At 32.6% G+C, this 230,686-nt stretch carries 233 protein-coding genes, 1 tRNA gene, 1 other RNA gene and 3 other annotated features (2 of these 238 only partly in view); of the genes, 64 read left to right on the forward strand and 171 right to left on the reverse strand.

The window, feature by feature from the left end; all coding sequences use genetic code 11:
• A protein-coding gene (nagA, locus tag FM121_RS04595; protein WP_086950983.1) for an N-acetylglucosamine-6-phosphate deacetylase crosses the window boundary here: on the reverse strand, nt 1–750 show its 5' portion. 402 nt of this gene lie to the left of the window's left edge; only the first 750 of its 1,152 coding nucleotides appear in the window; it begins with the start codon at nt 748–750; its stop codon lies off the left edge, out of view.
• Nucleotides 751–995: 245 nt separating this feature from the next.
• Here nagA and FM121_RS04600 point away from each other — a divergent pair, with 245 nt between their 5' ends.
• On the forward strand, nt 996–1,172 hold the full coding sequence (locus FM121_RS04600; RefSeq protein WP_086950984.1) for a DUF2187 domain-containing protein: 177 nt from the start codon (nt 996–998) through the stop codon (nt 1,170–1,172).
• A 35-nt stretch (nt 1,173–1,207) separates the two neighbouring features.
• On the opposite strand, the gene FM121_RS04605 is transcribed toward FM121_RS04600, so the two are convergent.
• Nucleotides 1,208–2,425, reverse strand: coding sequence for a pyridoxal phosphate-dependent aminotransferase (locus tag FM121_RS04605; RefSeq protein ID WP_086950985.1), 1,218 nt, complete (start codon nt 2,423–2,425; stop codon nt 1,208–1,210).
• Between the two features lie 95 nt (nt 2,426–2,520).
• Complete coding sequence (locus tag FM121_RS04610; protein ID WP_086950986.1) at nt 2,521–3,255, reverse strand: acyl-[acyl-carrier-protein] thioesterase; 735 nt, start codon at nt 3,253–3,255, stop codon at nt 2,521–2,523.
• A 178-nt stretch (nt 3,256–3,433) separates the two neighbouring features.
• Here FM121_RS04610 and zwf point away from each other — a divergent pair, with 178 nt between their 5' ends.
• A complete protein-coding gene (zwf, locus tag FM121_RS04615; protein WP_086950987.1) occupies nt 3,434–4,951 on the forward strand; it encodes a glucose-6-phosphate dehydrogenase in 1,518 nt (505 codons plus the stop codon).
• 77 nt (nt 4,952–5,028) lie between these two features.
• On the opposite strand, the gene FM121_RS04620 is transcribed toward zwf, so the two are convergent.
• From FM121_RS04620 to FM121_RS04720, 21 genes are all read right to left on the reverse strand, one after another.
• Nucleotides 5,029–5,697, reverse strand: a complete 669-nt coding sequence (locus FM121_RS04620) for an ABC transporter permease (protein ID WP_086950988.1) — start codon at nt 5,695–5,697, stop codon at nt 5,029–5,031.
• Complete coding sequence (locus FM121_RS04625) at nt 5,697–6,629, reverse strand: osmoprotectant ABC transporter substrate-binding protein (protein ID WP_086950989.1); 933 nt, start codon at nt 6,627–6,629, stop codon at nt 5,697–5,699. The genes FM121_RS04620 and FM121_RS04625 overlap by 1 nt, the downstream gene beginning before the upstream one ends.
• Nucleotides 6,629–7,264, reverse strand: coding sequence for an ABC transporter permease (locus FM121_RS04630; protein WP_086950990.1), 636 nt, complete (start codon nt 7,262–7,264; stop codon nt 6,629–6,631). The genes FM121_RS04625 and FM121_RS04630 overlap by 1 nt, the downstream gene beginning before the upstream one ends.
• On the reverse strand, nt 7,264–8,442 hold the full coding sequence (locus FM121_RS04635; protein ID WP_086950991.1) for a betaine/proline/choline family ABC transporter ATP-binding protein: 1,179 nt from the start codon (nt 8,440–8,442) through the stop codon (nt 7,264–7,266). Before FM121_RS04635 ends, FM121_RS04630 begins: the two co-directional genes overlap by 1 nt.
• A 144-nt stretch (nt 8,443–8,586) precedes the next feature.
• A complete protein-coding gene (gene ileS / locus FM121_RS04640; RefSeq protein WP_086950992.1) occupies nt 8,587–11,373 on the reverse strand; it encodes an isoleucine--tRNA ligase in 2,787 nt (928 codons plus the stop codon).
• A 261-nt stretch (nt 11,374–11,634) separates the two neighbouring features.
• A complete protein-coding gene (locus FM121_RS04645) occupies nt 11,635–12,393 on the reverse strand; it encodes a DivIVA domain-containing protein (RefSeq protein ID WP_086950993.1) in 759 nt (252 codons plus the stop codon).
• 20 nt (nt 12,394–12,413) lie between these two features.
• Nucleotides 12,414–13,196 carry a YlmH family RNA-binding protein gene (locus FM121_RS04650; RefSeq protein ID WP_086950994.1) on the reverse strand — a complete coding sequence of 261 codons (783 nt, stop codon included), beginning with the start codon at nt 13,194–13,196 and terminating at the stop codon, nt 12,414–12,416.
• Nucleotides 13,197–13,224: 28 nt separating this feature from the next.
• Nucleotides 13,225–13,503 (reverse strand): YggT family protein, encoded by a 279-nt coding sequence (locus FM121_RS04655; protein ID WP_086950995.1) that lies wholly within the window; start codon nt 13,501–13,503, stop codon nt 13,225–13,227.
• Between the two features lie 12 nt (nt 13,504–13,515).
• Nucleotides 13,516–14,082: a cell division protein SepF gene (locus FM121_RS04660; protein WP_086950996.1), complete on the reverse strand. Its 567-nt coding sequence runs from the start codon at nt 14,080–14,082 to the stop codon at nt 13,516–13,518.
• Nucleotides 14,079–14,789, reverse strand: a complete 711-nt coding sequence (locus tag FM121_RS04665; protein ID WP_256958407.1) for a YggS family pyridoxal phosphate-dependent enzyme — start codon at nt 14,787–14,789, stop codon at nt 14,079–14,081. The genes FM121_RS04660 and FM121_RS04665 overlap by 4 nt, the downstream gene beginning before the upstream one ends.
• 14 nt (nt 14,790–14,803) lie before the next feature.
• Nucleotides 14,804–16,063, reverse strand: coding sequence for a cell division protein FtsZ (gene ftsZ, locus FM121_RS04670; RefSeq protein WP_086950997.1), 1,260 nt, complete (start codon nt 16,061–16,063; stop codon nt 14,804–14,806).
• Nucleotides 16,064–16,084: 21 nt separating this feature from the next.
• A complete protein-coding gene (gene ftsA, locus FM121_RS04675) occupies nt 16,085–17,419 on the reverse strand; it encodes a cell division protein FtsA (protein WP_086950998.1) in 1,335 nt (444 codons plus the stop codon).
• A gap of 138 nt (nt 17,420–17,557) precedes the next feature.
• A complete protein-coding gene (locus FM121_RS04680; protein WP_086950999.1) occupies nt 17,558–18,490 on the reverse strand; it encodes a cell division protein FtsQ/DivIB in 933 nt (310 codons plus the stop codon).
• A 13-nt stretch (nt 18,491–18,503) separates the two neighbouring features.
• Nucleotides 18,504–19,598, reverse strand: a complete 1,095-nt coding sequence (gene murG / locus FM121_RS04685) for an undecaprenyldiphospho-muramoylpentapeptide beta-N-acetylglucosaminyltransferase (RefSeq protein ID WP_086951000.1) — start codon at nt 19,596–19,598, stop codon at nt 18,504–18,506.
• A gap of 1 nt (nt 19,599) precedes the next feature.
• Nucleotides 19,600–20,970 (reverse strand): UDP-N-acetylmuramoyl-L-alanine--D-glutamate ligase, encoded by a 1,371-nt coding sequence (murD, locus tag FM121_RS04690; RefSeq protein ID WP_086951001.1) that lies wholly within the window; start codon nt 20,968–20,970, stop codon nt 19,600–19,602.
• 20 nt (nt 20,971–20,990) lie between these two features.
• Nucleotides 20,991–21,959 carry a phospho-N-acetylmuramoyl-pentapeptide-transferase gene (mraY, locus tag FM121_RS04695; RefSeq protein WP_086951002.1) on the reverse strand — a complete coding sequence of 323 codons (969 nt, stop codon included), beginning with the start codon at nt 21,957–21,959 and terminating at the stop codon, nt 20,991–20,993.
• A 16-nt stretch (nt 21,960–21,975) separates the two neighbouring features.
• Nucleotides 21,976–23,865 (reverse strand): peptidoglycan D,D-transpeptidase FtsI family protein, encoded by a 1,890-nt coding sequence (locus tag FM121_RS04700; protein WP_086951003.1) that lies wholly within the window; start codon nt 23,863–23,865, stop codon nt 21,976–21,978.
• On the reverse strand, nt 23,865–24,251 hold the full coding sequence (locus tag FM121_RS04705; protein ID WP_086951004.1) for a hypothetical protein: 387 nt from the start codon (nt 24,249–24,251) through the stop codon (nt 23,865–23,867). The genes FM121_RS04700 and FM121_RS04705 overlap by 1 nt, the downstream gene beginning before the upstream one ends.
• Nucleotides 24,252–24,253: 2 nt before the next feature.
• Nucleotides 24,254–25,219 (reverse strand): 16S rRNA (cytosine(1402)-N(4))-methyltransferase RsmH, encoded by a 966-nt coding sequence (gene rsmH, locus FM121_RS04710; RefSeq protein ID WP_086951005.1) that lies wholly within the window; start codon nt 25,217–25,219, stop codon nt 24,254–24,256.
• A 24-nt stretch (nt 25,220–25,243) separates the two neighbouring features.
• Nucleotides 25,244–25,675 (reverse strand): division/cell wall cluster transcriptional repressor MraZ, encoded by a 432-nt coding sequence (gene mraZ / locus FM121_RS04715; RefSeq protein ID WP_086951006.1) that lies wholly within the window; start codon nt 25,673–25,675, stop codon nt 25,244–25,246.
• Nucleotides 25,676–25,837: 162 nt separating this feature from the next.
• Entirely contained in the window at nt 25,838–26,209 is a 372-nt protein-coding gene (locus FM121_RS04720) for a DUF3397 domain-containing protein (RefSeq protein WP_086951007.1), read from the reverse strand.
• 309 nt (nt 26,210–26,518) lie between these two features.
• Here FM121_RS04720 and FM121_RS04725 point away from each other — a divergent pair, with 309 nt between their 5' ends.
• Nucleotides 26,519–26,638, forward strand: a complete 120-nt coding sequence (locus FM121_RS04725) for a DUF4044 domain-containing protein (protein WP_086951008.1) — start codon at nt 26,519–26,521, stop codon at nt 26,636–26,638.
• A gap of 34 nt (nt 26,639–26,672) precedes the next feature.
• On the opposite strand, the gene recN is transcribed toward FM121_RS04725, so the two are convergent.
• The 21 genes from recN to FM121_RS04820 all read right to left on the reverse strand — a co-directional run bounded on the left by recN (nt 26,673) and on the right by FM121_RS04820 (nt 40,558).
• Nucleotides 26,673–28,349 carry a DNA repair protein RecN gene (gene recN, locus FM121_RS04730; protein ID WP_086951009.1) on the reverse strand — a complete coding sequence of 559 codons (1,677 nt, stop codon included), beginning with the start codon at nt 28,347–28,349 and terminating at the stop codon, nt 26,673–26,675.
• A 14-nt stretch (nt 28,350–28,363) separates the two neighbouring features.
• A complete protein-coding gene (locus tag FM121_RS04735) occupies nt 28,364–28,810 on the reverse strand; it encodes an arginine repressor (RefSeq protein ID WP_086951010.1) in 447 nt (148 codons plus the stop codon).
• A gap of 23 nt (nt 28,811–28,833) precedes the next feature.
• Nucleotides 28,834–29,658 (reverse strand): TlyA family RNA methyltransferase, encoded by an 825-nt coding sequence (locus FM121_RS04740; protein ID WP_086951011.1) that lies wholly within the window; start codon nt 29,656–29,658, stop codon nt 28,834–28,836.
• Nucleotides 29,658–30,554, reverse strand: coding sequence for a polyprenyl synthetase family protein (locus FM121_RS04745; protein WP_256958408.1), 897 nt, complete (start codon nt 30,552–30,554; stop codon nt 29,658–29,660). Before FM121_RS04745 ends, FM121_RS04740 begins: the two co-directional genes overlap by 1 nt.
• A 2-nt stretch (nt 30,555–30,556) precedes the next feature.
• Nucleotides 30,557–30,787, reverse strand: coding sequence for an exodeoxyribonuclease VII small subunit (locus FM121_RS04750; RefSeq protein ID WP_086951012.1), 231 nt, complete (start codon nt 30,785–30,787; stop codon nt 30,557–30,559).
• 4 nt (nt 30,788–30,791) lie between these two features.
• Entirely contained in the window at nt 30,792–32,132 is a 1,341-nt protein-coding gene (xseA, locus tag FM121_RS04755) for an exodeoxyribonuclease VII large subunit (protein WP_086951013.1), read from the reverse strand.
• Nucleotides 32,133–32,149: 17 nt separating this feature from the next.
• Entirely contained in the window at nt 32,150–32,992 is an 843-nt protein-coding gene (gene folD, locus FM121_RS04760; protein WP_086951014.1) for a bifunctional methylenetetrahydrofolate dehydrogenase/methenyltetrahydrofolate cyclohydrolase FolD, read from the reverse strand.
• A 118-nt stretch (nt 32,993–33,110) separates the two neighbouring features.
• Nucleotides 33,111–33,536 (reverse strand): transcription antitermination factor NusB, encoded by a 426-nt coding sequence (nusB, locus tag FM121_RS04765; protein WP_373385070.1) that lies wholly within the window; start codon nt 33,534–33,536, stop codon nt 33,111–33,113.
• A 1-nt stretch (nt 33,537) separates the two neighbouring features.
• Nucleotides 33,538–33,966 (reverse strand): Asp23/Gls24 family envelope stress response protein, encoded by a 429-nt coding sequence (locus FM121_RS04770; protein ID WP_086951016.1) that lies wholly within the window; start codon nt 33,964–33,966, stop codon nt 33,538–33,540.
• Nucleotides 33,967–34,073: 107 nt separating this feature from the next.
• Complete coding sequence (locus FM121_RS04775; RefSeq protein ID WP_086951017.1) at nt 34,074–35,138, reverse strand: M24 family metallopeptidase; 1,065 nt, start codon at nt 35,136–35,138, stop codon at nt 34,074–34,076.
• 358 nt (nt 35,139–35,496) lie between these two features.
• Entirely contained in the window at nt 35,497–36,792 is a 1,296-nt protein-coding gene (locus FM121_RS04780) for a hypothetical protein (protein ID WP_086951018.1), read from the reverse strand.
• A gap of 229 nt (nt 36,793–37,021) precedes the next feature.
• The gene (locus tag FM121_RS04785; RefSeq protein WP_086951019.1) at nt 37,022–37,291 is read right to left on the reverse strand and encodes a hypothetical protein; all 270 of its coding nucleotides are present in this window, start codon (nt 37,289–37,291) and stop codon (nt 37,022–37,024) included.
• Nucleotides 37,292–37,382: 91 nt separating this feature from the next.
• Nucleotides 37,383–37,514: a DUF2292 domain-containing protein gene (locus FM121_RS04790; RefSeq protein WP_086951020.1), complete on the reverse strand. Its 132-nt coding sequence runs from the start codon at nt 37,512–37,514 to the stop codon at nt 37,383–37,385.
• A gap of 16 nt (nt 37,515–37,530) precedes the next feature.
• Nucleotides 37,531–38,373 (reverse strand): ATP-binding protein, encoded by an 843-nt coding sequence (locus FM121_RS04795; RefSeq protein WP_086951021.1) that lies wholly within the window; start codon nt 38,371–38,373, stop codon nt 37,531–37,533.
• A gap of 12 nt (nt 38,374–38,385) precedes the next feature.
• On the reverse strand, nt 38,386–38,520 hold the full coding sequence (locus FM121_RS14640) for a hypothetical protein (RefSeq protein ID WP_256958409.1): 135 nt from the start codon (nt 38,518–38,520) through the stop codon (nt 38,386–38,388).
• A gap of 281 nt (nt 38,521–38,801) precedes the next feature.
• Nucleotides 38,802–39,245: a phage replisome organizer N-terminal domain-containing protein gene (locus FM121_RS04800; RefSeq protein WP_086951022.1), complete on the reverse strand. Its 444-nt coding sequence runs from the start codon at nt 39,243–39,245 to the stop codon at nt 38,802–38,804.
• A 38-nt stretch (nt 39,246–39,283) separates the two neighbouring features.
• Entirely contained in the window at nt 39,284–39,499 is a 216-nt protein-coding gene (locus tag FM121_RS04805; RefSeq protein WP_086951023.1) for a hypothetical protein, read from the reverse strand.
• A 106-nt stretch (nt 39,500–39,605) separates the two neighbouring features.
• The gene (locus FM121_RS04810) at nt 39,606–39,833 is read right to left on the reverse strand and encodes a hypothetical protein (RefSeq protein ID WP_086951024.1); all 228 of its coding nucleotides are present in this window, start codon (nt 39,831–39,833) and stop codon (nt 39,606–39,608) included.
• A 1-nt stretch (nt 39,834) separates the two neighbouring features.
• On the reverse strand, nt 39,835–40,011 hold the full coding sequence (locus FM121_RS14430) for a hypothetical protein (RefSeq protein ID WP_179203793.1): 177 nt from the start codon (nt 40,009–40,011) through the stop codon (nt 39,835–39,837).
• Nucleotides 40,012–40,047: 36 nt separating this feature from the next.
• Nucleotides 40,048–40,317 carry a hypothetical protein gene (locus FM121_RS04815; protein ID WP_086951025.1) on the reverse strand — a complete coding sequence of 90 codons (270 nt, stop codon included), beginning with the start codon at nt 40,315–40,317 and terminating at the stop codon, nt 40,048–40,050.
• Between the two features lie 40 nt (nt 40,318–40,357).
• Nucleotides 40,358–40,558: a helix-turn-helix transcriptional regulator gene (locus FM121_RS04820; protein ID WP_373385071.1), complete on the reverse strand. Its 201-nt coding sequence runs from the start codon at nt 40,556–40,558 to the stop codon at nt 40,358–40,360.
• 109 nt (nt 40,559–40,667) lie between these two features.
• Here FM121_RS04820 and FM121_RS04825 point away from each other — a divergent pair, with 109 nt between their 5' ends.
• From FM121_RS04825 to FM121_RS04835, 3 genes are read left to right on the forward strand one after another with little or no spacing between them, the layout of a single operon-like run.
• Nucleotides 40,668–41,375, forward strand: a complete 708-nt coding sequence (locus tag FM121_RS04825) for a helix-turn-helix domain-containing protein (protein ID WP_086951027.1) — start codon at nt 40,668–40,670, stop codon at nt 41,373–41,375.
• A gap of 36 nt (nt 41,376–41,411) precedes the next feature.
• Nucleotides 41,412–42,389, forward strand: coding sequence for a RhuM family protein (gene rhuM / locus FM121_RS04830; RefSeq protein ID WP_086951028.1), 978 nt, complete (start codon nt 41,412–41,414; stop codon nt 42,387–42,389).
• 56 nt (nt 42,390–42,445) lie between these two features.
• Nucleotides 42,446–43,618, forward strand: a complete 1,173-nt coding sequence (locus tag FM121_RS04835; RefSeq protein ID WP_086951029.1) for a site-specific integrase — start codon at nt 42,446–42,448, stop codon at nt 43,616–43,618.
• Between the two features lie 97 nt (nt 43,619–43,715).
• On the opposite strand, the gene rpmA is transcribed toward FM121_RS04835, so the two are convergent.
• The 4 genes from rpmA to FM121_RS04855 all read right to left on the reverse strand — a co-directional run bounded on the left by rpmA (nt 43,716) and on the right by FM121_RS04855 (nt 45,466).
• Nucleotides 43,716–44,000 carry a 50S ribosomal protein L27 gene (gene rpmA / locus FM121_RS04840; RefSeq protein WP_086951030.1) on the reverse strand — a complete coding sequence of 95 codons (285 nt, stop codon included), beginning with the start codon at nt 43,998–44,000 and terminating at the stop codon, nt 43,716–43,718.
• Nucleotides 44,001–44,021: 21 nt separating this feature from the next.
• Nucleotides 44,022–44,342 (reverse strand): ribosomal-processing cysteine protease Prp, encoded by a 321-nt coding sequence (locus FM121_RS04845; RefSeq protein ID WP_086951031.1) that lies wholly within the window; start codon nt 44,340–44,342, stop codon nt 44,022–44,024.
• 26 nt (nt 44,343–44,368) lie between these two features.
• Nucleotides 44,369–44,677 carry a 50S ribosomal protein L21 gene (gene rplU / locus FM121_RS04850; RefSeq protein ID WP_086951032.1) on the reverse strand — a complete coding sequence of 103 codons (309 nt, stop codon included), beginning with the start codon at nt 44,675–44,677 and terminating at the stop codon, nt 44,369–44,371.
• A gap of 19 nt (nt 44,678–44,696) precedes the next feature.
• Nucleotides 44,697–44,775: a sequence feature (ribosomal protein L21 leader region), on the reverse strand.
• A gap of 76 nt (nt 44,776–44,851) precedes the next feature.
• Complete coding sequence (locus tag FM121_RS04855) at nt 44,852–45,466, reverse strand: TetR/AcrR family transcriptional regulator (RefSeq protein ID WP_086951033.1); 615 nt, start codon at nt 45,464–45,466, stop codon at nt 44,852–44,854.
• A gap of 278 nt (nt 45,467–45,744) precedes the next feature.
• On the opposite strand from FM121_RS04855, the gene FM121_RS04860 reads away from it, so the two are divergent.
• Nucleotides 45,745–45,818: transfer RNA gene (locus FM121_RS04860), tRNA-Arg, on the forward strand.
• Between the two features lie 42 nt (nt 45,819–45,860).
• Here FM121_RS04860 and FM121_RS04865 read toward each other — a convergent pair.
• A complete protein-coding gene (locus tag FM121_RS04865; RefSeq protein ID WP_086951034.1) occupies nt 45,861–46,553 on the reverse strand; it encodes an O-methyltransferase in 693 nt (230 codons plus the stop codon).
• Nucleotides 46,554–46,705: 152 nt separating this feature from the next.
• On the opposite strand from FM121_RS04865, the gene FM121_RS04870 reads away from it, so the two are divergent.
• On the forward strand, nt 46,706–48,625 hold the full coding sequence (locus FM121_RS04870) for a fructose-1,6-bisphosphatase (RefSeq protein ID WP_086951035.1): 1,920 nt from the start codon (nt 46,706–46,708) through the stop codon (nt 48,623–48,625).
• Nucleotides 48,626–48,689: 64 nt separating this feature from the next.
• Here FM121_RS04870 and FM121_RS04875 read toward each other — a convergent pair whose 3' ends face one another.
• From FM121_RS04875 to rplK, 5 genes are all read right to left on the reverse strand, one after another.
• Nucleotides 48,690–50,141 (reverse strand): nicotinate phosphoribosyltransferase, encoded by a 1,452-nt coding sequence (locus FM121_RS04875; protein ID WP_086951036.1) that lies wholly within the window; start codon nt 50,139–50,141, stop codon nt 48,690–48,692.
• 295 nt (nt 50,142–50,436) lie between these two features.
• Nucleotides 50,437–50,805: a 50S ribosomal protein L7/L12 gene (gene rplL, locus FM121_RS04880; protein WP_086951037.1), complete on the reverse strand. Its 369-nt coding sequence runs from the start codon at nt 50,803–50,805 to the stop codon at nt 50,437–50,439.
• A 68-nt stretch (nt 50,806–50,873) separates the two neighbouring features.
• Complete coding sequence (rplJ, locus tag FM121_RS04885) at nt 50,874–51,377, reverse strand: 50S ribosomal protein L10 (RefSeq protein WP_086951038.1); 504 nt, start codon at nt 51,375–51,377, stop codon at nt 50,874–50,876.
• A 35-nt stretch (nt 51,378–51,412) separates the two neighbouring features.
• Nucleotides 51,413–51,537: a sequence feature (ribosomal protein L10 leader region), on the reverse strand.
• A gap of 43 nt (nt 51,538–51,580) precedes the next feature.
• Nucleotides 51,581–52,270 (reverse strand): 50S ribosomal protein L1, encoded by a 690-nt coding sequence (gene rplA / locus FM121_RS04890; protein WP_086951039.1) that lies wholly within the window; start codon nt 52,268–52,270, stop codon nt 51,581–51,583.
• Nucleotides 52,271–52,382: 112 nt separating this feature from the next.
• Nucleotides 52,383–52,805 (reverse strand): 50S ribosomal protein L11, encoded by a 423-nt coding sequence (rplK, locus tag FM121_RS04895; RefSeq protein ID WP_086951040.1) that lies wholly within the window; start codon nt 52,803–52,805, stop codon nt 52,383–52,385.
• 301 nt (nt 52,806–53,106) lie between these two features.
• On the opposite strand from rplK, the gene FM121_RS04900 reads away from it, so the two are divergent.
• Nucleotides 53,107–53,676, forward strand: coding sequence for a GNAT family N-acetyltransferase (locus FM121_RS04900; RefSeq protein WP_086951041.1), 570 nt, complete (start codon nt 53,107–53,109; stop codon nt 53,674–53,676).
• Between the two features lie 157 nt (nt 53,677–53,833).
• Nucleotides 53,834–55,786, forward strand: a complete 1,953-nt coding sequence (locus tag FM121_RS04905; RefSeq protein ID WP_086951042.1) for a heavy metal translocating P-type ATPase — start codon at nt 53,834–53,836, stop codon at nt 55,784–55,786.
• An 88-nt stretch (nt 55,787–55,874) separates the two neighbouring features.
• Here the strand turns inward: FM121_RS04905 and FM121_RS04910 are convergent, their stop codons facing one another.
• The 12 genes from FM121_RS04910 to FM121_RS04965 all read right to left on the reverse strand — a co-directional run bounded on the left by FM121_RS04910 (nt 55,875) and on the right by FM121_RS04965 (nt 67,069).
• Nucleotides 55,875–56,276, reverse strand: coding sequence for a VOC family protein (locus FM121_RS04910; protein ID WP_086951043.1), 402 nt, complete (start codon nt 56,274–56,276; stop codon nt 55,875–55,877).
• Between the two features lie 104 nt (nt 56,277–56,380).
• On the reverse strand, nt 56,381–57,433 hold the full coding sequence (locus tag FM121_RS04915) for a Gfo/Idh/MocA family protein (RefSeq protein WP_086951044.1): 1,053 nt from the start codon (nt 57,431–57,433) through the stop codon (nt 56,381–56,383).
• A gap of 16 nt (nt 57,434–57,449) precedes the next feature.
• Nucleotides 57,450–58,418 carry a sugar phosphate isomerase/epimerase family protein gene (locus FM121_RS04920; RefSeq protein ID WP_086951045.1) on the reverse strand — a complete coding sequence of 323 codons (969 nt, stop codon included), beginning with the start codon at nt 58,416–58,418 and terminating at the stop codon, nt 57,450–57,452.
• A 15-nt stretch (nt 58,419–58,433) separates the two neighbouring features.
• On the reverse strand, nt 58,434–59,174 hold the full coding sequence (locus tag FM121_RS04925; protein ID WP_086951046.1) for a sugar phosphate isomerase/epimerase family protein: 741 nt from the start codon (nt 59,172–59,174) through the stop codon (nt 58,434–58,436).
• Nucleotides 59,175–59,192: 18 nt separating this feature from the next.
• Nucleotides 59,193–59,903, reverse strand: coding sequence for a ThuA domain-containing protein (locus FM121_RS04930; protein ID WP_086951047.1), 711 nt, complete (start codon nt 59,901–59,903; stop codon nt 59,193–59,195).
• 11 nt (nt 59,904–59,914) lie between these two features.
• Nucleotides 59,915–60,994 (reverse strand): Gfo/Idh/MocA family protein, encoded by a 1,080-nt coding sequence (locus tag FM121_RS04935; RefSeq protein WP_086951048.1) that lies wholly within the window; start codon nt 60,992–60,994, stop codon nt 59,915–59,917.
• A 77-nt stretch (nt 60,995–61,071) separates the two neighbouring features.
• Nucleotides 61,072–61,947 carry an AraC family transcriptional regulator gene (locus FM121_RS04940; protein ID WP_086951049.1) on the reverse strand — a complete coding sequence of 292 codons (876 nt, stop codon included), beginning with the start codon at nt 61,945–61,947 and terminating at the stop codon, nt 61,072–61,074.
• Between the two features lie 83 nt (nt 61,948–62,030).
• The gene (locus FM121_RS04945) at nt 62,031–62,201 is read right to left on the reverse strand and encodes a DUF4177 domain-containing protein (protein ID WP_086951050.1); all 171 of its coding nucleotides are present in this window, start codon (nt 62,199–62,201) and stop codon (nt 62,031–62,033) included.
• A 120-nt stretch (nt 62,202–62,321) separates the two neighbouring features.
• Nucleotides 62,322–62,735 (reverse strand): YjdF family protein, encoded by a 414-nt coding sequence (locus tag FM121_RS04950; RefSeq protein WP_086951051.1) that lies wholly within the window; start codon nt 62,733–62,735, stop codon nt 62,322–62,324.
• 189 nt (nt 62,736–62,924) lie between these two features.
• A complete protein-coding gene (gene rny / locus FM121_RS04955) occupies nt 62,925–64,478 on the reverse strand; it encodes a ribonuclease Y (protein WP_086951052.1) in 1,554 nt (517 codons plus the stop codon).
• 219 nt (nt 64,479–64,697) lie between these two features.
• The gene (gene recA / locus FM121_RS04960) at nt 64,698–65,759 is read right to left on the reverse strand and encodes a recombinase RecA (RefSeq protein WP_086951053.1); all 1,062 of its coding nucleotides are present in this window, start codon (nt 65,757–65,759) and stop codon (nt 64,698–64,700) included.
• 89 nt (nt 65,760–65,848) lie between these two features.
• On the reverse strand, nt 65,849–67,069 hold the full coding sequence (locus FM121_RS04965) for a competence/damage-inducible protein A (RefSeq protein ID WP_086951054.1): 1,221 nt from the start codon (nt 67,067–67,069) through the stop codon (nt 65,849–65,851).
• A 185-nt stretch (nt 67,070–67,254) separates the two neighbouring features.
• On the opposite strand from FM121_RS04965, the gene sdaAB reads away from it, so the two are divergent.
• Nucleotides 67,255–67,914 (forward strand): L-serine ammonia-lyase, iron-sulfur-dependent subunit beta, encoded by a 660-nt coding sequence (sdaAB, locus tag FM121_RS04970; RefSeq protein ID WP_086951055.1) that lies wholly within the window; start codon nt 67,255–67,257, stop codon nt 67,912–67,914.
• Nucleotides 67,915–67,926: 12 nt separating this feature from the next.
• The gene (gene sdaAA, locus FM121_RS04975; RefSeq protein ID WP_086951056.1) at nt 67,927–68,796 is read left to right on the forward strand and encodes an L-serine ammonia-lyase, iron-sulfur-dependent, subunit alpha; all 870 of its coding nucleotides are present in this window, start codon (nt 67,927–67,929) and stop codon (nt 68,794–68,796) included.
• Nucleotides 68,797–68,882: 86 nt separating this feature from the next.
• Here the strand turns inward: sdaAA and FM121_RS04980 are convergent, their stop codons facing one another.
• Nucleotides 68,883–69,431, reverse strand: coding sequence for a TetR/AcrR family transcriptional regulator (locus FM121_RS04980; RefSeq protein WP_086951057.1), 549 nt, complete (start codon nt 69,429–69,431; stop codon nt 68,883–68,885).
• Nucleotides 69,432–69,597: 166 nt separating this feature from the next.
• Here FM121_RS04980 and FM121_RS04985 point away from each other — a divergent pair, with 166 nt between their 5' ends.
• Together FM121_RS04985 and FM121_RS04990 are read left to right on the forward strand one after the other, a co-directional pair.
• Complete coding sequence (locus FM121_RS04985; protein ID WP_086951058.1) at nt 69,598–70,704, forward strand: FtsX-like permease family protein; 1,107 nt, start codon at nt 69,598–69,600, stop codon at nt 70,702–70,704.
• 11 nt (nt 70,705–70,715) lie between these two features.
• Nucleotides 70,716–71,387, forward strand: coding sequence for an ABC transporter ATP-binding protein (locus tag FM121_RS04990; RefSeq protein ID WP_086951059.1), 672 nt, complete (start codon nt 70,716–70,718; stop codon nt 71,385–71,387).
• A gap of 82 nt (nt 71,388–71,469) precedes the next feature.
• On the opposite strand, the gene nhaC is transcribed toward FM121_RS04990, so the two are convergent.
• The 5 genes from nhaC to rpmG form a co-directional block, all read right to left on the reverse strand.
• Entirely contained in the window at nt 71,470–72,846 is a 1,377-nt protein-coding gene (gene nhaC / locus FM121_RS04995) for a Na+/H+ antiporter NhaC (RefSeq protein WP_086951060.1), read from the reverse strand.
• Between the two features lie 356 nt (nt 72,847–73,202).
• The gene (locus tag FM121_RS05000; protein WP_179203794.1) at nt 73,203–74,060 is read right to left on the reverse strand and encodes an alpha/beta fold hydrolase; all 858 of its coding nucleotides are present in this window, start codon (nt 74,058–74,060) and stop codon (nt 73,203–73,205) included.
• A 144-nt stretch (nt 74,061–74,204) separates the two neighbouring features.
• Nucleotides 74,205–74,747 carry a transcription termination/antitermination protein NusG gene (gene nusG, locus FM121_RS05005; protein WP_086951062.1) on the reverse strand — a complete coding sequence of 181 codons (543 nt, stop codon included), beginning with the start codon at nt 74,745–74,747 and terminating at the stop codon, nt 74,205–74,207.
• 112 nt (nt 74,748–74,859) lie between these two features.
• Complete coding sequence (gene secE / locus FM121_RS05010) at nt 74,860–75,027, reverse strand: preprotein translocase subunit SecE (protein ID WP_086951063.1); 168 nt, start codon at nt 75,025–75,027, stop codon at nt 74,860–74,862.
• 186 nt (nt 75,028–75,213) lie between these two features.
• On the reverse strand, nt 75,214–75,366 hold the full coding sequence (gene rpmG, locus FM121_RS05015) for a 50S ribosomal protein L33 (protein ID WP_086951064.1): 153 nt from the start codon (nt 75,364–75,366) through the stop codon (nt 75,214–75,216).
• A 172-nt stretch (nt 75,367–75,538) separates the two neighbouring features.
• Between rpmG and cbpA the strand changes: the two genes are divergently transcribed.
• Nucleotides 75,539–76,183, forward strand: a complete 645-nt coding sequence (gene cbpA / locus FM121_RS05020) for a cyclic di-AMP binding protein CbpA (protein ID WP_086951065.1) — start codon at nt 75,539–75,541, stop codon at nt 76,181–76,183.
• 162 nt (nt 76,184–76,345) lie between these two features.
• Here cbpA and FM121_RS05025 read toward each other — a convergent pair whose 3' ends face one another.
• Entirely contained in the window at nt 76,346–76,864 is a 519-nt protein-coding gene (locus tag FM121_RS05025; RefSeq protein ID WP_086951066.1) for a QueT transporter family protein, read from the reverse strand.
• A 174-nt stretch (nt 76,865–77,038) separates the two neighbouring features.
• Here FM121_RS05025 and FM121_RS05030 point away from each other — a divergent pair, with 174 nt between their 5' ends.
• The gene (locus tag FM121_RS05030; protein ID WP_179203807.1) at nt 77,039–77,488 is read left to right on the forward strand and encodes a GNAT family N-acetyltransferase; all 450 of its coding nucleotides are present in this window, start codon (nt 77,039–77,041) and stop codon (nt 77,486–77,488) included.
• 164 nt (nt 77,489–77,652) lie between these two features.
• A complete protein-coding gene (locus FM121_RS05035) occupies nt 77,653–78,606 on the forward strand; it encodes a diacylglycerol/lipid kinase family protein (RefSeq protein WP_086951068.1) in 954 nt (317 codons plus the stop codon).
• Nucleotides 78,607–78,725: 119 nt separating this feature from the next.
• Here FM121_RS05035 and FM121_RS05040 read toward each other — a convergent pair whose 3' ends face one another.
• From FM121_RS05040 to FM121_RS05060, 5 genes are all read right to left on the reverse strand, one after another.
• A complete protein-coding gene (locus FM121_RS05040; protein ID WP_086951069.1) occupies nt 78,726–79,736 on the reverse strand; it encodes a peptidoglycan DD-metalloendopeptidase family protein in 1,011 nt (336 codons plus the stop codon).
• 227 nt (nt 79,737–79,963) lie between these two features.
• Nucleotides 79,964–82,468, reverse strand: a complete 2,505-nt coding sequence (gene recD2 / locus FM121_RS05045; protein WP_086951070.1) for an SF1B family DNA helicase RecD2 — start codon at nt 82,466–82,468, stop codon at nt 79,964–79,966.
• A gap of 13 nt (nt 82,469–82,481) precedes the next feature.
• On the reverse strand, nt 82,482–83,105 hold the full coding sequence (locus FM121_RS05050) for a histidine phosphatase family protein (RefSeq protein ID WP_086951071.1): 624 nt from the start codon (nt 83,103–83,105) through the stop codon (nt 82,482–82,484).
• A gap of 15 nt (nt 83,106–83,120) precedes the next feature.
• Nucleotides 83,121–83,624, reverse strand: coding sequence for a tRNA (uridine(34)/cytosine(34)/5-carboxymethylaminomethyluridine(34)-2'-O)-methyltransferase TrmL (gene trmL / locus FM121_RS05055; protein WP_086951072.1), 504 nt, complete (start codon nt 83,622–83,624; stop codon nt 83,121–83,123).
• 223 nt (nt 83,625–83,847) lie between these two features.
• Complete coding sequence (locus FM121_RS05060; protein ID WP_179203795.1) at nt 83,848–84,708, reverse strand: methyltransferase domain-containing protein; 861 nt, start codon at nt 84,706–84,708, stop codon at nt 83,848–83,850.
• 125 nt (nt 84,709–84,833) lie between these two features.
• On the opposite strand from FM121_RS05060, the gene FM121_RS05065 reads away from it, so the two are divergent.
• A complete protein-coding gene (locus FM121_RS05065) occupies nt 84,834–85,475 on the forward strand; it encodes a copper homeostasis protein CutC (protein ID WP_086951314.1) in 642 nt (213 codons plus the stop codon).
• A gap of 131 nt (nt 85,476–85,606) precedes the next feature.
• On the opposite strand, the gene FM121_RS05070 is transcribed toward FM121_RS05065, so the two are convergent.
• The 6 genes from FM121_RS05070 to FM121_RS05095 all read right to left on the reverse strand — a co-directional run bounded on the left by FM121_RS05070 (nt 85,607) and on the right by FM121_RS05095 (nt 91,104).
• The gene (locus tag FM121_RS05070) at nt 85,607–86,431 is read right to left on the reverse strand and encodes a hypothetical protein (protein WP_143597059.1); all 825 of its coding nucleotides are present in this window, start codon (nt 86,429–86,431) and stop codon (nt 85,607–85,609) included.
• Nucleotides 86,353–87,258 (reverse strand): magnesium transporter CorA family protein, encoded by a 906-nt coding sequence (locus tag FM121_RS05075; RefSeq protein ID WP_086951075.1) that lies wholly within the window; start codon nt 87,256–87,258, stop codon nt 86,353–86,355. Before FM121_RS05075 ends, FM121_RS05070 begins: the two co-directional genes overlap by 79 nt.
• Nucleotides 87,259–87,348: 90 nt before the next feature.
• Nucleotides 87,349–88,716, reverse strand: a complete 1,368-nt coding sequence (gene mgtE, locus FM121_RS05080) for a magnesium transporter (protein WP_086951076.1) — start codon at nt 88,714–88,716, stop codon at nt 87,349–87,351.
• 16 nt (nt 88,717–88,732) lie between these two features.
• Nucleotides 88,733–89,620: an RluA family pseudouridine synthase gene (locus FM121_RS05085; protein ID WP_086951077.1), complete on the reverse strand. Its 888-nt coding sequence runs from the start codon at nt 89,618–89,620 to the stop codon at nt 88,733–88,735.
• A gap of 10 nt (nt 89,621–89,630) precedes the next feature.
• On the reverse strand, nt 89,631–90,428 hold the full coding sequence (locus FM121_RS05090; RefSeq protein WP_086951078.1) for an NAD kinase: 798 nt from the start codon (nt 90,426–90,428) through the stop codon (nt 89,631–89,633).
• A gap of 22 nt (nt 90,429–90,450) precedes the next feature.
• Nucleotides 90,451–91,104 carry a GTP pyrophosphokinase gene (locus FM121_RS05095; RefSeq protein ID WP_086951315.1) on the reverse strand — a complete coding sequence of 218 codons (654 nt, stop codon included), beginning with the start codon at nt 91,102–91,104 and terminating at the stop codon, nt 90,451–90,453.
• Nucleotides 91,105–91,253: 149 nt separating this feature from the next.
• Between FM121_RS05095 and FM121_RS05100 the strand changes: the two genes are divergently transcribed.
• Both FM121_RS05100 and FM121_RS05105 read left to right on the forward strand, forming a co-directional pair.
• Complete coding sequence (locus FM121_RS05100) at nt 91,254–91,838, forward strand: CYTH domain-containing protein (protein WP_086951079.1); 585 nt, start codon at nt 91,254–91,256, stop codon at nt 91,836–91,838.
• Nucleotides 91,839–91,940: 102 nt separating this feature from the next.
• Nucleotides 91,941–92,558: a DsbA family protein gene (locus tag FM121_RS05105; RefSeq protein WP_086951080.1), complete on the forward strand. Its 618-nt coding sequence runs from the start codon at nt 91,941–91,943 to the stop codon at nt 92,556–92,558.
• 29 nt (nt 92,559–92,587) lie between these two features.
• On the opposite strand, the gene FM121_RS05110 is transcribed toward FM121_RS05105, so the two are convergent.
• The 3 genes from FM121_RS05110 to FM121_RS05120 form a co-directional block, all read right to left on the reverse strand.
• Nucleotides 92,588–93,412 (reverse strand): glycerophosphodiester phosphodiesterase, encoded by an 825-nt coding sequence (locus FM121_RS05110; protein ID WP_086951081.1) that lies wholly within the window; start codon nt 93,410–93,412, stop codon nt 92,588–92,590.
• 99 nt (nt 93,413–93,511) lie between these two features.
• A complete protein-coding gene (gene pepF, locus FM121_RS05115; RefSeq protein ID WP_086951082.1) occupies nt 93,512–95,323 on the reverse strand; it encodes an oligoendopeptidase F in 1,812 nt (603 codons plus the stop codon).
• Nucleotides 95,324–95,348: 25 nt separating this feature from the next.
• Nucleotides 95,349–96,485, reverse strand: coding sequence for a competence protein CoiA (locus FM121_RS05120; protein WP_086951083.1), 1,137 nt, complete (start codon nt 96,483–96,485; stop codon nt 95,349–95,351).
• A 111-nt stretch (nt 96,486–96,596) separates the two neighbouring features.
• On the opposite strand from FM121_RS05120, the gene queG reads away from it, so the two are divergent.
• The 3 genes from queG to FM121_RS05135 all read left to right on the forward strand — a co-directional run bounded on the left by queG (nt 96,597) and on the right by FM121_RS05135 (nt 98,602).
• Complete coding sequence (gene queG / locus FM121_RS05125) at nt 96,597–97,745, forward strand: tRNA epoxyqueuosine(34) reductase QueG (protein WP_086951084.1); 1,149 nt, start codon at nt 96,597–96,599, stop codon at nt 97,743–97,745.
• A 61-nt stretch (nt 97,746–97,806) separates the two neighbouring features.
• Complete coding sequence (locus tag FM121_RS05130) at nt 97,807–98,022, forward strand: hypothetical protein (RefSeq protein WP_086951085.1); 216 nt, start codon at nt 97,807–97,809, stop codon at nt 98,020–98,022.
• 133 nt (nt 98,023–98,155) lie between these two features.
• Complete coding sequence (locus FM121_RS05135) at nt 98,156–98,602, forward strand: DUF4231 domain-containing protein (RefSeq protein ID WP_086951086.1); 447 nt, start codon at nt 98,156–98,158, stop codon at nt 98,600–98,602.
• 55 nt (nt 98,603–98,657) lie between these two features.
• On the opposite strand, the gene FM121_RS05140 is transcribed toward FM121_RS05135, so the two are convergent.
• The 3 genes from FM121_RS05140 to FM121_RS05150 all read right to left on the reverse strand — a co-directional run bounded on the left by FM121_RS05140 (nt 98,658) and on the right by FM121_RS05150 (nt 102,307).
• Complete coding sequence (locus FM121_RS05140; protein WP_086951087.1) at nt 98,658–99,599, reverse strand: alpha/beta hydrolase; 942 nt, start codon at nt 99,597–99,599, stop codon at nt 98,658–98,660.
• Between the two features lie 20 nt (nt 99,600–99,619).
• Entirely contained in the window at nt 99,620–100,255 is a 636-nt protein-coding gene (locus tag FM121_RS05145) for a TetR/AcrR family transcriptional regulator (protein WP_086951088.1), read from the reverse strand.
• Nucleotides 100,256–100,366: 111 nt separating this feature from the next.
• Nucleotides 100,367–102,307 (reverse strand): ABC-F family ATP-binding cassette domain-containing protein, encoded by a 1,941-nt coding sequence (locus FM121_RS05150; protein WP_086951089.1) that lies wholly within the window; start codon nt 102,305–102,307, stop codon nt 100,367–100,369.
• A 187-nt stretch (nt 102,308–102,494) separates the two neighbouring features.
• On the opposite strand from FM121_RS05150, the gene FM121_RS05155 reads away from it, so the two are divergent.
• Nucleotides 102,495–103,130, forward strand: a complete 636-nt coding sequence (locus FM121_RS05155) for a redox-sensing transcriptional repressor Rex (protein WP_086951090.1) — start codon at nt 102,495–102,497, stop codon at nt 103,128–103,130.
• 51 nt (nt 103,131–103,181) lie between these two features.
• Here the strand turns inward: FM121_RS05155 and FM121_RS05160 are convergent, their stop codons facing one another.
• Together FM121_RS05160 and FM121_RS05165 are read right to left on the reverse strand one after the other, a co-directional pair.
• The gene (locus FM121_RS05160) at nt 103,182–103,766 is read right to left on the reverse strand and encodes a class I SAM-dependent methyltransferase (protein WP_086951091.1); all 585 of its coding nucleotides are present in this window, start codon (nt 103,764–103,766) and stop codon (nt 103,182–103,184) included.
• 15 nt (nt 103,767–103,781) lie between these two features.
• Complete coding sequence (locus tag FM121_RS05165; RefSeq protein WP_086951092.1) at nt 103,782–104,420, reverse strand: CPBP family intramembrane glutamic endopeptidase; 639 nt, start codon at nt 104,418–104,420, stop codon at nt 103,782–103,784.
• 168 nt (nt 104,421–104,588) lie between these two features.
• Here FM121_RS05165 and groES point away from each other — a divergent pair, with 168 nt between their 5' ends.
• Together groES and groL are read left to right on the forward strand one after the other, a co-directional pair.
• Complete coding sequence (gene groES / locus FM121_RS05170; RefSeq protein ID WP_086951093.1) at nt 104,589–104,873, forward strand: co-chaperone GroES; 285 nt, start codon at nt 104,589–104,591, stop codon at nt 104,871–104,873.
• A gap of 26 nt (nt 104,874–104,899) precedes the next feature.
• A complete protein-coding gene (gene groL, locus FM121_RS05175) occupies nt 104,900–106,531 on the forward strand; it encodes a chaperonin GroEL (protein ID WP_086951094.1) in 1,632 nt (543 codons plus the stop codon).
• A gap of 91 nt (nt 106,532–106,622) precedes the next feature.
• Here the strand turns inward: groL and FM121_RS05180 are convergent, their stop codons facing one another.
• The 3 genes from FM121_RS05180 to FM121_RS05190 form a co-directional block, all read right to left on the reverse strand.
• Entirely contained in the window at nt 106,623–108,023 is a 1,401-nt protein-coding gene (locus FM121_RS05180; RefSeq protein WP_086951095.1) for a reverse transcriptase domain-containing protein, read from the reverse strand.
• A 2-nt stretch (nt 108,024–108,025) separates the two neighbouring features.
• The gene (locus tag FM121_RS05185) at nt 108,026–108,676 is read right to left on the reverse strand and encodes an SLATT domain-containing protein (protein ID WP_086951096.1); all 651 of its coding nucleotides are present in this window, start codon (nt 108,674–108,676) and stop codon (nt 108,026–108,028) included.
• A 161-nt stretch (nt 108,677–108,837) separates the two neighbouring features.
• Entirely contained in the window at nt 108,838–110,124 is a 1,287-nt protein-coding gene (locus FM121_RS05190; protein ID WP_086951097.1) for a tyrosine-type recombinase/integrase, read from the reverse strand.
• A 138-nt stretch (nt 110,125–110,262) separates the two neighbouring features.
• Here FM121_RS05190 and FM121_RS05195 point away from each other — a divergent pair, with 138 nt between their 5' ends.
• From FM121_RS05195 to FM121_RS05235, 9 genes are all read left to right on the forward strand, one after another.
• Complete coding sequence (locus tag FM121_RS05195; protein WP_086951098.1) at nt 110,263–110,712, forward strand: hypothetical protein; 450 nt, start codon at nt 110,263–110,265, stop codon at nt 110,710–110,712.
• 76 nt (nt 110,713–110,788) lie between these two features.
• A complete protein-coding gene (locus FM121_RS05200; RefSeq protein ID WP_179203797.1) occupies nt 110,789–111,397 on the forward strand; it encodes a recombinase family protein in 609 nt (202 codons plus the stop codon).
• Nucleotides 111,398–111,648: 251 nt separating this feature from the next.
• Nucleotides 111,649–113,859 (forward strand): LysM peptidoglycan-binding domain-containing protein, encoded by a 2,211-nt coding sequence (locus FM121_RS05205; RefSeq protein WP_086951100.1) that lies wholly within the window; start codon nt 111,649–111,651, stop codon nt 113,857–113,859.
• 1,042 nt (nt 113,860–114,901) lie between these two features.
• Nucleotides 114,902–115,093 carry a hypothetical protein gene (locus FM121_RS05210; protein ID WP_086951101.1) on the forward strand — a complete coding sequence of 64 codons (192 nt, stop codon included), beginning with the start codon at nt 114,902–114,904 and terminating at the stop codon, nt 115,091–115,093.
• A 295-nt stretch (nt 115,094–115,388) separates the two neighbouring features.
• A complete protein-coding gene (locus FM121_RS05215; RefSeq protein ID WP_086951102.1) occupies nt 115,389–116,228 on the forward strand; it encodes a hypothetical protein in 840 nt (279 codons plus the stop codon).
• Between the two features lie 176 nt (nt 116,229–116,404).
• The gene (locus FM121_RS05220; RefSeq protein ID WP_086951103.1) at nt 116,405–116,689 is read left to right on the forward strand and encodes a hypothetical protein; all 285 of its coding nucleotides are present in this window, start codon (nt 116,405–116,407) and stop codon (nt 116,687–116,689) included.
• Between the two features lie 173 nt (nt 116,690–116,862).
• Nucleotides 116,863–117,432 carry a tyrosine-type recombinase/integrase gene (locus tag FM121_RS05225; protein WP_086951104.1) on the forward strand — a complete coding sequence of 190 codons (570 nt, stop codon included), beginning with the start codon at nt 116,863–116,865 and terminating at the stop codon, nt 117,430–117,432.
• A 110-nt stretch (nt 117,433–117,542) separates the two neighbouring features.
• Entirely contained in the window at nt 117,543–118,430 is an 888-nt protein-coding gene (locus FM121_RS05230; RefSeq protein WP_086951105.1) for a hypothetical protein, read from the forward strand.
• 18 nt (nt 118,431–118,448) lie between these two features.
• Nucleotides 118,449–119,945 (forward strand): HsdM family class I SAM-dependent methyltransferase, encoded by a 1,497-nt coding sequence (locus FM121_RS05235; protein WP_086951106.1) that lies wholly within the window; start codon nt 118,449–118,451, stop codon nt 119,943–119,945.
• A 152-nt stretch (nt 119,946–120,097) separates the two neighbouring features.
• Here FM121_RS05235 and FM121_RS05240 read toward each other — a convergent pair whose 3' ends face one another.
• A complete protein-coding gene (locus tag FM121_RS05240) occupies nt 120,098–121,165 on the reverse strand; it encodes a DNA methyltransferase (protein ID WP_086951107.1) in 1,068 nt (355 codons plus the stop codon).
• 80 nt (nt 121,166–121,245) lie between these two features.
• Here FM121_RS05240 and FM121_RS05245 point away from each other — a divergent pair, with 80 nt between their 5' ends.
• Nucleotides 121,246–122,772, forward strand: coding sequence for an ECF-type sigma factor (locus FM121_RS05245; RefSeq protein WP_086951108.1), 1,527 nt, complete (start codon nt 121,246–121,248; stop codon nt 122,770–122,772).
• A 489-nt stretch (nt 122,773–123,261) separates the two neighbouring features.
• Here the strand turns inward: FM121_RS05245 and FM121_RS05250 are convergent, their stop codons facing one another.
• The 5 genes from FM121_RS05250 to FM121_RS05270 all read right to left on the reverse strand — a co-directional run bounded on the left by FM121_RS05250 (nt 123,262) and on the right by FM121_RS05270 (nt 129,106).
• Nucleotides 123,262–123,918 (reverse strand): CPBP family intramembrane glutamic endopeptidase, encoded by a 657-nt coding sequence (locus tag FM121_RS05250; RefSeq protein ID WP_086951109.1) that lies wholly within the window; start codon nt 123,916–123,918, stop codon nt 123,262–123,264.
• Nucleotides 123,919–123,941: 23 nt separating this feature from the next.
• A complete protein-coding gene (locus FM121_RS14645; RefSeq protein ID WP_256958410.1) occupies nt 123,942–124,943 on the reverse strand; it encodes a nucleotidyltransferase family protein in 1,002 nt (333 codons plus the stop codon).
• 18 nt (nt 124,944–124,961) lie between these two features.
• A complete protein-coding gene (locus FM121_RS05260; protein WP_086951110.1) occupies nt 124,962–125,312 on the reverse strand; it encodes a MerR family transcriptional regulator in 351 nt (116 codons plus the stop codon).
• 525 nt (nt 125,313–125,837) lie between these two features.
• Nucleotides 125,838–126,434: a tyrosine-type recombinase/integrase gene (locus FM121_RS05265; protein ID WP_086951111.1), complete on the reverse strand. Its 597-nt coding sequence runs from the start codon at nt 126,432–126,434 to the stop codon at nt 125,838–125,840.
• A gap of 317 nt (nt 126,435–126,751) precedes the next feature.
• A complete protein-coding gene (locus FM121_RS05270; RefSeq protein ID WP_086951112.1) occupies nt 126,752–129,106 on the reverse strand; it encodes a hypothetical protein in 2,355 nt (784 codons plus the stop codon).
• Between the two features lie 321 nt (nt 129,107–129,427).
• On the opposite strand from FM121_RS05270, the gene FM121_RS05275 reads away from it, so the two are divergent.
• Nucleotides 129,428–130,039 carry a YdcF family protein gene (locus FM121_RS05275; protein WP_086951113.1) on the forward strand — a complete coding sequence of 204 codons (612 nt, stop codon included), beginning with the start codon at nt 129,428–129,430 and terminating at the stop codon, nt 130,037–130,039.
• 299 nt (nt 130,040–130,338) lie between these two features.
• Here the strand turns inward: FM121_RS05275 and FM121_RS05280 are convergent, their stop codons facing one another.
• From FM121_RS05280 to FM121_RS05290, 3 genes are read right to left on the reverse strand one after another with little or no spacing between them, the layout of a single operon-like run.
• Nucleotides 130,339–130,563, reverse strand: coding sequence for a hypothetical protein (locus tag FM121_RS05280; RefSeq protein ID WP_086951114.1), 225 nt, complete (start codon nt 130,561–130,563; stop codon nt 130,339–130,341).
• A gap of 32 nt (nt 130,564–130,595) precedes the next feature.
• Nucleotides 130,596–130,982: a hypothetical protein gene (locus FM121_RS05285; protein WP_086951115.1), complete on the reverse strand. Its 387-nt coding sequence runs from the start codon at nt 130,980–130,982 to the stop codon at nt 130,596–130,598.
• 19 nt (nt 130,983–131,001) lie between these two features.
• On the reverse strand, nt 131,002–131,202 hold the full coding sequence (locus tag FM121_RS05290) for a hypothetical protein (protein WP_086951116.1): 201 nt from the start codon (nt 131,200–131,202) through the stop codon (nt 131,002–131,004).
• A 298-nt stretch (nt 131,203–131,500) separates the two neighbouring features.
• Here FM121_RS05290 and FM121_RS05295 point away from each other — a divergent pair, with 298 nt between their 5' ends.
• From FM121_RS05295 to FM121_RS05305, 3 genes are all read left to right on the forward strand, one after another.
• Entirely contained in the window at nt 131,501–131,950 is a 450-nt protein-coding gene (locus tag FM121_RS05295; RefSeq protein ID WP_086951117.1) for a hypothetical protein, read from the forward strand.
• Nucleotides 131,950–132,687, forward strand: a complete 738-nt coding sequence (locus FM121_RS05300; protein ID WP_086951118.1) for a DUF6681 family protein — start codon at nt 131,950–131,952, stop codon at nt 132,685–132,687. The genes FM121_RS05295 and FM121_RS05300 overlap by 1 nt, the downstream gene beginning before the upstream one ends.
• Before the next feature lie 103 nt (nt 132,688–132,790).
• A complete protein-coding gene (locus FM121_RS05305) occupies nt 132,791–133,201 on the forward strand; it encodes a GNAT family N-acetyltransferase (protein WP_086951119.1) in 411 nt (136 codons plus the stop codon).
• An 86-nt stretch (nt 133,202–133,287) separates the two neighbouring features.
• Here FM121_RS05305 and FM121_RS05310 read toward each other — a convergent pair whose 3' ends face one another.
• The 4 genes from FM121_RS05310 to FM121_RS05325 all read right to left on the reverse strand — a co-directional run bounded on the left by FM121_RS05310 (nt 133,288) and on the right by FM121_RS05325 (nt 140,192).
• The gene (locus FM121_RS05310; RefSeq protein ID WP_086951120.1) at nt 133,288–133,767 is read right to left on the reverse strand and encodes a hypothetical protein; all 480 of its coding nucleotides are present in this window, start codon (nt 133,765–133,767) and stop codon (nt 133,288–133,290) included.
• 14 nt (nt 133,768–133,781) lie between these two features.
• The gene (locus tag FM121_RS05315) at nt 133,782–136,376 is read right to left on the reverse strand and encodes a MucBP domain-containing protein (RefSeq protein WP_086951121.1); all 2,595 of its coding nucleotides are present in this window, start codon (nt 136,374–136,376) and stop codon (nt 133,782–133,784) included.
• Between the two features lie 299 nt (nt 136,377–136,675).
• On the reverse strand, nt 136,676–138,451 hold the full coding sequence (locus FM121_RS05320; protein WP_086951122.1) for an ABC transporter ATP-binding protein: 1,776 nt from the start codon (nt 138,449–138,451) through the stop codon (nt 136,676–136,678).
• Nucleotides 138,452–138,461: 10 nt separating this feature from the next.
• Complete coding sequence (locus tag FM121_RS05325) at nt 138,462–140,192, reverse strand: ABC transporter ATP-binding protein (RefSeq protein ID WP_086951123.1); 1,731 nt, start codon at nt 140,190–140,192, stop codon at nt 138,462–138,464.
• Nucleotides 140,193–140,331: 139 nt separating this feature from the next.
• Here FM121_RS05325 and FM121_RS05330 point away from each other — a divergent pair, with 139 nt between their 5' ends.
• Together FM121_RS05330 and FM121_RS05335 are read left to right on the forward strand one after the other, a co-directional pair.
• Complete coding sequence (locus tag FM121_RS05330; RefSeq protein ID WP_086951124.1) at nt 140,332–140,592, forward strand: SemiSWEET family transporter; 261 nt, start codon at nt 140,332–140,334, stop codon at nt 140,590–140,592.
• A 34-nt stretch (nt 140,593–140,626) separates the two neighbouring features.
• Complete coding sequence (locus tag FM121_RS05335; RefSeq protein ID WP_086951125.1) at nt 140,627–141,463, forward strand: helix-turn-helix domain-containing protein; 837 nt, start codon at nt 140,627–140,629, stop codon at nt 141,461–141,463.
• A 34-nt stretch (nt 141,464–141,497) separates the two neighbouring features.
• On the opposite strand, the gene FM121_RS05340 is transcribed toward FM121_RS05335, so the two are convergent.
• Together FM121_RS05340 and FM121_RS05345 are read right to left on the reverse strand one after the other, a co-directional pair.
• A complete protein-coding gene (locus tag FM121_RS05340; RefSeq protein WP_086951126.1) occupies nt 141,498–142,133 on the reverse strand; it encodes a DUF421 domain-containing protein in 636 nt (211 codons plus the stop codon).
• Nucleotides 142,134–142,138: 5 nt separating this feature from the next.
• Entirely contained in the window at nt 142,139–142,588 is a 450-nt protein-coding gene (locus tag FM121_RS05345; protein WP_086951127.1) for a DUF3290 family protein, read from the reverse strand.
• Between the two features lie 124 nt (nt 142,589–142,712).
• On the opposite strand from FM121_RS05345, the gene FM121_RS05350 reads away from it, so the two are divergent.
• Entirely contained in the window at nt 142,713–143,606 is an 894-nt protein-coding gene (locus FM121_RS05350) for a hypothetical protein (protein ID WP_086951128.1), read from the forward strand.
• 224 nt (nt 143,607–143,830) lie between these two features.
• On the opposite strand, the gene FM121_RS05355 is transcribed toward FM121_RS05350, so the two are convergent.
• From FM121_RS05355 to FM121_RS05380, 6 genes are all read right to left on the reverse strand, one after another.
• Nucleotides 143,831–144,784 carry a DHH family phosphoesterase gene (locus tag FM121_RS05355; RefSeq protein ID WP_086951129.1) on the reverse strand — a complete coding sequence of 318 codons (954 nt, stop codon included), beginning with the start codon at nt 144,782–144,784 and terminating at the stop codon, nt 143,831–143,833.
• 12 nt (nt 144,785–144,796) lie between these two features.
• Nucleotides 144,797–146,122, reverse strand: a complete 1,326-nt coding sequence (locus tag FM121_RS05360) for a DRTGG domain-containing protein (RefSeq protein ID WP_086951130.1) — start codon at nt 146,120–146,122, stop codon at nt 144,797–144,799.
• A gap of 147 nt (nt 146,123–146,269) precedes the next feature.
• The gene (locus tag FM121_RS05365) at nt 146,270–147,682 is read right to left on the reverse strand and encodes an MFS transporter (RefSeq protein ID WP_086951131.1); all 1,413 of its coding nucleotides are present in this window, start codon (nt 147,680–147,682) and stop codon (nt 146,270–146,272) included.
• A gap of 138 nt (nt 147,683–147,820) precedes the next feature.
• Nucleotides 147,821–149,494, reverse strand: coding sequence for a ribonuclease J (locus FM121_RS05370; RefSeq protein WP_086951132.1), 1,674 nt, complete (start codon nt 149,492–149,494; stop codon nt 147,821–147,823).
• Nucleotides 149,495–149,597: 103 nt separating this feature from the next.
• On the reverse strand, nt 149,598–150,650 hold the full coding sequence (locus FM121_RS05375; RefSeq protein WP_179203798.1) for an aspartate-semialdehyde dehydrogenase: 1,053 nt from the start codon (nt 150,648–150,650) through the stop codon (nt 149,598–149,600).
• 301 nt (nt 150,651–150,951) lie between these two features.
• A complete protein-coding gene (locus FM121_RS05380; protein ID WP_086951134.1) occupies nt 150,952–152,667 on the reverse strand; it encodes an ABC transporter ATP-binding protein in 1,716 nt (571 codons plus the stop codon).
• 193 nt (nt 152,668–152,860) lie between these two features.
• Here FM121_RS05380 and FM121_RS05385 point away from each other — a divergent pair, with 193 nt between their 5' ends.
• Entirely contained in the window at nt 152,861–153,247 is a 387-nt protein-coding gene (locus tag FM121_RS05385) for a DoxX family protein (protein WP_086951135.1), read from the forward strand.
• Nucleotides 153,248–153,324: 77 nt separating this feature from the next.
• Here the strand turns inward: FM121_RS05385 and FM121_RS05390 are convergent, their stop codons facing one another.
• The 7 genes from FM121_RS05390 to FM121_RS05420 all read right to left on the reverse strand — a co-directional run bounded on the left by FM121_RS05390 (nt 153,325) and on the right by FM121_RS05420 (nt 164,278).
• A complete protein-coding gene (locus tag FM121_RS05390) occupies nt 153,325–156,537 on the reverse strand; it encodes a DEAD/DEAH box helicase (RefSeq protein WP_086951136.1) in 3,213 nt (1,070 codons plus the stop codon).
• 12 nt (nt 156,538–156,549) lie between these two features.
• On the reverse strand, nt 156,550–159,684 hold the full coding sequence (locus tag FM121_RS05395; RefSeq protein WP_086951137.1) for an AAA family ATPase: 3,135 nt from the start codon (nt 159,682–159,684) through the stop codon (nt 156,550–156,552).
• Nucleotides 159,685–159,693: 9 nt separating this feature from the next.
• On the reverse strand, nt 159,694–160,827 hold the full coding sequence (locus tag FM121_RS05400; protein ID WP_086951138.1) for an exonuclease SbcCD subunit D: 1,134 nt from the start codon (nt 160,825–160,827) through the stop codon (nt 159,694–159,696).
• Between the two features lie 183 nt (nt 160,828–161,010).
• Nucleotides 161,011–161,820: an ABC transporter permease subunit gene (locus FM121_RS05405; protein ID WP_179203799.1), complete on the reverse strand. Its 810-nt coding sequence runs from the start codon at nt 161,818–161,820 to the stop codon at nt 161,011–161,013.
• A 13-nt stretch (nt 161,821–161,833) separates the two neighbouring features.
• Nucleotides 161,834–162,709 (reverse strand): ABC transporter ATP-binding protein, encoded by an 876-nt coding sequence (locus FM121_RS05410; protein ID WP_086951140.1) that lies wholly within the window; start codon nt 162,707–162,709, stop codon nt 161,834–161,836.
• Between the two features lie 105 nt (nt 162,710–162,814).
• Entirely contained in the window at nt 162,815–163,072 is a 258-nt protein-coding gene (locus FM121_RS05415; protein WP_086951141.1) for a hypothetical protein, read from the reverse strand.
• A 114-nt stretch (nt 163,073–163,186) separates the two neighbouring features.
• Complete coding sequence (locus FM121_RS05420; protein ID WP_086951142.1) at nt 163,187–164,278, reverse strand: PfkB family carbohydrate kinase; 1,092 nt, start codon at nt 164,276–164,278, stop codon at nt 163,187–163,189.
• Between the two features lie 113 nt (nt 164,279–164,391).
• Between FM121_RS05420 and FM121_RS05425 the strand changes: the two genes are divergently transcribed.
• The 3 genes from FM121_RS05425 to FM121_RS05435 are packed head-to-tail and all read left to right on the forward strand — an operon-like array spanning nt 164,392 to nt 167,220.
• Nucleotides 164,392–165,336: a PfkB family carbohydrate kinase gene (locus FM121_RS05425; protein ID WP_218778615.1), complete on the forward strand. Its 945-nt coding sequence runs from the start codon at nt 164,392–164,394 to the stop codon at nt 165,334–165,336.
• 14 nt (nt 165,337–165,350) lie between these two features.
• Complete coding sequence (locus tag FM121_RS05430) at nt 165,351–166,049, forward strand: phosphoribosylanthranilate isomerase (protein ID WP_086951144.1); 699 nt, start codon at nt 165,351–165,353, stop codon at nt 166,047–166,049.
• A gap of 19 nt (nt 166,050–166,068) precedes the next feature.
• The gene (locus tag FM121_RS05435; protein ID WP_086951145.1) at nt 166,069–167,220 is read left to right on the forward strand and encodes an iron-containing alcohol dehydrogenase; all 1,152 of its coding nucleotides are present in this window, start codon (nt 166,069–166,071) and stop codon (nt 167,218–167,220) included.
• Between the two features lie 54 nt (nt 167,221–167,274).
• Here FM121_RS05435 and FM121_RS05440 read toward each other — a convergent pair whose 3' ends face one another.
• The 3 genes from FM121_RS05440 to FM121_RS05450 all read right to left on the reverse strand — a co-directional run bounded on the left by FM121_RS05440 (nt 167,275) and on the right by FM121_RS05450 (nt 168,572).
• A complete protein-coding gene (locus FM121_RS05440; protein WP_086951146.1) occupies nt 167,275–167,541 on the reverse strand; it encodes a hypothetical protein in 267 nt (88 codons plus the stop codon).
• 15 nt (nt 167,542–167,556) lie between these two features.
• Nucleotides 167,557–167,820 (reverse strand): hypothetical protein, encoded by a 264-nt coding sequence (locus FM121_RS05445; RefSeq protein ID WP_086951147.1) that lies wholly within the window; start codon nt 167,818–167,820, stop codon nt 167,557–167,559.
• A gap of 119 nt (nt 167,821–167,939) precedes the next feature.
• Complete coding sequence (locus FM121_RS05450) at nt 167,940–168,572, reverse strand: lysophospholipid acyltransferase family protein (protein ID WP_256958411.1); 633 nt, start codon at nt 168,570–168,572, stop codon at nt 167,940–167,942.
• Nucleotides 168,573–168,701: 129 nt separating this feature from the next.
• On the opposite strand from FM121_RS05450, the gene FM121_RS05455 reads away from it, so the two are divergent.
• Together FM121_RS05455 and FM121_RS05460 are read left to right on the forward strand one after the other, a co-directional pair.
• Nucleotides 168,702–169,448, forward strand: coding sequence for a tRNA1(Val) (adenine(37)-N6)-methyltransferase (locus tag FM121_RS05455; protein WP_086951149.1), 747 nt, complete (start codon nt 168,702–168,704; stop codon nt 169,446–169,448).
• A complete protein-coding gene (locus FM121_RS05460) occupies nt 169,435–169,701 on the forward strand; it encodes a GIY-YIG nuclease family protein (RefSeq protein ID WP_086951150.1) in 267 nt (88 codons plus the stop codon). Before FM121_RS05455 ends, FM121_RS05460 begins: the two co-directional genes overlap by 14 nt.
• A gap of 31 nt (nt 169,702–169,732) precedes the next feature.
• Here the strand turns inward: FM121_RS05460 and FM121_RS05465 are convergent, their stop codons facing one another.
• The 3 genes from FM121_RS05465 to aspS all read right to left on the reverse strand — a co-directional run bounded on the left by FM121_RS05465 (nt 169,733) and on the right by aspS (nt 173,382).
• Nucleotides 169,733–170,473, reverse strand: coding sequence for a class I SAM-dependent DNA methyltransferase (locus FM121_RS05465; RefSeq protein ID WP_086951151.1), 741 nt, complete (start codon nt 170,471–170,473; stop codon nt 169,733–169,735).
• Between the two features lie 204 nt (nt 170,474–170,677).
• Nucleotides 170,678–171,553 (reverse strand): YitT family protein, encoded by an 876-nt coding sequence (locus tag FM121_RS05470; protein ID WP_086951317.1) that lies wholly within the window; start codon nt 171,551–171,553, stop codon nt 170,678–170,680.
• Between the two features lie 62 nt (nt 171,554–171,615).
• Complete coding sequence (gene aspS / locus FM121_RS05475) at nt 171,616–173,382, reverse strand: aspartate--tRNA ligase (protein WP_086951152.1); 1,767 nt, start codon at nt 173,380–173,382, stop codon at nt 171,616–171,618.
• Nucleotides 173,383–173,434: 52 nt separating this feature from the next.
• Nucleotides 173,435–173,637, reverse strand: a binding site (T-box leader).
• A 127-nt stretch (nt 173,638–173,764) separates the two neighbouring features.
• On the opposite strand from aspS, the gene FM121_RS05480 reads away from it, so the two are divergent.
• The gene (locus FM121_RS05480) at nt 173,765–175,069 is read left to right on the forward strand and encodes an N-acetylmuramoyl-L-alanine amidase (protein ID WP_086951153.1); all 1,305 of its coding nucleotides are present in this window, start codon (nt 173,765–173,767) and stop codon (nt 175,067–175,069) included.
• 58 nt (nt 175,070–175,127) lie between these two features.
• Here the strand turns inward: FM121_RS05480 and FM121_RS05485 are convergent, their stop codons facing one another.
• The 4 genes from FM121_RS05485 to FM121_RS05500 all read right to left on the reverse strand — a co-directional run bounded on the left by FM121_RS05485 (nt 175,128) and on the right by FM121_RS05500 (nt 180,197).
• A complete protein-coding gene (locus FM121_RS05485) occupies nt 175,128–175,844 on the reverse strand; it encodes an MIP/aquaporin family protein (RefSeq protein WP_086951154.1) in 717 nt (238 codons plus the stop codon).
• 32 nt (nt 175,845–175,876) lie between these two features.
• Complete coding sequence (gene glpK, locus FM121_RS05490) at nt 175,877–177,385, reverse strand: glycerol kinase GlpK (protein WP_086951155.1); 1,509 nt, start codon at nt 177,383–177,385, stop codon at nt 175,877–175,879.
• Nucleotides 177,386–177,522: 137 nt separating this feature from the next.
• Nucleotides 177,523–177,969, reverse strand: coding sequence for a D-aminoacyl-tRNA deacylase (gene dtd / locus FM121_RS05495; RefSeq protein ID WP_086951156.1), 447 nt, complete (start codon nt 177,967–177,969; stop codon nt 177,523–177,525).
• Between the two features lie 11 nt (nt 177,970–177,980).
• Nucleotides 177,981–180,197, reverse strand: coding sequence for a RelA/SpoT family protein (locus tag FM121_RS05500; protein ID WP_086951157.1), 2,217 nt, complete (start codon nt 180,195–180,197; stop codon nt 177,981–177,983).
• A 218-nt stretch (nt 180,198–180,415) separates the two neighbouring features.
• Between FM121_RS05500 and FM121_RS05505 the strand changes: the two genes are divergently transcribed.
• Genes FM121_RS05505 through FM121_RS05515 form a run of 3 tightly spaced genes read left to right on the forward strand, consistent with a single transcriptional unit; the run spans nt 180,416 to nt 182,367 of the window.
• Complete coding sequence (locus FM121_RS05505; RefSeq protein WP_086951158.1) at nt 180,416–180,742, forward strand: ArsR/SmtB family transcription factor; 327 nt, start codon at nt 180,416–180,418, stop codon at nt 180,740–180,742.
• Nucleotides 180,743–180,766: 24 nt separating this feature from the next.
• On the forward strand, nt 180,767–182,002 hold the full coding sequence (locus FM121_RS05510) for a chloride channel protein (RefSeq protein WP_086951159.1): 1,236 nt from the start codon (nt 180,767–180,769) through the stop codon (nt 182,000–182,002).
• Complete coding sequence (locus FM121_RS05515) at nt 182,002–182,367, forward strand: potassium channel family protein (protein WP_086951160.1); 366 nt, start codon at nt 182,002–182,004, stop codon at nt 182,365–182,367. Before FM121_RS05510 ends, FM121_RS05515 begins: the two co-directional genes overlap by 1 nt.
• Before the next feature lie 24 nt (nt 182,368–182,391).
• On the opposite strand, the gene FM121_RS05520 is transcribed toward FM121_RS05515, so the two are convergent.
• The 7 genes from FM121_RS05520 to FM121_RS05550 all read right to left on the reverse strand — a co-directional run bounded on the left by FM121_RS05520 (nt 182,392) and on the right by FM121_RS05550 (nt 191,283).
• Nucleotides 182,392–183,066 (reverse strand): GTP pyrophosphokinase, encoded by a 675-nt coding sequence (locus FM121_RS05520; protein ID WP_086951161.1) that lies wholly within the window; start codon nt 183,064–183,066, stop codon nt 182,392–182,394.
• Between the two features lie 279 nt (nt 183,067–183,345).
• Entirely contained in the window at nt 183,346–183,768 is a 423-nt protein-coding gene (locus FM121_RS05525) for a hypothetical protein (protein WP_086951162.1), read from the reverse strand.
• 140 nt (nt 183,769–183,908) lie between these two features.
• The gene (locus tag FM121_RS05530) at nt 183,909–184,331 is read right to left on the reverse strand and encodes a hypothetical protein (protein ID WP_086951163.1); all 423 of its coding nucleotides are present in this window, start codon (nt 184,329–184,331) and stop codon (nt 183,909–183,911) included.
• Between the two features lie 17 nt (nt 184,332–184,348).
• Nucleotides 184,349–188,944 carry a hypothetical protein gene (locus FM121_RS05535; protein ID WP_086951164.1) on the reverse strand — a complete coding sequence of 1,532 codons (4,596 nt, stop codon included), beginning with the start codon at nt 188,942–188,944 and terminating at the stop codon, nt 184,349–184,351.
• A gap of 141 nt (nt 188,945–189,085) precedes the next feature.
• Nucleotides 189,086–189,838: a 16S rRNA (uracil(1498)-N(3))-methyltransferase gene (locus FM121_RS05540; protein WP_086951165.1), complete on the reverse strand. Its 753-nt coding sequence runs from the start codon at nt 189,836–189,838 to the stop codon at nt 189,086–189,088.
• A gap of 4 nt (nt 189,839–189,842) precedes the next feature.
• Complete coding sequence (prmA, locus tag FM121_RS05545; protein ID WP_086951166.1) at nt 189,843–190,790, reverse strand: 50S ribosomal protein L11 methyltransferase; 948 nt, start codon at nt 190,788–190,790, stop codon at nt 189,843–189,845.
• A gap of 16 nt (nt 190,791–190,806) precedes the next feature.
• Nucleotides 190,807–191,283: a DUF3013 family protein gene (locus FM121_RS05550; protein WP_086951167.1), complete on the reverse strand. Its 477-nt coding sequence runs from the start codon at nt 191,281–191,283 to the stop codon at nt 190,807–190,809.
• 109 nt (nt 191,284–191,392) lie between these two features.
• On the opposite strand from FM121_RS05550, the gene FM121_RS05555 reads away from it, so the two are divergent.
• The 4 genes from FM121_RS05555 (at nt 191,393) to FM121_RS05565 (ending at nt 193,801) form a co-directional block, all read left to right on the forward strand.
• Nucleotides 191,393–192,664, forward strand: coding sequence for a replication-associated recombination protein A (locus tag FM121_RS05555; protein WP_086951168.1), 1,272 nt, complete (start codon nt 191,393–191,395; stop codon nt 192,662–192,664).
• A 58-nt stretch (nt 192,665–192,722) separates the two neighbouring features.
• Nucleotides 192,723–192,912, forward strand: a non-coding RNA gene (gene ssrS / locus FM121_RS05560) — 6S RNA.
• Nucleotides 192,913–193,035: 123 nt separating this feature from the next.
• Entirely contained in the window at nt 193,036–193,305 is a 270-nt protein-coding gene (locus FM121_RS14340) for a hypothetical protein (protein ID WP_143597060.1), read from the forward strand.
• 25 nt (nt 193,306–193,330) lie between these two features.
• Nucleotides 193,331–193,801, forward strand: coding sequence for a universal stress protein (locus tag FM121_RS05565; protein ID WP_086951169.1), 471 nt, complete (start codon nt 193,331–193,333; stop codon nt 193,799–193,801).
• Nucleotides 193,802–194,399: 598 nt separating this feature from the next.
• Here FM121_RS05565 and FM121_RS05570 read toward each other — a convergent pair.
• The 11 genes from FM121_RS05570 to FM121_RS05620 all read right to left on the reverse strand — a co-directional run bounded on the left by FM121_RS05570 (nt 194,400) and on the right by FM121_RS05620 (nt 201,862).
• Nucleotides 194,400–195,584 carry an acetate/propionate family kinase gene (locus tag FM121_RS05570; protein WP_086951170.1) on the reverse strand — a complete coding sequence of 395 codons (1,185 nt, stop codon included), beginning with the start codon at nt 195,582–195,584 and terminating at the stop codon, nt 194,400–194,402.
• 15 nt (nt 195,585–195,599) lie between these two features.
• Nucleotides 195,600–196,607: a class I SAM-dependent methyltransferase gene (locus tag FM121_RS05575; RefSeq protein WP_086951171.1), complete on the reverse strand. Its 1,008-nt coding sequence runs from the start codon at nt 196,605–196,607 to the stop codon at nt 195,600–195,602.
• A gap of 123 nt (nt 196,608–196,730) precedes the next feature.
• Nucleotides 196,731–197,084 (reverse strand): competence type IV pilus minor pilin ComGG, encoded by a 354-nt coding sequence (gene comGG, locus FM121_RS05580; RefSeq protein WP_086951172.1) that lies wholly within the window; start codon nt 197,082–197,084, stop codon nt 196,731–196,733.
• Complete coding sequence (locus FM121_RS05585; protein WP_143597061.1) at nt 197,047–197,403, reverse strand: ComGF family competence protein; 357 nt, start codon at nt 197,401–197,403, stop codon at nt 197,047–197,049. Before FM121_RS05585 ends, comGG begins: the two co-directional genes overlap by 38 nt.
• 50 nt (nt 197,404–197,453) lie before the next feature.
• On the reverse strand, nt 197,454–197,765 hold the full coding sequence (locus FM121_RS05590; protein ID WP_086951174.1) for a hypothetical protein: 312 nt from the start codon (nt 197,763–197,765) through the stop codon (nt 197,454–197,456).
• Nucleotides 197,749–198,201 carry a competence type IV pilus minor pilin ComGD gene (gene comGD / locus FM121_RS05595; RefSeq protein WP_086951175.1) on the reverse strand — a complete coding sequence of 151 codons (453 nt, stop codon included), beginning with the start codon at nt 198,199–198,201 and terminating at the stop codon, nt 197,749–197,751. Before comGD ends, FM121_RS05590 begins: the two co-directional genes overlap by 17 nt.
• On the reverse strand, nt 198,201–198,497 hold the full coding sequence (comGC, locus tag FM121_RS05600; RefSeq protein ID WP_086951176.1) for a competence type IV pilus major pilin ComGC: 297 nt from the start codon (nt 198,495–198,497) through the stop codon (nt 198,201–198,203). Before comGC ends, comGD begins: the two co-directional genes overlap by 1 nt.
• A complete protein-coding gene (comGB, locus tag FM121_RS05605; RefSeq protein ID WP_086951177.1) occupies nt 198,494–199,537 on the reverse strand; it encodes a competence type IV pilus assembly protein ComGB in 1,044 nt (347 codons plus the stop codon). Before comGB ends, comGC begins: the two co-directional genes overlap by 4 nt.
• Complete coding sequence (gene comGA / locus FM121_RS05610) at nt 199,491–200,453, reverse strand: competence type IV pilus ATPase ComGA (RefSeq protein ID WP_086951178.1); 963 nt, start codon at nt 200,451–200,453, stop codon at nt 199,491–199,493. The genes comGB and comGA overlap by 47 nt, the downstream gene beginning before the upstream one ends.
• Nucleotides 200,454–200,551: 98 nt before the next feature.
• Nucleotides 200,552–201,277, reverse strand: coding sequence for a YebC/PmpR family DNA-binding transcriptional regulator (locus FM121_RS05615; protein WP_086951179.1), 726 nt, complete (start codon nt 201,275–201,277; stop codon nt 200,552–200,554).
• Nucleotides 201,278–201,346: 69 nt separating this feature from the next.
• On the reverse strand, nt 201,347–201,862 hold the full coding sequence (locus FM121_RS05620; RefSeq protein WP_086951180.1) for a VanZ family protein: 516 nt from the start codon (nt 201,860–201,862) through the stop codon (nt 201,347–201,349).
• Between the two features lie 118 nt (nt 201,863–201,980).
• Here FM121_RS05620 and FM121_RS05625 point away from each other — a divergent pair, with 118 nt between their 5' ends.
• Nucleotides 201,981–203,795 (forward strand): M3 family oligoendopeptidase, encoded by a 1,815-nt coding sequence (locus tag FM121_RS05625; RefSeq protein ID WP_086951181.1) that lies wholly within the window; start codon nt 201,981–201,983, stop codon nt 203,793–203,795.
• Between the two features lie 46 nt (nt 203,796–203,841).
• On the opposite strand, the gene FM121_RS05630 is transcribed toward FM121_RS05625, so the two are convergent.
• The 8 genes from FM121_RS05630 to adhE form a co-directional block, all read right to left on the reverse strand.
• Nucleotides 203,842–204,495, reverse strand: a complete 654-nt coding sequence (locus FM121_RS05630; RefSeq protein WP_086951182.1) for a CatB-related O-acetyltransferase — start codon at nt 204,493–204,495, stop codon at nt 203,842–203,844.
• A gap of 150 nt (nt 204,496–204,645) precedes the next feature.
• Nucleotides 204,646–205,974, reverse strand: coding sequence for a C40 family peptidase (locus FM121_RS05635; protein ID WP_086951183.1), 1,329 nt, complete (start codon nt 205,972–205,974; stop codon nt 204,646–204,648).
• Between the two features lie 148 nt (nt 205,975–206,122).
• Nucleotides 206,123–206,638: a rod shape-determining protein MreD gene (gene mreD, locus FM121_RS05640; protein WP_086951184.1), complete on the reverse strand. Its 516-nt coding sequence runs from the start codon at nt 206,636–206,638 to the stop codon at nt 206,123–206,125.
• Nucleotides 206,635–207,498, reverse strand: a complete 864-nt coding sequence (mreC, locus tag FM121_RS05645; protein ID WP_086951185.1) for a rod shape-determining protein MreC — start codon at nt 207,496–207,498, stop codon at nt 206,635–206,637. Before mreC ends, mreD begins: the two co-directional genes overlap by 4 nt.
• A gap of 160 nt (nt 207,499–207,658) precedes the next feature.
• Nucleotides 207,659–208,660, reverse strand: coding sequence for a lipid II:glycine glycyltransferase FemX (locus FM121_RS05650; protein ID WP_086951186.1), 1,002 nt, complete (start codon nt 208,658–208,660; stop codon nt 207,659–207,661).
• Between the two features lie 3 nt (nt 208,661–208,663).
• Nucleotides 208,664–209,881: a carboxylate--amine ligase gene (locus FM121_RS05655; protein ID WP_086951187.1), complete on the reverse strand. Its 1,218-nt coding sequence runs from the start codon at nt 209,879–209,881 to the stop codon at nt 208,664–208,666.
• 25 nt (nt 209,882–209,906) lie between these two features.
• Nucleotides 209,907–211,790, reverse strand: a complete 1,884-nt coding sequence (gene asnB / locus FM121_RS05660) for an asparagine synthase (glutamine-hydrolyzing) (protein WP_086951188.1) — start codon at nt 211,788–211,790, stop codon at nt 209,907–209,909.
• Between the two features lie 266 nt (nt 211,791–212,056).
• On the reverse strand, nt 212,057–214,657 hold the full coding sequence (adhE, locus tag FM121_RS05665) for a bifunctional acetaldehyde-CoA/alcohol dehydrogenase (RefSeq protein WP_086951189.1): 2,601 nt from the start codon (nt 214,655–214,657) through the stop codon (nt 212,057–212,059).
• 336 nt (nt 214,658–214,993) lie between these two features.
• Between adhE and FM121_RS05670 the strand changes: the two genes are divergently transcribed.
• Nucleotides 214,994–215,410 (forward strand): hypothetical protein, encoded by a 417-nt coding sequence (locus FM121_RS05670; RefSeq protein WP_086951190.1) that lies wholly within the window; start codon nt 214,994–214,996, stop codon nt 215,408–215,410.
• A 72-nt stretch (nt 215,411–215,482) separates the two neighbouring features.
• On the opposite strand, the gene yajC is transcribed toward FM121_RS05670, so the two are convergent.
• The 5 genes from yajC to ruvA all read right to left on the reverse strand — a co-directional run bounded on the left by yajC (nt 215,483) and on the right by ruvA (nt 219,891).
• Nucleotides 215,483–215,839 carry a preprotein translocase subunit YajC gene (gene yajC / locus FM121_RS05675; RefSeq protein ID WP_086951191.1) on the reverse strand — a complete coding sequence of 119 codons (357 nt, stop codon included), beginning with the start codon at nt 215,837–215,839 and terminating at the stop codon, nt 215,483–215,485.
• A gap of 83 nt (nt 215,840–215,922) precedes the next feature.
• Complete coding sequence (tgt, locus tag FM121_RS05680) at nt 215,923–217,068, reverse strand: tRNA guanosine(34) transglycosylase Tgt (RefSeq protein WP_086951192.1); 1,146 nt, start codon at nt 217,066–217,068, stop codon at nt 215,923–215,925.
• A gap of 17 nt (nt 217,069–217,085) precedes the next feature.
• Nucleotides 217,086–218,120: a tRNA preQ1(34) S-adenosylmethionine ribosyltransferase-isomerase QueA gene (gene queA / locus FM121_RS05685; RefSeq protein ID WP_086951193.1), complete on the reverse strand. Its 1,035-nt coding sequence runs from the start codon at nt 218,118–218,120 to the stop codon at nt 217,086–217,088.
• A 130-nt stretch (nt 218,121–218,250) separates the two neighbouring features.
• A complete protein-coding gene (gene ruvB / locus FM121_RS05690; RefSeq protein WP_086951194.1) occupies nt 218,251–219,261 on the reverse strand; it encodes a Holliday junction branch migration DNA helicase RuvB in 1,011 nt (336 codons plus the stop codon).
• A gap of 12 nt (nt 219,262–219,273) precedes the next feature.
• Nucleotides 219,274–219,891, reverse strand: coding sequence for a Holliday junction branch migration protein RuvA (gene ruvA, locus FM121_RS05695; RefSeq protein ID WP_086951318.1), 618 nt, complete (start codon nt 219,889–219,891; stop codon nt 219,274–219,276).
• A gap of 1,024 nt (nt 219,892–220,915) precedes the next feature.
• On the opposite strand from ruvA, the gene FM121_RS05705 reads away from it, so the two are divergent.
• Nucleotides 220,916–221,323: a S8 family serine peptidase gene (locus tag FM121_RS05705; RefSeq protein ID WP_086951196.1), complete on the forward strand. Its 408-nt coding sequence runs from the start codon at nt 220,916–220,918 to the stop codon at nt 221,321–221,323.
• 194 nt (nt 221,324–221,517) lie between these two features.
• Here FM121_RS05705 and msrB read toward each other — a convergent pair whose 3' ends face one another.
• From msrB to FM121_RS05735, 6 genes are read right to left on the reverse strand one after another with little or no spacing between them, the layout of a single operon-like run.
• Complete coding sequence (gene msrB / locus FM121_RS05710; RefSeq protein ID WP_086951197.1) at nt 221,518–221,946, reverse strand: peptide-methionine (R)-S-oxide reductase MsrB; 429 nt, start codon at nt 221,944–221,946, stop codon at nt 221,518–221,520.
• Nucleotides 221,947–221,957: 11 nt separating this feature from the next.
• On the reverse strand, nt 221,958–222,512 hold the full coding sequence (locus tag FM121_RS05715) for a Maf family protein (RefSeq protein ID WP_086951198.1): 555 nt from the start codon (nt 222,510–222,512) through the stop codon (nt 221,958–221,960).
• Between the two features lie 12 nt (nt 222,513–222,524).
• Nucleotides 222,525–224,441, reverse strand: coding sequence for a DNA mismatch repair endonuclease MutL (gene mutL / locus FM121_RS05720; protein WP_086951199.1), 1,917 nt, complete (start codon nt 224,439–224,441; stop codon nt 222,525–222,527).
• A gap of 23 nt (nt 224,442–224,464) precedes the next feature.
• Complete coding sequence (mutS, locus tag FM121_RS05725) at nt 224,465–227,056, reverse strand: DNA mismatch repair protein MutS (RefSeq protein ID WP_086951200.1); 2,592 nt, start codon at nt 227,054–227,056, stop codon at nt 224,465–224,467.
• Between the two features lie 15 nt (nt 227,057–227,071).
• On the reverse strand, nt 227,072–227,458 hold the full coding sequence (locus FM121_RS05730) for a YlbF family regulator (RefSeq protein ID WP_086951201.1): 387 nt from the start codon (nt 227,456–227,458) through the stop codon (nt 227,072–227,074).
• 13 nt (nt 227,459–227,471) lie between these two features.
• Complete coding sequence (locus tag FM121_RS05735; RefSeq protein WP_086951202.1) at nt 227,472–228,272, reverse strand: TIGR00282 family metallophosphoesterase; 801 nt, start codon at nt 228,270–228,272, stop codon at nt 227,472–227,474.
• Between the two features lie 149 nt (nt 228,273–228,421).
• On the opposite strand from FM121_RS05735, the gene FM121_RS05740 reads away from it, so the two are divergent.
• The 4 genes in view from FM121_RS05740 to FM121_RS05755 are tightly spaced (at most 15 nt apart) and all read left to right on the forward strand, a layout consistent with a single transcriptional unit that may run on beyond the window.
• Nucleotides 228,422–229,051: a hypothetical protein gene (locus FM121_RS05740; protein WP_086951203.1), complete on the forward strand. Its 630-nt coding sequence runs from the start codon at nt 228,422–228,424 to the stop codon at nt 229,049–229,051.
• A 15-nt stretch (nt 229,052–229,066) separates the two neighbouring features.
• Nucleotides 229,067–229,822 (forward strand): phosphopantothenate--cysteine ligase, encoded by a 756-nt coding sequence (gene coaB, locus FM121_RS05745; protein ID WP_086951204.1) that lies wholly within the window; start codon nt 229,067–229,069, stop codon nt 229,820–229,822.
• Nucleotides 229,823–229,836: 14 nt separating this feature from the next.
• Nucleotides 229,837–230,385 (forward strand): phosphopantothenoylcysteine decarboxylase, encoded by a 549-nt coding sequence (locus tag FM121_RS05750; protein WP_086951205.1) that lies wholly within the window; start codon nt 229,837–229,839, stop codon nt 230,383–230,385.
• A gap of 4 nt (nt 230,386–230,389) precedes the next feature.
• Nucleotides 230,390–230,686: the 5' end (the start) of an ECF transporter S component gene (locus FM121_RS05755; protein WP_086951206.1), read on the forward strand. Its footprint extends 327 nt past the window's final position; only the first 297 of its 624 coding nucleotides appear in the window; the start codon lies at nt 230,390–230,392; its stop codon lies off the right edge, out of view.

The raw sequence follows: 230,686 nt of genomic DNA on the forward strand, positions 1-230,686 counted from the left end.
ATGATGCCCATCACAAATCAATTCAGAGAAGACATGTTTTAAGTTCAGTGCAGCACCTACCATACCAGGCTCACGGTGATTTAAACCACGCATTCCATTAAAGGCATGTACAAAAACACTTGCTCCGCATTCTACTGCTTCTGAAGCCTCTGCCAGAGTTCCATTACTATGCCCAAGAGCGACAACCACACCACTATCTGTCACTTCTTTAACAAATTCAGACACACCCTCACGTTCTGGTGCCAAAGCTATTTTTTTGATAATTCCACCAGAAACTTCTTGCCATTTATTGAATATATTAATATCTGGATCAGAAAAATAACCTGGATTTTGTGCCCCTTTGTATTCTTCCGTAAAGAATGGACCTTCAAAGTAAATTCCTTGAATTTTCGCACCTTTCACATCCTTATGTACGTCTCCAATTGTTTTAGCAACTAGTGTTAATTGCTCACGACTTGAAGTTAGGGTCGTTGGTAGAAATGAAGTGACACCACAAGATAATAAGTCTTCGGACATTTGTTTGATACCCTCAGCATTAGCGTCCATCACATCATTATTTTTAAAACCATGTATATGAGTATCCACCAAACCAGGTGCAATCCATTTTCCTGTATAATCGATTAATTCAGTTGTATTTTCCGGTTTCTCTTTTGTAATTTTTCCAAAATGTCCCTCTGTAATATCTAAATAACCTGGGCCTTCTATTCCACTTGTTAAGAAAAATTTATCTGCGTAAATTACTTTTTTCATCGACAAAACTTCTTTCTATATTTATTACCTTAAAATTATCACTAAATCCTTTTTTCGTCAAGGATTGGTCTATACAACGATTTGTGAATATAATTTCATAACTGGATATCGAACATTATACGATATTTTTGGTTTTTTTTTGTTTAAATCACTTTTATTATACAATTAATATGGTATAATAATGCCATTCATTCGTTGCATTCATTATTATTTAAATACATCATTAAAGATGGGAGCGCTGTCCTTTGGAAATTAATAGTAAAGTAAACTTCGATTGGCAAGGTAGCCAATTTGAAGGAATTATTGAAAAAGAATACGAAAACTCAGTTCTAATTGCTGTTGTTAACCCGACAACAGAATTAAAAGAAAAATATTTAAGCCGTTTAGTTGTCAGTAAAAAGATTTGCCAGATATTAGTTTAATAAATAAAACAGCAAGCTGAGAACAGCTTGCTGTTTTATTTTTGTTTGTAGTTATGTAAAAAATTACCTAATGCATCTGTGGTCATTTTCAACTCATCTACTTTTGGCAAATAAACAATTCTAAAATGATCTGGTGTTGGCATATTAAAGCCTTTACCATGAACTAATAAAACATGTTTTTCATGTAAAAAATCCAAGACAAATTTTTCATCATCTAAGATATTAAATTTTTTTGTATCTATCTTAGGAAAAATATAAAATGCTGCTTTAGGTTTCACTGCTGTTATTCCCGGTATATCGTTTAAAGCTTTTGTTATAAATTCCCTTTGCTCATAAATCCGACCTCCTGGCAAAAGTAAATCATCCACACTTTGAAAGCCACCAAGAGCCGTTTGAATAATTTGCTGAGATAAAACGTTAGAACATAGTCGCATTGACGCTAACATATTTAAGCCTTCAATATACCCTTGAACATATTTTTTCTCCCCACTGATAACCATCCAGCCACATCTAAAACCCGCCACACGATGTGATTTTGATAAACCGTTAAATGTCACGACACATAAATCAGGAGCCAATGTTGCTATAGAAACATGTTCTAACCCATCCATGACAAGACGATCATAAATCTCATCTGAATAAATTATTAATTGGTGTTCTCTGGCTACTTTGACAATTTCTATTAATAACTCCTTCGGATAAAGAGCGCCAGTAGGATTATTAGGGTTAATTAATACGATGGCTTTCGTCCGAGTAGTAATCTTACTTTTAATGTCGGCAATATCCGGGTACCACTCTGCCTGCTCATCGCACATGTAATGAACAGCATGTCCACCTGATAAAGTAACTGCTGCTGTCCACAATGGATAATCCGGCATTGGTACCAGTACTTCATCTCCGTTATCAATCAATCCCTGCATAGACATCGTAATTAATTCACTTACACCGTTTCCAGTATAAATATCATCTATGGAAACATTGGGAAATCCCTTTAGTTGGCAATATTGTTGAATCGCTTTTCTAGCTGAGAAAATACCCTTAGAATCAGAATATCCTTCTGACAGCCTTGCATTAGTAATCAAATCATCAATCACTTCATTAGGTGCTTTAAAATCAAACGCTGCTGGATTGCCTGTATTTAATTTAATTATATCAATACCACGTTTTACCATTCTGTCAGCTTCTTCTAATACAGGTCCACGAACATCATAGCTAACATGATCCAATTTTGACGATTTATTATAATATTTCATCCCTTATCCTCCCCAAGTGAGCCCTACTTCTTTTTATAAAATACCCTTACTCTCATCATATTGCAACTTTTTTTTAATAATATTACTAAAATTTATTAATCTTTAGGTTGCCATCGGATATTAGCTTCTGCACAAACAGCTTCATTTACTAACACTTGATGGAGACTAAGTTCTGTTTCACCTTGTTGATAGCTACTATCTACTATTTCACCATATCTAATTTCTTTATTGAATTTAATCGAAATAGCCACCGGAATATAATCACTCATCCAATCGATATCTACGACATCTAGCATCCAATCTAAATAAACAGCATTGTTAACATGTTGATTATCATCGATATCATAGTATCTAACAAGATAGTCTTTCTTAGCTTTCACTTCTTCAACAGGTAGTATTTTTTCACCACGTTTAATTCGTTTGATTTTTTCAGACTCAAAAGGGGCGACTATTTCATCAAGAACACTTCCCATTTTACGAGCCTTTAAGTCCATCATAGCAAATGTTGTTTCCATCAAGACACATTCATTGCCCTCTTCATCATGAATCCAAAATTTTCGATAGCAAAAAAACTTATTATAACTAGTAGCTTCTGTTGTCAAAGCAACTGTTTCTCCTGATTTAGGCAGTCTAATTATCTTTATATCATGCTGTAGAATAATCCAACCTAAACCAAATGAATGAACATAAGCATCACTTACGCCCAACTCTTCGCTTTGACTACCCGATATTTTGATTAAAATTTTGACTAACGTTGGGATTTTAAGATAGTCACTCCGATCGCATTCGTAAGATGGTATTGTATATTTCTCAGTGTATTTTTTTGCCACAATGGTTACCTCTTTTTTCAATATTTTATTTATGATACTATCATACCAAAATTATTCTCCTTCATGCTATCAATTTACTTTGCACAAACTTCACTTCTTCTAACCGTTATGATTGCTTTGTCTACGCAATACAAGTAAAATATAGAATGAATATTATGATTAGAAAGTAGGCTATGCTATGTCACAAGATAACAAAGCGTTATTTATTATATTTGGCGGCACTGGGGATTTAGCTAAAAGAAAACTCTATCCCTCTTTATTTAGATTGTTCCGTAAAGGAAATATTAATAAACATTTTGCAGTCATCGGAACAGCTCGTCGCGAGTGGTCAGATGATTATTTTAGAGAAATCGTAGCAGAGTCCATCGAAACATTACATCCAACGAAACAAGAAATAAATGATTTCACTTCTCACTTCTACTATCAATCACATAATGTGAATGACACAGAAGAATATCAAGTGTTGGGTACATTAGCCAACCGTTTAGATGAAGAGTATCAATTAGATGGTAATCGTTTATTCTATCTTGCTATGGCACCTAGATTCTTTGGTACCATTTCTAAGCATATTAAATCAGAACAGATCATGACTGAAACAGGTTTTAGTCGTTTAATTATTGAAAAACCTTTTGGAACAGATTACCAAACAGCTGAACAACTTAATCATGAAATCGGAGCTGCCTTTAAAGAAGAACAAATTTTCCGGATTGATCATTATTTAGGTAAAGAAATGGTTCAAAATATTTCTGCTGTTCGTTTTGGAAATAATATTTTCGAATCACTTTGGAATCACAAGTATATTGAAAGTGTCCAAATTACCTTAGCTGAAAGTCTTGGCGTAGAAGAACGTGGCGGTTATTATGATCAAAGTGGCGCTTTAAAAGATATGGTTCAAAATCACATCTTACAAGTTGTTTCCCTACTTGCTATGGAACCACCTACTATTTTTTCAGAAGAAGCAATTCGAACAGAAAAAATTAACGCATTAAAATCTGTAAGAATCTACGATGAGCAAGCTGTCAAAGAGTCTGTCGTTCGTGGTCAATATGGACAAGGCTCATTAGGTGATCACTCATTTTCCAGTTACAGAGATGAACCTGGCGTGGAAGAAAATTCTCAAACTGAAACCTTTGTTGCTGCAAAATTCATGATTGATAACTTTAGATGGGCTGGCGTTCCTTTTTACGTTCGAACTGGAAAGCGACTAACAGAAAAAGGAACTCGTATTAATATTGTCTTTAAATCGACACCCATTAATGTCTTTAGAGAAGAAAACGATACTAATACTAATTTACCAGAAAATATCCTTACGATTTATATTCAACCAACAGAAGGTTTTTCCTTAACATTGAATGGTAAGGAAATTGGTGACGGCTTTAATATAGATCCAGTAAAATTAGATTATCGCCATTCACAAGAAAACTTAGACAATAGTCCAGAAGCATATGAAAAACTGATACTAGATTGTCTTAAGGGAGACGCAACAAACTTTACCCATTGGGATGAAGTAGCAACCTCTTGGAAGATAGTTGATATCATTCGCCATACATGGGATAAGGAAACTGAGCAAATTCCTAACTATCCAGCTGGTTCTATGGGACCAAAATGTGCCTTTGATTTGTTAGAAAAAGAGGGCCATAAATGGGTTTGGGAGCCTGATACTTGGTATAAAAATAAAGGGCAACTAAAGGATTAATATCATCTTCCTTTTCATAAAAAAATAAAGACTGTGGCATAAAGTTTAAAATACTCTTTATGCCACAGTCTCTTTATTTAAGTTTTATTTCCTACTTTTAAACTAGGATCTAGTCGTCTCTCTACTAGACCAAGCAACCAATCCGCGACAATCGCCATTAAAGCTGTTGGTAACGCTCCTACTAAAATAATCGCTGTTCCATCAGTTGCATTAGTTCCTCTAATGATAATATCTCCTAATCCACCGGCACCAACGAAAGATCCAATTGCTGTAATTCCTATTGCAACAACTAAAGCATTTCTGATTCCGGCCATAATAACTGAAATTGATAATGGTAATTCAATCATATATAACCTTTGAAATTTAGTCATTCCCATCCCTTTTCCAGCATCTAAAATATTTTCATCAACTTGTCTCATCCCTGTATAAGTATTTGAAATAATCGGGAGCAACGAATATAGAAATACAGTGACTATTACTGTATTAACTCCTAATCCTAGCCCTAACATTAAGATAGATACCATAGCAAGGGAGGGAATTGTTTGAATCACATTTGCCATTCCAATTACCCATCCAGCCATTTTTTTACGTCTAGAGATTAAGATACCTACTGGAATTCCTACAATTGCTGAGAAAATAACACCATAAATTGAGATTAAGAAATGCCGAATAAACTGAGTTAAAACATAGCCGCCATTTTGTTGCAGATAGTAAATAAATTGCTCAAGAACATTCATATTTTCCATTAGTTATCATCTCCTTCAAAGAAGTTGTTATCCCTTAAAAATTGACGTGCAACGTTTTCAGGTTCTAACAGATTGTTATCTGCTTCATAATTCAGCTGCTGCATTGTTTCTGTATCAATTTTTCCAGATAATTTTTCTAATATGGGTTTTAATTCTGGTTTATTTTTTATTAATGTTTCACTCATAACAATACTAGCATCGTATGGCGGAAAAAATTTTAGATCATCTTCTAAAATAACTAAATCATAGCTTGATATTCGTCCATCAGTTGAATAACCTAGCACAACATCCATTTTTTCAGCCGCAACTGCATCATAAACAAGACCTATTTGCATCGGATAAACTTTTTTAAAACTAACATCATAGGTGTCAGAAAATGCTTTATACCCATCGCCATCTCGATTGATCCATGACGTATCGACGCCAGCAGTTAACTCTCCAGCCACATTTTTTAAATCACTAATTTTCTCTAATTTATATTTTTCAGCTGTTTTTTTAGAGACCATAAATGCATATGTATTGGCAAAGCCATAAGAAGGTAACCACTCTTGTTGATAACGTGATTTAAATTCTTTTGAGACAATTTCGAAAGCTTTTTTAGGATCTTTTTCTGGTTCTAAATTTAGTGTTCCACTAAGATCTGTTCCAGTATAACGTCCCGCAGAAATATTAATATCTTCATTAACCATTGCATTATGAGCAACAGTACTCGTACCTAAATTATTAATCATTACTACTTTCTCATCCGTATAATGTTCAATCATTTGTTTCGTTAGATTAGCTAATATTTGATTTTCACTTGTCGCCATTGAACCTATTGCAATCGTTTCTTCACTTCGATTGGCCCCGCCTAAACCAGGAAAACTACAGCCACCCAACCAAAATATAGCACTTGAAATAATTATTAATCCAAAAATAGATTTTTTTTTCATTAAATACTCTCTCCTTTCTTAACGGGAGATAGTTTCTTTTCTAATAGACCTAATAAAAAATCACTTAATAACGCTAAAATGATGACCGGGATTGTTCCACCTATAATTAGTTCTGGTTTATATAAATTTAATCCCCCAAAAATCATATCACCTAAACCACCACCGCCAATATAAGAAGCTAGCGTGGCCCAAGCTATCACATAAACTGTACCTAAACGAATACCACTCATAATTGTTGGTAAAGCTAAAGGAAACTCAACATGACGGATTAACTCAAAATTTGTCATTCCCATGCCTCTTGCAGCATCTACCAAATTGGCGTCTACATTTTTAACACCCAAGTAAGTATTTCTTAAAATAGGAAGTAAGGAATAAATGAAAAGTGCGACTATTGCCGTCTTTTTTCCAACACCGAATAAAGGAATGAACATTGTTAATAATGCTAAAGAAGGGATTGTTTGAAGTAAACTAGCTAAACCAATAACAAAATATGCTATTTTTTTAGTTCTTGTCAAGGCTATGCCTAAAGGAACGGCAACAATAATACCAAAAAACAAAGCAACAAAAGAGATATACAGATGCTCTCCTGTTTTTACCACTAAATCATTACCATATACTTGTAAAAAGTGTTCCATTATAACCCCTCCTGTTCACTATCAGGCGAAGTTGCTTGCTCTAATCCAGAAACACCATCATCTTCTCCCCATATTGTTTCATAAACCATATCAACTAAAGAAGAACGCGTAATAATTCCTACTAGATGTTTATTTTCATCAACAACAGGTACATATTTTAAACCACGTTTTAGAATTTTTTGAATGGCATCTCGTAATAATGCTTTTTTTCGAATGAAAAATACATCTGGATTAATAACATCTCCAACAATAGTTGATTTCCCACGTTGATCATTAATTGTTTCTACATCAATAAAGCCTTTTAAAACATGACGATTATCAACAACAAGTAGCGTATCAACACGTTTTTCACGCATTAATCTGATAGCTTCAGATAAAGATTTTTCTGGTGTAATAGAAACAGCTTTCTGCGTCACCACTTCTCCAACAGTAATGTAATCTTGTTGAGTATGAATCAATCGTTCTTCTCCAATTAATTCACGCACAAAGTCATTCGCTGGGTTTCTCAAAATATTTTCTGGCGTATCACATTGAACCACTTCTCCATGACTCATAATGACTATTTTAGTGGCTAATTTCAGTGCCTCATCCATATCATGAGTAACAAAAACAATTGTTTTACCCATTTTTTCTTGTAACTCTTTTACAAAATCTTGTAGCGCATCACGCGTAATTGGATCCAGTGCCCCAAAAGGTTCATCCATTAAAATAATATTTTGATCTGCTGCCAATGCTCGAACAACACCAATTCTTTGTTGTTGACCTCCTGAAAGTTCATGAGGATAACGATCTAACATCTCAACAGGTAACTCTACCAAACGAATCATTTCCTCAGCAATCTTCGCTCTTTCTTGCTCTGACCATTTAAGTAGTTTGGGAACAAGAGTGATATTATCTCTAATTGTCATATGTGGTAGTAAACCGATATTTTGAATAACATACCCTACACTACGTCTTAACTCTACAGGGTTAATTTGTTGTATGCTTTTCCCATCAATTAAAATTTTCCCAGATGTTGGTTCAATCATGCGATTAATCATCCGCATTGCAGTTGTTTTTCCACTTCCACTTGTTCCTATAAAACAGATGAATTCGCTATCTTCAAAGGATAGTGAAACATCTGATACTGCTTTTTTATTACCTTTATATACCTTAGTAACATTTTGAAATTCAATCATTTTAACATCCCCTTTTCTATTAAAATTAAGTAAGTACACTATCAATGATGCACGAAAAAAATACTGAATGCAAATGATACCCCTTCCACCACAATTCAAAAAAACCTAAGGACTACGCTCATGTCCTTAGGTTTCTCTATTTTCTTATTCTAATCCTTCAACTAATGCTTCCGGGAAATTTTCTTCAACAATTGTCGCACAACGATGACAAAGGTTTTCTAATTTTTCATGACTACCTACATCTTCTTTAATAGCACGACAACGTTGACAAGTTTCTCCTGTTGCATGTTCAACTAAAACTGACATATTATCAAATTTAATCGCATTTTCAGGTACTTCAGCATTAACAGAAGCCACTTCAAAACCTGAAACGATTAATACTTGTTCTAAGTTTGTATTTAAAGCTTCTAATAACACTTTAATTGGTTCACTTGGATAGATGGTTACTTTCGCTTCAAATGATTTACCAATTAATTTTTCAGTACGTGCTTCTTCTAGAGCTTTTAAAACATTATTTCGAACATCCATAAAATTATTCCATAAATCTAAAATTTCTTCTTGATCTGGATAAACTGTAAATCCAGGAAGTTCAGCTAATTGAACAAACTCTTCTTCCTCTTGTAAATACTCCCAGATTTCTTCAGCTGTATGAGGTAAAATTGGCGTCATTAATTTTGTTAATGCCACTAACACTTCATAGAAAACAGTTTGCATAGCACGACGTTCGTGATTATTTTCAGCTTCAATATAAACAACATCTTTGGCAAAATCTAAGTAGAAGGCTGATAATTCATTGTTACAGAAATTAACTAATCTCTTGTACACCGTTGAGAATGAATAACTGTCATAACCTTTTTCTCTGATTGTTTGAATTTCTTGATTCAAGCGAATCATCATGTATTTATCCACAGAACGTAAATCGTCATATGCCACAGCATTTACTTTTGCATCAAAATCTGATGTATTAGCAAGTAAAAAACGCATTGTGTTACGGATTTTACGATACACTTCCGCAATTGAATTCAATGTATTCATGTCCGCTTTTACATCTGACTCATAATCCACACTAGAAACCCATAGACGTAAAATATCTGCACCTAATTGATTCGTAACTTTACTTGGTTCAATCGTATTACCTAATGATTTACTTTGCTTACGACCTTGAGGATCTAAAGTAAAACCTTGTGAGATAACGGCTTTATAGGGTGAAACACCATTAATAGCCACACTAGTTGTAATACTAGAGTTAAACCAACCACGGTATTGGTCAGAGCCTTCTAAATAAAGATCAGCTGGGAATGATAAATTATCACGACCACGTAAAACAGCCTCATGTGATGAACCAGAATCAAACCAAACATCCATGATATCTGTTTCTTTTGTAAATTCTCCATTTGGACTTCCCGGATGAGTAAATCCTTCTGGTAATAACTCTTTAGCTTCACGTTCATACCAAACTCTTGAACCATGTTCAGCGAATAAATTAGCTACATGTTCAATAATTTCTGGTGTAATAATTGGCTCTTCATTTTCAGCATAGAAAATTGGTAATGGTACACCCCATGCACGTTGACGAGAAATAACCCAATCGCCACGGTCACGAACCATGTTATAAAGACGCGTTTTACCCCATGGAATAATCCAATCTACTTTTTCAACTTCTGATAAAATGTTATCTCTAAATTTATCAATTGATGCAAACCATTGTGCCGTTGCTCTAAAGATAACTGGTTTCTTAGTTCTCCAGTCATGTGGATAACTATGTGTAAAGAAGTCTAATTTAAGTAGAGCTTCTTTTTCTTCTAACAATTCAGTAATCATTGGGTTCGCTTTATCATAGAAAATTCCTTCAAAACCAGGAGCTTCAGACGTGAAACATCCTCTGTTATCCACAGGTGATAAAACATCTAAACCATATTTACGGCCAACAATGTAGTCATCATCCCCATGCCCTGGTGCTGTATGAACTAAACCAGTACCAGCCTCAAGGGTAACATGATCACCTAAAATTAATAATGATTCACGATCATAGAATGGATGTTGAGCTGTCATTCCTTCTAGCGCTTCACCCTTTAATTCTTCAATAATTTCAGGATTATTCCAACCAATAGCATTAGAAACTGTTTCTAGCAATTCTTTAGCAACCATATATTTTTTTCCTTCAACAGAAACAATTACGTAAGCAAAATCTTTGTTTACAGTAATAGCTAAGTTAGCCGGTAATGTCCAAGGTGTTGTTGTCCAAATAACAAAATTCACATCATCTGTTAGTTTGCCTTGACCATCTTTTACTTTAAACGCTACATAGATAGAAGCAGATTTAACATCTTTGTACTCAATCTCCGCTTCAGCAAGTGATGATTCACTTGATGGTGACCAGTAGATAGGCTTTAATCCTTTATAAATGTAACCTTTTTCAGCCATTTTACCAAAAACTCTAATTTGTGCAGCTTCGTAATCTTTTGTTAAAGTAATATAAGGATTATCCCACTCACCAGCAACTCCCAGACGTTTAAAGTCATCACGTTGTTTGTCTACTTGAGTTAAGGCGTACTCTTCACATTTTTTAAGGTATTCTGCGCGAGTCATTTCTTTACGTTTAATCCCTTTATTAGTTAAAACTTGTTCAATTGGTAAACCATGTGTATCAAATCCTGGAACATAAGGAGATCTAAAACCAGACATTGATTTCGAGCGAACAATAATATCTTTACTAATTTTATTTAAAGAATGGCCTAAATGGATATTACCATTAGCATAAGGAGGGCCATCATGTAAAATAAAAGTCGGTTTCCCTTGATTCAATTCTTGACGACGTTCATAAATTTTTTGTTCTTCCCAATTTTTTTGCCATTCAACTTCTCTGTTTGGTAAATTTCCTCTCATTGGGAAACCTGTTTTACCTAAATGTAGCGTTTCTTTTGTTTTCATATACAAATTCCTTTCCTTTTAAAAAATATATAAAAAAAGACCCCTCCCTATAAAGGGACGAAGTCTTCGTGTTACCACCCATGTTTATATTTGAAATAAATCAAATATTACTCTCTCATGATAACGGTCTTTAACCGGTATTGCTTAATTAAATTTCAACAATACATTAAATGAAGGATCTTTTCTGTATCAGAGTCTTATCAGGTTTTCACTACTCCTGACTCACTTAAAAGAATAATACAGACTTTTCTGTTTCATTTATTATTTTACACGACTACGGCTTGCACGTTCTGGACGGCCACCTTTTTTAGTCTCTTCTTTTATTTTTTCAGATTTCTTTTCTGGTTTTTCTTCTGGTAAAACAATCTCAGTTTCTTTAAATTCTGGCTTGACTTCAATAGCTACTGATGTTGGATCACTACTGTTAGCAGATTCAACCGCATCAAGTACTTCTTTAAATGCTGTATGGCTACTATCAACATACGCACCGAATGGTTTTAACAATTCATCCCACTCTTCACTTTTCACAATTTGTAGTTGAGATTCTAATAACACAGATAAATTTCTGTGGAAAACACGTGTTTTTTTCTTTAAATCATCTGTTTCTACAGCTAATTGGCGAGCACGTTCACTTGCTTCAAGTAAAATTTGATTCGCTTTGTTAGTTGAACCAGTGATTAATTCTTCACTCATTTTATTGGCATGAGCTAAAATATCTTCTGATTGTGCTTGAGCCTGTTGAATGGCTAAGTCACTTTCTTTTGTTGCATTTTCTTTTAATTTATCAGCTGTATCTTGTGCGACGATGATTGATTGATTCAATGAGTCTTTTAATTCATTGAAGTAACTCAATTTTTCTTCAGCTTGTTTGGCTTGCTTTTCAACTTCTCTATTTTCAGAAACTAATTTTTCCACATCTAGTGCGATTTGATCTAAGAAATCATCTACTTGATCTTTGTCATATCCTTTAAATTTTGATCCAAAACTTTTACTTGTAATATCGATTGGTTTTATTGACATTTCTTCACCTCATAAATAAGTTACTTTCTCAAGACACGAATGCCCAAGCGAACTTTATCTTTTTTTGTTTTTCCTTGCTCTTCGAGTATTTGGATACGGCCTAATTTTCTAACTGATATAATATCTAGATAATCAACAACATAATCAACTCGTTCTGTTTCTACCCAATTAACTTTGACTCTCTTTGATTCTACTATCTGTTTAGCTCTTTGCCTAGATATATTATATACTGTGGAAATAATATTATCAATTCTTAAGGAACTGACCGTTAATCCTTCTTCAATCCACTCATTTGTCGGAACAATAAGGTCCGTATAAGTAATTTTTTCAAAACGAACACCAAAGGAACCTATCTTATCTACTTGATTAACAATATAGTTTGCCATTGTATCTTTAATAAATACTTGCCATCTTGAGCGATCTGTAATAATATCACCAATAAACTCACGCTTTATACCAGTACTCATCAAAGTGCCTAATATTTTTCCATGACTTAAGGAACCAAACTTCGTAGGGTACTTAATTTCATAAATAGCAATATCATAATCTTCTTGCTGCGGTTCGTAGTAACTGGGATAAATCACAGCACATTGACGCTCAGAATTTTCAAATCCCCCAAATAGAGAAAATTTGATATCATTTTTTTTGCCAATAAGGCTACTTAAAATGAAAGCCTCTCTAGGATTTAAAAAATCTGTTACGTAAGGTGCGTATTGATTTTCTACTTGTTCAAACCAACTAATCACATTATCAATAAAAGGATGTTCGTCCTTGCGAAAATGCTGGTACACATTAGCTAGCAAAAAACTCACATCCTTTCTCTTTTAAAATTTAGTACCCAAAAACCAATTGGGTTACAAGTTTAGCTAGCCCATTACTTACAAGTTGTAAAGCAATTACTGCTACAATAATTGTAAAATCTATCGGACCAAACGATAAAGGCAATCGGTCAAACAAACTTAAATATGGTCTACTAATTTTTATAATAAATTGTCCTATTTTTGATTCATATGCTCCTGGAAACCAAGACAATAATGCATATGCTATAAGTACAAATGAATAAATTTCTACTGCTTTAAGAAATATCATTAAAAGATTTATAATTAACATAACTGTACACCCTTAATAATTAGATAAGTGTGTTGAAATTAAACTTTGTGCTACTGAAGAATCAACATCTACATTTGCCGGTGAACAAATAAATATTTCTTCGCCTATTCTTTGGATGTCTCCATCAACAGCATAAATAGCACCAGTTACAAAATCAACCACTCTTCGTGCTTGAAATTCTTCCATTGCTGAAAAAGTTATAATAACAATTTCTTTTCTAAACAATGCTTGAGCAATTGATTTACAATCTGAATAAGCTCTAGGCTCGAATACAGTAATTTTACGATGTACACGTTTGTTTTCAGTTTGACGTCGCTGATTTTTATCGTTTACATTTTGGTAAGCGTTCATATCAACAACTTTTTTATTGGTAAGATTGGTTGAAGAAGTTTGACCTAAAGAAGTTGCATTTTTTTCTTCAGACGCTTGATAAGCGTAAGATGGTTCATTAGAATATTGTGTCTCTTCTTTTTCAAAACTTTCTTCATCTACCATGGGAGCGTCTAAATTAATATCTTCTTCCTGTGAATCATCCAGTCCAAAAAAATTGGACCAATTTTTTGATTTAAATAAATTCATCTTTCTGCCACCTCGTTTCCTTCTTCATTAAAAAATTTTGAGCCCACTCGAACAAACGTGGCACCTTCTTGAATAGCTACTTCATAATCACGACTCATCCCCATACTTAATTCAGTACAAGGAGCGTAACTTAAGTCCTTCTCTTCAATCGTCACCTTTAACTTATTCAAAGTAGAAAAAATAGACTGTAATTCTTCTCTTTTTGCTTCAAAAGGTGCCATTGTCATTAAACCTATAACGACAACATTTTTAAATTCCGAAAGTGATTGTATAAACTCTTCCACTTCAGATATTGTCAGCCCTTGTTTCGAAGTTTCCTCTGAAACATTTACTTGAACAAAACACTTGATAGGATTTAGAGCTCGCTTATTTATTTCCTCAGCAAGTTTAAAATTATCTAACGCATGAAAATAATCAATATCATTAATAATATTTTTTACCTTTCGGCGCTGTAAATTACCTATAAAATGCCATTTAATTTGCTTTTGGTCAGAAAGAAAAGCTTTCTTTTCTATTAGTTTTTCCATTCTATTTTCTGCAAAGTGAACAATACCTGTATCAGCAACTTGTTTCGTTGTTTCATTATCTACAGATTTACTGACACAAATTAAGTTCACAGAATGTGGATTTCTGTGACTTAACTCGCAGTTTTTTTGAATGTTTGTTTCAATACTTTGAATATTTGTTTTTATTGTTTGTTCAAGCACTACCTACTCACCTCTTATTTTTTTCTTCTAAAGAATGGTGGTGTACTCAACTCATCATCATCATCATCTGAAGAATGATCTGATTCAGTATTACTAAATGTATCAAAATCTCTCTTTTCGATTGATTCGAATTGTGTTTCATCAGGCACATTGCGTGTTGGTGTTTCACGACGGATGTCCCAATCACCAAATGCTCCATTATTTGTATTAGTTGCTTCAGCTTCAACTTGTTTAGCTTCTTGCGCTGGTCTTACTTGACGTTGAACCATTCCTTGAGTTGTCACATTGCCTCTTGGAGCCATTGGACGTTCTCTTTTTCCTGGATCAATTCCAGTTGCAATAACTGTTACAATGATTTCATCACCTAGTTGATCATTAACTGATGTACCTAAAATAATATTTACATCGCCACCAGTAGCGCTTGCCACAATTTCAGAAGCATCTTGTGCTTCAAATAATGTCATGTCTAATCCACCAGTGATATTTAATAAGACTTGCTCAGCACCTTCAATAGAAGTTTCTAATAATGGAGATGCGATTGCTTTTCTAGTTGCTTCGATAACACGGTCTTCACCGTTAGCCACACCAATACCCATAAGGGCAGTTCCTTGGTCTTCCATGACTGTCTTCACATCAGCAAAGTCTAAGTTGACATAACCTGGAGATGTAATTAAATCTGAGATACCTTGAACACCTTGGCGTAATACGTTATCAGCTTCTCTGAAAGCTTCCAACATTGGTGTTTTCTTATCAACGATTTCTAATAAACGATTATTAGAAATAATAACTAATGTATCAACATTTTCTTTTAATTCTGAAATACCTTCTGCTGCAAATCTGCTGCGTTTTGGTCCTTCAAAACTAAATGGTCTTGTTACTACTCCAACTGTTAAGGCACCTTGCGCTTTAGCAATTCCTGCAACAACAGGAGCGGCACCAGTACCAGTACCACCACCCATTCCAGAAGTGATAAATACTAAGTCTGCACCTTGAAGTGAAGCGGCAATTTGCTCTTCGCTTTCACTAGCTGCTTTTTCACCAACGTCTGGTAAAGAGCCTGCACCTAATCCTTTTGTAAATTTTGGTCCTAATTGAATCACTGTTTCAGCTTTTGAATGTTGTAAAGCTTGAACGTCCGTATTAGCTACGATAAATTCTACTCCCTTAACACCCTCATCAATCATGCGATTTACGGCATTACCACCAGCGCCACCGACACCGATAACTTTGATAACTGCGCCAGTGTTTACTGTGCTATCTAAAGAAAATTCCATTGTTTGTTTCCTCCTAGGATATTAATCGAATATGTTAGACAAGAAACCTTTAAACTTGTTACCGATTCCTTCTTTTTCAGTTGGTTCTACTTCAACTTCTGTTACTGTTTCTTTTGGTTGTACTGGCTGTGTCTCAACTTTTTTAGGTTGCTCCATTGGAACTTCTCTATTATGTGTTACTACTTTTTTCTTGTTGTCATAAATTGCTAATTTTGTAACGTGATAAACTTCATCCAGTTGAGCAACATATTCAACAATTGCGATACCATTAGCGAACACTGGGTTACGTAATCCCATATGGTTTGGAACATATAATTTTACGTTTGTTTCAAAAATGTCAGCTGCAAGTTCTACCACACCTGGTAAACTCGCTGCTCCACCAGTTAAAATAACACCACCTGGTAAATTTAACGCATCAATACTATCTAAAACTGCTTTAGATTTTGTAAAGATTTGTTCTGCCCGAGCTTCAATGATTTCAGATAAATATCTTTCATCGATTCTTACGGGTTCATTTTTTCCAATAACATCAACTGGAAATTCTTCATTAGATGATGTTCTTTCAGGATAAGCATAACCATAATTAATTTTTAAAGTCTCTGCGTTTGTTAACGATGTATTTAAAACAACAGAGATATCTTTAGTAACAAACTCGCCACCCTCTTGTTCTACGTGAGAGAACTTCAATTCTCTTTCGTACATAACAGAAGTTGTGGTTTGTCCGCCACCCATGTCAATAATTGTTGTTCCAAAATCTTTTTCGCCATCTGAAAGGATCGACTCAGCTAATGCTAATGGTGTAATCACCATTTCTTCAACACCTAAACCTGCTTTTTCAACACATTTACGAATGTTGTGAACAATTGTTTTAGGGCCTGTAAATAATAAACCCTTCATGTCTAAGCGGACACCAATCATTCCTCTTGGATCTTTAATACCTTCAAATCCATCGACTTTAAATTCTTGTGGAATTAAAGTAATGACTTGACGTTCTGGTGGAGTAGATCTTACCACAGCTGCTGATGCAACATTTTTAACATCTGCTGAAGTGATTTCTTTTGATTCTGTGTTAACAGCAATCATGCCCTCACATTTTTCAACTTGAAGTAAGTTAGCAGGAATCCCCACGCTAACACTTCTAATTTGGACACCTGATTTTTCTTCTGCTTGTTTAACTGCTCTTTGAATAGATTGAACGGCTTTATCAATATCGATAACAATGCCTCGATCCAATCCTTTTGATTTTGCATTTCCAACGCCAATAATGTTAATTTGATTTTCTATGTACTCAGCTACTACGACTTTCACTGATGTTGTTCCAATATCAAGACTCACATGTATTCCTGTTTTTGCCATGAAAGGTGTTCCCTCCTATTTTCTAACAGAGTCTTCCTCTATTATTGCATAATACCTCACACCATTCTATCATAAAATAGGGTATTAAATAAAGAAGAATACTATAATTGTTATTATTTTTTTCTTAAAAATATTGAATCACTCTACAACTTCAATTGAACTACTTTCCTCAGTTGATTCAGATGTTTGGTGCGGATATGAAAAAACACCTGATAGTCCTGCTTCCATATCAATTACGCCTTTTTCTTTCATCTCTGCAGTTATCTTGTCATAAAAAGCCATTTTATCGGCAATGGTCGTTGAAAGACCAATCACTTCATTACCATCTTTCATTTTAAACTTAATTCTAAATGGATTAGTTTTCGTTGCCAATGACTCGATACTCTCAATATTTGCTTTAAGGCCTGCATCAAATTTATTATACGCATCTAGGAATTCAGTTAAATTCTCACCTTCTTCAAAATTTTGTAATAAAGGTAAATTTTTATTAATTTCTTTAACTGGTTCTTTTAAAATAAGACCACTGGCTAAAACCTCATAATCTTTTCCGCTTATTTTAACATAACCAATAGTAGGATATTCCTTGATGGTTACTTTAATTTGATTTAAATTCACTAGACTAATTTTAGCCGTTTCAATTCTTTGGTCATTTTTTTTAATTTTTTGAGCCATTTCATTTTTATTAAAATACTGTTCCCACAGGCTTTTGCCTACTCTAATTTCTGATGAAGTAACCACTTTGTTAGCGTCGCTATTTTCAATACCAGAAACAATAATTTTACCTACCTTACTTAATGGAGAAATAAAATACAATGTAATAAAAATCGAAATCACAAGCACACTTAATATTAAAGATAGACGCTTAAGTAACTCTTTTTCTTTTGGTGTTTGACTGTATCTCAATTTACTAAAATTCAAGCCAAACTCTTTTTTACTTTCTTCTGTCTCAATTTCATCACTACTATAATTTTTATCACTTTTGACTTCTTCCGAAAAATCATCGGTATTCTCTTGAGGCGGTAGCATTAACTGTTTTTTTTCATTTATTTCTTTATTTTCATTGTCAGTCATTTTCTGCCTCCTCTTATGAGATTAACTCAATAATTAAACGGTACAAACGATCAGTCGCATCTTGAATGCCTTCTTTTTTAGACGCTTCTGCCATTTCGCTTCTTTTGTTCTGATTAAGCATCAATTCATCAATTTTAGAGACCAGTGTCTCTTTAGTTAATTCATCATTTCTAATCATCAACGCAGCATGCTTATCTACTAAGCTTTGAGCATTTTTTGTTTGATGGTCGTTTGTAACATTAGGACTTGGAATTAAAATAGAAGGCAAGCCTAAAGAAGTAATTTCAGCTAAAGAGGTTGCACCTGCACGACCCACAACAACATCTACATTTGCTAAAACATTTTCCATATTTTTTATGTAAGGAACTACTTTAATGTTGTCTTTATTCCCTGTGATTGTCTTCCATTTTTGTTCAACATCACTAAAATATATTTCTCCTGAAGCATACAATATTTGATAGGGTTTCTCTGTTAATAAAGATAAACTATCTAATAACGCCTTGTTAATTGCTAGTGCACCACGGCTACCACCAAAAATTAAAACTGTTGAAACATTTGTTTGTAACCCATACTGAGTCAACACATCAGATTGTTTAATATTGGCAACTTCTTGAGCACGTGGATTACCAACCATCACAACTTTATCAGTTGGGAAATCTTTTGTTACATCTGAAAAACAAATACCAATCTTATCAACATATCTTGCTAAAAATTTATTAGTGACACCTGCCACACTATTTTGTTCATGAATAATTGTTGGAATGTTTAATTTGTGTGCTGCATATACAACTGAACCGCACACATACCCTCCTGTTCCAATCACAATATCTGGTTGGAATTTTTTTATAATTTGTTTAGCTTTCTTAATACTGCTTAAAAATAAATAGACTGTTTTAAAATTACTTAAAGATAAGGAACGTTTAAATCCTTGAATTTCAATTGTCTCAAACGGAATTCCTTGATCTGGAACTATTTTACTTTCTAGACCTTTTTTAGTTCCCACAAATAAAAATTCAGCGTCAGGATGTTTCTTTTTTATATATTTAACAAGAGAAACGGCTGGATATATGTGACCACCCGTACCTCCGCCAGATACTAGTACTTTCATATTATTCCCTACTTACTATTTGTTTTATTTCTTTGACAAACGCATTGCCACGAATTTCAAAGTTTTGGTATTGATCCCAGCTTGCACAAGCAGGGGATAATAAAATTGCATCGCCAGCTTCACTGAAATTCCACGCATTTTTTACAGCTTCAACCATATCGGATACTTTTAAACAGTTAGTAATCCCTACTTTTTTCCCAATATTTATCAACTTATCAGCTGTCTCGCCTGTAGCAATTAAGGCTTTCACTCCTCTTAAGGCCCCTTCTAACTCATCAAATTCATTTCCTCTGTCTAAACCACCAACAATTAAAATTAATTTTTCATTATCAAAGCCACTCAAAGCTTTTTCTGTTGCTAAAATGTTAGTTGCTTTAGAATCATTGTAAATTTTTACACCTTTATATTCACCAATGAATTCTGTTCTATGAGGAACACCAGAAAAATTCATCAACGTCTGTTTAATTTTTTCGTTAGAAACACCAGATAGCTTAGCCACTATAATTGCAGCCAATGCATTTTCAATATTATGATCTCCTGGCACGCCAACTTCTGATGCTAACATTATTTTTTCATCCTTATAAAATAGACTATCATCTAAAACATAGGCACCCTCTTCTTCAATAGTGCTTGTTGAAAAATACATGACAGTTGCTTTTGTTTTCTCAGCTAATTCTCTTAACTCTTTCTGATTGCCATTTAAAATTAAATATTCGGCTGATGTCATATTTTTTTGAATTTCCCATTTTGCCTGAACATAATTCTGTCTGTTACCATGATAATCAATATGAGCTTCAAATAAATTAGTCACTATTGCAATTGATGGTTTGAATTTTTCAATTCCCATCAATTGAAAGCTAGATAGCTCCGTAACTAGCACATCTTCTTTTTTAGATTTTACAACAACGTCACTTGTTGGGTATCCAATATTTCCAGCTAACTTAGCAACACCTTGCTGACGATCACTATTTAATAGCTGATAAATCATCGTTGTTGTTGTTGTTTTTCCGTTTGTCCCAGTGATTCCAATAAATTCAGCTTCAGAAACAGCATAAGCTACCTCAACTTCTGTTATTATCGGAATCTTTTTTTCTATTGCTTTTTCGAGAATAGGATTCGTATAAGGAATCCCTGGATTTTTTACAATTAATGAAAAACCCTCATCAAGTAAATCGATTGGATGGCTACCTGTTATAACAGTCATCCCTAACGCAAGCAATTCTTGAGCTTCTGGATTTTCATCTATTTTTTTTGCATCATTCACTGTGACAAATGCGCCTAATTGATGTAATAACTTAGCAGCTGCAACACCACTTTTGGCTAATCCTAATACTAAAATTTTTTCATTTGCGTATTCTACTGCTTTTTTCATGCCAATCGATTCTCCTTATATTATAAATATAAAATTGCTAGCGTAATACCCGACATAACTAATCCTACTATCCAAAAAACAATGTCAATTTTCCATTCACTCCAGCCACTTAATTCAAAATGATGATGAATTGGTGACATTTTGAATATTCTTTTACCTGTCAACTTAAATGACCCTACTTGCAAGATAACACTTAATGTTTCAACTACATAAATTAAACCAATTAATAATAATGTCCATTCTTGATGCAGCAAGATCGAAATCGCAGCTAACATCCCTCCCAATGCAAGTGAGCCCACATCTCCCATAAAAATTTTGGCTGGTTTCTTATTATAGACAAAGAATCCTAATAAAGCTCCAATGGAGGCAATACAAATTATTAAAATATCATACTGTTCCTGTTGCCAAGCGATAAAGGCGTATGTTCCAAATGAGATAGAAGCAAGCCCTGAAACCAACCCATCGATACCATCTGTTAAATTCACTGCATTCGAAAAACCAACTAGCCAAAAAACAACAAATGCACCGAATATAACCCCCATATCAACATTTCCTATTAGAGGAATATTTAATAACGTACTAATTCCTTCTGATTTCATCATTAGGTACAAGATAATACCACCAATGATTTGTCCAAGTAATTTTTGTTTTGAATTCAAGCCTAAATTACGTTTTTTAAATACTTTAATAAAATCATCTAAAAAACCTAGCAAACCATATAATACTAAAATAAACAATACACTCCAAAAAGAAGTTGTTAGTTCTTGTTGCCAAAAACCAGTAATTATTGAAGTAAGTACAATACTAATCAAGAAAATTAACCCACCCATTGTTGGTGTTCCTGTTTTAGCTAAATGTGCCTGAGGACCTTCTTCTCTAACTGCCTGACCCATTTTTTTCATTTTAAAAAAGGCAATAAATTGAGGTATTGTCATTAAAACAAATGCAAACCCTAAAGATAATGGGATTAATAATTCTGTAAGCATCATAATTCTCTCCTAAATTTTAATTATCTGTATTAACCGTATCGACTTTAAAAGCATGTTTTAACATACTATTAGAAATGTCTGAAACTAATTTTTGCGGACTTCCATGTTCACCAGTAATCGTCGGCCGCTTCATCGTGACGTACATGATATACTGTGGATTTTCCGTTGGTGCTATTTGGACAACAGAGTAAAGATAATCATATTCTCCTGTTAAAAGTTTTCCATTTTCAAATATTTGTGCTGTTCCTGTTTTAGCAGACACATCCACTCCATCAATCCCATAAATATCATACCCTGTTCCATAAATTGGGTCATTAACAGTATCTTTCATGAAATCTAAGACTTTATCAGCCGTTTCAGGTTTAATCGGCTGCCCGATTTTTTCTGGACCGTAAACTTTTTCATCTTTACCGTCCTCTGAAGTGATTTTTTGAATGTATTGAGGTTTCATCATAGTCCCTTTATTAGAAATCGCTGTAAATCCTTGCATCATTTGAAAATTAGTCACACCAATTGCTTGTCCAAAAGAAGACATTGCTGTATCTACTGGGTTTTTATCTCTAATATTTCCTGGTTCTTCAAAAGGTAAGCCAGATTTTGTTGATTTAGCAAAGCCAAATTTTTGTAAATAATCTTGCCATGTTGTTCCCATTTTTTGTTCAAGTAGAACCATCCCTACATTACTTGACCATGATAAGGCTTGTCTGTAAGTCAGCGTTCCTTTTCCTTCTGGTTTCCAATCATTAATCGTTGTATCATAAACTTGAATTTTTCCCGATTGGAATGTTTCGTTTTCATTGTAATTACCAGAATCAATAGCCGCCGCCATTGTAAATACTTTCATTGTCGATCCAGGTTCAAAAGGAGTCTGGACTAATAAATTTTGCCAAACTGGTTTAGGTTTATCTTTTTCTTCATATAAACCTTCCTTTGTTTGCGGATCAAATGTTGGGCGTTGTGAAGCTGCCAATATCTGTCCTGTTTTAGCATCCATCAACATCGCTGTTATATCCTCTGGAGTTGCTTTTTCTAATACGTCATCCATCACTTCTTCTAAACGAAGCTGAAGATTACTATCTAAGGTTGTGTAAATATCTTTTCCATCAACTGATTCTTTATCAACAATAACAGAACCAGGCAATTCGTTGCCCTTACTATCCTTTTGATAATACTTAAAACCATCTTTTCCTTTAAGAATATCGTCATAAGCTTTTTCAATACCCATGCCATTTTTACCAGTTAATTTAGAATCTTCTTCATCAGCATTTTCAGGTTGGGCATACCCAATTATATAAGAAGCATATTTACCATTCGGATACATTCTATCTGGATGTTCCGTAAAATAGACACCTGTTATTTTTTCTTTTTCTAATGCCTTCTCAATATTTTTTTTCACTTCTAAAGATAAATTTTTACCCTTAGAACCAAATTCTGTACTTCCATAATATTTTCCGTCAGCATTTTTTTTCACTTTTTTACTCAATTGTTCCATCGTTAAGCTTTTATCAATGCCGGCGTATTGATTAAATATATCAGCAATTTTGCTTTTATCCTTATCATGCACAAAAAGTTCTACACTATTTAAACCAATGTAATCTTTACCTAACTCAGCATATAACGAATAGGAAGTAGCATCTTCAGCAATTGGTTGTCCATTTCTATCATAAATGGTCCCACGCTTTGCCTTGATGATGCTACTTCCTTGATACAGATCCTGTCTCTTCTTATCTAAACTTTCAGATCCTACTTTACCTACTCCGATAATATAAACAAATCGCACTGCAAAAAGAAGGAAAATGGCAATAGTGGTTCCAAAAAGAATAATACCTACTTTTTTTCTATTACCCGATGGTGTTAAATTTTTTGCCGCTATTTTTTTTTTGAACTTCCGCCTAAATTCTTTCATTATTTTATTGTCCTTATGTTTTCATCTCTTACTTTAATTTCCGCCTTATCCGCGATACCTTTAACGCGATCAGCTCTAAGTAATTCATTTTTTTCTTGCTCTAATTTATCAATTGCACTTTTTGATTCATTCATCGTTTGTTGTACGCTAGTTATTGCTTCTTCTTCTCTATTAATAGCTGTCGTCATCTTTATTGTAGCAATAGATAAAAATAAAAAAGTAACAACAACTGTAGAAAAGACAATTTTTTCAAGCTTACTTACTTTTCTCAGCTTGCTTTTAGGTACTAGATATGGAATGTTTTCTTGTAACCTTTTCTCCTTTTCTGGAGGTAAGGTTTGTGCATAATCATATATCATTGGTTCTTGTTTTTCTGGAAGAGACACACCTAACCCATCCTTTCAGGAGTTATTTTTTCAGCCACTCTAAGTTTAGCGCTTCTTGAACGATTGTTAGCTTCCAACTCTTCATCAGAGGCAACAATTGGTTTTCGATTAATAAATTTCAATGTTGGTTGGTATTCTACAGGTACCATCGGTAAACCAGGTGGTAAATCTTTTGGTCTACTATATTCTTTATAAATATTCTTTACAATTTTATCTTCCAAGGAATGAAATGTAATCACACTAATACGACCTTCGTGATTCAACAATTCTATGGCTTGCTCCAACGATTCACCAATAACTTCTAATTCACTATTAACTTCAATACGAATTGCTTGAAAAATACGTTTAGCAGGATGTCCACCTTTTCTTCTAGCTGGTGCTGGTATCGCCTCTTTAATCAATTCTACTAGCTCTCCAGTTGTTTCGATTGGTTTTTCAATTCTTTTCTTCTCAATCAATCTTGCAATTTGTTTAGAAAATTTTTCTTCCCCGTATCTAAAAAATATCTTTACTAATTGTTCATAACTATATTCATTTACAACATCAAAAGCACTTATCGGTGCCGTTTGATCCATTCTCATATCTAAAGGAGCATCTTGATGATAGCTAAAACCTCTTTCTCCTTCATCTAGCTGAGGAGAAGAAACGCCTAAATCATATAAAATACCATCAATTTCATCAACACCATGTTTAGCTAACTCTGCTTTTAAATATCTAAAATTCGCTTGAATAAACGTTACCTTATTTTGTTCTAACTCATTTTTTAGTTTGTTACTCGCATGTTGGATAGCTGTTTCATCTTGATCAAACGCATATAGATGACCCTTTTCAGATAGTTGTGAGAGAAGGTACTGGCTATGACCGGCTCCACCTAAAGTACAATCTACATAGATTCCATTAGGCTTAACATTAAGTCCATCTACTGTTTCTTTTAATAAAACCGTGACATGTTCAAAATTTTCTGACATAAATATCTTTCTCCAAGCTTTAGTTTAAAAACCAAAATCAATCATTGTTTCAGCAATGTCATCAAAATTCTCTTCAGCATCTAGAGAGAAATCTTCCCAACGTTCCTCGCTCCAAATCTCAATTCGATTTGAAACACCAATTACAACACATGGTTTTTCTAATTTCGCATATTTTCTTAAGTTTAACGGAAGATTAATTCTTCCTTGTTTATCAATTTCACATTCAGTAGCAGCTGAGTAAAAGAATCGAACAAAAGTTCTTGCTTCTTTTTTAGATAGTGGCATTTCTTTCATTTTATCTTCTAAAACTGCCCATTCGTCCATCGGATAACCAAATAAACATCCATCCATCCCTCTTGTTACGATAAACTTTTCACCTAAGCCTTCTCGTAATTTTGATGGAACAATTAAACGTCCTTTTAAGTCAATATTATGTTGATATTCACCCATAAACATAAAAGGTCACCTCGACTCGCCACTCAATAGAACTAGTCTACCACATTCCCCCACTTTCTACCACATTCTTAGCAAAAAAATTAAGATTTGGTATAGATTGTAATAAAAGTGAAAACAAAAAAGACAATACCAGTAAATATACTCGTCCTTGTCTTAGTTTTTTTATTTTAAAAATAGAATAATACTTACTAAAATCAATAAAAAATAGATTAGTAAAGTAATTAAAAATATTATTCGCCACACCATTTTTAAATATCTTTTATACTTAATTTCCTTATACTGATACGCTTGAAAAACTGCTATCAACATAGAAACCAGTAAAACAATCAATAACGTATATGGTAGAAAACTTTCATCAAAGGTCTTTTTTGATAAATAGTGAATACCAATTAGTAAAAAAGGAGTTGCAATATCAGGTGATTTAACTCCATATTTTTTCTCAAGAGAAGTTTTTTTTACTAAAAAAGAACTTCCAAATAATAATATCAATGGAAAGATATACCAAAAAAAAGTAACTATCGTAAATTTTTGCATGTGACTAATTCCCTTCACAATCCTTTTGTAAGCTTCACTACTAAGACAAATTCATTATAAGCCATTTAGATGTCAAACTAATAACAATGATGGGACTTATAAAGTCGTCTTTGTAACAACCATTACAGAATAAGGCTTTTTCTAAATTTAATCCTTTAAACAATTATAGTTCATCTAGTGAAACAGTTCAATTTTTTTAAAATTAATTTTTATTTCACGATTTTTAATTAATACTTACCTTGATTCCTCTTACTATTCGGTGTAAACTATTATCATTGAACATAAGACTAAAAGGCGGAATATAATATTATGAGTAAAAAACCAAAAAGTACTTTTTCAAAAATTACAACTGTTGTCATTTGGGTAATGTTAATCGCTATGGTTGGTGGGGCAGTTATAACTGCACTAGCTAGTCTAGGCATGATCTAAAAAATAAAGAAACGGATCAATTTGACCCGCTTCTTTATTTTTTTTGAGCAATTGCTAATAATTCTTTAGCATGTTCTAATGTTAAAGGTGTTATTTCACTACCTGATAACATCCTAGCAACTTCATCAATTCTCTCATCAGATGCCAATTCACTGACACTCGTCTCAGTTCGCTTATTTTTTATTTCTTTTTTAATAAAATATTGCGTATCTGCAATAGCAGCTACTTGCGGTAAATGAGTGATGCATAACACTTGAGAATTCATCCCTATTTGATGGATTTTCTCAGCAATCGCTTGTGCAACTCTGCCACTCACACCGGTATCAACTTCATCAAAAACAATACTCGTCATTCCATGATTTTTCGAGAAGATAGTCTTTATTGCTAACATCACTCGGGATAATTCTCCACCTGAAGCAACTTTTACTAGAGGCTTCAACTCTTCTCCTAGATTGGTAGAGATAAAGAATTCTATTTTATCAACACCATATTCATTTGGTTTATCTAGTGGCGTAAATTTCACTTCAAATCGTGTATTTTCCATAAACAAACTCTTAAGTTCCACCAAAATATTCTCTTCTAATCCTTTGGCGGTCTCCATCCTACATCCACTTAATTGTTCTCCTAAAGAATCCACTAGATTTTTTTCTGTTTCCATTTCTTGTTCTAGCACTTCAATATCAAAATCACCAATTTCTGAGAGCGATAATTCTTCTTTAATAAACTCGAAATACTCTAATACTTTTTCAACTGTCTCGCCATATTTTCTTTTCAACTGACGGATGACATCTAACCGTCCTTCAACTTCTAACAAACGAGATTCATCTAGCTCTAAGTCATCTACCAAAGCAGAAACATTATTCGATGCTTCTTGTAATGAGTAGTAGCTTGTTTGTATTAATTCACTTGTTTCTTTGTACGAAGCATCCAAATGTTCAATACTACTCATTTCATTCATCGCCTGTGCTACTAAATCTAATGTTTGACTATCTTCTCCGTTAATCACATGATAAGTGTTTTTCAAAGCATCTGTTATTTGTTGAAAGCTAACCAATTTTTTTCGCTCTTCAAGAAGTTGATCTTCTTCATCAGGAATAAGCTCTGCTCTATCAATTTCTTCAAATTGGAACTGCAACATATCCATTCTTTGAACGTATTCTTTTTCATTAGCATAGAATTTTTTAACCGCTAATTCAATTTCTTTAAATTTATGAAAATGCTGCTGATATTCTTCCAACAACGGTGTTAATCGCTCTGGATCAAAATGATCTAACAAACTCAAATGATGACTTGCATCCATTAATTCTTGGTGCTCATTTTGTCCATGGATATCGACTAAAAATTGACCAATTTCTCTCAACGTTTTTGTATTAACTAGTTGACCGTTAATTCGACAATTATTTCTACCTGTTCGATAAATTTCTCGTTGCACAATTAAAAGGTCATCCACCATCTCAATTCCATGATTTTCTAAATAAACAGCTATTTCTTTTTTATTTTCAATATAAAACGAGCCTTCAATACGACATTTTTCTGCACCATCTCTAATAAAATCACTTGATCCACGTCCGCCAACAATTAATCCCATCGCATCAATAATAATAGATTTTCCAGCACCAGTTTCTCCTGTTAACACAGTCATCCCTTCTTTAAATTCAATATTTAAATTAGAAATAATCGCAAAATCTTGAACAGATAATTCTTGTATCATACATCGTCACCTTCTTATATGATTTCTAGTATCTTTGTTTCTAATTCGATAGCTAATTTTTCTGTTTTTGCAAAGATCAACACTCGGTCATCATTGACCATCACTGTAAAAATATCCGCTTTATAGTATGATTCTAAAGCGCCTCCTAAAGCAAATCCACTCCCCGGTTTTGTAAGAATGGAAATCATTTTATCCATTTGAAAAACATCTATAAAAGAACTCCTCAACATTCGTTCCAATTTAGCATAACTTGATTTATCCTTTTCGGGCATACTATATGTAAAACTTTTATCTATGCCCATTTTTTTTATTAACTTCATTTCTTTAATATCTCTTGAAACCGTCGCTTGAGTTACTAAAATATCATTTTCTAATAATAAACGTACTAAGTCTTCTTGTTTAGATACTTTTTGTTCAGTAATAATTTTTTCAATCCATTTATGTCTTTCTTGCTTCCTCATCTTCGCTTCCTCCAGTTAACAAATTACGTTAGCCTACTATGAGATAACTCCACAATCTCTTCTGCTGATACTTCACTTAAAAATGCCCCTATTCCTTCAACAGGTTTTAAATGTGCTAAGAATTCAATATTACCATCCCCACCTGTAATAGGTGAAAAATCCAGACCTTCTACATTAAATCCAAATTCTTGAACGAAAGATAAAACATCTTTTAAAACAGATAAGTGAACTTTTCTATCACGAATAATTCCTTTTTTACCCACTTGCGCTTTTCCTGCTTCAAATTGAGGTTTTATCAAAGCTATCACCTCTCCATCAGGTGTTATAATCGTTCTTAAAACAGGTAAAATTAATTTTAGCGATATAAAGGAAACATCGATTGAAGCGACATCAGGCTGACCTTTGGTAAAATCCTCTAATTTAGAGTATCTAAAGTTTGTTTTTTCCATCACTTCAACACGGTCGTCTTGTCTTAATTTCCACGCTAACTGATTAGAACCAACATCTAAAGCATAGCTCATTTTAGCTCCATTTTGTAGCGCTACATCTGTAAATCCACCTGTTGAAGAACCGATATCTAATAAAATTTTACCTTCAAAATCCACCAAAAAAGATGCCATTGCTTTTTCTAATTTCAAACCACCACGAGAAACATATTTTAAAGCTTGTCCTTTTAACCTAAGAACAGAATCTACTGAGATTTTTTCGCCTGGTTTATCATAACGAACGCCGTTTGAATCTACAACCAAGCCAGCCATGACATTTCGTTTAGCTTTCTCACGAGTCTCACTCAACCCTTGTTGGACCACTAGTACATCCACACGTTCTTTCTTTACTTTTTCACTCATTACATTACCTTCAATTCTTCTAAAATAACATCTAATAAGGTTTCTTTTTTGTCATAGTTCAGTATTTCTTTGGCCTGATTTAACGCTTCTTGAGCATTGTCACAATATGATTCAAATGCGGTTTGAGCACCCTTTATACCTAACAAAGAAACATAAGTATTTTTATCATGTGCTGCATCTGCACCTATTTTCTTACCGATGATAGTCTCATCACCAATAACATCTAATAAATCATCCCTCACTTGAAAAGCAATCCCTAGATATTCCGCATATTCAATAAGATATTTTTTAACTTCTAGATTATCGGTACTTAAACTGGCACCAGCTTCTACTGCATATTTTATTAATTCACCTGTTTTTTTACTGTGCATATCTTGTAATTCTTTTAACGTTATTTTTTTATTTTCTCCTAACATATCTTCCATTTGTCCTGCTATCATACCTGACGAACCAGACGCATTAGCAAATAAGCGAATCAACTCTACTTTCAAAGCACTTTCAATTTCTGCTGTTGACACTAAATGAAAAGCTTCAGTCAATAAAGCATCTCCTGATAAAATCGCCACAGCTTCACCATAAATTTTATGGTTGGTGGGTTTTCCCCGCCTTAAATCATCATCATCCATCGCTGGTAAATCATCATGTATTAACGAATAAGTATGAACCATTTCTAAAGCCGCAGCTACGTCGTAATGCTGACTTTCAAAAGAAACTTCAAAAAAATCGACTGTCGCCAATAATAACAACGGTCTGAATCTTTTACCTCCTGCCATTAAAGAATAAGCCATTGACTCTAGCAGTAGCTCAGATTGGTTGCTCTTTTTTAAAAAAGTTACCATTGTCTGATTAATAAAAGGAATGTTATTTGCTGAAAACTCCTTATATGTTAGCATCATAACTACTCTCCTTGCTCTTCAAAAGGAACTTCTTGACCATCTTCTGACATAATTTTTGTTAAAGTTTCTTCTGCATTAGTCAAAGTATCTTGACATAATTTGCTCAACTCTATTCCTTTTTGAAATTGATCTAACGCGTCTTCTAAAGGAACTTCCCCTGTTTCTAATTGTTTTACGATTTCTTCAAGTTCTGCTAGAGAAGCTTCAAAAGTTTGTTTTTTTTCTTTTACCATTTTTTTAGTCCTTTCTAACTACATCAGTTACCGTTGTATCTACAACACCATCTGACAAGTGAACACTTAGTATTTGTTCTTTATCTATTTCATTAACTGACTTAATTATTTTCTCATCTATCGTCACATAACTGTACCCTCGCAGCATCGTTTTTAACGGACTCAACAAATCCAAATTAGCTATCTGTTGACTTACAGCTATCTTCTTACTTTCAACTAATCGTTCCATATTTTTTTCTAATTTATCATTTAAGAATTCTATCTGTTGCCTTGAAATCTTAACTTTTTCTTGAGGATTCCTAAAGTATAAGCGTTGCTTCATTTGTTCGAATTTTTTTTCTTTTTGATTTATCTCTTGAGACAAACTTTGTTCTAACTTACGATTTAGTGTATCCAACTGAACCGAAAAAGCTTCATATAACCGTTTAGGTTGCTTAAAAACAAAAGAGTTTACAGCATGTTCATGCTTTTGTTTTTTATGTTTTAATTGCGCAGACATTGCTTGGAATAAACGATTCTCTTTTTCTTTAATTCTCAATAACTCTTCTCTTAGTACAGGTGTCGCAATCTCAGCTGCCGCTGTTGGTGTCGCTGCTCTAACATCTGCTACTAAATCTGCAATCGTTGTATCTGTTTCATGCCCCACAGATGACACTATTGGTGTTCTCGCTTCAAAAATAGCTCTAGCAACATTCTCTTCGTTAAAAGGCCATAAATCTTCAATCGACCCACCACCACGAGCCACAATCATCGTATCATATTCACCACTTTGATCCACTTCTTTAATCCGTCTAGTAATATCTGCTGCAGCTTTATCTCCTTGCACAAGCGTTGGAAAGACCACAAGCTGAGCAATTGGATACCTTCTTTTAACCGTTGTCATGATATCCCGCACAACAGCTCCACTTGGACTTGTCACAACAGCAATTTTTTTAGGGTACTTCACTAATGGTTGTTTAAAGTTAGGATTAAACAAACCCTCTTTGTGAAAAGCTTTTTTACGTTCCTCTAAAGCTTGATATAAAGCTCCCACACCGTCTGGTTCCATGTGTTCCACATAAATTTGATAGCTACCGCCGGGTTCATAAAGAGAAATACGTCCAATCACTAAAACTTTCATTCCTTCTTCTGGCTGAAACTTTAGTTTTCCAAAAGCTCCTTTAAACATAATTGCCGAAATTTTTGCCTGATCATCTTTTAAACTAAAATACTGATGAGCGTTTGGCCTCATTCTAAAATTTGAAATCTCCCCTGTTAAAAAGATACGTTCTAAATATGGGTCTGCTTCAAATTTTCGTTTGAGATATTTAGTTAATGCTGTTACCGTTAAATACTTTTCAGTCATATTTTCACAATCCTTTACTAACCTCTCGCATTTGCGACTGTCTGCTCCATTAACATACCAATCGTCATTGGGCCAACACCACCAGGAACTGGTGTAATAAAAGAAGCTTTTTGACTCACTTCATCAAATTTAACGTCTCCTACTAAATGCCCATCAGCATGACGGTTCATCCCGACATCAACAACAACCGCACCTTCTTTAATATGATCCGCAGTTAAAAATTCAGATTCCCCAATAGCAACAACCACAATATCCGCTTCACTTGTAATTTTTTTCAAATCTTTTGTATGAGAGTGCGTAATCGTAACCGTAGCATTATGCATTAATAAAAGTTGAGCCATCGGTTTTCCAACAATATTACTTCGCCCAATTACAACAGCATTTTTTCCTGCTATCTCTATTTCATGTTCTTCTAGTAACCTTATAATTCCATAAGGCGTACAAGGTAATTTATCAGGTTTCCCAATGAATAATTTTCCCATGTTCAAAGGATGGAACCCGTCCACATCTTTTTTAGAATCAATCGCTAAAATAATTTTCTCTTCATCAATATGTTTTGGTAGGGGAAGTTGTACCAAGATACCGTCTACCTGTTGGTCTTCATTGTACTCATTGATCCGTCTTAACAACTCTTCCTCAGTCGTACTTTCAGATAAGCGATCAACTTGAGAATGAAACCCAATATTTTTTGCCGAATTTTCTTTATTTTTAACGTATACTTGACTCCCTACATCTTCACCGATTAAAATAACCACTAATTTTGGAAGTCTTTTTCCTTTTTGTTTCCATCCAGCAACTTCTTGCTTAAGATTTGCTTGTATCTTATCGCTAAGCGCACGACCATCTAATAATATTGCCATTAAAAACACCTCCAAAATTTAATTACACATGCCTACATTCTAGCATAAAAAGACTTTCTCGAAAATAGAGTGGTGAAAAAGTGGTTCTGCTTCAAGTAACAAAAAAACTCAAACAAAATTAATTGTTTGAGTCCAATTCTTTCATAACTGATGATAACACGCCGTTAATAAAACGACGGGATTCATCATCACTAAATGTCTTCGCTAATTCCAACGCTTCATTTAAAGATACTTTGTACGGGATATCCGACACATAAAACATCTCAAATAAAGCTAATCTTAAAATAGTTAAATCAGTTTTCGCAATACGATTTACTGTCCAACGCTTTAAGTGCTTTTCAATATGCTGATCTAATTCTAACTGATGTTCCTTTACACCACCAACAACTACTTTGATATATTGAGGTATTTCTTCACAGGTCTGTTCTTCATATAGGTCAAGGACATTTTCAATCACTTGATCAACCTCTACACCCTCGCTATATAAGATAGAAAAATTGACTTGGAACGCTATTTCTCTTAACTGATGTCTTGTTAACTCCACTCTATTCTTCCTCATCTTCTGAATCAAACAACTCGTCTAAGTCTGGTAATGAAATCTTTTCAGGAACAACACCCACCACATGGACGTTAACTTCTGATAATTCCAAATCTGTCATATACAAGACTTGTTGTTTAACTTTTTCTTGCATGTCTATTGCCACTTTTGGTACTGAAACACCGTAATTCAGATAACAAAATAAATCAATACGAATGTTACCTTCCTCATTCTTCAATGATACACCCTTATCATGGACTGATTTTCCAAATAATTCTGTAACATTTGACGCTAAATTACCACGCATTGCATAAACGCCTTCCACTTTCGACGCTGCAATCCCAACGATAACTTCTAATACCTCAGGAGCAACAACAATTTCTCCACCAATTTCTTGATTATTGCTGCTTAGGACTAAATCTTTATTTTCTGCCATCTGTCTTCCTCCTTCAGTTCGTTTTAACTTGAGAAACCTACAATTTGATTAATAAAACTATCTCCTCAAAACATTAAGAATATAATATTTTTAATCATTTGTCTATTCTATAAAATAATAAGCTCTTTTTCAGAATGTGTCAATCTCTTTATCCCATTATCTGTCACTAACATGTCATCCTCAATCCGAACGCCACCAATTCCAGGTAAATAAATTCCTGGCTCATTTGTAATCACATTGCCTGAGACAAAAGCTTTTTCTGCCATTTTTGAAACATTTGGCCCCTCATGAATCTCTAATCCAATGCCATGACCTGTAGAATGGCCAAACGCCTCACCATAACCTTTTGATTCAATATAATCACGAGCTACTGCATCTAACTCAGCCCCAGTCATTCCTGGTTTCGCAACATCTAAAACTTTTTGTTGTGCTTCTTTCACAATTTGATAAATTTCTTTTAATTTTTGATTCGGTTCGCCAAGAGAGATAGTTCTTGTCATATCTGATACGTATCCTTGATAGTAACAACCAAAATCAATGGTAATAAAATCACCTTGCTCAATTACTTTTTCACTAGCCACTCCGTGAGGCATTGCCGATCTCAATCCACTCGCCACTATTGTTTCAAAAGAAACACCAGAAGCACCTAAGTTTCTCATATAAAAATCAAGTTCATTGGCTACTTGAATTTCTGTCATTCCTGGTTTGATATAAGTTAAAATATGACTAAAAGCTTTATCAGCAATCTCACACGCTTTTTCAATTATTTTAACTTCCGATTCATCTTTGATCTCCCTTAATTCTTCAATCATTCCTGAAACAGGGATTAAATCTGCTTCCATAATCATTTCTAATTGAACATATTCTTTAAAGGAAACCAACGCTTCTTCAAAAGCAAGAGTTTCTAGTTTCTTTTCTTCCACTAAATCTGCCACTACATCAAAAATCGGTCCAAAATTCTGAACAACTTTATAACCTTTACACTGAGTTGTAGCTTGCTCAGTATATCTAAAATCCGTAATAAAAAATGCTTCTTCTAAGGTAATTAGAGCAATACCCGTTGTCCCTGTAAACCCTGTTAAATAACGTAAATTGTATGAACTAGTTATTAAAAATGACCCAATATCTTCTTTGATCATTTCTTTTCTTAAATTATCAACTCTACTAATCATCTATCAAGACACCTTCCCCTTTATTTCTAATACTATTATAACAAAAGGACTAGATAAATTAAACCAATCTCTATTTTCTTAACAACAAAAAAACAACCCAATAAATTGAGTTGTTTATTAGTATTATTTAGCTACTGGATAGAGAAAGTTCTACTTTTAACACGTTTCAACCTACCACAAGAAACGCTATATAATAGTAGGTTTTAATCATAAAGTATTCAACCAGTCATAATATGTCACATTCAGATGGCATTCAATATGGCATTCAAAACGCTACGGGCGAGATGGTGAGTTTATATAGAAAAAGAGATGAGAGATCATCTCTTTTTTCATAATAAATTATACCACTCATAAGCGGTCAGTATCTATCTCTATATATAACTATTTTTAATGCTGTTTTATCTAGAGGGCTAGTATCAACTTCTTGTCCAGTTCCACTGCATTCTAATAAGGAATCTATGTTACAAATAAAATGTAGATTCTCTTTCATAGTTATACATCTTTTACAAGGTTGAAATTTAACAAATATATGAGAATCATCATCTTTTATACTAATATTTTCTAACTTCATTGATAGTAATTTTTTTTCACAACATGCAAATAATTTCCCTTTATTACGTTTATCATCATTTAATAAGATTGCTGCACTATTTGCATTTTCATAATCAGCTAAATTAATGTAATCATTTTCTAAACTACACATATAATAACGAGTCGACGTATTTAACTTTACATATTCATACTTATTTATACAATTATCAGTGATTTTTTTAAATATTTTTTCTGCGTCTATTTCCAAATTACGTTTAGCCCCACTAATTGATAAGTATGTTTTATCATCATTTTCAATCCTCATAGCCGCAATACATTTTGATTCTAAATTATATTTTAATTTATTTGAATCATTATTTGTTCTAATTCTAGATAATTCAGCTACTATCCTTTGAGGTAATGACAAATTATTTCCCGTTATTTCTAAAAGCGACATTTGTTCTTGTAATTCAATTTGATTATTATTAAAACTCTTGTCCAACTCGATTATCATTTTCTTTACTATTTTTTCATAATGATACTCATCATATGGGAAATTCTTGTTTTTGGCTTGTTGGATGTTTTTATCCTCAGAAATTACCATCATAAATGTTTTACTTTTTTTATACCTAATAGTATATTCTTCAGTCTCTATATTAAGTTCTAATTGATTCCCTAATAAATAAAGACTTCTAGCAAGCAGATTCATGCGCCATAGCTTTTTTAAAGTTTCATTTTGAAAACCTTTAATTTTATCCATATATTTTTTAATTGTTTTTTTCTCGTAAAAGAAACTATAATAAATATTAATTTTTTTTAACAGTTCATATCTAGAATTTTCTTCATTAGCGCCAAAAACATCGTTCTTTAATTCATCCCAAATATATTTCTTTACTAATATAAGATCAGAATATTTCTTATCTAAAATAGAAAAATCACTTTTTTCTCGTTCACTAATTTCTCTTGGCCAACTTTCAGCTAAATAAAATGGTACAAAAATATTACCCAAAATATAAAATAGATTGTTTTCTTTAAACTCTTTTTCGTATAAAATAATGCGATCATTTAACTCAGTTTTCAAAATATATTTTAACTCTAAGTCTATATCATTATCATTTTCCATATTTACCTCTCCCTGTATAACATTTATTAATTAAAATATATCACTTTCCAACACACATTTGATTTATTTCTAGTATACCAAAAAAACCCACTAATTAAAGTGAGCTTTCAAATGCTATCCATTTACTTTACTAGCTAAATCATTAAACGTGAGTGTTTTAACCATGCTTAATCCACCAGGGTATCTACCTAAAACGGCTGACTTGTCAGGACTAATATAAGTTTTAAGCTTATTTAATAAGTATTTGACTATCGAGATCATCAAATTTAGATATAAAGTCAAGCAGCTTTTGTTTTCGCTGCATTAAACTATCTAATTCAAGCTTTTTTTCTTTAATAATGCCTTCAATTTTCGCACCTTTACTTTCTTTAGTGATTTTCACTTTAGATAGATCACCACTTACCCAACGCTTTAATTCTGACTCGTAATCATCTATTTCAAATTCTAGGTAATCAATTGCACGTTGTAACGTTTGGTACTTTGTCAGCCAGTCATACATCTTGAAACCTCCCGTGTTATTAAAAAGAGAACACAAGCTACTAGCCAAAAATGACTAACAACCTATGTCCTCACGCTTTCGTGTCAGACTATTAAATTTTTTCTGATATGATCGTTTCTTTTCTGATTACCTGACCATCTTGGATAATCAAGCGAACCTCTCCATATTTTGGCAGCTCCACTGTTGTGTTTTTTCCTTTTGAATCAATGTAAATTTTATCCATTCATTTCCCTACTTTCTTATTTTTTTAGAGTATATTCGTACTCTCGTTTATCAGTAATACCGTTAAAATCCATTAACAATAAATTACTTTTTATCCTTGATACAGTTCTCGCATCTAAGATTAGAGATAATTCATCCAAACTTAGATTACTTGTAAATATCGTTGTCTTGTTCTCTCTTGCGTTGAGAATATTATAAAGGGTATCTACAGTAAAGTTAGATGCCTGCTTGTTAGAGTTCATTGATAGCTCACTACCGATATCATCTAGACCTAGAACGTCCGCTTCTACTAATAAATTTAGATAGTCAGCTGAAGTCTTTTGATCAGTGTACTTTTTATTAAACGATTCTTTCATTTCAGATAATAACTTCGGCATCGATACAAACAAACATTTCTTTGAATCACCTAGTTCGTTAATGTTCTTTAACATTCCCATCATTAAATGAGTTTTTCCAACTCCTGGAGGACCAACCATAAAGACATTTCTATTATTTTTTAAAACTTCTTTAACCACTGTATGAGTATGTTTTTTGATATCACTCTCAGTATCATTTTTATTGATATAATCTTTAATGCCTTTATTCAGTAATGATCTATCATGTAGAATACTATTATTTTTCAAAAATAACTTTCTTCCTTCTTTGGTACTTTCAAATTGTTTTTTAGTTGCTTGAGTTGAAAATTTTTTACTCCGTCGCTCACTCTCACATCTTGGACAAATTATTTCATCGTTAAAGTGCCATAAATTGTATTTTTCATGTCCTGGAACATTACACGGTTCTTGAAGCTCAATATATCCAGTACGTTCAATGTGGCTATCTGGTACTTTGACGCTTCCCATTTCCATTGTTTTACTCATAACGCAAACCTCCTAATAAGGTAATTCTGGTAGTTCTGAATCATCATAACTTGGGACTTTTCTTGCTTCAGCAATATTAGCAGCCCACTCTGGTGGTATTTCTTCCGTTTGGTTTACCTGGTATTGTTTTCTGTTGTTAGTAGTCACGAATTCGTCCATATAAGAACGTTGGTTAAAGAAAGTGCTACCTTGCTTTATAAACTGTATTTCAGTTCGCTGTAGCTCGATTTGTTTCTTATAAGCATTAATACCATTTAAAATAGTTTCGTCTGTTGTGCCGTCTCTGATAGCTTTTTGATAGGACTTAAAGGCATTCTCTTTACCTTGCTTTTTAGGATATTCTTTCCAAATTAAATCAAACCTATTTTTTAAATCGACTTTATCAACTTCTTTGGAAGATGATTGATCTATATTACTCTTCTCTAACTCTATCTCTTAGTCACATCGATGTTACTTTGTAACTCACTAGCGTTACCTTGTAACTTTTTCTTTTCTCTATGACGTCTAACTCTTTCTGCGCTATAACTTTCAGAGCCAAGCATTTCAGGTATTCTATTAAGATAATATTCGTCATTTTCCACTACTTCAATAAGTTGCTTAGTCTCTAAAAAATTGAGCGTCATGGCTACATTTTCTGGTTCTTCATCAATTAACAAAGATATTTCTTCAGCAAAATCGTCACCTATAGATTCAAAATAAAGTTTCCCCTCATCTTTAAGACTTGCTAATAACATTTTTAAGTAAATAACTGTATACGTATCACCACCAGCTATTTTTCTTAACAATTTAATTTCTTTCTGATCAAAGAAATCCGTTTTTAATTGCAACCAATAATATCTTTTTGCCTTTGTATCATTTTTGAATTCAGCCAACTTAATATTCCACCTACTTACCAATTTTATTTATATTTTTATATTCCTATCCCAAACTCAGATAGCTCTGTAGCATGCTTAGTCGCTAATAACTTGACTGATGCCAGAAAGCCGCTTAATGCGTTTATATCTTCGGTTTTTATATCATTAAACAAAAAATTATTGTAAACAAATGAATCTAAACCGTGAATTGCATTCTCTAAGTTATTTGCATCGATTGTAATATCATCAATATTTAATGTTTTTTCTTTCATTTTACTTCCCCATTTCATCATAATTTGTGATAACATGAGGTAAATAGGGATTAAAATCTATTTACCTCAGCACGCTTAAAGGATTGCAGTCCTAAGTGTGCTATTTTTATTTATCTTCATATCCTAAAATCTCTTGAATCTGTGACACATAACAGGCAATAGCTGAACCAGCTAAATTTTTAGCTCTTTCTAATGGCGTTTCATCAATACTTCTTGAACCATCACCATCAATGAGTTTAGCTTTATATACCTTGTTTTCATCAATAGTAGAAATTTCTTCTAAAATACCAGATAAATCTCTTAACAACTCTCTTACACTTTTTTCTTCATTCATTTTAATTTCCTCTTTTCTTTTTTAATTGAAATGATGCGATATCTAAATTAAATAAAAACATCATAAACATCGGAATGCCTAAAATAGCTATTAACTTACCGTCTAGGCTTCCTAATATCATTCCTAGTACAAATACAACTAATAAAACTCCATAACGTCTAACACCGTAAATATTCATGTTTCTCCTCCATCTCGCAAAGCCCGCCCGCTTGCTTTATTTTTGGTGTTCTAACATAAATCGATCTAATTCTGATGTTGCATACCACACTGAACCACCTTCAACAGGTTCTGACCTCTTTAACCCTTGTCTCTCATATCGAATTAAGGTACCTACGGAAATTCCTTTGTAATAATTGGACACATCCTTCTGTTGTATAAAAGGTGGCTTCTGCACTTGTTGCTCTACTAGTTCAATCATTCGTTGATAAGTTTCTTGGTGCTGCTTTAGTAATTCTTGTTCGTACTCAATACTAAAAAAATTCAAATCAATCACCTCCTTTTCACAAAGAAACATTTCCCAACTTTCACCCAAAAAAAAGAAGGTCAATAGTCACGTTAGAATCTACCTGTTTAAATAATTCTTTTAAAAAAATCTTTTCAGAATCTTTAAATGGCACATTACCTCTTTCTTTTTCTGAATATGCCTGTCTAGAAATATTCAATTTGTTAGCCATGTCGGATTGTTTTAATTTTAACGCTACTCTATAACCAGCTACTCTATTCAAATTTATCACCTCCTACTACCCAAGGAAACATTTCCCAACCTTGACATCATTCTAGCATGACATTATACTGGTGTCAAGAAACATATCCCAACTCAAGGAGGAATTAATTATGAGCTCTTCTCAAAATAAAGTTGGAGAGAGAATTAAAAATATCAGAATTAGTAAAGGTTTATCTATGGATGATTTTGGGTCTCTTTTTGATCCACCGGTAACTAAAGGAACAATATCTAAATGGGAAAACGGAAAATATCTTCCTAATAATAACCGAATTAAAAAAATAGCTGAGATAGCTGAGATTTCTGTTGAAGAATTGCTATATGGAGATATAAGAAATTATCTCAACCCTATCATCATTGAGATAGCAGCAAATCAATACAATATAGATATTAGCGATGATCAAGAAATGATAGATTATATTTTTGAAGGGTTATACCATGAATCTTATGATAGTGATGAGGAATCACTATATTCTGAGAATAAAGACAGATTGGATGATATACTTTTGTATCCTTTCGCTATGGACAGTGAAGGTTTAATACAAACGGCCACTTTAGATTTATTTCATTCAATGAACAAAATAAAAGAGTTAACCGAAAATAGAAAAGATGATTTATCTAAAAAAGAATATGCAGAATTAACACATACAAAAGACTTAATTACAGAAGTGCTCCAGCAAGCTTATTATGATATTGATGGAATGGATGTTGATTCTCATTTCAGCAGTATTGAAAAATATGAAAAAAAACTACAAAAAGAAATAGATAAAAATGCTAATACTGAAATATTAGATCCAAAAATACCAAATAATAATAACTAAACTCCCCCCTTACCATCACTTAGAAAGGAGCAAACTATGAGCAATGACATTATTCTATACAGCACAGAGGACGGACAAACAAAAGTTGAGTTACACTTACAAGATAGCACCGTATGGCTGTCACAATTGGAACTAGCAGAGTTGTTCGATACCTCCAAAAACAATATTAGTCTACATGTTAAAAACATATTTGAAGATCAAGAATTGGATAAAAATTCAACTGTTAAGGATTACTTAACAGTTCAAAAAGAAGGTAACAGAGACGTTCAACGGACTATCACACTCTACAATTTAGATATGATTCTAGCTATTGGCTACCGTGTTCGTTCTGTTAGAGGTGCCCAATTTAGACGATATGCCTCAACTATCTTAAAAGAATATCTAATAAGTGGCTTTGCCATTAACGATGATAAAGTAACGCAAGAATTAGATTACTTTAAAAAATTACAAAAGCGTATTAGAGATATTAGAACAAACGAAAGAATATTCTATAAGCAAGTGTTAGATATTTTTGCTACTAGTATTGATTATGATGGTAGTAGTAAAGCTGCAATGGAATTCTTTGCCACTGTTCAGAATAAAATGATTTATGCTGTTACAGGACATACTGCACCAGAGCTAATCTTTAATCGTATCGATGCAGATAAAGAAAACTTAGGTTTGACAGTTCAAAAAGGTGATTATCCAACTAAAACAGAATTAAAGGTATCAAAAAATTACCTGGATGAAAAAGAACTAACTGATTTAAACCTTATTGTTTCCGCTTATCTTGATACGGCAGAAAGACAAGCCAACCAAAAAATAAAAATGACCATGAATGACTGGAAAAGTGAACTAGATCGCTACTTAGATTTCCAAAGAGTTGATATTTTACAAGATAAAGGAAAAATAAGTAGAGATGCAGCTAATAAAAAAGTAGATGATGAGCTAAAGAAATATAAAGCATTAAATAAAGAAGTCAAACAGGTTGATACTGATTACTTCAACGCATTAAACAAACTCAATAAAAAATAACTAAATCCCCTTACCATCTCGTAAACGCCCGTAGCAAGATAAGGGAGAGAAAACAAATGGCAACATTCAAGCAATACGATAAAAAAGACGGTTCTAAGGCATGGCAATTCCAAGCTTACTTAGGAGTTAACCCGATAACAAACAAGGCGGTAAAGACAACTAGACGAGGTTTTAAGACAAAAAAAGAAGCCCAACTAGAACTTAATCGTTTACTAGTGGACTTTGAACAAAACGGATTACAAAAAGAAACTATAACAGCCTTTAAAGAGATTTGTGAGCTTTGGTTGATAACTTATAAGAAAACAGTTAAAGAGACAACCTACATCACGACAGAGCGTTATATGACCAAGTATGTCTTGCCTTCATTCGGAGATATTAGAGTGGATAAACTTAACTTAAAAACATGCCAGGTAGAAGTTAATAAGTGGGCTGACAAAACGAAAATGTATAAAATAATCTTGCAGTATGCTTCTAAAGTAATGGAATATGCGATCAGTTTAGAGTTAGCGGACCGCAATCCATTTAGCAGTGTGATAAGACCAACGCCAAAGAAAGTCATAGAACAAGACAAGATAAAGTTCTATACGTTAGACGAATTAAAACAGCTGTTTGAGTTCCTGGAGAACAGAATTAAACAAAATGCTAATGGCCAGCTAATGCAAAAATACTTTTCTGAATTGGATCTAATTCTTTTTAGGTTCCTAACCTATTCGGGATTACGTGGAGCTGAAGCAAGCGCCTTAGAATGGCAAGATATTAATTTCATTGATAAAACTGTGACAGTCAATAAAAATATGTCTCTTACAAAGAACGGTTTCGTTGTCTCCACACCTAAAACTAAGAGCTCATATAGAACGATCACTTTAGATGATAAGACGCTTAGACTGCTTAAAAAATGGCAACTAAGACAAAAAGAAATGCTCTTTGCTAATGGTTTAAGAGATAATAACGTTGTCTTTACTAACTTGTTTGGTGAACGATTCACTAGACAAGATTTATACCAACGTGCTTCCAGGTTATCAAAAGCTGCTGATCTTCATGTCATTGGCGTTCATGGTTTCAGACATACCCACGCATCACTTTTATTGGAGAGTGGTGCCAGCATGAAAGAAGCACAAGTTAGATTAGGTCATAGCAGCATCGAAATGACGATGAATATCTATACCCACGTTACAAAAGAAGTCACTGAAAAAACCGTTGAGAAGTTAATGAAATTTGCTAATTTGTAGTCAATGGCATTCAAAATGGCATTCAATTTCAATTCAAGACAAAATAAAAAAGCCTAAGCCCTTGATAGATAAGGGTTTAGACTTATAATAAAACTAATTATTTAGCTACTGGATAGACAGACACTTGAGTTTTTTCGCGTCCTTTACGTTCGAAACGTACAACACCTTCAACTTTAGCATACAAAGTATCATCTCCACCACGACCAACGTTTACACCTGGATAAATTTTAGTACCGCGTTGACGGTATAAAATTGAACCACCTGAAACAGTTTGTCCATCAGCACGTTTAGCACCTAAACGTTTTGATTGTGAATCACGGCCGTTGGTTGTAGAACCGCCCCCTTTTTTGTGGGCGAATAATTGTAAGTTAATTTTCAACATGAAAAAAGCACCTCCTTGAAATTATTTTACACGAATATATATATTATATTCTTTTTCGATATCTCTTAACCCAATATAAAGACTGTTCATTAGGATATCTGTTATTTCAATCTGTTTATCAGACAAATCTGACAGGATTTCAACAAACAGGTAACCATCGTCAATATCTACAATTGGTTGATAACCGGCTAATTCTTCAATACTGTTCACTACATTCATTGCTAAAACAGATGCAGCTGCACAAACTATATCAGAACCCGATTCAGCAAAATCAGCATGACCAGACATTTCAAAAGAAACAATCCTGTCAGCTTCTTTTCTGAAAAACTCAGCTTTGATCATCAAGATACCAACTCTCTAAATTTTAATTATGCGTTAATTGCATCGATCATTACTTTAGTGTAAGGTTGACGATGACCTTGTTTACGATGTGAATCTTTTTTAGGTTTGTATTTGTAAGTTACAACTTTCTTTTGTTTTCCTTGTTTTTCAACAGTTCCTTCAACAGTTGCACCTTTAACAGTTGGAGCACCAATCTTTGTTGTTTCTCCACCTACTAAAATAACTTCATCAAACACAACTTTTTCGCCAGCTGCTACGTTTAATTTCTCAACGTAAATCGCTTGACCTACTTCTACTTTTAATTGTTTACCACCAGTTTTTACAATAGCGTACATGTTTGTTCCGCACCTCCTTTTCTTTACTTAGACTCGCCAACTTAAGGGTCATAAATTAATATGAACTTAATACTTAATATGTGCGGTTGTAGTTGTGGTGCACACAAATACAACATTAATATGATATCAAAAAAAGAAAGATAGGTCAACAAAAAGTTAACTTATCTTTCTTTTTTATTCTGCTTCGGAAATAAATAGTTCTTTCAAACCAATCTCAACAAATAATTCTGATCTAAATAATTTAGCTACATTTGTTGCCATGTAGTGATTAGCATAAATTTTCCCTTCAACAACCCAAGCGTCTGCTATACCAAGTAAAGCAAATACTAAAAAGTTATTCAATAATTCTTTAGGCATTTTTCTAACTGGAATAGAATTTCCATAGTTTACATGTTCTAAAATATAATCATACAGTTTATCACTAAATAAAGTTCTGTACATTTCTGCATCATTTTCTTTTAATAATGTCACAAAAAACTCTGGTGAATCACCAATGTATTCAAATACTCTATCTAAAATAATTTGAGGGATCAATTTATCTTCATTACCATCATAAGCAACATACTTCACTACATGATCATAAAAATCCTCAATTATTTCTTCCATTATCGTTTCAACAAATGTATCTTTGTCACGATAATGCAGATAGAACGTTCCTCTTGTAACACCTGCTTGATTCGTTAAGTCTTTAATGTTCATTTCGCTTAACTTACGAGTCTTTAGTAAATCTAAAAACGCTTGTCTTAATTTTTTACGAGTTTTAACAACTCGTGGATCAATTTTCCCCATATTATTCTTCCCCTTACTTACTTAAAACTTAAAACGCATTATACGAAGTTTCCCAATCACTTCCTACAACACATTCACGATTATATAGCATCTAGCCTCTTTTGTCTAGTATTATTACTTAGTGTTTATTTATTATCTATTTATTCTCCTTATTTTGTTTACTACGAATCTTTGTAAATAATAATTATAAAAAGAACATTCTAAATAAAAAAATTAAAATAAAGCTTGACTATTCTCTCAAATTTTATTATGATATTCATGTTGCTTGAAGCTGACTTGTCGCAGTAGCTCAGCTGGATAGAGCATTCGCCTTCTAAGCGAACGGTCGGGGGTTCGAATCCCTCCTGCGACGTTTAATAACAAAAAGACAAAAGGCTAATACCTTTTGTCTTTTTTATTTTTCGTTAATAATTATATTATCTACATTTTTACTTATCATCAAAACACCATCACCTAAAGGTAATATCGTTACTGTAAGGTCTGGATGTTCTAAGACAGTATCAAATAATTTATTCAATTTTCTATAAATTGTCCGCTGACTGCGTGGTATATCTTTGATATCTTGCATAATTGTTCCAGCTTGAAAAACATCGTCAATCATCAAAACACCGTCCACTCTTAGTATTCTCAAACATTCTGGCAAAAATTCAATATATTTTGATTTAGCACTATCCATGAAAATAAAGTCATATGGACCTTTTAATGTCGGTAATACTTCTTTTGCATCCCCTTCTAAAAGCGTCACTTGTTCAGATAATCCAAATTTTTCAAAATTTAACTTCGCTTTTCTAATCATGACATCAAAACGATCAATCGTTGTTACATGACCTTCTTTTCCAATAGTTTCAGCCATTAAACTTGCAGAAAAACCAACCGCTGTTCCAATTTCCAAAACTTCTTTCGCTTTAATTTGTTTTAAAAAAAACTTTAGAAATGTAGCAGTTTCATTGGGTATAATAGGCACATTATCAGCATATGATTGTTCTTGAAGTTCTCCTAAAGAACCACTCATTTGTTTTTGTCTCTTTCTAAGTAAATCTAAAATTTCATCCTGTAATACAGGACGATGCATCATTTCATTTCTCATTTCGACATCCTTCTTTCTCACTCCTTGTTGATTATACAAATTTTTTTATTTAAAAACAAATTAATTATTTTAACATCTATAATCGGTATAGATTGACTACTTCATGTTTTTATCATATTATGACTTTAAAAAGACAAGAGGTATATTTGTAAATGACAACTAGAAATAAATATTATGATTTGCTTAACACTAAATTTAACTCTTCCGAAGAAATTGTAAGCGAAATCATAAATTTGAAAGCAATTCTCAATTTACCAAAAGGGACAGAACATTTCGTCAGTGATCTTCACGGAGAGTACGATGCTTTTCAACATATTTTAAGAAATGGCTCTGGAAATGTTAAAGAAAAAATAAAAGAACTTTTCCATCGTATTTTGACGACACAAGAACAGCAAGAACTAGCAACTCTTATTTACTACCCTGAAAAAAGATTAAAAATTACTAACGGTTTTAAAAACGAGAAATGGTATAGACAAAAAATAGATCAATTAATTCAATTGGTTCGTTTTTCTTCTTCTAAGTACACTCGTTCTAAATTAAGAAAATCATTTCCTAAAAGGTATTCATATATTATTGAAGAACTTTTGTTTCAAACAAATAATCAAACAGATAAAAAAAATTATTACAATCAAATTATTGAAACAGTTATCAATTTAGAACAAGCTGATGAGTTAATCACTGATCTTTGCTATATTATTCAAAGGCTAGTTGTTGACCATTTACACATTGTCGGTGATATTTACGATCGAGGTCCAGCACCTGATAAAATCATAGAACGCTTAATAAATCATCACTCGATGGATATCCAGTGGGGAAATCACGATATCATTTGGATGGGAGCTGCGTCAGGTTCTCCTATTTGCATGATGAACACCATTAGAATTTCTGCTAGATATAATAATCTTTCCATCATTGAAGACACTTACGGCATTAACTTAAGACCCTTATTAACCTACGCGGAAAAGTATTATACTAATAATCCCGCTTTTAAACCAAAAACAGACACAGAAACGTCAAAAGATAAAGATGAGTTATTAGAAACAACCAAAATTCATCAAGCAGCTGCTATTTTACAATTTAAATTAGAAGAACAATTAGTTCGTAGAAGACCAGATTTTAATATGGAGCATCGTTTGTTACTCAGCAAAGTTAACTTAGCTGAGTCTGATATTATTCTCAAAGAGAAAACATATCAATTACATGACACTTGTTTTAAAACCGTTTCAGCAGAAGATCCTTCTAAACTAACAGCAGAAGAAGAAGAAGTCATCAATCGCCTATTACATAATTTTATCCACTCAGAAAAATTAAAAAGGCACACTGATTTTCTCTTCAAAAAAGGAAATATGTATCTTGTCTATAACGAAAACTTGTTAATCCATGGTTGTGTTCCTTTGAATAAAGACGGAAGTTTTCAATCTGTTTGTTTTGAAGGTCAAAATTACGAAGGTAAGAAACTACTCGATTACTTTGAGAATTGCTTGAGGAAGTCATATAAAAAACCACACATACAAGATGACTATGAAACAGACATCATTTGGTATCTTTGGTCTGGTAAGTATTCTTCACTTTTTGGAAAAAAAGAAATGACTACTTTCGAAAGATATTTCATCAAGGAAAAAGAAACTCACACTGAAGAAAAAAATGCCTACTATCATTTAAGAGAAGAAGAAGAAACAATCAAAAAAATTCTTCATGAATTTAATTTGAACTGTGAGGATAGTCACTTAATTAATGGACATACACCTGTTAAAGAAGTTAAAGGAGAAGATCCCATTAAAGCTAACGGTAAAATGATTGTCATTGATGGTGGATTTTCAAAACCATACCAAAAAACCACTGGGTTAGCAGGTTATACACTGCTGTACAATTCATACGGTATGCAGCTAGTTGCTCACAAACCCTTCTCATCTGTCGACTGTGTGATTCGAAATCACGATGATATCTTATCTATTAAACGTGTCGTTGACAGACCCTTAGAAAGAAAATGCGTCTCTAATACAACTATTGGCAAGATACTCTCAGAAGAAATACAAGAACTCTATGACTTACTAGAATATAATAAACATTAAAATAAGCTTGGGGCTGACAAAATTTAAAGTCAGATCCAAGCTTATTTATTTAACTCTATTCATATTACTTAATTGATTTAACCGAATTTCTAATTTTTTCAATCGTATTCATTTTATGTTGCCAACATTCTTTAGATAAATCAACTGGGTATTTTTGCGGATTCAGATTACGTTTATATTCTTCCCATAAAGAGTTTAGATTATCTTCTGAAAATGCCTTAATCTCCTCTAAAGTTGGTAAATTATACACTCTCTTGCCCTCAATATAGACATCCTTCAATATCGCTCGTGCTTCAAAATCAGTTACCGTTTTATTAATAAAAGTATGCACTGGATGAAACATGTAAATCTCTTCCATTTCCCTTGGATCTTCATTCCACAAAGTAATGTAATCTCCCTCAGACTTACCATTCTTACCAGTAATTCGCCAAACTTGCTTCTTACCAGGCGTTGAGACTTTCTCTGCATTACCAGATAATTTTAATGTATCAATCATTTTCCCATGACTATTTTCAATTGAAACTAACTTATAGACTGCTCCTAATGCTGGTTGATCATATGCAGTAATCAACTTTGTTCCTATTCCCCATACATCAATCTTAGCCTTTTGCATTTTTAAATTCAAAATAGTTGATTCATCTAAATCATTAGAAGCATAGACTTTAGCATCATAAAAACCAGCTTCATCTAATTGCTTTCTAACTTTTTTAGAAATATACGCCATATCTCCACTATCAATCCTAACACCTAAGAAATTAATTTTATCACCCATTTCTTTAGCTACTCGAATTGCATTAGGAACTCCTGATTTTAACGTATCAAACGTATCTACTAGAAACACGCAATCTTTGTGTGTTTGAGCATACGCCTTGAACCCTTCATAATCATCTAAATAAGATTGGATCAAACTATGAGCATGCGTTCCAGACACCGGTATCCCAAAAATTTTCCCAGCTCTCACATTACTTGTTGAGTCAAAACCACCAATATAAGCCGCTCTAGTCCCCCAGATAGCTGCGTCCATTTCTTGGGCACGTCTTGTTCCAAACTCCATCACTAAGTCGTCCTCACAAACAGCACGGATTCTTGAAGCTTTTGTCGCAATCAGTGTTTGATAATTAATAATATTAAGAATCGCAGTTTCAATTAACTGACACTGCGCTAACGGACCTTCTACTTGAAAGATTGGCTCATCGTTAAAAACCATTTCTCCCTCAACAGCAGATCTTACCGTACATGTAAATTTAAAATTTTTTAAATAAGTTAAAAATTCTTCTGGATAATCTGTCACTTCTCTTAAATAATCGATATCACTATCTGAAAATGATAAATTATCTAAATAACCAACAAGCCTTTCTAACCCTGCAAAAATAGCATAACCATGTTTAAAAGGCATCTGTCTAAAATAACACTCGAATACTGAATGTAAATCTGCTCGATCTAACTCCCAATAGGTTTTCATCATGTTCAATTGATACAAATCCGTATGAAGTGCCAAGCTATCATCTTTATACATTTTATTGTCTCCAATTCTTTAGTATACATATTTTCATACATATATTTTACGTGTTACTTCGAAGTTTCTCAACCTTTTTATCTTTTCAGTAGCCAATATACTAAATTATATGCAAAAAATGATTATGATTCATAAAATAATTTTTATTGGCGTAAACTTTTCCACATGTTATATAATTATTTATCACTAAATTTCTATTTTCCCTCTAGCTTATCCACAATTATTTTTCACTATCTAAATAACGCAAAAAAGAAAGGTCCTAAGACCTTTCTTTTATTTATTTTAACTATAAAAATTATTTTACAGTTACTGAAGCGCCAACTTCTTCTAAAGAAGCTTTTAAAGCTTCAGCTTCGTCTTTAGAAATTCCTTCTTTAAGTGCAGATGGAGCGCCATCTACTAAAGCTTTAGCTTCTTTAAGACCTAAACCAGTTGCTTCACGAACTGCTTTGATAACTTTAACTTTTGAATCTCCAGCGCCAACTAATTCAACAGTGAATTCAGTTTGTTCTGCAGCAGCAGATGCTTCACCAGCACCAGCAGCAGCTACAGGAGCAGCAGCAGATACGCCAAATTCTTCTTCGATAGCTTTTACTAAGTCATTTAATTCTAAAATAGTTGATACTTTTAAATCAGCAATAATTCCTTCAATGTTTAATGCCATTATGGGTTCCTCCATTATAATCTTTACGATTAATTTATATTTTTTTTAGTTTTAGATTGAGTTACTAATTAAGCAACTTCTTCTTCTTTTGATTCTGATACAGCTTTAACTGCATAAGCAACGTTTCTGACAGGAGCTTGTAATACAGAAAGTAACATAGAAAGTAAACCTTCGCGGCTTGGTAATTTAGCAAGAGCAACGATTTCTTCAACAGAAGATACGTTTCCTTCGATAATACCACCTTTGATTTCTAGTTTATCTGCACCTTTAGCAAAATCATTCATGATTTTAGCTGGAGCTACTACGTCTTCATTACTGAATGCTACGGCTGTAGGTCCTACGAATACATCGCCTAAACCTTCTAAACCAGCTTGTTCAGCAGCACGACGTAAGATACCATTTTTGATAACTTTCATTTCAACGTTTGCATCACGTAATTGTTTACGTAAATCAGTTACTTGTTCTACTGTTAAACCACGGTAGTCAACTACGACTACTGATGCAGCTTCTTTAAGTTTTGCAGTAACAACTTCAACTTCTTGAGCTTTTTTAGCGATTGATGCTTCACTCATTTTATTTCACCTCCGTAAATTTAGATGGTGGAATTTTCTATATAAAAAAACCCCATGCCACCGTTGACATAGAGGGACTATTGATTACTTTCAATATGGTCCTCGGTAGGAAATTAAGACTTACGTCACCTACTGTCTTCGGTACAGTTAATATTTAACCTAGACAACTATAACACAGATAGTTGTCTAGGACAAGTTATTTTCTAGAAAGAAAAATGATCTACTTTAACACCAGGGCCAAATGTAGTTGTAACTGTTAGGTTTTTAATGTAAGAACCTTTTGTTGCAGCAGGTTTTGCTTTAAGGATTACATCGTTGATTGTTTTAAAGTTTTCAATTAATTTAGCATCATCAAATGATACTTTACCAATTGGAACGTGGATGTTACCTTGTTTGTCAACACGGTAAGTTACTTTACCAGCTTTAACTTCTTCAACAGCTTTAGTTACATCCATAGTAACAGTTCCTGTTTTAGGGTTAGGCATTAATCCTTTAGGTCCTAATACACGTCCTAATTGACCAACTTGTGCCATCATGTCTGGAGTTGCAACAACTACGTCAAACCCAAACCAACCGCCTTTAATTTTAGCAACCATGTCAGCATCGCCAACAAAGTCTGCTCCAGCAGCTTCTGCTTCTTTAGCTTTTTCGCCTTTAGCGAATACTAAAACAGTTTGTGTTTTACCAGTACCGTTTGGTAATACTACAGCACCACGAATTTGTTGATCCGCTTTTTTAGGATCAACATTTAAGTTATAAGCAACTTCTACAGTTGCGTCAAATTTTGCAATATTTGTATCTTTAGCTAAAGCAACAGCTTCTGCTACAGAATAATTTTTTGTTACGTCTACTTTTTTTAATGCATCTTGCATTTTTTTACTCTTATTAGCCATTTTGTTTCCTCCTTGATTGTGGTTATAACGGTTGAACCTCCCACGGAATTCATATTTTTCAATATAAACCGACTGAGAAGCTACTTCTAAGTATCAATAAAATAATTTAAAATTATTCTACAACGATACCCATGCTTCGTGCAGTACCTTCTACCATGCGCATTGCTGCTTCAACATCAGCTGCGTTTAGGTCTTGCATTTTAGTTTCAGCAATTTCTTTTACTTGGTCTTTAGTTACAGTTGCAACTTTTTTAGAATTTGGTTCACCAGAACCTTTTTCTATTTTTGCAGCTTTTTTAAGCAATACTGCAGCTGGTGGTGTTTTTGTAATAAATGTAAATGAACGATCTTCATATACAGAAATTACTACAGGAATAATTAAGCCTGCTTGATCAGCTGTACGAGCGTTAAACTCTTTAGTGAATCCCATGATGTTAACACCGGCTTGTCCTAATGCTGGTCCAACTGGTGGTGCTGGAGTTGCTTTCCCTGCTGGGATTTGTAATTTAACTAATTTTTCTACCTTCTTTGCCACGAGACATACCTCCTTAAGTCCGTGATGTGGTTTAATGGAGATGTAAATTTCTCCTCCCACGCTTCCATAAAAAAAGAAGCACGTGTATGAAACACGTACTCCGATATTATACTTGATTCTATTATTAATTTCAATAGTTTTATTATGAATTTTATTTTTGATTGTTTTACAGTATGATTAACCAACTCATTTCCTCTCCTCTCTCTACTAACTTAATAGATAACTTATCAATAGTATAACTTGCTTCCTATATTTCTCCATGATAGAGTAGTTTAAAGATTATTAAGGAGGATTTTTACTTATGATACGTTCAGCAGAGCCTAAAGATGCTAATGAAGCTATGGATTTAGTAATGATTGTTTTAAGAGACATGGAATTAGACGTTTTTAATAAGCTAGCCGAAGATGATGTTAAAAAATTACTTATCAAAGCTTTTATTAAAGAACCTAATTATAGATACGGATTCAACAACGCGATTGTTAAAGAAATTGATGGTCACGTTGCCGGTGTTGCTTTCGGATATCCAGACCATTTGGAAAAAAATATCGATGATGCTTTCATCAATCTACTATTAAATCATAATTTATCTGAAGAATATAAACTATTTCATGATGAAGAAACATTTAAAGATGAATGGTACTTAGACACCTTAGTTACTTCTCCTGATTTCAGAGGAAAAGGCGTTGCTAGAGAATTACTGGATTCACTACCCTATCTTGCAAAAAAACATAACCGCAATAAATTAGGATTGAATGTTGACACAATTAACGAGAGTGCTAGAAGAATTTATCTAAACAACGGGTTTGAAAAAGTTGGTCAAATTGAAATTTCTAATCATGATTACGATCACTTACAAAAACTTGTTGATTAAATATAATACGCCAGAGTAACGAAAGAATAAATTTATTCTTTTGTTACTCTTTTTTTTATCAATTCACTTGCATTTATAGATTTTTTGCTCTATACTAAACAAATGAATAAACATTCATATGACAAATCAAACATATTTTAAAAGGAGGAGTTTTTTTATGGAACAATCACTTACTAACAATAAAAAACACACTGAACACAATCACGAACATGACCATGAGCACGATCACGGTGGGCACGATCACGATCATGGAAAATTACCTGTCATCTTATTTTTCATAGGTTTAGCCACTTATATCGCTAGTCTATTCACACCAGATGGTATGCTACAAAATATTCTAGCTACTGTGACAATTTTTATGTCTGGGTATCATATTATTATTGAGGGATTTGAAGATACAATTACTCAAACAAAAGCTAATCGTAAATTCACGCCTAATGTCCATATCCTAATGACGCTTGCAGCATTTGGAGCCGCCATTATTGGTGACTTTAAAGAAGGAGCTTTACTTATCGTTATCTTCGCTGGCGCTCACTTCTTAGAAGACTACGCTGAGGGTAAAAGTAAACGTGAAATTACTAATTTAATGAAAATGAATCCAACAGAAGCTCGCCTAATTAAAGCAGATGGTTCCACTGAAATAGTAGATGTGTCTACTTTAAAAATTGGTGATCAATTAAAGATTTTAAACGGTGACCAAATCCCAACAGATGGTCGTATTATCTCTGGATACACTTCTATTGATGAAGCTTCTATTAACGGTGAAAGTGTGCCGGCTGAAAAAACAGTTGGGGATGATGTCTACGGAAGTACCATTAATGGTAATGGAATGATTACCATTGAAGTCACTAAAGAGAGCTCGGATACTGTTTTTGCTAAAATCTTACAACTCGTTAATCAATCACAATCGAACCTTTCAAAAAAGGCGACTAAGATTAAAAAATTAGAACCAAAATATGTGACTGCTGTTATGATTATCGTGACACTTTACATTCTTGCTATGCCACTTATCTTTGGTGCTACTTGGTATGATAGTTTCTATAAAGGGATGGTCTTTCTTACTGTTGCCTCACCTTGTGCCCTAGCTGCCAGTGACGTTCCTGCTACATTATCAGGAATTTCTAACTTAGCTAAACGTGGTGTCTTGTTTAAAGGCGGTTCATTCCTTTCCAACTTAGAAGGTATTCGTGCCATTGCCTTTGATAAAACAGGGACTTTAACTGAGGGTAAACCAAAAGTAACTGACGTTTTCTTCACAGTTGAAAATGAAAATAATTCAGCTAATTACTTAAATATTATTGCAGCGATGGAAAAACAGGCTAACCACCCATTAGCTAATGCTATTTTATCTCACATTAATGTCACTGAAGTTCTTTCTCTTGATATTGAAAACCAAATTGGTAAAGGCCTAGTTTCAACATATAAAGGAATTACCTATCGTATTGGTAAGCCTGCCCAATTTACAAAAGTTGATAGCAAAATCGAACAACTTAACCATACTTATTCAGAACAAGGAAAAACAGTTGTTTACTTCTCTGAAAACGAAAAAGTTATTGGCTTAATCGCCATGATGGATTTACCAAATGAAAATTCTAAACAAGTTATTTCTTATCTTAAATCTCAAGGAATTCACACAACAATGATTACTGGTGACGCTGAAAAAACTGGCCGTGCCGTTGCTAATCAACTTGGTATGGACGAAGTTGTTGGCAATGTTTTACCTGAAAATAAATCTGCTATTATTGAAGACTTAGAAGCAAAATATGGTTCTACTGCAATGGTTGGCGATGGTGTCAATGATGCTCCAGCTCTTGTTAAAGCGGATGTGGGAATTGCTATGGGTGAAGGAACGGATATCGCTATCGACGTTGCTGATGTTGTTCTTATGAAAAACGATTTAACTAAATTAAGTTATGCTCATCGTATTTCTAAACGTTTAGATAAAGTCGTTATGCAAAACATCACTTTTTCTATGTTCATTGTAGTTTTACTTGTCATCCTTAATATAATGGGCAAGATGAATTTACCTCTTGGTATTATTGCACATGAGGGTAGTACATTAATTGTTTTATTCAATGGATTAAGATTGTTGAAACCTTTACAAGAATAAAAATATCAAAAAGAAGCTGATTATTCTGATCAGCTTCTTTTTAATTTTATCCATATTGTTTAAGTTAGGTATTAAAAGGATCGCGTATTTACGGTTGTGCCATCCACATTGGCTCTAGGGTATTGCCATCTAAATCTTGAACTTCTAAACCATACATCATTTCTTCTGGCATTCCTGTTTCGATTTGGTAAACATTACCACCATTGTTTCTGGCTGCTTCACCAAAATCTTTCACTTCTTGCGCATCATTCATAGAAAAAGCAATCAAGGCACTACTTGTTTTTGTATTATCCGCTACCGTTCTGTTTGGTGTAAAGAATTCATATCTAGCATGTTCAAGTAACATCACAAAAAAGTTATCATCCCAGACCATGCAACTTGTATCTTCTGTTGAAAATACTGGATTTAATTTAAAACCTAATTTTTCATAAAATATAGTAGAAGCTTTCACATCTTTGACTGGAAAATTAACAAAAACCATTGTAGCCATTTAACATCATTCCTTTTCTTTAAGATGATTAATTATAATACAGATCATATATATCAGGTTAGTAAAAAGCACTTAAGATTCATTTTAATCTTAAGTGCCTTTAATTATTCAAATGTTAAGGTTTGCTTTTTCTCTGCTGCTTCAAACATTACTTCAATTAATCGTAATACGCGATATACCTCTTCATTTTTCACAATTGGTTCCGCATTATTTCTGATAACATCATAAAAGTTATGATAGAAATTATCAAAATCGGATGGAACTTCAGTGATCTCAAATGTTGTTGTCGCTTCTTCTGATGGTGGTGCCATTGTTTTGGTTAAACCTTGTCCCGCTTGAATTGGCACTAAGTTATGATGATCAATGGTACCTGTTTGTTTAACAATTTTTCCAGATAAATCCCAATCATTAATTACTGCTGCTCCTTCAAAACCACGAACATACCATCTTGGTAATTTAACAAAATTAGTTGTACCTACTTCAACAATTGCTTTGACGCCATTTTCAAAAGTTAGATAACTAATAAAACCATCATCCACTTCATCTCCCAAGACATAACTTAAATCACAAGAGACTGTTTTTAATTTACTATTGATCATAAATAACATTTGATCTAATAAGTGAACGCCCCAATCAAGGACCATTCCACCACCATGTTGTTTTAAATGGCGCCAGTCACCAGGAATACCATTAGCGCCTTGAACACGAGACTCGATTTGGAATAAATCACCTATTTGATGAGTTTTATATAAATCACGGATAATTAAAAAGTCATTGTCCCATCGTCTATTTTGATGTACCATAAAGGTTTTATTTTCAACTTTTGAGATAGCTATTACTTCTTCTAATTCCGTTGTGTTCATCATCACTGGTTTTTCACAGACAACGTGCTTACCAGCTTTCATTGCTTTAATAGCTAGTTCTTTATGACTGTCATTAGGTGTCGCAATTAAAACAGCTTCCACCGTTTCATCTGCTAAGACACTTTCTAACGTTTCATATGTTTTAAATTTATTTTCTTTGGCTAAATCAAGACGAGTTGGATCAATGTCATAAACACCGACCACTTTTACACCATTTGATTCTTGAATTAAATCTTTAGCATGGTAACTACCCATTCCACCATAGCCAATAACGACGAAGTTTATTAAATCCATTGTTCTCCTCCTTATCTTAAGCCCACCACATACCACCAGGTTGGTCTTTGATCATAATTGATTTCAAATTAGTTACTGCACGGTCAAATCCTTCATCAATCGACATAATCGGATCTTCATGCTCAATACTTAAAACATAGTCGTAACCGTATAAACGAAGGGCACTAATAATATCAGACCACTCTTGAATACTATGACCACAACCAACAGATCTAAAGGTCCACGCACGTGTTTGAACGTCACTATATGGTTGCATATCTGTTAAACCATGCATGTTAATGTTATCTTGATCTAAATAAGTATCTTTGGCGTGGAAATGGTTAATTGCATTTTCCTTACCTAATATTTTAATTGCACCAACTGGGTCAATTCCTTGCCACCATAAATGAGATGGATCTAAATTACAGCCAATATTTTTCCCCGCTGCATCTCTTAATTTAAGCATAGTATATGGTGTATGTGCTAAGAAGCCACCATGTAACTCAATCCCAATTTTAACACCGGCTGCATCACACTCTTGATTAATTTCTTTCCAATAAGGAATTAATTTTTTCTCCCATTGATAGTTATAAATATCAGTGTAGTCTGTAGGCCAAGGTAACACAGGCCAGTTAACGCTTGTGTCTGTTTCGTTACCTCCAGCAACACCTGAAAAGCCATTAACAATCGGCACATTCATCATTGAAGCTAATTTGATTGTCTTACGTAATAATTCATCTGCTTCAGTTGCTTCAGCTTTATTGGGAGAGATTGGATTATGATGGGCACTAAAAGCACTGATTTCTAACCCTTTATCTTGTAGTTTTGCTAAATATTCTTTTCTAGCATCCCCACTTGCTAGTAATTTGTCAATATCACAGTGAGCTGTACCTGGAGAGCCTCCCGTACCAATTTCCACTGTTTGCAATCCTCTTTTAGCAACTTCTTCAATCATTTCATCAAAACTTAAATTATTAAATAATGGAGTAAAAACGCCTAATTTCATCTCATCCAATCCTCTCTAGTTTAATTTACTTAATGCTTCTATATTTACTTTAGCACTTTCCATTGGTGTTAGTGATTGGAAGGCTTCCTGTTCAATGACCACCCATTCTAACTTAGCTGCCTTCGCCCAATTCATATAAGAATCGATTGGAAGAATTCCTTTTCCGATTTCAGTACTTTCTTTTTCATCGTTAATTGTCAGCATATCTTTAATATGCAGCCAACTGATATTTTTCTTATGTTTTTCTAACCAAGGAATCACGTCAATTCCAGCATAAGATAACCAATAAGTATCCACTTCTAGCTGAATATCAGGAATCATCTCAATCATTTTTTCTAAAACATTCACATTGGGAATATCCATTATTTCATGCGCATGATTGTGATAACCTAGAACTAATTTTTTTTGTTTAAGTTTTTCAGATAATTCTTTTAATTGCTCAATTTTGACTTCCCATTCTTCTATTGAATCTGCACCTATATGAGGAACAATCACGGAATGATTATTGATTGCTTTTTCAAAAGCGACAACTTCTTCAAAATTTTCTAGCAAAGAGTCAAAACCAACATGCGAACCTGATACTTTTAAAGAAATATCTTGTAATTTTTGCTGTAAATCTGAGGCTTTTAAATTATAATAACCTGCAAACTCCACTCCATCATAGCCAAATTTTTTTACTTTTTCTAAAACTTCTTCAAAATTTTCAGCACAGGCGTCTTGAACACTCCACAGTTGTAAACTAATTAATGGTTTCATTATTATGAACTCCTATTTCTACAATTTCTCTAATGGTTGATGATTACCATAAGTTGGATACGTATTATCCGTTGGCGTTGCCCATCTCACAGCATTTTTAATCACTCGTTGAACTTTTGGATGGTAGTAAGAAGGGTACGTCTCATGTCCTGGTTGGAAATAGAAAATCTTACCATTACCACGGCGATACGTACAGCCTCCACGGAACACTTCTCCACCTTGATACCAATTAATAAAAATCAATTCTTCTGGAGTTGGAATATCAAAATGCTCTCCATACATTTCTTCTTTTTCAAGATCAATGTACTCACCAATGCCTTCAACAATTGGGTGACTTGGATTAACATTCCAAATACGACATTTTTCATCTGCCTCACGCCACTTCAAATCACAAGTTGTTCCCATTAATTTTACAAATATTTTAGACATATGTCCTGAATGTAGAACAATCAAACCCATTCCTTGCAAGACACGTTCGTGCACACGGTTGACGATTTCCTCTGAAACTTCATCATGAGCAATATGTCCCCACCAGATTAAAACGTCTGTATCATTTAAAACTTCCTCTGTTAAACCATGCTCCTCTTCATCAAGAGTTGCTGTTCTCACCTGAAAATCTTCTTGTAAGAAATTTTTTAATTGTTCATGAATCCCCTCTGGATAAACTTCACGAACTTTCTCATCAGTCTTTTCATGACGGTATTCATTCCACACAGTGACATTAATCATTTTCCACACTCCTATTTATTTAAAAATACTGGTTCACCAAGTTCTGAAGATTTATAAATAGCTTCTAAAATTTCAGTAACGACAAGTGCTTGTTCGGGTTTTACAACTGGTTCTGTGTCATTAATAATCGCATTAACCCAAGATTGAGCTTCTACAACAGCTGGATCTGTTCCGGCTCCATCGTAAAAATCAACGCCACCTGTTTCAAGTTCTACTTTTTTCTGATACAACAGACCACGATCTTCACCATTAATTGTTAAACCGTTTTTCATGTCTGCTCCAGCTTTAGTTCCTGAAAGGCTGGTTTTAGCTTCATCTACATCTAAGCTATTGATTGCCCAGCTTGCTTCTAAAGTAATTGAAGCACCGTTTTCCATTGTAATAAAACCAAATGCAGAATCTTCGACTGTGAATTTTTCTGGATCCCATGGTCCCCATGCATTAGCTGCATTTTTAGTTGAAGATAATTTATGATACGCATTTCCAACAACATATTTAGGTTTATAATTATCCATCATCCATAAGGTTAAATCTAAAGCGTGTGTACCGATATCGATTAATGGACCGCCACCTTGAGCTTCTTCATCTAAGAACACACCCCAAGTTGGTACAGCACGACGACGAATAGCGTGTGCTTTACCTACGTAAATTTCGCCTAAATCACCATCTGAACAAGCAGCATGTAAGTACTGTGAATCTGTTCTAAAACGGTTTTGATAACCAATTGTTAATTTTTTCCCTGTTTCTTTAGCAGCCGCTAACATCGCTCTTGCTTCTTCACTTGTTTTCGCCATTGGTTTTTCACACATAACGTGTTTATCTGCATGAAGACCAGCAATTGAAATTTCTGCATGCGAGTTATTTGGTGTACAAACATGAATCACATCAATTAATTCATCTTTTAATAATTCCTTATAATCTGTATACACTTTTGTTGATTCACTGCCAAAATCCGCTTTCGCTTTAATCGCTTTTGCTTCATCTATATCACAGAAAGCAACCATTTCTACTTCTTTTACTTGTTTTAATGCTGGCATATGTTTCCCGTTAGCAATTCCGCCACATCCGATAATCCCAATTTTTAATGTCATAATAAAACCCCCATCAATGTTTTGTTTGTACGTTCATTCTACAAAACTTTGATAGGGGTTTCTTCCTTGTTTCATGCTTAATTATTCCCGAATATTGCCTTGTGAAATTTAAGAGGCGACATTCCTACTTGTTCCTTAAAAACATGATGAAAAGTCTTTACACTATTAAAGCCTGATTTTTCTGCCACTTCAATCATCGGTATTTTTTCATGAGAGAGAATGTATTTTGCTTGATTGATTCGATAATCAGTCAGAAACTGCATAAACGTTTGACCAGTATTTTTTTTAAAAAACCTTGAGAAATAATAAGGGCTAAAACCAACAACTTCGGCAATGTCATCTAAAGTGATTAATTCCTCGTAATGATTCTCAATATAAATGAAGATTTCGTTTAGCCTTTCCAATGTTTCGTGATTATTAGTAGCATCCACAAAATTAGCTTTTTTATAAATATCTGGTTTGGCTGGAATTTCACGATAATATATTGTCATTAATCTTAACAAATCACTGATCATCGCATGCTCATAACCAATTTTTAGCTCACTCATCTCTTGAATCAAATCATGTAAACAAGCTAGAACTTTTTCTTTTACTTCATTCGGCCAATGAACACTATGGTTCTCGGCCTCTTCAAATAATTTAGCTAATTCTTTATGACTTTTTTCTTTAAATAAAGTGTCTCTAAATAAACTTAAATCAAATTGAAATACCCTTCTAATACTACCAGGTGATGCAACAAAATAGTGACTTTCACCACTCCCAAAAACAAAAATATCACCTTCATGCACTTGAATAATTTGATCATTATAACCAATATTTACTGATCCTTTTGTCACATAAATAATTTCTATTTCTTTATGCCAGTGTGGCGGAACAATGATTTCGCCCTCATTTTCAAACGTCCTAAATGGAAATGATAACGGCCACTCTGGAATTTCTAAATATAAGCTCACGATAAGTCCCCTTCCTGTGGCTTTCTCATGAAATTAGTATAGCAAACTTGATAAAAAAAGAAAAAATTTCTTCCTTTATGAAGTTACATTTTCTTAAAAATCAAATCATAATGATGAGGAATATAACGACGTCTGTACATTGGTACCATAGAAACTAATTCATAACCCTCTCTTAAATATTCATTTAAAATATCAGCATAATCTTCTTTCATTTCACCAGAAATTTTAGTCTTAATTGATATATAGCGGTACATTTCTAATACACTCCTTCCCTAAAAAAATTAACATAATACAACGTATTAAAAAGAATTCGTATAAATAAAACAGAGGCTGACATTTTGGTCAGCCTCTCTCTTGATACGATTTCTTTATCTTTAATGCCCTTTACGCTTTTTCAGTTTTTTTAATTGAGCTTTATCAAATTTTTCTTGCTTCAAACGTTCTTTTTCCGCCTTCGAAATTTGTTTCCTCTCAATCTTTAAACTGTCTTGAATCTCTCTCATTGCGTCTTGGGACTTAGTCGAAATAACTGTTTGTTTTTTTTGACGATTGATTAATCGTTGCATCCGTTTTGGGTTGATTTTTTTAGTTTCTTCCACCGATTCAGTGATATCACTAAACCGACTATTTACCAAAATGGACGTCAATTCATAATCAATAAAATCAAGAACTTCCGCATCTTTTGGTGCTCTACCAAACATATGCTTATAAACAAGCAACTTATTCCTTTCCTGATATTCAATCAAACCGTACCAAAAACTACCATCAAAATAAATTGTTAATTTCATGATAGCCCTCCTTTATAAAAAATTACAATGGACGACCTGGAGGGAAGGATACTAACACGTTTTAGCGTGCTTACGGACTACCAACCGTAACGTGATTTTATGTGGCTTTATTATATAACCTGACGTATTATATAGCAAATAAAAGTAAAAAAAGAAGATAAAGTTTTCACTTTACCTTCTCATCCATTCTTACTTAGCGTAATCTACTGCTCGTAATTCACGGACAACAGTTACTTTAATGTGACCTGGATATTCTAATTCGCTTTCAATGCGTTTTCTAACATCTCTCACTAATAATATCGCTTCATCATCTGTTACTTCGTCTGGTTTAACCATAACGCGGATCTCACGACCAGCCTGGATAGCAAAACTTGTATCCACACCTGGGAAATCATTAGCAATGTTTTCTAAGCGCTCTAAGCGTTTAATGTAGTTTTCTAAAGATTCACTTCTAGCGCCTGGTCTTGCGGCAGATAATGCATCTGCTGCTGCAACTAAGACTGAAATAACAGAAGTGGCTTCTACATCGCCATGATGTGAGGCTACAGCGTTAATAACAACTGAATTTTCTTTATACTTACTTACTAATTCTGTTCCAATTTCAACATGTGAACCATCCACTTCATGATCTAGTGCTTTACCAATATCATGTAATAGTCCCGCACGTCTTGCTAAGACTGGATCTTCTCCCAACTCTTCAGCTAGAACACCAGCTAACTTAGCTACTTCTATCGAATGATTCAACACGTTTTGACCATAACTTGTTCTGAATCTCATACGACCCAAAATCTTAATTAAGTCTGGATGTAATGAGTGAACGCCAACATCAAATGCCGCATTTTCACCATACTCTCGAATTCTTTCGTCCATCTCTTTACGAGATTTCTCAACCATCTCTTCAATACGAGCTGGATGAATTCGACCATCTTGAATTAATTTTTCTAAGGTCATTCTTGCCACTTCACGTCTGATTGGATCAAATCCTGAAAGCACAACTGCTTCTGGTGTATCGTCAATGATCAAATCTATTCCCGTTAGTGTTTCAAGTGTACGAATATTACGACCTTCACGGCCAATAATACGGCCTTTCATGTCGTCATTTGGTAAATTAACAACTGTTACAGTTAATTCTGATACTTGATCAGCAGCACAACGTTGAATCGCTAGAGAAAGTAAATTCTTCGCTTTTCTATCCGCTTCTTCTTTGGCTTTTTGATTACTATCTTTAACAAACATCGCTCTTTCATGGGTTAATTCTTGTTCTGTTTCATCCATGATAAGATCTTTTGCTTCATCTTTTGTTAAAGATGCAATTTTTTCAAGCTCATCTTTTTGCTTGTCGATTAATTCTGATACCTCTTGTTCTCGCTCATCAATCAATTGTCTCTTAGAATCAATCTTTTCCTCTTTTTCCTCAAGTGTACGTTCGCGCTTTTCTAAAGAGTCATCTTTGCGATCAAGATTATTTTCTTTTTGTAATAGTCTATTCTCTTGATTTTTTATTTCTACTCTTTCCTCTTTCAGCTCACTTTCGATTTCAAATCGGTAATCCTGATTCTGTTCCTTAGCCTCCAACAAATACTCCTTTTTAAGAGTCTCAGCATCTTTTTTAGCCTGTCCCAAAATACCAGCAGCTGTATTATTAGCCCCTGCAATTTCCTTACTATGTTGAGACTTCGCAAAAAAGTAGCCTAGTGTCAAACCTACAATTAATCCGATGATAGTGAGGAGTATCAAATTCATAAAAACACCTCCATACTATCTGTCATTATTTTTTTATGTGTAGATTAAAAGTAAAATATTACTAAATCATGCTCTACAGGCATGAGTGTATAAAATAAAACTATACATCCTTCATTTTAAGCTTTGTTAAATGGAGTGTCAACTTAAATAATAGCTTATTAAGAACATAAAAAACTGTTAAATGAAGTGTTCGTTCATTTAACAGTCGATATTTTAGTTTTATTCTTCTAACTCTAAAGCAATATCCTCTGACGGGGTATCCTTTTCAGGTATCTCTGGTTCTTCTGGTGCTGCGTCAATGTTGTATGCTACTCTAACTTGTTGATAAATTTCTTCCATCATTTCTGGATGTTCTGCAAAATATTTTTTCGCATTTTCACGACCTTGACCAATACGCTCTTCTTTATATGAATACCATGCACCGCTTTTATTCACAATATCTTTTTCAGCAGCCATATCAAGAAGTTCTCCTTCTTGTGAAATACCCTCTCCGTACATGATATCTACTTCAGCTATTTTAAATGGTGGTGCTACTTTATTTTTTACTACTTTAATTTTTGTACGGTTACCAACTATATCTGTTCCTTGTTTCAACTGCTCTGCACGTCTCACTTCTAATCTCACAGTTGCGTAAAATTTTAAGGCACGTCCACCAGGAGTTATTTCTGGATTACCAAACATTACGCCAACTTTTTCACGAATTTGATTGATAAAAATCGCAATTGTTTTAGTCTTATTAATTGTTCCAGATAATTTCCTTAAAGCTTGAGACATCAAACGTGCTTGTAGACCCACATGACTATCTCCCATTTCTCCATCAATTTCAGCACGCGGAACTAAAGCAGCCACTGAATCGATTACTACAATATCAATTGCTCCACTTGAAACAAGTGCTTCTGCAATACTTAATCCTTGCTCTCCGGTATCAGGTTGAGAAAGAAGTAATTCATCAATATTTACACCTAATGCTTGTGCATATTTAGGATCTAAGGCATGTTCAGCATCGATAAAAGCAGCAGTACCACCCTCTTTTTGAACAGAAGCAATCGCATGTAATGCAACTGTTGTTTTACCCGAGCTTTCTGGTCCATAAACTTCAATAATACGACCACGAGGATACCCACCAACACCTAAAGCAGAGTCTAAGGCTAATGATCCACTTGAGACAGTAGATATTTGTGTATCTACTTTTTCTCCTAGCTTCATGACTGAACCTTTACCAAAATCTTTTTCTATTTTTTTTAATGCTGCATCTAATGCAGTTTTACGATTATCTGACATCAATGTGCCTCCTCAAATTTATCTCTTCTATGAACATAATACTGTCTTTTTTATAAAAAAGCAAGATAAAAGCGAACAGATATTCGCTTTTATTTTTTCATAACTTTTCTTAAATAATTTAAGCTATGTTTGACCGCACCATCCTTTATATATTCAAAATCACGGTTGATCATTATTTTTTTACTCTCTACTTCTGTTTCAGTTGCAATAGCTATAAAAATTGTTCCCACTGGATGTTCGCTATTCTGATGTTTTTTATCTACAACCATCATACTTAATCCGAAATCAGTTTGCATCTCTTCTTTAATTTTAGTGGCCAATATTTCACAGTTTTTAAGGGTATATAATTCACTCTCAACAGCTAAATAGGCTGATAAACTTTTATCAGAATAAAGAACTCTTCCTCCACACATTATGTCACAACTTGCTTCAACCTTACTAATACGACTTTGACAAAGACCACCTGTTGTTGTTTCTAAAATAGATAGTGTTTGTTTGTTTTCCTTGAGTAAAGTAGCAATGACTTCTTCTATCGTTAAGTTCTCACCATATCCATAAAAGTACTCACCAACTTTTTTCATAATTTCTATTTCTACTTGATCAAGAAGTGACTCACCTTCTTGATCATCTTCACACTTCGCAGTAATTCTTAGCATGACTTCATTTGATTTGGCATAAGGGGCTATAGTTGGATTAGTCTGCATTTTAATCATCTCGCTCAATTCAGTAACTAATCGAGATTCACCAATTCCCATAAAACGTAAGTACCTAGATACTAGTTTCATTTTATTAGGTAACATCTTACTTAGAAGTGGCAACACACCTACTTCTATCATTTTTTTCATTTCTCTTGGTGGACCTGGTAACAGTAAATAATTTATTTTATTTTTTTCAATTAATAAACCACAAGCTAGACCTGCTGGATTTTGAATCGTAGTAGCTCCTTTAATTGTTAAAGCTTGTTGTTTATTATTTTCTGTCATCGGCCGGTCTGAGTAAACAAAATAATCCGTAACATGTTTCAATGCTTTTTCATCATACATCAGTTCTTCATCAACAAACTTCGCCACTGTTTGTTTCGTTAAATCGTCTTCTGTTGGACCCAAACCACCACATAGAACGACTAAAGTAGATCTTTTACTTGCTTCTTCTATACTATGAAATAATCGTGCTTCATTATCACCTACTACTTGTTGATGATATAAATCAAATCCTAACTCAGTTAAAATTTGGGATAAGTAAGTTGCATTTGTATTAACAATTTGACCTAATAAAATTTCTGTTCCTACTGCGATAATCTCTGCTTTCATCTTTCACCCTCACAATCAATATACGATATTTTCCACTATTTTATTTTATCACAACAAAACACTAATAAATTTCTTTAAGTTCAATTAAATATTATTAATAATCGTTTACTATCATATGGAAAATGGCACACTTCATGGTAGAATGAGTGGTAAGTAAAATACCATTAATTATAAGGAGAGTTCTTATGGCTCAATATAAAAGTGTCTTTGATATCATCGGACCTATCATGATCGGACCAAGTAGTTCACATACCGCCGGAGCAGCTCGCATTGGAAAAGTCGTCCGCCAAATTTTTGGCGAACAACCTGAAACTGTGGATTTGTATCTCTACGAGTCCTTTGCTAAAACGTATCGCGGACATGGGACCGACATTGCTCTTGTCGGTGGTTTATTAGATATGGAGCCCGATGATGCTCGTTTGTCTGGTTCATTAAAAATTGCTCATGAAATGGGAATGGAAGTCGCTTTCATCCCTAAACAAGAAAAAGCAGATCATCCCAATTCAGTAAAAATTGTTGTGAAATCTGGAAAACGTACGTTAACCTGTATGGGTATTTCAATTGGTGGTGGTGCTATTCAAATATCTGAACTTAATGGCTTTAAGATTAATTTAGATTTATCTACACCAACTTATCTAACTGTTCACCAAGATAAACCTGGGATCATCGCTAAAGTAACCGCAGTTTTATCTGAGCATGATATTAACATTAGTACGATGACCGTAACAAGAGAAGCTAAAGGTGATAAAGCGATTATGATCATTGAAGTGGATGAACGGATCGAAGGTTTAACGGATAAATTAAAGACCATTGATTATATAGATGAAGTAAGTTTCTTTGGTTAAGGAGGAAAATGAATGTTTCAATCAATTGAAGAGTTAGTTATTATGGCGAATCAATGCGGTTCGATTCATGAAGCTATGATCCAAACTGAAATCGAAACCTCTCAACATTCAAGAAAAAAAATTCTTGAACATATGGGAAAAAATTTAGATGTGATGACAGCTTCTATTGAAAAGGGGGTTAAAGGAGTCACCTCTGTTACTGGACTAACAGGTGGAGATGCTACCAAAATGAATGATTATCTTAACAAAGGTGATTTTTTAAGCGGTAAGACTATTTTAACAGCCGTTCAAAATGCCGTTGCTGTCAATGAAGTCAATGCCGAAATGGGTGTTATTTGTGCGACACCTACTGCTGGTAGTGCCGGTGTAGCTGCTGGTGTTCTATCCGCCTTAACAGAAGAGCGTGGGTTAACTCGTGAACAACAAATTAATTTCCTCTTTACAGCCGGTGCTTTTGGTTTAGTGATTGCCAATAATGCTTCAATTAGTGGTGCTGCTGGGGGTTGCCAAGCCGAGATTGGTTCTGCTAGTGCCATGGCAAGTGCTGCTCTTGTTGAAGTTTGTGGTGGTACCCCGGAACAATCAGCTCAAGCAGTGGCAATTACAATTAAAAATATGATGGGACTTATTTGTGATCCTGTCGCAGGACTTGTTGAAGTTCCTTGTGTGAAAAGAAATGCTTTAGGTGCCTCACAAGCCTATGTTTCTGCAGATATGGCTCTAGCTGGTATTACAAGTGTCATTCCTCCAGATGAGGTAGTTGAAGCCATGCACCGTGTTGGAATGCAAATGCCTAGTATTTTTAAAGAAACTGCTGAAGGTGGTTTAGCGACAACTAAAACTGGCCTTGCCATTTCTAATAAGTTATACCCTAAAGATTGACAGATGATTCTTTATAAGTTTATATAATAATAAATATCAAGAGAGGATGACTTTAAGATTATCCTCCCTTGGTATTTTTTCGAATGTTAAAAAATACCATAAAAAAATATTGTTATAAGTTCTTCAATAGGAAGTTGATTATTAGAATAAGTATTGTCATTCATGTACGCTGATAATACTCTCAGATAATGTAATGAAACCTGTTCTGCTGAGTAATCTTTTTTTATTTTTTTATCTAAATTTTCAAAAAAATACTTAAATGGTTTAAAATAATTATCATTCCATAACATAAATATTTGCTGCTGACTTTTTTCAGATAACTCTTCTTTCATATCTTTCATCATCAAAGAAAAATTAATGGAATGATTCTTTATTAAATAGTCTGACATTTCGAACAACTTTTTTTCTGGTGTTACCTCTTTTTTTAGAATGTGTGCTAACTCACTCCCAATTTCCTCTGTAAAATTGGTTAACACATTAACATAGATATCTTCCTTATTTTTAAAATGATGGTAAATGGCTGGTTGTGTAATATTTAAGCCCATCGCTATTTGACGAGTAGATGTTGACACATAACCTTGAGTCATAAATAGCTCTGTTGCGTAATTTATTATCTCTTCTTTTTTACTTTTCATATAAACACCTCAATTAATATAGTTTCATCATAATATGATTTGGAAAAATACTCAACAGCCTGAAACTTATCAGTTGATAAGTTATTGTGTCACGTGATATTATTTACTTATCAAATGATAAGTAGAAAGGAGGTTCTTAATAATTTTTAATTATTAAGAGACGTTTATGTTTTTAGCAATTAGAGAAATAAAAAAAGAAAAACTAAAATTTATAATGATTATCATGGTTACTGTTTTAATAACCTATCTTGTCTATTTTTTAACTGGACTTGCATTCGGTTTATCAAGTGCTAATAAAACCTCAGTTGATTACTGGAAAGGAGACTATGTTATTCTTTCTAAATCTTCAAATAGTAATATCTACGCTTCTAGTATTGACCAATCACTTCTTAAAACACTAGATACAAAAGGGATTGCACCACTCAATATTTCTAATACGGTTGTAACAATAAACAATGATAGTAAGCAATTTAATTTAATTTTCATGGGAATAAAAGATAACGATACTACTATCCTCCCAGAAATTGTTGCTGGAGAAAAAATAAAAAAAGATAATCAAATTATTTTGTCAGAATCATTTAAAAAGTCAGCTAATATCAAGTTAAACGATACTATCCGTCTTTCTAATGTCAATCGTACTTTTAAAGTCGTTGGTTTTTCTAAAGAAGCAGAGTACAACACTCAACCTGTAGGCTACGTTTCTTTAAATCAAGCTTCCCAAGTGATGATGACTTACAAGACTAAAAATACTACAGATGCTATTACTTCTCCTACACCCAATATGCCTAATAGAGTATCCGCATTAATTAGTAAAAATAAACTATCATCATCCTTTTTAAAACAAAATAATTTAATTCAACTTTCTATGGCTGAATTTATTAATAAAATTCCTGGTTATCAAGCTCAAATTTTAACGTTTGGTTTAATGATTATTTCATTGATTATCATTTCAGCTGTTATTATTGGTATTTTCATGTACATTCTAACACTACAAAAAAAATCAGTTTTTGCTATTCTAAAAATCCAAGGTATCAGTAACCGCTTCATTAGTAGTTCAGTTATTTATCAAACGCTTATCATTAGTTTAATCGGTATCATTATTGGACTAACTTTATTCTTCATCACAATTAATTTCTTGCCTAACAGTATTCCAATTAAATTCAGTCTCTTCTTAACAGTAATCATTAGTTTTATTTTTATTATTTGTTCTCTTCTTGGTAGTTTTTTCTCTGCCATAAATGCACTAAAAATCGACCCACTAGATGCGTTATAGGAGGTATCGACATGAAAACGATCGAACTGAAAAATATTTCAAAAGACTTTAAAATAGGGGAACAACTAGTAAATATATTAAAACCGACCACTCTAACGATTAATGAAGGTGAATTTATCGCTCTCATTGGACCGAGTGGTTCTGGAAAATCTACTCTACTTACTATTATTGGGGCACTACAAAAACCCACTAATGGTGACTTAATGATTAATGGAAAAAATATTTCTCAATTGACTAACAAAGAGCTCACTCAGTTAAGATTTGATGAGATTGGTTTTATATTACAAGCTTCAAACCTCGTTCCCTACTTAACTATTCAAGAACAGTTTGAGTTGCAATATCGATTTAATAAAGAAAAGATAAATTTTAAAAAAATAGATGAAACACTTGATAATTTGGGCATTAAACAATTAAAACATAAATATTCTGAAGAAATATCAGGTGGAGAACGCCAACGTGCTGCAGTCGGTTTAGCCCTCATTAAAGAGCCTAAAATCATCCTTGCAGATGAGCCAACTGCAAGTTTAGATACAAAGAAAGCATTTGAAATAATGGCTATTTTTAAAGAAATCACAGAAAAAACGAAAACAACTATTATCGTTGTCACGCATGATTTAAGAATTTTAGATAATTGTGATCGTATTCTTACTATGAATGATGGCATACTAAGTGAACAAAACTAACTATGTTTTCATACGTCATCCTAAAAAAGCCGGATTGGGTCCTTAATTAAAATTAAGAATCCAATCCGGCTTTTGTTAATATTTATTTAGCTTCTTCTTTGTACAATACACCAATACCTGTTACAGCACTTAAAACTGAAAAGACTGGTGACAATAAACTGAAAAAAACAAATGGTAAGTAAGTTAAGGTTGGAACACCAAAGGTACTAGCCACAAAACTACCTGCAATTCCCCAAGGTATTAAGTAATTGATTACCGTTCCGCCATCTTCTAGCGTTCTACTTAAAACAACTGGATCGATATTTCGTTCATCGTAAGCTTCTTTAAAGGCATTCCCTGGTAAGATAACTGACAAGAATTGTTCCCCAATAAAGATGTTCACACCAATACTAGAAAGCAATGTCACAACAATTAATTGCCATGTTGAATTTAGCTTTTTAACTAAAGATTCTATGACAGTCGTAACTAACCCAATTTCCATTAAAATTCCACCTAATGAAAGAGTTAAAATAATCAATGCCACTGTTGGCATCATACTGTCAATACCACCTCTTGAAAGAAGTAAATCAATTTGTTGATTCCCCGTTTCAGAGACAAATCCTTTTTCCACAACAGTCGCAATGCTTGAAATAGCTGTTGACGGCTTTTGGATAAAAATCATCACAATCCCAACAATGACATTAAGTAAGATTGTAATAATTGCTGGGATTTTTTTCCACGCACATACTAACATCAAAATAATCGGGATCACTGACCAAAATGAAATTGAAAAGTTTGATTCTAATACATTAACAACAGTATCAATTTCACTTAGATCAGCATTTGTGTTACTTATACCTAATACTGCAAACAATATCAATGAGATAACAAATGCAGGAATGGTTGACCACATTAAATGTTTGATATGTTTAAAGAGATCCGCTCCAACAATTGCTGAGGCTAAGTTCGTTGATTCAGATAAAGGTGACATCTTATCTCCAAATACTGAACCTGAAACAATCGCTCCAACAACTAACGCTGGATTTAATCCAATAGTTGCACCGATTCCGAAAAAGGCAATTCCAATCGTTGACATAACTGTAAAGGCACTTCCCACAGCACTTCCAACAATCGCACAAACTAAAAATACAGAAGGGACAAACCATTTCACACTAATAATTTTAAATCCAACAACCATTAATGTTGGAATAATTCCTGCTTGAATCCAAACAGCTATTAAAGCTCCTACCAACAAAAAGATAAAAATGGGGATAATTCCTGGTTTTAACCCAGAGACAATTCCGTTATTAATAATTTCCATAGGCATTCTTTTTAATAATACGTAAAAAATACTGACACTAATGGCAAATAAAATCGTAATATTAGGTGATAATTTTAATCCAATCACCCCTACTGAAATACTTAATATAATTAAACCTAAAACAATACTTGCTTCTAATAACCCAATTTTTTTATTCATTATTTTTTCTCCTCTAGTTTTTTATTTTTTTCAAAAACCAGATCGACAATAACGAACAATTCCTCCACAACTCTGTTTCATCATTTTTCCTCCTAAATATAAAAAAAGTCACCCAAATAGCTTATGCTATAAGGGCGACTTTGATATCGCGGTACCACCTTAATTTAAAAATAATAACTTATTTTTATCTCTGATTTGTTTATTTATATGTCTTTTTTAGTGTAATTCAATAATAAGTTGGATCGATTTTCAGCAACCATCGATTTTCTTAGGCTCAACTCTTATTATCTACTTGGTTAAAAAAGTAAATCTTGTTTCATATCCTAAACGGAATCTAAAAAAAAGTCAAGCTTCTTTTATCGCCATAAAAATTCGGCAATGTATTCGTCAACTTCTTCATTTTTTCTAAGATCACTATGACCAGCGTTTACACCATAAATAGTTTCACTTTTAACTTCAATTCCTTTTTCTTCTAGTAAAGAATAAATTCCTAGAGAGCTATTCAAAGGTACAGTTCCGTCACTTTTATCGATTTCAGAAATTTGCCCAGCAATCAATAAAAAAGAAGTTTCTTTCTTTAAATTTTTTGATAAGTCCCTGTAGTTTTCTAACTGAGGACTAACTTGCATTGGCCCATTACGTAAAATATCTTCACCTTGTTGGTCTTTAATTTCAATAAATTCATTAAATGGTGCACCTATAGCAACTAATTTATTAACTTTAGGTAACTTGTCATCATTGGGATAAGTTTCTAGGTATAGAAAACTGCTAATTCCACCCATCGAAAAACCAACTAAATTAACTTCATTCACACCATAATTTGTTTTTAAATAACTTAATGCCACTTTAATCCACTCAGCCTGATCCCATTGATGGGTTTTATTATCCTCAAAAGCCAGCCTGATTACAGGATTGTTTTTTTGAAACGATTGATTACTATTCTTTGATGTGGAAATTTCACCTTTTTTTGAAACAACCATCTCCATCGTATCAGTAGAAAATCCTAATTTTTCGAAACGATGCGTCATTCCTTTTAGAGTTTTATTTGATCCACTATATCCATGGATGAAAACTGTGGGAATATTACTTTTTTTAATTTCTTCACTTGCTGGGGTTGATTGATTACTCGCTTGTTTAACTGTCGATTCTTTTTTGCATCCAACTAATAATAAAAACAAACTCATAAAAATAGCTAAATAAGTTTTTCGCTTCATTTTCATCCATCCTTTCTTTAGTAATAAATAAGTCACTCATCACCAAAATTATACTTCAAATTTTGATGGTGAGTGACTTATTTTAACATTTTTTCTAAGTACTATCGTGGCTAAATGCCAGGCATTTTTTAACTAAAATAACTATTATAGTTTGTCGATTTGTTCAAAGTCTAACTCAGTACTCGTTTCACGACCAAACATATCAATATTAACTTTTAATTTTTGTTTTTCGTTATCAATTTCTGTGATTTCACCAGTAAGACCTGAGAATGCTCCCTCGATAATCGTTACTGTTTCACCCAATTCAACATCTAAATCAACGTGACGTTTACTAATACCAAGTTTTCTTAAGATGTGCTCAATTTCTTCATCTAATAAAGGAGCTGGTTTACTTCCGGCACCGTGTGAACCTACAAACCCAGTAACTCCCGGTGTATTACGTACGATATACCAAGAATCATCAGTCATAACCATTTCAACTAAAACATAACCTGGAAAAGTTTTTTTTGCTGAAATTTTTTCTTTTCCATTTTTTATTTCTCTTTCTTCTTCTTCTGGTACAACAACTCTATGAATAAATTCTTCCATTCCCATACTTTGTGCACGTGATTCAATGTTTGTTTTAACTTTATTTTCATAACCAGAATATGTATGTAAAACATACCAGTGTTTTTCAAATGATTCCATTAGGATTTCCCGCCTTTTCTTGATAAAATAAAAAAACCTCAGCCTTTGTGCGAAGTTTTTCCCTTTTGTATATTATACCACTCACGCTCTATGATTACTAGAATTTTGTTAATTATACGAACATTTGCATAATGGCATTAATCGCTAGATCCGCTACCCAAAAGAATGCTGCAAAAAGTAATGTTGACTGAATAACTGTAATAACATCTTTTGTTAACTTAGTTTTAGTAGGCCATGTAACAATTTTCATTTCATCAATAACACTCTTCATAAATTTCATTTTTATAATCTCCTTAATACTTTTTTGGATACTTAATTGACTAATCATAGTCACCTTTATTTCATTTAAAATCCCAATAGACATCTTTTATTATAACGTTAATAACTAAAGCTTTCAAGAGAAAAATTGTCTCTTTCTATTTATCAACAAAAAAACCATCGTCAAAAAAACGATAGCTATGTTTACCTATTTAGTTTCGCTATGTAACGTGTGCTTTTCACAGTATTTACAGAATTTTTTTACTTCTAAACGTTCTGTTCTATTCGTGTCACTCACGGCTCTTGAATAATTTCTTGAACCACAGACTGTACAAGCTAAAGCTGATTTTCTTTGTCCCAACGTGGTATCCTCCTACCATTTTAATCGTTAAGTCAATTTATCATCATTTTATCATTATGTCAAATTTAAATTCTAGAAAAAGCTTATCTATTCCCGTCAAAACGTGGTTTGTTTCTTAAAATAGTTATGTTATTATTACTATGTAATGAAAAAATGAAGGGAGACTTTTATTATGTTAATTGAATCAGTTTGTATACCTAAAAGACAGTTAACTACTGTTAGCGAATCTTGTTCTCTAGAAGAAGCACTTGAAATACTTGAAAAATCAGGTTTCCGATGTGTACCTGTTCTAGATGAAGCAGATCATATTTTTAGAGGGAATATCTACAAAATGCATATTTATCGCCACAAAGCAAACGGTGGAGATATGTCATTGCCAGTCACTCACTTAATTAAAAATGCAACAAAATCTATTCCTTTAAATTCGTCATTCTTTAAAATTTTCTTTACGATTAAAGAGCTCCCATATATTGCAGTTTTAGACAGCGATAATATGTTCTATGGTATTCTAACACATAGTGGCTTATTAGGAATTTTATCACAGTCATGGAATGTCAATGAAGGACGCTTCGCACTAACTGTGGCTTCAACAGGTAAAAAAGGTGATTTAGCAAGTATGACTAAAATCATTTCTAAACACTCAGATATCGCTAGTTGTATCACATTAGATGTGGGTAAAGATGAGTATATTAGAAGAACTATCATCACTCTTCCTGCAAATACGGATAAAGAAACATGTGATATCATTATTAAAGCTTTGGAGAAGAAAGATTTCTTTGTAGCTCAAGTAGAAGATTTAAGTACCGGAATAAACTAAAAGAAGTTGCTCACAGTCGTGAGCAACTTCTTTTTTTGTTTATTTAGGGCTTAAAAAGCAGCTCCTTCAACAACTTCACAACCAATAATCAATCCCAAAAGCATGGATTATTTATCGGTTCTTCCAGTTGCTTGGAGCTAAGCGCTTTTTTCACCACCCTGGTTAATATCGATCAAAATGTACAAATTTATTAATATAATAAATAACTGGTGCAGAAATACTCATAACAATAAGTTCACTTAAGAATAATGTGCCATAAGTTATCCAAAAGAAAGATGATCCTATTGCTTGATTACTTAAGATTGAAATCATTATCGCAATCAGAATCATACTGATTGAGAAAATAAACGTATTGAAAATCATTCTTTTTTTTGTATCTTTAATCCATTTTTCTGAATAAGCTGTCAGAAGTAGTGCTATTAATGTCTGTGAGCCACCAAAGACAACATCCATCAAACCACCATGTGAAAAAAATAAATTAAAAACAACAACACCTAGAAAGACACCCCACATTAATTTTTTATTAAAAACAACAATGTGATTTAAACTTTCCGAAATTCTAAATTGAATTGGACCTTGAGCAATGGGTGCTATAACTAATGTTAATGCAATATATAAGCCCGCAATAAGTCCATTCAAAATAATTATTTGGGTGTTTGTTTGTACCCCTTGTTTTTCCATTCTTTCTTTCTCCTTCCTAGTTTTTTTATCGCAGGATGGTATCAACGAACTGCGGTTCCTAAAAAAATACGAACGATACCATCCTACTCTCTTCCTTAACTTTTGTCAAAGTAATTTATATCTTACAATCTTTCCTTTATACTAGAAATTAAAGGAGTGAAAAATATGACATTTATTTTTAATGAAATCCAAAAATTAACCACGTACCACTTTGAATTACTTTTAGAAGCTGACCCTTCACAACAAATTGTTGAAGATTATACTACAAGAGGGGTTGTTTTTGAAGTATTACAAGCACAACAACTCGTAGGAATTGTTGTGCTACTACCTACCCGCCCAGAAACGATAGAAATTGTTAATATAGCCGTCCATCCCAACTTCCAAAACCAAGGAATTGGACAAGAAATCATTAAATTTTCTATCCAAACAGCAAAAGATAAACAATACCATACTCTTGAAATTGGTACTGGTTCAACTAGTTTAGCGCAACTTTATCTTTATCAAAAAATGAATTTTAGAATCACAGGTGTTGATCGTGATTTCTTTTTACGTCACTATCCAGAAGAAATCATTGAAAATGGTTTAATTTTAAAAGACATGATCCGGCTACAACAGGATTTATAAAGCGTATTACTATCGTTCTATCATACCTATCGAAGTATAGATCTTATTCTTTTTATTCCCAATTGATACTTTAAAAAAAGTAATGATAAAAAATATATTTTTTTTGCCTCTAACCATTGTTTTTTGGTATATTACTATTATTGGTTAAAAAGGAGATCTACTACATGAAAAAACTTACTTTACACCTCATCGTAAATGTTCAGGCAGGTGCAGGTAACGCAAAAAAAGTTTATACCATTTCTAAAGAATTTTTAAATAAAAAAAATATAGAATTCATCCCCTATTTTACTGAATACGCTGGGCACGAAAAAAAAATCACACGCTATTTATTGAAAAAAATCTTGATAGAGTGGCAACCTGATATTGATAATTTCCCACTTTTGGTTGTTTTAGGTGGTGATGGAACACTTCATGAGGTTATCAATGTTTTACATGACCATCCTAAGATACCTATCGGCTATATTCCTGGTGGTTCTGGCAATGATTTCGCAAGAGGGGTTTCACTATCAATAAATACTAAAGAAGCTCTAGATAGATTAACTTCTTTGAATCACCCTTCTCCTGTAAAAGTAATCCATGCGAAATTTAAAAATACGGATACCAAACGTATTATTTTAAACAATATCGGGATTGGTTTAGATGCTAACATCGTCACAACCGCTAATCATTCTAAAACCAAAAAACTACTTAATAAATTGCATTTAGGTTCTTTAACTTACTTGTCAGCTGTTTTTAAAGTTTTACATAAACAAGAAGCTTTTCCAATTACTTTTAAAACAGACACACATTATCTTAGTTTTGAAAAAGCTTATTTATGCTCAATTACGAATCATCCTTATTTTGGTGGTGGCGTCGCAATTGATCCCACCGCTAGTCCTTATGAAAATGAAATCAGCATTGTTTTAATAGAGAAAGTCAATATTTTTGAAATTTTATACCTAGCTATTAAAATACTTAATAAGAAACACTTAGCATCAAAATATGTTCATCATTTTAAGTCTAGCCAATTAGAAATAACTTCTAATACCAATCAATTCGGTCAAACAGATGGTGAAATTATCGGGAATGAAGCTTACCATGTCAATTGTCACTTAGCAGACCATCTTTTTTGGTTATAAAAATAGTTTTAACAAACAACTGTCGTACCTCTTAAAACTCACTAAAAAAATACAAAGAAAGGAATGAAACAGAAATCATCCCTTTCTTTGTATTTTTATGTACGCCGCAATCCGATTACTTAAAAATTCAAATAACTTGCCGGATCAAGATACCCTTGCCACATTTCTGTGCTAACTCCAAAATGTAGATGACTGCCTGTTGAATTCCCTGTACTTCCAACTAAGCCGATTAATTGTCCAGCTGTAACTATCTCTCCTGATGTTGTATTAATACTGTTCAAATGAAAGTAACTCGTAAACAAATTATCTTCATGTTGAATAATCACATAATTCCCAGTCGATGAATTAAAACCAGTGTCAACGACTGTTCCATTTTTAGCTGCTTTAACTGGTGAATTTTCAGCCATAGCTAAATCAATACCATCATGATGTTCTTCACCACGATTACCAAAAGGGCTACTAATACTATAACCTTCTACTGGCAAAATAAAAGTACTAGTACTATCAAAGACTACTTCTTCCTGAACATCAAGTGGTTGTATTTCCCATTGATCAAATCGTGTTAAATTATTTGATTCAATAATTTCATTTAATTTTTGATCATATAATTTATCAGTTGAATAGCTTGTTTTTAATGAGGCTGTTGCCATCTCAAAAGTTTCAGCTTCTTTTTTATGGGCACCAGAAAACAAATCCCCATTTTCTTCTGTTCCATTGTTTAATAAAGAAACATAATCAGCCATGGATTCTTGATAATTTGAATATTTTCTAAACTCTATTTTATCAGGATTTTCTGAATCATCAGAAACGTAATAAAAGACAGACTCTTGTCCATACGAACCTTTCAATCCAAATAAATTATAGTTCGGAGATTGTGCTAAAACACTTTGACCATTACCAGATTCTAAAATTGCTTGGGCAATCATCACTGAGGCATACAAATCATTTTCTTGACCTAATAGACGAGCTCTTTCACCGATTGTATCAATCAAATGATTCGCCTCATGATTCTCCCACCTATTTTCTTGATTTTGATTATCGTCTAATTCACTTGCTAAAGTTTTAGTACCCATTATACCTAACTGACCGACCAATAAAGTTAATACAACGTATTTTTTTATTTTTTTCAAAAATAACTCTCCTCTAAGATTTAGCAATGATTTGCTTTTTTTATTTCAATAACCATAGTTTACAGTTTTTTTAATGAAAAAAATGACAAATCCTGTCGTTTCATACTCCCTTTTTCTAAAAATAATAGCGTACTTCCTTATTATTTCTCTTCAATTCGTTGTAGAATACTTACTTGATCATTTATATTAACGAAAAAAAAGAGACTGACAAAATTAAGTCAGCCTCTCTACATATAATCATAAGGTGTAACATCTTTCATACCTATCATCGGATCTACTTGATTACTATTTACCAACTCAAAAGTTAATTTAAAATCAATTATTTTTTCATCTTCTTTAACTTCTTCAAATAAAGTCAAAGTCTCTTCTTTTACCGTATTTTTCTCTTCATTTGCTAATTCTTTTTTTACTTCTTCTGTTTTTTCTTCTTCATAAATTTTCAGCTGATTTTCTTGTTCTTCAAGCTGTTCTTTACCCTCAACTAGACGCTCTTTTAACGTTGTTTGCCTTGGAATCATTTCACTTTCTATCGCTAATTGAAAAGCTTCCACTTCACCTAAAAGAATTAAAAAATCTTTACTTCTAGTAACAGCCGTGTAAATTAATTTTCTTTGAAGCATTCGTCCGTATTGCTTAACGAGAGGTAAAACAACCATCTTAAACTCACTACCTTGGGATTTATGAATCGAACATGCATAAGCTAAGGTAAATTTATTCCACTCTTGACGTTTATAAGTAACTTCTGTTTCATCAAAAAGTAAAACCATCTCATCTATCTTATCATCTGTATCTTTACCATACGTTATTCCCGTAATTTCTCCCATATCACCATTAAAGACATTAAATTCAGGACTATTGACTAAATGAAGAACTTTGTCACCGATTCGGTACACCTTGTCCAACCACTTCACTTCTTTTCTAGTCCCATCTTCATTATCATTTAATATTTCTTGCATTAATTGATTAAGACGATCAATTCCTGCCTTCCCTCGATACATGGGTGCTAGAACTTGCATTTCTTGGGAGGTAAACCCCTTATCCTTCGCTCTCAAAACAACTTGTTTCACTACAGATTCCATCTGATTAACAGAACATGGAATAAACGAGCGATCCTTTTGATTTTTTATCAAATCTTGGGGCATTTTTCCTGTCTTAATACTATGAGCAAGAGAAATAATTGTTGAACCATCTTCTTGGCGATAAATATCTGTCAATTCTCGTTTAGGTATTTCCTTAACAGCAAGTAAATCCGTTAAAACTTGACCCGGTCCGACAGAAGGTAACTGATCCTTATCTCCTACAAAAATTACTTGCATATTATTAGGAATCGATTTTAGCAGCGTATTAGCCAGCCAAGTATCTACCATCGACATTTCATCAACAATTAATAACCCACCTTCTAAATCCTTTGCTTCATCTAGAACTTCCTTTTCTCGGCCTGTTAAACCAAGCAAACGATGGATGGTACTAGCAGATAATCCTGTCATTTCATTCATACGTTTAGCAGCTCGGCCTGTTGGTGCTGCTAGGAGAATCGGAAATACTTCTTGTGTATAGTCATTAGGATCGAGAGATAAACCATTTAATTCAGCAAACAACGTCACAATCCCATTAACGACAGTTGTTTTCCCTGTCCCTGGTCCACCTGTCAAAATAAAAAAAGGCGAAGTGATTGCTTCTTTTATAGCTTGAGTTTGCGATTCTCCATAACTAATATCAAATAATTTTTCAATAACTTTTATTTGGTTATTGATTTCTTTTTGTGGATAAGAAATTTCTTTCTTTCGTTTTAATAATCGTTTAATTGAAGTCGTGATTCCGACTTCTGAAAAATACAGTGATTTCTCATATAGTTTGGTTCCCTCTTGAATGATAATGCCTTCTTCTGATAAATGAATAATTTCATCTGCAATACTGGCAGGATTAATTTCAAAAGGACGACTACTTTCCAGAGTCATTAAAGCAACTTCTAGCAATTGCTTAGCTTCCATATAAGTATTACCAGTATTTAAGCAACTTTGAAACAATTCATGAACAATAGCTGCCCTAATTCTTTGAGGGGAATCTGCTTTAATTCCGATTCGTTCTGCTAAAGCATCTGCTTTTTTAAAACCAACGCCTTCAATATCTTCAACTAATTGATAAGGATTTTCATTAATCATTTTTAACGTTTCTTCTTTATAAAACTGGTAGATTGAAAATGCTAGCTGATTTCCAAATCCATATTGATTTAAACCAACAATAATTTGTTCCATTCCATAATTTGCTTTTAATGTTTCAACGATCATTTTTCTTTTTTTATCATTCAATCCTTTGATTTCAAGGAGATATTCTGGATCTTCAATAATTTTATCAATCGCATCTTCACCTAATAAATCAATAATGCTCTCAGCCGTTTTTTTCCCAATCCCAGGAAATTTATCACTGGATAGATAATTAATTAATCCTGAAAGAGAGGTTGGTTTATCTTGTTGGTAGCTATCAACTTTTAATTGTTCTCCGTATCTTGGGTGATTTACTATGTCACCATAAAAACGGTATAATTCATCTTCTTGAATCTGACCAAATGTTCCTGTTACCACAATTTCTTGTGCTGTATAGGAAGAATTTGTTTCTTTCACGTTAACTAAAAGTACTTTGTAAAAATTGGTTGCATTTTCAAAAAAAGTGGTTACAACTTGCCCCACTATATAATTTTTTTCAATTTCTTCTTCATTAAAAATAAGCGCCAACCTCCTTTCTTTTTTATTTATTTAAGTATGAACCATCATTCCATAATTCTAAAGTAAATTTTCCATTTGTGTAATCAACAATGCTTAAACTATTATTCGTTAAACCGCCTTGTCTTCTAAGATCTACCAGGGGTGTTCCTATTAAAGTCTGAATACAAGCACCTAATGTTACACCATGACTAACAAACAGAATCGGACCTTGCTCAGCCTCTTCAATAGCTTGCTTCACAATATTAGTACTTCTTTCTAACATGTCTTGATAAACTTCTCCCTGAAATTTTTCAGAAGAATATTGGCTAGGGTCATTTCTTAAGGCCCACATTTCTTTAGCATATTTTTCACGACTATCAATAATTTTAGTCCCTTCAAGTTCCCCTAAACCTAGTTCTTTTAAAGCATCTGAATATATAATTTCAGGACAATTAGTTAGTTGTTCACAAATACCTTCTGCTGTTTTACTTGCTCGTACCATAGGGCTTGAATAAATAGCTTCGAAAGAAATATTCTTTAAGTGGGTTCCTAGCTTTTCAATTTCTTTGTAACTCTCCGGTAGTAACGGTGAATCCCCCTCTCTACCTTGAAATCGCATCTCTTTATTCCATTCTGTTTTACCATGCCTTGTAAAATATAATTTCATTTGCTCACACCTCTTTTAGCTAAGTTTATCGTTATCGTAGATATGGGTTCTCTCTAAGTTCGGGAAATCTTGTTGTTTTAAAGCTTCATAGATAACTAAAGCAGCCGTATTAGATAGATTTAACGAACGAACGTGTTCATCATTCATTGGTATACGGATACAATTTTTTTCATATTCTCTCATAAAATCTTCTGGTAATCCCGTTGTTTCCTTACCAAAAATAAAATAATGATCCAATCCATCATCGTAATTAACCTCACTGTATGTTTGACGAGCAAACTTACTAACTAAATGAAGATTTTCTCCTTCAATGCTTGTTAAGAAAGCTTCCAGATTCGGGTAATATTTAATGTTAACATCATGCCAATAATCTAATCCCGCTCTTTTTAATTGTTTATCATCTGTGGAAAAGCCCAGTGGTTCAATTAAATGAAGAGGTGTATTAGTTGCTGCACATGTGCGTGCAATGTTTCCCGTATTAGCAGGAATTTGAGGTTCAAATAAAACGATATGATTCATATATTTATCTTCTTTCTATAGTAAGTTTATTTATTTTAAAGGTCATTTTTACGTAAAAAAAAACGTATCGCCTCGGTGTCAATTCACTGCGAGTCGTTACGTTGATGGGAGCCATCCCTCAACACCTTTTATCAGAACAGGAATCTGATAAAAAACTTTGAAAATGACTTGACCACAGTATAGCACCTATTACAGATTAAAACAACTTAGAATGTGAAAATTACTACTTTTTTCCAACCAGAATTTTCACATCTATGGTTAACTCTTTAAAAGGATGTGCTTTGGCATAAGCTTTAGCTTTTTCTGAAGCGCCCCAGTTAATGGGAGACATTTTCAAAATATCTTCATAATCTTCTGGTACCACTGGATATTTATAAGTAAGGTGTTTTTCTTTCACTAAATTCACATCTTTTTTGAATTTTTCATAAACATTTTCATTAGAATAACTTTGTTTTTCTGGATTATCATGATAAAAAACCTCTCGCATTTCTGTTAAATAAAAAGCATCCGGAATCACTTTGATTACTTGACCACCAGGTTTTAAGACACGAAGCATTTCTTCATAATGACTAGGTGAAAAAATATTTAATAAAGTTGAGATACTTTCATTCTTAAAAGGCATATCAGTGACATCACCAGTAAAGAAAAAAGCATCTTCCGAAAAATCACTTCCTAATTGAACACCTTCCTTAGATAGATCAAAGCCTAAATAGTTAGCTTGATCGTTAAAATCAGTTACTAAACGATCAATAAAGCTTCCTTCTCCACAACCCATATCGACAATATAATCCTTTTTTGTTTCCTGTTCTAAAAGTAAACTTATTTCCTCCATGATTGGTAAGTATAAATCTTTTTGAATCATTTTGCGTCTACTTACTAACATCTCTTTGTCATAATCACTTGTCATATGATGGTCCGGAAAATGAATTGTTCCTTTTTTAGATAAATCGAATCGATGATTATTTTGACAAATCATTGTATTTCCAGAAATTTCTACAAATGTCCCTTGGCATTTTGTGCATTGAAAAATAGCTAAATGCTCCTCCACAAATTCCCGTCCGTAATCAATTTTTTTCTTTAGCATCACTTTTTTACTCCCTTGTTCCATATTATTATTCTTATTCTATCATAAAAAATAAGTAATCAGTACTAGCTTTATGCTATACTGTTCTTAAATTAACTTTAGATATATTGGAGGATTAACTCGTGATTATAAAAGAATTTTGTGCTGAAAACTTTACCGATATCCCAAGTGCGATTGCATCAGGTGCTAGTCGTATTGAACTTTGCGATAACTTAAGTGTAGGTGGCACAACTGTTAGTAAAGGTGTTATGACTGAAACTATTGCTTACTGTAGTGATAAATCTGTTCCTGTTATGGCAATAATTCGCCCACGTGGCGGTAACTTTATCTATACAGATACTGAAATTAAAATTATGGAAAATGATATTTACGAAGCAAAAAATTTAGGTGTCGATGGCATTGTTATTGGTTGTTTAAATGAATCAAATTGGATTGATGAAGAAGCGCTAAATATTTTACTTGATGCCGCAGATGGTTTGCAAATCACGTTTCACATGGCTTTTGATGCTATGAATCGTGACAATCAATTTTTAGCAATTGATTGGTTATCTGAACGTAATGTAGATCGTATTCTAACTCATGGCGGCATGAGTGGCACACCAATTGAGCAAAATTTAGAGTATATTAATGATCTCATTTCTTATGCTAACAACAGAATTACTATTCTACCTGGTGGCGGTATTAACCATGAAAATGTTGACTCTGTCGTGAATTTCTTACAAGTTAAAGAAATTCACGGTACCAAAATTGTTGCTTTCCAATTTTAAATTAAAATAGTTATTGGTGACATAAAAATAAGCCCATTCACAAAAACAATATATTTTTGTGAATGGGCCTTTTTTTTGGGGAAAACTACTGTCAATAATCAACGTCAATTTTCTTCTAAATTTTCTTCTATTTAATTAAATGTGATTTCTGTCCAGCCTATTTTAAATCCAGAATTTATCGCAACATTCATTGAGTTTATATGAGAAAAAGAGGTACTATAAACAATCAATACATTCGGTTGATCAAATAATATTTTTGAAGTTAAGCCACGGACCAACTCAGTTGCAATACCTTGTTTTTCAAACTGATGATCTAACACCTCTATACCAATTTCCCATGTATACTTTCCATTCCAATTAGCTCCACAGATAGCTTTTAATTCATTTCCCTCATAATAAGCTAGACCTATTTGATCCGGATCATTTTCTGAATAGCAAAAAGCTTCAGTTATTCTTTTATTTTCCTTAAAATTGGGAATATCTTCTTTTTTAATGAATACAAATCTTTCATTCCAATTATCCGTTATTATTTTTTCTTTTATGGGGATGAAAAAAGGATTAATTGATTCTATTTTTAAATCAAACTCTGCTAATTCAGCCTTTAATTCTTGTAAGTTTTTAATTTCTAAAAACCAATCAGATTTTTTTTGATTATATTTAGATTTTAACTTTTGAGTTAATCTATCTTCTTCCGTTCGAACATATACTTTTCCATCGTAACAAACGATACTTCCTTTAGACCTAGCCCTATATCTTGAGCGATTATCACTTTTATACGTTACAAAAGTGTTTTTATCGAGGGCTTCTACTGGACAATTAAAATCAACTGAAAATTGTTTTTTTATTAACTCTTTCATCTGCCTATCCTCCAAAATAACTACATTTTCCGATTTCTCTTCAGACCTAATAATAACCAGCCAATCAAAATAACTGACAGGATGATCAAATAAATCCACCCATACTTACTATCTAATTCGGGTAGGTGAATATTCATACCAAAAAAACCAGTTATCAGTGTTGGTATTGCCAGAGCCAAAGACCAAACTGTTAAAAATTTCATTGTGTCATTCAAATTATTATTCATAATACTATCAAAAATTTGTGATATTTTATTGACTATTTTTGCTTCCAGATTAGTCATATGATCGATTTGTTCTGCTTCTATTAGAGCATCCTCTAATCGTTCTTTTTCTTCTGGTGAGAATGTTTGACCAAAGCGAGATTTTTCTAATAGATTTAAAACATCCACATTACTTTCTGTCGCACTCACAAAAAAAGTCAATGTTTGTTGTAAGTATGAAAGTTTAATTAAATCACGATTGGTTAATCTTTTTGTTAATAAATCATCCAATTTATGTCTTTCTTTTGTCATTTCTCTGAGTACTGGAATATAGCTATCAACCAAATCATTTATACCTTCTAACATAAAGGTCGTCGCTGTGCAATCTCGATCATCGCCTATCATTTCATAGAGGCCTTTATGTTCAAGGCATATTTCTCCTTCATTAAAAGTAAAAATAGTATTATGGCCAATTAAAAAACTAACGGGTCTTGAAATATAGCGGTTTTGCTTATCTAATTTCGTTGGAACATGTAGTATCACTAAATCTAAGCCTTCTACTGGGTCGTGAATATAATTACTTTGTTCATAAATATCTGTCACATAATCTAATATTTCTAACGGAATATCATAATCTGTCAGAATAACATTTTTTTCATGTTCTGTTATTTGGTGAGTCTCTACCCACTTTAACGCACTATTTATTTTATGTTCTAGCAGCATTACGTTTCACCTCTAATGTCTTTTCCTATATTTTAGCACAAAAAAATAGAAGGTAATTTATAAAAAAACGATTCCTTCTACTAATTATTATTATGTTCCTATAAAAAAGTCCATAAATAGCTGCGCAATATTAAAATAAATTAAAACACTTGTTAAATCACTTAGCGTTGTAATAAACGGTCCACTAGCTACTGCTGGATCAAAACCTAATCTTTCCATCAACATGGGAATAAAACTTCCTGCTAAATTCGCCACAGTTATAGCACATAGCATCGCAATTCCAATAACAAAACCTAAAATAAAATTATGTTTCCAAAAACCAACGACTAAGAAAATAACGATTCCTGTTACACACCCCGTAATAACTCCCGTTAAAATTTCATTTAAAATTAGTTTAAAAAAACTTTCATCTTTATCATCTGAGATTGCTAATCGCCTCACGGCAACAGCTAAGGACTGTGTTCCGGCATTCCCTGCCGTTCCTGTAATTAAAGAAATAAAGACAGCCAGAATGCTCGCTTCTGTAATTAGCGATTCATAGTGACTAATTAATGTTGCTGTAGACATCCCTAAAAATAATAACGTTATTAACCAAGGTAATCTTTTTAATGAAGCTTTCATTGGCGTTTCTGCTACCGCCTCTACGTTAACACCTGCAAGTCCTGAGTAGTCACTAGCTGCCTCATCATCAATAACATCAATAATATCATCTACTGTGATAATTCCCAATAATCGATCATGATCATCTACGACTGGTACTGCTAAAAAATCATAATCTCTAATTGTTTTTGCAACGTCTTCTTGATCATCTGCGACGTTGACTGAAATAATTCGGTCTTCCTTCATCTCTGAAATCAACGTATCATCATCATTAACAATTAAATCTCTTAAAGATATAACACCAACTAAACAGTTCGCTTCACTTACCACATAAACATAGTAGATAATTTCAGCTTCTTGCGCTTTTTTTCTCAAAAGTGTTAACGCAGATCGAACTGTTTGATTAGCAACTATAGACACATATTCTGTTGCCATGATCGACCCTGCAGTTTTATCTTCATATCCTAACAATTGTTTTATTTTACGAACATCTTCTGATGCCATCAGACTTAAATACTTAGAGACTTCTGATTTATCTAGTTGGTTAAGCAAATCTACCGCATTATCTGTGTACATTTCATTTAGCATATCTGCAACATAACGAGGCGACATTTCAGATAAATAATCTTTCATATCTTCATGGTCTTCCTCGATTGTATCAAACATGTCTGCTATTTCTTTTGGCGAAAGATAAGTATATAAACGCTGACGCTCTTTTTCATCTAAAGAAGAATAAAATTGCCCTTGTTCATATAAATGCCAATCTAGAAATGTTTCTCGAAATTCCGTTATTTTATCAGCTTGGAGCAATTGCCTTAAAAATTCAAATTGTCTTTCCATTTCTTCGTTTTCATTCATAAGGTTTGCCTCCTATTTAATCATTTAGTAGTGCTCTCATGTCCTCAGGTAATTCTTGTTCTAACACAATTTTTTCACCCGTAAAAGGATGTTTTAATTCTAATCTCGTACAGTGCAGTGCTTGTCTTTCAATTCCTAAATGCATATTACCATCATACATACTATCACCTAAAAGCGGACAGCCAATTGCTGAAAAATGAACCCTAATCTGGTGAGTTCGTCCTGTATGTAATTGAATCCTAACAAATGCAACTTTATTTGTTTTCTTCTCTAACCAATAATCAGTTACAGCTTGTTGTCCATCTTCTGTTACTTGCCTTTTAATAATTGAAGTCATATCACGACCAATTGGCAAATCAATTCGTGCAAACTCTTCTAATTGTTCAATTTTTCCACTAACTAAGGCGGTATAATATTTTTTCAATTCACCACTTCTTAATTGTTTATCTAACATGGCATGAGCAAATCCATGCTTGGCAAATAACATTAAGCCCGTTGTATCTCTATCTAATCTCGTTACTACATGAACGACACGATCAACATATTGATGTTTATTATAATGATGCTTTACCCGATTAGCCATTGTTCCTTTTGGATGATACTGAGCAGGAATTGAGGCAACACCATTTGGTTTATTCACGACTAGCAGATGCTCATCTTCATAGACTACGTCTAAAAAACTATCATCAGGTAGTAAAGTTTCATGCTCCCCTTCATCCGGAATAATCATTGTAACCAAATCACCCTGGGATACTTCAAAAAGAGTATTCCTGATTTCATTGTTTACATAGAGCAAGCCACCTTGAAATTTAACTTTTGCAAGTAATTTTTTAGAAACACCCTGCTCTTTTAAAAAAACTTTTAATTTCATTGACTCCGTATCGACACACCATTTGAATTCCATAAATATTTTCTCAACTCTCTCCAATAAAGGCATCATTTACTCGACGCCAAAAATGTGTATGACGATACGACGCAAACTGTATTCTTTTATCTGATATTTTTAATGTCATCGAAGACAAATTTTCTTGGGGGATAACAAAATGATCCACATGTAGCTGATAATTATCACCTTTTTTTAACTCTAAACGAATCCATTCATCTTTAGCAATAATCATTGGTGAACCTAATGAGCGGTACACACGGTTATTGATTGATGCAACTTCATTTAATTGAATGGCATTAACTCGAGGATGGATGACTGCTCCCCCAATACTTTTACTATAAGCAGTCGATCCTGTTGGAGTTGATACAGATAAACCATCCCCTCTAAATGTTTCAAATAATTCATCCTTTATATAAACTTCGGCTACCATTGTTTTATCTAAGTTTTTGACTGTAGCTTCATTCAGAGCAAGAAAATGTTTTGTTTCTTCTGTGTCAGAATAAGTCAGTTTCACATCTAACAAGGGATAATAGACCCCTTTACTAACCTCTTCTTTTAAACTTTTCACTAATAAATCTAACTCGTAATCTCGCCAATCAGTGTAAAAACCTAAATGTCCTGTATGGACGCCAATAAAACGAACAAGGTCAATTCGATCAACATAAGTATGGAAGGCATTCAGTAATGTTCCATCACCGCCAATCGTTATTACAACGTCAGGTTTTTCAGTTTCTAAAATAAATCCAGCAGCAACTAACTTTTCTTTTAATTCTTTTGCCACATCCACTGATTTTTTTGCTGTATTCGCAACAACTGCAATGTTCATCTCTGTCTTGTCCTTTCTTTATTTAATCTTCATTCTCTTTTCTGATTCTTTTTTTACGAGGTCTTCGATAAGAAAATAAATGCTGAGCCTCTTGGATTTCATCTCTTATTTTCGACATTTCTTCATCTAATAAATAAGCAGCTTCAGCCGTTAATTCTAACCGTGTATTAATTTCTTCTGGAAACTCACCTTGATATTTGTAATTAAGCGAGTGTTCGATTGTTGCCCAAAAATTCATTGCTAACGTTCTAATTTGAATCTCCACTAAAATTTTCTTCTCACCAGAAATCAATTGAACTGGGTATTCTATCACTAAATGATATGATCGGTAACCACTTGCTTTTTTGTTAGCAATATAATCTCTTTCTTGGATAATTCTAAAATCATTACGTTGTCTTAATAAACCAACCACTTCATAAATATCTTCAACAAATTGACACATAATTCTTAATCCAGCAATATCTTGGACATCATTATCCACTCTATCTAAATCGATATTTCTAATTTTAGATTTGGTTAAAATACTATCTAAAGATTTTACCCGACCTGTTACAAATTCAATCGGTGTATGTAAATTATTTTCCTGATATTGTGTTCTAATACTTCTCAATTTAACTTTAAGCTCTGAGACAGCTTGTTCATACGGTGCTAAAAACAACTTCCATTCACTATCCATCATTTTCCAATCCCCGCCCTTATTCTTAAACATACATCGTATATTTTATCATAATTAGACGCAAAACGTTAGGGCTTTAAAAACATAAAAGATGTTATAAATTGTTTTTATTTCAATAAAGAGGTAAAATATTAAATTGAGGTGTTCTTATGACAAAAGAGTTAGAAATAGAATTTAAAAACCTATTAAGTGAAATCGAATATGATATACTTCTAGCCGAGTATCATTTAACTGAACTTCATACACAAACTAACATTTACTTTGATACAGAAGACTATCAACTTAAACACAAAAAAATAGGCCTTAGAATTAGAAAAACCAATAATTATACTGAATTAACATTAAAAATACCTACTTCTGATCAACATACTTTACTAGAAGTAACCGATCAACTTGATACTTATTTAGAGGGCAAGACTTTAGATGAACAAATCTTACCTGAAATAAGTGAAGTTGCTATTTTTTTGAGTCAACAAGGGATTAAATTATCAGATTTGATGGTAATTGGTGAGTTAACTACAACTCGGGGGGAAATTAATATAAAGTCAAACGTTTTACTAGTTTTAGATAAAAGTAATTACTACGGTAAAACGGATTATGAATTAGAAATGGAAGTTATTGATGCAAAAGATGGAGAGTTGTTTTTCTTAAATTTTTTAAAAGAACATAATATTCCAATCCGAAGTGCAGAAAAAAAAATAGCTCGAATGATGACGCATAAAAAAACTTTATAGCATAACAAATTTCACAAGCCTTTTCCTTTAGTTTCTATACCTTTTTTGATAGATTATAGGTAATTAAAGGCAATTAGGTTTTTGGTTAGGAGGCTCTTGCTAATGATTGAAATCTACCTTTTTATCAATCCTTTAGATGATCAAAGTTTAGTAGCAGAAAAAAAATATTTAGACATTATTGCAAAAGAAACAGAAAAAATCCATTTCAGATTGATTCCAGTTCTGAATCCTAGAGTTATTCAAAACTATTTAATCACAAATAATTGGACAACTCATAGTTTAAAACATCGTAATGAGCTATTCAGTACTATCTACTCAGCTTGTTTAGATTTAAAAGCTGTTCAACTACAAGGTAAACAAATTGGCCGCACTTTTTTATATGAACTTCAAAAAAGAGTGGGCAGTCAGAAACAGGTTTATTCAAAATGCCTAGTTAATGATATTTTAATGTCTATTGGTGTGGACTTGGAGCTTTACGAAGCGGATCGAGCTTCTAATTTAGTTGTTGATTTTTTTAAAATTGATCAGCAAATCGCCCAAGAAATGAATGTCACATCATTTACTGATGCTGTCATATTTAACTACCGTTGTGACCGTGATTTCGGTGTTTTAGTTACTGATGACATGCCCCATTCTGTTATTAAGCAATTATTAGAATCTGACTGTAGTTTTGAGAAATACTATGATTCAGATGAAAATGACCGATTACATTTATATTAAAACAAACAGAGGATGACCAAGTTTCACGGTCATTCTCTGTTTGTTTTTCTGTTCTCTTTTTCTAGCACCAAGGCTTTTCCCGTAAAATTAGTAAAGTATGTATCTACATTAAGATTTATTGCTTTTTTTATGTCATCTGAACGATTCAAAGTCCATACACTGACTGTTTTTTTATTTTTGTGAATATTTTCTATATTTTCTTCTGTCATTAGTTTTTTACTAACTCCAAATATGTCTACAACCGAATGTTTGATAGTTTGATCCAGAGTCTTTTGATCTTTGACTAAAAGTAATTTTTTCATCTTAGGAAATGTTTCATTTAGTTTTTCTAGTGTTTTTACCTTAAAAGACTGAACGATTATTTTATCTTTTAACTTAGCCTGCTGTACTTCTTCTTTAAACAATTCAATCTGCTCATCCTCACCTTTTAATTCAATAACATAAGTGACAGTATCTTGATATCGTACAAAAACATCCCTTAATCTATGGATTTTTTCAGCATTTTTAGTTTTTAATTTATCAATTTCATCATCTGTCATTTCACCATATTTTTTATCTTCTCCCGTTAATCTTTTGGCATTTAAATCATGAGAAACGTACAAGGTTTTATCTTTTGATGTGACTAAATCTTGTTCGATATATTGACTACCATAACTAATGGCTAAGTCATATGCTTCAAATGTATGTTCAATTTCTTCTCCTGAAGCTCCTCGATGGGAGTAAACATGTTCCACCCCAATATTATGACTGTTTTTTTCTTGGTACTTATCCCATACTATATACCACCATGACAAACCTAACAAAAATAAAAATACTAAGGATAGTACTTTAGGTAAACTGCTTTTTTTATACATTATTATCCTCCAAATAATTAATAACTTTCTTTTAAAAATAGTATACAGTAAAAAAAACGAGATTGGCTAAAAAATACCTACCTCGTTTACTTTTTTATCTTATAATGTTTCAATCAATGCTTCAAATTCGTTTAATCTTACTTCAAAGACTTTCATTGCATCACGAATATAATCAGCTTTAGTCATATCCACACCTGCTTTTTTCATGACTTCGATTGGATAGTCACTACTTCCAGCTTTTAAGAATCCTAAATAGTTGTCTAATGCGTTCTCTTCACCTTTAATAATCTTATCTGATAATGCAGAAGCTGCTGAGAAGCCTGTTGCGTATTGGAAAACATAATAGTTGTAATAGAAATGAGGAATACGGCTCCATTCAAATGAGATTTCACGATCTTTTTCAACTTCAGCTCCATAATATTTAGCATTCAATTCAGCATAATAATCACTTAGATATTCACTTGTTAATGGGATTCCTTTAGCATCCTCTGTATGAATAAAGTGTTCAAATTCAGCAAACTGTGTTTGTCTAAAGATTGTTCCTTTAAATCCATCTAAGTAATGGTTTAAAACAAACGCTCGAACTTTCGGATCTGTTTCTGTTTTTAACAAGTATTCTGTTAAAAGATTTTCATTAGTCGTTGACGCAATTTCAGCTAAGAAAATTGAATAGTCTCCGTAAACGTATGGTTGTGTTTTACGTGTATAGTAGCTATGGACACTGTGTCCCATCTCATGAACCAATGTGTATAAATGATTGATACTGTCATGCCAATTTAGTAAGATGTATGGTTTTGTGTCGTAAGCACCAGAAGAATAAGCACCACTACGCTTTCCTTTATTCTCCACGACATCAATCCATCGATCAGAATAGGCCTCTTTGACAATTTCTTGATACTCTTCACCTAAAGGCATTAATCCTTTTAATGAAATATCTTTGGCTTCATCATAAGAATACTTAATTGGTGCATCACCTAAAACTGGTGTGTACATATCATACATATGTAATTTTTCTACATTAAGTAATTTTTTGCGTAAACCAACATAGCGGTGTAGTAAATGTAAATTCTCACCAATAACTTCTAGTAATGTATCATAAACTGCTTCTGGAATGTGATTAGCACTTAAAGCTGCTTCCCTAGCTGAAGAATAATTTCTAACTTTCGCACTAAAATTATGCTTTTTAACGTTTGTTCCTAAAGTACTTGCAAATGTATTTCTAAATTGCTCATAAACACTATATAAAGCCTCAAAAGCTTCTTGACGCACTTCACGATTAGTACTTTCCATTAATTGTCCAAATAAACCACTAGATAATTCTACATTATGCCCTTCATCATCTTTAACGATTGGGAATTTTAAATCAGCATTGTTTAAGACTGAAAAAGTATCCCCAGCAGCTGATAAAATTTCACTCGCATTTGCTAATAACTCTTCTTCCTTAGCCGACAAAACGTGAGCTCTTTCATCTGTCATTTCTTTAATGAAATAACGATAGATTTCTAACTCTTTATTTTCTTCAAAATAGGCGTTAATTTCTTCGTCAGTCAAACTTAATAGTTCAGGTTGGAACCAAGACAATGCGGCACCTGATTGTGCTGCCAATGTACTTGCACGAGCATATAAAGCTTGATACGTTGTATTTCCCGTATCTTGATCATTTTTCAAATGTGAATACACATAGATTTTTTCAACTTCACGATGAACGGCTAATAAATAATCGATTGCTTTTAAAAATTCTGATGACCCTTGGCTTAATGTTCCTTGGAAGTTACCTGCTTCTTTTAATTTTTCACTTAATGCTTCGTATGCCGTATTAAATGCTTGATCATCTTTAAAAATCGGCGTTAAATCCCACGTTTCCTTGACTGATAAATCTGTTCGATTTGGTAATTGTTTTGCTTCACTCATTATTTAATAACTCCCCTCTCATAATTTACTTATTAATCATACCATATTTTAATGGAATTCCTAAAAATTCCTGACTAGATTTTTTTAAATCTAACTTATGTCCAGTGTAATAATAGCCATCGTCTCTTCTAATAACTAACCGATTCTGTATCAAAAAACATAAATAAAGAGAAAGATGATATTTTACAAACTGAGAGAAAGAGATTAAACAATATGATTCTACATTTTGGCCTTTTATTTCTTCATAAATTTCTTGATACGTTACTTTTTGATTACTTCTAATAAATTCATATATTTGATACCGCCAAATATATTCTTGTTCCTTTAAAACAACACTTTGAAAACTTGGTAAGATGATTATTTCCGGTAAGTTTCTGATATTCAAACCCTTTTTATAAAAATATTCTTGTACAGACAAAGTACATTTATTTTTTTGATTTAACTGCCTATTCCAACTGTCTATTCTTTTTTCACAGGCAATCCTTGATCTGATTTCGTAACTAATTTTTGGATGCTTTTCTAAAGGAAATCTGACTATACTAAGAAAATTTTCTTTTTCTAATTGAAATAGTCTTGTTTGAAAAAAATTTTGCCAAACGCTAGAAACTAAAAAATATTTATTTTGAATAGTTTTTGCTTCAACATCCATCTCCCATACATAGAAACCGATTTCTTTAGATAAATAAATAAACTGTCGCTGCAACTGACTGATCTTATCTTTGAATTGTAGTTTATTACCTAAGATCCAAATCACTTGATACCCCAAAGATTGATAATTTAGCGTTCTTTCTTTAAAACGCTCTATACTAAGTGGACTACACTGAAATTCAATTACTATTCTATGATTAATCAACAAGTCTGGACGTTGATTTAATTCTGGTAAATAAGCTTCTACTTCATACTCAATTTTATATTTCCGACAATTATCTGCCATTATTTTTTTTCCTTTTAGATGTTCTTCTGATTCATTTTCTGAAAATGATAGACATAGACTATTTTTTTTGTGAGCAAAATGAGGCATCATAATTGAGCCATTTTTAATGATAAGTTCCTCTTTACATCCTGGGCAATAACACTCCGTTTTTCTTAATTGGTTGATTTCATGTCTACTTAGGCAACTTAAATTTATTTGTTTACCCTTTTCACTTTCTGCAATTAACATCTGTCCCTCCTCCTCTTCACTTTAAAAATTCGAATTCTAAATGATTTTAAGTTGAAATTTTAGAAAAGATATCAGATACTTATAAAAAAAGGGAAAGGATCTAACTTTACAATGTATGAAAATTTAAAAGAACAAATAATTGCAGGAAGCAAAAAAATCGGCATTGATAAAATTGGGTTTACTTCTGCAGATCCTTTCGATCACTTAAAGCCTAGTTTAGTCGAACAAAAAGAAAATAATCATACAACCGGATTCGAACACCCTAATATAGACGAGCGGGTTTATCCAGAATTAATATTTGATCAACCAAAATCAATTATTTCAATTGCTTTAGCTTATCCATCACGTATGACTTCTCGTCCTGAGAAAATTCGCGGAGAAAAAAGAGGCAAATTTGCAAGAGCTTCTTGGGGAACAGATTATCATGACGTGCTAAAAGATCGAATGGCTAAATTAATTAATTACATTCAGGACATCAGCATTGATCATCCCGAAATTACTTTTAAGCCAATGGTTGATACTGGAGAATTAATTGATGTTGCGGTTGCACAACGAGCAGGGCTTGGCTTTATTGGTAAGAATGGCTTACTTATAACTGAAGAATTTGGTTCGTACGTTTATTTAGGTGAAATCATCACAAATATCCCTTTCGAACCTGATAATCCTAAAGAGAATCAATGTGGTAGTTGTACTAAATGTATCGACTATTGTCCCACTTCTGCTTTACTTGGTGACGGACGAATGAATGCCACTCGTTGCCTTTCCTATCAAACACAAACCAAAGGCATGATGCCTGAAGAGTTTCGCCCCAAAATAAGAACTATTATTTACGGATGTGATATTTGCCAAGAAGTATGTCCTTTTAACAAAGGAAAAGACAGTCATTATCATAAAGAAATGGAGCCAGATCCAGAAATCGTTCAACCTTTACTTAAACCTTTATTAACTATTTCAAATAAAGAATTTAAGACTAAATTTGGTATTCTTGCTGGCTCTTGGCGAGGAAAAAAGCCCATTCAACGAAATGCTATTATCGCTTTAGCAAATTCAAGAGATAAAACGGCTGTTCCTAATTTATTGAGGTGTATTGAAGAAGATCCCAGACCAGTTATTCGTGGAACAGCTGCTTGGGCACTAGGTATTTTAGGAACTGGTAATGAAGAGATTAAACATTTTCTGATTGAATTTTTGGATAAAGAAGATGACGAAGAATCAAAAAAAGAGTTTATTAACGCAATAAAATTATTAGATAATCAATAAAATTATTTAATGTTACTTATTACAAGCGTATAATGATAATAATATGTTAGGAGTTTGATAAATGGAAGATTTAGGTATTATTATTGCAACTATCGGTTTTTGTTTACTTAGTTTTAGATTTACTGACTACTTTTCTTACTTGTCCAAATGGCAAAAAATTGGACTATTTTTACTTTTTATCGGCTTAATTGTCTTAGTTTTTTTCAACAACGCTATCGACTTTTTCAAAAGTTTTTTTGATGGTATTCATGACGGGTTTTTTTATAATAGTAATTAGCATCTCTACGTTCTTTTTTCATGCCATTCAGATGACAAAAAAACACTAAAAACGTTTTTAACCTAAAATAAGATTGAAATCATTCTTTTTTTATACTAAACTGTGTATATGTATAATAAAAAAGGAGAATCAAATGTTTATGTATGAAAATTTTAATTATTTAGATGATCGAGTGGACAAGCAACTTCAACATTATAAGAAAAAAGAGAATTGGTTAAAGTTTTTCTATACCATCATTTTCTTTATTCAAGTCGCTGCTGCTGCTTCACTTCCCTTAATCACGTTGTTATCAGATACGTTGTTTAAAAATATTATCATCAGTTTATGTGGTGTTATCATTCTTATTAGCCAACTGCTCTTTAGTACGATTAACTTTAAAGAACAGATTCAAGATTGTAAGGAGATTATTTTTCTAATGGAGACAGAAAAATATTTATATTTGAATCATAGTGGTAAATACGCTCAAAAAACATCAGATGAAAAAATTGATTTATTTGTTGGTGAAATCGAAAAATCTTTTAATGGTTTTTCAAAAAAAACGCTCAAACCAAAAAGAAAAAGAGAAATTGAATTTAATTAATATAAAAAAACGGTACTGATTTCTAACTACAGAAATCAATACCGTTTTTATCATTTTATTTTAGTTTTTCATTTAAGAAATCATCCGTCATGTCTGATATTTCTTTCGCTTTTGTATGATGTAAATAGTGACTACCTTCTAATATCTTTATATCTGACTGTTCACTATTCTTTACCATATCTTGATGTATTTTTAACCAATTATCATCCGGTTCCGTACTTTCTGTTGCTAAAAAATACATAATTGGCAATTCTTCTGGATATTTAATATCTAGCGTCTTTTTAAAATTTTCTGGCATTGCCTTAGCTTCATTCATAGTACCTTTAGAACCAATATTTTTAAATGATAAATATTTATATTGTTCTTTCAATTCAGGTGTAACATTGGGGAGATTCAACATCGTTTCATCTGTATTAGCAAGTAATCTGAATACTCCAGAATGACTTAAAAAGCTTATCATTCCTTCTTGATTATCATCGCCTTTCCCTTGCGCTGGTAAACTACTGTCAATTCCCACAAAGGCTTCTACTTCATCAGGATATTTTTTTATATAATCTAAAGAATAGACGCCTGAAATTGAATGCGCCATTAAAGTATATTTTTTAATTCCTTTTTTTTCCAGTACTGTATGGATTTCTTCTGTTAACGTATTAACCGAACGTTCTTTTTTGGTGTCATCACTTAATCCATAACCTAATGGCTCAATAACAACGACCTCGTATGTTTTTTCTAGCTCGTCTGTTAATTGTTTAAAATCAATCACAGGAGAAGCTGTCATAAAACCTGGTAAAAGAACAATTGTTTTATTTCCTTTTCCGGAAATACTAACTTGCATATTTTCTCCATTTACTTCAACGGACTCACCATAAGTTTCAATTTTATCTTTTTCATTGTGTAATTTTATTTTATTATTTATAAACAAACCTGCAAAAAATATAACAATGATTGCTAGAATCCCTAAAAAGATGAAACCTATTATTTTCAGACCTTTTTTCATATAGTTTTTCTCCTCATTTTTTAGTCAAGAGTTACCTCTTCTAATATTTTATCAACAATTTTTTCACTCAATACGTCAATGCCACTAGCCTTTAAAACAAACTGAGCTGTTTTCAATTTATCCACAAATGTCTCCAACGTATTAGGGAACAATGACTGAATAAACCACGTGCTTATCAAAAGTAATACTACCTCTGACATTTGTTTTGGTGATTCAGTTTCAATAGAACCATCAGCCATCCCTTCCTTAATACAAGACTCGATTTCCGGACTCAAGTTATTCACTATTTGGCAATTATAAAGAGAGGAAAATGTTGGATCTGTTAATAACGCTAACGAATTTTTAGTAGATGACATGATTTCTTTATTAAACATGCTTTCTAATAATATTTCTTGAATTTTTTCTAATCCATTCAACTCTGATTTTTCTTTAATTCTTCTCAATATTTCTTTTTTAAGAACGAAACGGTCTGCTATTCCCACTATAATGTCATGCTTAGAATCAAAATGATGATAAACAGCCCCTCTTGTTAAACCATCTAAACCAGAAACAATATCACTAATTGACGTTTGCTCATAACCTTTTTTAATAAATAAAACTGCTGATGTATCTAAGATCATATTCTTAGTCTGTTCCGCTGTATATTTTTTCCCCAAAATCGTCCCTCCTAAAAAACATTCAATCGGTATGTTTTTAATTTAACTCATTTTTTTTAAAATGTCAAAAAAAAGTTGCGACTTATGTCAACAACTTTTAATTAATCTATTTTATTCAAATTCTTCTAACTCTAAAGACATGTTTTCCCAATCTTCTAGTAACTTTTCTTGTTTTTCAAATGATTCATTTAATTTATCATTTAATTTTTTCAAAACTTCATGATCTTCTAAATTACTCGGTATTTCCATTTCCTTTTGAATAGTATCAACCACTTCTTCAATTTCATGTAATTCAATTTCTAATTGTTCCACTTGCCTTTCAAGTTGACGTTTTTCTTTTTGCTTTTGTTTATCTAAGACAAAGTTCTTTTTAGTATCCGTTACAACCTCAGAAACGTCAGAAATATCCTCGTTTAGTAATACTCTTAATTGCTCTTCTTCTAATTTTTTTTCTAAATAATAATCATAGTTCCCATGGTATAGTTTACTTCCTTCTTCTGACAATTCTAAAATACTCGTCGCAATTCGGTTAATAAAATACCTATCATGAGAAACAAAAAGCAGTGTTCCTTCATAATCAATTAACGCGTTCTCTAGTACTTCCTTACTATCAATATCCAAATGGTTAGTCGGCTCATCTAAGATTAGAAAATTATCTCGATTCATAGATAGTTTCGCTAACGCCACACGTGCCTTTTCTCCACCACTTAGTAAAGGAATTGTTTTTTTTACATCCTCACCAGAAAAAAGAAAACTACCCAAAATAGTTCGGATATCTTTTTCTGGTGTTGTTCGATGATCTGACCATAATTCTTCTAAGATTGATTGATGAGAAGTTAAATTTGCTTGTTCTTGATCATAATAGCCTACCGTCACATGATGACCCAATTTTTTCTCGCCTTTAATCAAAGGTAGCTCGTCAATAATTGTCTTTAACAACGTTGATTTTCCTACTCCGTTTGGTCCTACTAAAGCTATAGATTCCTGTTTCCTGACTTGAAAATCAATTGGCTCACACAAAATAGTATTGTCATAACCTATTGCAGCTTGCTCTATTTCTAAAACTTCCCTACCTGATTGTCGCTCTATTCCAAATAAGAAATGTGCCGATTTTTCATCTCCTTGCGGTCGATCCATTCGGTCCATTTTCTCTAATTGTTTTCTACGACTTTGGGCACGTTTAGTTGTTGAAGCACGAACTAAGTTTTTGGCTACAAAATCTTCTAGCTTAGAAATTTCTACTTGTTGTTTTTCAAATTCTTTCCATTCTCGTTCTAATCGTTCTGCCTTTTGATCTAGATAACGACTATAATTCCCTTTATAATGACTGATTTTCATACGACTAATTTCATAAACTTCTTGAACAATTTTATCTAAAAAATATCGATCATGAGAGACGATTAGTAATGCCCCACGATAATTTTGTAAATAATTTTCTAACCATCCTAATGTTTCAATATCTAAATGATTGGTTGGTTCATCCAAAATAAGTAAGTCTGGTTTTTCTAGTAGTAACTTGGCCAATGCTAGTCGTGTTTTTTGACCACCAGATAAATTACTAATCAAATGATTCAAGTAGCTCTCATCAAATCTAAAGCCATGCAATACTGACTTAATTTCAGATTCATAACCGTAACCATTTAAATCATTAAATTTATGTTGCAAGCGATCATATTCATTCAACACTTGCTCATACTGTTTCACATTTTCTTGAACAGCCACATCTGAAATTTGATTTTCCAATTCTCTTAAACGACGTTCCATTTTTTGAATGGGTTCAAAAACTGTTAACATCTCTTCCCAGATTGTTTTAGTTGATTCCAATCCAGTATGTTGATCTAAATACCCCATCGTCAAATCTTTTGTTTTTGATATTGCACCTTGATCTGCTTCTTCTATGCCCGCTAAAATTTTTAATAATGTTGATTTTCCCGTACCATTTCGCCCTACTAAAGCAATACGACTTCTATCTTGAACTTCTAATTGTATATTTTGAAATAGCACCTCATCACCAAAAAGACGTGCCACCTGATTTGCTTGTAATAAAATCATTTCGCTCTCCACCTTTAGTATTCTTTGCTTAGTTTATCATATTATTTAAAGTAAAAGATAACTCATTTGTGATTATTCTCATCTTTTCCAAGCGTTAAAATTGCTTTTAATTAATTCAGACGGTATTCTATTAACGTGAAGTTAATAACAATGCTTAACGTTTATTATAATAAGTGAGGGAAAAAATATGAAAGAAGCTATCATTCCAAAGGCTACAGCAAAACGTTTGCCTTTGTATTATCGATATTTAAAATTTTTATTTGATTCAGGAAAGACTAAAGTATCATCAACTGAATTAAGTGAGGCTGTAAAAGTAGACAGCGCTACTATCCGTCGTGACTTTTCATACTTTGGTGAATTAGGCAAACGTGGTTACGGTTATGATGTTGAAAGTTTAATGAATTTTTTTGCAAAAACGCTTAATGAAGACAAATTGACCAATGTTGCCCTAGTGGGTGTCGGAAACTTAGGACACGCCCTTATCAATTATCGTTTCCATCAAAGTGACAGTATTCGTATTAGTGCAGCCTTTGATATTGATGAAGATATTGTTGGACGTATACTAGATGGCGTGCCAGTCTATTCTTCTAAGGAACTTATTCAACAAATTAAGGAACAACATATTGAAGTTGCTATCTTAACTGTTCCGACACAATCAGCACAAGAAAATACTGATCGCCTTGTTGAAGCCGGTGTTAAAGGTATCATGAATTTTACACCTGTTCGAATTAATGTACCAGATAATGTTCAAGTTCAAAATGTTGATTTAACAAATGAGATGCAAACATTAATTTACTTCTTATCACACTACAAAGAAGACTAAATAAAAAAGAGTATTAATTTATCCTAGTTTCAGGGTAAGTTAGTACTCTTTTTACTTCTTCTTTCCAACTAAAATAGCTGAATGGCTTTTTCCATTAAGTTCTTCTTGATAAACTATTTCAAAACCTTGTACTTCAAATCGCTGCTTATACTTATCTACAGACCACAATCGAAACTTCATCATTTTCATTAACCCTCGAACAAGCATAAAACTTAGTTTATTTCGTTTAAATAAAGGAACAATCACAATAAATTGTCCCTTATCACATAGGACGCGATTAACTTCCTGTAAAACAGTATCGATATCTGAAACAACATGCAATGTATTGATTGCTAAAACGGTGTCAAAAGAACTCGTTTCAAAAGTTAGATTCGCAGCATCTTGCACCGAAAAATGAACATTTTCTATTTGATCTTTTTTCTTAGCTTGAGCGATCATTTCGTTAGAAAAATCACTTCCCTCAACAAAACTCACCTCTTTTGATAAAGATCGTGACATATTTCCCGTACCAGAGCCTATTTCAAGCAATTGGTCATCTGGCTTAATATGCTTTTTAACAGCCTCGAAGAACAGTTCATTAACACCTACATCTTCTGTTAGTTTAGGAACTAAACGATCCCAAAAGCTCGCTTTCATCTTTCCACTCCTTTTTTAGTTCATCATTAATTGTAATAAAATAACTAAGGTATTCATTCCCGCATGAGCAATAATCGAAGTTAGCACCGAACCTGTTTTTTTATATAGTAGAAAAAAGAAAAGACCTAAACTACCATAAAGTAAAAAATGACCATCCCCGTGCATCACAGAAAATATTGCTGAACTAATAATAGCACTAAACCAAATATTTAATTTTTGATTTAAAAAATTAATCAAACTAAAACGAAAAATAAATTCTTCCATAATAGGACCTGCTATTGTGACTGCCAGAATAAAAAATGGAGAAGATCGAACCATATTGGCAATATTTTGAGTATTTTGGGAGCCAATTGCCTGTTTTAATACGATTATTTCAAACATCCCTATGACCGTTTGTAAAAACCAACTTATGATAATACCAAGTAAGCCAATCATAATAATTTTTGAAAGCGGGACGCCTTTTTTTGATAAGGTTCTTTCTTTTGTAGTTTTTAGATTTATAAAGCTTAATGCAACCGCCCCTAATAAATACATCACAGCTGTTAAATTAGTCTCCATTCCTTTTGGTACTAATAAAAGGGTAAATAATAGTGGGCTATTTAAAACCCCTAAAAAAATAAACACACTAAATAGCGTATTTTTGTTAATATTCATAACACCATCTCCAGATATTTTTCTTCATCATACCACATAAAAAAGTATCTCCTCATCAAAATTCTTGCAAATATATTTTTTTATAGGTATGATGTAAGAGTAGTTTAGCACTCATTAATATCGAGTGCTAAAAAGTAACATCATCTTTTATTTATGGAGGGATATCAATTGTTAAAACCATTAGGAGATCGCGTTATGATCGAAGTTAAAGAAGAAGAACAAAAATCTGTAGGTGGCATCGTCTTAACGTCTGCTGCTAAAGAAAAATCACAGTCCGGCGTTATTGTTGCTGTAGGTCCAGGACGGACACTTGATAATGGTACAACGTTACCTATTTCAGTTGAAGTTAACCAAACTGTTATCTTTGAAAAATATACTGGTCAAGAAGTTAAATATGATGGTAAAGAATATCTAATCATTCATGAAAAAGATATTGTAGCAATCGTTGAATAAAAATAAATTATGAGGTGACATTAATTATGACAAAAGATATTAAATTTTCAGAAGACGCACGTAGTTCTATGATGCGTGGTGTTGATACATTAGCTGATATTGTAAAAGTAACATTAGGGCCCAAAGGACGTAACGTTGTTTTAGATAAATCATTTGGTTCACCATTAATTACTAACGATGGTGTAACGATTGCTAAGGAAGTTGAACTAGAAGATCGTTTTGAAAACATGGGCGCTCAATTAGTGGCTGAAGTGGCTTCTAAAACAAACGATATCGCTGGTGATGGCACAACAACTGCTACTGTCTTAACTCAAGCGATCGTTCGTGAGGGACTTAAGAATGTAACAGCTGGTGCTAACCCAATCGGTATTCGTCGTGGGATTGAGCTTGCAACTAAAAAAGCTGTTGAAGAATTACACGCTATTTCTAAACAAGTTGATTCAAAAGAAGCTATCGCACAAGTTGCTGCTGTTTCTTCAGGAAGCGATACTATTGGAGAATTAATCTCTGAAGCTATGGAAAAAGTTGGTAATGACGGTGTTATTACTATTGAAGAATCAAAAGGTATCGAAACAGAATTAGACGTTGTAGAAGGTATGCAATTTGATCGTGGGTATTTATCACAATACATGGTAACTGATAACGACAAGATGGAAGCTGTTTTAGAGAATCCATATCTTTTAATTACAGATAAAAAAATCTCAAGCATTCAAGATATCTTACCTTTACTAGAACAAATTTTACAACAAAATAAACCGTTATTAATTATTGCGGATGATGTTGATGGGGAAGCTTTACCGACACTAGTCTTGAATAAAATTCGTGGAACATTTAACGTTGCTGCTGTTAAAGCTCCTGGCTTTGGCGATCGTCGTAAAGAAATGTTAGAAGACATTGCGACATTAACTGGTGCAACTGTTATTACAGATGAACTAGGCTTAGACTTAAAAGAAACAACCATTGAAGCTTTAGGTACAGCAAGTAAGGTTGTAATTGATAAAGACAATACTGTCATCGTTGAAGGTGGCGGAAATAAAGAAGTGATTAGTAACCGAGTGGCTTTAATTCGTTCTCAAATTGCTGAAACAACTTCTGACTTTGATCGTGAAAAACTACAGGAACGTTTAGCTAAATTAGCTGGCGGAGTTGCCGTGGTTAAAGTTGGAGCTGCTACAGAAACTGAGTTAAAAGAATTAAAATTACGTATTGAAGATGCTTTAAACGCTACTCGTGCAGCTGTTGAAGAGGGAATCGTTTCTGGTGGTGGTACTGCCTTTGTTAATGTTTTACCTAAACTAACAGAACTTGATGTAACTGGCGACGAAGCAACTGGTGTCAACATCGTTTTACGTGCTTTAGAAGAACCAGTACGTCAAATTGCTGAAAATGCTGGTTTAGAAGGTTCTGTAATTGTTGATAAATTAAAACAAGCTGAACAAGGTGTTGGTTACAATGCTAAAACTGACGAATGGGTTAACATGATTGAAGCTGGAATCGTTGATCCTACTAAAGTTACTCGCTCTGCTTTACAAAATGCAGCAAGCGTTTCTGCTTTATTATTAACAACTGAAGGCATTATTGCCGACAAACCATCTAAAGACATGCCTATGATGCCAGGTGGAGGAATGGACCCATCAATGATGGGCGGTATGATGTAAACTCTTTAAAAGAGAACCGTTGATATAAAAGGAACCACATGAGGATTTTTGTCTCATGTGGTTTTTTTGATGTGGAATGTGATGTGAAAATTTAAGATATTACATTTATAATATCTTTTTCTTGTTTCCTAATCACATTATATACATGCCTTTTAAAATTCTTCTCAATTCTTTCTTTGTACTCCTCTGGAGATTCAGAATCATCCTCTTGAAAGTATAAATCTCTATTTGAATAATTCTCAACTTTTTTTAAAAATTCTATTTTTTCATCTAAGCTAAAATTATCTGGTCTAAAAATATAGTTTGTATCTTTATAATTAAATTTAAGCTCTTTAAATGCTATTGTAAATTTTTTTACTTCTCTAAGAACTGCATCTTTCTTAAAATCAGGCAATTTATTTAATATTCTTAACAATTTCTTTTCTATCAAGCTATCCAAATGATACAAAACGCTTACGCCATCTAATTGACTATAGAAAAAAAGCCACCCATATCTTTTTTCACTAGAAGAAGACATGCTATCTAGTTTACTTGTGACTGCTCCTGTAATGATTAAATTAATACTATGAATAAATTTTGCAGTAGCCACATCACCTTTATTACTGTATTTATAAACCTGAATTAGCTTTATTAATCTTTTTTCTATTTTTTGAACACCTGCGTCCTTAATAGTCATTTTTACAACATTATCTTTATCCACATAAGTTTTATACCCTAAAAAATCAAAACTTTCTTTTATACTACCATGCTTCTCTTTATTTGTATTTATCTCTAATTTAAGCTCATCATCTATTTTCAGTTTCACTTCTTCTATAATTTCTTCCAAGGATATTTCGTTACAAAAAATCAATATGTCATCAACATATCTTGTATAAAACAAATCTGTCCTCTTATTATAATGAGTGTCAAAATCTTTCATATAAATATCTGCTAAAATATTTGATATGGAAATACCTTGAGGAATTCCCTTATCTAACGAAGTCACTCCCGTTTCGTTTTTTACTGCTTTCATTATAATTTTTACTTCATATTCCTCTAATTTTGAAGATAATTTTTTCTCTAACTCATCATGATTTAAGCTATTATAAAACCCCTTAATATCTATTTTTAAAAAATGAGTATATCTATTTATATTCTGTTTTATTTTTTTTATGTGAGTTTGAGGTATTTCTTGTTTTGATATTTCACGATAAAAATTACTATATAAAAACAAGTGTAATATCTTCAAACATATTTTATCCCTCAACGTAGGAATAGAAATACATCTAGGCACTTCGTTTCTATTTTTTATAAATAGAACCTCACGATAACTTTTAAATTCATACACTTCTTTTAATAAATCACTTTGTAAGCTATTTACTATTCCTTGCCTATTGTTTGAAAAATGAGTATACGTCATTCCATCATTTCCTACAGCAGTATCCCATTTAATAGTTTCGTCTATCACATAATCTAAGTATGGTTTCTCTAAATCATTTTTTAATCTAGTCATTCTTATACCCCTGTAGAACTTTGATACATTTCTATATCAAATAATTTAAATGCTAAAATAATTAAAGGTATTAAAAATAACACTATTTGAACGGTTACATTTTTAATAGAACACCACTTTAATTTCCTTTTATCCTTTTTAGATATTTTTCCTTTGAGTTTTTTATTTGGTTTCTCTTTACTTAATTCTGATTGAACAAATTTTTTGAAATCTAAATCTGTGTGATTTTCATGATTCTCTAGAATATTTTCATATTCTTCTTTAATATCTTCAAAATCAGACATACCAAAGTAATTATCTCCAAGTATTTTCGATTTCACTTTAATTTCTAATTTTGATAGCTCCAAATAACATTTTCTAAAATCCTGTGCCTCTTCATTATAGCCAGCCTTATATTGAAATATATTTACACTCGGGAGTACTGCAGAAATCATTGACGCCCATATTGAGATTTTGAAACCATCAGGATAAGACAAGTTTAAAAAAGTCATCACGGCAAGAGCACCTGAATAATAAATCAAATAATAATTTAATCTTTTATTTTTATTTTTTCTATCTAATTCTGCATCCATTCTTACCTTTTTGGTTACCCAAACATTATCGTCTGACCACTTTTTAAGTTCTTCTTTTAAAATATTATTACTTTCTTCCAATTTAAATAACACTCCTTTTAAAAAACAGCTGAGAGAGGGCTTTTAATTTTAACTATAAGTACTAAGTCCAATAACAATATCAATAAAATGATATTGTCTTAATAAGTGATGTGAGTATATTGTAAATTATCTTTTACAATACCAATGTTCTCTCTCAGCTATTACCATTTTAACATTGTCTTCGGAAATTTAAAATCCAAATAATCCACCATACATTTTATACGTTCTGAGGAAGGATTTACATAGTATCTTTCCGTCATAGAAATACTAGAATGCCCCAACGCCTCACTTACAAGTTCTAAAGGCATATGGTTATTCAACAATCTTGTTCCAAACGTGTGCCTTAGTATATGAAGATTGAAGTACCTTACGTCAGGATACCTACTAACTACATCCTTCATAAACAACTGCCACTTTTGACTAATGGAATGTGGAGCATACGGTTGACCTAATTTGTTCTTAGTTTCAGGTATAAATAATGGATACGTAGCATTCCATGTAATCGTATCCCTATTCTTTTCAGTAAATTTATTACGAATTTCAATTTGTTCTTGGATAAGTTCTTTTAACTCATCCGAAATATAAACTTCCCGAGACTTCCCGTTCTTAGGTGTATCTATAACCAGTCTCTTTTCTTTTGATGAATTAATACTTTTATCAATTGTAATCACATTCCTACTAAAATCAAAGCTACTATTAATATCAAGAGCTATTAACTCTCCCCTTCTCATACCTGTATTAAGGGCTAAAAATACGAATAATCCCCACGACAAATTAACTTTAAAAGCCTCTTCTATAATGACTTCTGTTTCATATTTACTAAAATAATCAACTTTTTTATTTTTTGAATTATCTCTTTTCTTAAGAGCTGTAGGTAAACTTAATTCATATTGTCTAACAGGATTAGAAATTATTACTTTCTTTGATACAGCATAATCAAATATCTTTATAAGAATAGCTGAATATTTTCTAACCGTTTCTTGACTTAATTCTTGGTTACGCTTTTTACCATTTCTAACATCATTGAACCTTAATTTCTTATAAAAACCATCGAGCAAATCATGGTCAATATCTTTAACAGGTATAGTTCCAATTTCTTGGAGGATATATTTAATTTTAATTACAGCTTCTTCTCTTCCCCTGTTAGAAATATACTCATCATTAAACCGTTCTTTTTCCCAAACTTTATAAAAGTTCCTAAACAGAGGATTGTCTGTATTAGATAATCCACCTAATAGTAGATGTTCCCCATTCGCCACAAATTCATCAATTTGCCTTTCAATATCAATCCTAGCTTTGTTTTCAGTAAGTTCCTTAGATGAGAACGTCTTAGCCTTAGTTTTTTGTCCATTAGTCAACAAGAAAACAGGTTGCATGTAATAAGAACCCGATTTCCTTTGAACAATTTTAGGTGTATTAGCCAAAACATCTATCGTTTTTTGTTCCATAGACTACCTCCTATCCTTTACTACTATTAATTTAATGATACCAAATATCCCAAATATTACGAGAAGAAATTTAGGATTTGACTTAAGTTCTGAACGAAGCTATCATCTGACCAACACTTACAGAAAGAGGTTTTAACTATGACTAAACAAGAAAAAAAACTAAGTGCAACAGCAATGATGAGACAAGCTATCCCACCTATCTTAAAAGAAAAATTTAAGGATGGTGCTACGTTTGATGAATTATGGAATGAACTGCTAAAAGATAAAGAGTTAGGTAAATTAATGATAAATTGTGATAAGAAACCTAGATACGGTCTGCTCCAAGGTTTGACAAATCGTATAAAAGATAATAAGGAAGAAAATATTTCCCTAATAAAAAAATCTGATGGTAAAAATTACTACATCTATTACGACAACACCATCCAAAAAATAACAAAACTAACAGAGAACTACCTTTCATCTATTACTACGATAACTTTAGATGAGGAAACAAAGCTTACTAAAGAAACGGAAAAACTGCTAAAAGAACATCAATCTTTAATAAAAAAATTAAATAATTTAAACCAAAATTTGATTGCTATAAAATAAAAAATCTACTTCCCCATCGTTGAAAAATATTTTTATCTGAAAATGGTTATTATACCTACATAGGAGGATGATAATCATGGAACAAAAACAAACGATAAAAATAGGTTATGGGAGAGTTTTTACAACCGATAAGCAAGATGCAAGTCTAGAAAATCAGAGGGATTTATTAAAAAAATATGGATGTGAAAAAATATTTTTTGAAAAAAGTTCAGGGCGTAACGACGATAGAAAGGAATTTAAAAAATGCATTAAGCGGTGTAAATCATTAGCTAAAACAAATAAAGTGATTTTAGTGGTGGTAAAATCTGATAGGCTTAGCCGAAAATTTTCCACCTTAGTAAACACGGTAAATGAGCTAAACGAAGATAATATTGCTTTTAAATCCCTAACAGAAAGCTTTGATACGTCAACAATCGAGGGTAAATTAATGTTTAATATTCTAAGTTCTTTTGCCGAATACGAAGTCAGTCAAACGAGGGAAAGGATTAAAATGGGTATGGCTAAAGCTAAAAAGGATGGAAAATTAATAGGCAAACAAAGGAATATGGAGCGAGAAAACAAGGTCATTTCCATGTACAAAAATCGTAGCAACACTATTGAGTTCATAGCTAAAAGTAATAATATAACAACAAGAACGGTATATAATATTGCGAAAAGGCATCACGTTTCAAGAAAAGCAGATTAATAAAAAGAAAGACTTGAACCACTAAAACATAGAAGGTATAATATAATAGAAGTTGGGGTATCAGATAAATATATAAGAAATATATGAGTAGTTCAGTTCACTATGTAATCAAAATAAATAACAAACTGTAAAGTGGTCGTTAACATTGAGTTTCTAAAATGTTAATAGCTGCTTTTTTTGTTGTGTCCTGAACTACTCCCTATTTCATCTGAAATTATCCTTAAATTTATTAAAGAAAAGGAGTTTTTAATTTGGAATCAAGAAGAGATTATCGTAAATTAATGAACATCAAGAAACGCAACAAAACTTACGCAAAAATGACAATTTTGGGGGCATTGGGATTAGGTGTGGCGTTAACTAATTCAACAACAACTCAAGCAGCCGAACGTGAATGGACTGCTAACACAAGCACCACCATTAAGCAAGGCGATACGGAATACAAAATTGTTTGGGGCGACACTCTAAGCCTTATTAGCCGAGATTCAGGCATTACAATGGACACATTGGCAACTTTAAATAACATCTTAAACCAAGACCTTATTTTCGAGGGTAACATTTTGACGTTTGGCAACGGTTCAACAGCAGTCGTTAAAGACAATCAAGGCAATGTTATTGCAGAAACACCTTTAACGGATGCTGATAAGTCAGGTATTAAGGAAGCTCAAAACAAGGCTACAAACAACAATACTAACTCTAGTAATGCAAATAGCTCTTCTACTAAAACTAATGGAACAGCTACAAATACAAATACTACTAAAGGCAATAACAATAGTGGCGTAATCAATACGGTTAAACCTGTTAAACCAACTGAAAATGGTAATGGTGGAACTAATACAACTAAACCTACTAACCCAACAACGCCAGTTAAACCCGTTGACCCAATCAAGCCAGTTGACCCAATTAAACCTGTGGAAAAAGAGTTCACAATCACAGTAAACCATGTGGCAGAGGATGGAACAGTGTTAAGCAAAGAAACTAGAAAAGCCAAAGAAAATACGACAGTTGAAACTAAAGCTTTGGACTTCACTGACCGTAATTATGAACTTATTGGGGAACCTGTTCAAACAATCAATGTTAAAGAAGATGCTACAATCACTTTTAAATACAAGAAAGTGGATACTACTAAACCCGAAGTTGAGAAGGTTAGCGTAAGCATCAAACATATTGGCGACGATGGGAAAGTTCTTTCAACAGAAACACGTAAAGCAGAAAAAGGAAGTACAGTTAAAGCGGATGCGAAAGACTTCACAAATGAGGGTTATGTATTAAATGACGAAATCTCTAAATCTGTAAAAGCTCCTGAAGGTGCTGAAATTAAATTCAATTACCGTAAAATTGAAACATCAACAAACGAAGATGTGTTCAAAACTGTCAACGTGGATACTCAAGGTAAAGTCCTAGGACAAACAGTTGATACAATCAAATACGTAGAGGTTTCACGTAAAGTTGATAAATCGGTAGAAAAACTAGAGAACGGCAAAACTATAACAACCCATACGACAACAATCGTTTGGGAATTAAAAGACGTTTATGCGCCAAAACACACTGAAGAAAACCAAACAAAAGTTTTAGACGAAAGTGGCAACTTCTTAGGCGACAAAATTCCTGATGGCTACAAAGAAATCACACGCAAAACAGAAGATAATAAAACAACAGCTGCGAACGGCGATACACACACAATTCATTTAACAACCATCATTGTTAAGAAAGACCAGCCTACAACAGGTGGAGTCATTGAGGGTGAATGGAATGGCGTTCATTACGGAGCATTAGGAAATTCAGGTCAAACATTTGGAACTAAAGCAGAAGCAGACGAGTGGGCTTTCTTCAACAATCCTACGGGGAATCAAAAATACTCAACTTGGCAAGTACGTATGGCAGGAACAAACGAAATTCGATGGACGGTAGATTTTGCTAAACCAGTTGAACCAACCAACGAAGACCGTTTCGTAACCGTAAACAAAGACACAAAAGGCAATATTTTACCCGATGATTTCGATGTAAACAAATACACAGAAGTTGGTTCACAAGTAGATAACGGTGTGAAAGAAACCTTAGCAAACGGGAACACTATCACGACTTACACGACAACAATCACATGGGAATTAAAAGACGTTCACGTTCCAGAAATAATCCACACCTACGAAACGTTAGTAGTAGACCAAAACGGAACATTCTTAGGAGGAGTAATCCCTAATGGTTATTCAGAAGTAAGTCGTTCAACGGAAGATAAAACAATTCCACAAGCAAATGGCGACACATTGATTAACCACATTACAACCATTGTAGTGAAAAAAGACCAAGCACCAGTCTTACCACATGACATTGGAAACAGTGGCAAACAATTTGACACACGTATGGAGGCACATAATTGGGCAATGGATAACCATCCTGAAGGAATGGCAGGAGCTTATGGAGTTCGCCAAATGGAAAATGGAAAATATACAGTAGATTTCATGTAAGAAACCTGAACTACCCTTCACACGAGGGGTAGTTTTTTCTTTACCCCTTTCCACCGATTCTACCAAAACCAAGGGTGACCCTGACCAAAGAAACAAGGTCATACAGACTTGAAAATTCTACAGTTAGATGTGAACCTCCAGTAAAAATAACAACCTTACTATAAAATAATTATTCAAGAATATGATTACAGAAGGATTTAACTCATCTTCTTCTCCGTAAAAAGATAACAGAAACTTTATTTCAGAATCGTTTTTAAGGGGTCTAAGAGGCTTCCTGACGCGTTTGAATCACTCTTTAGTATATTTGTATCATCTGAGTCCAAAAGGCGACAGAACGCGAGACAGGCACTTTAGAAAACGAACGTTAAATATCTTTGTGAAATAAGGAGTTTATTTTCGAGGAAGTAATTATCCCTTATTTTCCCCACCCTTCTCCTTCACGAAAAATAATTTTATTTGGAGGAGGAAGTAAATATTCCATTGTTTAAAGGAATCCTAATCCCACGCCAAATATTTTTTTATAGAAGGAGGTTCTTGTTTGCCAACAATTTACAAAAAATGGGAAAATATTCCTTTAAACATCGCAAGAAAACAGATGATACAAGACGTGATGCTTCTTTGAAATAAGATGTTATACTATATTTAAGAGTCATTAAAAAACTATAAATTTGGGAGCCTCTCTGTAGACTTGTCCCCCGTCCCATCCTATTACTCCTACTCCAAGATATTAGATATTAGATATTAGAATAAGATACATAGATAGGATAAGTAGAAGGAATAAGGAAGAGAAGTAAGAATAATCCCTTAGAAAAAGAATCCTAATTTCCCACAAGTAAAATAAAACCCTAGATAAACTATTGGTCTACTACGATTGATAGTTTATTTTTTTATAAATTCAGCGGATGATAAAGAGGAACTGATTAACTAGTGCAGAAGAGGTATCATTAACTTAACGATGAGCTCCCCCACCTCATCAAATAAACTACCTAAACAATAATAAGCAAACAGCAGAAAGAGCGTGATAAAACAGGAGGAAGATAAAATGGAATTAAATCAAAAAATAAAACTATTAAAGGAAACAGAGCTCCTACTGCAAGTAAGGTATGAGGACATACAGGAGGAACTAAACATCTTAGCAGAAAGGATAGCGTGCCTCCAACAGGATAAGGTATTAATCACTCAGCAACTAAACTTAACACAGTTAAACATTGAAGATTCAAAGGGTATCCCCTAACCCCTTACTTAGTATTCTCACCCAGCGTGACCCCTTTTTTTAAGTAAAAAAGTGCAATCAAACTGCAAAACCCTAACAAAAAATGTTCTAATAAAATAAATCTTCACTTTATTTTTTTACCAAAATAACTGCAATAGTATGAAAACTATACATCCTAAAAACTTTATTATTATATATTGAAAAACTGCAACGACTTGAAATGAAAGTCAGCTGAAAATGGTTAATACAGATGTTAGCACCTACAATTTTTCCACAAAATTATAACGGTAGCTTGTACAAAAAGGAGGAAGATAAAATGGCAATAAATGAAGATGGAACATTCAACTTTAAAGTTGACGAAACACCCTTACTAACCGAGGCTTCAGGTTCACTTAAAAATACGTTCACAGACCCCGAGCAAACAGAAATACCAAGCAACATGTGGAAGAAAACTTACAGGAGGACTAACCAAAATGAACTAACTAACATTATTAAAGACGCCACTATTACACAAAGTAGCTTAATAAGATTAATAGGTTCTTATTCAACAAAGATGCTATCCAGTCTAAAGATTGATAAATCTTTAACCAGTGGTATAGAACATCGACCAAGCAAAGTATTCTACAACAATAACCTAAACATAAATCAAGCACTAACTAATGATATGTTGAGCTACATCCCCTATTCTCTTAACTATCTTAATTCTATTAGTGAAGATACAAACAATAAACTCTACCTTGATAATTTCACAATTTTTAACAATAATCTTTATTTCACAATTTTTTTAAACGAAGAATATTCTATAGCAACAGAATGCATATACTTGGAGCAAAAAGATATTCTAACTAACCATATACAAACTTTAAAGACTGATACTAATCTATTAAAAATTTTTATTACGGATACCTTTAATACCAAATCCGCTTTAGACATGTTAACCGCTAACTTAAAAGAAGATTTCATTTTCGTAACGCTTAACAAGTCATTTAAAGTGATGTATCTGAGCATCCATTCACAAGATACAAAAATACAGTTCAACAAGCAAAGCTTGCAAAAAATAACAGATAAAAAACAACGCTACCAAGATACAGAATTGTATGAGCTTATTAAAGAAAAATACGAATTCAAACGAAACATAATTCCATGTAAAAAATAACTAACCATAAAAAGAAACTAATAAACAAAGTAATAAATACCTTAATGTTAGAAACAGTGTTAGAAATCAGAGTGTCTATTCCTAGCACAATCACACTATTTTAAAAGCAATATGAGAATTTAAACAAGCTGATAAACCTAAGATGGTTTGTCATAAAAAATACAGGGGGAGATAACATGGCACACAGTACCAACGGAAGAAAAGAAATTGAACGGGTGTTTTTCAAATACACTGAACTCTATGCAAAACTTTTAAGCAGAGACAGCAAATTAACAGATACGCAACGCTTAAATCTTATCGAGAAATTCGAAATGGGTCATATGATAGCGGAATATTTTTACTTCCACAAACAAGCAATATTAGAGACAGACATAATTTTTGTGGCGGTAAAAAACTCTTTAAAGAGTTTGGAAGATGCTTACCAACAATTCAACAAAAAAAAAGTAACAAAAAATAGGTAAACGTAATTTTGAGATAAAAATGACGGGAGTTAAAATAGAAAACGGTCATGCTTTTACTTAGAAGTATGACTATGGTTTTCCTGATAAATAAGGCTTTATGGTAGTAAGAAAATAATTAGGCATACTTACCTAGTAAAATAATATAAAAGTATGACCTATTGAGGAGGAGGAAAATGAAAAAAGAACACAAAATTAAAGTTGAGCCGATTAGGGATAAAAAAGTATTAAATGAATTTATTAATGAGTTAAATACTGGGAAAAACGGTAGAAGAAACGTATTGATTTTTAAGATTGGACTTTCAACTGGATTAAGGATTAGTGATATTATTAAAATAAAGGTTTCTGATGTTAAGGGCAAAACTGAATTTGAATTGGTTGAACAAAAAACTACAAAAAAACGTAAAGTATACCTGCATAACGTGCTGACAGAATTAACGGAGTATCTAAACACCTTAGATGATGTCCAGATATGGTTATTCAGTAATACATGGGATAATAGCAAACATATTAGCAGTAATCAATTTTATAAAATATTACAAAAAGCCGCTAATTCTCTAGAATTAGATTATATAGGTACGCATAGTATGCGAAAGACATTTGGCTATTGGTACTACCGAGAATATAAGGACGTTGCTACATTAATGACTATATTCAACCACTCGTCCCCTTCTATCACGCTAAGGTATATAGGGATAACAGATGAAGAGATAAGAAATACTTTAAAGGACTTCAAAATTTTCTAGTTAATCATAAATTTACAAACAATAAATAAGTTCTTAACTTGAAAGTCACTGTAGATGTCCAACCGATTTATTGATAGAATATATACATCAATAAATCGGAGGGCTTTCAAATGATAAAAAAAGAATATTTAGAGTTGTATAGAACTAATTCAGAAAACATTTATAATCAATTAGTTTTACTTCCTAAAGATAAAAAGGAAAAAACTAAAGTTTTTAACCAAAAAATCAGCATGTTTCATAACGGAATAATTAAAGAACTAGAGGAACAATACTCTAAAGAAGCTAATAAAGAAAATGAATTAGAAGAGGTTTTGTTAGCAACCTATTCTTTTTATGTAATGATGCTTGAATTTAGGAATAAATTGTGGGAATACGAGTATATGACCTTTTCACGTAGAATAGGTGAATTGTGGGAACCATTTTGTAAGTTACCATTCTCCCATCCCAAAAATGAGTTATCGCTCATTAAACCTGTAAAATTTGATTCTGTAATTGGTAATTTAGTTGAAACAAATCATAATTTTATAGATACATTAGAAATATCTGAAATAAAAAAACAAATACTAAAAGATAATTATGATAATATTCTAGAGTATGTTAATAGTGGTGTTGTAAACCTAAGTTTAGATTTACATTTTAAACAAAGTGATTATTCTTATAACGTTGATTATAAGAGTGGATTCAGTAGTAATGAAAAGGGTAATACAAATAGATTGTTAATGGTTGGGAGTATATACCATAAAAATTTTAAAAATAATGAAAATATGTTATTTGTACGCCAAAAAAGAGAGGATAACAATCATTATTTACAGACAATTGAAAATTCAGGATACTGGAAAGTTTATTGTGCAGATGAAGCATACACTAAGATTTCAGAATTCACAGGATTTGATTTAAAAAAATGGATGGATATTAACATGGATTGGGAAAATGATATATCTAATGATTTTAAAAACTTTTTAATTAATGGAGATATGATTAAATACCTTACATGGTAAATCAGAAGGGATATAGTAATGAATAAGCAGTTACAATCTTATTATACTAAAAACAGTGTAATTACTGACTATATGATTAATATGTTAGATATACACTCGGGAGAACATATTTTTGAACCTTGTGTTGGAGATGGTGTTTTTATAGATGCTATACTTAAAAAAGAATCAAATATCTTAATAAGTGCTATGGACATAAATAGTAATGAAGTACATAAATTAAAAAAAATATATAAAGACTTTGAAAACATTAAAATTTCGGATGGGGATACATTATTTGATACGGAGTTGGATACCTTAGCAAAAAATAATAAGTATTTTGACAAAATTATTGGAAACCCTCCCTATGGTGCATGGCAAGATATGTCAAAAAGAGCTCTTTTAAAAGATAAGTATGGTACAGACACTTATGTAAAAGAAACATACACTCTATTTATCAAAAGATGTATGTCTCTGCTAAAAAATGGTGGGAAATTATCTTTTATCATTCCTGACACCTTTTTGTACTTACACAACCATGAATCAATACGAAAAATGCTTTTAACTGATACAAAAATCAAAGAAATTTTATTATTTCCTAGTAAATTGTTCCCTGGTGTTTCTTTTGGTTATAGTAAACTTTCAATAATAACTTTAGTTAAAAATAATAATCTTTCTGAAAATCGAAATAATGTAATAAAAATATATTCTGATTTAAAATATAATAAAGATATAGTTGATGTTACAAATAGGACTACAACTAAACAATTCATTGAACTAAAACAAGAAGATATTTTAAGAAATAAAGCTTCGGCATTTTACTTAGCAAACACTGAAATAACAAATCACTTTAACGACGCAGAGGTTACATTAGGCGATATTGCGAATGTTGTTACTGGTATATATACTGGTGATAATAAAAAATATATTTGTAAAGCAAATGATACTGTAAAAAGAGCAAAAGATTACGCTATAGTTCCAAATAATTTAATTAACTTAACTGAACAAAACACAACTGGAATTTCAGCAAAACAGTTTTACATTCCTTTGGTGAAGGGGAGTAGCTCTACAAAGTATTTTAGAAATGAAGATGACTGGTTTATCAACTGGAGTACTGAATCTGTAAATTATTATAAGAGTGGTAAAAAAGCAAGGTTTCAAAACTCAGATTTTTATTTTAAAGAAGGTATCGTAATCCCAATGATAAAATCAAGTAAGATTAACGCTACTTACATAAACAAAAGAGTTTTTGACCAAAGTTTAGTAGGGATTTTCCCAAAGGATTCAGCTTTAATTGAATACATTTTAGCATTTCTTAACTCGGATATAGCTGTTGAATTATTAAAAATAATTAACCCAACAGCTAATAGCTCCGCTAATTATGTAAAAAAACTTCCCATCATTATACCTAGTGATGAAACTAAAGTACAGGTAGAAAATTATGTACATAAAATCAAAGAATCTAAAAATAAGGAAGAGATATTACTTTACCACAACAAATTGAATGAAATATTTAACTTTCTATATAAAAAAAAGTAAAAATAATCAAGTATTCTTGAAATAAAAGCAACTATCAAATCAGTTTTTAGAAAACTAATTTGGTAGTTGTTTATTTTATACAATAAATATTTTTTAGAATATATTCAAGTTAATCTTACAATATGGTTATATATTACGGTGTACATAAACTATTAACAATCAAAATCATACCCTTTATCAGATTTATACTTCACATTAGAAATACTAAAATGACTATCCACCAAGTCATTATTATAAAGTTTTAGAGGTATGCTATTTTTAAAGTATTCAAATCTTTCTATACTCATATCATAGTTTTCTTTTAACATTTCACACGCCACAAAATTCCTATTTAATTCGTAACAAGCCATGGAAATTGACCCACTTCCACTAAAAGTATCCAATATTGTATCCCCTTCTTTTGTATAATTAGAAATTAAATATTGTAATAATCTAGGAGGTTTTTGAGTATCATGAATTCTTTTACCTTTATTTTTTTGTTCAACTTTAGGGACAAAATACCCTTTCGTTATGTTAATAGCATCAAAGATTTCCTTACTTCTTAAACTATTATAGTAAGTTGATAGTGTTTTTGAAATGTTAATTGGATTAGATGAGTCAGCACCTTTAAACAGTTCTTTTTTTAATTCTTCATACGTTCCATGAGCCTCTAGATATTTTAATCGTTCACTTTTTCTTTCAACTAAAAACGAAATAATATATTCGGAAGTTTTTTCAATAGATGCTTTAGAGTGGGCATTATACTTCGTATATTCTAAAAAATCACCACCCAATATATCAAAACCATAATCCCTTTCTAAATCCTTTAATATTAGCTGCATCATTCTACAATTTTCCAATGTATTAAATATAATAACCTTCGCTTTATTCTTAAGCACACCCGATTCTACAAGGTTATAAATATACGTATAAAAATAAACATACACCCTGTCATTCTTTGACAAATTTACTTTTTGAATGTTATTTTCATCAGGTTGATTGTATTTTTCCATAAACTTTGCTTTTAATGGAGAATGTTTTAATAAACTTTCTTTAACCAAAACATCGATACTATCCACAGAATCCCAAATATTTTTATTAGTATTAATCATTCCACGAATATCAATAAAATAAGGTGGGTCAGTAATCACTGCATCTATTGAGTTTTTCTCAATTTTACTTAATAATTCAACATCTTTCATGTTATAAATTTGATTAATATCTAAATTTTTATTCCCCATATTTTTTCTCCTATTTCTGCGATTTTAATAGATATTTATATGTTATCATATTAGTTAATAAATAGAAAAAGGTGATAAAATTGTCTATTAAAAAGGAACTATTTGAGGCAAAAAACTCAATCTTCACTAATATACAAACAATAGAATCTGAAGCTATTTTCCCAAAATATTACAGAAATGCTGTTCTTCCTCTATTAAAAGAAATATATCGTTCTGATTGGGATAACTTAAGACCTAACCCTGATGGGTCATTATATAGGGAAGATACCTTCGATTTATTCAACGATGAACTACTAAATATAACAAAATATAAAACAACAAAAGTTTATTATAAAGATTCTTTTGACTATTACTTGAAAGCCGAGATTGACCATACCCTTCTAACAGCAGAAGAATATGGATTTCTTTTATTTATTAACATACTATTAGATAACTCATTACATAAATATTTACCCTTTTCAGTCATAAAAGACGCTTATACAATCAGTTCAAGCGACTATGATTTAGAATGGCATTTATACGAGGGTTTTGACAGAGATAGCATTAAGTTAGCAACTAGATTCTTTCAGTACCACCTACAAAACAGTAGCTTAACACCAAATTTAACAAATAAAATCTATGATTTTAGTAAATCAGCTACCTATATAAGTGATGTGAATAATGTAAAATCAGTAAGAAGAATACAAAAATACCTTGTATACCTTGATTACTTATTATTTGATTTAATCAAAATTGAAAATGATATCCGTTTAAAAGTAAAAGATGGCAACTATATGGTAGGACAAAAGTATTATACAATTACTACTTTAATTCAAGCCACTAGGCTAGACTTACAACGAAAAGGGTATTCCTCTTACCTTGAATTAAACGACTATTCATGGAAAAAAATACCACTATTAAAAGATACAATAGCTCGAAATTCATACGAAGGTGTTGGGTATTTTCATTTTATGAACGAAGAACTTGGATTAGATGAAAAATTCAACTTAAATAAACTAGAAGAACCATTAATTTATTATGAAAAAATTAGCGGTGGTAAAGATGGTCTTGATATTATTCTTGACGAAGAACCTTTACCTGTACCAAAATTAGATGATTTAAACTCTTTTGATTCCATAGATGAATTAATAAAAGAATTAATGATAAAAAGAGGTTCTGCTACAAAAGAGGAAATAGAAAAGTTAAGCAAAATAAAAAATATAAATGAAATATCATTAAAAGGGATACAAGAAGCTTTAATCATAAGACAACACTTGAAGGAACGACCATTCAGCGTTCTTGCTAAAGAATTAGACACGGCACATATATATAAAGAACTTGAGCTAAACAAAAGTAATCTAACAAAAAATAAGATGGTTTCATTCTTCACCTACTATTGTCAGGAGAAAAATAAAAAACAAGACTTATTAGAAATGATTAATTCTTGTCGTACAATTGATTTTAGAACGGATAAAAGATTAGAAACATTATATAGGGTTAAAAGATACTCTAAAGTAGAATCGATGTATCATAAAGGTTTAACTTTAGAGGAGATAGCTAAAACTCTAAATTGTTCAGTAAGAACTGTTAAATATGATATAGAAAAAATCAAAGAATCATATATGTAAAGTGCAATCCAAATTAAAATCAAACAACTAAAAAAGATTAATATCCACTTAATAAAACCTATTTAAACAGCATATACAATAGTATTCAACACCTATTATTAACTACTAAAGATACTGCTAGATGTGGATTCTGATGTGATTTTTATATTTTAATTTTTAGATGAGATTAAGGAAGATGTAATATTGATTGGAATATTTAGATGATTTTTTCTAATTATTTTATTTTTTGATGTGGAATGTGATGTGAAACACTAAATCAAATGAAATAACGCGTACTATTATCGATTAATAACACTTCAATGTTCCTTTTTGCGCCAATTAATTCACTTTTATTCATATAAACTTCAAAAAAATAACTTAAAAACCTACGTTTCCGTTAATGATGGGCGGTATGATGTAAACTCTTTAAAAGAGGTACATTGATATAAAAGGAACCACATGAGAAATTTTGTTCTCATGTGGTTTTTTGATGTGGAATGTGATGTAAAATTAATAAAACAATATAGTAAATAAATTCCAAACCATGTGAAGCATTATTGGGACAAAGATATTTCTACTTTTAATAAAAGATAAACTAAAAATAATACCTAAAATGAAAACTTGTACAAAGCCACCTGACGACAAATTAGCTGAAAATGTATTAGTTTGTATCCATACTGGGAAATGTATCATTAAAAACAAAACAGAAGAAACAACAATTACCAACCATTTATTAAATTTGATTAAAAGAGTGTTTAAGATTAAACCTCTAAACACTAATTCCTCAGTAATTCCGACAAACAATACACTATTAATAACAGTAATTAGCTTAAAAGAATTTCTTATTTCTAAATTGCCATATTGAAAATATGAACCTATCAATAAGTATAAAATCATTCCCAAAGCTAAAGTAGTCCATTTTTTCCAATCAATTTTAGTATTATAAATTTCAGGAAAAGGGATTGGTAAGTTCTTATTTTTCTTAATTAACAAGTAACTCGGTAAAGACCATACACTTAATTTTATTACCGTTTGAATTAATGTTCCTGTGATTGGTGACAATTTTAAACTTATATATGGCTTTACTAGTAATTCATAAATAGTCCATATAACAAAAAATAAAATTACATACATTGCTAAACTGTTTAATTTTTTCTCTCTAATCATTTATTTCTCCTTATACATATTTATTACCACTTTTTATAATCCAATTCTTCCCATCTTTTCTTCCATTTAGCAACTTTATTATTATAAACAGCTTCATCTATCATCAACCTATTAGGACAAACTATTCCTTTAAACAAATCATTCATGCCATACGGAGCGAATACAATTAGTTCCTCTCCTTCTAGTCTAACACCAATTGAAGTAGCTGTTGTAGGCCATGTACTGATTGCCTCTTCTACTGACTTGTAAGCATTAATTTTTTTGCCGAATGCTTCCTCATACCACAAATGAACTCTTGACTCATTGGCAACGTCTATATCGTATTCATTCAAAGTAAAATTATTTTTTACTGTATTAATAATATTACTTTCCTTTTCTTCTGATAAATCAGTATCATAGTACACAATATCCACATCACTTATGCCGTGATTAAGAGGTTTATTGAGTAAATAATTCCAAACTGTTTGTGTTATTGCTCCTCCACCCACATAATAGTTAGGTAAATTATATTTACTAACTTCTTTTATTATTTGATAGAGTGAATGATTTTTTTCTAAAATATATTGTAATACCTTGATTTGCTTTTGTAATGGCTGATTAACACCAAATACCTCTGTATCTTGTTTAAGTCTTTTTATTATTTCAGCTTGAATATCAGGATAGGTATATTTCATAGGTTCTCCATCTAAAAATACAACTTCTTCCATTTCATATTCTAATTTGTCTGAAAACTCTTCTATTTCTGCCATAAATACTTGTCCGTAATCCTCTAATCCTTCTTTTTCCACACCTAATATAAACAAAGGTTTAATGGTAAACTTAATAGCCCCTGTTTCCTCCATTAATTCCCTTTTAGCACATTCTTCTATTGTTTCATTAGGTTCTCTATGACCACCAGGTATTTCAAAAGTGGTTCTATCTTTATGCCGTACATAAACATTTCTTCCTTTGTACTTAGCTACAATCATTGCGATAATTAGTTGCTCATCACTTATTTTTCCCAAATCATATGTTTTTAATTTCATATATCCTCCATTGTCCTATCAAAGTTTCTTTATTAACTCTTTCCTAACAGTTAGTAAAGCTGACCTTTCTTCGTTTAACTTCTTTAATTCTAAATCAACCCTTGATAACTCAGTATCAATCATATCTAAATTAGACTTCCATTGTTTTTTAGTTCCACAGTATTCTTTATTTTCTTTTATTTGTTTAATAATCTTAATAGGTAATCCCATGTTTCTCAATTCTCTTATGCTTTTGAAATCACTTTGTTCAACTTTTGTAAATTTATACTTCCCTTGTACCTTCTCTGGTGTAAGCAACTGCTCATCTATATAGTATCTAACAGTTTCTTTAGTTGTTTCCATTTCAGTAATAAATTGTCCTATTTGCATTTTTCTCTCCTAAAAGCTTGACGTGTTGTGCACCACACATAGTTTAATAAATTAATAACAAAAAAAGGAGTGTTTTAAAATTGAAAATCCTATTAATTATTTTGTCTTTTTTATATGCTATTTTAATGGCAATTGCATCCATTAAAATAATTTCATTTTCCGAATATCCATTAATTTTTTTATGCAACTTATTGGGAGTGACATTTATAGTATTGTACATCATTGATTATCGCTTTTTGTATCTTGGTATTTTAGTATTATTTATTTCAGCAATCCTAAACGGTTATTTTATACTAAATGGTATTACTATCTCACATGTTTTTGTACGTTTATTTTTTTCTATAACCCTTATAAGTTTGAACTATTTCATACATAAAAATTAACATTTGAAATTTAAACTACTTGAGTTTCTAATTCAAGTAGTTTTTATGTTAGTGTTTAAAATTTTCTTATAAAGTAACTATTTCTTTATTAATGGTACTAACTTTACTCCACCCTTTTAAAGATTTTGGCTTTATCATAACCTTATACCCCTTTTGGTTTCTCAAAATCCAAGTAATCCACCATACATTTAATCCTTTCAGAACTTGGATTAACATAATATCTCTCCGTCATAGCAATACTACTATGCCCCAATGCTTCCGACACTAACTCCAATGGCATATGATTATTTAGTAATCTTGTCCCAAAAGTGTGTCGTAAAATATGCAAATTGAAGTACCTTATATCAAGATACCTACTAACTACATCTTCCATAAATAACTGCCATTTTTGACTTATACTATGAGGTGCATAAGGTTTACCCAATTTATTTTTCGTTTCAGGGATAAATAATGGGTAAGTAGCATTCCATGTAATAGTATCCTTATTCTTTTCTGTAAACTCATTTCTAATCTCAATTTGATTCTGAATAAGTTCTTTTAGTTCCTCTGAAATATAGACTTCTCTAGACCTTCCATTTTTAGGTCTCCCTACTACGAGTCTTTTCTCCTTAGAAGAATCGATACTTTTGTCAATCACAATTACATTTCTAGTAAAATCAAAGCTATTGTTTATGTCTAAAGCAATCAATTCGCCCCTTCTCATACCTGTGTTAAGGGCTAAAAAACGAATACGCCCCAAGTAAAATTAACCTTAAAAGCCTCACTAATAATAATTTCAGTTTCATAATGACTAAAATAATTAACTTTCTTATTTTTAGATGAATCTCTTTTCTTTAAAGAGTATGGTAAACCTTATTCATAGACTCTAAAATAATGGGCGGTATGATGTAAATTCTTTAAAAGACTTACGTTGATATAAAAGAAACCACATGAGGATTTTGTTCTCATGTAGTTTTTTGATGTGTTTTTATTCTTATCGTCGGAAAGCTTCAACACTAATATCGAAAATACTTGATTAAAGAGTTCAGATATTTTTTTAAGTTTCTTAATCCCAACTTAAGCTAAATAATTTGATAAAGCATCATATGCCTCTATTATCTTTAAATCATCTATATTAAGAATAACTTTTTTCTTATTTAATTTCTTATTTTGAGTGTTACTTAATACTTCATTCAAAATAACATCTACATCCTCAATATAAGTTGAAAATGTTTTTTGAAATTTCGTTTGATTACTTTCTAGCTGATTTCCAACATAATTTTGCCAGCGTAAATCCAAATATTTTATATTGTTAATATAGTGATTATATTTTTGTTTATCTATCGAAACTGTTTTATTCGTTTCACTTGAATCAAAGTTCAAAAATAAATCTTCTATCGTTTTTTCTTCTTTTGTTAGAGGCTTAATCACATTGTTCTCTGGTGCAGTCTTGCTGACACTTACTGGTTGTGTTTTTATTTTTTTTACATTCACAGTATTTTTTATATTATCGTAATTATTCTGTGAACTTTCATAAAACTGCTCCCAAGTATTAGTGCTAAATTCAGCTTGCTCACTCATCATTTTTTCAATATTCCATTGATCAATTTCTTTCATCGATAGCAAATTATGTGGAAGTTCTTTAGTTGGTTCATGCTGATTTACTTCTAAAGTAATTAATTTTTCTTGATTTTCAATCAGTAAATTATCATCATGTAGTGGTTCTTGCTCTTCTTCCATCAACTTTGTTTCTAAATTAATTAACTCTTCCTGATTTTCGTCAGATAATAATTCACCTGTTACCTTTTCTAATTCAGATTCTAATCTAACTACTTCTTTTTGACTATCATCCTCTAATCGCCTATTTTCTAGTACCTGATTATTGGCCTTTTCTAATTGTACTTCTAATTTTATTATTTCTTTTTGATTCTCACTTTGTATTTTTTCGTCGGCTAACAATTGACTATTCGTTTTATCTAGCTCTGTTTCTAGTTTTATTAACTCTTTTTGGTTTTTATTTTTTAACTTTTCATCAACTAATAATTGAGCATTTGCCTCTTCTAATTGTACTTCTAATTTTATTAACGCCTTTTGATTTTCATTTTGTAATTTTTTATCCGATAATAATTGACCATTCACTTCGTCTAGCAGTTTTTCTAACTCATCTAACTCTTTTTGACTCATATTCTGTAATTTTTTATCCGATAATAATTGAGTATCTGCTTCTTCTAACTGTGTTTCTAATTCTACCAATTTTATTTCATTTTCATTTTGCAATTTTTCATTTGATAATAATTGGGTATTTACTTCCTTTAGCTGTTTTTCTAATTCATGTAACTCTTCTTGGCTTTCGTTTTGAAGTTTTTCGTCCATTAATAATTGACTAGTTGCTTCATCCAACTGTTTCCTTAATTCCTTTAATTCTTTTTGATTTTCATTTTGTAATTTTTCGTCGGCTAACAATTGACTAGTTGCTTCATCTAACTGCTCTTCTAATCCTATTAACTCTTTTTGAATTTTTTCTTGTAACGTTTCATCAGTTAACAACTGAGTGCTCGCTTCTTTTAGCCGTTTTTCTAATTTTACTAATTCTTTTTGATTGTCATTCTTTATTCTCTCACTAGATAATAATTGATAGTTCATCTCTTCTATCTGTATTTCTAATTTAACTATTTCTTTTTTGCTTTCTTTTTGTCCTTTTTCATTAGACAGCAGTTGTTCTGCCTTCTCTTCTAAAATTACTTGTAAATTATTGATTTCTTTTTGATTATCATCATTCACGACTTCATTTAAGAGTAATTGACTATCTACTTCTTTAATCTTTTCTTCTAAACCAGTAATTTCTTTATAATCATTAACTTGTGGTAACTCATGATCTTTTGTATTTTTATTAAAATCATCTGGTTTTTCAATTGTTGTAGACTGATTATTGGAAATAAAAGAATAGTCCTGATCATTACTTTCTTGTTCCTCGTTAATATTTGATAATTTTTGGAATTGTTGCTCCTCTTGTAGACATAATAAATCGTCAAAATCCACTTCATTGGATGGTGTTGTATAGGCGTTAGTTTTTAAAATATCATTAAAAAGTAACACAGCTTTATTTAAAATTACTTCTCCTTCTTCTTGAGATAGCCTATAAATTGAACTAAAGCTAATAAAGATTCTAATGCCTGTTCCTTCCAGCTCATCATAAAAAGCTCTATATAAAATACTCTCCGTTGATATTTCTTTCCATCTACTAAGTAATGAGAGTATATAAACTAAAAGGGATTCTTTAGATATATCATTAGTGTATAGAGATAACTTAATTTGAGAACTTCCCTCTTGTTTACTATTTTTAGGCATTATTATAATGCTTGATTTTTTTGCACGAACTCGTTCCTTAGTATAAAATTTCCCTTGAACGTTAAAATTATTATTTATATTCATACTATCTCCTTAAAAAATAAAAATAAACACATAGTTAATATATCATTTTATTTTTGTATATAGCAACGCTTTTCGGACATATATAAAAATTGTTATTATTATAGTCCGATTATTTTTCAATATATAACTTAAAATCATTTTTTTATAAGTTAAATTAATAATTTAAGCCTACTTTGACTATCATTAAACTAAACCTTATTTATAATAGTAAAAATACCTACAAGTGTACTGTTTAATTTCTGATTTTCTCATTTCATTTCCAAAATAAATAAGTTATACTGTAAAAAACGTACGTTTAGGACGAACACTACTTCCAAGGAGATGATCATTATCTTTAAAAATAAACTACTCCCAAAGCCACTAAAATTAACTTTCATCACACTGTTAACTTTAGGTATTATTTATACTTGTATCGTTATTTTTTTGATTTTTAGTGGAACTAGAGACAAGCCTACCAAATATCCAGATACTATCTTAGTTCTAGGCGCTCAAGTTAAAGGAACGACAAAAGAAGATGCCTATCCTAGCGTCGTCTTAAAGGAGCGTTTAGATACTGCTACAACTTATATAAAAGATCATTCCGAAGCGACAGTCATCGTCTGTGGTGGACAGGGAACTGATGAACCAGACAGCGAAGCTAATGTTATGAAAAATTATCTAATTAAACAAGGTATTCCTAAAGAAAAGATTATTACCGAAGACACTTCTACTCGAACAAAAGAAAACATCTTAAATGCTCAAAAGAAACAACCACTCAATAATACCGTTATTGTGACAAGTGATTTTCATATTTATCGTGCTAAATTATTAGCTAAAAGATTAGACATCACGGAGGTTAGCGGGCTGCCTGCTATTTCAAATAATTCGGCTATTTTTAAAAGTTATACAAGAGAAATTATTGCCTTAGCATATGGATTACTTTTTGATTGGTAGCTCATATTAAAAAGAGGCATACGCTAATATTCCCTACTTTCGTTAAATACAATCGTTAAAAAACAGTGTCTTTAAATATAACAAATAACCATCTTAACTCGCTAAAGTTAGAAGATGGTTATTTTTTTGATTCTTATCGTCTTTTCTTATTGATATTAAGGTTGAAAAACAGGTATTAGTGACAATGCCTCATAAGGATTCAGCCTTTCTTCAAGAGTCTAGCTACTATTTTTTTACTTCTTTATTCTAAAAAATTTAACATACAATATAGGATATGAATGACAGGACATTTCTTTTTATTAATTTAACGGTGTATTCACTATTTCTACTCCTCGTGAATCCAAGAAGAATTTTATCGAGATAATTACCAATAATATCCCAAAACTAATAAGAAACATTGCTATTTTTTCTTTATTCTTTTCTTTTTGGTCTTTAATTCCTTTAATATTTTTCTGCTTTACAACAATAAAAAAGCCAATGACTAACATTAAAGGTCCGACAAATGTACTGACAATCCATAGCATCGGAATCACTCCCTACTATTTAAATATTTTTTTTAATCTTCCACATAATTCTTTTGAATTTTTTTTAAATTTAATTTAAATAATGATGCTACATAAAATAATGGATTCTTAAAATATTTTTTTTCATAGAATATATTTTCAGTTACCTGATCATTTAAGGGGATAAATTCACCTCTCCAATAACCTTTGAAAAAGGAATTTTTCATGTTAAAAGCATAATACTCTTTCTCTTTTATTTCAGTAATCTTAAACGTGGTTTCTGTTCCCTCTATACTGTATTCTTTAAAATTTTTTTCTGTCAAAATTTCAGTTTTGATTAAATCACTCCGCCAATCTGTTTTTTCTCTATCAACTACTGCATTCCAAATTTCATAGACATTAAAGATTAACACGTCTTTATAAATCGATTGCCTTATCATTCTCACAACTCCTAAATAACTATCCTTTCTTTAACGCTACATAAATTTCAAAAAAATAAAAAAAAAGAACAATTCCTAGAATAACAAGAAGAATACTTATATATGCCCAAATAGCAGGGCGAATTGTTCGATTAGAACTTAGTCTTGTGAATTTAGTTTGAATTGACAAACCTAGAAAGATTAAAAGTGTTCCAAATAAACTACCAACTAAATTTGCCATTATCATCACTCCTCCACTTTAATAACATTATTATACCACGTGTTTATAATATGTTGATAAATAAAAGTTAACTATAAAATAAATTGAAATAAGTTATCAGATATTAAAGACGGGTGAAGAGGAGGATATTGTGAAAAAAATACGTTCCCTTTAAGAAAAGCGGCTCACAAAATGTGCTTAAAAAAAATTTATGCCTGCTCTTTTTCAACAAACTTCTTAATATTCCTTTAGAATTCAAACATTATGCACTTTTTCATGATATTATAACAATAGTTTAATTTCCAAAGGAGCGTTATTTATGTCAAAAAAGAAAATTGTTGCGCCTTTTTTAAAACCAATTGCTATCCTTAGTATCTCTACTGGGATAGGGGCAACAACTGTTGTTTTGGATAGTAATAATTATAAAAGTCCAAAGCCTGCAAAAACAGAACAAACAACCCCTTCATCTAAAGAAGAAAAAAAGAAAAAAATCACTGAAGAAACAACGGTGGAGGACAATTCTAAAAAAACAAAAAATAGTTTTAAAGAAGAGATTACTTCTTCGACTGATGTTGAAACAAAGCAAACTAATGAAGAAAATACTAAAAGAGAGATCAACTCTGAACAAAAGAAAGAGGAACAAAAAACTGAGCAAACAACCCCTATATCTAGTGAAGAACCAACGAAAGACTCAAATGATGTAAACAATAATAACAACAATCTACCTCCTCAATCACCAACTAAACCAGATGAAGGAGGAAACAAATAATGGAAGCTCTCATTGCTGTACTTTTAGCTAATATTGGTAAATTTTTAAATTACTTAAATATTAACCCAAGACTACAAAATAAAATTATGACTGTCGTTAGTATTTTTCCTACACTCTATATTTTACGTATCGTTCGTGGATATTTTTCAAATAACAACTATATTAAAGGATCAATCTACCTAATTATTTTCATTATTCTAACTTACTTTATTATTATTAATTTCGTTTATTATTTTAAAAATCGAAAGGTTAAATGGGATGTGACTAATTTTATCGAAGATATTGTTCCAGAGGATTTAACTTTTGATAACCCTAATAATATTACTACCTCTCAAACTTCTGGGTTACAAGGGAAAAAAGTACCACTTGTTTTTAATGAGGAAAGTCCGTTTATCATTGAACAAATTATTGATGAATTAATTCAACAGGGTCAAATTAAAAAACAAGATTTAGAAAAAAATGCTTATTTAATAGGGAAATACGAATTGATTCCTTTTTATAAAATAAGAAATCATGCATTATGGATTGGTAGTAGCTATCGTGATATGAAAGAGGTTGCGAAAATAAAGCTCTCAGAGGACGCAGGTACCCTTATTCCTCTAGGTGTCTTTATACTAGGAGGAACCTATCAAATTGACGGTATCACGTATAAAGAGCCTTATACAGTACAATTAAGAGTTAAAGGTGAAGAAGATAGTCTAGAAGGTTTGACACGTTCTAGTAGATCGAAAAAATAGTCTGGAATTCAGACTATTTTTTTACTTAAATATAGGGTATTCTATAAGTAACTAATATACTTTGAAAGTATTATTAAACATAGTAAAAAGGAGCTTCTCACTCATGAAAGATTTTACACACCCAAAATTTCCAACTATCCACATTAAATTATTAAAAACTGATGATCACCTAAAACAATTGCATGCTTTATTAAAAAATTCAGAATCTATAACTAACTTTATCCCAGAAGGAACTTCTTCTGATAATAAGTATCTTTATGGTATTTTTGATGAAACTAAATTAATTGGTGTTATTGATTTAATTGAAGATTATCCTGAAAGACAAACTGCTTTTATTCATCAGTTTATTCTAGAAAAAGATTATTTAAGTAATGATCTACCTAGTATTCTTTATATGTCTCTTGAAAAAACAGCTCAAGAAACTGGTATTCAAGAAATGAATATAGATAATGAGTTATCTAAAAATGATATGTGGTCTGACTTCGGTTTTGTGAATAATAAAAAAGAAATTTAAATAAAAAAGGATCAATCACCTTAAACCAAAGGTGATTGATCCTTTTTAAAACGCTATAAGTGTCGTGGCACTTATAGCATTCTTTTTTATTTTTTACTTGTATCTTTCATTGCTGTTTCTACTTCTTTTAATTGATTGGTTAGTCCTTCTTTAAGTTTACCGTCTTCAAGTTTGCTTACATTTTCTTCAGCTTTTTTAAATTCAGTTTTCTTAATATCTGTTCTAACTTCTTTTTTTGGCATATCTGAATACAAATCAGCAACTCCAGTCATTGCTTCTCTGGTGTCTTTTCCTGTTTTAGCTTCTTCACTTTTTTTATCTACAACTTGTGTTTCAACTTTTTTAGTACTTGATTTATTATTCATTTGTTGATACCCGATCACACCAATTAAAAGCGCCAGAATAATAACAACAATTGAGATTATTTTATTTTTATTACTCTTTTGTTGACTGGCATTGTCAACTCGACTAACATTTCCAACATCACTTTGTTGCTCAGTAGCATCTAGTTTGTTTTCAACATCATCATTGATTTCTTTATTTTCAACTTGTTCTTCTGGTATCACTTAATTCATCAACCTTATTTATTTTTTCTGAAAAATACAAATGCTGCAGTTAACATTGACATGAAACCACCTGCAAGTAAACCTGCGCTAGCTGCTTCGCCTGTTTGTGGTAAAGTTGCTTTTTTATCAGTTTTAGTTGCTTTTGTTGCTTTATTTTCAATTTTCTTAGGATCTTTTTTGTTTCCTTTTTTGTCGTCAATTACTTTTTTACCTTCTACTTTTTCATAAGTAAATGAAACAGTTTGAGGGCTATCTGTAAATGTTAATACGATTGAAGCAGGACTTACTAATTTGTATCCTTCAATTTCTGCTGCGAAGAATTCATAAACATCTCCAATTTTAGCAGTTAAACTGTTTGATTTAATAAGTTCTTTACCATCTTTATCGACATATTTAACTGTTACTGTACTTTCTGTTACTTTTGCTTCTTCTACTTTATCATAAGCAAATGTAATTGTTTGTCCGCCATCTTTGAATTCTACATCAATACTTGCAGGACCATCTACTACATAGCCAGCAATATTCGCTGCATTAAACGTATGTGTTTCGCCAATGTCTTTTGTTAAGCTTTCTGATTCTTTAATTTCTTTTCCAGCTTTATCAACATGTTTCACTGTTACTGTACTTTGTGTTTCTTTTGCTTCTTCATCGTAAGTAAATGTAATTGTTTGTGGGCTATCTTTGAATTCTACATCAATACTTGCTGGGCCATCTACTACATAGCCAACAATATTCGCTGCATTAAACGTATGTGTTTCGCCAATGTCTTTTGTTAAGCTCTCTGATTCTTTAATTTCTTTTCCAGCTTTATCAACATGTTTCACTGTTACTGTACTTTGTGTTTCTTTTGCTTCTTCATTGTAAGTAAATGTAATTGTTTGTGGGCTATCTTTGAATTCTACGTTAATACTTGCTGGACCATCTACTACATAGCCGGCAATATTTGCTGCATCAAACGTATGTGTTTCGCCAATGTCTTTTGTTAAGCTTTCTGATTCTTTAATTTCTTTTCCAGCTTTATCAACATACTTAACTGTTACTGTACTTTCTTTTGCTGCTGCTTCAAATTCAACTTTAAATCCTAATGCTCTTAATTCATCAATTGATTTTGCATCATTGATTTTAGCTGTTAATTCCCAAGCTTCTTCATATGTTACTAAACCATTTTCAAACCATTCTTTTAATTCTGCAAAAGCAATGTCTTTTCCTGTTTCTAAATACACATCTTTTTCTTCTACAGCTTTGTAAGTAAATGTAATTGTTTGTGGACTATCTGTAAATGTAGCTTCGAATAATCCGTTTCCTACTACTTCGTAACCTTTGATTTCTGCTGCTTTAAATGTTTGTTTTTCTCCAACTTTAGCTTGTTTGCTTTCTGATGCTTTAATTTCTTTTCCAGCTTCGTCAACATAATTAACTGTTACTGTACTTTCTTTTTCATTTGTTTCTAAATTACCTAAGAAACCTAAGGCTCTTAATTCTTCAAATGATTTAGCATCATTAATTTTTGCTGTTAATTCCCAAGCTTCTTCATGAGATACTAGGTCATTTTCAAACCATTCTTTTAGTTCTGCAAATGCTAAATCTTTTGCATTTTCTAAAGCTTTGTCTACTTCTGGTGTTGTTGTTTCTCCAGTTAAGAATCCTAGTGCTTTTAATTCATCAAGTGATTTTGCATCATTGATTTTAGCTGTTAATTCCCAAGTTTCTTCATAAGTTACTAAATCTTCTTCAAACCATTTTTTTAATTCTGCGAAAGCTTGGTCTTTTAATTTTTCTAATTCTTTGTTTACTTCTGGTGTTGTTGGTTCAGTTGGTTGATAATTCATTAATTTGTTGATTTCTTCAACTGATGTTGCTGCTGTAATAGCTAAGTCTAAACTATTAGCTTGTTCTTGTGTTAAGTAATCCATTTCTAATTGTGTTTTAACATCTGCTAATGCTTTTTCTTTTGCTTTTTCTAATTCAGTTTTTTCTACTGGTTTTGGTTTTTCTGGTGTTTTTTTGCCTAATGCTGCATTTACTTGTTCGATAGTTTTTGCATCTTTAACTGCTACTTCCATTCCCCAAGCTTCATTTTCATCAATTACTCCATATGCAACACGTGCTGCGATTTCTTCTAATGCTTCATCTTTTGCTTTTTCTAATTCAGTTTTTTCTGCTGGTTTTGGTTTCTCTGGAGCTTTTTTACCTAAAACTGCATAAACTGCATCAACAGTTGTTGCTGCATTCACATCATTTTCAAGTCCTACAGATTCCCAACCATCAAGCATACCAGAGGCTACGCGAGCTGCGATTTCTTCTAAAGCATCTGCCTTAGCAGCTTCTAAAGCTTTTTCTGCTTCTGTTTTTTCTGCTTTTTGTGTTGCTTCTTTCGGTGCGTTTACTTCTTTTGACGCGTCCGCTTTTGGTACTTCTGGTGTTTCTACTGTTTCTTTCGATGTTTCAGTAGGTGCTTGTACTTCGTCTTTCTTAACTTCTTTTTCATCTTTTACTGACTCAGAAGTTTTTGTTGCTTCCACTGCTTGTGCTGTTGTTGAATAAACAGGCGCTACTACAGTTCCTGCTAATAATGCTAATGTTGCTGTTGCTAATTTTACTTTTTTCATGAATTTCTCTCTCCTCTTACTAATATCCTATTTTTTAAATTATTTTGTTCCCAAATATACATAAATATTACATACTACATTCTAATTAAACCACAAAAGCTTTTTTTGTCAATAACATCTATAAAAAAGCACTATCAAAAAAATAATTGATTATAAAAAGTATGTTTGAAGTCACTTTAAGAACCTAATACTATCAATATATACATCATTTTTTTGTGATTTATCTCTTTTTTTAAATACTCTTTTTTTATAAAAAGTATCTTTTTAATATACCTGCTATTTATTTAAAAAATATTCTATTAGTCTTCAAATTGGGAATAATATAATCCTGCATAATGCCCCTTAATTTGTAGTAACTCCTCATGCGTTCCTTTTTCTTTTACCTTACCTTCGTCAATAACTAAAATTTCATCACAATTTTTAATCGTTGATAATCTATGAGCAATAATGAAAGATGTTCTGTTTTTTAATAACTCATTTAATCCTTGTTGTAGCAGCTCTTCTGTGGCTGTATCAATATTTGCTGTGGCTTCATCTAATATTAAAATTTTAGGATCAGCTAGTAAGACTCTTGCAAATGAAATTAATTGCTGTTGCCCACTTGATAAGGTACTTCCTCTTTCTTCCACTATTGTGTCATAGCCATTAGGCATTTTTTCGATAAAATCATGGGCACGAACTAATCGACTGGCTTCGATGATTTCCTCTTTTGTTGCATCTAATTTTCCATACCTAATATTTTCTAATATCGTTCCAGAAAAGATAAATGTATCTTGTAACATGACTCCAATTTGTTTTCTTAAAGATAATAGCTGAACATCACGTATATTGATACCATCAATTGTCACTGAACCTTCTGTCACATCATAGAAACGATTAATCAAATTAATAACAGTTGTTTTCCCTGCTCCTGTTGGTCCAACTAAGGCAATGCTCTTACCAGCTTCAACGTTAAAATCTAAATCATTCAATATTTTGGCACCTTCTGTTTCATATTGGAACACAACATGGTTAAACGTTACCTCTCCTTTAATTGGAGGTAAAACTATGGCATTTTCTTGATCTTTAATCAAAGGTTCTTCATCTAATGTTTCAAAAATCCGTTCTAGGTACGCAGTAGCGGTTACTAATTGATTATAGAAATTACCAATATTAATGATAGGATTCCAAAAATTAGTCATATAAGCCATAAATGCAATCAATGTACCTGTTGTTACTTCAATTCCAATTTGTTTAGCTCCAATATAATAAAGAAAACAAATTGTTAAAACAGAAGTCATCTCGACTGCTGGCCATAATAGACGCATAATTTGAACAGCTTTCATCCATGCACTTCGGTATTGGTTTGATAAATCCTCAAAAATATCTTGTTTTTTATTTTCCTTCGTAAAAGATTGCGTAATTCGAACACCTGAAATACTTTCATGAATATACGCTGTTAAATTCGATTGCTTGTTGCTTAATGTCTGATAAGCTACTCTTTGGTATCTTTGAATTACAAAAGTAGCAACAATTAGTACAGGTAAAAAAAGTAAACTATAAAAGGCTAACTTAACATCAATCATAAACATCACAACTAGTGTTATCAGCATATTAATGATATCTGATAAAAAATTTATTAATCCATTACTTAGAAGATCACTCAATGTATTAATATAATTCACCACACGAATCAATATTTTTCCATGTGGTTTAGAATCATAATAAGAAAATGGTAATTTTTGAATATGAATAAAAATATCCGAACGCATATCTTTTAATATTTTTTGACCTAATTCGGTGATTTTTAAAATCCGATATCTCATACACCAAGCAATAATTAATAATGAGATAAGATAGACGCTTCCCATTTGTAACAATTTTACTTTTTCTTTATTAGGAATAAATTCATCTATTGTTAATTTCATAAAATAAGGTCCTAGCATTCCGACTAAATTAGAAATAACGATAATAAATAGAATAACTAATACTGATTTTTTATACGGTTTGATGTAAGTTCCCAATCTTTTATAGTCATGCCAACTAAATGATTTTGTCAGTTCTTCATCTGTTTGATACGTATTTCTTTTTGCCATTTTCCCTCACCTACTTCAATCCTAATTGTTTTTCATATAACGTACGATAGATACTCTCTCTATCTGCCATTAAGGTTTCATGATTACCTCTTTCAGCAATTCGACCCTCTTCTAATACCAAAATAATATCAGCCTCTTTTACCGAACTAATTCGATGAGCAATAATAAAAGTTGTCGTACCATCAATCGCTTCTTTTAATCCTTCTTGTATTTTTGTTTCTGTGGTCATATCTACTGCCGATGTCGTATCATCTAAAATCAAAATTGCTGGTTTTGTCATAAGAGATCTCGCCAAGGATATTCTTTGTTTTTGTCCACCTGACAAGCCAACGCCTCGCTCACCAACAATCGTTTGATAGCCTTCAGGCAGTCTTTCGATAAACTGATGGGCATCTGCAATATTCGATATTCTTTCCATATAGCCCATATCCACTTGGTCTACACCAAACGATAAATTTTCTTCTATTGAATCTGAGAATAAGAAGGCATCTTGCATTACAAGTGATATATTTTCTCTGAGTTGTTTCAAAGACCATTCATTAATATCTTTTCCACCTATTTGAATGGAGCCAGAAGTCGCTTCATAAAAACGGCCAATCAGATGAACTAATGTTGTTTTACCTGATCCTGTCTTACCTAAAATCCCTACAACTTGTCCAGGTTCAATCCTAAAGTTGATATCTTTTAAAACAGCTGTTGTCGTATCATCTGGAAAGGAGAAGTTCACATCTTCAAATATTACTTCACCTGTAAAATCATTTTGTTCTATTTCTTCCTTAGATTTTATTTGAACTGGTTCGTCTAGTAACGCTCTAATTTTAACTGAACTAGCAAAAAAACGTTGTGTGTCACTGATAATCCAGCCACTATTTCTAAGAGGATTATTTAACATCCATAGATAATTAGTAAACGTTACTAACGCTCCGATTGATAGAGAACCATTTATCGCTAAGAATCCACCTACTACTAAAGTCAATACAGACAAAACACCTGAAAAGAACTCCAACCAAGGGAGATAAGTACTCAAGACTTGGGCTGACTCCATATTTTTTTCCATGTAATCGTCATTTACCTTATCGAATTTTTCGATTTCATATTCTTCTCTAGCAAAAGCCTTAACAACTCGATTCCCACCAATATTTTCTTCTACCATTGAATTCAATCTCGAAAAAGATTCCCTAATAGCATAAAATTTCGGATAAATTCCTTTAGACAATTTACTTTGAAGAATATAGATAAACGGTGTAATGACAATCATACATAAAGCTAACACTGGGTCAATTTTAAACATGACGATTATAGCTAAAATAAACCATAGAACGTTTTCCACAATCGTTGACGCTAACCACGAAACAAAATGACGAACTGCATCGATATCTCCAGTCATATGAGCGAGAATATCTCCGACACGAGTATGATTGAAATAATCAAAATCTAACACATGAATTTTACGGTACATGTCATTTCTTAAATCAAATAAAACATCCTGCCCCACTTGTTCAAACATGTTTTGATAGATATAACGTGTGATAATTTTTAAAACGGTTACACCAATTAAAATACTTAAGTATAAAACTAAATTTTGATCCCCTTTACCTGTTACAATATTATCTACAATCAATCCAATCACAACCGGATTAATCACTTGCAGTCCTGCACAAAATATCAAAATGATACTGGCTATAATTTCTGTTTTTAGATATGGCTTCACATAACCATATATCCATTTTAAATGACTCATTTCCTCAACTCCCTTAATGAAATACTTGTCTTATAATACCTGTAAACGCCCACCTAAAACATGGCATATCTTACCCATTTGATGTACTATATTATTATAGTAACTTTACTTTTTACTCTATAGAAAGAAGGAGATTATCATAAAACAAGAGAAGTTTATTAAATACTTGAGTTGGGTTGCTACTGCAATGTCGATCATGATGTATGTCTCTTATATTCCTCAAATTATAGATAATTTAAATGGTTCAAAAGGAAATCCTATCCAACCACTTGTCGCAGCAATTAATTGTTCTTTGTGGGTTCTTTATGGAATTGGTAAAAAACCAAGAGATTTACCAATTGCCATTGCTAATTTACCAGGTATTATTTTTGGCTTGATTGCCTTTGCTACTGCACTGTAATCTTAGAAACTTCATTAAAATAAGGAGTCTGTTCATGTTAGAACCTGTCAAATCTACCTTCACCCCTGATATTCTCTATATTGCTGATGGCTATTTCAAAAAAGGAGAAAGAGCGCCTCTGCATTACCATGATACAATTGAAATTAGTATTGTTCTAAACGGGCCTAGTCACTACTTTATCAATCATCAGCATTACCTTGTGGAAACTGGAGATATCATTATTTTAAATCCTTATACCTTACACTACGAGGAAGAAACAGATGGCACTAGTCATCATTTACATTTAGGCATTGATAATTTCCAATTTTTAGGTTACGAAAAAAATGTGATACCTGTTGAATCACCTATCATTCGTTCTCAGCATTCAAATTACTTTAAACAACTTATAAAACGCTTATTAGATGAAAAAAAAGTGGCCCATTTATATCAAGAAATGGCCATTCAACTGTTAACAACAGATTTACTTATTCTTATCTTAAGAGAAATTGAAAAACAACAATTACCCATTCATCCAATGAATCAAAAAGAAAAGGATAAGACTATTCTGGCAAATTCCATTAAATACTATTTAGAGACTCACCATTCCGAAGATATCAGTTTAGAAAGTTTGTCTAGTTCTATGTATATTAGCCCAACTTATATGTCTAAGTTATTTAAACAAGAAACTGGTGAAAGTCCTATTAATTATTTAATTAAAGTTCGGATGGAAAAAGCAAAGGAGTTACTTGTTCAAAATCAATTTAGTATTAAAGAGATTGCTGATTTAGTCGGCTACCAAGATGCTTATCACTTTAGTAAACTCTTTAAAAAATATACTAGCATGTCACCTAGTGAGTATATAAAAGAGCCCATAAATAAAAAAATAGAATGAAGCTGACATTTTTTAATGCCAACTTCGTTCTATTTTATTTTTTATCATATAAACTTAGATACAGGTTACCATTGTTGTATTCACCTAGATAAACATTAGAAAGCTCAGTTTTTTGTTTTTCTAACTCTTTACTAAGCCATTCTCTGTCTTTATCAAAAGTTTCCAACATATCATCATCAACAAATCCATTGGTTATAATAGGAAATCTTACTAGTTCTTCACCATATAAAATAATCGTTAGCTGTCCATTTTGTTCCTGAATAGCCCTTTTAACTTGTCGTGTATCATAAACATTTGATGCTCGTAATTTAAACATTAAATCACTGGCTGATATTCCTTTTTTAGCACAACTTTCAACAATCACTTCCCCATTCTTGATTAAAGTCACTGGTTGACCATCAATTAACCGTTTAACGAGACTAACATTTTCTTTTAGATATTTAAAAAGTGTCACCAAAAAAGTCCACATAATTAACACCAAGAAAAATTGTAGAATAGAGACTTGACTGTTGTAAATCATCCCCCCTATAATTCCCCCTAGCACAAAATTTTGAAGTTGGTCCAGCGAAGAAGTAGGTGCTAGATTGCTTTTCCCTAGTAAGTTCATTTGAAATATCAGCGAGATTAAGCCAATCGCCAATTTTATACCTATTTCTAAATATTCTTTCATTCCCACTACTCCTCTATCAGCTTAACTTGGTTAGCATTCATTAAATAAGTTTCTTCTAATTTAAATGAAGATAAATCCGCATTCATATTAATTTGGTAATACGTATCATTTAATTTTATCAACATCTCATCTTTGACATATTTTGAATTAACAGAGATTTCACTCGCTTTTTTATTTTGATTTTCACTAATATTTTCAATAAAATTCAACATCTGAGCAGAATTGCTTTGGTTCGTTTTTCCTACTTCATATTCATTTATTTGAATACCGGCTGTAAAAGTAATAGCTAAAGAAACTAAGATAATTAAATCTCTGTACTTCATTTTATCTTTACTGCGAAATTCTTTCAAAATAACCCAGAGTAGTAATCCCAATAAACTAATGAATACGACATACTTCACTATATGACTTTGTGATGATTGGTTCATAAAATATTGATAGGAATAAAATTCCATAATAAAAGACCTCTTTTTCACTCATTTTTTTATACCCTTATTATAACATCCTTTAAAATATAACTGCAAAATCCCGACAATTTCATGGTAAAATGTAAATACTTTATTAGTAGGAGGTTTTGCCATGAAACACTCTAGAAAAAAAATGCGCCAATCTATTTATCAATACAGTTTCTTTTTTACTATTATTTATTTTTTATTAATATACTTTCAAAAAAGATTACTCTCTGGGCTCTTTCAAACTCAACTATCTTTTTCTGTTCCAGATACAATTGCTATATTAACAAGCTCCAATGCTGTCGAAGAATTAACAACTCGGGGAACTAACGGTGCGATTGTTGTGGGGGTCTTTTTTGTCATCGAAGCCCTTGTTTTCATTAGTGCTATTACTTATTTCTTATTCAAATTATGGAAAGTTCATTCAACAAAATATTGGAAAAAATATGATTATGTTCTTGTTACTGGTTTAATTATATTACTCTTAGGTAGTTTTTATTACGCTTTTGTAGTCGTTAATACTTCCCTTGAAACCTTTTCAACAGTTCAAGATGCCTTAAATCATCTCGGACCTAAACAAATAGGACAACTAACAGATAAATGGAAAAATTTTATTTATCATTATGAATTTTCATTAGGTTATTTACCCCGTGATATTTCAGTTGTTATTGAGCAAGTTAAAGTTATTATTGCTAGCATCAAAGAAATCCAGCAACTACCTGAAGTAATTAATCAATGGTTAACACATTTGAACCTATTAAAACTTCATTACTTTATCGTTATTTGCCTTGGCTCATTAGCAGTAATTTCTGCTCAGATAATTGAGGCTCGTCATATTTGGAAAAAATCCTTTAAATTCAGGTTAAAAAAAAGAAGTGATAAACAAGAAACGACAAAAGAAGTGAACAGCATCCAAAATGATCAACAACTGTTAATCCATCAACTCATCATTCAACAAGAAGAATTAGAAAAAATAAATAAACAAAAATCAAAAAGTAAAAATTATCATCGAAAACGTTGAAATAAGTGAATTCTAGTTTATTCGAAAAAGCAAGAAAGAGGCTGACTCAAATGTCAGCCTCTTTGGTGTTTATACACTATTCCTTAATTGCTAGGGGATAAACGTTTTCTCCCACGACAACTTTACATAAAGCGATCAATCAAAAAGAGGGGTTATTCACTTTTGTCTCCAGTTGCTCAGAACAAAACGACTTTTGACCATCCTACTTTCCTACTTTTTAATTTCTAAAATCCATTCTCACTTTTTACTGCTGCTTGTATTTCTTCATAGATTACTTTTACTTCATCCAAATTTTGAGCGTTAGCCCCACTCGCTAAAGGATGTCCACCACCGTCATGACGTTTGGCTATCGTATTAATAATAGGTCCTTTAGAACGTAGTCTGACACGGTATGTTCCTTCAGGTTGTGCGACAAAAATTCCCCAAGCTTGAATATCTTTAATTCTTCCTGGAACAGAAATAATAGCTGGCGTTTCAGAGTCCACTACATCAAATTTATCAAGGATTTCTTGCGTTAATAAAACCATTGCGGCTCCATTTTCGTCCACTTGAATATTCTCTGTCACATAACCTGATAAACGAGCAATCTTAACTGATATTTCATCGATTTGTCGATTTAATTTTGAGGCGTCAAAAGGATATTCTCTTAACTTACTGGCTACTAAAAGAGTATGACTTGTTGTCGCTGGATACATAAATCTACCCGTGTCTCCTACAATCCCCGCATAAAGAAGTCTTGCTGCTTCATCCGTCATTTTAAGCTCATCTTGATGATAAGAAAAGAAATCATAAATCATCTCACTCGTGCTACTTGCCTCGGTACTAATCCAAGATAAATCACCATAAGGCTCATCATTGGGATGGTGATCAATTTTAATCAGATAATCACCTAATTTATACTGTTCACCACTAATTCTTGGGGCATTAGCTGTATCTGTTGAAATAACTAATGCACCTTGATACATCTCATCACTTACATCATCCATCGTAATTAAATAGCTCAAATCATTTACCGGACCACCTACCACATAAATTTCTTTTTCAGGAAAAGAGGCTCTTAAAATTTCAGCTAAACCACCTTGAGAACCAAGTGCATCTGGATCTGGACTTTGATGGCGATGAATCATTATCTTTTCGTACGCTTTAATTTTGTCTATAATTTTTTTTGTTATCTCCATGTAAATCTCCCTTTATGTTTGCTCCATTAACTGACAGACAATCATCGCTTTAGCAACAATCACATTATCAATATACACCTCTACATCCATTTTAGCAGAGCGTCTGCCGACTTCAATCATTCGAGGTTTGACTTCAATTTCACTATCAATTTGAATTAATTTAAAATAATAAAGACTTATCTGCTCAATCACTGAATTGTGATGATACTTAATCATCATCGTTCTTTGAGCCGCAGTTGAAATAATCTGATTTAAAACGCCAAAAGATAAAGTTCCCATATTATTTACCATTTGTGGCGTTACTACAAATGAAAACTCTGGTGTATCTGTACCATCTCTATTAGTTTTTTCAATCACTTCATCTGTTATTTGATCTGATAACGTATTTGAAACTTGTGGCTGGCGCTGGGCTAGTTGCATCGCCTTCATCACATCTCGTCTGGAGACAATACCGATAAGGGTTAAATCATCGGCAACAACAGGGATTATTTCTAATCCATCCCAAATCATTTGGTGACCAATACTAGCCACACTCATATGATTTTTAGCCCGACGAGGATCTTTTGTCATAATTTTTTCAATCGGTTGTGTCGGCTGCTTATTCACCACATCTTTTGATGTTATAATCCCCACTAATCGATTGGATTTATTTACAACTGGAAAACGTGTAAAACCACTACTCTCAGAAAGTTCATGATAATCTTGAATGGTATCTTTAACATTCAAATAGTTCGTTCTCTCAAATGGGGTTTGAATATCTTCGACTGTCATAATATCTTTTTTAATCATCTGATCGCTAATCGCTCGATTAATCATTGTTGCTACTGTAAATGTATCGTATGTTGTTCTAATGATTGGCATTTCCATCTCATCTGCTAAAGATAAAATATCTGCTGATACATCAAAACCACCTGTTAAAAGAACTGCTGATCTATTTTCTAACGCCAAACGCTGAACATTTTCTCTGTCACCAACAATCATCAATGAACCTGACGTTATGTAACGTAACATGTTCTTTTCTGTCATGGCACCAATAATAAACTTCTTCAATATTTTATCTAACCCTCTATGACCAGCTAAAATATCTCCTTCGATTATTTTTGATACTTCTCCAAAAGATAATTTCTCGATATTTTCTTTTATTTTTCTTTCAATTCTTATTGTGCCAACTCTTTGAATGGTTGAGACTAAACCGACTGTTTCTGCTTCCTTAATCGCTCGATAAGCCGTTCCTTCGCTAACAGATAAATCTTTAGCTATTCCACGTACAGAAATCTTTTCTCCCACTGGTAAAGTCTCTATGTATTCAAGAATTTGATCATGTTTTGTTACACTCATGTTGTTCACCTAATTCTTTCATATTTGCGTTGTTATAGTTAATCAGAATCATCTGTATCAATTATTTTATCTATTACTCTCACCCATTTTATCACGATTATTCACAAAAATGAATTTTAATCACTGCAACAGTTTTTTATTGAATTATTACTTTCTAGCTTGGTAAAATCTCCAGCCAGTTATAACTGTTGCAAACAAACAGATACCAAAAGATAAGATATAGGTGATATGCATACCATAAACAAAAACATCTGGTCTACCTTCGACATAACCAACTACTTTTTCACCAACCTCTGAACTCATCGATTGATAAAGAATGGTTGTGGATAAAGAAATACCAATAACCATTCCCAAATTTCTAGCTAAAGAATTTAAACTTCCAGCAATACCATACTCTGACTTTTCTACACTAGACATTATGATTGTATTATTAGGTGCTTGGAACATAGCGTTTCCTGCTCCAACAAGCGCCATTATGATAACAAATAAAAAGACAGGAGAATTTTCACCTAAAACTAAGTAACCAATTTGGCCTAATGTTAGAAGAACTAAGCCAATTAAAGTAATCATATGGGGGCCCTTTTTATCTGTTAGGTAACCACTAAGTGGCGCCCCAACAATCATAACTAAAGGAAATACCATCATTAAAAAACCTGCTGTTTTTGCCTCTAAACCTAGCACATTTTGTAAATAGAAAGGATTGATCACATTAGCAAAAAAGTTGGTCACAAAGATTAATAAGGCAGTAAATAAGCTGACTGAAAACATTTTATTACTAAACAATTTTAATTGAACTAATGGTTTTTCTTGCTTTAATTCGTAACGGTAAAATAGCCACAATGTAACTAAGGAAACCCCAATCATGCCTAAAATTAACGGCTGAGTAAATCCTTTTTCTTGACCTAGAAAAATGCCTCCAAAAAACAGCAAAATAAAAAAAGCGAATAAAATAAAGCCAACAAAATCAATACTTTCATTACTTTTCTGCTCTTGTTTTGGTAAAAAATACCAACCAAACATTAATGTAATAATACCAACTGGAACATTAATCCAAAAAATATATGACCAATCAAAATGAGATAAAATTACCCCACCAACACCAGGACCTGCAATCGCTCCTAGTGACACAAAAGAGCCAATTAAACCTAATGCTCGGCCTCTTTCACTTGCTGGGAATATCTCAGTAATAATACCAGTTCCTGTAGCCATCGTCATACTAGCTCCAATTGCTTGAACCACCCTAGAAATTAAAAGTAAATTTAAATTTCCTGGAATACCACATAAAAATGAACCGACAACAAAAACAATTGTTCCTATTTTAAAAATTTTTATCTTACCAATACTATCTCCGATTTTTCCAAAGAATAATAAGAACACACAAATTGCCATTAGATAGACAGAGACTACCCATTCTGATTGATTCATCGGAACACCGATATCTTCAGAAATAGTTGGCAAAGCAATATTAACAATGCTTCCATCTAAAGTTGACATAAACGTAAATAATCCAATAGCAGCTAAACTAAACCACCGATATTTCAGTGTTTTTTCTTGATTCATAAAACATTCTCCCCTTACAAATTTAAGAGGCTGACCCAAATGTCAGCCTCATTTTTATTTATATGAATAATTTTTAATAGTTAGGGGATAAAAAGTCTGCTCTCACGATAACTTTTGACCACCCTCTCTGTCATAAATTTATTTTCTTTTTTGGCTTGATTCCATAATTACTGGTAAGATAACTGGTCTTCTTTTAGTTTGTTCATATAAATGTCGACTCAATTGATCTCTTATTTCCTGTTTTAAAACGCCCCAGTCAAAGTCTTGTTTCTCTAAATTCTCCAAGACAACAGCCTCAACAATACTTTCGCTTTCTTTCATCAAATCAGTACTTGCTTTAATATAAACGAAACCACGTGACGTAATTCTAGGTTTGGAAATAATTTTTTTTGCCCGGCGGTTTATCGTAACAACTGCAATAAAAATACCATCCTCTGAAAGTATTTTTCGATCTCTTAATACGATATTTCCAACATCACCTACACCTAACCCATCAATCAAAACATTATCTGCATCTGTTGATCCAGTCATTCGTAATCGTCCTTTTTCAAACTCAAGAACATCTCCTCGACCCGTAATAAAGATATCTTGATAAGACATCCCTAATTCATGAGCAAGTCCAGCATGAGCTGCTAATAAACGATATTCACCCTGAACAGGCATAAAGTATTTAGGCTTCATTAAATTAATCATTAATTTAAGATCATTTTGATTACCATGACCTGAAACATATAAATTATCTGAAATAGATTTAACAACCCCACCTGCACGGTAGATCATATCTTCTGTTTTAGCGACTGTTGTTTCCACAGAAATGGCTGGCGTTGTTGTTATATAAACTAAATCACCTTCTTCGATTTTAATACTACGATGACGTTTACTTGCCATCTTTTGTAGGGAATGAAGTGGCTCACCCATTCTACCGGTTTCTAAAATCAAAATTTCTTCTGGATTTTTATTTTTCATCTCTTTTTCAGTGATGATCAAATCTTCTTTAGGTAATTGGATCTTACCTAAACGAATCGCAGTTTTAACAATTTGTTCAGCATCTTTGCCTGTTAAAATAACTTGACGATTTGATTGATAGGCAGCATTCAGAACTTGTTGTACACGTTTAATATTACTTGCTACGCTAGCAACAATAATTCTTCCTTCCCAATAACGAATCGTGTCATAGACTTCTTCTTCAGTTTGATTTTCAGAAGCAATTAATTGGGCGCTTTCAGCATTAGATGAATCACTTAATAATGCAAAAACACCTTCTTTACCAATTTCTGCCAATCTTGAAAAATCAGTTTTGTAATCGTCTGTTGCGCTCTGATCGAACTTAAAATCACCTGTATAAACAATATTGCCTTCTTTTGTTTTAATCGTGATTCCGATTGAATCAGGGATAGTGTGTGTTGTACTAAAGAAACTAATCACGGCATGACCAAAGTCAATCTCCGTAAACTCATCTACCACATGAAAATCTTGAAAATCTTTTGTATTTGGATAATTTTTCACGTTTATTTTAGCTAATTCTGTTGTTAACTCTGTTCCAAAAACAGGAACTGGAATATTTTCTAATAAGTACGGTAGCGCTCCAATAGCATCTGCGTGTCCATGGCTTAAGAACACTCCCGCAATTTTTTCTTTATTTTCTAGTAAATATGAAAAATCTGGTATAACCATATCAATGCCTAATTGTTCATTTTCAGGGTACTTAAGTCCACAATCTAAGACAAAAATCTCATTTTCTACTTCTACAACATAAATACTTTTTCCGTTTTCTCTTACGCCACCAAGAGGGATTATTTTAATTTGACTCACTCTTTTTTCACCTCATCAAGTTTTGATTAATTTTATTTAATCAAACGCTCTTTCTTTATTATATTATTAAGAGATACTACTACGAGTACATCTCTATTTTTTGTTAGTTTGTTACTTTAACTAAAGACATTTCATGCAATTTTTCTGCGATTTGAACAGAGTTCCATGCAGCCCCTTTTAATAAATTATCCGATACAACCCACATATGAAATCCTCTTGTAATGTCCAGATCACGACGAATACGACCTACAAAAACTTCTTTTTCTCCCTCAGCATTTAATGCTTGTGGATAAATTTGTTCGCTAGGATCATCTTCTAAAATGAGCCCCTCAGATTGACTCAAGACTTCTTTCAGATTACTTGTCGTAATATTATCTGTCTTAATTTCAAGATAGATAGATTCTGAATGCCCTGTCATAACAGGAATTCGAACACATGTTGCTGATACTTTCAAAGAATCATCTGCCATGATTTTTTTTGTTTCATTGATCATTTTCCATTCTTCGTTAGTGTAATCATCTTCAGCAAAAACATCAATTTGAGGCAACGCATTAAAGGCTAATGGATAATGTTTTTTATCTCCCAAACAAGGCAATACGTTGGCTTCAATGTTTATTTCGCCCGCTAGCATTTGACTTGTTTGAGTCTTTAATTCATTAATAGCAGACATCCCTGCACCACTCACTGCTTGATACGTTGAAACAATGACACGGTCTAATCCATATTTTTTTCTAATTGGCTCTAATGCAACCATCATTTGAATAGTCGAGCAATTTGGATTAGCAATAATCCCTTGATGTTTTTTCAAAGCTTCTGGGTTCACCTCTGGAACGATCAACGGAATATCTTTATCCATTCTAAAAGCACTTGTATTATCAATAACGACACAGCCACGTCTGACCGCTTCCTTAGCAAATTTTTTAGAAATAGACCCACCCGCGCTAAACAAAGCAATATCCATTCCTTCAAAAGAATCATTGACTAATTCCTCTATCATATAAACTTGTTCGTTAAAGATTATTTCTTTTCCAGCCGAACGCTTTGATGCTAAAAATTTTATACTTGCGATTGGTAAGCTACTTGATTCAAGCATTTCTTTCATTTTAGTTCCAACTGCACCTGTTGCTCCAACAATCGCCACATTATACTCACCCACAAAAAAGCCTCCTTCATTTTTATACATTTTTCCCGATTTTACTTATCCTCTATTTTAGCATAAAATCCAGAAAATTTCTTTAATGAATAGTTTGTTTTGTATTTTAAAACCATACTTTAGAATATGAATGGGAATAAGGTGGTAAAAAAATTGTTTTGCTACAAAGATACCTTCACCAAAACCGAGGAATCAAAAGAAAATATTGTTCGCTTTCATTTTCACTTTATTAGATTAAAATGAGTTTTAACAGTAAAAAAAGGCTGATTTCATATGAAGTCAGCCTCTTCTCTATCTCTAAAAATCAGTCTCTAAATTGTGCATTGTATAGCGATTTATACGGACCTTTATTTGCCATCAATTCTTCATGTGTCCCATCTTCAGCAATTCCATTTTCATTTACAACAACGATTCGTGTTGCTTGTTTAATGGTTGCTAATCTATGAGCGATCATTAAAGTCGTTCTACCTTTCGATAATGACATTAAAGATTCTTGAATCACATTTTCTGTTTCCGTATCTAGTGCTGATGTTGCTTCATCTAAAATTAAGATTGGTGGATTTTTCAGAAACATTCTTGCAATAGCCACTCGTTGCTTCTGTCCACCTGATAATTTAACGCCTCTTTCACCGATAATAGTGTCTAAACCATTGGGTAGATTTATGATAACTTTCCCTAAATGAGCCAACTCAATCGCTTCTTCTATTTCTTTTTCTGTCGCATCTAGTTTTCCATAGGCAATATTTTCTCTAATTGTTCCTGGAAATAAGAAGACGTCTTGCTGGACAATACCAATCTGTTTTCGTAAAGAAGCCATCGTTATGTCTTGGATATCCCAGCCATCCACTGTTATTTGACCATTGGAAATATCATAAAAACGAGGTAATAAATGACAGAGTGTTGTTTTTCCAGCGCCACTTGGACCAACAAAGGCTACTGTTTCACCTTTATTAATTTTAATCGATAACTGGTTAAAAACTTCTGTCCCATCTTCATACGTAAAGGAAACATTATCATAACAAATATCACCTTCTAAATACGAAACTTCTTCTGCATTTATTTTATCTTGAATCGTTGGCACTTTATCTAATTCTTCTGTAAATCTTTTAAAACCAGCAAAACCTTTTGGGTAACTTTCCAACATAGTATTTATTTTTTCAATAGGACGAGCAAAAACATTAGATAACAGAATAAAACCAACAAAATTACCATTTGTAATCTCACCTTGAATGGCATAATACGAACCAAATAACAAGGCGAATAAACTAATTAAACGAATCAAAAAGTAGTTGTATGATGAACTGACTGCCATCATTTTATAAAAAGCTAACTTAGACTGACGATATAATTGATTCAGTCTCGAAAAACGTTCTTGTTCATATGATTCATTAGCAAAAGCTTTAGTCACTCTAATTCCACTAACACTCGCTTCAATTCCCGCATTGAACTCGCCTAAATTTTCATATATTTGAGTGTTAACTTGCGTCATTTTCTTGTTAAAAAAAGCTAGTGCAATCGTAATAAAAGGAACAATAATAGCAGTTGCAAGTGCCAATTTGCTATGAATGTTATACATCAATGAAAATGAACCTATTAAGGTCATAATCGTTATGAATATATCTTCAGGACCATGATGAGCCACCTCAGATATTTCAAATAAATCCGTTGTTAAACGACTCATTAATTTCCCTGTTTTTTGATTATCATAAAATGAAAATGGTTGCTTTTGAAAGTGAGCAAACAACTCATTACGCATGTCTGTTTCAATATTCGTTCCTAACTTATGTCCAAAATAAACGACAATATACTGAAAAGCAGTATTAATTATATAAAAAAATAAAAGCATGCCACTGACAAGAAAAATCAATCTTAAATTTCCTGTCGGCATTATTTTATCAATCACCTGATTAACTATCACCGGAAAACTTAACTCTAGAACAGCCGCAATAATTGCACAACTAAAATCTAGTATGAATAACGCTTTATACGGTTTGTAATATGACATAAATCTTTTTAACATGACAACTCCCCCTTTAAAATAATGCCCAATAACTTACTATTCTATCAGAGAATTCTAAAAAAAACCTAATAAATAACTTCACTATTTTTATAGGTCGTTTATTAACACAAGTAACAAAATAAATTACTTATTTATTGTAAGTTTTTGTTTCATATGGTTTAATTAAAAAATCTTATCGAAGGGAGTTTTATTTATGACACAAACACAACGCATAAATATAAGTTTTATCATGTTACGAGTTTTTCTAGGAAGTACAATGGCGATTCACGGATTACAAAAATTTTTAAATCTTTCTGATACTACAGATTTTTTTGTTAGTCTTGGTTTACCTAGCTTTATGCCACTTATCATTGCTGCCATTGAACTATTTGGTGGTATTTTTATGATTATCGGTTTATTAGTACCCCTTGTTTCATTAGGTTTTATCGCTATTTTAGTGAGTGCTACTTTCATGTTAAAAGCAGGCGCAGGCTTTGTTAATGGTTATGAACTAGAAGTTTTATTAATCGCTATGAGCCTTGTATCAGGATTGGCTCATTGGAATAAAAAAATATTTTCACCTTTTCCAATTAACGAATAGAGAATAAAAAAGAGGCTGACGTAAAAATTATCAGTCTCTTTTTTATTTATACGAATATTATTTAATAGTCAGGTTTTCTATTCTATCCCGACATCCAATATATCTTTAATATCTTCCATCGTCATCTTGCCTAAATCTTTAGCACTTTCAGAATTAAGAACTTGTCGGAACAATTCTTTTTTCTCTGCTTGTAATCGATTCATTTTCTCTTCAACAGTTCCTTCTGAAATCAAGCGCCAAACTTCGACTTTTTTCTTTTGACCCATCCGATGAGCTCGACCAGTTGCTTGATCTTCTACAGCTGGATTCCACCATAAATCATAGAGAATAACCGTATCTGCTCCTGTTAAATTCAGCCCTGTCCCTCCGGCTTTTAAAGAAATCAAGAAAACATCTTTAGACCCACGATTAAAGCTATCAACCATCTCTTGACGTTTAGCCAGAGGTGTACTTCCTCTTAGATAAAACGTCTCAATATCTAATTTCGCTAATTCTTCTTCTAAGATACTCAACATTCCAGTAAATTGAGAAAACAACAAAATTCTACGTCCATTTGCTTTAGCAGTTTGAATCATATCTAACGCTTGATTCATTTTACCAGAATCACCCTCATAATCCTCAATGAATAATTTAGGATGACAGCAGATTTGTCTTAATCTCGTTAAGCCAGATAATATTGAAATCCGATTTTGATTCAATTCTTGTTTGGTCATCCCAGCGACACTTTTTTGCATTTGGCGTAAATGAGCAACATAAACTGTTTTTTGTTCTTCTGTTAAATGGCTGTAAAGATCTGTTTCAACTTTATCTGGTAAATCATCAAGTACTTCTTTTTTCTCACGTCTTAAGACAAACGGTTTAATCATCGTCGCAATTGTTTCTGTTGTTAATTGTTTAAATCGTCTTAATGGTGGGAAGAAGCCCGGCATGAGTATTCTAAACAATGCCCATAACTCTTCTAGTTTGTTTTCGATTGGTGTACCACTTAACGCAAAATAATGTTCAGCTTTCAGCGTTTCAATCGTTTGGAATGTTTTAGTTGCTGCATTTTTAATCATTTGCGCTTCATCTAAAATTAAACTATGAAACGTCATTTTTTCGTAAACATCATAATCTTGTCTTAAAGTAGTGTATGAGGTTACTAAAATATCTGTATCTGCATAATTTTCAATAATTTCTGTTCTTTCTTGTTTACTACCAATAACCACATTTACTTTTAAATCTGGAGCAAACTTTTCAATTTCAATATGCCAATTATATAAAAGACTGGCTGGAGCTACGATTAACACAGGTTCTGTCAACTTACCTTCTTCTTTTTCAGATAGTAAATAAGTAATTGTCTGAACTGTTTTACCAAGTCCCATATCATCTGCTAAAATCCCACCAAATTGATAATGACTTAACATTTTTAACCATTTGAACCCTGTCACTTGATAGTCTCTTAATGAGGCATTCAAGCCTTTAGGTAAGGCCACATCGTAATTCTTAGGATGTGTTAGATTTTGCACCATATCAGTAAATAGATCTGTTGTTTCTACGTCTTTCATTTCTGATAAGGCTTGATTAACCATTAATCCTCGATAACGTGGGACTTCTAATTTTCCCTTACGAACTTTGATATCACCTCTTAATTGTTGCAATACAGAACTTGTCTCTTTGAAACCTTGTTCATCCAAGAAAAGTAATTGTCCACTTTTAAGTTGATGATAATCTTGTTGTTTCATTAAACTCACTAAAACGTCATTAATCTCTGTCTCATCAATATTAGAAATATCAAACTGGATGTCTAACCATGAGCCGTCTTCAAGTACCTTAACTTTTGGTTGGTGTTCAGTAGAATTTAAGAAAAGTTGGGCTACATTAGGTGCAATTCCTACTTCAGCATATTTTCTAATAGTAGGAACTTCTTCACGAATGAAAGCATATAATTCTTGCTCTTTGGGTAATTGTTTTAAATAAGCATTTTTTCTTTTTGCATAACCAAAATGCTGCAATAATTTCTCAATTCTTTTTTCTTGGACTTGGTTTCTAATAACTTGAGATTCTTTTCCAAGTGATGTGGAATGATCTTTATGACTAGAAAAAACGAATTCTCCATACACATAATCCACACGTGCTTCTAACTGACCTTGAACTTCTTCTATCCATATTTTAGAACGTAATGGTACACGGATCATTTCACTTTGTAAATCATCTGATACATAGATAGTAGCGACCGAATCTAAATTGGGTAAGATGTAAGAAAATAATTCCCCCACATTATCTTTAGTAAAGACTATCTCCGGTTCTTCTAATCGTTTGAGTAGTTGTAGTAATAATTCATAACGTTCAGACTGTTCGTTGGTTAACTGATAAATTGAATGATTACCAATTGCCCATTGATATTTTTCTAAATACATTTCAATTGGGTCTTCAATCACCATTTTATAATCAGTTGTTCCAACAGGAGAAATCCGTACATCTATCGGCAGTTTTCCTTCTTTAAAATAAATCGTTTGTTTTTTATCTTCTGGGGTATTAAAGATCAGTCGCTCTGTTTTCGTTAATTCTTTAACAAAAAATTGAACTGTTTCACTACCTAATATGAGATAACGACGGTTAATTTTACCTTTTTGTTGGACATTTGTTTGATCTAATAATTCCTGCGCTTCACGAATCTCGAGAAGCTTATCTAACAAAATGATATCTCTTTGCGAAAATGAGTTTTCACCAATCACAAATGATTTTTCATTTAATTTGTATGTACTTCTTTTTTCATAACAGTCCAAAAATTCTTGGATATTTTTAACCACATAAGTCTTACTTCCAGGGAATCGACTGCCTAATTTTAAAGAAACAGCAATTACTGATTGTTCTGGATGAAAAGATAATGTTTCTACCACATCCATAATGAATTCCATTTTCAAAGGGTCACTTGTTAAAAGTGTTTTCTCTGTTTCAGCTTCTTGTAATCGCTCAAAACTTTTTGAAAAAATATCTGCATGTGACGGTGGTGTATAAATTTTTTGTGTGTTCACTTGTTTTTTTATGTATCTATTTAAGCCTTTTTCTCTTAGAGCCAGCTCTGTTGCTACTGTGTGTTTACAAAAACCATGTTGTTGCCAGTAAGGACATTGACAAACATCCTCTTCCCTCGCTGTACCATCTAATTCTATATGAAAAACTTCTGAGCCAACAACATCTGCATACCATACTTGTTGTTCTTCATTTTTACTAATCGATACGACACGCCCATCTTTGGCGTACTCTCGACCTTCTTCCACTACTTTTTCAGGGATGGACCACTTCATACGTATCACTTCCTATTCAAATTCTAATCGTTCTTCTACATAACTTTTTCCATCAAGTGTTGATTTAATTTGTAATTGTTGGGGAATTCTTTCTTTTAATTCTCTAACATGGGAAATAATACCAATCAACCGGCCATCCCCTTCAATGCTTTCTAATGATCTAATTGCCATTTCTAAAGCATCCTCATCTAAAGAGCCAAAGCCTTCATCAATAAACATGGCATCTATTTTTATCCCACCTGCTTCTTCCTGGATAACTTCTGCAAGTGAAAGTGCTAGAGATAATGCCGCAATAAAGCTTTCTCCACCAGACAAAGTATTTACGCCTCTTAACGAACCGACATTATCGTCAAAAATATTGATTTCTAATCCTGTTTTTTTCTTAAATGACCCTTGTTCTTCTTTTAGTTCAAATTGATACCGTCCATGAGTTAATAAAATTAATTTCTCATTAGCTCTTTCTAAAATACGTTTTAAATAGGTTTGAAGAACAAATCGCTCCATACTCAGTTTATTACCACCATCACCCGTCATTACATTGGTGAGTTCTGTCAGCTCTTCTAATGCGTCAAGATCAACCTTCATTGTCATTTCTTTTGCTGTGATTGTGTTTAGTATTTTTTCATTTTGTTTTATTCGGTATTGAAGGGTTGTTAAAACTTCTTGTTGTAATTTTTCTTGCTCTACCCATTTTTCTTGTGTAGCCACTACCTGCGTCAAATCTGGTTCTTCTTTACCTTCTAGACTATGTATTATTTTTTCGAGGTTCGTTTCAAAGGTATGTAACTCTTGTTCATATTTTTTTACTTTCTGTTCAATCACTGGTAACTTATCTAGATTTAAGATTAACTCTGTTAAGGTTGTTTCATCCAGAGAACTTGCTTCTAAAAACGCTGCTACTTTTTTTTCTTCTAGTTGAATTTTTTCTTCCCGTTCACTTTTTTGCATAGCTATATTTTCTATCGTTGTTGTCTCAATCAGTAATTGATTGTTTTGGTTTGCTATTTTTTCGTTTAACGATTCAACTGTCATGTGCCATACTTTAACCCGTTCTTTTATCTTAACAGCTTCTTCTTTCATCTCAAGTGCATTTTCCCACTCTTTAGGCAGTCGAGTAACAAGTTCTTCATAAGAAACTTTTAATTGCAGTGCTTCATTCTCATTATTTCTTATGATCTGCTCTTGTGAACTAGCTTTATCCGTTATTTCTAAGGTTTCTTTTTTTAGGCCTTCTAAAGCTTGTTCCGTTTCTTCTATTTGTAATAAGCTCGCTACTTTTTCTTTTACTCGTTCTGTTAATAATTGATGTTTTTGGTTTAATACTGTTAACCATTCTGATTCTTTTGTTGCTACCTCAACATAAGTTTGTATTATTTCTCTAGCTTCTTTCACTTCTTTTTCCAAAGAAACTAACTCATTCTTTTTAAATATCAGTTCATTTTCTAGAACAATTATCTGTTCCTTACAGGCTAGCTGTGACTCTTCTGCTAATTCAAGAGAGCTTTCCAATTCATTCATCTCTTCTTTAGATATTTCTATTCCGTGAGATGGATTGGGATGATCTAACGAACCACATACGACACAAGCTTCCCCTTCAATTAAATCTAAGCTTAATTTAGCAATTTGTGCCTTAGCAACATCACTTTTTAATTGTTTTTGTATCCTTAGTTTCTCCTGCCATTCATTTTCTAGCGTTTCTTTTTGTTTTTTCAACCTCATTTGTTGCTCTTTTAAAACAAATATTTTCTGGCATTCTTTTAGATGTAACTTTGTTTCCTCTATTTTTTTAAGACTATCTTCTTCATCTTTGATTAATTGATATTTTTCTTCAATAATTGAAACTTTCATTTCAATTATTTTTTGAGATTTACTTATTTCACTTTCCAAGTTGATTGTTCTTTTTTTTAATTGTTCTTGTTCGGCTACTAACCTTAAAAGGGTTTGTTCTAACTTTTCCTGTTTTATTTCAAGTTCATTTTTTTTCTCAAATAAAGGGATACTAGCTTCAATTTCTTTTAATTTCTGTTCAAATTTCTGAATTAATTCTTCTTCTGCTATTAAGTTAGATAGCACTTTACGATTAGCAGCTAGCTCTCGTTCGTTTTTTTCTTTATCTTGGATGACTTTTTGCTCATTATTTAGAGTTATTTTATACTGCTCTTTTAATTCTCTTAACCCACTGAATGTCGTTTCAATCTTCGCTGCTTTACTTAACAAATCAGCGTAGGTCTGACTTTCTTTGATTTCTTCTGAATTTCCTTTTAAAGCAATTAATTTATCTGCCAACTCATTTTTTTCTTTGAACAAATCAACTATTTTAGTTTCTGATTGAATCAGTTCTTGATTTTTTTTCAAGTTTTCTCTGAGTGTAACTAATTCATCTGCCAACTCTTGCACTTCATTAGCATAGATAATCTCTTGTTCTTTATATAGTACTAAAATATCTTGATAGTACATATCCTTTGTTTTTTTCTCATCAAAGGCTGATTGCCATTCTAATTGAGAAGTCAGTAAAACAAGTTCTTGTTTAACCTCTTTTAAAGAGGTCTCTTGCTTTTTCTTATGTTGCCTTAAAGTTTCTGCGATATTTTGATAGAAATAAGTATTGAATAGTTTTCTTAAAACCTTTTCTTTATTATCACTATCTGCATTTAAAAAACGCCTAAATTCACCTTGTGGTAACATAACTATTTGAGCAAACTGTTGATCATTTAATTGAATTAACTCACTTAAAAAAGGGCCCACATCTTTTTGCTTTGTGAGTTGATTAATTTCTTTTTTATTTTCATCAAAGACTGTCAGGTTAACTATTGAAGCTTGCTCTCTAAAGCCTTCACCTCTTTGTTTTTTTACTAATTGTTCAGGCTCTCTTACTATTTCATACGTCTGTTTATCTTGTTTAAAAGTAAAGACAACCTTTGTTTTTTTTCCGATTTCTGCAAAATTAGAACGCATTTCTTTACCTTGTCTTAAACCACCAGAAGTACTGCCATAAAGGGCATAACACATCCCATCAAAAATCGTTGTCTTACCTGCTCCAGTTTTTCCGGTAATTAGAAAAAGAGACTGAGCATAGAAGTTAGAGAAATCAATCAAACTATCTTCATAAGGTCCAAAATTTTCTAATTTCAAGCTGATTGGTTGCATGATTTCCTCCTATTTTTCAGTTCTATTTTCTATAATCGCTTCTTCTAACCACTCACTTTGCCTTTTTGTCAGCTCTTTATCTGTGACTTCTTTATAATATGTTTTAAGTAAGATATCTGGTTTTAATTGAATAAAGTTAGTTTCTTTTTTGGTACTTTCTCTTCGTCTTTGCTCACTTTGAACCCGTTCTAAACTAATTAAATGAGGATAAATTTGTCTTAACTCATGAATCGCATTAATAATGACTGCACTATCAGTTAAGGTGATTGCTAGATAATCTTCTCGATTAATTGAGTCATAAAAGTCAGGCTCTGTTAACTCCTTGAATGAACCACTTATTTTTTTTACATCTCGTAATGGTTTAATCGGAATAAAAGTATTCGTTAATTTTTTTTCGGATAACTCAATAATTCGAACACCTTTCTCTTGTTTTTCTTCAGATAACGAATACTTTAAAAGTGCACCACTGTATTGGACTTTTTCATTTTTGGTAATAGCATTTTTATAGTGTAAATGACCTAAAGCAACGTAATCAAAATCTAATAGCATTTCAATCGGTATACTATCTAGTCCACCAACTTCAAGAGTGGTCTCTGATTCACTTTTTGTCGAACCTGCTGCAAAAAAATGGCTGACTAATACTTGGTTTTTTTTAGGATTAAAGCTTTCCTTCATTTTTTCAATAACTAACTTCATACTCCCTTGAATATCTCGAAGGCTATCATCTTGAAAATATTGTCTCCCATGGAAAGGCTCAAAATAAGGTAACAAATAAAATTGTGTATCTAACATTTCGATTGGTTCAAAAGCTTGACTTAGTTGCGTTTGTAGATAAAAATCTTGTGTCTTTAGCCATAAACTTCCCGTTTCTAAACGAGTGGCACTATCATGGTTACCAGAGATTGCTAAAACTGGATAACCAGATTTTAAATTCATCTCAACCATCATTGTATTAAACAAAGAAACCGCCTCTACTGAAGGAATCGAACGATCGTATAAATCTCCTGCAATCACAATAGCATCTACTTGCTCTTTTTTAGCAATCGCCATAACTTCTAAAAATACCGCTTCTTGTTCTTCTAATAACGAAAAGCCATTTAATTTTCTACCAATATGCCAATCTGCTGTATGTAAAAATTTCATTTTGCTCCTCCTAAAAAAGGTCTTCTTACTATTATATCAAATTTATAGGTAAATTAACGGAATAAAAGACTAAATAAAAAAACTTTCCACAATTAATTGTAGAAAGTCAGCTGTTATTTTAAAAAAAACTTTAATTACCGTTCTAATCATTTCTATGATTTATAATCATGACAGATTAAGCTATTAAATTTCTAAATCTTTTCTCTGATAGATTAACGTAGCTAAAATAAATAATACTAAGCTAATGGCTAACAGGATTCCCATTAAATTAAACATAATATCTTTTTCTAAGATAGTTGCTGGATTTGCTAATGACATAGGTGAGATTTTTTTTAATATTGATAATTTATCTTCTAAGTCACCTACAATTCCTAAAAGATAGAAAATAAATACCAAGCCCATACTAATACCTTGATTAACTTGTTTTAAAAAGCTTGATAAAAGAAAGCCGAGACTTAAGAAAAAAAGTAAAACAAAAAATTCCGTTACAAAGATTTTAGAAATAGCCGTTATAATTTCACTTAACTTCATCACATCTTGATTAAAAAAGACAGAAGCTGCTAAGCTTACCAAATAGGTACTTCCCCAAAAGACAACTAACATACTAATCGTTGCTACAAATTTTTCAATGATTATTCTTTTTCGACTAATAGGCTGTGCATACAGAAATTCAATCGTTCCTTCTGTTTCTTCTTTTACTAACATTTTATTGCCTAACATAATAGAGAAAATACTGGCTGCTATAAATATATATTGAAAAATATAAGCAAAAAATCCTGTTGTCTGAACTAAACTAGGACCACTATTTAGATGAAAAGCTTTCAACATGTTTTGTGGCAGTGTCTCTAATTGTGTTGTCATCATCTCCTTCATACCTGAATTCTCCATTGAGGGAAAGAGGCTCATAAAAACTGTCATAATCAGAGCTAAGGCAACTGTCCAAATTAAAATATTTTTTTTATTATTTTGCCATTCTATTTTAAATAGTGTCATCTTTCTTCCCTCCTTACTCATACATTGATAAAAATTTATCTTCTAAATCCAGTGCTCTGATCTCTAAGTCCTTCACATTGTGTTTAGCCAATAGTTGGATCAACAGATTCATGTCTTGATTAAAAATAAACTGCCATGAATCACCCTCGTTTTTTATTTGAACTGCACCTATTTCAGTTAAGAGTAGCTCATTTAAGGTTCTTGAAGTTAAAGAAACTTTCTGTTCAATATCTTTTCCTTTATTAATTGTTTCAATAGAAATAATTTCCCCGTTTTTAATAAATGCGGCTCGATCACAATGTGTTTGAATTTCATGTAAATCATGACTAGAAAGAAAAATTGTCATGCCTTCTTTACTTTTTTCTTCTAACACTTCAAACAAACGATGCTGGATCATTGGATCAAGTCCATTTGTTGGCTCATCCAGTATAAGTAATTTTGGGTTTTGAAGTAATGCCGAAACTATAGCAACTTTCTTCTTATTACCTAAAGATAAGTCTGCTATTTTTTTATTAGGTTCAATTTCAAAGTATGATACGTAGTAATCGATGGCTTCTTGACTATTTTTAATCCCATGAAAATCAGCTGTATACTTAAAAATATCAAGAGATGTCATTTCATGGTAGTAGCGCACATCACTCGAAACGTAACCAACTCGTTTCTTTATTTCAATACTTTGTTTCACACAGTCCATTCCTAATATTTTGGCCTCTCCACTTGTTGGGAAAATAAAATTCAATAACATTTTTATTGTTGTTGATTTTCCCGCACCGTTTGGACCAATAAATCCATAAATTTCGCCTTCTTTGATATCCAAACAAATATTACTAACCGCTTTAAAATTTTTATATGTTTTAGTTAATCCTTTAATTTCAATGATTGATGTCATTCTAGAACACCTACTTCCTTTAATTAAATTTTATTCTCCATTAACTATCAAGTCAACGAAAAAACTATCTTAATTCCTCACATGAGAAAATAAGATAGCTTTAATTTAAATTTTATTATAATTTTTCATCCCTTGTTTAATTCCAACAATAAAAGTAGCAACACTCAGGATAATCATCGGAACTACCTGAATCAAATCTCTTAAGGCATCTTCTTTTGTCATACCATCAAAACTCATTTGATCATTAGAAATAACCCAAAATGATATATCTCGCCAAAAACTAGAAAAATTCATTACAAATACAATAAATGAAATCAATGCTAACAACAACCAAAAAACAACGATAAAATTAGTCTTTTTCATGTCGTCCCTTCTTTCTATTATCATTATAGTAAATCATTTCTACAGCTTAATTATACCATAATACGTAATATTGATTATAAATTTAATAACGTGATTTTTCATCTAAACATTTGTCTAATTATCAAAGTATTTCTCATAATTATCTAAAACTAAATTTTCAGATAAACCATCAAACACAGAATTATTAGTTAAATAGCTACTAATACTTCCACAATAACCTAACTCAAAAACTTCTTTACTAGTATATCTATTTTGTAACATTCCCCAAATCATAGTACTTGTTAAAACTGCTGTTGAGCCATTACGATTATAATCAGGTGTTAGATGTCGTTCAATGTGATAACTCTCTTGTTTTGATTGATAGTATAAATCGCCGTTTTTCTTAACTACAACGACTTGTTTTACACCACTATCAACTAAAAACAACATTCTAATTTCGATAGGCATTAGGATTTCACTATTTTTAGTTAGCTCATTTAATTCAACTTCCGATAAAACAAGTAATTCGATTTTCTTCAAGAGACAGGTCAGCCGGCTCACTTTATTAACTGACACAGACTTTGCTACAATAGGAACCTTCACATTATTTTCTATATATTCTACTGTCTCCAGTGACAAATTATCATCAATAATACAGTATCTAGATTGATTAATTCTTTGTAAATAACGATTAATAAATTCAGGTGTGATATTTTCTAAAATCTGCATATCATCGACACCAATTTGAAAATGCTCATGACGATCTTCCAAATACATAAACGAAGAGGTATTATAACCACTAATCCGCTCACAACACTCAATATTAAACCCTATTTTTCGAGAATCGGTCACAAATCGATCACCGTTTATATCTGATCCATAAACAGACATAAAATTAGTATTAATTTTTAATTTTGATAATGCTAACGCCATATTGCGACCTGCACCACCAAAATAATAATTTATTTTACCTGGATTGGAATTGTTGATTAGTAATTCATTCCTCGGTGTTCCGACAATATCAATATTAATGCCGCCTATGACACTGACAAATTCAGGCGTTTTTACAATGTAGCCCTTTCCTTGAATATACCCTTTTTTCATTAAATTATGAATATGTGCTGCCACTCCTGAGCGAGATATGCCTAGCTCAAAAGCTAATTCTTCCTGGGATATAGTAGGATTATTTCTTATAATTATCAAAATTTCTTTTTCTCTTTCTGTCATTCCAATCAACTCCTACAATATAAACATTTGTTTATATACTATACATTAGTTTGATTTATTATGAAAGCGGATACTATAATAAAGCTATAAATAAACTTATGAGGGTGGTTTTAGTGGAAGATAAGTACATCGTTGTCATTGGTGGTTTAAATATGGATATTGCTGGATTGTCTGGAAGTAATTACCATGAAAAAGATTCAAATATAGGTGAAATAACGTTAAGTATTGGAGGTGTTGGACAAAATATTGCGCAAAACCTAACTCGATTAGAAGCTCCTACTTATTTAATCACAGTTTATGGAGATGATAGTTTTGGGACTATTTTAGAAAACGACTGCCTTAATAATCAAATTAACTTAGACTATGCCCAAAAAATCAAAAATGCCCACAGTTCAACCTATTTATATGTCGCCAATAACCAAGGTGATATGGTAACTGCTATTAATGACATGACTATTGTTAATCAAATGACGCCTAATTTTTTAGAAGAAAGACTACCCTTTATCAATCAAGCTGAAATTGTTGTCATTGATGGTAATATTTCTCAAGAATCCATTGAATTTTTAGCAAAAAATGTAGTACCACCAATTTTTGTTGATCCTGTTTCACTTGCTAAAGTTGAACGTTTTGAAAATGTCCTCAATAGAATTGATACACTTAAACCGAATGATTTAGAAGCAGAACTCTTAACCGGGATCAAAGTAACTGATATAGAAACGGGAAAAGAAGCAGCCTTAACGCTTAACAAGCGAGGTGTTAAAAACGTCTTTATTTCTCTAGGATCTCAAGGGATTCTTTGTTCTAGACACGATGAAGAACCCACACTGATTCCACCTATAGCTAAAAAAATCATCAGTACTAATGGTGCGGGCGATTGTACCATGGCAACTATTGCATGGGCTCGGTTTTACTATGGAGATGTTTTGGCCTTAAAAGAAATCGGTCAAATATCTCAAGCTGCTGCCAGTATTACGATGGAATCACCATTAGCTGTATCAGAAGCTCTTAATATCAAAAACATTATTCACCGAACAACTAAATATATGGAAACCATTTAAAGGAGAAGATAATTATGGTAAAAAAACAAATCTATTCAATCGTAAATTTTAATGAAGCTGTTCAAACTATGGATGCGGGGGCTGATCATATCGGCTTAGTCCCTATGCAAACAGGAGGTATTCCTGCTCATCGTGTTCCTTTTGATGTCGTTGATAAAATTTTTGCTGAATGTAAAAAACGTGGAGTTAAATCAATCGCTATTATGTTAAATAAAGATATAGAAGAAATGTTTTTCATTATCAAACGTGTTAATCCAGATATCGTTCATATTGCGGGAATGGATTATACAGCAGATCAATCATTTGCAGATCGATTACGTAAAGAATGTCCTGGAGTCGAACTCATGCAAGCTGTTCTAGTAGCAGATGAAACAGCGATTGATCGAGCCAAAGAATATGCCAAATTTTGTGATTACATTTTAACTGATTCTGGTTTAGCTAAAGACACCGGCATTGGCGCTAGCGGCCTAACTCACGACTGGAGTATTGACCGAAAAATTGTCGAAACGGTTGGTATTCCTGTGATTATCGCTGGTGGATTAGGTGCTGAAAATGTCGCTGAATGTATTAAACAAATCCGCCCATTTGGTGTAGACTCACTAACAAAAACATCTTATAAATTTGAAGATGGTGTCACTGAAAAAAACATTCCCGAAGTTAAAAAATTCTGTGAACGTGCTGATCAAGCAGCTGCTGAAGTTGGCTTAAAATAAACTTAAAGGAGATCATACATTGAACTATAAATTAGAACAGCCTGTCAAAGTATTAGTGACAGATAACTTAGTTGAAACGACTTTAGAGGTTTTAGACGATCGTGATTACAACCATCCGATGATTGTTATTGATCAATTTTTATTACGTTCTAAAAATATTAACAATCTACTAGAAGCGATTAAAAAAAATTATAAATCTTATACTATTTATGATCAAGTTGTACCCAATCCACCTGTAAAATTAATCAATGACGGTGCAACTATTTTTACTGAAAATAAATGTGATTCGATTATTGCAATTGGTGGTGGTAGTGTTATTGATGCTGCTCGAGGAATTAACATCGTGCGTCATCTTGGCGGTAGTATTACTGATTATGCCTATGACAAAGAAATCACTACTTTTTGTCACGGCCTAATTGCAGTTCCTACAACTTCTGGTACTGGTAGTGAATTGTCTAACGCACTGATTGTGACAGATACTGACAAAAGTGAAAAAATGGCGATTTTAGCAAATGAAGCTGTTAGTGAAGTCGCTATTTTAAATCCCGACTTACTTCTTTCATTACCAAAACAGTTAACTATTTCAACTGGACTAGATGCATTTTCTCACGCTGCAGAGGCTTATACTTCAACCTTATCCACACCTGTTGTGGACGCAATTTGTGAAAAAATCATGTTTTTAATCTATAAGTATCTTCCATTAGCCGTTCAAGATGGACAAAACAAAGAAGCACGAGAAAGAATGATGGTTGCTGCGGCACTCGGTGGTTGGGTATTAAATAATGGTGGTACGCATGTCGGCCACTCACAAGCTCATATTGTCGGAGCAAAACTTGGTGTTCCTCATGGACAAGCCTGCGCTTACGCTTTACCAGGAACACTCAAAGCCACAGCTACTGTTAAACCTAAAAAAATTAAAGAAATTGGTTATATTTTAAATGCTTCCTTCCCAGAAAATGTGACTGATTTACAGATTGGTGAAATTACAGCTAATCAATACAGAGAATTTAGAGACACGATTTTAGGCTTAACTCCTTTTGAAGTATTAAATATTTCACGTGAGGACATCATTTCTTTATCAAAAGAAGTTCAGACTGAACGTTTTTCTGGTAACACTCCTTTTGAATTAACAGATGACATTATCCTAAAATTAATGACAGAATTTGGTTAAAATAAAAGTGATCCACTACTCAATAAATTTGAGATGGATCACTTTTTTGTTATATTAAAAGCCGAAGTAGGCTGATATCAAAAACAAAACTGGATAAAAGAAAATCATAATCATATGACAAGCAACAAATAAATATTTATATAGTCTAGATTTTATACCTATCGAGAATACTACCCCTATCATTCCTAGGACTGAGTTTATGAGTAGAAATCTACCACCAATTTCAGGACGATAATCAAGAAAATAAGACCAAACAATTACTACTTCTAAAATAAGCAAAGACACGCTTAAATTCTTATAGAGATCTTTCACTTTATTCATCTTCATCCACTCCTTTTAAGGTCCAAAAAGCAATGTTCCTAGAAAAAAGACCAATCCAATACTAATCGTAACAGATAAATTCATAAACATCAGGATACCTTTAACAACTTCTTTCTTTTCCTTTAGTGCTAATCCAACGCCTATAACACCTATTATAGGCGTTAGCAGAATAAATAACGGTGGACTATCTGGATTGTAGAAAAACAAATTTGGTATCCAGCATAAAATACCTAGAAAAAAACAAATGATACTAAGTTTAGACCAAAATGTTATGTTCATCACCAAAACCCTCTCTTACATATACCAATTTTATCATATTTTTTAATAAAGTTGAAATACTAATGTTTTTTTGGTAAAAATAAAAAAGACCAAACATTAATTTGATCTTTTTCATGTAATTATTTCTGCTCTTTTTTAACTGGTTTCTGATAAACAAAATCTGGGTTAATTTGCATGTCTAGTTCTTTAAAGGCTTTTTGCATGCGTCGTTCAACTTCAGCAATGCCTTCTTTGTCTAATTTTTTTATATCAGAAATATCAATCGGCTCACCAAATGCCATTGTCACACGTTTTTTAGTGAATAAAGCACCAAACGTTAATGGACCTTGATAAACAGCTGGTACAATTTTCACTTTTGCCATCTTCGCAATAACAGCTGCGCCACCTTTTAAATCGTCAGAATAGCGGCTTCCACTTGGAAATACCATGACACTTAAATCTGTATTTTTCAGTGCCCTAACTGGTGTTTTAATCGCGCTGGGTCCCGGATTATCTCGATCAACTGGGAATACATGGCATTTTTTAAGAATAAAACCTAAAAATTTATTATCAAATAATTCTTTTTTAGCCATAAATGAAAATTTTCTTGGCCAAGCCCCCATTGCAAAATAAAGAGGTTCAAACCATGTTCTATGTGGTCCTACTAATACATAATTTTCTTCTTTTGGTAGATTATTACGGCCAATATAACGGGCATTCGTGTTAATAAAAAATGTTAAAAAGCGTACAACGCCTAATAAAAATCGATACATGAATGTCATGTCCTTTCCTTTTAAATTCTTTATTAGTATGCCCAAAAATCGGAAAACATGCAAGCTTTTCTTATCCAAACTTATTCTAACATGCTATAATAAATTCACTGATTTGAAAGGAAGTTTTCAATGGATCATTTATTACAAGAAGGAGAAAGAATTGACCAGCTTGTCGCTCAAGGTGTTCAGATTATTCAAAGTCCTGATGTTTTTTCTTTTTCATTAGACGCTGTTTTATTAGCTCACTTTGCTTCGATTCCTAAACGAGGAACAATTATTGACTTTTGTTCTGGAAATGGAGCTGTTGCTCTTTTTATGTCTCCACGAACTCAAGCAACTATTGTTGGCATTGAACTCCAAGATCGCCTGGCGGATATGGGTAAAAGAAGCATTATTCTTAATCAATTAGAAAATCAATTAGAGATGAAACAACTAGATATTAAAGAAATTACGACTGAAATAAACAGTGACTCTGTGGATTTTATTACGTGCAATCCACCCTATTTTAAAGAACAACCAAATAGTAAAAAAAATCCAAATCCTTATTATGCTATTGCTCGCCATGAAATTCATTTACAACTAGACGATGTTTTTAATTCAGCGTCAAAAATTTTGAAAATGAATGGAAAAATCGCTATGGTGCACAGACCTGATCGCTTAATGGACATCTTAGATAGTATGAGACGACATCGCATTGCACCAAAACGAATTCAGTTTATCTATCCTAAAGAACATAAAGAAGCTAATACCATACTGATTGAAGGCATTAAAGATGGAAAAACGGACGGCTTAAAGATTTTACCGCCACTTTATGTTTATGGTGAGGACAATCAATACTTACCAGTTATTAAGGAGATGCTTCATGGAAGTAACTAAACAACACTACTTTTATGTCTTAGAATGTCAAGACCATACTTATTACGCAGGTTACACCACTGATTTAACTCGTCGATTAGAAGAACATAATAGCGGTAAAGGTGCTAAATATACTCGATTAGCTAAACGTCGACCAGCACAAATGATTCATCATGAAAGTTTTGATTCTAAGAGTGAGGCGATGAAGGCAGAGTACGCCTTTAAACAATTAACTAGAAAACAAAAAGAAACCTATTTACAAAAAATGTTATGAAAAAAGGCTTAACTTTTCTCATAACATTTTTTTATTTCTCAGCAAAAAAAGTCACTAATGAAGCACTTTCATTTTTCCCATACCCTATAGTGTAAGAAATATTGGTAAAGCCCACAGTAGTTAGTAGTGCTTCAAATTCTCTTATACCATACCAATACAGACAAAAATCAGAAATTTCAGTATCTTTAACTATGCCATCTTCTATTAATTCATAACGATGAATATAAGATACTTTTTGTTCATGCCAATCCATTTCTTTCGCTGTGCTTGTAAATAAAATCCCTTCATTATTTGATAAAGGAAAGTTAGAAATTAATACTTCACCAGGCGTAAACCAACTTGGTAATTCAATATCTAAAATTAACTTACCATTAGAAGTCAAATGATTTTTGAGTGATTTCAAGACATCTTTTATTATACCTCTAGGCAACAAGCAAAAGCTTCCTGTTGGCATAATAATCGATTCATATTTTTTTTCTAAATTTAACTTTGTTAAGTCACCTTTATAAATATTGCCAACAATATTTGCCTTCTCCATATTCACTCGGCATTGTTTTAACATCTCTGCTGATAAATCGACTCCTTCAACCTGTAAACCATCTTGAATAAAGGGAATCAGCATACGTCCTGTGCCTACACCAGCTTCCAAAATTAATCCCTTAACGCCTTTTAATTGTTCATAATAATACTCAATATCTCCGTCAATCGAACGTCCAACTGGTTTTGTAATCTCATACATCTTAGTACTTAATTTTCCATACTCAATAAACATCTAAATTCTCCTCACTCTGTTTACTTTATCTTAACATATAAAAAATAGAGTGGTCAAAAGTCGTTTTTCCTCCTAGCAACTGAAGGCAGAAGTAAACCATCACTTTTGGTGAACTTATCATGGAGTATGCTTTTTATCTCCTGACTATTTAAAATAATTCATATAAATAAAAATGAGGCTGACAGTGAAGTCGGCCTCTTATAATCAATCTAAGGGTTCGTAAAAATTCCCCATAATCGTAACATTCTCAGAAATACTAACAAAAGCTTTTGGATCAGAATCTCTCATAGCTACTTGAAGTAAAGGTAACTGATCCCGGGTCACAATCGTAATCAAAATCGTTTGCTCATTATGATTGAACGCCCCTTCTGCATTATTCAAAATCGTAATACCACGGCGAATTTTCTTTTGAACTTCATTCACCACTTCATCAGGTTTTGTTGTAACAATCATAATCTGCATTTTTTTCTGCCTTGTAAAAACCATATCTACCACTTTTCCATTAACAAAAATCGAAAAAGCACTGTAGAAAGCATATGGCCAGCCAAAAAGAAATCCAGAAGTCATGATAATACAAGCATTAAAAATAATATTTAAAGAACCAACATTTCTTCCAGTCATTTTTCGAATGGTCACACTTACGATATCCAGACCGCCTGAAGATAAACCACCTCTTAAAGCAAGTCCCACACCTAACCCGCAAATTGCCCCACCAAAAATAGCACAAATAATTGGGTCATCAGACAGACCTGTGACTGGGATAATCTGAATAAAAAATGACGTCATAAAAACAGAAATCATTGTAAAAACAGTAAATTTCTTACTAATTTTAAACCACGATAATATAAATAATGGGATATTTAAAGCATATAAAACAACTGACATCGGCAACTGAACTTGTCCCAAATCTTCTGATAAAGTAACAATAATTTGTCCTAAACCTGTCACACCACTTGCATAAATATGTCCTGGTTGCCAGAACATATTTAAGGCAACAGCTTGTAACATACCATTAATAACCGCCATTGATATTTTTTCTGTGTACTCATTTTCAATAAATAGGTCTTTAATTTCCTTTATTTTTAACATTTCCTTATGAACTCCTTTAGGTAAAAGAACATTAGTCACTTCTTAAAAATTAATTATTTTTCGTCCGTTGTAATATTCAAGTGCAGCTCTGCTAATTGATCTTCTGATACTGTTCCAGGCGCATTTGTCATCAAGTCAACTCCGCGATTATTTTTAGGGAACGCAATCACTTCACGAATGTTATCTTTTTTGGCTAATAACATAATTAAGCGATCTAACCCTAAAGCAATTCCCCCATGTGGTGGGAAGCCATATTCTAAAGCATCCATCAAGAAACCAAACTGTTCTTGGGCTGATTCTTTCGTGAATCCTAGTGCTTTAAACATGTCTTCTTGAACCTCACGTTGGTAAATCCTTAAAGAACCGCCACCTAATTCGTAACCATTTAAGACAATGTCATATGCTTCTGCGTAGACTTTTTCAGGATTTGTTTTAAGTAATTCAACATCACTTACTTTTGGCATAGTGAATGGATGGTGAGCTGCCGTGTAACGACCTGCTTCTTCATCATATTCAAGCAATGGCCAATCAACGACCCATAGGAAATTAAAGGTATCATTATCAATTAAACCTAACTCTTGAGCCAAACGATTTCTTAAAGCACCTAGTGACGCTGCGACGACTTCTTTTTTGTCGGCAACAAACATTAATAAATCGCCCACTTCAGCATTTGTTGCTTCAATAATTTTTTCTGAATGATCCACTAAGAATTTAGCAATTGGACCTTTCAAGCCATCTTCTTCAACTTTCACCCATGCAAGACCTTTAGCACCAAATTGTGCTAACCATTGACCTAATTGATCCATGTCTTTTCTTGAATAGTTACCAGCAGCACCTTTAGCATTTAACGCTTTAACTGCACCACCATTTTCTAAAGCTGATTGGAACACTTTAAATTCGATGTCAGAAACAGCTTCCTTCATCTCAATTAATTCCATTTCAAAACGAGTATCTGGTTTATCGACACCAAAACGTGCCATCGCATTATCATAACTCATACGTGGGAATGGTAAGACAACCTCTTGTCCCATGACTTCTTTCATGACTTTAGCTAACATATTTTCTGTGTACGTTTGGATTTCTTCTGCTGATAAGAAACTCGTTTCGATATCGACTTGTGTAAATTCTGGCTGACGGTCACCACGTAAATCTTCATCTCTAAAACAACGAACGATTTGGTAATACTTATCAATTCCAGCACCCATTAACAATTGTTTGGTTGTTTGTGGTGATTGTGGTAAAGCATAAAAATGACCATCATGGACACGAGATGGCACCAAGTAATCACGAGCCCCTTCTGGTGTTGATTTATTTAGAAAAGGTGTTTCAACTTCCATAAAGGCATTGTCATTTAAGAAATTACGCATCACTTGACTTGTTTGATGACGTAATTTTAAATTATTAAACATTTCAGGGCGACGAATATCCATGAAACGGTATTTCATACGTGTATCTTCATTCACTGTTTGATTATCATCAATCACAAATGGTGGTGTTTTGGCTTCGTTATAAATCACGATATCAGTCGCAATAATTTCAAATTCACCTGTTTTCATATTAGGGTTAATCGCACTTTCACGTTTCACCACTTTACCTGTTACACCAATAACAAACTCACTACGACATTTGTCAGCAATTGCTAACGCTTCTTTAGATGTTTCAGGATTAAAGACGATTTGAACGATGCCTTCACGGTCGCGTAAGTCAATAAAGATTAAGCCACCTAAGTCACGTCTTTTTTGAACCCACCCTTTAACTGTTACTTCTTGTTCTAAATGCTCAGATGAAACTAATCCACAATAGGTTGTTCTTTTTTCCATTTTATAAAACTCCTTTATCATTTTTTACGTACAAAAAAAGTCCTTGTCAAAAAACAAGGACGAATGACTTCTCACACGTGGTACCACCTAAAATTCGAGAAGTACGCACACTTCTCCTCTTCATACGATTAACGCTCGTAACGGAATGACTTTTAATCATTCATCTCCAGAGTGTCTACACTTTTTTTAGATTAATTTCAGCAAATTTAATCTTCTCTTTGAGTAAAAAAGTTCTTTCTCTTTCACGGATATTATAACTAAAAATTACTAGAAAAACACCTAAAAGTCAAGGGGTTTTATAACAATTTTTCAAGACTACTTTTATTTTCTGTTTTTTGCTATAATTGACTTTACATAAAAATAAATTATTGGGGTAGTTAATGTGAGGAATACAAATACAAGTAAAAATACATTAAAGCTTTTACTCTTTAATCTTCTAATTGTCGGAATGGTCTTTGCTGGTTTTTACTTCATGCGTGGAACCAATCAAATAGTCGAAGTGCAAACTGTTGCTCTCAACGTTCGTGATAATCCTTCTGTTACATCTCATGTTATCACGCAAATCCATCAGGAAGACCGTGTGACCATTAAAGAGAAAAAGAATGGCTGGTATAGGATTCAAACATCTGAAAAGACTGAAGGCTGGGTTGCTGAGTGGCTAATTTTCGATGGTAAATCAGGACCTTATACTTATCTTCCAGGGATCATCACACAACGAAATACTGAATTAAAAAAAAGTAACACTGAAGATAGTAAAACAATCACCACTTTAAAGAAGAAACAAAAAATAATGGTTACTTTAGAATTAAATGGTTGGAGCCGAATATACGCTGACGAAACGTATGGCTGGGTTCCTACTGAAGCTATTCGAATCAGAAAAAATCAACAACCTAAATTCGAATTGGACGAAACACTTCAAGTTACATTTGATAATGCACCACTTTATTCAAAGAATTCAGAAAAAAGTACTCCTTTAGCAACTTTACACTATGCTGAAAAAGTGACTTTAAAAGCTGTAGAAGATAACTGGTATCAAGTCAGAACTGAAAATGGCAAGACTGGTTATTTAAGAAGCTGGGAAGTGACTGATAATAAACTAAGCGAAAAAGACAAGCGACCTGATGAGCCAATGTCTGAATATGTCGTGATTCTTGATCCAGGTCATGGTGGTAACGATCCAGGTGCGAATACAAATGATGAAAAAGTCTACGAAAAAGAACTGACTCTAAAAACTGCCAAAGTAGTAAAAGAAGAATTAGAAAATTCTGGGTATAGCGTTTTAATGACGCGTTCAACTGATACTTTTGTTCCTCTATCTAAAATCGCAGATCTTAGTAATGAAAGCAATGCAGATATCTTTATTAGTTTCCATTACGACTCAACCGGAAATCCAAATGAAGGGTCTGGCACCACTACTTTTTATCGTAATAAAAATGGTCAAGCTTTAGCGCAGTCTATTAATGATCAAATCGCCAATACTTTACCTCTTGAAAATAGAGGCTTTGGTGTACAAGATTATCAAGTGCTTAGAGAAAATAAAAAACCAGCTGTATTATTAGAGCTTGGCTATATTAATAATGATTCCGATGCTGCCTATGCTCAAAGTAATAAATACCATAAAAAAGTAGGCGAAGCCGTTTATCATGGTGCTACTAATTATTTTTTAGAATTAAATAAAAAAAATTAAACAAAAAGGTCGACCGTCATAATTGGCGATTGACCTTTTTGATTTTTTATTCACTTTTTTAAGCAATAACACCCCATAAAAGAGCTGCTAATAAACCACCTAACATAGGTCCTACAATCGGTACCCATGAATAACCCCAATCAGATTCCCCTTTATTTTTAATCGGCAATAATTGGTGAGCAATACGTGGTCCTAAATCCCTAGCTGGGTTGATGGCATATCCTGTTGGTCCTCCTAATGATAAACCAAGAGATAAAATTAAAACACCTACAACTAGTGGATTTAAACCATCTGCAAAAGTATATTTTGAAAATGATAATAAGGTAAAGACTAAGACAAACGTACCAATTAACTCAGTAATCATATTTGAAATTGGACGTCTAATAGCTGGTCCAGTTGCAAATGTTCCTAAAATAGCCGCTTGATCTTCTGTTTCATCATAATGAGGTAAGTACGTAATATAAACTAAAATAGCTCCTACAATCCCCCCTACAATTTGAGCAATAATAAATGGAATAACTAAATTCCAAGAAAAATTACCTGCAACAGCCATCCCGAATGTTACTGCTGGGTTTAAATGAGCTGGTCCCATAAAACTTGAAACGTAGACAGCCATTGTTACTGCTGCTCCCCAACCAAGGGTAATAACAACCCATCCAGCACCTTCTGCCTTACTTTTCTTCAAGCAAACCGCTGCTACTACACCATTACCTAATAAGACCAAAATTAATGTTCCTAAAAACTCACTAAAAATCTGTAAAGTATCCCCGCTCATATCCATCTCTCCTTCAAATTAAGTGATGCTTCTTATTTTTTTATCCTCTTAAACATTTGTGTCGCAGCAACCGCATCTTTCCAACCTGAATATAGATCATCACGTTCTTCAGATACCATGTTAGGTTTAAACGTAGATCCTTCACCTTGGAATTGTTGTAGATCTTCTAAATCTTTCCAGAAACCAACTGCAAGTCCTGCTAGATAAGCTGCTCCTAAAGCTGTTGTTTCTAAGTTAGGCGCACGTGTTACATTGGTATCTAAAATATCTGCTTGGAACTGCATCAATGTATCATTTTTAGCTGCTCCTCCATCGACTTTAAGAACAGGAATCTCAATACCAGAATCTTCCTTCATTGCATCAATGACATCTTTTGATTGGTAGGCAATGGATTGAAGTGTTGCTTTAACAAAATCTTCTTTTGTTGTCCCACGAGTCAAACCAAAAACTGATCCTCGAGCATCTGAATCCCAGTAAGGGGCTCCCAATCCAGTAAAGGCTGGTACCACATAAACACTATTATCTCCTGTTGATGCCTTAGCTAGATTTTCCGATTCTGGTGCTGAATCAAACATTCTTAATCCATCACGTAACCACTGAATAGCAGACCCAGCCACAAAAACACTACCTTCTAAGGCATAGTAAACTTTGCCATTAATTCCATATCCAATAGTTGTTAATAAATTATTTTTAGAGATTTGAGGCTTCTCACCTGTATTCATAACAATAAATGCGCCTGTACCATAAGTATTTTTAATCATACCTGGCTCAAAGGCTAACTGTCCAAATAATGCTGCTTGTTGATCTCCTGCCATACCAGCAATTGGTACTTCATTTCCATAGAAATGGTAACTTTGAGTATAACCATAAATTTCTGAGTTACTTTTAACTTCTGGAAGTAAAGCACTTGGAATATTTAATAAATCTAAAATTTCTTGATCCCATTTTAAATCCATGATATTGTACATCATTGTTCTAGCAGCATTCGAGTAATCTGTTACATGGACATTCCCATCAGTTAATTTCCACAATAACCATGTATCGATCGTTCCAAAAGCCAGTTCTCCTTTTTCAGCTCTTTCTTGCGCTCCTTCAACATGATCTAAAATCCAACGTACTTTAGTTGCTGAGAAATAAGCATCGACAACTAGTCCTGTTTTACGATGAATCATGTCAGCATGTCCAGCTTCTTTTAGCTGATCTGCAATAGGTGCTGATTGACGAGATTGCCAAACAATCGCATTATAGATTGGTTTACCTGTCTCACGATCCCAAATGACTGTTGTTTCACGCTGATTGGTTATTCCGATCCCTTTAATCTTATCTGGTCCTACACCCGACTCAATCAAAGCACCTGCAATAACAGATTGAACAGAATTCCAAATTTCATTAGCATTATGCTCTACCCAACCGGACTCTGGAAAGATCTGTGTGAATTCTTTTTGTGAACTACCTACCTTATTTCCTGCCTTATCAAAAATGATTGCTCTTGAACTTGTTGTACCTTGGTCGATTGCCATAATGTATTGTTGTTCTGTCATATTTCTTCCTCCTCTAAAAGATAACGCTTTCTTTTGATAATTATATCATACCATTTTTTCACAATTTGAGTAGTCTTATACCAAAAAAAAATAAAAAGAAATTGAAAAAACTAACTAGATTAGCTTTTTCAATTTCTTTATTTATGTTCAGTATCAAAAAATATTGTAACAGGTCCATCATTCTCAAGAGTTATAGACATATGTGCACCAAACTCACCTTCTACTACTTCTAAATTGTTTTTTCTTAGCTCATTATTAAAGTATTGGTATAGTTCCAATGCTTGATCTGGATGAGCTGACTTAGAAAAACTTGGTCGGTTACCTTTTTTGGTATCAGCTAGCAACGTGAATTGAGAAATCGAAAGAATTTTACCTCCTACTTGATGGATATCTAAATTCATTTTTTCAGCTTCATCCTCAAAAATACGCAGCTGACTAATTTTTTTAGCTAAATAATCAGCTTCTTTTTCAGTGTCACCTTCTTTAATTCCTACTAGTAAGACATACCCTTGCTCGATTTTACCTAATTCCTTATTTTCAACAACGACATTGCCATGATTAACTTTCTGTAGAACAACTCTCATTGTATCCTCCTTTAACCATTCGTCCGACGAACACTATAGACTTCTGGAACAGCTTTTATTTTTTCTACAATCTGTTCTAGGTGATTTAAATTTTGAATAGATACAGTTAAGTGAATAACTGCCATTTTATTTTTAGTTGGTTTTGCTTCAACACCTATTAAACGTTTTGTATGAGCATTAACCACCAACAAAACATCATTTAACAAGCCACTGCGATTATAGCCATATATTTCTAAATCAGCATTATACTCTTGCTTACTATTGGCATCAGTGTCTTCCCAATCAACATCAATCTGACGATTTTGGACATCTGGCGAACTATTCATATTGGCACAATCTTTACGATGGATTGAAATTCCACGCCCTTTAGTAATGTAGCCCACAATGTCATCCCCAGGAACCGGATTACAACAACGACTAATTCGAACCAATAAATTATCGGCACCTTGAATAACAACGCCACCTTCATGACGGATTTTCATTTTTGTTGTGTCTTTCTTCTGAACAGGTTGTGTCATTAACTCTTCGGCTTCTTCTTGTTGTTTTTTTACGCCACGTTCTTTTCGCTCTTTTTCTGTTAAACGATTATAAACAACTTGAGTCGTTACTTCGCCAAAACCAATAGATGCGTATAAATCGTCCACCGTTTGATAGTTAAATCGCTCAATTGCATCTGCCATTTTTTCTTTTGTTAAGAAATCTTTAGGTGCAAAATCATTCTCTAATAATTGCTTCTCTAGTGAGGTACGGCCTTTATGAACGTTTTCGTCACGATCCTTATCTTTAAAGAATCGCTTAATTTTGTTTTTTGCTCGACTTGTTGCCACTAAATTGACCCAATCACGACTTGGACCAAAAGAATTAGCTGATGTTAATATTTCAATTATGTCTCCATTTTTTAATTTATAATCAAGTGGCACCATTTTTCCGTTTACCTTAACACCAGTTGTTTTATTCCCAACTTCTGTATGGATATTATAGGCAAAATCAAGTGGTCCAGAACCTTTCGGTAATTCGGTCACATCTCCTTTTGGTGTAAAAACATAGACCTTATCACTGAATATCTCACCTTTAACATTTTCCATAAAATCTGAGGCGTTATAGCCTTCATCTTGAAGTTCAATAATTTCACGTAATAAACTAATTTGATTGGCATTATTATCTTCTTGTTTTTCTGTTTTACCTTCTTTATATGCCCAATGAGCAGCTACCCCAAATTCAGCAATTTGATGCATTTCATGCGTTCTTATTTGAATCTCAATGGGATTTCCCTTAGGACCAATCACTGTTGTATGAAGAGATTGATACATATTACTCTTAGGAACTGCGATATAATCTTTAAATCTGCCTGGCAATGGTTTCCACTTGGTATGGATGGCTCCCAAAACAGCGTAACAGTCTTTAATCGAATCGACTAACACACGAATAGCCAACAAATCATATATTTCAGCAAATTCTTTTTTCTTATCCTTCATTTTACGGTAAATAGAATAAATATGTTTTGGACGACCATAAATTTCAGCCTCCATACTCATCTCTTTAGTTGCTTCTTCAATTTCTTCTACGGTTTGATTAACATACATTTCACGCTCGCCACGTTTTGAATTCATCAAATGAACAATACGGTAATACTGTCTTGGATTTAAATAACGAAGAGAACGATCTTCTAATTCCCACTTAATTAAGCTAATTCCTAAACGATGAGCAAGTGGCGCATATATTTCCAAGGTTTCTTTAGCAATCCTACGTTGCTTATCTTCTCTTAAATGGTTAAGTGTTCGCATATTATGAACTCTATCTGCCAATTTAACCATGATAACGCGTAAATCTTGAGACATGGCAAGTAACATTTTGCGATGATTTTCTGCTAGTTGTTCTTCATGAGATTTATACTTAATTTTACCTAATTTTGTCACACCATCAACTAGCATGGCAACATCTGGACCAAACGCTTCTTCTAAGTCTCTTAGTGTTACTTCTGTGTCTTCAACAACGTCATGTAAAAAACCGGTAGCAACTGTGTGCGGGTCCATCTTTAACTCAGCCAAAATACCTGCTACTTGGATTGGATGATTAATGTATGGTTCTCCTGATTGTCTAAATTGACTAGAATGGGCATCCGTTGCATAATTACATGCTTTTTGAACAAAATCTACATGTTCTTGGCTCATATAACTGGCAACAATTTTCATCACGTCTTGATCCGTTAATACTTTATCTTTTGGCATATGACCCCTCCTTTTTAATATTAAAAAAAAGTACTATTGCAGTACTTTTACTGTTTTAAATTATACTAATTATACTCACTTTATTTTGTTATTTCAATCATTTAAAGCAAGAGTTTTATGATACTTTCTCAAAAACATTCATAGATATCTATGAATGTTTTTGATTTTATGTTAATATACACTAAAATAATAATGCTTTTTAGAAAGGTGAGCACACTATGTCAGTTCCTCATAAGAACACTGCCTTAAAAAATATGGAGAATTTTGACCCCAAAAGAATGAGTACTTTTTTCAAAATAATGTCCGAAGAAATCCGTTTTAAATTAACGTTTATTCTAGCTTATGAAGGTGAAATGTGTGTCAGTGATTTAGCTAAATATACAGAAACTTCAATTTCTACTACGTCACATCATTTACAAATTCTCAAAAAAAATGGAATTATTGAAAGTAGACGTGAAGGAAAACAAATTTTTTATTTTATCCAAAATAAACGTGTTCTTCATTTTATAAAAATTGGTTTAGATTTTAGTGATCTTCCAAAATAATTTTTCAGAAAGGCGATGAGTAGAATGAAAAAAAATAGTTTAGTCATAAGAATTATATTTTATGGTCTTATTTTAAGTAGTATTATCGGTATTATTTCTTTTATTTTTATTTTTTTAGAAAGCAATATTTCTCATTATGTTTGGGGTGAATTCCTACCAAATTTACCTTTTAAAACTACTTTTACTTTCATTTTTTGTTTAATAGGAGGCTTTTTAGTCGGAAAATTGAGAGAGGCGTGGGGAGATTATCCAGAAACTGCCCATCATACTATTGAAGATTTAAAAAAACATCGAACAGTCAATTATCGGCCTGTTTTTAAAAGTTTATCTGTTGCTCTTTTAATTTTAATTTTTGGGGCAGGTGTTGGACCTGAGGCGGCACTTTTAAGCGCCATTGTTATGTTGTCTATCTGGGAAGCAGATAAGATGCGCTATTTATTCTTTAATCAGGAATTTCTTTTACAACTTCCTCCTACTGAAAGAATGAAACGAATGCTCCACCCAACAAAATACCTAGTTACTTTTAATTCAGAAACAGCTTTTAAAGACGAACACTTGCTAACAACTAAGAAAAATATCAATCGTTTTTTTATCATTAATGGACTAATTAGTTTTATAATATTAATGAAACTTACCAAGCAACCTTCTTTTATTAGTAACATGGGTGAGTCTAACTGGCAATTAAAAGAAATTATTTTATTAATTCCTTTAATTATTTTAGGTCTATTTTCTGGAAAAACATACCGTATCTTCCAAAAAAAAATGAAGGTTTGGTTTTCTTTCTGGCCCGATAAACCTGTTCATAAAGCACTAATTGGGTCTATTGCTATTTTCTTAATTGGAACCTTTACACCTAATTTATTATTTTCAGGTCAAGTAACACTAGGAGATGTTCCAACTCAGCATGCTAAATTTTCAATCTTACTCTTAATTTTGGCTGTTATAATTAAATTAGTATTTTTACAAATTTGTCTTAATACTGGTTGGATTGGTGGAGATATTTTCCCAATTGTTTTCTCTTCTATTTTGTTTGGTTTTGCTATTTCTCAATTAATGCCAACATTTGATGCTATCTTTATTGTCGCAACTATTGCAACTGCTATGGCAGTAACCATCTTAGAAGCTCCTATAGGCATTGCTATCTTCACCGCTTTATTTTTCCCACTCCATGTCTTACCCATCATTTTAGCAACAGCCATTATTTTAAAATTTGCTAAACAAGCTATCACTAAAATGAAAACAACGAAAGGAATTAACTGATGTTTGGTTTACTACTTGGATTTAAACGTCTTGGTCAGTGTTTAGCACGTTGTTTTAAAAAAGACGAAGTCAAAGCTTTACTGATTACAACTGGCTCTGTCCTTTTACTTGGGACTATTTTTTACCATAATGTAGAAAAAATGGCTTATATTGATTCTTTTTATTTTAGTTTTGTGACTTTAGCTACGATTGGTTATGGTGACTTATATCCTGTGACAGTTCTTGGAAAGTTGTTCACTGTTGTTTATAGTATTTTAGGTCTTGGTCTAGTTAGCTTGTCTGCAGGCATTATTGCTCGAGAAGTGATTCAACTTAGACAAAATGATACAAGTGAAGACAAAGAAAAAAGAACCGATGACAAATAATGTCGTTGGTTCTTTTTTAGATTCTTATTTTTCAAGTTCGTTTCGAATCGCTAGCATCTCTTCTTCTAAAATAGATAAGGATTGAGCCGTTCTTTCTAATCTATGCGAAAGATTTTCATCACTCACACCTTCCTTGTATCTTAAACCATGTTCCAAACTTGCCCAATAATCCATAGCGATGGTTCTAAATTGAATTTCTACTTTAATATGCTTGGTTTCTTTAAAGAAGAATACTGGAATTTCTAAAATTACATGTAAACTCCGATAACCACTTGGCTTAGGCTTTTTTATGTAGTCTTTCACTTCTAGCACATTAATGTCTGTTTGTTCTGATAATGACTCTAACACCATATAAATATCGTCTGCGTAAGCACAAATCACTCGAATCCCAGCCACATCCGCTAACTCTTTTGAAACAATCTCATCAGAAAATGGTACTCCTTTACGATCTAGTTTTAAGACAATACTCTTTAATGTTTTTACCCGACTTTGAATTTGATGAATCGTATTGTTCCGCCCTACATTGGATGAACTACTTAATTCACGGTCAATAATTTTTAACTTTGTTTCCACTTCATCAATCGCTGATTGGTAGTAAATGGTTAACTTTCGGTAAGTTTCTAAAGCACCTACATAGGAATGAGATTTAGGATCTGAATCATTCACTAATTTTTTTAAATCACTTGTCGAATATTCCATACTTTACACCTCTTCTAATCTTATGTCTTTATCATACCTTGTTTATATGAATTTTTCTCGATTAATCAGAGTGGTGAAAATAGCGTTTAGCTCCAAGCAGCTGGAGGAAATAAAAAACAATCGATGCACTTTTCGATTAATTTTTATTTTTGAAGCTGTCGCGGGAGCTGCTATTTGAACCCGGACTAAAATCAGAGTGGTGAAAAAGGTGCTTTGCTCCAAGCAGCTGGAGGAAGTAATAATTCATTAACATTTAGATTATTATAAGGACTAGTTTATCTACAACATTCTCTCTTGGAAAAATCGATCTAAATAATGAGCTAAATTAGAAATATCCTCAATTGTGAGTTCAGTAATCATTCTAAATTCTTCTTCTGAAGCTAGTTTCATGTAGCCAGTATATTTATTGTTTTTTTCGTAATGTTGATCCATTCTATCTCTAGCTACTTTAGGAATAATTTCATAATTTATACGGAATGGGTAACTCTTGCCAAAACGCCATTGTAAGTTTCCTTCAAAGGATTCTACTCCTTCTTTTATGATTTGATGGTGCGTTTCTGTATTTTCATCTTCATTTAAACTAAAGTATAAAGACGGAATTTGCTTGTTTTTACAACCTGGAGTATAAATCAAACCACAGTTAGTTTGAACGCTAAAATAGTCAATCAGTATTTCAGTTATTTTTTTCTGTGTCTGTTTCATTATTCTTACCTCCAATTTTTTAGATTAGTTATCCTCAATAAGAATATACGTGGTTCATTTTAGATTTAGCTATTTTTAACAAAAAAACATCAGCAACAAAGCTACCTCTTGAGGTAACTTCATTACTGATGTCTCTTTATTTACAGTATATGCTCTTTAAAATATTTCTCTAAATGAGTATAGAGACTAGGTATATCTGCTATAGCTTGTTCTATCGTTACTTTATATTCTTCCTCTGTTAGAAGATTTCCATATCCTACATACTCATTTGTTTTTTCATAATATTGATCCATTTTTTCTCTTACTATCTTGGGAACAATCTCATAGTTAATACGAGAAGGATACGATCGACCAAAACGCCATTGCAAAGTTCCTTCAAAGGATTCCACCGCCTCCTTAATTATTTGATTATGTTTTTCTGTATTTTCATCTTCATTTAATCCAAAATATAATGCTGGAATAAGTTTTTGTTGATTTTCAGACTCAAACATTACAATTCGTCTAATTCGTATATTGAAAGTTTTAAAAAATAATTCACCAATAATTTTATTTGTGTCATCCATTCTTTTTTCCTCCTAATTTATATTGGACGTTCATATACATTTATCTTTTTACTATTAATTGATTGTAAATCTTTAAAATATACACTTTTATTTATAGGTGTTATCGAATATCTTGGATCATAAATCATACCATTATGAGTATAAACAACATGATAAACAAAATTCCCTGTTATTTCACCATATTCTCTCAAATAAAAAACTCCTTTATCTTCTGCTTCTATCCAATAATAACTTCCCCTAGGATCTATTTCAGCTAACTCTTCAGCAATTTCAGAGCAGTCTAAATTTAGAGTTGGATCTTGATATCTTGGATCTTTCATTTTTTCATTTAAATCATCTTCAACCCAACTTCCATACTCATAACCTCTAACTTTTGGCATGGTCAACGTTAAGTTACTCGTATCTGGAACATTGGCTGAATAAACTGCTGCTGTAGCTGTGACTACATAGATAATCCCCATCCAAATTAATGCATCATCAATTCCTACCACTCTTTGCTGTGGACCATCTTCTAATGAGAAGATTTTTTTATTGGAATGAAAATGTTCTTGTCCGATATATTGCATTGTATTGGTGCGGGCATTATTTACAAGAGAAATTGGTCCCAGATTAGTTACACCGGGATGACTTAAAACTGGTTGCTTAAACAGATGATTTCTACCGTATAAGTCATCTAATTCATTAAAATTGGTAGGACTATTGTTCCAAATACCAACTAAAGTATTATTTACTACAACTGAAGTGTTGTCTCCATTTTTTCTATGGTATGGTTGATATAAATCTGTTAATTGCTGACTATACCGTCCATCCATAAAAATATCGGTTCGTTCTGCATTCGAATTAACGTGTAGACGAGAATTATCAAAAGTTCCCCTTACCATTTGGAAGGTAGTTTCTGAATTAATTCCTGTCACTGAAATATAATAATCGCCAGCTGGTAAGTCTAATTTATCACTTGTATCTTTTTTTAGATAGTTAATATCAAACAGTTTTTGATCTTGCTTATTATATACACGTAATCGGGCACTATTGTCAATATCAATATTCAACCGCGTTGTCTCTCTTAGAGAAAGTGAATAATGTTGGTCTTTGGAAGTAGTATGTCCTTCGCTAAAGAATCGCCAATCTCTTATCGCATTATTTATTTTAGCTACATATAAGTCTACTTCTTTTTCTTCCACAATAGATATTTCACTATTGGTCCAAAAATCAAGCCAATTTAAATAATAGTCTAATCCCTGTCCAATACACGGATTTTTATCTTTCTCTACATCATAAAAAGTATAAAATTCAGAATAAAATCCATATTGGTAGTATGCACTATCGTAGTCTGATTTTCTTAAGTTACCTGGATCACCACCTAGTTTTGAAAACCCATGATGATCTAATCCTTGCTTCGGAAAATAATTATTCATTTTCAATGTTTTGGTATAGGCAATTTTGCCATTAGGAGCTTTAATTAAAAAATAAAAATTGTTTCTCAAAGTAAAATCATTACCGGTTGTATTTAGATTAGCTTTTATATCATCTGTTACATATTTTTTGTTAGCTGGGTTATACTCTATTCCTGTATTTAACGTTCTAACATGATTATCCATATCTAACTGAGAATTTTGTTTAACAATCTGAATATTAGCATCTGACCAAAAGAATAGCCAATTCAAATAATAGTCTAACCCTTTTCCAACACAAGGATTGTTATCTTTTGTGACATCGTAAAATTTAAAGAAATCAGATCTAAAGTTATATTGATAGCACTTAGCACCATAGGTCGATTCCCTTATATTCCCTGTATCTCCACCCAGCTTATAGAAACCATGATGATCTAATGTCTGTTTTTGAAAATAATTATTCATTTTTATAGAGCTAGTATATGAATATTTACCATTTGGTGACTGAATTAAAAAGTAATAATTATTTTTCAGAGTAAAATCATTAAACGTTGTAGTTAGATTTGCTTTTATTTCATCTGTCACATATTTTTTATTGGCTGGTTTATATTCAATGCCAGTATTTAGTTTTCTGACATAATTATCCATATCTGTTTGTGTTTCTTCTGCTACAATTTGAATATTCGCATCTGACCAAAAGAATAACCAATTTAGATAATAATCTAAGTCTTTTCCCACACATGGATTACTATCTTTTGTAACATCATAAAATTTAAAGAAATCAGACCTAAAATTATACTGATAATATCCAGTACCAAATGCTGTTTTCCTTATATTTCCCGTATCTCCTCCAAGTCTTGAAAAACTATGAAGATCTAAAGTTTGTTTGGTAAAAAAATTATTCATTTGTAATGAGCGAGCATAAGAATATTTACCATTTGGAGACTGGATCAAAAAATAATATTTATTCCTTAATGTGAAATCTTTACCACTAGCTGAAAGATTGGCTTTGATATCATCTGTCACATATTTTTTATTCGCTGGTCGATATTCAATACCGGTGTTTAATTTTCTGACATAGTTATCCATATCAGTTTGAGAATCTTGTTTGACTATTTTTATATTCGCATCTGACCAAAAGAATAGCCAATTTAGATAATAGTCTAAGTCTTTTCCAGTACAAGGATTTATATCTTTGGTAACATCGTAAAATTTAAAGAAATCAGACCTAAAATTATACTGATAATAAATATTACCAAATGTTGATTTTCTTATATTTCCTGTATCTCCCCCCAGTCTTGAAAAAGTATGATGATCTAAAGTCTGTTTGGTAAAAAAATTATTCATTTGTAATGAGCGAGTATAGGAGTATTTACCATTTGGAGCCTGAACCAAAAAATAATAATTGTTTTTTAAAGTGAAATCTCGATTACTTGTAGTTAAATTTGCTTTGATATCATCTGTCACATATTTTTTATTAGCTGGTCGGTACTCGATACCAGTATTTAATTTTCTAACATAGTTATCCATATCTAACTGCGAGTCTTGTTTAACTATTTTTATGTTGGCATCTGACCAGAAGAATAACCAATTTAGATAGCCATCTAAATCTTTTTCTGTACATGGATTACTATCTCTTTTGACGTCATAAAATTTATAAAATTCATCTTTAAACTTATATTGACTACATTTTGGACTATATGTTGATTGTTTTATATTACCCGTATCTCCTCCAATTTTAAAAAATCCATGATGATCCAAATCTTGTTTATAAAAAGAATTATTCATTTTCAGAGAATTAGTATATGAATATTTACCATTCGGTGATTTAACTAAAAAATAATAATCATTTTTTAAATAAAAGGAATTGTTACTAGTTGTTAAATTAGCTTTGATATCATCTGTCACATATTTTTTATTGGCTGGTCTGTACTCGATACCAGTATTTAATTTTCTAACATAATTATCCATATCTAGCTGTGAGTCTTGTTTAACTATTTTTATGTTGGCATCTGACCAATAAAATAGCCAATTCAGATAATAATTTAGACTTTTTCCTTCACAAGGGTTTTTATCTTTAGATACATTATAATACTGATAAAATCCTGATCTAAATCCATATTTAGAGTAATTAGAGTCAAATGAAGATTGTTTTATATTTCCCGTATCACCGCCAAGTTTTTTAAAAACTTGATGATCTAATGGCTGATTTCTAAAATAATTATTCATTATTAGTGAACGAGTATAAGAGTACTTGCCATTTGGGGATCTAACTAAAAAGTAATAATTATTTTGAAAGAAATGCTGATTTGAACGAGAGACTAAGTTTGCTTTCATATCTGATGTTACATATTGTCCGTTTCCCCACTCATTATCATTACTTCTTACTTCTACTTCTCTATTTAATTCGTCACTTTCATTTTTTGCTTCTGAATTATCACTATCTGCAGAAATTATCGGATTATCAATGACGCTACTGTCTGTTGCATTACTCTCTTTTGTACTATTTGTTGTTATCTCCTCTTTGTCGCCTTGACTCTTCGTTTGATTTTCTTCCAAATAAATACTCTCTTGATTGCCTGTATCTTTTATTTCCAATCTTTCCGATGAGTCTACTTCAGTTTCATTATTTAAGTAATTAGTTAAATTCTCTTTAGAATCAAAAATATTATAGCTAGATTTACTATCGTTTTTTACTGATAGCTTTTCTATTTTCTTATCTACTTCGTCACTAATTTCCGAATCACTAGAGAAATTAAAATTTGTTTTCTCTGCTTTTCCTATTATTTGGGTTTTATACTCGATAAAAAGAATGTTTTCTTTAGTATCCTTACTATGATTGAACTTTTTAAATGATTCGACTACAGCTTCATTTTCCAGACTATATTCTTTTGTTTGGCTATTAAATTTAACCAAATCAGACAATTCGTTTTCAACTAAAATAGGATAATAAGCATTTTCTAAGATGACTTCTTCATCTATGTTCAGTAATTTCATTGGCTTTTGAATTTGATAATTTGGATGCTCATAATCCTCCATTAACTGACTCAGCTTTCTCGGATCCATTTTATCAGTTACTTCTGAATAGTAAGAATATAACTCTTTTTTAAGTGACTGCTTTTCTTGAACTAAAGCCTCCACAGCAATAACTGGTACCGAAAAATACTGTCCTAACAATAAAGCAATAACAAAAATTTGAATCCATTTAACAAAACGTTTCATATTACCACACTCCTTTTTTTTATTTAACTACTCTTTTAAAATACGAGGCATATTTGAATTTTATCTAAAATTTTTTTATTAAAAAAACACCAGCAACAAAATTACCCCTTTAGGTAACTTCATTGCTGATGTTCTTCAAATTTATTGTAATAACTCCCACTGATAACTCATAGCTGATAACGCGTAAAGTGGGGCTGTTTCTGCTCGTAGTATTCGTGGTCCTAGCCCACATAAAACACCTTGACGTTCTTCAAAAAGAGCAATTTCTTCTGGTGTAATACCGCCTTCTGGTCCGAAGATAATTAAGAGTTTCTCGCCTTTTTTTACCTGCTGCAAGACTTTTACAAAACTCTTTACTTCTCCTTCTTTAGCAGATTCTTCATAGGCTACTAACACATAATCATAATCTTTCAGACTTTCTAAAAATGGTTTGAAGTTAGAAAAAAATTGAATATTTGGTACTTTTTGACGATGAGATTGTTCTGCTGCTTCTTTAACAATTTTTTCAAAGCGCTGCTCTTTTTTTGCTAGTTTTTTTTCATCCCATTTTGCCACAGAAGTTTTGCTTGGAAAAGCAATCAATTCAGACATACCAAGCTCTGTTGCTTTTTGAGCCACCCACTCTAGTTTATCACCTTTAGTAAAACCGCAAGCAACAGTGACAGCAACTGGCATTTCTTTTTCTTGGCTTTCTTTTCTAACTTCTTTTAATAGAATTTGATCTTCTGATATTTCAGTAATTTCAGCAACAATTGCCACTTCATTATTAAAAGTTAAAAAGCATTGATTGGTTAATTTCATCCGCATCACATGAGCAGCATGATGAAAGTCATCACCAACTAATTCAAACGCAACTTGCTCTAGATAATCCTCTTCAATAAAGTATCGTTGCATACTCTTAGTCCTCGATACTTTTCTTAATAATAAAGGCTAACCAATCTTTTTGTTGGAAACGTTGATCCACTTCAAAGCCATTAGCATAAAGAACTTCTAATACGCTATCCTCTTTGTCTTCAATGATACCTGAAATAATAAAGGTGCCACCCTCATTTAAACAACGGTACGCATCAGGAATTAAGGCAATAATAATATCAGCCAAAATATTAGCCACAATCACATCTGCTTTTTGATCCACACCAACAAGTAAATTATTTGCTGAAACATGCACATCTTTTGCCACTGGGTTTAAGTTCATATTTTCTTTAGCAGAATTAACGGCAACCTCATCTAAATCATAGGCAAAGACCTCACCTGCACCTAAGCATTTACTGGCAATACTTAACACGCCAGAACCAGTACCTACATCAAGAACCGTTTCCCCACCACGTAATACAACTTCTAAAGCTTGTAATGTTAAACGAGTTGTTGGATGTGTTCCTGTACCAAAGGCCATCCCTGGATCTAATTTCATCACATGCTCATCCGTTGAATGAGGTATGTATTCTTGCCATTCAGGAACAATCGTTAAATAACGGCTGATGTTGACTGGGTGATAATACTTTTTCCAAGCTGTTGCCCAGTCATTTTCTGCCACTTCTGAAGTTTCAATGTCATTTTTACCAATATCTAAACCAAATGTTGTTAATTCTTCTACTCGTGACTTAACAGTTGGTAAAATTTCCGGTAAAAAAATGGTTTCAGGATAATAAGCAATTACTTTTGCCCCTTCTTTTATGTGATCAAACGTCGTAGCATCTAAAATTTCTCCAAAAGCATCGCTTTCAAAATTAATCACGTCCATCGCATCTTCAATCGCCACACCATTAGCGCCTGATTCCATTAAAATATTTGACACAGCTTCCACTGCTTCACTTGTTGTTAAAACTGATACTTGATTCCACTTCATTTAGTTGCCTACTTTCTTAGTATTTTGGATAAGGTACTAGTGTATTATTTTTGATTGCATTAGTTCGTTCAGTAAATTCTTCTTCATTCCATTTTAATTCAAAAACAGCTTGAGATTCGTCAGAAAGAAAATCTAGTAAATCACTTTGACCCTCGATTAAACACTCATTTAAGTATTTCGCAAATTGATGAATCCATTCTTTTGATAAGCCTTTTTTACGATCAAATAAAATCGTTGTTAAATACTCTTCTTTGTCAATTTCATCTTGTGGATTAGCATAAAAAAGAACAGTATCTTCAAACTCAATAACCTCTTCTTCACTGACTATTCCTTCTTCATCTTCAATTGATTCTTGATCTTTATTTTCGGCAAATAAAACCACGATTACTTCAAATTGATGTTTTTTAGGACTCCAATCAATGGCAAAATCAAATTCAGTTAACTGTTTTTCTAATTCTTTTTCTAAGACCTCTAATAAATGTTCTTTTTTCATTTTTTCCCTCTTCTTCTATGTTTTTCTTCCCTTATCATACATAAGAATCATTCATTTGCCAATGGAAAGATATGCTATAATATAGGAAGATTAACGAAGGAGGGATCAAATGCAAAAACCACTGGCTTATCGTATGAGACCAAATACTATTGAGGATATTGTTGGACAACAACATTTAGTTGGACAAGGAAAGATTATTCGCCGAATGGTTGAAGCTAAGATGCTATCATCTATGATTTTGTACGGACCTCCTGGAACAGGAAAAACAAGTATTGCTAGCGCCATTGCCGGCTCAACTCACTATGCTTTTCGGATGTTAAATGCCGCAACAGATACTAAAAAAGACCTTCAAGTAGTTGTTGAAGAAGCAAAAATGAGTGGCACTGTTATCCTACTTTTAGATGAAGTCCATCGTTTAGATAAACCAAAGCAAGATTTTTTATTGCCCCATCTTGAAAATGGTCGAATTATTATGATCGGTGCAACAACAGAAAATCCTTATATTGCCATAAATCCTGCGATTAGAAGTCGTTCTCAAATTTTTGAAGTCAAGCCTTTAGATGAAAATGATATTAAGTCTGCCGTAAATCGAGCCTTAAAAGATACCGTCGATGGCCTCGGAGAACTAACTATTCAACTAGATGATCAAGCTTTAACACACCTAACTCGTGCAACTAACGGCGACTTGAGAAGTGCTTTAAATGGCTTAGAACTTGCTAGTCAGTCAACTCCCGTTTCCGAAGATGGAACGATTCATTTAACTTTACCAATTTTAGAAGAATGCATTCAGAAAAAAGCCTTCTCTCATGACAAAGATGGCGACGCTCATTATGACGTGATTTCTGCTTTTCAAAAATCAATTCGAGGAAGTGACGTGGATGGGGCTCTTCATTACTTAGGACGCTTAATGGAAGCTGGTGAGTTGTTAATCGCGTGTCGAAGACTTCTTGTCATTGCCTACGAGGATATTGGTCTAGCCAATCCTGGAGCCTGCTCTAGAACAGTTTCAGCCGTTCAAGCAGCTGAAAAATTAGGGCTTCCAGAAGCTCGTATTCCACTCGCTCAAACAGTTATAGATTTATGTCTATCTCCTAAATCTAATTCTAGTATTACGGCAATTGATGCTGCCTTATCTGATATTAGGCAAGGAAACATTGGTGAAATTCCAGATCATCTTAAAGACTCCCATTACAGCGGAGCCAAAGAACTGAATCGTGGCGTAGATTATCAGTATCCACATAACTTTCCTGGTGGTTGGGTTAAACAACAGTATCTACCTGATAAAATTAAACACAAAATCTACTATGAAGCAAAAGAAACTGGAAAATATGAAAAAGGTCTAGCTCAACGAAACCAACAAATCAAACAATTAAAAAAATAATTTAAAGCACAAGACAATTAATTGATGAATTAAAAATCTTGTGGTAAGATAGGTTTATAGATATCTGTGATGTGCGTCGTGTTCACTTTAGTGTTGAGCTAACAATTAATAATACCTTGGGAGTTAAACAAGATATTATCAAAAACAAGCCTTATCCTTTGGTAGTTTGCGATAATACAAATAATTCCCACCTGCATATACCGCGGGTTCAACCATAACGAGCATAAAACGGCATCGACGGATATTTTTTATTTTATGATTCAAAGCTGCTCCGTTTTATGGAGCAGCTTTTTTATATGAATTGTCTATTGGTAGATAATTTTTAGGCGATTTTAACTTATTACTAAATTTAAGATTGGATTGTGATATAATTGATTAAGATAGTTACATTACTTTTTGCTACTGTCCTCTTAATTATCGGATGGTACATAAAGCAAAATATTAGCAAATTAGAAATGTTATTCTCGAAAGAAAACAAGAAAAATCTGACCTATTTTTCAACCAGTTTCTTAATCCTTGGTATTATAGGAATTATTATTGGTCTATTCCTAGCCACTCAATCAGTCGCACTCTTTTATGTGGCGATTGTCTTGACTGTCTCTGGTATTTTTTCGGTTCAACTATCTAAAAAAATGAGGTAAGTTCCAATAAGAAAGGGTGTTTCCTATGTTAAAAGAATACAAAAATATCTTAGTTGCCGTTGATGGGTCTGATGGGTCTGATCAAGCTTTCAAAAAAGCTGTACAAGTAGCTAAACGAAACAATTCAATTTTATATATTGCCCATATCATTGATATTAGAGCCTTTGAATCTGTTTCTAGTTTTGATGAATCTCTTGCTGAGGATGCAGCTAAGGTAGCGAAAGAAACATTAGACAAATATTCTGATTATGCCAAAGAACATGGCGTTGAAGATATCCATTGCTTAATCGAATATGGTGCCCCTAAAACAATCATCACACAACGTCTACAAAAGGAGTATCACATTGATTTAATAATGCTGGGTGCAACTGGACTAAATGCGATGGAACGAATTTTAATTGGTTCCGTTTCAAGTTATGTTTCACGTCACGCCCATTGTGATGTTTTAATTGTTAGAACAGACATCCAAAATAAATTACTTAAAAAAGATAAATAGATCAAAAGAACTGATGACACGCCTTCAAAATAAAGGGTCATCAGTTCTTTTTATATTTAATATTTAACATTCATTTACTTCCTTCGACTATTTTTTTGATCTTCAATCCCAGCGCCCATGCTGTCTACTCCATAACCACTATCTACTAAAGGTGTGTTTCCTTTTAATGGGTCTTTTCCTTTTTTACGTAGTTCGTCGTTTTTTTATCGGATTTTTTCTGATTTTATTTGTTTTTCCGATATATTCCTCACCTCTTTCTAATAAATTTATTATATCACATAAAACATTTATGTATAAAAACGAATTTTTTTATTTATTAGACGACAAAAAAGAGCGAGACATACGCCTCCCTCTAATGTAGTCTGGGTTCAAAAATCTGCTCCTTCGGTAACTTCACTAATATCACTCAATCCAAAGAACGGATTGTTTGATATTTCCTCCAGTTACTCAGAGCAAAACGCTTTTTTCGCCACTCTATTTTAGTCTGGGTTCAAATGGCAGCTCCTACGACAACTTCACAAATATCAATCAATCCGAAAAGCATGGATTATTTGATATTTCCTCCAGTTGCTTGGAGCTTAACGCCATTTTCACCACTCTATTTTTTCAATGCTTCTACGTCACGGCAAATCATTAATTCTTCATCTGTTGGGATTAAAAGAATTTTAACGCTTGAATCGTCTGTTGAAATCACGCGTTCTTCTCCACGGACATTGTTTTTCTCTGTATCGATTTCACAACCAAACCAAGTTAAACCTTCCATGATTTTTTCACGAATTTCAATTGAGTTTTCACCAATACCGGCTGTAAAGACAATCGCATCTACACCGTTCATGACACTTACGTAACTTCCGATATATTTACGAACGCGGTCAGCAAAGATTTCAATTGCTAATTTAGCATCTTCTTTATCTGAAGATAATAAATCACGCATATCACTTGAAATACCTGATAGACCCAAAAGTCCTGATTCTTTATTTAAAATATTTACCATTTCTTTAATATCAGTAATATTTAATTTTTCCATTAAATATGGCAAGATTGAAGCATCAATGTCCCCTGAACGAGTTCCCATTGTTAAGCCAGCTAATGGAGTGAATCCCATAGATGTATCTACTGATTTACCACCATCAACAGCAGTAATAGAAGCACCATTACCTAAGTGGCATGTGATAATTTTTGTTTCAGCAAGTGGTTTACCTAACATATCAGCAGCTCTTTCAGAAACATAACGATGACTTGTTCCGTGAGCACCATATTTACGAGCTGAGAATTTAGCATAGTACTCTTTTGGAATACTGTATAAGTAGTTAACAGCTGGCATTGTTGTATGGAATGATGTATCAAATACACCAACATTTAATGTATGCGGCAATACTTTTTGGAAGACACGGATAACTTGTGCTTCAGCTGGATTATGTAATGGTGCAAATTCAGCTAAATCGTCGATTAATTTTAAGGCTTCATCATCAATAATTGCTGATTCTTTGAAATGTTCACCACCGGCCACGATACGATGACCAGCTCCTGTAATTTCTTCGAATGAATCAATAATATTTAATTCTGTTAATTGTTCTAATAACATGTTAACAGCAATTTCGTGGTTTTCGATATCTTTAATCACTTCATATTTTTGACCTTCGCCATATTTGATTGTAAAAATTGAATCATTTAAACCAATTCTTTCCACGATTCCTTGTGCTACAACCGTTTCTTCTGGCATAGTATATAATTGCCATTTTAAACTTGAACTACCTGCATTGATTGCAATTGTTTTTGACATGTTTGTTACTCCTTTTTATTTTATATTTGTTTCGCGCCAAGCACGAAATGCATTGATAAACGTTAACACTGCTTGATTATCTTTAAGTGAAGGTAATTCTGCTAATAAAACTTCTTTAGCTTGTTCTGCTGAATTCCCTTTATTTTGAACAATCAAAATCGATTTACTGATTCCTTTTTGACTAAATAAAGTATATGGTAATTTAAGGACTGACTGTAAGTATACCTTACTTTTTATCCATTTAGTTAAAAGAGGCGCTTGTTCTGTTTCTAGTAAATTACTTGGCACTAAAAATACGCCAAAACCAGCTGGCTTCACATGATTCATCGCTTTTTCCATCAATAAATGATGTGCGTAAGTATGCCCATCATCTGCTGCTACTGTAAACTCTTTTGCTTTTTCATCTACTGGATAATACCCAATTGGTAAATCAGCAATCGCAAAATCAACCGGATCTACTAACAGCGAATCTATACTATCTTGATGGAATAACTGAGCATCGATACTCAACCACTCTTGGTTAACTGCAGCCACATTAAGTAATGTATCATCCACATCTACACCATAACCAACTGTCTTCAGACCAGCAACATCAAGATTAGACATAACCGTATAAAGTAAATTCCCCATGCCAACTGAAACATCTAAAAGAGAGATTTCTTTTGTCTTATCTGCTAGTTGCTCTAAAATGTAAACAAACAAAAAGCCGATTCCATCAGGTGTTAATTGGTGATTCGCCTGAATACCATCCTTCATAGAACCTTTTAATAAGACCAGTTGTGTTATTTTACGACGATCTTCTTGCGTCAATTCTAGCTGTTCTAAAGAATTATAGAGGGTTTCAATTTTTTCTACTACTTCTTTTTTTGGTACATCTTCTATAACGCGAACTTTTTGCCCATCCATTCGATTCTCATTATTTTCAATGTAAGCATCAAAAAAAGAAGTATCTAGTGCACCCTGTAACAGTTCTACTGATTCAAGCAAATATTGAAAGCCTTTTTCAACATCAGTCTGAGACAACACATCCACCTCTTTCGTTAGTGTTAACTATTTATGTTTCACTGCTTCATTTTAACTAATAAATGTGAATAATTCAAGGTAAATTCCAGATAAAAAAGGCAAGAATACGATGATTTCTTGCCTTTACTCTTTGATTGTTCTTTTTGTTGTTCGTTTATATTGATTATCCATGTTAGTTTTTATTTCACAAATATCACTTTTAGCATCTTTTTTAATTTCAACCGTTCCTAAATTATACTGAAACAGTTTTTCATCCTGTTTCATCTCATTTCTAAATTCTGAGATTGCCATTTCTTCCATCGTTTTTGCTAGGTAGAAGTCTTTTGTACTCACTAACATTTTTCTCCTTACTGAATAATCTTGAAGTACATATAAAGTCATTGTTGTAAACATAACTAAAATTGCTAGTACTGGTAATAAAACCCCTCCGTTTTTACTTTTAATAAAAGAAAAAATAACAATAATTTTCTTCTTCAAGAGTGGTTACCTCCATCCTGATCCAACCATCCTCATCTGTAAATAAAACTTCCTTAATGCCTGTTATTATAGGCTGATGACCATGAATACTACTCGTTTTTCTAATCATTTGATTGTATTGTTCAAAAATTATTGTCTCTCTATCTTTTCCATTATAGTAAATTTTATTTTCGTCTACCTTTATAAAACTGGTCGACATCATCTCTTTTTCCATTTGGATCTTGCCAATTTGAAGTTCAAGATAATCATTTTTTTTCAAATGATTTTCAATCCGTGTTAACGTCACTAAAAAAGGCTGTAAAAATAATAGTAATCCCATTAAAACAACTAAGGATATCAAGCATTCTATTAAAGTAAACCCTTGGTAATCTATTTCCTTTGGATTTCTAATGATATATCTTCACACTCAATTCTGACTCTATCTGTATTCCACTCTTTTATAAAAAAATCATGATCCGTTGCCTTTTTCCTAATTAATGTTTCATCTTTTAATTTATTTTGTTTAAAAGCTGCCATCTCATATAATTGTGTTGCCATTTCTAGTTCTGTTTGCTTTAAATTCGTTTCTTTAAAAAAAAAAATCATGGTCGACATTAAAAACAAAAGGGAAGAAACAATAATAAACATCGCAATCATACATTCAAAAAGTAAATAACCTTGATTTTCATAGATTTTTTTCATTTCTAATCACCTTACCGCTACCTAATTGAAAATTATACTTAATTTCACGGTTTCTTGATTCATCTACAAATCGAATCCCCTGAATTTTTTTTATGTTTCCACTAACACCTTTGAATTCAATTTTTTCTGAGCTTCTTAGAGTGAGTGGCTTTTCAACATGTAAATCTTCCTTGCTATTTCTTCCGTAGTAATAATAATCAAATTTCAATAATTGTTTATCTGGTTCTTGACTTATCTTAGTATCAATCCCCCAAATAATCGCACTTTGATGCGTCTCTTGGATTTTACGCTCTACTTGGCTGAGAAATATTTCAACTTGATTTTTTTCCTGCCATTTTTTAATTCCAATAATTGGAATAGTAATGAAAATTCCTATTATCATTAAAACAAGTAGGCATTCGATTAATGTGAAGCCATCATCTGATGATACCTTCATCACTTAACCTTAATCTCTAGTTCATCAGCTTTTTTCTTCTGTTCTTTTGATATGTATCCCCCATCAAACAACTCTTTCGTAGATGTTGGTCTTGACTCTTTATCCAAGTAATACATCTCACTTTGAGTCTCTATCACTTTCTCCAATGCGATATCTCCCTTTTTATTAATACCATCCGTCTGTTTCATTAAATTTGGAACAAACAGCACGATTAAAATAGCAATTACAAACATAACGATTAACATCTCTAACAATGTAAAACCTTCATATTTTTTATTTTTCTGTTTCTTGTTCAACTAAAATCCCCCATTCCACTATAAATCGGTAAAAGTAGCGCCCCGTAGATAGAAACAATTAAAATGGCAATTAACAAAAACATAATCGGCTGCAAAAAAGCCATTCTCTTTTCCGATAATTCGATTAAAGCTTCCCATTCACGATTACCATAAATTAGTAGTTCTTTCCCTAAATCCCCCTTAACTTCTCCCTGTAAAATAATTAAATTTAGTTCTGGTTTTAAAAAGTGCCATTCCTTGATTGTTAAATTAATAGGGTTTCCTTTTTCTATCTGCTTTTCTATGGCAACAGCCATTTCTCGCATCAAAACGGTATAACCCTTTTTATTCATGACTAAAATAACCTCTCTGAATTCCATTCCTTGTGTCAACAATTTCCCCCACTCTGTTGCAAACAAAGAAGTATAATAATGAATTAAAAATGATTTTAAGATAGGGATTTTACATAACCAATTTGCTTTTTCGACTTCTGTTTTGTTACCCAAATAACGCTTTATAACTAAATACCCGATACTTACTATCAATAATAAGATTAAAATAATTTTAGGACTCTGGTTAATCAGACATAAGCCGATATTTTTATCGTCATTTCCTTCATATAAATCACTCAGCTGTGGTAAAATATACCACTTCATGCCTAATACCATTCCAAATAAGAAAAATAATAACAATACAGGATAACTGACAACTTTTTTCAAATGCTGCTGCTGTCTTTCTTGATCTGATAAATGCTTGGAGAGGCGTGTCAGTGTACCCACTAGATCACCATGAACTTCCGCAAAACTTAATTGAGCATTTTGAGATGGCGTTAATTTCAGTGTTTTTATACTTCTGTTCAAGCTTTTACCTTTAAGTAGTGAAGATGTCATTTTTTGAATTTCTTTTTGTTTTTTTGGTTGCACAGTTGCCATAAAACTTAAACTTTTTTCTAAGGTAAAACCATTGTCTAATAATTCAGCTAATAAATTTAAAAAAATATGTTTTTCTTTACGACTAAAACTCCCTTTTCGAGAGCCTATATGTCTCTTCTGAAATAACACTTTCCTGATATGCTTGATGGAGATCTTCTTTCCAATTAGTTACCACCCCATTAATCGATAGATCATACATCACCTCATACTTACTTTTTCTTAAAACCGGTATGAGTTCCTGGTAAACAACTCCTCGTAAACTTTGCTGCACCTCTACTTCTGGAATCCCTAAATCTTTCAATCTAATTAACACGCCTTCCTTATCTTGCGAATGAATCGTTGAGAAGACCATGTGTCCTGTTAGTGCGGCTCGAATGACCATTTTTGCCGTCTCATGGTCCCTTATCTCTCCGATTATAAGAATGTCAGGTCGATGTCTTAAACAAACTTTGATTAATTCTTGATAGGTTAAATCAATTTTTTCATTCACTTGAAATTGTAAAAAATCATTGTTTTCAATTTCTACCGGATCCTCAATCGTAATAATTTGCTTTTCTTTTTGCTTATTTAAATAGTTAGCTAAATAATACATGCTCGTTGATTTTCCCGCTCCCGTTGGCCCTGAAAACAAATATAATCCTGGTAGACATATTAAACTTTCAAGTAACTTTAGTTGTTCTGGAAAAACAAAGTTTAGTTGAGATAATTCTTGTTTATTCTGTAAAAATCGAATGACTAATGTTTCTCTATTTTTAAAGTCTGCTACGCTTGAAAGTCTAATTCGATGAGATTTTTCTTTGATACTAATACTAGCGCTTCCGACTTGTGTTTTGCGTTTCTCAGAAACATCCATTCCAGCTAAGTATTTTAAATATAAAATTAATTTCTCACCTTCCTCAAGACTAATTTCTTGGAAATGTGTCATCTCATGATGGTAACGAAAAGATAGTTCATACTGCTCTTGAGACGGAAAAATATATAAATCACTTGCATTTAGTTTAAAACCTTTCTTTAACAAATAACGTGCTCTCTGCTTTACAGACATCCCTCACCCCTTTCATCTTAAATATTCGTTAAAAATAACTGCTTGAACGAAAAAATAAGCTGCTAAATACAAAACATGTACTTAACAACTTTTTAATTTTATATATTGGCTGATGTATAAACTTCTGAAACATCATCGTCTTCTTCTAACACATCAACAATTGTTTGTAATATTTCTTGATTTTTTTCCGATAGTTCTGTTATAACTTGTGGTATCATCGTTAACTCTGCCTGGACAAATGAATAGCCTTCTTTTTCTAAGCTATCACGGACACTAGAAAACTCACTGGCTTCTGTATAGATTTCAAAAACCTCTTCACTAACCTCTAGCTCTTCCCCACCTGCTTCTAAAACACTCATCAGCATGGTATCCTCATCTACATCTAACCCTTCACGAAGGATTACAAGATAACCTTTACGATCAAACATATACGCAACTGAACCCGTTTCACCAAGAGAACCACCATTCTTATTAAAAGCTACTCTAACATTAGTTGAAGTTCGATTTTTATTATCAGTTAAAGTATGAACTAAAATGGCGACACCTGCTGGTCCATATCCTTCGTATACAATTTCATCGTAGTTTTCACCTTCACCAGCCGAAGTTGCTTTTTTGATTGCTCGATCAATATTATCATTGGGCATATTAGCTGTCTTAGCCTTATCCAATGCAAGTCTTAATGCCGGATTAGAAGACGGATCAGAACCACCACTTTTAGTTGCCATATAAATTTCTCGTGATAATTTTTGAAATACTTTACCACGCTTCGCATCCTGTGCGCCTTTTCTTCCCTTTATATTATTCCATTTTGAATGTCCTGCCATTTAAAAATCCCTACTTTCTAAATAATAGTCTACTTGCATTCTAACATATTAATCAGATAGAAAAAGCGTTTACTTTCTTTTCTTAGAACTTTTACGATTCCTCCACCAAAAGAAAAAAAGACAAATTAAACACGCAAAGAATGCCCCCGAACTATCTAAAACGACATCCTCAAACATTGGACTTCTCCCACCAGTCAACATCTGATGAAACTCATCTAGCGCTGCATAACCTGCGGCTGCTAACCACGAGTATAAAAAAGCAATCCCTAAATGTTTCAATCTAGGAATAATCGCTAAGAAGAGACTACCTCCTAAAATAAAATAGGTACCAAAATGAGCCGCTTTTCTAATAAAAAATTCCACAAACTTGAAGTAACCACTTGCCTCAATACTCACTGGTGATCCTCCATATGTAAACGACACACTGGATAAAGCCACTTTAAAAGGCTCATTTTTTAATATTTTTTGTAATACGGGGATACTACTTTGTTGTTCATACGTTTGTGACGAACTATAAAAGAGAATCCCCATCATCACAAAAGCGATAATTAAATATACGTTACCATTTTTCAATTGTTTTTGCATAAAGTCACTCCTTAATCTTATTTATCGTACCTTGTTTAATACAAATTATCAAATTATTTATGAATAAAATAAGTTTCGTGTATAATGGTAATAATACACGAAGGGAGCGTTTTATTGTATGAAATATTCAATCACATGGGATTTAGATTCACTATTTAAAGGTGGCGTAGATTCACCTGAACTAACAAAAAGGTTAACTTTATTAGACCAACAAATTTTAGACTATACTGCTTTAATCAATCAATGGCTACCAGAAACAGATGCGCCAGCATTCTCAGGTTTTTCAGATATTATTATTCTGCAAGAAGCTGTTACTAATGGATTCGGACAAACAATTAGTTTTGTAAACGCGATTCAATCTGCTGATGTTAATAACAAAAAAGCTGGCACAATGTTAGCAAGCCTTTTTAATAAATCGACTGACTTTGAAAATGCTAATGTTATCTTGACTAAAAAATTAACAGCTCTTCCAGACACTCTATGGGCTAATTTACAAGCATCTAATATCTTCAAAAAACAAGGTGTCGCATTTATTTTAAACGAAACTCGCGAACACGGTAAAAGATTACTTAGCGAAAACGAAGAAAATATTATTAACCAACTTTCAACAGATGGTTTCAACGCTTGGAGCACTCATTACGATACATTAGTAACTCAAATCTCGATTCCATTTACTGAAAAAGATGGTACAGAAGTCATTCTTTCAGCTGGTCAAGCCTTCAATAAAATGATGGGAGACGCTGATAGTGCCGTTCGTGCTGAGTTATTTAAAAAATGGGAAAATGCTTGGTCAGAAAAAGCACCATTATTTGCTGATACTTTAAATCACTTAGACGGATTTCGCTTAAAAGCTGATCAATTACATGGTATTACAAGCCATTTACAAGTTCCATTAGAATATAATCGCATGCAAGAAGAAACACTTAATGCAATGTGGGGTGCTATTTCGGATAACAAACAACCTTTTGTTGATTTCTTAACTCGTAAAGCCCAACTACTAGGTAAAGAAAAAATGGAATGGCAAGATCAAGATGCACCAATTATTTTAGGTGAATTTGAAGAAAAACGTTACACATTTGACGAAGCTGCTGAATTTATTGTGGAAAACTTTAATAAATTTAGTCCTAAAATGGCTGATTTTGCTCAAATTGCCTTTGATAAGAGCTGGATTGAGGCAGAAGACCGTCCCGGAAAACGTCCTGGTGGTTATTGTACCAGTCTTCCGGAAAACAAAGAATCTCGTATTTTCATGACTTACGGTGAATCTATTAACGAAGTATCTACTTTAGCTCATGAATTAGGGCATGCTTATCATTCTCATGTGATGTGGGACCTTCCTGTTATGAGTCAAGATTATGCTATGAACGTGGCTGAAACAGCTAGTACATTTGCTGAGTTGATTGTTGCTGACGCAACATTAAAACAAGCTAAATCAGATGAAGAAAAAATTAATTTAATTGATGTTAAAATGCAAAATGCGATTGCAATGTTCATGAATATCCATACCCGTTTTATTTTTGAAAATAATTTACATGAAGCTCGTAAGGATAATGTTTTAACTGATGAAGAAATCACTCAACTAATGTTAGACGCTCAAAAGGAATCTTACTGTAACTCGTTAGGTTCTTACCATCCTCATTTCTGGGCAAGTAAATTACATTTCTTTATTGATGATGTACCGTTTTATAACTTCCCGTATACATTTGGTTACTTATTCAGTTTAGGGATTTACGCTCATGCACAAAAACAAGGCACTTCATTTGAAGATGAATACATCGCTTTATTACGTGATACTGCCTCTATGACAACTGAAGAATTAGCTAAAAAACATCTAGATGTTGATTTAACTAAACCAGATTTTTGGCAAGATGGCATTAATATTATTAAAAAAGATATCGAAGAGTTTATGACTATTACTAAAAAATATATTTAAGTAAAAAAAGAGAGACTAGCCCTAATCCTGGCTAGTCTCTCTTCCTTTATTTAATATTTTCTCTATAGAAATCATACAATTTCACAATATCACGGCTCATTAAAACCGGTTTTGCTTTTTCTATCATACTATCTTCCCAATCAAACCAACGCATCTCCAGTAACAAGTTAATTTCCTTATCACTAAAACGTTGCTTAATTAGTTTTGCTGGATTTCCAACAACAACAGTGTATGGTAACACGTCTTTAACAACCATTGATCCTGCAGCTATAATAGCCCCTTCTCCAATTGTCACACCAGGCATAATAGTAGCGCCCATCCCTATCCATGCATCACTTTTAATTATAGTATCACCTTTTGGCTCAAAAGATTCCTTGATATGATTAGCAAACGGATAGACTGTTATCCAATCAGGATGATGATTATGATTTCCACCAAGTAATATTACAACACCAGCCGCAATACATACATAGTTTCCAATAATTAATTTATCCAACTGCCAGCCTAAATCTTTTTCTGGATTAAATAAATCTCTTGTTGTTTGATCACCCCAAAGATATCTAACACATCCATTTTCAAAATTATTATTTTCATAATAACCTGAATAATAAGATTTATTTCCTACCGTTATTAAAGGATTCGTAATAATATCTTTTAAATATTTTGTTTCTGACCAATTTTTATATTTTTCTTTACTCATATTTTCCGCTCCTAAATTCTATTTTTTAATTTAGAAGCAAAAAATCACTGAAACATTTTTAATCAATCTTAATTTACGACTCATTTCATCATTCCTTATAAAAAGAGGTAACCCAAGTTACTGGATTACCTCGCAAAGTTTAAATTCGAATTACATACGTACTCCAAAATCTGGTGACCAATAAGCTATACTTTGTACTGTTACGTTTTCACCTGGTTGTGGTGCGTGGATGTATTGTCCGCCACCGATATAAATACCAACGTGATGTGTTGATCCTTGCGCTCCCCAGAATACTAAGTCTCCTGGTTGTAATTGGCTAAGTGAAATTTTAGCTCCAGCACTTTCTTGTGGTACTGTCCATCCACCAATTTCTCTTCCAGCTGCAACACGATAAACATAAGATGTAAATCCAGAACAGTCAAATGAATCTGGTCCTTTAGCTCCCCAAACATAAGGTTTACCAATATGTTTGTAAGCTTCTGCTACCACTGCACTACCGTTTGATGATGCAGGTGGTGCTGGTGTTTCAGTTGGTTGTTTCGGTGGTGTTACTGTTTCTCCACCTTGGTTATTATTATTGTTGTTATTGTTGTTATTGTTGTTGTTGTTATCAACTGGAGCTGTTTCTCCACCATTATTAACTGGTACTTCTGGTGCTTTGTTTTCATTTGTTGGTACTTCTGGTGTTTTAACTTCAGTTGTTGGTGTTACAGGAGCTACTGTTTCTTTAGCCGCTTGTTTTTCAGCTTCTGCTGCTACTTTAGCTGCTGCTTCGACTGCTGCTTGTTCAGCTGCAAGTTTAGCTTCTGCTTCTGCTTTTTCATTTAAGAATTGATCTTTTTTACTTTGTTCAGTTTCTTTTTCAGCAGCAATTTCACTAATTGCAACTTGTTGTGTTAATTCTTGGCTAACTAACTCGCCTTTTTTTTGTTCTAAAGTAACTGCATTCGCTTGTACTTCAGATGCTTTTGCTTCTGTTTCTGATTTTTTATCTTCAACAGATTGTTTGTCTTCTTTTTGTTGTTGCATCATATCATTGTTAGCTCCAACTAATTTAGAAGCTGCCATAACTTTAGTCACAGCATCTGATACTGAATCAGAATTTAAAACTAAGTCTACAACGTTTGAGCTACCTGAATCAACTTGTACTGAACGAGCTTGCTCTTTAATAGAAGCATCACGTTTTTCAATACGTTTTTCTAAATCTTTAACTTCAGTATTTAAAGAACCAATTTCATTATTTAATTCTACTTGTTTTGATTGTAAAGCGTCTGCTTGGTCTTTAATTGATGTAATATTGCTTTGGATTGAAGCTAATTGAGATGAAGCTGATGCTTCTTTCCCTTGTAAATCAGTAATTTTTTTGTCTTGAGAAGCAATCTTTTGATCAACTGAGTCAGCACTTGCCATCAATGGAAGAGCTGTTGCTGATAGGATCATAGTACTTGTAAGTAACGTAGATAAAATTTTCTTTTTCAATTTAGTAGTCCCCCGTGTAATTTCCAAATTTTATATTTTATGTTTAATTTAATGTTTAATTTATTTTTAACAACAAATGAATTGTAGCATAGAGACATGTCAGTCATATAATAGAAATGTTACAAACATATTTCATTCAACATAACATCTATTTTTTTACATTAAACATCTTTTTTAACGGTACTACTAACAAAGCTATTAGTATAATATTCAAGCATAATGTCGGTGCCAATGTTCTTGCAAAAAAATCTAAAATAGTTGTGCTTGTTAATTTAAATAAGACTAATAAAAATACTCTTCCAACAGAAAGTGCCGTAACAAAGACAATAAAACTTAAAATAATGGTAAATGTATTAGGATAGACATGTTCAAACAAACTATAAATTAGAATAACTAATATTGGAAATAGAATCAGATTAATCCCAATAACATTATAAAAGTAAGAATCATATAATAACCCAATCACACTTGACCATACAACTAGGTAAGTTTTTTCCATTTGAAAAGTTGCAAACATTAGAAACATCAACAGTAAGTTACTGGTAAAATCCATAGGAACTGAAATTGCTGATAAAAGTGAACTGCTAATATGACCATCAATCAACATCATTAAAAAGAAAATTAGCGGCAAAGTATAAGATAGATACTTTCGTTTTTGCATCATTCATTTGTACCTGCTAACCTCTTAATTACAGTAACTGAATTCACATCATACATATCTGCTACGGGTGTAACTAGTACTTCAGCATCTAAACCTGTTTTATTTTTCTTAATCTCTTTAATTTCTCCAACTAGCAATCCTTTAGGTGAATTATTCCCTAACCCGGAAGTTGTCACTGGTGTTCCTTCTTTTAAGCCTTCAGTTGAAGTTAACTGTGAAACAATCAAAGTATGAGTTTTATTGTTATAACCTTCCATTAGACCATAAACCATTTTACTATCTTCTCCTTGTAACATCACTGGAAAATGATTTGTATTTTGGTTAATCGTTGTTAACAGTTCTACTTTAGAGCTATTATTTTCAGCTATAATCACACGACCAATTAAACCTTTATCTCCCATAACTGCCATATTCACTTCAATACCATCTTTTTTACCCTTATCGATGATCAATACATCTTGCCAGCTATCTGGAGAACGATTAATAACAGTGGCATTCACTGTTTCATAATTTGAAAGCGTGGCATTTAAATCTAATTGACCTTTTAATTTTTCATTTTCTGTTTTTAAATTAGCTACTTCAGCTTCAAGAGAAGCCGTATGATCAATTTTTTTCTTTAAATTATCATTTTCAGTATACGTATTAAACAAATTGTTTATTGACTTAACACCATTCTCAATTCCAATAAACGGCGCTTTCACTACCTTATCAATTGTTGCAATCACACCATTTGTTTCAGATTGACCTGGTAAACTTTGTTTTTTATTATCTCTTTGCATGGAACTGAAGCTAATCAACAGGACAACAACAATAACAATCGTTATCGCAATAATTATATTTCTACTTGAATTAAATTTTTTCACATTTCCACCTCGACAAAAGTCTTGAATTTTAGATACACATAAACTTTATTTTAACACCCTTTTATTTAAAGTGCTAGAACGGAGATATTAAATTTAGGTAGTGATTCCTTAAGAATTTCTATTAAAAAAGTAGAGATATGATATTCTCCACTTTTTTCGATTATTCATTTAAAAACGCTTGATAAGCTTCTTTGTCATAAACTCTATCAATTTCACCGATAAATTCTGTTGCTTGATCACTACCAACAAAACCTCGTTTAAATCGATACAAGCCATCTTCTTCATTCATCTCAAATATGCCACCAAAATCATAAAATCTTGTTTTTCTTTCTAATCCCCACTTAATCATTTCCCACTGCATTAAATAATTAGGCATCTTATTTCTATGAAGGTTATTAGAGCCACCATACATATACCATGTCACGTTACCATAACTTAAACATAACGCACCTGCTAATACTTCCTCTTCAAAGCTTGCGATGAATACTTTTGCATTATCTCCATAAGCATTTAAGACACGCTCAAAATATTCGTATGGACGGTAACTAATTCCTTGTCGTTCACTCATAATAACATGCGTTTCGTAAAATGCTTTTAAGTCTTCTAGATTTCTAGAGGAATGTACCTGGATGCCTTTTCTATCTGCTAATCTAATGTTATAACGTGTTTTAGAATGGAACTCTCCAAGTAACTCTTCCTCAGTCTTGCCTTCCATATCTAGTCTCATATTTAAGCGTGGTTGAATAGTCGAGTGTGGATTAATCTCTTTATTACGAACAACAAAACCAGCTGCTTTATAGGCGTCAGATAGTGCTTGATCATAGAAGACTTCCGGATCTGTTCGCATTAAGAAAATATTTTCATCTACTAAATGTTTTTCAGCCTCATCGTATAGTGCTTTTACTAACTCAATATTTCTAATATCACACACTGGACCTCTAGTCGCATAAGCAATTTTTTTATCTCCAACAGATGATACAGTCAAAATAGACATTGCTGCTATTATTTCATTTTCTTCCTCTAAGTAAACATAAAAAGGTGTCCAATTATTTTTTACCTTAGCCCAAGCCATATCTTGTGTTGTTGCTGTATAAGGACTATTTAAAATAAATGTTTCATATTTTTTTACTTCTTCCGGATTAGCTAAATTAACTAATGCCATTTTTTATCTTCCCTTCTTTTCAAACCATTTTTCGTAACGTTCCGTGTAAGATTGATAGTATTTTTTCATACTTAAATCTCTAATAAAAGATTTGTCTTTTTCATAAAACAATGTATAACCATACTCATTTTTATCAATCATCTCTTTAGCAACTTGCTTACACGTATCGTCCTCAGTATAAGTTAGCACGACTTCTTTAGGAACACCTAACCATAATTTCTCATTTTTATTTAAAAAAACCGTCTTGTTTTCTTTTTCTTCAACTAAATCTTTAATTGAATACGCCATTAAATTGCAGCCGGCTAGTGTTGAATAAAAACTGCTTCGACCTGGCCTTAAATTTATTTCAAAAATTTTAAAGGTTTGATCACGTTCGTCGAATTTCATATCGAAGTTAGCAAATCCTGTGTAGCCTATTCCCTCTAAAAAGCGAGTATACGTCTCATAAATATCGGCATCAAATGTACTTTTAATTGCTACATAATTACCAACTAATGTTGGCGTAACATCTTCTAAGAAAGGATGTCCTAAACACATTGAATGAACTTTATTATTTTTTCCAACATAAGCATTTAAGACACGCATATTGCTATCTGGTCCTGGAATAAAATCTTGCATCAACATAGTATCTGAATAACCTGAACTAAAGATATTAGTTAGTGCCTCATTAACTTCTTCTTTATTATGTAAAATATATGCTTTTTTCTTGTCCTTAAAATCAGCAACAGTATATGTCACACTGTTGCTTGGTTTTACAACAACCGGATAGTCAAACGGGACATCAATCTCTTTGTAGTTATTTGCTGTTACTTTAATTGTCTTTGGATAAGGTAATTTTAATTCCTCACACAAATCATAAAAATCTTCTTTCAAAATTAATTGATCTTTTAATTCTTTTTTTACAAACGGTAATTGGCAATACTTAGATAGCTCTTCTTGATGATCAATAACTAGTTCAGCATAACCATCACTTGCAGCAAACAAAATCAACGTATCATACGTTTCTAGTTTCTTTTTTAATAAAGGAACCATTGCTTCTGAAAAAATAGCGGGTTCAGTTAAATTATTAACTACCTCTATATCAATGATTTTAGAATGATTGGTCATTGGCAATTTCCCTTGTCCAACACATAAGCTTTTGATGCCATATTCCATATGTATTGAACGCGCAATACCGTAAGCATTAACATCTGTTCCTAAAATAATCGGTAAAAACTTCATGGATTCTACTCCCTTCAAATAATTATTAAGCTGTTAAATCAACTAACTCTGGTTTTTGTCCGTCATTAATAAAGTAAACATTATACCAAGTTAAGAAAGTAAAAATTGTCCAGATTTTACGACGTTCATCAACTTTTTCTTCAAAGTTATCATCTAATAATTGAATAATTTTTTCTTGATTAAAAAATTCATTAACCCATTCATTAGAAAATAATTCTCTAACGTGTTGATAATAACGTTCTTCTCGTAACCAATCTTTAATAGGAACTGGAAAACCTAATTTTTCTCTGTTCGACCATTCTTCTGGGAGATGTCTTCCAGCGGCTTGACGAAAAGCATACTTAGTATTTTCCGAATTGATCATGTACTTTTCAGGCACTTGCTCTGAGACCTTCATTAATTCAATATCCAGTAAAGGAACACGCAACTCTAGAGAATGAGCCATTGATAATTTATCTGCTTTTAACAAAATATCCTTAGGCATCCATTGATGAAAATCTAAATATTTTTTCTTTTTAAGATTAGATACGCGACTAACTTTTTTGTACTGTTTATTAACAATATCAGCAACACTAGGTGATTTCGAATAGTCACTTGTTAAATATTCTAGTGCTTCTTTTTCTTCAAATACTTTAGCGTTTCCTATGAAACATTCTTCTGCTGGTGCTAAGTTAGAATACATATGTAAACTACCCGGAAATTGTTTATCCTTAATAAAGCCTGCTAAACCGTATTTTGCTTTTTCTGGTAATTTTTTCAACAATTCAGTTGTTTTTCTAATAAATTTTGATTTAGTGTAAAAACCATATGTCTGGTAGCCACCAAATAATTCGTCTGCACCTTCACCACTCATTACTACTCTAACATCACGACTAGCTAATTCAGATAAAAAGAATAAAGGCACACAAGAAGGATTTGAATCTGGTTCATCTAAGTGATATTGAATTAAAGGGAAATTCATAAATGATTCTTCTCCTTCAATTACACGTGACTCATTCTGCAATCCAATCATATCAGTTAAGGCTTTTGCTTCGACTGATTCATTAAATGTTTTATCACCAAAACCAATAGAATATGTTTTGTTAGGACGCAAAACAGTCGCAACATAGCTAGAATCTACGCCAGATGATAAGAACGATCCCACTTCAACATCTGCATTTTTATGAATATCAATTGATTCTTTAACTGTTTTATCAATTAAATCCACAGTTTCAGCTAAACTCATATTTTTTTCGTTATCTTTAACATCCCAATACTGTTTAATTTCTAATAAACCATTTTTATAAGTAAAAAAATGTCCCTCTTTAATTCTATAGACATTTTTAAAAAAGGTTTCATCTAAAGCTGAATATTGAAACGTCATAAATGGACGTAACGCTTCTTTATTTAATTCTTTTTTAAATTCTGGGTGTTGTAAGAAACTTTTGATTTCTGAACCATATATAAAACTGCCGTTCATTTCTGTATAATAAAAAGGTTTTATCCCAAAATGATCTCTAGCACCAAACAATTCATTTGTTTGCGTATTCCAGATAACAAATGCAAACATTCCTCTTATTTTTTGTAATATTTCAGCACCATATTCTTCGTATCCATGAAGTAACACTTCTGTATCTGCATGTGTTGTAAAAATATGACCTTTTTCTATTAAATCTTTTCTTAATTCCAGATGATTATATATCTCACCATTAAATGTGATGACAAGCGTTTTGTCTTCATTATAGATAGGTTGAGAGCCACCTTCTAAATCAACAATACTTAAACGCCTAAACCCCAGCGCTCCCTGAGCATCTACATGACTACCTGCACTATTTGGACCTCTATGGGCAATAGCTTCCATCATATTATTTATTATTTTTTCTTTCGATTCTACCGAATTATTATCAATAAATCCAACTATTCCACACATGTTATTTCCTTCTTTCTTAGAAGTTTTTATCTATTAAAGTACTTTAATCTTTAATTAAAATCTCTTTTCCTATTAACAATCCTTAAATTATATATGATTACAACTAAATTGTCCAACCTCCTCTATCATCACAAGTTGGTAACTCAGCTATTTCAAAACAACCTTATTTTCCAAAACAACGTACTATAATAGAGGATTTATAAGCAAAAACACCTCTATTCGTATCCAAACTAACGGAAACGATTAGAGGTATCTTCTTATCATAATTAAGCGTTATATGAATCAATAATGATTTGTTTCAACTCACTAATTAATGGTTCTTTAGGATTAGCTGTTGTACATTGGTCTTCATACGCAAGTTCTGCCATACGATCAACTGTACTGTCTAAAGTTTCTTGACTCAAACCTTGTGCTTTAAGGTTCATTTCAATACCAACACGTTTACCTAATTCATCCACTTCTGTTGCTAAGGCTTCTACTAATTCAGCCGTTGTATTTCCTTTAAGCCCTAAGAATTTAGCGATATCTGCATAATCAGTATCTGCTCTAAAGAAATCATATTTAGGGAATAATGCATGTTTTGATGGGTCTTTTGCATTATAACGAATAACATGTGGTAATAAAATTGCATTAGTACGTCCATGAGGAATATTGTATTCTCCACCAATTTTATGTGCGATTGAGTGACTTATTCCTAAGAATGCATTAGCAAACGCCATACCAGCCATTGTTGAAGCATTGTGCATTTTTTCTCTGTTTTCTAAGTTAGGATTTTTTACTGATTCTTCTAAATAATCAAATACTAATCTAATAGCTTGTAAACTCAATCCACGTGTATAATCAGAAGCCATAACAGATACATAAGACTCTAAAGCATGAGTTAAAACATCCATACCTGTATCAGCTGTAACACTTGCAGGAACACTCATTACAAATTGAGGGTCAATGATTGCTACATTTGGTGTTAACGCATAGTCTGCTAATGGGTATTTCACGTGTGTTTCGCTATCTGTAATTACTGCAAATGGTGTTACTTCAGCACCTGTACCAGATGTTGTTGGAATACAAACCATTTGAGATTTTTTAGCTGATTGAATTTTATAAGCACGTTTTCTAATATCTAAGAATTTTTGTTTAGCTCCAAAAAACTCTGTTTCTGGATGTTCATAGAATAACCACATACCTTTGGCAGCATCAATTGCAGAACCACCACCGATAGCAATAATTGTATCTGGTTTGAATTTGTTAATCATTTCAGTTCCTGCATAAACAGTGTTTGTTGAAGGGTTAGGTTCAACATCTGAGAAGATTTCGTAAGTCACTTTATTGTTACGTTTGTTTAACTCATCAATCACTTTTTGAGTATAACCAAATTGAACCATACCTGGGTCACAAACGATGAATGCACGTTCGATGTTTTCCATTTTTTCTAAATATTGGATTGAATTTAATTCAAAATAAATTTTTTCTGGAAGTTTAAACCATTGCATATTATTTCTCCGTTTTGTTACAGTTTTTGTGTTAATTAAGTTAATTGCTGTTACGTTTTTAGATACTGAGTTTTTACCGTAAGATCCACAACCTAATGTTAATGAAGGAATCATTTCGTTGTAGATATCACCAATCCCACCTTGTGCTGCTGGTGAGTTGATTAAGATACGACAAGCATTCATTCTTAGACCAAATTGAATATGTAAATCTTCATCTTCCGAATGTAAAACAGCAGTATGTCCTTCTCCGCCAAGTTTTAACATTTTCTCACATAATTCTAAACCATGTTCGCGGCTGTTAGCTTTAAACATTGCTAAAACTGGAGATAATTTTTCACGAGATAATGGGTAATCAGCACCCGCATCTTCTAATTCAGCGATTAAAATTTTAGTTCCTTCTGGAACGTTAATACCAGCATCTTTTGCAATTGATACTGCAGAATGACCAACAATTGCTGGGTTAACAGCTGTTTTAGCTTCGTTCATAACTGCTTTTTCTAATTTAGCTAATTCATTTGCTTTAACAATGTATACTTGATGAGCTTCAAATTCAGCTTTCACTGCATCATAAACTTCAGCATCAACAATTACACCTTGTTCAGAAGCACAAATCATACCATTATCAAATGATTTCGAAATAATTAAATCATTTACAGCACGTTTGATTCTTGCTGTTTTTTCAACATAAGCTGGTGTATTACCAGGTCCAACGCCAAGTGCTGGTTTACCAGTAGAGTATGCTGCTTTGACCATTGCAGAACCACCAGTTGCTAATACAATTGCCACACCTTCATGATTCATTAATGTGTTTGTTCCTTCGATTGAAGGTTGTTCAACCCATTGAACACAGTTTTCAGGTGCGCCAGCTGCTACTGCTGCATCACGAACGATACGAGCTGCTGCTGCTGAACATTTTTGTGCGCTTGGATGGAAAGCGAAAATAATTGGATTACGTGTTTTGATTGAAATCATTGCTTTAAAGATAGTTGTAGATGTTGGGTTAGTTGTTGGTGTTACTCCACAAACCACACCGACTGGATCTGCAATTTCAATAATTTGTTTTTGTTTATCTTCATTAATTACGCCAACTGTTTTATCATATTTGATACTATTCCAAATACTTTCAGATGCGAACATATTTTTAATTGCTTTATCTTCATAAATCCCACGGCCAGTTTCTTCAACTGCCATTTTTGCTAAAGGCATGTGTTGATCTAAAGCTGCCATCGCCATTTGATGAACAATGTGGTCTACTTTTTCTTGATCAAAAGCTTTCATTTCTTTTAATGCCTGATTACCTTTTACCACTAATTCATCAATTACTTGTGCCACGTTACTTTCTTGTTTCTCAACTTTTTTATCTTTTGTCTTTACCATAATAGCCTCCTGAAATAATTTGTTATTTACTTCACAAATGTAACATACATCATTTTTTCATAATTGTAAATACTTTTTGTGATTTTTTTCACTTTATTTTTAAATTAACTCTCAATATTGTTAAAATACACTTTCCATCATGAACCACACCATTATTTTTTTATTTCAACCTAAAACATTGATACCATTTTCACATTTATCAATAAGCACATTTTCATAAAAAAGATTGCTTCTGATTACCCCACTATTAAATATGATTGACTCATCCTCTCTTCAAATTTATACTTCTTTTATAAATAAAGGTCGTATTTTTCAAAAAAAGGAAGGAACTAACAAATGAATAAAAAAATTATTTTGTTCCCACTATTTATGTTTATCTTTTGCTTATTGATGTACAAGATTTTAGTAGAAACACCTGTTGATAGTTTCAATAATCAAAACAAAGAACTTTTAATTACTCAATCCACAGAAAATTCTACTGATATAGTCATTACTAATTCTTCAAGTCGTCGTTTAATTTGGGAAACCTCTAAAACAGAAGTAATGACACAATCGAAAAATAAATGGCTACCTGTAGAAACAATTTTACCCAAAGTAATCATTAAAGAATATATTGATAGCGGTGCTACCTCTATCTTTCCTTTACAAGACTACATAACTAATAATAGTGCAGAAAATTACAAACTAGTCTTTTTCTTTTCATATGACAACGAACCAGAATTCTCATATGAATTTGAACTAAAGATTCCATAAAAATATCTCAATAAAAAAACAAACGGACTACTTTTATAAGCAATTCGTTTGTTTTTAATTTGAAAGAAAATCTTATTGATTCTCTTTTTCTGTTTCTTCTTTAGTTTCGATAACTTCTGCTTCAATTACTTCTTCTACCTCAACTGGTGCTACAGGAGCAGTTCCTGTTGAAGGTGTCACCGTTTTAATTGCAGCACGTTCAAATTCTAAATAAATACCTTCACAGTCAATTGTTACAGTTCCTTTGTCTGTGTTTAATTCATGAACCACACCGTATAACCCACCAATAGTTATAACATCATCACCAAGTTTCATGCTGTTTAAAACTTCTTGGCGTTGATTTTGTTGTTTCTTTTGTGAACGTGTCATGAAAAACATCATCCCACCGATAATAATTAACGGAAATAAAAATCCTAATCCACCTTGCATTTAATCTACCTCGTTTTCTTTTTATAAGTCACTACTAACTTTATCAAATTTTATTAGATTACACTAGTTTAATTTATGAATTTTTAGAAATTCTTCGGATTTTCTTCATTAAATCCGTATTCTTCAAAGAATGCTTGTCTAAATTCTAGTAAATTGTCATCCATAATTGCTTGACGGACTTGTTTCATCACATTTAATAAGAAATATAAATTATGATAAGACGTTAAACGAATACCAAATGTTTCATCACATTTAATTAAATGACGAATATAAGCACGAGAATAATTACGACAGGTATAGCAATCACATTTTTCATCTAATGGTCTAAAGTCACGAGCAAATTTAGCATTTTTCACAACTAAACGGCCTTTGCTTGTCATACACGTTCCATTTCTAGCAATCCGAGTCGGTAATACACAGTCAAACATATCAACTCCACGAATAACACCATCAATCAATGAATCTGCAGTTCCCACACCCATTAAATATCTCGGTTTATTCTCTGGAATAAGCGGTGTTGTATACTCTAAGACTTTATTCATCTCTTGTTTCGATTCACCTACGGATAACCCACCAATTGAATAACCGGGGAAATCAAGACTAACTAAATCACGAGCACTTTGCTCCCGTAAGTCTTGGAACCCAGCTCCTTGGATAATTCCGAATAAGCCTTGACGATCTGCATTGGCATGAGCATTCAAACCACGTTCTGCCCAACGAGAAGTTCTCTCGATTGATTTCTTCACATAGTCATGACTTTGCTCAAAAGGTGGACACTCATCAAAACTCATCATAATATCTGGTCCTAATTTATTTTGAATTTGAATTGCTTTTTCAGGAGATAAAAACATTTTTGAGCCATTTAAATGGTTTCTAAAATGAACGCCTTCTTCTTCAATACGACGCATATCGCTTAATGACCAGACTTGGAAACCGCCTGAATCCGTTAAAATACCTTGATCCCAATTCATAAATTTATGTAGTCCGCCTGCTTCTTCAACTAAATCTTCTCCAGGACGTAACCATAAATGATAGGTATTACTTAAAATAATTCCTGCACCCATATCTTTTAATTCTTCTGGTGCCATTGTTTTAACTGTTCCAAGAGTTCCGACTGGCATAAACATTGGTGTTGGGAACGTCCCATGGGGTGTAATAATTTCACCTAGTCTTGCGCCAGTGTGTTTTTCTTTTTTGATTAATCTGTATTTAATTGCTGGTTCGCTCATTGTGATCCTCTTTTCTATTATTTTACAAACATTGCGTCGCCAAAACTAAAGAAACGATATTCTTCTGCAACAGCATGTTCATAAGCGTTAAGTACATTTTCTCTTGTTGAAAAAGCACTCACTAACATGATTAATGTTGACATCGGTAAATGGAAGTTAGTTGTAAACGCATCAACCAATTTAAATTCATAACCTGGTTTAATAAAGATTTCTGTCCAACCACTGTCAGCTTGGATATCCCCATTAAATTTAGTGCCTATTGTTTCTAACGTTCTAATAGACGTTGTGCCTACAGCTACAATTCGACCACCTGTGGCTTTTATTTGTCGCAAGCTTTCCGCTGATTCTTCTGACAATGCATAAAACTCACTGTGCATATGATGATTGTCTAAATCTTCCACATTGACTGGTCTAAATGTTCCTAAGCCAACATGAAGGGTTAAATAAACGATTTTTATTCCTTTTGCTTCAATTTTCTCCATTAATTCTTGGGTAAAATGAAGACCTGCTGTTGGCGCTGCTGCTGAACCATTTTCTTTAGCATACACCGTTTGATAGCGCTCCTGATCTTCTAGAGTTTCTTTAATATAAGGTGGTAGAGGCATTTCGCCCAAAGCTTCCAAATTTTCTAAAAAGACTCCTTCGTAAGCGAAGTCAATAATTCGACCACCATGCTCTAATTCCTCTTTTACAACGGCTTTCAGTCGGCCATCTCCAAATGAAATTTCAGTGCCAACTTTAGCCCTTTTAGCTGGTTTAATGAGCGTTTCCCATGTATCGTTTTCAATATTATTTAATAATAAAACTTCTAGATGTCCACCTGTTTCTGGTTTTTCTCCGTAAAGTCTTGCCGGTAAAACGCGGGTATTATTCATCACAAGTGCATCTCCTGGATGTAATTCATCTAAAATATCATGGAAATGTTTATCTTGGATATCACCTGTTTTTTTATCTAAAATCAATAATTTAGACGCCGTTCTATCCTTTAACGGCGTTTGAGCGATTAATTCTTCCGGTAGATGAAAATCAAAATCTGACGTTTGTAATGTCATAGTCACCTGTTCCTTTCTATATCTTCCTGTTGTATTTTAACATCTTTAGTTGAAAAGAAAAAGCGTTCTTATTTTATATAAAATAGCTAAGAAAAAGAGATTCAGCAGTTTTCCCACTTAAATCTCTTTTTTATTTATCTGGATAACTAAATCCTAAATGATCATAACCAAACTCGGTCACTACACGACCTCGCTGAGTTCTTTTGATAAAGCCTTTTTGAATTAAATACGGTTCGTACATATCTTCTACCGTTTCAGTTTCTTCACTAATGTTCACAGCAATAGTAGTCAACCCTACTGGTCCACCATTATAAAGCTCAATCATCGTTTTCAGTATTTTTTGATCCACGTAATCCAAGCCTTTATGATCTACTTGAAGCATTTTCAAAGCCTCGTCTGCTACATATTCATCAATTTTTCCGTCACTTTCAACTTGCGCAAAATCACGGACACGTTTTAATAACCTATTCGCAATTCGAGGCGTTCCTCTTGAACGCCTCGCAATCTCAAATGCCCCTGTCTCTATAATCTCTGTCGCAAAAATATCTGCTGAACGTAAGACAATTTCTTTTAGATCCTGATCTTCATAATATTCCATGTGACAAATAATCCCAAAACGATCTCTTAATGGAGCTGATAACATTCCTGCTCGAGTTGTTGCTCCTACTAATGTAAAAGGGGGTAATGGGAAATGAACAGGATGGGCAGTTGGACCTTGGCCAACGATGATATCCACAAAAAAATCTTCCATCGCTGAATACAGTAGTTCTTCTGCCACTCGAGGTAAACGGTGAATTTCGTCAATAAACAATACATCTCCTGGCTCTAGTTCATTTAAAATAGCCACTAAATCACCTGGTTTTTCAATCGCAGGTCCACTTGTCGTTTTGATACTAACTTCCATTTCATTAGCGATTACCATTGCCATCGTCGTTTTCCCTAACCCTGGTGGACCATACAAAAGAACATGATCTAAAGATTCTTCTCTTTGCTTGGCTGCTTTGATATAAATTTCTAACTCTCTTTTCACTTTTTCTTGTCCGATATACTGAGATAAATATTGAGGGCGAAGAGATTTTTCAAAAGAATCTTCTGTTTCATTTATATCAGCAGATAACAAACGATTTTCTTCTTCGTTCAAACTGATTCCCCCTTATTTTTTCATAAGTAATTTCAAACCAAATCTTAAAATTTCATCTGTTGCTTTACCTGTCATCGTTTCAAGCTCACCTTTAATACGTTTGATTTCTCTTTCGGAGTATCCTAAAGCTTTTAGTGCTTCGATTGCTTCATATAGGGAACTATCATCAATCGTGCTAAATAAATCATCTTGTTTACTATAAACTTGCTTCGCTTCACCTGTAATCTCTAATTCATCTAGTTTCCCTTTTAGGTCTAAGACCATTTGTTGGGCTGTTTTTTTACCCACACCAGGAAATTTAGTTAAGTATTTAGCATCTTCGTTTTCAATGGCACTCACTAAACCGGCATGATCATCTAGAGCCATAATTGCCAAGCCACTCTTTGGACCGATTCCAGAGACGCTGATTAATTTTAAGAACAACTGCTTCTCTTCTAACCCTGAGAAACCATATAACACGTGGGCATCATCTCTAATAACTTGGTGTAAATAAACGACCACTTCTTTTTCTAATTGAGCTGAGTAACGAAATGGATTCGCCACAGCTATTTGATACCCTATGTTATTTGTCTCAATTACTATATAATACGGACTCACATAAGTGACCGTTCCTTTAATGTATTCGTACACTTTTTCTCCACCTTCCACGTACGCATGTTCCCTTAGATTGTAACATAATTTTTAGTGGTATGGGATATGAATAATCTATGAACCGTTCAAAATAAAGATATTTCCGTTAATTATATTAAGAAAGTCGCATTCTGTATAGAGGAAACTCTTATTTCAACTAATTTCCAACCTCTATTATTTAGATTAGCTAATTTTTTTATCGTTTACACAGTATTTATAAATAACGCTCTAATCTAAGTTGTTCTTTTACCATTTCACTAAATCAAAAAGATAGAAATTCCTATTTAAAAGAATTCTTATTTTGAATATTAGGTATACCAATTAGAATTCACAATCTCGCAGGCTACAACCGTTGGTAAGTCTACAGCTCGGTCTAATATCTAATTATGTAAAGCAAGGAGTTAAATAACTTTAGGGGCCGAATCCATATGTCAAAATGATAAACGGATAATATAAAATAATCCCAATACAAATAATAAAAATATTAATCCCTATTCTTATTAGAAGACTAATAGTATTTTTTTTAAGCTTTTGATTAATTATTAAAATAAAGGGGATACAACCTAATATATAATATAAAGTTAATCCGTATGCAAATAGATCATAATTTGAATACTTCATACTTGCCAATTGGAATGCCATAAAAAAATAAAATATTAAAAAAAGAATTTGTACTATTATTGAATAATATTTTAATATATTTAAATATCTATTGTCTTTACAAATCTTGTAAATTAAAATACAGTAAACTAATGAGAGAATAGGTAAATACCATCTGTTAAGAATTATGAGTTTTATAAATTCCATAATATTCATCCCCTTTTAAGTATATAATACAATATTTTAAAAACATTATAAACACTTTACGATCATCAAAGCTATATATTGTTTATTAAAAAACCAAAAATCCCCCTTATTAACTATTAATAAGGGGGATTTTTGGTTTTTTTGCTTTTTAACTTGTTCTAAAGCATGATCGTAATATAATGAAAAACTCTATGCACTCATTAGAGAATTGAGAAATATGGGAACTTTAGTTGTTGCATCATCGGGAAATTATGGTGATGCTGATGATGAAACTGAGGAAATAAATTATCCTGGTATTTTTTGTGAAACCATACAAATTGGATCAGTATCTGAAAATTTTTCACCAAGTAATTTTTCAAATTCAAATATAAATCTTAATTATGTAACCCCTGGTGAAAATATTATTAGTAATTCAATTAAGACCAATCAAGAGTTTATCTCAATGACCGGAACGTCAATGGCAACTGCTGTAGCTACAGGTATTTTAGGTTTATATATTGATCGAGAGAAAACCAATAACAGTTTTAAAAATATTGATATTATTTTAAAACTTGTAGAAGAAAATACATTATTATTAAGTGATAAAAAAAGACAATTTGGTTTTGGATTATTACAATTTAAATAGCTATTTCATTACTAATTTATGCTTTTTTTTTAAATATCAACTAAGGATAATTGGCTTTTATGTAAACCTAGAGCTATTTAAATGTTTCATTTAGTTATTTAACAAAAGCCCTCAGAATCGATTCTGAGGGCTTTTCGTTGAGTTCAATTATCAATTGTAAACCTAAGATAAAAAGCTATTTTGTTCCACGTTTTTTATTCAAACAACACCAGATATTCCCCATATCCTTCTTTTTCCATTTCAGAAACAGGTATAAATCTTAATGCTGCTCCGTTAATACAGTATCTTAATCCGCCACTTTCCACTGGTCCATCTGGAAAAACATGTCCCAAATGTGAATCAGCTTTTTGACTTCTAACTTCTGTTCGTGTCCGAACCAAACTCGTATCTTTCAATTCTTGAAGTGTTGCGATTGGTTTCGTAAATGAAGGCCACCCGCAACCAGCATCGTATTTATCTTTTGAAGAAAATAACGCTTCTCCTTTAACAATATCCACATAAATCCCCTCGTCAGAAAACTGATCAAACTCACTAGTAAAGGGGTGTTCTGTCCCATTTTCTTGTGTCACTTGATATTGTAGTGGTGTTAATTTTTTTCTTAACTCTTCTTGATTTTTATTCATAATAATCCTCCTTAAAGAATTTTTTTCAAAACTTGATGAACATAACCAATGGGGAACCCAACGATTGAATAATAATCACCCTTAATTTCCTTAACAAACAAAGCACCTTGTCCTTGTATCCCATAAGAACCTGCCTTATCACGATGCTCTCCTGTTGCCAGATAATTTTCAATATCCTCTGATTCTAAATCATAAAAATAGACATCTACACATTCTGTTTTTTGAAAAATTTCTGTCGGTGTTGCTATATAAACACTTGTCAATACTTGATGACATGCGCCACTTAACTGACGCAACACATCTCTAGCGTCATCATCTGATTCAGGTTTACCCATAATTAGTTCCTCTAAAACAACTGTGGTATCACAGCCAATCACTATGTCATTTGGATAGTCCGCAACAATGACAGTTGCTTTTTCTTTAGCCATTCGTTCCACATAGTCTAAAGGTGTTTCTTCAAAAGCAACCGTTTCATCAATATCAGCCGGCTTAATTAGAAATTTTTCTACTGATTTTTGAAGTAATTCTTTTCTCCTTGGTGAACTTGAAGCAAGTATAACAGTCATATAGACATCTCCTTAATGTGGGTCTTGAATTCTCTTAAACATTTTTTCCATATCATTATTTGTAAAACGAATTAAAACAGGACGACCATGAGGACAATTAAAAGGATTCTCACAGTATTTTAAATCTTCTAATAAAGCTCTGGCTTGTTTTTCATCTAAATAATGGTTGGCTTTGATTGATCGTTTACAACTCATCATAATCGCAGTCGCTTCTCTAAATTTTGCGACACTTACTCTTCCTGTTTCTAAAAAGATATCAATCATTTCTCTAATAATACTTTCTTCCTGTCCTCTGATGTACCAAGTTGGGTGAGCCCTAACAATAAAACTATTATTTCCAAAATCCTCTAAAATAATACCGACTTCTTCAAGAACAGATAGATTTTCTTTAATTCGAATCAAATCATCAGCTGAATATTCTAGAACAATAGGAACTAACAATTCTTGAAGGTCATTCGAAACATCGCCAATTTTTTTTCTGAAATATTCATATTTAACACGCTCTTGAGCTGCGTGTTGATCAATGATAAATAAACCTTCCTGATTTTGAGCAAAAAGATAAGTTCCATGCATCTGACCAAAGTAATCTAAATCAGGAAAGACATCTTTCTTTTCATTAGGGTTCGTCTCACTTATTGTTCTATTTATTTCTTCTGACACGTTGTCTTCTTCAACATGAAAAGAAGTTTCTTTTGTTGAAAATTGTGGTTCTTGTTTTTTTTCATAAGGTATCCATTGAGTTCCTTCAACTGACTTTGGTGGCTCGTTTTTAACATAGAAGTCTCCCGTTACTTGATCAAAAGCTAAATCAATTGGACTATTTTCTTTTTCTGGTGTCAGAATTGGTTTTCTTTCAGAAAAGTTCAAGCCTAGCTGCTCTACCTTTTCTTCTTGCTCGAGACGTTTCCTGTAAGGGACACTATCACTTGCATTCGGAATCAATAGTTGCTCACTTAACACTTCTCTAATGGCACTCCTAATCAAAACAACGAGTTCTTTTTCTTTACTGAGTCGAACTTCCTGTTTAGTTGGATGGACATTCACATCTACTAGTAGCGGATCCATTTCGATTTGAAGGACAACCAACGGAAATCTTCCTACCATTAATTTTGATCCGTAACCTTCAACAATAGCTTTATTCAGCACATAGTTTTTTATATAGCGGCCATTAATAATCAATGATAAATAATTACGACTTGCTCGAGTGACTTCTGGTAGAGAAATATAACCTGACAAATGAAAATCTAAATCTTCTTGGCTAATTTCTAGCATCTTTTTAGCTGTAGCTACTCCATAAATACCTGCAATAGTTTGCTTTAAATCGCCACTTCCTGTTGTCGTTAGCATTTGATTGTCATCATGAACTAAACGAAAAGCTACATTAGGATGACTCATCGCCAATCGATTAACAATATCACCTATATTGGCTAACTCCGTCTGTAAGGTCTTCACATATTTAAGACGAGCTGGTGTGTTAAAGAATAAATTTTCAACCGTGATACTCGTTCCTTTTCTTAAAGAATGAGGTTTGTGCTCTTGTACTTTACCACCAGATAAAAACAGATAACTACCGTCACCGATACCTGTAGATGTTTCTAGAGTCACTTCTGAAACTGAGGCAATACTTGGTAGTGCCTCTCCCCTAAAACCTAAAGATCTAATTCTAAATAAATCATCTCGGCTATGAATTTTACTTGTAGCATGACGTTTAAAGGCATTTAAAACATCATCCGACTCAATTCCCTCACCATTATCGACGATTTTTATTTTTTTCAAACCTGACTCTTCTAAAAAAATATCAATCTGTGTGCTACCAGCATCAATCGCATTTTCAACTAACTCTTTCACGACTGAAGCAGGGCGTTCAACTACCTCACCTGCAGCAATCTGATTGGCAAGCGTTTGAGATAATTCTTCAATTTTCGTCATGACACTTCCCTCCTAATATTGTATCAAAGTTGTTTTTTTAAATTAAATAAATAATTCAAAGCATCCATCGGTGTCATTTCCAATAGACTTAACTCTTTCAACTCATTTAGCACAGCTGTTTCTTTTTCAGAATTACCACTGAATAAAGAAAGTTGCTCAGTTTCTTCAACAACGATTGGCTCTACTCTTTTGATTGTCGCTTGATTTTCCATCACCATCTCTGGCGTTTTATTTTCTAAGTGAACTAAAATTTCAGTGGCTCGGTCTAATAAATTATCTGGTAAACCTGCCAGTTTTGCTACATGAACTCCGTAACTTTTATCTGCAGGTCCTTCCATCATTTTATGTAAAAAGACGACTTCTCCACCTTTTTCAACAGCACCAACATGAATATTCTTCAAACCAGATAATTCTTCTTCCAGAACGGTAATTTCATGATAATGAGTTGAGAACAACGTTTTAGCTTTCACATTTTTATGAATGTATTCAATAATCGCTTGAGCCAACGCCATTCCATCATAAGTAGCAGTTCCTCGTCCAATCTCATCAAATAAAATCAGACTTCTTGGCGTTGCATAAGTTAAGGCTTGATTAGCCTCCATCATTTCCACCATAAAAGTACTTTGCCCAGATATCAAATCATCTGAGGCACCAATTCGAGTGAAAATTTGATCAAAAATCGGTAGTTTAGCTTTCTCACAAGGTACAAAACAACCTATTTGGGCCATAATAACCGTTAGCGCTAATTGTCTCATATAAGTACTCTTACCGGACATGTTGGGTCCAGTAATTAAAAGCATCGACGTTGCTTCATCCATCATAACTGAATTCGGTACATATTCTTGATGTCCTAAAACCTTCTCTACAACTGGATGACGCCCCTCAATTAGTTCCAAATGATGTTTATGACTAACTAATTCGGGGCGAACGTAATGATATTGCTCACTAATATCAGCAAAACTTTTAATGACATCCAGACTTGCTAATGATTTAGCTAATTTTTGTAAGAAATCAATTTCTTTTTTAACTTCTTCTCTGACTTCTATGAATAACTTGTATTCTAGTTCTTGAGATTTTTCTTCTGACTCTAAAATTAACGTTTCGATTTCTTTCAACTCTGGCGTGATATAGCGTTCTGCATTAGCTAGAGTTTGCTTTCTTTCATAACGCCCTTCTGGCAATTGATCTATATTGCTTTTCGTTACTTCAATAAAGTAACCAAAGACACGGTTAAACTTAATTTTTAATGTTCTAATCCCAGTCGCATTACGTTCCTTAGCCTCGAGCTCCGCAATCCATTGCTTACCATTTCGCATAGCATCTCGGTAAGTATCTAATTGCTCATTGTAACCATCACGAATGATGTTGCCCTCTGTAATTGCAAGAGGTACCTCTTCATTAATAGAGCCTTCTATCAACTTCACTAACTCATGAGCCGGAACTAAATCCACTAGTAACTCATCCCACTCGCCTTGATTTATCCCTTCAAGGACTTCCCTGATGCTTGGTACTTGATTGAGGGATGTCATTAATTGAATTAAATCACGACCATTAACCGTTCCAAAAGCGACACGACCTGCTAAACGTTCCAAATCATAGACTTTACGTAGCTTTTCTTTTAAGTCCATGCGCTCAAAATAAGCATTAAGTAAGCTTTCTACCATATTTTGACGTGTCATTATCGCCTTTTCTTCAACTAAAGGGCGATCTAACCATTGTTTTAACAGTCTGGCACCCATAGCTGTATTGGTTTCATCTAACAACCATAATAATGTTCCTTTTTTATCGCCCGTTCGAATCGATTGAGCTAGTTCTAAATTATATTTAGAATAGTAGTCCATTTTTAGATGATGATCTGTTTGATAACTAACTGCCTGTTGTAAGTGATCCAGACTTCTTTTTTGCGTGATTTGTAAATAAGAAATCAACGTTTTGGCACCGATTATTAAATTTCCACTTTCTAATCTAGCTACTAAGGCACTCATTTCAGAAGTGACAGTATCCACTGCTTGATGTCTAGAAATTAAAATACCATGATGTTCTAATTTCTCCTCTAAATCTTCACCTACATTTGAACCAATCACAATTTCTTTTGTCTGCAAACTTTCACATTCATTAATAATGCCATCCACCGAATCCAGTATAGTAACTTTAATTTCTCCTGTACTTAAATCAGCATACGAAAAACTAAACTTACTTTCTTGTTCAAGGAAAGTCACAGCCGTCAAATAGTTATTTTCTTTAGCCCCCACATCATTATTAGTTAAACGTGTACCTGGCGTCACAAGCTGGACAACTTCTCGTTTAACCATGCCTTTGGTTGTTTTAGGGTCTTCGACTTGCTCACAAACTGCCACTTTATACCCTTTTTCAATTAAACGATCTATGTATCCTTGAGCTGCATGATGAGGTATTCCACACATTGGAATTGGATCATCCGCATTTTTATTACGACTTGTTAATGTTAATTCTAATAATTGTGACACTTGTTCTGCATCTTCATAAAACATTTCATAAAAATCACCTAATCGATAGAACAAAAAAGCATCTGGATACCCTTCTTTGATATTAAAGTATTGTTCCATCATTGGGGTATGTTTTGTTTTTTGCGGCACCAGACAACACCCTTTCTATTTCTTATGTTCTAATTTTTCTTCTAAACCATCATTCACACTTTTTTCTAATAAATGGGTCATATGTTGTAATAAATCATTGGCTTCAATTAATTTTTCTCGGTAAACAATCACCAACGGATGTTCGTCAAATTCTTTTTGTTTTTCATTTGCTAATCGAATGGCTATCTTTTCTGCTTCTGGTTTGTCATAGTGTGCGTATTGAACCGCATCTTTTTGATGTGCTTTAATATTCTCTACTAATTCTTTCAAACCTTCGTGTTGATCTACTTTTTGAGCGATTTCTTTATATGAACTAATAATTTCATTCTCACCAAGCTTATCTAATAAGTTTTCTAACGTTTTTGCGATTTTTTCTTCGTATTGAAATTCACGATCTAACATACTTATTAGCTCCTTACTCTTTAAATGGACGATCAGGATTAATTAATCCTGCTTCGATTTTTTTCGTTTTCCCTGTTGTATCATCAATGTCAATCACACAGTAAGATAATAACTCACGTCCCTCTGTCACCACTTCAAAGCGATGAGGTAACGCTGTTCTAAATTTTTCGATAACAGCTGTTCTATCCATTCCTAAAATACCATCATAAGGTCCCGTCATCCCCACATCTGTGATATAACCAGTTCCTTGTGGTAAAATTCTAGCATCATTAGTCTGTACATGGGTATGTGTCCCCACAATTGCTGAAACACGACCATCTATATACCAAGCCATTGCTTGCTTTTCACTCGTCGTTTCTCCGTGGAAATCTACAAAAATATTTGGTGTACGTTCACTGGCTTCGGCTATTAATTCATCAATCACTGTGAAGGGATCATCAATTGCCGTCATAAAAGCACGAGCTTGTAAATTAATAACGGCTAATTCCACCTGATTGACTTTAACAAACACCATGCCAACGCCTGGTGTTGTGGCTTTTGGAAAATTGGCAGGGCGAACCATCTTCTTAGCCTCATCTATAAATTCAAAAATCTGGTGATTATCCCATGTATGGTTGCCCAATGTTACCACATCTGCTCCATCTTGGAGGAATTTTTTATATATTTTTTCAGTAATACCGCGACCTGCTGCTGCATTCTCACCATTAATGATAGTGACTTGTGGGCGGTACTTCTTTTTTAATTTTGGTAAATAAGTGGTGATTGTATCTCTTCCTAATGAACCTACTACGTCTCCGCAAAATAAAATTCGCATGAATTTTGTCCTCTTTTCTTATTAGCTACTTTGTTCATTCTATCAATTTTTCGGCTTAAATAAAAGTAAACATCATCCTTTTAACCCTTAGTTTTCAAGAGTATGTTAAAATGAGTACCATATAAATCATGAGAAAGGAGCTAATTTTTATGAGAGCACCTCTTATTATTTTTGGTGGTAGTGGTTTCATTGGTCAAGGCGTCTGTCAAGAAGCTATAAACCGTGAAATACCAGTAATTAGTATTTCAAAACATGGAAAACCTACAGAGGCAGAACTTTGGATGTCTTCGCCTCTCATCACTTGGCTTAGCATAGATATTTTTAAAGACGATTCTTGGAAAAACTATATTTCATCCGAAACATCTTGTATTAACTTAATCGGTATTTTTTTTGAAAATAAAAAAAAGGGTCTGACTTATGAAAAATTAATTGTTCAAGCCAATCACTTAATCAGTGAAGAAGCTCAGTTCAAACACGCACCTTATCTTTTCTTATCAGCGAAAGTAGGACCTTTTGGCTATATTGAAGCTAAAAGAAAAGCCGAAGCTGAATTATTCCAAAAAAATAACCCAACCATTATTATTAGAAGTGGTTTGGTAACGACAAAAAAAAGACCTTTTGTTTACACACAGGGAGTTGTCATTAAAGTGGCAGCACATCTTCCGTTTATTAAAAAGACGGCCACAAAAGCATTTCCTGTCCCTTTAAAGAAATTAGCAGTAACTATCGTCAATGAGTCTTTCAATTCCAGTCACAAAATAATCGAAGACATTCGTTAAATAGGAGTTATAAACATGAACATACTAATTACTTCTGGTGGTACTTCTGAAAAAATAGATGATGTCCGCCATCTGACCAATCATGCCACAGGGCGTTTAGGCAAAGAAATTGCGCTAGCTTTAAAAGAAGAGTCGCTAGCGATTCACTACGTCCATGGTCCGCAAGCTGTTTTACCTGATAATCAAAATTGTCAGTTTTATCCAATTGCCTCTGTCAAAGAACTTTATAATATCATGGAGACACTACTAACAACTATTTCTTTTGATTACGTCATCCATAGTATGGCAGTCAGTGATTATGAATTAGATGTTGCAACTGATGAAGAACTCTTAGCAAAAAAAATTGCTGAAGATGTGCTGAAGAATTCATTTGAAACACCAGAGGACTTAACAACTATCATAAAAAATAGTCTGCTTCATTCTGATAATATTCCTCAAAATAAGCAAAAAAAAATCAGCTCTAAAAACGACAAACTTATTTTGATGATGAAGAAAGCACCTAAAATTATTGGTCACATCAAACAGTGGCAACCTAACACTTACTTAATTGGTTTCAAATTACTAGTTGATGTTCCTGAAGAGAACTTAGTTTCTGTTGCACAAGAAAGCATTGTTAAGAATCATGCTGACTTGATTCTAGCTAACGATTTAATCCACATCAAAGACTCGCAACATCTAGCTTTACTTATCTCAAAAGACGGAATCGAACAACGTTACACCACAAAAAAAGAAATTGCTCAGGGAATCAAAAAAATAATAGTATCAAAATAAAAAGGAGTCTTATTATGCCAACTGTCTTACTTGGTATTTCCGCTAGTATATCTGCTTATAAAGCAGCTGATATTACGAGCCAATTAAAGAAAAAGAACATTGATGTCGAAGTTATTATGACAAATAATAGCACTAAAATCATTCCGGCACTAACATTGCAAGTTTTATCCAAAAATAGTGTGCACACAGATGTCATGCTAGAAGATAATCCTATGGAAATTAACCATATTGATTTAGTTAAGCGAGCTGATTTGTTTTTAGTCGCACCAGCATCAGCAAATATCATAGGAAAAATAGCCAATGGAATCGCTGATGATATGTTATCGACAACAGCTTTAGCTGTTCATGATATTCCTAAATTAATTGCTCCAGCTATGAACACTTATATGTATGAAAATTTAGCAATACAAGATAATTTAAGGAAATTAGAGCGTTATGGTTATCAGCTTATCGAGCCTAAAACAAGTTTATTAGCTTGTGGGGATTACGGCAAAGGGGCATTGGAAGATGTTGACATCATTGTTGCTACCGTTTGTCGTATTTTAAATCAATCTAAGGAGTAAACTAATCTTGAAAACAAAACAATTAACTTTAACAGCCATTTTTTTGTCTATTATTCTTTTATTTTCTTTCACGCCACTAGGTTTTATTAATTTAGGATTTATTAAAGCCACATTGGTTCATGTCCCAGTTATTATAGGAGCAATCATTCTAGGACCACGAATTGGTGCTTTTTTAGGTTTAACTTTTGGAATTTTAAGTATTGTTATCAATACTACTGCTCCTTCTGCATTGTCTTTTGCTTTCTCACCTTTTATTCCCGTTCTTGGAACGAATGAAACTAGTCTTTGGGCATTAGTTATT

It is taken from the genome of Vagococcus fluvialis bH819, assembly GCF_900163795.1.
Taxonomy (GTDB): Bacteria; Bacillota; Bacilli; order Lactobacillales; family Vagococcaceae; genus Vagococcus; species Vagococcus fluvialis_A.

What these genes read in the sequence shown, in the direction of transcription:
- FM121_RS05440 (WP_086951146.1), bottom strand. Translation starts at nt 167,541, where the DNA reads ATGAATAAAGTGAAAGATCTCTATAAGAATTTAAGCGTGTCTTTGCTT.
- FM121_RS05625 (WP_086951181.1), top strand. Translation starts at nt 201,981, where the DNA reads ATGAAATATTCAATCACATGGGATTTAGATTCACTATTTAAAGGTGGC.
- FM121_RS04620 (WP_086950988.1), bottom strand. Translation starts at nt 5,697, where the DNA reads ATGGAAAATATGAATGTTCTTGAGCAATTTATTTACTATCTGCAACAA.
- FM121_RS05365 (WP_086951131.1), bottom strand. Translation starts at nt 147,682, where the DNA reads ATGAATCAAGAAAAAACACTGAAATATCGGTGGTTTAGTTTAGCTGCT.
- FM121_RS05455 (WP_086951149.1), top strand. Translation starts at nt 168,702, where the DNA reads ATGGATCATTTATTACAAGAAGGAGAAAGAATTGACCAGCTTGTCGCT.
- FM121_RS05485 (WP_086951154.1), bottom strand. Translation starts at nt 175,844, where the DNA reads ATGAGCGGGGATACTTTACAGATTTTTAGTGAGTTTTTAGGAACATTA.
- FM121_RS04745 (WP_256958408.1), bottom strand. Translation starts at nt 30,554, where the DNA reads ATGATGCTAACATATAAGGAGTTTTCAGCAAATAACATTCCTTTTATT.
- FM121_RS05335 (WP_086951125.1), top strand. Translation starts at nt 140,627, where the DNA reads ATGTTAGAACCTGTCAAATCTACCTTCACCCCTGATATTCTCTATATT.
- FM121_RS05315 (WP_086951121.1), bottom strand. Translation starts at nt 136,376, where the DNA reads ATGAAAAAAGTAAAATTAGCAACAGCAACATTAGCATTATTAGCAGGA.
- FM121_RS04935 (WP_086951048.1), bottom strand. Translation starts at nt 60,994, where the DNA reads ATGACATTAAAAATTGGGATTATCGGATGTGGCGGAATTGCTAACGGG.
- FM121_RS05355 (WP_086951129.1), bottom strand. Translation starts at nt 144,784, where the DNA reads ATGGAGATAACAAAAAAAATTATAGACAAAATTAAAGCGTACGAAAAG.
- sdaAB (WP_086951055.1), top strand. Translation starts at nt 67,255, where the DNA reads ATGGCTCAATATAAAAGTGTCTTTGATATCATCGGACCTATCATGATC.
- comGA (WP_086951178.1), bottom strand. Translation starts at nt 200,453, where the DNA reads ATGTCTGTAAAGCAGAGAGCACGTTATTTGTTAAAGAAAGGTTTTAAA.
- FM121_RS04655 (WP_086950995.1), bottom strand. Translation starts at nt 13,503, where the DNA reads ATGTTAATTATAAATCTTTTAATGATATTTCTTAAAGCAGTAGAAATT.
- FM121_RS05240 (WP_086951107.1), bottom strand. Translation starts at nt 121,165, where the DNA reads ATGGGGAATAAAAATTTAGATATTAATCAAATTTATAACATGAAAGAT.
- sdaAA (WP_086951056.1), top strand. Translation starts at nt 67,927, where the DNA reads ATGTTTCAATCAATTGAAGAGTTAGTTATTATGGCGAATCAATGCGGT.
- FM121_RS05380 (WP_086951134.1), bottom strand. Translation starts at nt 152,667, where the DNA reads ATGTTAAAAAGATTTATGTCATATTACAAACCGTATAAAGCGTTATTC.
- FM121_RS05285 (WP_086951115.1), bottom strand. Translation starts at nt 130,982, where the DNA reads ATGATAAGGCAATCGATTTATAAAGACGTGTTAATCTTTAATGTCTAT.
- rsmH (WP_086951005.1), bottom strand. Translation starts at nt 25,219, where the DNA reads ATGTCAGAAAATTTTGAACATGTCACGGTTTTATTAAAAGAAACAGTA.
- FM121_RS05415 (WP_086951141.1), bottom strand. Translation starts at nt 163,072, where the DNA reads ATGAAAAAGACTAATTTTATCGTTGTTTTTTGGTTGTTGTTAGCATTG.
- queG (WP_086951084.1), top strand. Translation starts at nt 96,597, where the DNA reads ATGTATGAAAATTTAAAAGAACAAATAATTGCAGGAAGCAAAAAAATC.
- ftsZ (WP_086950997.1), bottom strand. Translation starts at nt 16,063, where the DNA reads ATGGAATTTTCTTTAGATAGCACAGTAAACACTGGCGCAGTTATCAAA.
- FM121_RS04870 (WP_086951035.1), top strand. Translation starts at nt 46,706, where the DNA reads ATGACAACTAGAAATAAATATTATGATTTGCTTAACACTAAATTTAAC.
- FM121_RS05735 (WP_086951202.1), bottom strand. Translation starts at nt 228,272, where the DNA reads ATGCGAATTTTATTTTGCGGAGACGTAGTAGGTTCATTAGGAAGAGAT.
- FM121_RS05405 (WP_179203799.1), bottom strand. Translation starts at nt 161,820, where the DNA reads ATGACACTATTTAAAATAGAATGGCAAAATAATAAAAAAAATATTTTA.
- mraY (WP_086951002.1), bottom strand. Translation starts at nt 21,959, where the DNA reads ATGATGCTTACAGAATTATTAATCCCATTATCTTTAGGGTTTGCATTT.
- FM121_RS04920 (WP_086951045.1), bottom strand. Translation starts at nt 58,418, where the DNA reads ATGAAATTAGGCGTTTTTACTCCATTATTTAATAATTTAAGTTTTGAT.
- murG (WP_086951000.1), bottom strand. Translation starts at nt 19,598, where the DNA reads ATGAAAGTACTAGTATCTGGCGGAGGTACGGGTGGTCACATATATCCA.
- FM121_RS04740 (WP_086951011.1), bottom strand. Translation starts at nt 29,658, where the DNA reads ATGAGTGAAAAAGTAAAGAAAGAACGTGTGGATGTACTAGTGGTCCAA.
- FM121_RS05305 (WP_086951119.1), top strand. Translation starts at nt 132,791, where the DNA reads ATGAAAGATTTTACACACCCAAAATTTCCAACTATCCACATTAAATTA.
- FM121_RS05620 (WP_086951180.1), bottom strand. Translation starts at nt 201,862, where the DNA reads ATGCAAAAACAATTGAAAAATGGTAACGTATATTTAATTATCGCTTTT.
- FM121_RS05200 (WP_179203797.1), top strand. Translation starts at nt 110,789, where the DNA reads ATGGAACAAAAACAAACGATAAAAATAGGTTATGGGAGAGTTTTTACA.
- FM121_RS05430 (WP_086951144.1), top strand. Translation starts at nt 165,351, where the DNA reads ATGGTAAAAAAACAAATCTATTCAATCGTAAATTTTAATGAAGCTGTT.
- asnB (WP_086951188.1), bottom strand. Translation starts at nt 211,790, where the DNA reads ATGTGTGGAATAGTTGGATTTATTGATAATAATTCGGTAGAATCGAAA.
- mreD (WP_086951184.1), bottom strand. Translation starts at nt 206,638, where the DNA reads ATGATGCAAAAACGAAAGTATCTATCTTATACTTTGCCGCTAATTTTC.
- FM121_RS05540 (WP_086951165.1), bottom strand. Translation starts at nt 189,838, where the DNA reads ATGCAACGATACTTTATTGAAGAGGATTATCTAGAGCAAGTTGCGTTT.
- aspS (WP_086951152.1), bottom strand. Translation starts at nt 173,382, where the DNA reads ATGGAAAAAAGAACAACCTATTGTGGATTAGTTTCATCTGAGCATTTA.
- FM121_RS04750 (WP_086951012.1), bottom strand. Translation starts at nt 30,787, where the DNA reads ATGGTAAAAGAAAAAAAACAAACTTTTGAAGCTTCTCTAGCAGAACTT.
- folD (WP_086951014.1), bottom strand. Translation starts at nt 32,992, where the DNA reads ATGGCAATATTATTAGATGGTCGTGCGCTTAGCGATAAGATACAAGCA.
- FM121_RS05395 (WP_086951137.1), bottom strand. Translation starts at nt 159,684, where the DNA reads ATGCAACCAATCAGCTTGAAATTAGAAAATTTTGGACCTTATGAAGAT.
- FM121_RS05230 (WP_086951105.1), top strand. Translation starts at nt 117,543, where the DNA reads ATGATAAAAAAAGAATATTTAGAGTTGTATAGAACTAATTCAGAAAAC.
- rny (WP_086951052.1), bottom strand. Translation starts at nt 64,478, where the DNA reads ATGAATTTGATACTCCTCACTATCATCGGATTAATTGTAGGTTTGACA.
- FM121_RS05325 (WP_086951123.1), bottom strand. Translation starts at nt 140,192, where the DNA reads ATGAGTCATTTAAAATGGATATATGGTTATGTGAAGCCATATCTAAAA.
- FM121_RS05650 (WP_086951186.1), bottom strand. Translation starts at nt 208,660, where the DNA reads ATGGCATTAGTTAATTTAGCTAATCCGGAAGAAGTAAAAAAATATGAA.
- FM121_RS05295 (WP_086951117.1), top strand. Translation starts at nt 131,501, where the DNA reads ATGTCAAAAAAGAAAATTGTTGCGCCTTTTTTAAAACCAATTGCTATC.
- FM121_RS05420 (WP_086951142.1), bottom strand. Translation starts at nt 164,278, where the DNA reads ATGACAGAAAGAGAAAAAGAAATTTTGATAATTATAAGAAATAATCCT.
- glpK (WP_086951155.1), bottom strand. Translation starts at nt 177,385, where the DNA reads ATGACAGAACAACAATACATTATGGCAATCGACCAAGGTACAACAAGT.
- FM121_RS05385 (WP_086951135.1), top strand. Translation starts at nt 152,861, where the DNA reads ATGACACAAACACAACGCATAAATATAAGTTTTATCATGTTACGAGTT.
- FM121_RS05555 (WP_086951168.1), top strand. Translation starts at nt 191,393, where the DNA reads ATGCAAAAACCACTGGCTTATCGTATGAGACCAAATACTATTGAGGAT.
- FM121_RS04805 (WP_086951023.1), bottom strand. Translation starts at nt 39,499, where the DNA reads ATGAAAGAAAAAACATTAAATATTGATGATATTACAATCGATGCAAAT.
- FM121_RS04720 (WP_086951007.1), bottom strand. Translation starts at nt 26,209, where the DNA reads ATGCAAAAATTTACGATAGTTACTTTTTTTTGGTATATCTTTCCATTG.
- FM121_RS04625 (WP_086950989.1), bottom strand. Translation starts at nt 6,629, where the DNA reads ATGAAAAAAAAATCTATTTTTGGATTAATAATTATTTCAAGTGCTATA.
- FM121_RS04795 (WP_086951021.1), bottom strand. Translation starts at nt 38,373, where the DNA reads ATGAGTAAAACAATGGAAATGGGAAGCGTCAAAGTACCAGATAGCCAC.
- FM121_RS05095 (WP_086951315.1), bottom strand. Translation starts at nt 91,104, where the DNA reads ATGGATAGTGAATGGAAGTTGTTTTTAGCACCGTATGAACAAGCTGTC.
- FM121_RS04735 (WP_086951010.1), bottom strand. Translation starts at nt 28,810, where the DNA reads ATGAGGAAGCAAGAAAGACATAAATGGATTGAAAAAATTATTACTGAA.
- FM121_RS05090 (WP_086951078.1), bottom strand. Translation starts at nt 90,428, where the DNA reads ATGAACATTGCAGTTGTTGCGAATACAGCAAAAAAATCAGTGGATGTG.
- FM121_RS05630 (WP_086951182.1), bottom strand. Translation starts at nt 204,495, where the DNA reads ATGAGTAAAGAAAAATATAAAAATTGGTCAGAAACAAAATATTTAAAA.
- FM121_RS04825 (WP_086951027.1), top strand. Translation starts at nt 40,668, where the DNA reads ATGAGCTCTTCTCAAAATAAAGTTGGAGAGAGAATTAAAAATATCAGA.
- FM121_RS04700 (WP_086951003.1), bottom strand. Translation starts at nt 23,865, where the DNA reads ATGAAAGAATTTAGGCGGAAGTTCAAAAAAAAAATAGCGGCAAAAAAT.
- FM121_RS04905 (WP_086951042.1), top strand. Translation starts at nt 53,834, where the DNA reads ATGGAACAATCACTTACTAACAATAAAAAACACACTGAACACAATCAC.
- FM121_RS05280 (WP_086951114.1), bottom strand. Translation starts at nt 130,563, where the DNA reads ATGCTATGGATTGTCAGTACATTTGTCGGACCTTTAATGTTAGTCATT.
- FM121_RS05120 (WP_086951083.1), bottom strand. Translation starts at nt 96,485, where the DNA reads ATGTTAATTGCAGAAAGTGAAAAGGGTAAACAAATAAATTTAAGTTGC.
- FM121_RS04915 (WP_086951044.1), bottom strand. Translation starts at nt 57,433, where the DNA reads ATGGATTTAATAAACTTCGTCGTTATTGGCTATGGTGGAATGGGTAGT.
- FM121_RS05615 (WP_086951179.1), bottom strand. Translation starts at nt 201,277, where the DNA reads ATGGCAGGACATTCAAAATGGAATAATATAAAGGGAAGAAAAGGCGCA.
- FM121_RS05220 (WP_086951103.1), top strand. Translation starts at nt 116,405, where the DNA reads ATGGCACACAGTACCAACGGAAGAAAAGAAATTGAACGGGTGTTTTTC.
- coaB (WP_086951204.1), top strand. Translation starts at nt 229,067, where the DNA reads ATGAACATACTAATTACTTCTGGTGGTACTTCTGAAAAAATAGATGAT.
- zwf (WP_086950987.1), top strand. Translation starts at nt 3,434, where the DNA reads ATGTCACAAGATAACAAAGCGTTATTTATTATATTTGGCGGCACTGGG.
- FM121_RS04630 (WP_086950990.1), bottom strand. Translation starts at nt 7,264, where the DNA reads ATGGAACACTTTTTACAAGTATATGGTAATGATTTAGTGGTAAAAACA.
- FM121_RS05655 (WP_086951187.1), bottom strand. Translation starts at nt 209,881, where the DNA reads ATGAAGTTTTTACCGATTATTTTAGGAACAGATGTTAATGCTTACGGT.
- FM121_RS05085 (WP_086951077.1), bottom strand. Translation starts at nt 89,620, where the DNA reads ATGGAATTCAAATGGTGTGTCGATACGGAGTCAATGAAATTAAAAGTT.
- FM121_RS04810 (WP_086951024.1), bottom strand. Translation starts at nt 39,833, where the DNA reads ATGAATGAAGAAAAAAGTGTAAGAGAGTTGTTAAGAGATTTATCTGGT.
- rhuM (WP_086951028.1), top strand. Translation starts at nt 41,412, where the DNA reads ATGAGCAATGACATTATTCTATACAGCACAGAGGACGGACAAACAAAA.
- FM121_RS04930 (WP_086951047.1), bottom strand. Translation starts at nt 59,903, where the DNA reads ATGATTAATGTCACTGTGTGGAATGAATACCGTCATGAAAAGACTGAT.
- FM121_RS05460 (WP_086951150.1), top strand. Translation starts at nt 169,435, where the DNA reads ATGGAAGTAACTAAACAACACTACTTTTATGTCTTAGAATGTCAAGAC.
- recA (WP_086951053.1), bottom strand. Translation starts at nt 65,759, where the DNA reads ATGTCAGATAATCGTAAAACTGCATTAGATGCAGCATTAAAAAAAATA.
- FM121_RS05225 (WP_086951104.1), top strand. Translation starts at nt 116,863, where the DNA reads ATGAAAAAAGAACACAAAATTAAAGTTGAGCCGATTAGGGATAAAAAA.
- FM121_RS04900 (WP_086951041.1), top strand. Translation starts at nt 53,107, where the DNA reads ATGATACGTTCAGCAGAGCCTAAAGATGCTAATGAAGCTATGGATTTA.
- FM121_RS05450 (WP_256958411.1), bottom strand. Translation starts at nt 168,572, where the DNA reads ATGTATCGATTTTTATTAGGCGTTGTACGCTTTTTAACATTTTTTATT.
- FM121_RS05585 (WP_143597061.1), bottom strand. Translation starts at nt 197,403, where the DNA reads ATGGGATTACTATTATTTTTACAGCCTTTTTTAGTGACGTTAACACGG.
- FM121_RS05235 (WP_086951106.1), top strand. Translation starts at nt 118,449, where the DNA reads ATGAATAAGCAGTTACAATCTTATTATACTAAAAACAGTGTAATTACT.
- FM121_RS05100 (WP_086951079.1), top strand. Translation starts at nt 91,254, where the DNA reads ATGACAAAAGAGTTAGAAATAGAATTTAAAAACCTATTAAGTGAAATC.
- FM121_RS05465 (WP_086951151.1), bottom strand. Translation starts at nt 170,473, where the DNA reads ATGTTTATTGAGTATGGAAAATTAAGTACTAAGATGTATGAGATTACA.
- FM121_RS05570 (WP_086951170.1), bottom strand. Translation starts at nt 195,584, where the DNA reads ATGTCAAAAACAATTGCAATCAATGCAGGTAGTTCAAGTTTAAAATGG.
- rplJ (WP_086951038.1), bottom strand. Translation starts at nt 51,377, where the DNA reads ATGAGTGAAGCATCAATCGCTAAAAAAGCTCAAGAAGTTGAAGTTGTT.
- dtd (WP_086951156.1), bottom strand. Translation starts at nt 177,969, where the DNA reads ATGAGAGTTGTTCTACAGAAAGTTAATCATGGCAATGTCGTTGTTGAA.
- FM121_RS05705 (WP_086951196.1), top strand. Translation starts at nt 220,916, where the DNA reads ATGGGAACTTTAGTTGTTGCATCATCGGGAAATTATGGTGATGCTGAT.
- yajC (WP_086951191.1), bottom strand. Translation starts at nt 215,839, where the DNA reads ATGCAAGGTGGATTAGGATTTTTATTTCCGTTAATTATTATCGGTGGG.
- FM121_RS05360 (WP_086951130.1), bottom strand. Translation starts at nt 146,122, where the DNA reads ATGAGTGTAACAAAACATGATCAAATTCTTGAATACATAGAGACTTTA.
- FM121_RS04635 (WP_086950991.1), bottom strand. Translation starts at nt 8,442, where the DNA reads ATGATTGAATTTCAAAATGTTACTAAGGTATATAAAGGTAATAAAAAA.
- trmL (WP_086951072.1), bottom strand. Translation starts at nt 83,624, where the DNA reads ATGAATCATATCGTTTTATTTGAACCTCAAATTCCTGCTAATACGGGA.
- FM121_RS05000 (WP_179203794.1), bottom strand. Translation starts at nt 74,060, where the DNA reads ATGAAGCGAAAAACTTATTTAGCTATTTTTATGAGTTTGTTTTTATTA.
- FM121_RS14645 (WP_256958410.1), bottom strand. Translation starts at nt 124,943, where the DNA reads ATGAAATTAAAAACATATGATTTGGGAAAAATAAGTGATGAGCAACTA.
- FM121_RS04985 (WP_086951058.1), top strand. Translation starts at nt 69,598, where the DNA reads ATGTTTTTAGCAATTAGAGAAATAAAAAAAGAAAAACTAAAATTTATA.
- FM121_RS04780 (WP_086951018.1), bottom strand. Translation starts at nt 36,792, where the DNA reads ATGGAAAATGATAATGATATAGACTTAGAGTTAAAATATATTTTGAAA.
- xseA (WP_086951013.1), bottom strand. Translation starts at nt 32,132, where the DNA reads ATGACTGAAAAGTATTTAACGGTAACAGCATTAACTAAATATCTCAAA.
- rplL (WP_086951037.1), bottom strand. Translation starts at nt 50,805, where the DNA reads ATGGCATTAAACATTGAAGGAATTATTGCTGATTTAAAAGTATCAACT.
- FM121_RS05075 (WP_086951075.1), bottom strand. Translation starts at nt 87,258, where the DNA reads ATGCTGCTAGAACATAAAATAAATAGTGCGTTAAAGTGGGTAGAGACT.
- adhE (WP_086951189.1), bottom strand. Translation starts at nt 214,657, where the DNA reads ATGGTAAAGACAAAAGATAAAAAAGTTGAGAAACAAGAAAGTAACGTG.
- rpmA (WP_086951030.1), bottom strand. Translation starts at nt 44,000, where the DNA reads ATGTTGAAAATTAACTTACAATTATTCGCCCACAAAAAAGGGGGCGGT.
- FM121_RS04855 (WP_086951033.1), bottom strand. Translation starts at nt 45,466, where the DNA reads ATGGGGAAAATTGATCCACGAGTTGTTAAAACTCGTAAAAAATTAAGA.
- FM121_RS05160 (WP_086951091.1), bottom strand. Translation starts at nt 103,766, where the DNA reads ATGAAAGCGAGCTTTTGGGATCGTTTAGTTCCTAAACTAACAGAAGAT.
- rplA (WP_086951039.1), bottom strand. Translation starts at nt 52,270, where the DNA reads ATGGCTAATAAGAGTAAAAAAATGCAAGATGCATTAAAAAAAGTAGAC.
- FM121_RS04775 (WP_086951017.1), bottom strand. Translation starts at nt 35,138, where the DNA reads ATGATTAGTAGAGTTGATAATTTAAGAAAAGAAATGATCAAAGAAGAT.
- FM121_RS04925 (WP_086951046.1), bottom strand. Translation starts at nt 59,174, where the DNA reads ATGAAACCATTAATTAGTTTACAACTGTGGAGTGTTCAAGACGCCTGT.
- FM121_RS05500 (WP_086951157.1), bottom strand. Translation starts at nt 180,197, where the DNA reads ATGCCAAAAGATAAAGTATTAACGGATCAAGACGTGATGAAAATTGTT.
- FM121_RS05505 (WP_086951158.1), top strand. Translation starts at nt 180,416, where the DNA reads ATGTCAGTTCCTCATAAGAACACTGCCTTAAAAAATATGGAGAATTTT.
- cbpA (WP_086951065.1), top strand. Translation starts at nt 75,539, where the DNA reads ATGTTAATTGAATCAGTTTGTATACCTAAAAGACAGTTAACTACTGTT.
- FM121_RS04965 (WP_086951054.1), bottom strand. Translation starts at nt 67,069, where the DNA reads ATGAAAGCAGAGATTATCGCAGTAGGAACAGAAATTTTATTAGGTCAA.
- FM121_RS14430 (WP_179203793.1), bottom strand. Translation starts at nt 40,011, where the DNA reads ATGAATATTTACGGTGTTAGACGTTATGGAGTTTTATTAGTTGTATTT.
- recN (WP_086951009.1), bottom strand. Translation starts at nt 28,349, where the DNA reads ATGATACAAGAATTATCTGTTCAAGATTTTGCGATTATTTCTAATTTA.
- FM121_RS05535 (WP_086951164.1), bottom strand. Translation starts at nt 188,944, where the DNA reads ATGAAACGTTTTGTTAAATGGATTCAAATTTTTGTTATTGCTTTATTG.
- FM121_RS05590 (WP_086951174.1), bottom strand. Translation starts at nt 197,765, where the DNA reads ATGAAAAAAATCTATGAAAATCAAGGTTATTTACTTTTTGAATGTATG.
- FM121_RS04660 (WP_086950996.1), bottom strand. Translation starts at nt 14,082, where the DNA reads ATGAATTTATTTAAATCAAAAAATTGGTCCAATTTTTTTGGACTGGAT.
- FM121_RS04910 (WP_086951043.1), bottom strand. Translation starts at nt 56,276, where the DNA reads ATGGCTACAATGGTTTTTGTTAATTTTCCAGTCAAAGATGTGAAAGCT.
- FM121_RS05350 (WP_086951128.1), top strand. Translation starts at nt 142,713, where the DNA reads ATGAAACACTCTAGAAAAAAAATGCGCCAATCTATTTATCAATACAGT.
- FM121_RS05390 (WP_086951136.1), bottom strand. Translation starts at nt 156,537, where the DNA reads ATGAAGTGGTCCATCCCTGAAAAAGTAGTGGAAGAAGGTCGAGAGTAC.
- FM121_RS05155 (WP_086951090.1), top strand. Translation starts at nt 102,495, where the DNA reads ATGAAAGAAGCTATCATTCCAAAGGCTACAGCAAAACGTTTGCCTTTG.
- ileS (WP_086950992.1), bottom strand. Translation starts at nt 11,373, where the DNA reads ATGAAAACAAAAGAAACGCTACATTTAGGTAAAACAGGTTTCCCAATG.
- tgt (WP_086951192.1), bottom strand. Translation starts at nt 217,068, where the DNA reads ATGAGCGAACCAGCAATTAAATACAGATTAATCAAAAAAGAAAAACAC.
- FM121_RS05270 (WP_086951112.1), bottom strand. Translation starts at nt 129,106, where the DNA reads ATGAATATAAATAATAATTTTAACGTTCAAGGGAAATTTTATACTAAG.
- FM121_RS05670 (WP_086951190.1), top strand. Translation starts at nt 214,994, where the DNA reads ATGAATAAAAAAATTATTTTGTTCCCACTATTTATGTTTATCTTTTGC.
- FM121_RS05345 (WP_086951127.1), bottom strand. Translation starts at nt 142,588, where the DNA reads ATGGAATTTTATTCCTATCAATATTTTATGAACCAATCATCACAAAGT.
- prmA (WP_086951166.1), bottom strand. Translation starts at nt 190,790, where the DNA reads ATGAAGTGGAATCAAGTATCAGTTTTAACAACAAGTGAAGCAGTGGAA.
- FM121_RS05130 (WP_086951085.1), top strand. Translation starts at nt 97,807, where the DNA reads ATGGAAGATTTAGGTATTATTATTGCAACTATCGGTTTTTGTTTACTT.
- FM121_RS05730 (WP_086951201.1), bottom strand. Translation starts at nt 227,458, where the DNA reads ATGTTAGATCGTGAATTTCAATACGAAGAAAAAATCGCAAAAACGTTA.
- FM121_RS04980 (WP_086951057.1), bottom strand. Translation starts at nt 69,431, where the DNA reads ATGAAAAGTAAAAAAGAAGAGATAATAAATTACGCAACAGAGCTATTT.
- FM121_RS04725 (WP_086951008.1), top strand. Translation starts at nt 26,519, where the DNA reads ATGAGTAAAAAACCAAAAAGTACTTTTTCAAAAATTACAACTGTTGTC.
- mraZ (WP_086951006.1), bottom strand. Translation starts at nt 25,675, where the DNA reads ATGTTTATGGGTGAATATCAACATAATATTGACTTAAAAGGACGTTTA.
- FM121_RS05210 (WP_086951101.1), top strand. Translation starts at nt 114,902, where the DNA reads ATGGAATTAAATCAAAAAATAAAACTATTAAAGGAAACAGAGCTCCTA.
- groL (WP_086951094.1), top strand. Translation starts at nt 104,900, where the DNA reads ATGACAAAAGATATTAAATTTTCAGAAGACGCACGTAGTTCTATGATG.
- FM121_RS05260 (WP_086951110.1), bottom strand. Translation starts at nt 125,312, where the DNA reads ATGCAAATAGGACAATTTATTACTGAAATGGAAACAACTAAAGAAACT.
- FM121_RS05515 (WP_086951160.1), top strand. Translation starts at nt 182,002, where the DNA reads ATGTTTGGTTTACTACTTGGATTTAAACGTCTTGGTCAGTGTTTAGCA.
- nusG (WP_086951062.1), bottom strand. Translation starts at nt 74,747, where the DNA reads ATGGAATCATTTGAAAAACACTGGTATGTTTTACATACATATTCTGGT.
- FM121_RS05060 (WP_179203795.1), bottom strand. Translation starts at nt 84,708, where the DNA reads ATGCTAAAGAAAAAAATTGATTACGGACGGGAATTTGTGGAGGAGCAT.
- FM121_RS05135 (WP_086951086.1), top strand. Translation starts at nt 98,156, where the DNA reads ATGTTTATGTATGAAAATTTTAATTATTTAGATGATCGAGTGGACAAG.
- FM121_RS04790 (WP_086951020.1), bottom strand. Translation starts at nt 37,514, where the DNA reads ATGGATAAAATTTACATTGATTCAAAAGGAAAAAACACAACAGTGGAG.
- msrB (WP_086951197.1), bottom strand. Translation starts at nt 221,946, where the DNA reads ATGAATAAAAATCAAGAAGAGTTAAGAAAAAAATTAACACCACTACAA.
- FM121_RS05445 (WP_086951147.1), bottom strand. Translation starts at nt 167,820, where the DNA reads ATGAACATAACATTTTGGTCTAAACTTAGTATCATTTGTTTTTTTCTA.
- pepF (WP_086951082.1), bottom strand. Translation starts at nt 95,323, where the DNA reads ATGAGTGAAGCAAAACAATTACCAAATCGAACAGATTTATCAGTCAAG.
- FM121_RS04845 (WP_086951031.1), bottom strand. Translation starts at nt 44,342, where the DNA reads ATGATCAAAGCTGAGTTTTTCAGAAAAGAAGCTGACAGGATTGTTTCT.
- FM121_RS04785 (WP_086951019.1), bottom strand. Translation starts at nt 37,291, where the DNA reads ATGTATGACTGGCTGACAAAGTACCAAACGTTACAACGTGCAATTGAT.
- FM121_RS05180 (WP_086951095.1), bottom strand. Translation starts at nt 108,023, where the DNA reads ATGACTAGATTAAAAAATGATTTAGAGAAACCATACTTAGATTATGTG.
- FM121_RS05400 (WP_086951138.1), bottom strand. Translation starts at nt 160,827, where the DNA reads ATGAAATTTTTACATACAGCAGATTGGCATATTGGTAGAAAATTAAAT.
- FM121_RS04950 (WP_086951051.1), bottom strand. Translation starts at nt 62,735, where the DNA reads ATGAAATTAACAATTTATTTTGATGGTAGTTTTTGGTACGGTTTGATT.
- mgtE (WP_086951076.1), bottom strand. Translation starts at nt 88,716, where the DNA reads ATGAATGAAAACGAAGAAATGGAAAGACAATTTGAATTTTTAAGGCAA.
- FM121_RS04680 (WP_086950999.1), bottom strand. Translation starts at nt 18,490, where the DNA reads ATGACTGACAATGAAAATAAAGAAATAAATGAAAAAAAACAGTTAATG.
- FM121_RS05320 (WP_086951122.1), bottom strand. Translation starts at nt 138,451, where the DNA reads ATGGCAAAAAGAAATACGTATCAAACAGATGAAGAACTGACAAAATCA.
- FM121_RS05525 (WP_086951162.1), bottom strand. Translation starts at nt 183,768, where the DNA reads ATGAAACAGACACAGAAAAAAATAACTGAAATACTGATTGACTATTTT.
- FM121_RS04835 (WP_086951029.1), top strand. Translation starts at nt 42,446, where the DNA reads ATGGCAACATTCAAGCAATACGATAAAAAAGACGGTTCTAAGGCATGG.
- FM121_RS04945 (WP_086951050.1), bottom strand. Translation starts at nt 62,201, where the DNA reads ATGTACCGCTATATATCAATTAAGACTAAAATTTCTGGTGAAATGAAA.
- FM121_RS05140 (WP_086951087.1), bottom strand. Translation starts at nt 99,599, where the DNA reads ATGAAAAAAGGTCTGAAAATAATAGGTTTCATCTTTTTAGGGATTCTA.
- murD (WP_086951001.1), bottom strand. Translation starts at nt 20,970, where the DNA reads ATGAAAAAAGCAGTAGAATACGCAAATGAAAAAATTTTAGTATTAGGA.
- FM121_RS04770 (WP_086951016.1), bottom strand. Translation starts at nt 33,966, where the DNA reads ATGGCAGAAAATAAAGATTTAGTCCTAAGCAGCAATAATCAAGAAATT.
- FM121_RS05215 (WP_086951102.1), top strand. Translation starts at nt 115,389, where the DNA reads ATGGCAATAAATGAAGATGGAACATTCAACTTTAAAGTTGACGAAACA.
- FM121_RS05550 (WP_086951167.1), bottom strand. Translation starts at nt 191,283, where the DNA reads ATGAAAAAAGAACATTTATTAGAGGTCTTAGAAAAAGAATTAGAAAAA.
- FM121_RS05165 (WP_086951092.1), bottom strand. Translation starts at nt 104,420, where the DNA reads ATGAATATTAACAAAAATACGCTATTTAGTGTGTTTATTTTTTTAGGG.
- FM121_RS05035 (WP_086951068.1), top strand. Translation starts at nt 77,653, where the DNA reads ATGAAAAAACTTACTTTACACCTCATCGTAAATGTTCAGGCAGGTGCA.
- FM121_RS04865 (WP_086951034.1), bottom strand. Translation starts at nt 46,553, where the DNA reads ATGAGAAATGAAATGATGCATCGTCCTGTATTACAGGATGAAATTTTA.
- FM121_RS05025 (WP_086951066.1), bottom strand. Translation starts at nt 76,864, where the DNA reads ATGGAAAAACAAGGGGTACAAACAAACACCCAAATAATTATTTTGAAT.
- FM121_RS04875 (WP_086951036.1), bottom strand. Translation starts at nt 50,141, where the DNA reads ATGTATAAAGATGATAGCTTGGCACTTCATACGGATTTGTATCAATTG.
- FM121_RS05740 (WP_086951203.1), top strand. Translation starts at nt 228,422, where the DNA reads ATGAGAGCACCTCTTATTATTTTTGGTGGTAGTGGTTTCATTGGTCAA.
- comGD (WP_086951175.1), bottom strand. Translation starts at nt 198,201, where the DNA reads ATGAAGGTATCATCAGATGATGGCTTCACATTAATCGAATGCCTACTT.
- FM121_RS05275 (WP_086951113.1), top strand. Translation starts at nt 129,428, where the DNA reads ATGATCATTATCTTTAAAAATAAACTACTCCCAAAGCCACTAAAATTA.
- FM121_RS05190 (WP_086951097.1), bottom strand. Translation starts at nt 110,124, where the DNA reads ATGGAACAAAAAACGATAGATGTTTTGGCTAATACACCTAAAATTGTT.
- FM121_RS05510 (WP_086951159.1), top strand. Translation starts at nt 180,767, where the DNA reads ATGAAAAAAAATAGTTTAGTCATAAGAATTATATTTTATGGTCTTATT.
- queA (WP_086951193.1), bottom strand. Translation starts at nt 218,120, where the DNA reads ATGACATTACAAACGTCAGATTTTGATTTTCATCTACCGGAAGAATTA.
- FM121_RS05530 (WP_086951163.1), bottom strand. Translation starts at nt 184,331, where the DNA reads ATGGATGACACAAATAAAATTATTGGTGAATTATTTTTTAAAACTTTC.
- FM121_RS05290 (WP_086951116.1), bottom strand. Translation starts at nt 131,202, where the DNA reads ATGGCAAATTTAGTTGGTAGTTTATTTGGAACACTTTTAATCTTTCTA.
- FM121_RS05050 (WP_086951071.1), bottom strand. Translation starts at nt 83,105, where the DNA reads ATGAAATTATATTTTACAAGGCATGGTAAAACAGAATGGAATAAAGAG.
- FM121_RS05110 (WP_086951081.1), bottom strand. Translation starts at nt 93,412, where the DNA reads ATGTATAAAAAAAGCAGTTTACCTAAAGTACTATCCTTAGTATTTTTA.
- FM121_RS05750 (WP_086951205.1), top strand. Translation starts at nt 229,837, where the DNA reads ATGCCAACTGTCTTACTTGGTATTTCCGCTAGTATATCTGCTTATAAA.
- secE (WP_086951063.1), bottom strand. Translation starts at nt 75,027, where the DNA reads ATGAAATTTATGAAGAGTGTTATTGATGAAATGAAAATTGTTACATGG.
- FM121_RS05520 (WP_086951161.1), bottom strand. Translation starts at nt 183,066, where the DNA reads ATGGAATATTCGACAAGTGATTTAAAAAAATTAGTGAATGATTCAGAT.
- FM121_RS04645 (WP_086950993.1), bottom strand. Translation starts at nt 12,393, where the DNA reads ATGTCAATAAAACCAATCGATATTACAAGTAAAAGTTTTGGATCAAAA.
- ftsA (WP_086950998.1), bottom strand. Translation starts at nt 17,419, where the DNA reads ATGGCAAAAACAGGAATACATGTGAGTCTTGATATTGGAACAACATCA.
- FM121_RS05715 (WP_086951198.1), bottom strand. Translation starts at nt 222,512, where the DNA reads ATGACTGTTATACTTGCTTCAAGTTCACCAAGGAGAAAAGAATTACTT.
- FM121_RS05300 (WP_086951118.1), top strand. Translation starts at nt 131,950, where the DNA reads ATGGAAGCTCTCATTGCTGTACTTTTAGCTAATATTGGTAAATTTTTA.
- rplU (WP_086951032.1), bottom strand. Translation starts at nt 44,677, where the DNA reads ATGTACGCTATTGTAAAAACTGGTGGTAAACAATTAAAAGTAGAAGTA.
- FM121_RS05150 (WP_086951089.1), bottom strand. Translation starts at nt 102,307, where the DNA reads ATGATTTTATTACAAGCAAATCAGGTGGCACGTCTTTTTGGTGATGAG.
- FM121_RS04605 (WP_086950985.1), bottom strand. Translation starts at nt 2,425, where the DNA reads ATGAAATATTATAATAAATCGTCAAAATTGGATCATGTTAGCTATGAT.
- FM121_RS05340 (WP_086951126.1), bottom strand. Translation starts at nt 142,133, where the DNA reads ATGAAAGAATATTTAGAAATAGGTATAAAATTGGCGATTGGCTTAATC.
- nhaC (WP_086951060.1), bottom strand. Translation starts at nt 72,846, where the DNA reads ATGAATAAAAAAATTGGGTTATTAGAAGCAAGTATTGTTTTAGGTTTA.
- FM121_RS05195 (WP_086951098.1), top strand. Translation starts at nt 110,263, where the DNA reads ATGACTAAACAAGAAAAAAAACTAAGTGCAACAGCAATGATGAGACAA.
- FM121_RS05410 (WP_086951140.1), bottom strand. Translation starts at nt 162,709, where the DNA reads ATGACATCAATCATTGAAATTAAAGGATTAACTAAAACATATAAAAAT.
- FM121_RS05250 (WP_086951109.1), bottom strand. Translation starts at nt 123,918, where the DNA reads ATGATTAGAGAGAAAAAATTAAACAGTTTAGCAATGTATGTAATTTTA.
- FM121_RS05105 (WP_086951080.1), top strand. Translation starts at nt 91,941, where the DNA reads ATGATTGAAATCTACCTTTTTATCAATCCTTTAGATGATCAAAGTTTA.
- FM121_RS04990 (WP_086951059.1), top strand. Translation starts at nt 70,716, where the DNA reads ATGAAAACGATCGAACTGAAAAATATTTCAAAAGACTTTAAAATAGGG.
- mutL (WP_086951199.1), bottom strand. Translation starts at nt 224,441, where the DNA reads ATGACGAAAATTGAAGAATTATCTCAAACGCTTGCCAATCAGATTGCT.
- FM121_RS05565 (WP_086951169.1), top strand. Translation starts at nt 193,331, where the DNA reads ATGTTAAAAGAATACAAAAATATCTTAGTTGCCGTTGATGGGTCTGAT.